Genomic DNA, 183835 nt, shown 5'->3' on the forward strand with positions numbered 1-183835 from the left:
GGAGGGAAGACCCCGCAGAAAAAAAGCGAACTTCTTTTTTTCGAGGAGGCTGAGCTCAAGCCCACGGAAAGCGTAGTGTTTTTCTGTAGCGGTAGCTATTAATTTTAATTTATATAGTAAAAAAGAATTGCGAAGGGACGCGATGGAATGAAAAATCATCTATTAATCTCTGATTTAGACGGCACCTTACTTGATGGAAAGCAGAAAATAAGTATGGAGAATAAATCATCTATCAAGCAATTTATAAAGAACGGCGGATTGTTTACCATTGCTACCGGAAGGATTGAAGAATCTGTTTATCCTTATATGCAAGAATTAGGAATTGCACTTCCTGTTATTTTGTATAATGGGGCTGTTATTTATGATTATCAGAAAAAACAGCGTATATTTGAACAAAAGATTACTCAATTCACACCATTATTTAACCAATTACAAACATTGAGTGAAGGTCATTCAATTGGAATAAATTATTATCAAAATAAAAGGGCCTATACACTAGATTACAATGAATTGGTTAAAGAGAATGAGAAAAAAGATAAAGTGAAGGTTAAGGAAATAGGTGCTGATTTTGATACAAGCTATGTGACAAAAGTTCTTGTTATTTCAAATGATCCTGCTAATTTAAAAAAATGTGAACAGCTAGTGCAATCCAGTGATGTTTCTTGTGATATGGTCTATTCAGATAAAATTTATTTAGAAATTTTACCAAAGGATGCTTCCAAGGGAAACGCTGTGAAAGAACTTCTCAAATATATAGAACGAACCGACTTACATACCACTTGTGTCGGGGATCATGAAAATGATTTGACCATGTTACAAACAGCTGATACAGCTTATGTGGTTGAAAATGCCATTGATTTATTGAAGCAGCAGAACTTTCGGGAAACCGTTCATCATGAGCATCACGCTATTCAAAGCATTATTGAAGATATAAGTCATTCTGTTGCTTTAAAGTGATAAAAGTAGATTATTGATACAATTCAAATTCTGAAGAGAAGGTGATGCCATGTTTGAAGAGGTATGTGAAATCGTCATAGTAGCAGGGAGAAGACTGGTAGATAAGGTGAATTCTAGATTCACTGTTGAAACAAAGGGCAGCGATATGGATTTAGTTACAGAAATGGATAAGAAAACAGAAAAATATATAACCGAGGAAATAAAGAGGGATTTCCCAGAGCATGCTGTTTTTGGAGAAGAAACAGTGGAAGAGATAGGTCATGATAAAATGCTAGAAATGTTAGAAACGCACCCTAATCTATGGGTAATTGATCCAATTGATGGAACGACGAATTATGTACATGGATTGCCGGGATATACGATTTCAGTAGCTTTATATTGTAAAGGGGAAGCTGCTTTTGGCATCATTTATGATCCTGTTGCAAATGAATTATTTATTGCTGAACGTGGAAAAGGAGCAACATTAAATGGAGAAGCAATTCATGTAAGCGAGCAGGGTTCTTTAGCGGAAAGCCTTGTGTCAACTGGAGTTCCAGCTAAATATGAAAGTGACCGTAATCATGTTTTAGAGGGATATGTGAAAATTGCTCCGTTGACTCGAAATGTCCGTACTTTCGGTTCAGCTGCCTTGCATTGTGCTTATGTTGCTTCTGGACGTTTGGATGCATTTTGGGAATGGGGTGTGAATATTTGGGATATTGCTGCAGGCAGATTGATTGTTGAGGAAGCAGGGGGGAGTGTTTACCAATTGGATGGAAGGGATGTTCGCTTTGAATTTCCGAATTTCACTTGTACGAATGGAAAGATTGATGAGGAGTGGAAGGAGGCGTTTGCTTCTATCCATGGTTTTTGATGATAAATTTTCAGGTATACTATTCAAAAGGAAAGAATATGATAGTAATTGGACATAAGAACATTCCTAGGAAGGAAATTTCCTAAGGAATGTCTTTTTTTATTTCTGGCGGGTACTTAGAGAGAGTACATAAAAAGAGATATGCCGGTTAATGAAAATTATGATAATCTCCTATATGATGTGAGCAATGTGGAAATCCTTCCTTTTATTCTATGCACAGTTTATTTCTATATCATTCAAAATAGAATATGATAACCTTTCCCTCTAAAATAAAACTAAATTATTGTTAATTATCCTATATTTTTTAATTATTGTATTTCCCTTTACAATAAAACCCATTTTATGGATTCTTATAATATTGGTTAAAATAGCGATAATAGAGACAAGGAAATCCTTCCTTGCCTCTATTTAATGCTGATTTCATTTACCTTAACTCTAAAGGATGTCAGATAACTGACCGTTGCAACGGTCAATTATCAGTAAAGCGTTTTCTGCAAATTAAGTTAATATAAATATGACAAGGAGGGGTGCTGTGAGTTCAAAAAATAATCGTGAACAAAAACTGTTACTGTTTCTTTCCAAAAATCAAGATTACGTTACATCAGATGATATAGCTAAAATATTAAACGCTTCTCAAAAAACAGTTTATCGTTTAATAAAAAAAATTAATGATGAATATGAAAGCGGTTCTTTAATTCTCTCTGAGAAAGGGAGAGGCTACAAATTGGATTACGAAAAATTTATTAATTATCAAAAAAGAAATAAACAATACAAAGCAGACGCTTTTTCTCCTCGTGAGAGGCGTAAACGAATTATGGAAGAATTGTTATTGTCTTCTCCGAAACCTATAAATATCTATCACTTGTATAGCAACTATTATGTGGGAGACTCCGTTGTATCGAATGATGAACAAATAATGAGTGAAGAGCTTAAAAAGTACAGCTTGGTGTTAGAACGAAAAAATAGAAAGCTGGCTATATTAGGAGAAGAAATTAACATTAGAAAGGCAATTAAGGACATTATTGAAATATTTAATATTATTGATATTGATGATTTAAAAAATAACCCGGAACTTAATTTTAATAAATATGACGTTTTATTTATTTTAGACCAAATAAGGAGCATTGAAAAAGATTTAAATATAACAATCCCTTATCCATATAACGTAAATATTTTTTCGCATCTTTATATCTTGTTAAGTCGTTCAAGGAAAAATCCATATCTATTGTTTCCAGATGCGGTATCCCCTGAAGAAATAGAGAATATGAGAGAAAATAATATTTTATATCAGGTTGCGAAGACTACGGTCCATCATATTGAACAATATTTGAATAATACATTGCCGGAAATTGAAATTTATTTTCTTTATCAATACTTGGTGTCATCGAGAATGGAAGGGGTTGTTGGTTCCACGTCAACTTTTTCCTCAGAAGTTATTAAAGTGACTAAATTGTATATTGATGAAATGGGCACCAAATTAGGTATAAATATAGATAGCCAATCGATTTTTATAGATTTGGCTAACCATATTAAACCAATGCTGAATAGATTAGAACATAAAATTAGAATTAAAAACAATTTGTTAAGTCAAATTAAAATAACCTATGAAGAAATATTCGCAGGGGTAACAAAAGTTTCTGAGCTAGTAAGTGAGAAGCTTGATTTGCCGGTAATAAATGATGATGAAAATGGTTTTATCACGCTATATTTCGCAAAAATTATTGAGACAAGCCAGCATCAGCGCCCTATCAAAACGCTTATCATGTGCACAACAGGAATTGGAACTTCAGAACTCTTAAAAGCAAAAGTAGCTAAAAAATTTCCTGAATTAGAAATTGTAGATGTCGTAGCTTCCCGAAATATGCAAATGTTTAAAGAAAAATATGCTGATATTGAACTGATTCTAAGCACGGTTCATATTGGAGACCCAATATTTGTTCACTCTTTATTAGTAAGTGCCATGTTTACAATGGATGACCAAAAAAGGCTTCAAAGTAAAATAGAGGAGATTTATCATGAACGATAATTCATTTTACCAAGTTTATTTCAATAGTACTTTAGAAACGAAAGAGCAGGTATATGATTTTATTTCTACCATCGCCTGTCCGCATCATTCTTATCAGCAACGACAAGCTATTATTCATCAATTGAACGAGCGGGAAAAGGTTGGAAGCCCATTAATAGCAGAACATGTTTTGCTGCCGCATATGGAAAGTAATCTGCTTGAGGAAAGTCAAATTGTATTTCTTAGATTAACAAAGCCAATATTGTGTTGGGATAACAATATAGAAGATATTCGACTAATCATTATTATCTTATTAAAGGCAGATGAACAAGAGGAAATAAAGAAAAAAATCTCTTTATTTACAAGATCTTTAGCAGATGAAGATTATTTAAACCGTTTATTAAATGCCGAAGAACCATCAAGTTTATATAAAGAAATCATTACATTTTAGAGGAGGAAACATGATGAAAATTGTAGGAGTTGCAGCATGTACTGTAGGAATTGCTCACACATATATTGCACAAGAAAAACTTGAAAATGCCGGAAAGAAAGCAGGGCATCAAATTCATATAGAGACACAAGGAACTATTGGGACAGAAAACGAATTAACAGCAGAACAGATTGCAGAAGCTGATATTGTTATCTTGGCAGCAGATGTAAAAATTTCTGGACAAGAACGTTTTGAAGGGAAACGAACCATTCAAGTGCCAACAGAAATTGCTGTGAAATCACCAAATAAACTTATTGAGAAAGCAGAAGAGGTAGTAAATAAAAATCAATAAACTTTTTATTAAATGGAGGGGAAAGTATGGATGTAAAAGACATTATAGATGTAAATACGATCAAAATAAATATGAATGCTAAAAGTAAAGAAGAAGCATTAATAGAATTGGCAAATTTACTTTTAGAAAATGAGTATATCACAGATATAGAAGGATTTATGAAAGATATTTATGATCGAGAAGCAGAAGGACAGACAGGAATCGGAAATTACATTGCAATTCCTCATGGAAAAAGTGATTTTGTGCAGAAATTAGGAGTGGCTATTGGAATTAGTGAAGAAGAAATTCCATGGGAAACACTGGATGGAAATGGCGTGAAAGGAATCATTCTTTTTGCTGTAGGAAACGACAATGAAGGTGCGCAAAATCATCTGAAATTATTATCTTTATTTGCAAGAAAATTAGGTAATGATGAAGTAATCAAAAAATTACTCCATGCTTCAAAGAGGGAAGAAGCGAAAGAAGCTTTTAGTAATTAATATAAGGGAGAGAAAAGGATGAAAATTGTAGGAGTTGCAGCATGTACTGTAGGGATTGCTCATACGTATATTGCACAAGAAAAACTTGAAAATGCCGGAAAGAAAGCAGGGCATCAAATTCATATAGAGACACAAGGAACTATTGGAATAGAAAACGAATTAACAGCGGAACAGATTGCAGAAGCTGATATTGTTATTATAGCAGCGGATGTGAAAGTTTCTGGGCAAGAACGTTTTGAGGGGAAGCGAACTATTCAAGTATCAACAGAGATTGCTGTAAAGTCACCAAACAAACTAATTGAAAAAGCAAAAGAAGTTGTTGGATAAAGTAATCAAAGAATGGTATAGGAGGGTGGCAAATGAAGAAATTTTTTAGAGAATTAAACCTTAAAGGTCATCTATTAACGGCAATTTCATATCTGATTCCAATCGTTTGTGGAGCAGGTTTCTTAATAGCAATTGGTATGGGATTTGGAGGTACAAGCCAGGATATATTGGTACAAGGTGAGTTTTCCATTTGGGATGCTTTAGCAACAATGGGAGGAGCAGGTCTCGGTTTATTACCGGTAGTTATCTCTACAGGGATTTCATACTCCATTGCTGGAAAACCAGGGATCGCTCCAGGTTTTATTATCGGTTTAACTGCTAATGCCATTGAAGCTGGCTTCATTGGCGGAATTTTAGGCGGGTTCTTATCAGGTTATCTTGCTATAAGTATTTTAAAATACTTTAAAGTGCCTAAGTGGGCTAAAGGATTAATGCCGACGTTAATCGTTCCATTTTTTACTTCTATTATTGGCGGTTTAATCATGGTTTACATTATTGGTGTACCGATTGCTGCTTTTACATCAATGTTAACGAGTGCTTTAAATAATTTAGGATCTTCTTCTTTATTAGCATTTGGTGGCGTTGTAGGTATATTGAGCGGGGTTGACTACGGCGGTCCAATTAATAAAACTGTATTTGCCTTTGTATTGACCATGCAGGCAGAGGGTCTCAATGGCCCGATTACAGCATTACAATTAGTAAACACAGCAACACCGGTCGGTTTTGGATTAGCATATTTTATAGCAAAATTGTTTGGAAAAAAAATCTATAAACCATTAGAAACAGAGACGTTAAAATCGGCAGTTCCAATGGGCTTTATTAATATTGTGGAAGGTGTCATTCCAATTGTTATGAATGATATCATTCGTTGTGTGATTGCAACAGCTGTTGGCGGAGCTGCAGGTGGAGCAGTATCGATGATGTTAGGAGCTGATGCAACAGTACCATTCGGCGGAGTATTAATGTTACCAACGATGACTAATCCGATGTCAGGAGTTATTGCACTATTAGTCAATATTCTTGTAACGGGAGTAACATTGGCTTTAATCAAGAAAGATGTATCTAAAGACGAAGCGAGCGTAGAAACAGAAGTGGAAGAAGAAGATATTGATTTAGATGATATTAAAATTTATTAATATAATAATGAAACTTTTTCTAAACACTGAAAAAAGCTATAGAGACTAAAGGGATACTGGAGAACTTTTCAATATAATCGTAAATAAACGGAGGATTAGTAGAATATGAGAAAAGTAGAATTTTCACCGTCACTAATGACGATGGACTTAGATAAATTTAAAGAACAAATTACTTTTTTAAATAATCATGTAGACTCTTACCATATTGATATTATGGATGGCCATTATGTACCTAATATTACGCTATCTCCATGGTTTATCGAAGAAGTGCGTAAAATAAGTGATTTACCTATGTCTGCTCATCTTATGGTAAAAGATCCAAGCTTTTGGGTGCAACAATTAGTTGATATGAAGTGTGAATGGATTTGTATGCATGCAGAAGTACTTGATGGTTTAGCATTTCGATTAATTGATCAAATACATGATGCTGGGCTAAAAGCAGGAGTGGTGCTGAATCCGGAAACCCCAATTGATGCCATTAACCCTTATATTGAGTTAGTCGATAAGATTACAATTATGACAATTGATCCAGGGTTTGCAGGGCAACGTTTTATCGAAAGCACCTTAGATAAAATTGTGGCATTAAGAGAATTACGGGAAGAAAAAGGTTATCAATACGTCATTGAAATGGATGGTTCATCTAATCGCAAATCATTTAAAAGAATTGATGCGGCTGGTCCTGATATCTATATTGTAGGTCGAAGCGGTTTATTTGGACTAAATGAAGATATTGAAAAATCATGGGAAATAATGCGTAATGATTATGAGGAAATGACAGGGAAAGTATTATCATAAAACGTAAAGAGGCTATTTTAAGAATTTGCATAGCAAATTGTTAAATGGTCTTTTTTTCATTAGAGAAAAGTATATTTTGGAGTTTCATGATGTCAAAATACCAGTTGCAGAAGAAACATTAAAGGTACAAGTATACTATTCATAAAAGAAAGAATATGAAAGAGATATTAGTATTGAAAAACTTAAAAAATGACTGTAGTTACACATATAGTAAATGAAAGAACTTTCCTAGGAGAGATACCCTAAGGGATGTCTTTTTATATCTGTCGTGTATTCAGATAAATACGCCGGTTAATAGAAATCCTGATAATCTTCTCTATTAGACGAGCAATGTGGAAATGCTTACCTTCTCAGTCTGCGCACAATTTATTTCTCAATTTATTTCTATATCATTCAAAATAGAATACGACAACCTTTATTTACACTATCTAATTACTTTTTATTTGACGAAGCGTATATTTGCAATTATTGAAAACGCTTCCTTAATAGTCAGGAAACGATTCAGTATAGCGGTGGAAATTAAGGTGTATTTATAATGAATTTAGGAGGCGAACTAAGTGAAAGAGCGTCATGCCCGTTTACTCCAGTTATTAAAAATGTATGAACAGGAGGGGAAATATGTTGGTGGAGACGTGCTTAGTGAAAAGTTGGGAGTAAGCACGAGGACAATAAGAAGTGATATTCGGTATTTAAATGAAAATTACCTTGCAGATGCGGAAATAAGTTCAAATAACCGTCTGGGCTATAAGCTTGAAGGAAAAATGGAGGTTTTTAAGAAACAGGATTATTTTGAGTTTAATCAACGTGCTTTTTATATTGTTCAATTGTTAATGGAAGCGGATTCTTGGATGTCTTATCAGGAAATAGCGGATTGTTTACATGTTTCTGCACAGACGATTAATTCTGATTTGAATCGAATCACTGAGTTGATAAGCAGTCAGCAACTTGAGATTACGCTTGAAACAGAGACATTCTCAGGCATACGTATGATTGGGAATGAAATAGACAAACGTTTATTATTAGCTCATTTTGTAAAAAGAGATTTTGCGACAAAAGATGAATTAAGACATGAATTAAGAGAGCTTTTTACAAAATGGTGGTTTGAAGAAAGACAAATTGACGATACCATGGCGCATTTAGACGAGGTTTTGGAACAATATGGTGTATCCCTAAATATACAAGTTAAGTCTATGCTGATTGTGGCAGTTTTAATACAAAAATATCGTTTAAATCAAAAAGCCATTTCTAAATTTGAATTAGACCTGAGTCAAGACGACCAATCATTGAAAGAGAATTCTGCAGCCCAAGCTATTTTGAAAAAAGAAGGTCTGCCAGATGGCGAACTACTTTTAAGAGAATCTTCATTTCTAGCGGTTCAACTAATAGGGTGGAAGGTATTTCCTGATTCCAATGGGATAAAGGATAATCATCTGTTTAAAAATATCGACTTACAAATTAATGAATCACTAGCTGTTTTAGGTGATAAATATGGGTATGATTTTTGGGAAGATCACCAGCTGGTTAATGGTTTGCAGGCTCATATAAAAAGAATAATCTATCCATTAACATATAAAGCTTTAATAAATAATCCGTTTTTATCCTTTATTAAATCAGAATATATCCAAGCATATCAAATGGCTGTTGTTTTTTCAAAGTTAATAAGCAGCCGAGTTTCTGTCCATATTCCTGAAAACGAGGTGGGGTATATTGCGCTTCATATTGAAGCAGCTATTGAAAGGATGAATGATCTGAAAATCAAGGCAGCTGTTATTTTCAAAGAAAATCACGTTCTGGCTACACTAAGTAAACAGAAGATTGAGAACCACTTTAGACAGATTGAAGTGATTGACATTTATTCTATCGATGAACTGCACAAGCTGCCTGAAAATGTATCCTTGGTTATTTCCCAATTACCGATTAAAAATATCAATAAAAAAGTAATCGTAGTCAATGAATTTCTGCAGGCAGATGATTTGGCCTCCATCAAGCAAAATATCACTTTCGGTATATTAAAAGATCGGGTGAGTGAGGAAAAATTAATCTATCTCAATGAGTCAACAAAAGAAAATTTTTTAGAGAAGATGGTTGATCATTTTCGCCTGCAGCGTTACTTCAATGGCATACTGGATCGGGAGAATCTGTCTCCCACAGATATCGGTAATGAAATTGCATTACCACATCCGCTTTTTTCAACAAATGAAAAAGAATCTTACATTTATATTGGAGTAAATCAGCAAAGAATTTCCTGGGGAGAACGTTCTGTTCGTTTAGTATTTTTACTCATTTTAAGCGAAAAAGATAAATTGAAATATGAATATATTTATCGAGAAATCTATCAATTAATGAAAAATAAATCAACAGTTGAAAATCTATTATCTACAAATTCATATGAAGAATTTATGGAAAATTTACAATGATATATTGGAGGAATAAAATTGTTAATGACAATGAAAGAAATTCTAGACGTAGCATATAAAAATAAATTTGCAGTGGGTTCTTACAATGTTTCCAACAGTGAGTTGTTAAGAGCGATTATAGAAACTGCCGAAGAAAAAAATTCACCGGCAATTATTCAAATCCATCCCAATGAGCTTGATCTGGTAGGAGATGACTTTGTTGCTTATGCAAGAGAAGCTGCTCATAAAGCAAAAGTTCCCGTTGTCATTCATCAGGATCATTGCGGAACCATTGAAGGGACACTGCGGGCGATTCGAAATGGCTACACATCTGTAATGATTGACGGGTCGCATTTACCATTTGAAGAAAATATTGAATTGACGAAGAGAGCTGTAGAAGTTGCTCATGCAGTAGGCGTTTCAGTAGAAGCTGAATTAGGAACTATTGGGGAAAATGAAGGAAGTTCAGAAGGAGGAGCAGCCCAAATTTTATATACAGACCCTGATCAGGCGCAAGAATTTGTAGAACGTACGAACTGCGATACGTTAGCAGTTGCTATTGGGACTTCACATGGTTTTTATCCGAAAAATTTAAAGCCAGAGATTCAATTAGACCGTTTGGAAAAAATCAATAACAAATTGGATATTCCTCTTGTTCTGCACGGAGGTTCTGATAATCCAGATGAGGATATACGCAACTCAACAAAGTATGGAATTGCTAAAATTAATTTATCCAGTGATATGAAACGGGCATTTTTCAATCAGCTGCGTACGACATTAGCCGAAAAACCAGATGATTTTGAGCCAGATATTCTGTTCCCGGAAGCAAATAAGGCAGCGAAGGAAGTATTAAGAAATAAAATGGATTTGTTTGGTTCCTCTAATAAGGCTTCTCTTTATTGTTTAGGAGCAAAATAATACAAAAATTCCTTTTCTATTTTATTCTAACGAATTATAAAGGAGCTATGTGTGATGGAAGAATTGGAAATAGATTTGTCCGAATTGATTGATGAAACAGCTATCGACTTAAAAATGGATGTTCAGTCAAAGAGTGAAGCGATTGAAAAACTGACTGATTTGCTGATTTCTAACGGAGCAATCGAATCAAAGGAAACTTTTTTGGAGGATGTTTTTGAGCGTGAAGAGCAAGGATTGACTGGAATTGGTAATGGTATTGCTATTCCTCACGGGAAATCAACAGGTGTCCAAAAAACTTCCATAGCGATTGGAAGATCGAAGAACGGTTTGGAATGGGAAACGTTGGATGAAGAGCCTGTTCAGACAATTATCTTATTTGCGGTTACTGAAAATGATAAGAATAACTTTCATTTAAAGCTTTTGGCTAAAATTGCAGGGGCACTGGCAGATGAAAACGTTTGTTATCAAGTTAAGAACGCCGATAATGCAAATGAAATTATTCGTGCTTTGCAAAAAGAAAACTAGAAAATAATCTTGTTCAGTTATTAAAAAAAGATTAATTCACAAGGAGGCATATGTATGAAGATTGTTGGAGTAGCAGCTTGTACAGCGGGAATAGCACACACTTATTTAGCGAAAGAAAAGCTGGTGAAAGCTGCGGAAGAAGCTGGACACATCGTGAAGATTGAAACGCAGGGAACAATTGGAACTGAAGATGAGTTAACAACAAAAGAAGTTGCAGAAGCTGATGTTGTGATTATAGCGGCGGACATCAGCATTACAGGAAGAGACAGATTTAAAGACAAAAAAGTAATCCAGATTCCTACGCATATTGCTATGAAATCGCCTAAAGCACTAGTAAAGAAAATAGAAGATGAACTAAATGCTGCGACGGAATAGGAGGGGAAATGGTGAAAAAGGCTGGTGTTGTAATCAAGAAGCATTTACTTACAGGAATATCTTATATGATTCCGCTTATCGTAGCGGCGGGAATATGTATAGCATTAGGCCAAATATTTGGCGGTATTGATGTTGCAGAGAAGGAAGGGACAATTCCTTTTTATTTAAATCAAATCGGCGGTTGGGGTATGACGTTAGTGGTTCCATTGATTTCAGCAGCTATAGCCATGTCTATTTCAGATAGACCCGGGCTTGCACCTGGACTCGTCATCGGTTTTATTGCGAATGAAATTGAAAGTGGTTTTATAGGCGGGATTATCGGTGGTTTCCTAGTAGGGTATGTCGTCCTTTTGGTCAAAAAATATATCAAAGTACCGAAAAGCATGCTTGGGCTGATGCCGGTAATGATTATTCCAGTAATTACAACCGTTATCAGCGGGCTCCTAATGATTACTATCATTGGACAGCCTATATCTGCTTTGCAGGGTACATTATTAACAATGCTTGAGAATATGGAAGGCGGATCCAATTTTATTATGGGTTCTATTCTTGGCGCGATGGCAAGTTTTGACTTTGGTGGTCCCGTAAATAAGACAATGTCTCTTTTTGCAGATGGATTACTGGTTGATGGTGTTTATGGACCGCAGGCAGTTAAGTTTATCGGTTCTATGGTTCCTCCATTTGGCATTGCTTTGTCTTTTTTGATAACGCGTTATAAATATACAAAAATGGAAAAAGAAGCGTTGAAAGCTGCGGTTCCGATGGGAATATGTATGATTACAGAAGGTGTTATTCCTATTGCTGCAAGAGATATTATCCGTGTCGTTACCTCCTGCTCATTAGGGTCGGCAGTCGGCGGCGGTCTATCCATGACACTTGGAGTAGGCAGCACTGTACCTCACGGCGGATTACTGGTGGTCCCGTTAATGATTCAGCCTATGTATTTCCTTCTTTGTTTAGGTGTCGGAATTATTGTAACAGGTATTACATTATCTGTATGGAAACCGGCAGTAAAAGAACATGAAGAGAATAAAGTGGAAGAAGAGGAAGAGGAAGCAGATCTTTCAGGAATTGATTTTAAAACAGGATTATAAAATGAAATAATGCAGAATGACCGACATTCCTATTAGTTTTTGGATATATATTTTGGTAAATGAAAAGGAAATTGCAGCATATGTGTAGGAAATAATACTATGGTTATTGGTGCTTTAGAAGTGGATATTCCATCTAATAGCGCTGCTCTAGAAATCATAACACATATAATTTGAGAAGAAGCTATTTACGAAAAACTATCATCTATTCTCATTGGATGGTGGTTTTTCGTTGTGGACTCTTATACTAAGTTTCTGTACCTATTAAATTAAAAGAAACAAAGCGCGATAACTCTTCAAAAATAATACAGTCATAAACCCAGTTAATTAAAGGTTTATGCTGTATTTTATTAATAGAACGATTTGGTTCATTATTCCATGCTTTAAAGCTACTCAAAAAAGACCAATACAAGTTATCCAACTATATTTAAATTTTTGCTCTAGACAAATCGAAATGATAATTTACAAATGAAGAATCAATAAGCCCCAAATGCTGTAAACCATATAAAATCCCATCTTGATTACAATCTGTTGTGACATAAGAAGCGACGTCTTTTAATTCACTGACTGCATTTCCCATAGCAACGCCATTTTTTACTGATGACAGCATCTCTATATCATTCTTACCATCCCCAAAGGCATAGACATTCTCTATAGCTGCGCCTGTATACTCGATAAATTTTTGAATTCCTATAGCTTTGGAAGAGTCCGCAGGCAATACATCTGCTCCAAAGTATCCCCAACGAACAAACTTATAATCTGTGTATTTTTCTTTATAGATGATTTCTTCTTGTTCTGTGCAGAATAAATTTAACTGATTTACTGTGTTCTGCTTATAATAATCTGGATCAACTGCAGGATAGTCCAGTTTTAAATGTAAAAAATTATCCTTCGCAAGTGGATGGTCAGCATGTGTAATAATAAGATCTTTATGGTTTCCAAAACCAATTGCATGGTTATGTTGAGTGGCAAATGTTGTAATATCATGAATAAATGTTGAATCTAATGACTCCGAATGAACCTCGATACCGTCACATACCACTAGCTGTCCATTAAAAGCTATATAAGAGGAAATATTTAATTCTTTTTGAATATGTTGAAACATATTAGGCGCCCTCCCAGTAGCTATCACCGTGTAATGCCCTTTCTCTTGTAAATACTGGATGACTGTTTTGGTGCTCTCAGGTATGATTTTATCTTCTGTCACCAGTGTCCCATCAATATCAAAAAAGATGATTTTTTTCTCATTCATTTTTTATCTCCTCCTTAAAGTAAACCATAATGTATGAAAAGCATTTCAGGTCAATATTTAAATTTCAATAATTGAATGTTGAAATATAGTCAAGAAAAATTTGACCAGAATAGAATGCTATTTCTGACCTTCAATTCATAAAAGAGTATTAATCACAGAATTGCTGAGAAAGAGTAATTGCAGATTATACAGACAAAAAATTTAGACCAATAAATGGAGTGTAAAATTGACGGAAGAAGTTGAAATACAATATATCATTCATATTCTTCCAAAAATCTCAAAATCACATAAAGTAATTTAAGATGCTTTAAACCTTTGAAGCAATTGTCATTGCTTTTGAATGATAGTTAGATTCAGTGCCTATATAACCAATGTTAGTTAATAATTGTTTTACATTATGCCAGAGGAAGGTTCTCGGTTATTTGAGATCAATTCACCGTCAAATTTAATAAATAGTAAATCACAGTCTTGTACACAGCCCTTTCCAAAAATTGATACGAAAGCGCATTTACAGAGATAATATAGGTGTTAAAATAAATTTAGAAGGGAGGGGAGGAGGTAAATGATACAGCTTGATGAACGTGGTAATAAAATATTAAAAGAATTAATGATCAACCCTAATATCACGAGTAAAGATGTTGAAAAAAAGTACGACTTAACTAGAAGACAACTTGGTTATAGCTTTGAAAAATTAAATGATTGGTTGAAAAGTAAAAATTATCCAATCATTGAAAGGACGAGTCAAGGAAATTTTATTATTGATAAAACAATTATTAAAAAATAGAAACCAAAAAATCCCCATAAACTTTAGGCCTTCCTGTTCGCTTATGGGGAATCTTATTTTTAATCTATGGTTTATTTTTCTATCGTAATCGTACTGCCAGGTTTCACATCAACAATTTCTTTCTCTTCTAAATAAAGTGAACCTGATTGCCCCGCTGTAGTGCTGCCATCAAATTTCAATGTGATATGACCTAAATCATTTAAATTTTTTCTTACTGCATCACCAACACTTGTGATCTGATAAGAAACATTATCTAACTTTAATATGTCTCCTACTGCAATATCTTCATCGACAGACACTAAATCTATCACGTAGCAAAAATCTGCTAGTTCATTTGGTGCATTATCTCCAAATAAAACCATCATTTTTTCTGCTTCAAATGCTTTTGCGTCTTTTCCGATACTTTTAATTGTTGTTTGATACATGTTAAAACACTCCTAAGTTTATTAATCTCTTATCTTTTCATTTATTATTTATACAGCCCAAAGCTTGCCAGCCAGGCGACAAATACTCTCGGTACACCATTTAAGAATCTGGAATACAGGACAGATGGTACACCGACTTCAATTGTTTTTGTTTCTGCTTCTGCAAGACCTAAACCTACAGGGATAAAGTCAGCAGCATTTTGAGTATTGATAGCAAATAATGCTGGTAATGCTAGGTTTGGAGGGATGTTCCCTTTACCGATCTCTACACCAATTAATGTTCCTAATACTTGTCCAATAACTCCGCCAGGCCCGAGTAATGGGCTTAGGAAAGGCAAAGAACATACAAAGCCGATAACCATTAGTCCCCAAATGTTTCCTGCCAGTGGAGACATAATATTAGCAAATAAATCACCGATTCCAGAGCCTTGAATGATACCAATTAGCAGGGCAACGAATCCCATAAAAGGAATAACAGTGTGCAGCATCGTTTCTACAGCATCACGGGAGGCCTGATAGAAAGTGTTAATTACTTTCCCTGCCCCTAACCCAATTTTGGTAAGCAAGCTTTTGTTTTCTTGCTCCGCACGTGTTTCCATAATTTTTTTATCTTTAGAATAGGTTGTTTCTTGCTCTGTCTTTTCTTCCTTCTCTGTTTCCTCAGAAGAAGCCTGCTGAACCGTCTTAGAAGCTTGGTCAGTACCTTCCTCTTCCCCAACAACACTTACCTGATCCACATCTACATTCGATACATAAATATCTTCTGTAATATACTGTCTTAATGGACCGCTTTTTCCTGTCGCCATAATATTAACTGTCGGGATACCTTTTTGGGGGTAAATACCACAGCGTAATGTACCTCCACAGTCAATAACAGCAACCATAATTTCGTCTTCTGGTACGGAAGTTTCAAAGCCGTTTACCGCAGAAGCGCCGGTAATTTCACATATTTTATCTACAATAGCAGGTTTATGACCGCCTGTCACATACATTACTTTATCTTTTTTACCATTTACACCGATTACTAAAGGACCGCCGAACCCGCCAGAACCTTTAACTATTTTGACTTTTTTACTCATGGCTTTACACCTACCCCTCTATATGAACTTTTTTACTTAATTTTACTTTTTGTTGTTTTTCTACATAACTTGTTGTAAAGTCAGTTACCCAGCCACCAATAAAGTTCATTACTAAACCAACCAGTAAATAGCGAATTGCTAAATCTGTCATAGGTAATCCCAATTGTTGAATCCCGCTTGCAATACCTAAGAAAATAAATAATTCTGCCGGGTTAATATGAGGGAAAATACCGTTACTTGTATGTGCGAACTGTCCTGCTGCAGCAAAATAGCTTGGCTTGTACTTTTCTGGTAAAAATCGCCCTAAAGAGTGAAGCATTGGATTTGCCAGCATAAATGAACCTAAGAATGGCAGCACCATATATCTTAATAATGGATTTCCTGCTGATTTTTGAGCAATTCTATTAATACGATTTTCTCCAATTAATTGGATTAATGTATTCATTGCGATGAGAAGCATTAAAACTAATGGAACGATGGATCCCATCCACCCAATAAACGTATCTGCACCTGTTTGGAAGAGGTTGATAAATCCTTCCGCTAATTTAACTATGAAGTCCATGTTTCTTGACCCCTTTCTTTGTGAACATTTTATTTACTTTATTTACAACTTTCATCATTGGTGAAGGAATTTGTTCGATTTCTCCACCAGCCTGCACTACATTAAATGTATGTTGTGCATCAACAATGGCACGTTTTAAAAGCTTATTATAGTCTATGAAATCTTCTTCCTTGAGCTTATTCATCTTTTTTCCTTCTAATCCCTTCAATTGCTTAAATCTGGAAAACACTGTCACTCCTTGCATATAACGTGCTTCTTCGATTTCATTTTTATTATTTAATTGAAATAACACAAGCGTTCCTGATCTAATAATTGCTGGTCGTCTTCCAATAGCTACACGACCCTTTTCTCTCAACTCCGTATAATGCTTAGTGAAATGCTTGATTTGGACAAAACCAAATAAATATTGGACAACAAAACCAACTGCTAAAATAATAATCAGCATAATAAAAAACATAAGCTATTTCCTCATTTCTTGATTCAAAATATATGCAAACGAAGTATAATCCATATCTTTAGTCATTTTATTAAGTAGATAACCATTAGTGGTCATCGCCAACACTTCTTCATATACTCTAATTAACACTGCTTCATTACCAGTTTGATCCGGTGTAGCTAATAAGATGACAATAGTGACATTCTGATAATCGCTTAAGGGGCTATCTAACAAAGCAACTTTTATACAAATACCGTCTTGATGATGACTCACATGGGGAAACGCCAAATCACCCATAACCGTTGATTTCATTTGTTCCCGTGTTATAATACGCTTTGTAAATTCTTCATCAACTTTTCCTTCTTTGATTAACTCACCAGATAAAAATCGAATAACATCTTCATAGCAATCAAACGTATCGACATGATAAAAATCTTTTTCTTCAATAAAATCTACAAGAACACTTTGATTGAATAACTTTTTATTCTTAACATCTTTATAAACTAAGAATTGCTCGATTTTTAATTTCAGTAATTGTGTATCCAGTATATTCTCGATATAGACTACTTTATTAAATAGACGGTTTGTCCAAACAGTAGAAACAATCAAATCAAATTGTTTGATATTCTCTGTTTTTAGCACATCTTCATTAAATACCTCAATGTCAATTTGATTACTAAAGATTTTCTGTAAATTTGTTGTTAGCAGTTTCGATGCGCTTAAGCCTTGGTTTGTAATAACAGCAACCGATTTAATGTCACGTATTTTCTGTTCTAACTGTTCCAGATACACACTAAAATATAATGAAAGAAAACTAAGCTCATTAATAGGAACTTCCATATTTATTTCTTTTTTTATATTTTCGGCTAGAACACTTGATAGCTCATATGCAAACGGAAAACGTTGCTGTACATCCTCCATCAAGTTGTTATTTACCTTTACACTGAAAATCAAACGGTTAATTAAATGTTTGATGTGAAGCTGAATATCTTTACTAAACATGGCTTCATCAATTTTAATCGTGTAGTAATAATTGATATCTTTAATCGTATTCTTTATAATACGCTCAAGCATCGAATGCTCATTTTCATTAATTATTTCATCTATAATGGAAGCTCTGCGTCCAAGTAGTTGAAGAACAATAACAAAAATTTCTTGATTAACGTTTTCTAGATTATACCTATCTGCAATTGCTTCCTTCAATGCTTGAAAACTTTGAAAGTCTTCTGATTCAAATACCTGTTGGTCAATATCCAAGTCTGTTTCGATAAAAATTCCACTTTCAAGCCTGGCCATTGTTACTTGTGTAGCTAATCGCAATCTGGAAGATGACGAATCATCTAAGTTATATTTCTTTTTTAAATTCAGTAAATGATGTTCAATTTGATCAGGAAGCGGTTGTTCGTGATAACTATTAGGGAACTGTTCAATAATTACTTTGCGAATGGCAATTTCGTTCCCTTCCAGTTGTAAGCCAACATTCTGTGTCCCTTTAATATCCACTGGATAAGAATGCAGCTTTTCTTTTAATTCAGCTATAATATTATTGACAACACCTTTGCTTAAGAACAACTCTTCAGCAATATCATCAATTGTGCTCTTCTGATGTTTTAATAAATGATGAAAAACAGTATCCTGCCGATGATTCAATTCGCTTTCATATCTCTTTAATTCTTTCCTCCATGTCTCTAAGAGGTCCGAAAACCTACTTTCATCAAGGATGAATATCGACAGAATGTGATGTTCCTTTATAATTTGAGAAGTGCCTTCAAAATAATCATTAATCTGAGCTACATAATTGGACAACGTTCGTTGCGATATATTCAATAAATGGGAAAGTTTTTCAGCTGAAATATTTTCCGATATAAGCACTTCTACTATTTTCAAATGCTTCTTATTAAGCTCCATAACTTCTCCCCTAACCTAACTCGGGGATTAACCTCTTGATTTACCCCCAGAGATATTAATTGTTGTTCCAGTGATATAGCTTGACTTCTCAGAACTTAAATAACATACCAAATCAGCAACTTCTGCTAATTGGCCGACACGACGAATTGGAATGGACTTAGAGTAATCACCATTTAATTGATCCACAGTTGTATTTCTTGTATAAGCAAGCGCTTCTTCATATTGCTGTGTTCTCAATCCTGTTTCCTCTAAAATTCCTGGTGCGATTGCAACAACACGGATGTTGTGCTTTCCTAATTCCTTTGCCCAGCTTCTTGTGAAACCAATTAGAGCCGCTTTAGTAGCGGAATAAATGCTTTGACCTTCTGACCCTTCTTGCCCAGCTTCACTAGAAATATTAATAATAACGCCTTTTTTTGATTTGATAAAATAACGAGACACTTCTTGGCTAAAAAGAACGGGTCCTTTTAAGTTGACACCTAGCATCAAATCCAAATCTTTCATATTAATTTCATATTCCGGCTTTTCTTCTTTTGCATCTACTAATAGTCTTGGTAAGTTGATACCTGCATTATTCACTAATACATCAATTTGAGATTGTTCATCAAAAATTGATTGAACCGTACTACGAACAGCCTCTTCATCAGCCACATTTGTTTCTTTAAAATGATAATATGAATGATCAATTGGATTGTCACGTAAATCTGCATTATATACAACTGCTTTATTATCTAAAAGAGATTGAACAATTTGTCTGCCAATACCTGATGAACCCCCAGTTACAATGACCACTTTATTTTCTATATCTAACCAACTATTTCCCATAAAGATGCCTCCTACATTTTTCGATTATATTCATTATATGTCTAACCGCTTTCAAAATTAATATGTAGTTTTGTGCAGTTTTATGAAAAAGCGAAAATAATTATTTTTTCTTCTCCATTGTAAGTGAAGAGTCATAAGATACCATGTAAAAAATATGAAGAACTGTCGAATAAGTATAGTTCATAAAGAATTGAAGAAAAAGATAAGCTGATTTATATTGAGGTTGATGAAGTTATTTATAGGAATAATAGAAAATATCGGATATTCTGTTTCTTTAAATAAAAAAGAAAAGTTCCTAAAAATAGAAGTAGTAGTACAAGAAGGGTTAAAAATTGGCGTCTGTATTTCTTTTTTTATGGTACAGCAGAATTTATATGGATAGTAAAACATAATGAGGAAGTTAGATTAGGTAGACCCTGGTTAAGTTCTTCAAGGGAATTAATTGATTTAAATTATAGGATAAAAAAAAACTGTTTTTAAAAATTATGATGAGCTAGAAGAATTATTAAAAAAATCATTTGAAACGAGGAATTATATATTAGAAAGCCAAACTAGACACCCCACTCCCCAAACATTAAGATTAAAGTATATAACCACTTCTCCATCAACTCTTTAATTCCAGAAAGGATGAACCACAGTGAAACAAATCATAGAAAACGATTGGCTAAAAGTTGAAATAGAAAGTAATGGTGCTGAAATACGGGCTGTCGAGCATAAAAAGAATAACTTAAGCTATATGTGGACGGGAGACAGTGCCTATTGGGGACGTGTTTCACCGGTATTATTCCCGATTGTTGGGCGTTTAAAAGGAGACCAATATCAATTAGACGGAAAAACATATGACATGTCTCAGCATGGATTTTTAAGAGATGTTGAATTTGAACTTGGCTCACATTCGACAGAGCATGTTGCATTTGAGGCAGCTTCGGATGGACGTTTTAAAGAAGTTTATCCATATGAATTTAAAGCAACAATCACTTATTCCCTCAACCAGGATTCGCTTTCCGTTGATTGGAAAATAGAAAACAAAAATAGCGGGGAAATGTATTTTTCAATTGGCGCTCATCCCGCTTTTCGAATCCCGCTTTTAGAAAATGAAGGATTAGAGGATTACCAATTGAAATTTACTCCTGCTCCAAATAAAGAGGTAATGGAATATGGCTTGGAAAATGCATTGGTTCATGAGAAAGGAGTCCGTAATCAGCTTCCAGACATAACACTGCAGCCAGAGCTGTTTGCAAAGGATGCTATGATATACAGTCATATCGATCGTATAGAGCTTGTCTCAGCAAAATCTGATCGTGGCGTAGATGTTGAATTTACAGACTTTCCGTTTGTAGGAATCTGGTCTAAATATAATGAAGAAAATAATAGTATTGCACCATTTGTTTGTATCGAGCCTTGGTGTGGTATTGCGGATATGCATGATACGACGGGAGACTTTAAAGAGAAGTTTGGTGTTAACCGGTTAGAAGCTGGTGATGTATTTCAGAAGGCGTATATGATGAAATTTAAATAATTGTTTGGTTAGGTTATCAATTCTGTATATTTACAAATTTTGAATGAAGAATTTATTATATAGAAATTTACATTATCAAAAGCATAGCATATGAACTATTATAATGTATAAGTTCCTATGCTTTTTTGATTTCAAGCATTTTATAATTCAAATAAGTATGGTTTTTTTAGTGGAATCAAGCCATTATCAATATAAAATTATAAATTGAAAATAAAAAAATTTTTTTACTAAACTGCTCTTAAATTATAAAAATATATGTGTTGAATACAGTATGAAAATGGTACAAATAGATTTATTTTCTAAAAAGTCTTCTTTAGAAGGCTCATTTTTTATGTGCTTTTTAGATTAGAAATAATAAAATTGGAAGAGCTATTTTTGCGTGTCGAGGTGTAAGACACTTCATTTTTGTTAGTTGAGAAATCTTTACATAGTTATCTTTTGACGGTGATTCTACGACAAAAAGTGTTATAACCCTTATTGAAAGCGTTTTTTTAAATTATTATACTTGGAAAGAGATAAGAAAGAGGAGGTGAATACAGATGAAATTGGATCAGCGATGTATAGAGATTATTGATATTTTGCTTATGCAAGATGGTTACATGAATATAGCAAAGATTGCCGAACAAGTAGAAACTAATGAGAGAAACGTACGTTATAGTTTGAGCAAAATTGATAGATTCATGGAAGAAAATAAGCTTGAACCTTTGACTAGACATCCGCGTAAAGGAGTATTTTTAGTTGAAAAGAAAAGTATTCGTCCAATATTGTCTATATTTAAACAGCGTATGACGCCAAAAAAATATCAGTATTCACAAGAAGAAATCCAGAATTTTTTGAAGCTGAAAATGTTAATTTCAGAAGAGGTCATTCCAACCGCTTATTTTGAAGAAGTCCTTTTTCTTTCTCGAACAACAATCTTAAATCATATAAGAGCTATTGAAGGGGAGGTTTTTCTAGAAGATTTAAACTTAGAGCATAAAAAAAGAAAAGGTCACTATATCACTGGTGATACATTATTGAAGTGCATTACTTTTGCTAAGATACTGATTCGCAGCATTAATATTAGAGAATTTTATAATTTTATTAATGATGACAGGATTGTTTCGAAACATGGTGAATTGTTTTTTTATAATTTATTTGAATATGAGTATTTACAGAGAGCAGTTGAAATCAGTCATCGGCTGGAGACTAATTTAAATAGAGGCATGGATGACCAAACATATCTCACACTTTTAGCTTTGTTATTTAAAATTGTTACTAAAGTAGAAGGAGACTTTGAAAATATATCAAATGCATTATCTAAAATAGAGCCAAAATACAAAAACAGCTTAAAAATCCTACTTAATAGTGTTATGCAATCAGACAGTAAGAATCAGGAAGAGGAAATTGAATTATTTACAAGAGAACTCTGCAAAAAAGTAGGAGAGGTATATAAAGTAGATTTCTTTAAGGGAAATAGTAAGTTTTTAGAGCAAATTAAGAATCATGTCATATTCATGGTAAAAAGATTACGAGAAAATATAACAATTGAAAACCCCATATTTGAACAATTTATGAAAACTAATCATGAAATATTTCTTGTGACGTCCCAAATTTGCAAAGAATTAGAGCCGATTATTAAAGTAACTGTGAGCAATCAGGAAATTTCCTTTCTTGCCATCTATTTTTTTTCTGAAATGGAGAAGTTCAAAACAAATCAAAAGACAAAACCGGCTATTCTTATTGTGTGTGTAGAAGGAACAGCCGTGGCAAGTATGATAGGAGCGCAAATAAAGAAAATGTTCGAATTCGAACGAATTGATACCATGCCACTTAGATTACTTGATAAGGAAACGATAGAAAAATATGATTATGTGCTGAGTACGGTAAATATTCCAGATATTCGTTCCGAAAAAATTCTGCGTATTAATAGTTACCTTTATTTGGATGATATCAAATTACTTCAAAAGCATTTACAGCTGAAAATGAAAGTTCAATCCATTCAACCGTTAAATAAATTTAGCAAAATCATACAGCTTATGATGGATAATGGCCATATTACTAATCTAAGCAAACTGGAATCGGATTTACTAGAGGTACTCACTAATGATGAATACGAAGCCAGTAGAGAAGTTGTTCCCGATTTTATTTTTTCACCAGAAACAGTTGTTTATGGTGAAAAGGCAAATACATGGCGGCAAGCAATTGCACTTGGTACTGACAATTTAATAGCAATGGATTGTATTGAACCGAGATATTATGAAAATATTATGAAAAGCATTAGAAAATATGGTTCTTATATGACGGTCGCACCTGGTGTAGTTTTAGCACATGCAGGGCCGGAAGATGGTGTATTACAGGATAGTTTAGGAGTAACTGTTTTAAATAAAGGTGTTTCTTTCTATGACCGATATAATGTCCCCGTACAAGTCATTTTTACCATGGCTTTCCAATCGAAAGAGGCATATCTGTTAGTAGAGAGACTTGCGCAACTAGCACTGAATTCAGAAAAAATTCGCTTGCTTACAGAAGCAAGGTCCAAACAGGAAATCTATCAGCTTGTAAAAGCAACAATTGTATAAAAAAGGTGGAGTTTAATGAATACTGAACAAGTTTCTTTCAAAATTATTTCATTAGCAGGAGATGCATTTTCAACGTTGATTGAAGCCTTACAGATGGCGAAAAAAGGTAACTTTCAACAAGTAGAAGTATTAATTAATACAGCAAAAAAACAAGTAAATGAGGCTCATGATGTACAAACTAACTTAATTGTTAAAGAGGCACAAGGAGAAACTGCTGATTTTTCGGTTTTACTCATTCATGCTCAAGATACATTAATGAATACCATTTTAATGATGACACTGGTGGAAGAAATGATATCTATGTATGTAGATTTAAAAAAACAAATTGAAAATAAAGGTGGAGCAGAATATGAATATTGATAGATTGTATATTTTATTGGTTTGTAATCTAGGTGCTTCAACAGGGGTAATGGTAACCAAAATGAAAGAAATTGCAGTGAAAAGTGAAAAATTAAAAAACGTTGATATTCGGATTGAGGCGCATCCAGCTGGAGAGATACAGGAATATATAGAGGATTTCGATGTAATTATGGTAGGTCCACAAATTAAGCATAAATTTGCTGAACTTAAAAAGCTAGCTGATGAAGTGGAGAAACCTATTCAAGTTATTGATACTCAAGATTACGGAACTGTTAATGGCGGGAATATTTTGAAAGATGCTATTATCATGAAATTAGAGTCTGCTGAAAAATAGGGGGATATCTATATGTCGAGAAGTGGAAAAAATCGAAAAATGGATGGCTTTATATCCTTTATGGAGAAGCATTTTGAGCCAATTGCAGCAAGAATAGAAAAACAACGCCATGTAGCATCAATTAAGAATGGGATGATCGCGCTTATCTCAGTACTGATTATCGGTTCTTTTTCCTTAATAATCTCATCAATTGGAAATATGTTTCCTGAAGGAACAGCAATAAAGAACTTTTTTGTAGATTACAATGATATGCTGCAATTGCCATTCCAGTTTACATTTGGATTATTATCAATATACTGTGCCGTCACAATTTCATATAATCATGCAAAACAGATGAAAGTTCCTGTTTTGCACGGTGTAATAGCTGGGGTATTGGTGACATTAATTTTAAATACGAAAATAATTGATGGAAGTTTAGATACACAGTTTCTGGATTCAAGAGGTTTGTTTATCGCAATTTTTGCCTCATTAGTTACGGTTGAAGTGTTAAATGTATTTATGAAAAATAATATTACGATTCGATTAAAAGGATTGCCCGAAGGGATTTCCGCAACATTTGAATCGATTATTCCTATGGTAGTTGTTTTATTTGTTGCAGTATTTCTAAGTGCAGGTGTACAAAGTGTGACCAATGGGCAAATCATTCCTGAAGCATTTACAACCATGCTGGCGCCCGCAATTAATAGTATTGATACACCTTATGCAGTTTTCCTGATTTGTTTTTTAGAAATGCTATTCTGGTTTATTGGATTGAATGGTTATGCAATTTTGATTGGTTTTGTATTGCCGTTTATGACTCAATACCTTGGACGAAATGCCGCTGCTTTTGCAGCTGGAGAACCGATTCCACATGTGTTTGCACCAAACTTTTGGGATTATTTCATGGGTTTTTCCGGATCAGGGATTACTGGAGCTTTAGTAATCCTAGCATTATTTAGTAAATCTCAAAAAATTAAAGCGGTAGGAAAAGCTTCGGCTGTTCCAGCAATTTTTACCATATCAGAGCCGGTCGTTTTTGGTTTGCCAATATGCTTTAATCCTTATTTGTTTATCCCATTTGTCATGGGGACTCCTATTCTAGCAGTTTGTCAATGGTTCATATTTCATTGGGGGATAGTTCGGCCGCCAGTGGTCAATGTAGGCGGAACACCAATTCCGTTTGCTCAATATTTAGCAACGATGGACTGGAAAGCTGTTATTCTTAGTTTTGTCGTGTTAGCGGCAGCTGTTTGTATGTATTATCCGTTTTTCAAAATGTATGAACGCAGTGCAATGAAAGAGGAAAGGATTCTTAACGAAAGAGAAAAAGCACATCAAGAGCTTGATTTGGATTTTTAAAACTAGCTACTTAAATTTAATTGATAATATTACCTTATTTAATTTAGAAAATACCTTAAAGTTTATGAAAACTGTAATTTCTAGTGTTTCTAAAATTGAAGGAATCAAATTATTATTTCATAAGGCAGTATAAGTAAAAAAGGAGATTACTAATATGAATATTAAGAAGTTTCTTACAACTGAATTAATGGCGGAATCAGCAGGGAAACATATTATTGAAATAGTAAAAAAGAAACCTGATAGTTTATTATGCTTTGCTGGAGGAGATACCCCGCTTATGACTTTAAACTATTTAGCAGAAGCAGCTAATCAGGGAGAAGTTGATTTTGGGAAATGCTCGTTTGTCAGTCTTGATGAATGGGTTGGTCTTGGTAAAGAAACGAATGGAAGTTGTAAGCAAACACTATTTGATCATTTTTTTGATCGTATCCCAAATATAGATGATTCACAAATTTGTTTTTTTGATGGTTTGGCTATAGACATGGACGCAGAATGTAAAAGAGTAGACCACTTTGTTGCGAAGCATGAAGGGATTGATTTTATGCTGTTAGGAATTGGGATGAACGGACATATTGGTTTCAACGAACCTGGTGTAAGAGTGGATACATATTGCCACGTCATCGATCTTGCCCCAGTAACTAAGAAGGTTTCAGTAAAATATTTTGATGAAGAAATGAATGTAACACGAGGGATTTCACTTGGTATTCAACATATTACGGAGGCTGCTGAAGTAATGTTAATGGCAAATGGTGAAAAGAAAGCAGACATAGTGGAGCTGACAATCAATACAGAACCAACTGCGGATATCCCGTCTACTCTTGTTAAGAATTCAAAACATGCTGTACTGTACATCGATGATGCAGCTGCCAGCAAACTATAATGAAAGAAGAAGGGACGTAATCAGATGAAATATATAGATATTCAAGGGAAAAAAGATGGGAAAAATATTACCATTAGTGTTTCTAATCTATTGATGGGTTCAGGAGATTTCCTGAGACCGGATAATATGGATTTTGCTGCCCCAGTACTGGATAAATTTATTGAAATAGGTGGAAATTCATTTGATACAGCAAGGCAATATCGACATAGTGAGAAAACGTTAGCAAGTTGGATGAAGTTGCGGAGGAATAGAGATAGTCTAGTTATTCATACGAAAGCGTGTCACCCGACACGTGAAAATCCAGATGTGGCTAGAGTGACTCCAGAGGCAATTGAAGACGATCTTTATACCAGTTTGGAAACACTAGATACAGATCATGTCGAACTATTCGCTTTGCACCGGGATGACCCAACTAAGGAAGTTGGTCCTATTATGGAAAGTCTTCATAAGCAGGTTGAAAAGGGTCTGGTCTATGCCATTGGTGCATCAAATTGGGAAATAGCACGAATTATTGAAGCTAATAAATATGCGGCAGAGCATAAGTTAACGCCTTTTACTTTTAATAGTCCAAACTTAAGTCTTGCTAAAGTGAATCGCCCTCGTTGGGAAAATTGTGTGTCTGCAAATGATGAGATGATACGTTGGCATCAAAACTCAAATACACCTTTATTAGCTTGGTCGTCTCAAGCGGGTGGATTTTTCTCTGGTCGATTTACACCGGATATTAAAGATGATGTAGAGATGGTCGAAGTTTATTATAGTGAAGCCAACTGGGAACGATATCGACGTGCGGAAGAGTTAGCAGACAAAAAAAAGGTAACACCTATTCAAATTTCTCTTGCTTATGTATTGTGTCAGACATTCCCGACAGCGGCGGTTATTGGACCAGAAAATAGTAACGAATTATTGTCCTCTTACGATGCAACGAAAATTTTATTAACGGATGATGAAGTTCGTTGGCTTGATTTAAAAGAATAGAACTTAATTTAAGTTAAGACTAAATAATCCTTTATAGAAAAAATGAGGTGACTAAATTGAAAGATATTCGCAATAAGTTTGCTGTGGAATTATATTCATTCAGACGTGAGCTTGAAGTGGATTTCGGTGGAACTATACGAGAGCTGCGAAAAATGGGATGGCAAGCTGTTCAGATAGATGGACTTCGCGGTAATAGTGCAGAACATATTGCTGCAGTACTTAAAGAGACAGGAATGAGAGTAGCTGGAATGCATGTCTCACTTGACAGAATGCTTAATGATACAGATAAAGTAATATATGAAGGATTATTGTTTGGTACAAAAGATATTTTTTGCAATTCGTTACCTGAAGAATTACAAAATGAAGAAGGATATAGATATGTAAAGAGTTCATTGCTTGATTTGGCTATGCGACTCAATAGTCTAGGATTTCGAGTGGGCTATCACAACCATGAATTTGAATTTTTATCAAAAGTTGACAATCGTACTGCCTATAATTATTTGATGATGCCTGAGGGAAACTGTTTTATTTATCCTGAAGTAGATACGTACTGGGTTCAATATGCTGAAATTGATCCGCTGTCTGTGATTAAACGATTTCCAGAAAAAATGCCTATCATGCACTTGAAAGATATAAAATCAGATAAGAGATTAACTTACCCTGAATCTTTAGCTGAGATTGGAACGGGTATTATTGACTTTGTTCCAATATTACAATGGGGTGAGGCGAATGGTACGGAATGGTATGTAGTAGAACAAGATCGCAGTTTTTTAGATGGCGGGATGATGGAAAGCTATCAAATTAGTTTTAATAATTTACTTGAATTACAGGAACAACTGTAAATAATTCTTTTAGAAGGTTTATACAAAAAAGTATAACTTCTCAATTTTAATGAATTGAAGGGTTCGACAAAATAGAAAGAAACGTTTCAAATGTATTAATAATAAAAAGCGTATGAACTAAGTGTATCGTTACTTAAGTTCATACGCTTTTTAAATGGAATGGATATTATTTAATCAATATTGTCTCCATAATACAAAAGATAGGCATCAAATTATAAATATTTATCCTCTTCCTTGATTTAGACTGAAAAACATAACAATAAATTCACAAGAAGATAATAGTAACTTATTGCAATCATTCACAGGTTGCATTATATTTCCAAAAATAATGCAAGCGCTTTAATGGAAGGTGTATACCAATACAAAGCAAACATGTGATAGGACGCCTATTATCTACAAGGAGGATAAAAAAATGAAACTCTGCTATAACCAAGCAACTACATTAGAGAATTCAAACCTTGCCAAGGATCTCGAATACTGTGAGAAGCATGGCTATGACTATATCGAGATTCGCACAATGGATAAATTGCCGGAATACTTGCGAGACCATTCGATGGAAGAATTACAAGATTATTTCCAAAACCATCATATTAAACCAATCGCTTTAAATGCGCTGGTATATTTCAATAACCGCGAGGACGAGGAACAAGTCATCGAAGAATTTAAAACGATGGTGGATAACGCCAATGAGCTGGGAGCTGCTTATGTGGTCGTGGTGCCATTAGTAACTGATCAGGCGCTTCTTAAGGAAGATATTAAAGTGAGTGCAGTCAGTATGTTGAACCAATTCGCGGACATAGCAGAAGCGCAAGATGTGAAGGTGGCATTGGAATTTGTTGGGCATCCGGAATGTACAATTAATACCTTTGAACAGGCTTATGATATTATTGATACGGTAGACAGAAAAAGTGTTGGTTTAGTTTTTGACTGTTTTCACTTTCATGCAATGAATTCAGATTTTGAATTTCTGAAGAAGGCGGATGGAGAGAAAATCTTTATTTTACATATCGATGATACAGAGGATTACCCTGTCGGAGTACTTCGGGACGAACATCGTGTCTGGCCTGGGGAAGGTGTCATTGATCTGGAGAAGTTGCTGCAGACAGTAAAAGAGATTGGTTATAAAGAAGATCTTGTCTCTGTTGAATTGTTCCGTCCGGAGTATTATCAAATGCCTGCGGAGGAAGTGATTCGAACAGCGAAAGAAACGACACTGAAATCTATCGCAGCTAGCATTCATTCATAGATTAGAGGAGGAGGAAACATGGTACAAAAAGTGCAGATCGCAAAAACAGATTTAGTTGTTAACCCGATAGGATTAGGAACCAATGCAGTTGGAGGTCATAACCTATACCCGAATCTGAAGGATGAACAAGGAATGGATATGGTTCGGGATGCCATCAATCACGGCGTAGATTTTTTAGATACTTCTTTTATTTATGGACCGGGTTATTCGGAAGAGTTAGTAGGAAAAGTCGTGAAAGACATGGGCAAGCGTCAAGAAGTAGTCGTCGCCACAAAGGCTGCTCATAAGTTTGTAGATGGAGAGGTGCAGTTTGATAATTCTCCGGCATTTTTAAAGCAAGCTGTAGATGATGCGTTAAAGCGTATACAAACAGATTATATTGATTTATTTTATATTCATAATCCCGATGAAAATACGCCTAAAGATGAGGCGGTTGGTGCATTGAAAGAATTGAAGGATGCAGGAAAAATCCGTTCTATCGGTGTTTCCAATTTTTCATTGGATCAGTTAAAAGAGGCAAACAAAGACGGATATGTGGATGTCGTCCAAGATTTATATAATTTGATCCAAAGAGATGCGGAGCAAACATTTTTTGATTATACGAAAGAAAATGACATCTCCTTTATTCCATTCTTTCCGCTTGCTTCTGGGTTGCTCGCTGGCAAATACGATGAAAATACGACGTTCCCAGAAGGGGATTTACGCAATGGTTTTGACCATTTTCAGGGAGAGTCCTTCCGGAAGAATCTTGCCAGGGTGGAGAAGCTGCGAGAGATTGCTGCAGCTAAACAGGTGGAAATTCCTCATTTAATATTAGCTTGGTATTTGGCTAATGATGCCATTGATGTTGTTATTCCTGGAGCAAAGAACGGCTCGCAAGTGCAAAATAACCTGCAAACATTAGATGTTGCTATTTCAGATGAAGAGTATAAAGCAATCAGCGATATTTTTGCTTTGTAAGCTGCTGCATGAAATGAATGGCTGTTACTTATTATTTAGGTGACAGCCTCTGTTTATTCTTACACAAAGGGATAAAAAGCTTGTTATCAATATAAATTGGAATACTTCTATATATGCTTGACACCGATTGATTCCGGGTGCTGTTAAAAAGCTTCTTGTCTTTTTAGAAAATGCGTTAGAGCTTTTTAACTTCATGGGAAAGGTTGTATAAAAGGATGAAAAATCTATTTGAAGGAAAAAAAGATTTAAATAAATATGTTACTTCTATTTCGATATATGGAGCTGAGTTTCGAGTTTATTATTGGGGAGGATGGCAGCGTCATTTTGGCACAAAAGCGCATGTACACAGTTTTTTTGAGGTGTCTTATGTACTTGGCGGAACTGGAGAATACCAGGAAAGGGATGTTAGTTACCCGCTGGCTCCGCACTCTCTTATTTTGACGCAGCCTAATCAGGAACATAAAATATCCAGTGCACAAGGAATGTATTATTTATATTTTGCATTTGAATTAAAAGAAAGTGATTCAGCTAAGAAATGGAGACATTATATACAAGATTTGCAGCAAGAGGTGCAGCCTGTCATCCATTCGCAAGAAGAAGCGATACATGCTTATTTATGGAAAGCACTCTATCAGTCTGCGATAGATGTAGAACATAGATGGAAAGAAGATATGCTTAAACAGCTTGCTTCTAATTTACTGCCTGCTATATTCGACTCCTTTTACCCATTACCTGAACAGGAATCCAGTTTAAAAGATAATGATGATGATTTTGATGAAAGAAAAATTTTAGTTTATCGAGTTAATCTTTATATAAAGGACAATCTGCAAAAAAATCTTAAAATATCAGAGGTCGCAGATGACTTCTATGTTTCGAAGCGCCATTTGTCCCGGTTGATCAGAGAGGAGACGGGCAAGACATTTACAGAGATTTTACAGGAAGAGCGTCTGAGTTTAGCTACGGAATATTTACGAGGAACCAAGATGTCGATTAAAGATATCGCTACGGCTTGTGGATTTTCCAGCCTGCATTATTTTACAAAAGTATTTACGCAGATTATACGAACTCCTCCAGCGAAATATAGAAAGATATATCAAGGGACGGTGGAATCTGAATTTAAGGAAAGCTAAATAAGGTAAATACAAAATCTTCCCTAAAACAATATATACATGTATTAAAAAACTCTTTCCTAATATAAAAGCTGGGAAAGAGTTTTTTAATGAAATGAATGCTTCAAATATATTTTGATTTAAAAAAAGCTGTCCTATATTTCTTTTGTATATGGAAGAAATAATTAACGATTTTCTTTTTACCGGCGAAATACATCCTACCAATGCCAAATATTTCTTTACTAAGTCTGAACTGCCCTCCCCAGCCATGTCCTGAAAATGCAAAAAAATGGCTGAATTATGCAAATACAATTTAAATATCTTTCTCTATAATATACCAATAGATATGATTACTTCATGGGTATATTTTGATTATTTATTAATTATTTTTGAAATAGTAATCGATTTCAAAAAATGTAATATACGCTGTACAAAAGGAATGCATCACTTATCATTGGAAAGCTATGATTATTTCTGTTTCTATAAGTCTTTAAAAACAGAAGGGTATCCATTTGTTTGTGAGTAGAGCGAGCTTCATTCTTCTATAAAAAGAAAACGCATTCAATATGTTGAATAAGTGATGCTTCTAAAAAGTAATCGGTATGTTAATCCAATAAAGGAAGGGCAGGTAACTTTTATGGTTTTAAGAATAGGTGTTATCGGAACAGGAGCAATTGGGCAGGATCATATTCATAGAATTACACACTCTCTGACAGGAGGAGAGATTGTCGCTGTAACCGATGTAAATAGTGAACAGGCACATGCAGTTGTGGAACGCGAAAGTCTGCAGGCGAAAGTGTACGATAATGGTCATGATTTGATTCAAGCGGATGAAGTAGATGCCGTCATTGTCACATCTTGGGGGCCAACTCATGAAGAGTTTGTGTTAGCTTCGATTGCAGCTGGAAAACCTGTATTTTGTGAAAAGCCGCTTGCGACAACAGCAGAGGGGTGTAAGCGAATCGTAGAAGCTGAAATGGAATATGGGAAACAGCTGGTACAGGTAGGTTTTATGAGACGATATGATAAAGGATATCGTACGTTGAAACAGGCTGTCGATAATAACAAGGTTGGTGAACCGTTGATGCTGCATTGTGCACACAGAGCACCTTCTGTTACGAATTTTAGCGGTGATATGGCAATTACGGATTCGTTTGTACATGAAATTGATGTGCTGAGATGGCTGATTCAGGATGATTATGTTTCTACACAGGTTATCCAGCCAAGAAGAACAAACCTTGCTGAAGAAGGGCTGCAAGACCCGATTATTATATTATTAGAAACGAAAAAAGGGATTCGTATCGATACGGAGATTTTTGTTAACTGTCAATATGGATATGATATTCAATGTAAGGTTGTCGGGGAGACGGGCATAGCTAATTTACCGGAACCGCCTAGCCTTCAAATGCGCAGTCAAGCCAAGCTTTCCACTGATATTCTAGTAAACTGGAAAGAACGCTTTATCGAAGCATATGATGTTGAATTACAAGAGTGGATCAATTCTACGGTCAAAGGTGAGGTGCATGGTCCGTCAGCATGGGATGGTTATGTTGTAGCAGTGACAACGGATGCAAGTATTGAAGCGAAACAAACAGGAAAAATCGTTCCAATAGAAATGCCTGAACAGCCAGCTTTTTATCAAGAGGCTAAAGCAGAACATACTGTTTAAAGGTGATGAAACAAAAATAGTATCAGACAAATTTTTAAAGGAGATGAATAGAATGCGTTTAGCTTATGATCCATCACATTATCGTGATAATACGAACTTAAGGGATACGATTGAGAATGTTGCTCGGTTAGGTTATGAGTATGTGGAGCTTTCCCCGCGGGAGGATTTTATCTGGTTCAATCAATATCCAAAAGTCGATAAGCAGTTAATCAAAGATTTAAAGAGATATTGCTCCGATGCCGGCGTGAAAATTTCATCGGTACTTCCTGTGCAGCAATGGTCTTCTCCCGTAGAAGAAGTAAGGGAAGCAGCGGTTAGAAATTGGAAGCGCTGTATCGAAATCACCTCTGAGCTGGATGTCGATTTGATGAATACAGAATTTGCTGGAGATAAAACACGTCCGACAGACAGTGAAGCAGCATTCGTGAAATCAATGGATGAATTGATGCCTCTTTTTGAAAAAGAAGGAATCAGGTTAAATATCCAATCGCATCCGCATGATTTTATTGAACTGAATACGGAAGCAGTCCGTATGATTCGTGCGTTAGATAAAGATTGGATCAAGCTGGTTTATTCTGTACCGCATGCTTTCTTCTATGATGATGGGATTGGAGATGTGGAGCAACATTTGGAGGAAGCTGGCGACTTGCTTGACCATGTATTGATTGCAGATACGCTGAATCATAAAGCAGCATTTGGGCTGCGTTACATTATCAATCCTCCCGGTGCTAATGTGACCATTCACCAGCATTTAAATCCAGGCGAGGGAGAAATCAATTTTGATGCGCTATATAAGAAGCTAAGAGAAATGAAGTTTGATGGGATTGTGACAAATGCGGTATTTGCTTATCCGGATCGACCGGAGTGGTCCAATGAATTAACGTTGAAATCTATTAAAGAGGGTTTACATTTGGATTAATAAATAGCATGTAAAAATAGAAGGTTAGAGATATAGATGTTTACTCCGTAATATCAGGTATACATAACAGTTTGTATGCTTGATATTACCCTTAAAAAAACTGGTGGATAAACCATGTATGAAGAAAAGCGGTTGAATATGATTGTAAGCGCTTTATTAAGTGTACGCTTTAAAGGGGTATCTTCAAGGGAGGAAAGAGAAAGTGAACACAAAACAAAACTCATTTTTAATTAAGGTTATTATGGTTTCGACATTAGGCGGGCTTCTTTTTGGATATGACACAGGTGTTGTAAACGGTGCGCTGCCTTTTATGGCCGAGTCACTTGATTTAAACTCATTTACACAAGGATTGGTGGCAAGTGCGCTTCTGCTTGGAGCTGCAGTTGGTGCTGTGACAGGAGGCCGGCTGGCTGATTATTTAGGACGTCGTAAAAATATTGTTTATTTAGCTCTGTTATTCTTTTTTGCTACGCTTGGCTGTACACTAGCCCCTAACATAACAGTTATGGTTATTTCTCGTTTCGCCTTAGGAGTTGCCGTAGGGGGAGCTTCTGTAGCGGTGCCTGGTTATCTGGCAGAGATGTCTCCTGCTAACAGAAGGGGGAAATTAGTTACCATCAATGAGCTGATGATTGTATCAGGACAATTGATAGCTTTCATTGTTAATGCGATACTTGGTAACATGGCAGATGTTATTCCAGAAGTATGGCGTTATATGTTAGTTATTGCAGCAATTCCAGCAGTATTGTTATTCTTTGGAATGTTAAAAATGCCAGAAAGCCCTCGTTGGCTTGTGTCAAAGAATCGAACAGATGAAGCTTTGGAGGTTCTTCGCAGAGTTCGCAGCGAGGAAGAAGCACAGATTGAATTGAATGAGATTAAAGAATCCTTTGCGAAAGAAAATGAGAAAGAAAAAACAACGTTTAAGAACATGCTTCAGCTAAAGTGGGTACGTCGTATTCTATTCCTTGGGATTGGTATATCGCTTGTCCAGCAAGGTACTGGCGTAAATTCGATTATGTATTACGGAACACAGATCCTCCGGGATGCAGGGTTTGCGACGCAAGCTGCCTTAGTAGCAAATATTGCTAATGGAGTTATCTCGGTGTTAGCAACTTTTCTTGGAATCTGGCTTCTTGGAAAAGTAGGCCGGCGCCCTATGCTGATTGTCGGACAAATTGGAACAACAAGTGCCTTGCTTCTTATTGCGATATTTGGAAATGTGCTTGTTGATTCTTCGGCGCTTCCTTATGTTGTCCTAACGTTAACGGTTACGTTCCTTGCATTTCAACAAGGTGCTATATCTCCGGTAACATGGCTGATGCTGTCAGAAATATTCCCGACCCGTTTTCGCGGTATAGGAATGGGAACTGCAGTCTTCTGTATGTGGATTTTTAATTTCTTAATTAGTTTAGGTTTTCCCGTATTGCTGGATAAAACAGGTTTATCGATTACGTTCTTAGTATTCGTTGCTTTGGGAATTTTATTGATTACCTTTGCAGCAAGATATTTGCCGGAAACCAAAGGGCTGACATTAGAGCAATTAGAACAGCGTTTTCGGAAGCATGGTGAGCAAAAGGCTTAGGGTAAATCATTAAGCTTACGCAGGCATCAAATAAAGTGAAACTTCCTTCAGTGGGGGATTCTTTCATCTCCCACTTGGAAATAATATGTTTCCTTCATTTCTTGAAGTGAGAGTCTTAAAAAAGTTCTTCGATTGAATGAGTAATCGCAGTAATGTTGGAAGATTAAATCAAATGAATCAAGGTTTGAAGTGATAGAAAAGCGTATGAACTTGAAAGGATATTCAAGCTCATACGCTTTTTCTATTGAATTTAATTTCCAACCTTATCTAATAATATTGTTAGTAATCTCTTTTCATAAAAATTTTGGCTCTGTAATACCAGAAGGAGGCATCAAATTATCAGTGGGAAAAAGTGGCTATTCCGTATTGGCAGGAGTTAGTGAAAAAAGCAGAAGCGTGTGGTATCGAGAAAATTGCACTAGAGAATTTCAGTGCACAGCTGGTTTATAATCCAGAAACATTATTTCGATTACGTAATGCTGTAGGTCCTATCGTGGGCTTGAATTTAGATCCAAGTCATTTAATTTGGATGGGAGCAGATCCGATTCTGGCTGCTAGAGAGCTGGGAGATGCGATTCATCATGTCCATGGTAAAGATGTACGTTTAGAACGGCACTTATCTGGTGTAAATGGTTTGCTAGAAACAAAAGAAATCGATGATGTAGCAAATAGAGCCTGGAATTATGTAGCTGTAGGATGCGGTCAGGATTTACAGTGGTGGAAAGAGTTTTTCTCTGTCGTTAAAATGATGGGATACGATGGGTATGTTTCTTTAGAAATGGAAGATTTAACGATGACTCCTGAAGCAGGGGTCCGGACCTCTGTTGATGCTCTCAAACAAACATTGAGCTTTTAATAAGCAAAGCTAAAGCAGTTTCTAAAATGAAAAGCTGTTCCTGATAAATCTTGTTGTAAAACTAGATGGACAGGACAGCTTTTTTGATACTTAATCAGAAGAACACAAGATAAATATATTGATTTATATACTAAGCAGGGAATGAAATGCTGGTATTTATCTACTTGCTTTTTTAAGAACAAGCTGACTTCAGAATGCAAAAAACGGTCAGCAAATTATAAATACTTTTATCGTTTTTTTATTTAAACTGGAAGTGAGTAGATTAAAACTATTTCAGATCCATATATAGAAAAAAGATAATTAGAAAGTAGGTTATCCATGACAAAAGCAATGAACAGGAACAAAAATTTATTTATGCTGGTATCGTTTTTATTATGGTTTCCGCAATTTATGTATGTTCCAACCTTATCTCCGTATATGGAGCATACAGGGATTCCATATTCCTTTATCGGGGTTATCCTGGGCAGCTACGGATTAACCCAATTATTGTTTAGGCTGCCAATTGGGATAACCTCCGACATCATAAAACTAAGAAAACCATTTATCCTCTTTGGCATGTTTATTAGCATGCTCAGCTGTTTTATATTTCTAACGATGGATGGGGCTGGATGGTTATTGTTTGCACGTGCGCTGGCCGGACTTGCAGCTGCATCATGGGTTGCTTTTACTGTCTTATATCCCATTTATTTTTCAGAGGATAAGGTGCATATAGCAATGGGAAGTATTTCTTTTATTGTCGTGCTGGCTCAATTTCTTGGGATGAGCTTTAGCGGCTATATTGTTGAGGAATGGGGATGGAAGGCGCCATTTTGGATTGGCAGTGTGTTCAGTGTGATTGGATGGGGGCTGGCTTTCTTTATTTATGAACCAAAAAATAAGAAAGTCTCCGAGCCCATTAAGCTAAAAGTATTAATACATATTATCCGCGAACCGTCGCTATTAAAAGTGTCTCTGTTATCCATATTGGCTCATAGTATTATTTTCTCGACCATGTTTGGCTTTACATCAACGTTTGCGTTACAGACAGGTTTTGAAGCGAGTGAGATTACATGGATTGTAGCTGCTTTTATGGTGCCGCACGCGATTGCGACGCTTTTTATGGGAAACGTGATTATTCCTCGCTTAGGAGAGGGGAAGTCCTTGGTGGCTGCCTTTTTGCTGGTGACGATAGCTACTGTGCTTATTCCGTTCGCACAGCTGAAGAGTATCTTTTTGGTCATTCAGGGATTGCAGGGCTTTTCCTTAGGAATGATTTTCCCGCTGCTGCTGGGGATGTCTATCCAATCGATTAAACCTGCAAAAAGAGCAACAGCTATGGGGGCGTATCAATCTATCTATGCAATAGGTATATTTGTTGGTCCATTTTTAGCAGGAGTGGTTAATTCGCAGTTTGGTCTCGCATCTGGGTTCTATTTTGCAGGTGGATTAGGGATGATAGCGACGCTGCTTGTCGCCATTTGGTATAGGGGGAAGATATTTACTCGTCTTTCATTTGGCAATAAGGATACAAAGAAGCATCATGCAATTTAAAACTACTAACATTATATGATAGGAGGCAGAAGGAATCATGACAATAAACATTTCGGGTGCGCCATGCTGCTGGGGAGTTGATGATCCTAAGAACCCTTACCTTCCAGATTGGAAAGACGTTTTAAAAGAAGCGCATCTGGCCGGATTTACAGGGGTTGAGACAGGTCCGTACGGTTATTTACCCCTTGATACAAGTGTTTTAAAAGAAGAACTGGAAAAAAATGAACTTACGATTGTAGCAGGGACTATCTTTGATGATCTTGTCTCCGAGGCCAATCTGCCTAATCTGCTTCAACAAGTAGAGGCTATTTGTTCTTTAATCACGCAGATGCCGCAAGAACAAGCGGGAGACAATCAAAAGTTTAAGACACCTTATCTGATTGTGATTGATTGGGGCCATGATGAAAGAGATTATGCAGCAGGTCACCCTGATCAGGCGCAGAGATTATCAAATAAGGCATGGGGTAATATGATCTCTCATATTACCCAAATTGCAAAGAAAGCTGCGCAAGAATACGGTGTTCGTGCAGTGGTGCATCCACATGCCGGTGGGTACATTGAATTTTCGGATGAAATATTGAAACTGACAGAGGACATTCCGTATGAAGTAGCCGGTCTTTGTTTAGATACAGGACATTTACTTTATTCAAAAATGGATCCGATAGAATGGCTGGAAAAGCTATATCATCGTGTAGACTATATTCATTTTAAAGACATTGATATAGATGTCTACCGACAAGTCATGAATAAAAAAATCCGTTTTTTTGATGCCTGTGCGGAAAATGTAATGTGTCCTATAGGTGAAGGTGTTATTGATTATAAAGAAATATATGAGTTATTAGCTGTAAAATTAAAATATGAAGGGTTTATCACGATCGAGCAGGAGCGTGATCCTCGAAATGCAGGCAGCAGTTTAGCCGATGTGAAAAAAAGTGTCGCATTTTTAGAAGAGCTTGGGTTTAATAAATAAGTTCAAGCTTTCCAATGTAATTGTAATAAAGCGTATGAATAAGGCCACCCAGCCCAGCTTTATACGCTTTTTACAGTAATTTATCACACCGTGTCAAATTACTTTACACTTCTTCATTTTCTCATAGATTTTTAGATGATATTCATGTAAAATAAATACAATTACTGTAATTGTATTTTTGTGAAAAAACAGACAATTGAAAAGGGGGAGATGTGGAAGTGGAAAGCATACAGGCAATAGTGGATACGGTTAATGGTATCGTCTGGGGGCCGATTACGCTCGTACTGATTGTAGGAACGGGAATATTTTTAACATTGCGTCTGGGATTTTTACAAGTAAGAGATTTACCTTATGCGCTTAAATTAACATTCTCTAAAAGTAAAAATAAAGACAAAAACGAAAAAGGAGATATTTCTCATTTCCAATCATTGATGATTGCTATGGCGGCGACACTGGGAATTGGTAATATGACTGGAGTTGCTTCAGCTGTGCTCCTTGGCGGTGTTGGTGCGCTATTTTGGATGTGGCTGGCGGCATTTTTTGGGATGGCCACAAAATATGGTGAAGCTATCTTAGCTGTTAAATACCGTACCGTCAATCATAAAGGGGAAATATCAGGCGGTCCAATGTATTATATTGAAAAGGGATTGGGCTGGAAATGGTTAGCTGTTTTGTTTGCGCTGTTTGGCTTTTTAGCATCCTTTGGAATTGGAAATATGACGCAATCGAATACTGTTGCCGGTTCCTTACAAGCTACTTTTAATATTAACCCATGGGTTACGGGAATCATCTTGATGGCGCTCACTGCATTAGTTTTGCTTGGCGGAGTGAGAGGCATTGGAAGAGTAACTGCTATCTTTGTCCCATTTCTGGCTTTGTTTTATATAGCTGGCGGACTGATTATTGTTATTTTAAATATTACGGAAGTTCCTGCGGCGTTTGCAGTTATTTTTGAGGCTGCATTTAATCCGGAAGCTGTCGGCGGGGGAGCTATCGGTTTAGCGATTCGATACGGGATTGCCCGCGGGGTGTTCTCCAATGAAGCGGGTCTTGGTTCAGCGCCAATTGCGGCAGCGGCAGCGAAGACGGATTATCCAGGGCGGCAGGCGTTAGTATCGATGACAGGAACATTTCTGGATACGATCGTGGTTTGTACGATTACCGGACTTGTTGTGGTGATGAGCGGGCTGCATTTGCAATTTGGAGCAGATGCAGCACCTGTCATTACAGGAGAAGCTTTTGACTTTTTCTTGCCTGGATTAGGTAATTATATTGTTGTATTCGGCCTTATTTTCTTTGCTTATTCCACTATTCTGGGCTGGTCCTATTATGGGGAGAAATGCTTCGGTTATATTTTTGGAGATCGAAATACAATCTATTATAAAATCATTTTCTGTCTGGTTATCCTGTTTGGTGCGGTTCAATCTGTGCAGTTAGTATGGGATCTTGCGGATATATTCAATGGATTAATGGCAGTGCCCAACTTGATTGCGCTCTGTTTATTATCCGGCGTGATTGTATCTGAAACAAATAAATTTAGAGAAGTACGGAGAAAGGAAAAAGAGGAGGAGAGGAAGCAGAAGCTGGCTGGTTAATGATTGCTGTAATAAATGATAAAGTTACAGTAATTTTCTATCGGACATATAAAGGAAATAATTGAGGGGAAATCAATTCGTATAAAAAGTGACTTCTTTGCATCCATGGAAGTCACTTTTTAGGTTTCTCAATAATTGAATTTAATTGCAGCTATAGGATTTATTCGTTCTAAAAGGTTGTCTTCAGGATTTCCAAATAATATCACTTCTCCAGTAACAAGAGTCCCGTTTACAAGAGGACAGCTATGTAAGCCAAGCTGAGCTGTTCTTTTTAATCTGTTTTATTTATTATAAAATACCTTTAGAAATAATAGATGCTCCTATCCTCATATAACAGGAGTATCTCAGTAAAAGTTATTCTTTTTATTTTATTATACCGTTGTATATCCTATATTATTTCACCAAATTTCACCTGAAAACATATTAAAATAGGCGGATATATCTTCTTTTATATACAAACAAATCTCATGATTTTAAAAGATAAATTAGAATAATTTGCATATTATAATTTTATATGTTTAAATAGATTCTACTTTAAGTTATTTTTCCTACAGTTCTCTATAGATGTGGCTGATGAAAATAACATTGTGAATCTTAACGTATTTTTCAATCATACAAGTTCATTTATAGAATCAAAAATTTCATATTTCTATAATCACTAGGGGAGCGATTTTTATCGCTGAGAAAGGAAACTTGACTCTTATAACCTGATTTAGTTAAGACTAACGTAGGGAAGTGATGACTTACTTAAGTAGATAATAATCTAGTTATGTATTCATTTCCCATTCATCTGTATTCGTTGAATGGGTTTTTTAATGCTTATGTCATAAATTCAATAAAAGAGATACCAATTTAATAAGAATGTAGGGGGACCAGTGTTGCTGGTTGAGATACTATCCGTAAGATATAGACCCTTAGAACCTGATCTGGTTGAGACCAGCGTAGGGAACATGCAAAGTAATTTCTATCATAAGGAAATGTATGTACCCTGGGCTTCATGTCTGGGGTATTTTTATTTGGAAGGAGGTTTGCATATTTAATTAGTTGATGATTGCTTTTAAGACATAATAATACACTTTTTGTTAGAGGGAAGGTGAGAACGAAGGATGAGAGAACAAAATAAAAAAATAGCTCTTCAGTTTCAAAACGTAAATTTCTATTACAAAAATGATGCAGGGAAAATTCCTATATTAAAAAATATGAATCTTTCTATTGCGGATGGTGAATTTGTAAGCATTATCGGTGCAAGTGGGTCCGGCAAGTCGACAATTTTCCGTCTAATTGTCGGATTGGAGGAACTGAAAAGCGGAACTATCTATTTAAACGAGGATCCAGTAACCAATCGTTCTGGAAAAGTTGGTTATATGCCTCAACAGGATTTATTGATGCCATGGCGGACTGTTCAACAAAATGCAGCTCTTCCATTGGAACTGCAAAAGGAAAATCATCTCGATAGAAGAACTGTTCAAAACTTGCTGGAGGCCTTTGGGTTAAAAGGATACGAGAATAAATACCCTCATGAATTATCTGGGGGAATGCGGCAACGGGTTTCCTTTTTAAGAGCCACGTTATCCGGATCTAATGTGTTGTTGTTGGACGAACCTTTTTCAGCCTTAGATGCAATGACCAGGTTATATATGCAGGAATGGTTATTAGAACAGTGGGAACAACAGCAATCTACTATTTTGTTTATAACACATGATATTTCAGAAGCATTATTTTTGTCTGACCGCATTTTCGTCATTACGGATACCCCATTTACAACATTAAAAGAAATTAACGTACCTTTAGAACGACCAAGACGGCAATACGATTTAGATAAAAAAGAAGTGACGGAGCTAAAAAATAATTTACTTGATCAGTTTCGGATGAGGGTGTAAACCATGAAAAATTATCTTTATTCTATTATTTTGATCACAATCTTTTTACTTATATGGGAAGCTGGAGCGCGGTTTATTGATACATCATTTATTTTACCAGCGCCAACCGAAATTGTGATGAAGCTATGGGAATTAAAAACAGAGCTCTTGTTGCATCATCTTCCTATTACGCTTCTTGTTATTTCCATTGGACTTGGGATTTCATTGGTACTGGGAGTTACTTTAGCAATAAGCATGAATCTATCTAAAACATTACAACAAGCGATTTATCCGATTTTAATTGCATCACAAACTATTCCTATTATTGCATTGGCGCCCATTTTTGTACTTTGGTTCGGATATTCCATCTGGAGTAAAGTTATCGTTACAATTATCATTACCTTTTTTCCTATTACCGTCAGTACATTCGATGGTTTTCGGTCAACAAGCAAAGAGCTGAAAGAATTATTTCAAACATTAGGTGCATCTAAAAGACAGATTTTTTTCAAATTAGAAGTCCCATCTGCACTGCCATCTTTTTTTTCAGGGCTAAAAGTAGCGGTGCCGATGAGTGTGATTGGAGCAGCAATAGGAGAATGGCTGGGTGCACAAGCAGGTTTAGGGTATTTTAGTCGTCGGATGATGACACAGTTTAATGGAGCGGGTGTTTTTGCTCCAATTGTTCTTCTTTCTTTGATTGGAATTTTATTGTTTATTACTGTTGTTTTATTAGAAAAATATATATTGAAATGGAGAAGATCTTAATATGAAAAAATTATCAATAATAGTTGGTATTCTAATAAGCTTTATTAGTTTAAGTGCTTGTGGAAATGAAAAGGAAGAATCTATAGCAGAGGATAATAAAAACGTAAAAGAAACAAATACCGTTTCTATTATGCTTGATTGGTACCCGAATGCTGTACATAGTTATCTATACGTAGCAGAAGAGAAAGGGTATTTTGAAGAAGAGGGAATCGATGTTGATATTCAATTTCCAGCAAATCCGACAGATCCGCTGTCACTTGCAGCTTCAGGCAATGTGACGATGGGATTATATTACCAGCCTGATGTGATTGCAGCAAGAGCAAATGAAAATATCCCTGTTAAATCCGTGGCTGCTATTGTTCGGGAGCCATTAAATCACATTGTTTACCGTTCCGATGATCCGGTAAATTCTCCGAAAGATTTAGAAGGGAAGCAGGTAGGGTATCCTGGAATTCCTGTTAATGAAGCAATTGTTCAAACAATTGTTGAACATGACGGTGGAGATTATGAAAAAGTAGATATGCTGAATGTGGAATTTGAATTGGGTTCTTCTCTTATTTCTGAGCAGGTTGATGCTGTAAGTGGTATGTATGTAAACCATGAAGTGCCAGTTCTGCGCAGTGAAGGCTATGATATTGATTTTATTAATCCAGTAGATTACGGGGTTCCTCACTTTTATGAAATTGTCGCTGTTACCAGTGACGAGACATGGGAAGAGGAACAGAAAAATATTGAAGCATTTTGGCGGGCTGCACGAAAAGGATATGATTTCATGATTGAAAATGAAGAAGAGGCACTGCAAATCCTGCTTGATCACCAGGATGAAGGAAACTTTCCCTTAGAAAAAGAAATAGAAACAGAAAGCTTGTCTATTCTCTTACCAAAAATGGAATCAGAGCAAGGTTTTGGATCACAAGAAAAAGCTTCATGGGAAGAAACAGCAAAATGGTTAAAGGAATATGGAGTAATTAAAGAAATTCCAAACATCGATGATATATTTATCAATATTGAATAATAATTATTATTTTTTGAGGAAAGCCATTATTGACAGTAATGATTCAATTGAAGAAAAAAGAGTTATTAAACGAGAATATCAAGAAAAACTTATCTAAATCGAGTGCAGTTCCCTTTTATGAAAGTTTTAAAATCCAGTTATACCATGTATAATAGGGCTATAAACATAAAGTCAATGGATACAATATATTAAATAGACTATAAAATAGCGCTTAAATAAATGAAAAGGAATTAGTGAAATGGGAAGAGGGACTGGTAGGATGAAAGTGACGATATATGATGTAGCAAAGGAAGCAAATGTATCGATAGCAACTGTTTCAAATGTCATCAATAAAAAAGGGAGGATTGGTGAAAAAACAAGAAAACGGGTTTACGAGGCAATGGAAGCATTGAATTATGAACCCAATGTAATCGCATCTGCATTAATGGGGAAGCAAACAAAAACAATTGGTCTGCTTATTCCTGATTTAGCTAATCCTTTTTTTTCAGAGCTGGCAAGAAGTATTGAAGACCGCAGTCATGAGCTTGGTTATAATATTGTAATTTGCAGTACAGATTATCAGGAAGATAAAGAAAATAAATATATCGGCTTATTAAAACAAAAAAGAGTAGACGGCTTTATATTTGCATCTGGTTTTGAAAAACTGACAAGAGTGGAAGAATTAATGAAAGAAGATATCCCCATAGCTATTGTAGCTAGAGATTATCCAAATTTCTCTGTTAATGCTGTAGTAATTGATGATTACATGGGCGGGTATATAGCTGCGGAACATTTAATTGAGAAAGGTCATAAGAAAATCAGTGTGGTTGCAGTGGATATATATAGCAACCGGGAAAGAATACGCGGTTTTAAAGATGCCTTGTCCAAGCATCATTTGCAAATCGCCCAAGAAATTGATTTTATCGGAGAAATAGACAAAAATCATATGGATGTCGGCAGAAAAGTGGCGGAGAGATATCTCCAATGTGAAGATAGAGCCACTGCTATGTTTGCTTGTAATGATTTATTAGCAATTGGAGCCATTCAAGCGGCGAAACAAGCAGGCTTAAAAGTGCCGGAGGATTTGTCAGTTGTCGGGTTCGATAATACGAATATAGCATCAATTGTTGACCCGCCATTAACCACTGTTTCACAGCCTATACAATTAATGGGACGAGAAGTGATGGATTTAATTATTTCTGTGTTTAAAGGAGAAAGAGAGGATAATGTACGTGTGACATTGACACCTACATTAGTTGAAAGAGAATCAACAAGTGAATTATAAACATCAAAAAATGAATGGAGCAAGAAGCTTTATTCATTTTTGATTGACTTATTGTGTTTTAATGAATACAATAGAAATATATAATTTGGATAAAGCGCTTAATCAAAAGGCGAGGGATTGTACAAATAGCTTGCATCGCAATGATATGTATTTCTTGGCTGCAAATAGAATCCTCACTAAAATTGGAAGCGCTTTATTTGAGGAGGGCTAATTATTAATAGAAATAAAATTGGGATTTGTCTATGGTCCTTGCCAATTGAAGGTCCTTATGGCTGTAAGTTAGCTGCTGATTTGGGATTAGAAGGTATCCAGCTGGAATTGGGTTCATACGAAAAGAATTTTCCTTTATCAAAAAAGAGTGTTCAAGAAGCATATCTTGAAGCTGCGGAGAAGTATAATATTACCTATCCATCGATTGCGGTAAGGGTTACAGATGATTATAGTATTACTGATTCAGATGAATCAAAGAGCAGAAAAATTATAATGGAAGCGGTCGAAAAAGGGATTGATACTGCAAAAGCAATGAATATCCCGGTGGTGATGATACCTACCTTTGAAAAAAGCGAGATAAGAACAGCTTCTGATTTCCAAAAGGTCGTAGAAGTATTTAAACATATATGTGATTATGGCTTAGAAAAAGGAATTACAATAGCTGCTGAAAACGTACTTTCTGTGGCTCAAACACTGGATTTGTTTGAAAAAGTTGGTAAGCCTAATTTACAGCTTTATTTTGACACGCAGAATTACTATTTAAATAAAGGCTATGAAACGCCCAAAATGATTAAAGAGTTCATTCCTTTGTTTTGCAATCAGCTTCATGTAAAAGATGGGAAAGGTAAAGATCTGAGCGGTGCTCTACTAGGAGAAGGAGATACCGATTTTTATGAATCTATAAAGGAGTTAAAGAAACATCGTTATTCTGGCTGGTATATTATAGAGAATTATTATAATCAAAAGCCATTATCATCACTTCATGATGACCCGGTAGAAATCTTAAAAAAAGATGTTGGCATACTTAAAGAAGCGATAAAAAATTATTAATTTTTAACCGCTGCATCTATATTAATAATAAAAAATGAAGAAATAGCATTGACTTATTTGGTTTTAGTGCATAAAATGAATACTATAACCATAAGGTGAAGCGCTTAATCAAAATGTGAGAAGGAGAGAAATAAGTGTCTTTTAATACAATGATTGTTCAATCTGGCGGTCCGACAGCTGTTATTAATAATTCATTAATCGGTATAGTAGATGGTTTAACCAGTCATTCCTTCGATGGAGAAATTTATGGGGCTGTCGGTGGGATTTATGGTCTATTACATGAAGATTTTATTTCTTTATCTTCTTTATCAGCCAGTGAACGTTACCAATTACGTTGGACCCCTGGGGCAGCACTTGGAACCTGGCGTCATAAATTGGTAGAAACAGACTTAGAAAAGATTATCCAAGTTTTAAAAAAGAATCAAATCAGATATTTCTTCTACATTGGCGGAAATGGTTCCATGAATGTTGCAAAAATGGTAGATGATGCTGCAAAACACGCTGGCTATGAACTAACCGTTATTGGCGTTCCTAAGTCCATTGATAACGATTTGATTGGGACGGATCACACGCCGGGTTATGGGAGTACAGCGAAATTTCTGGCTACATCCGTGCTTGATGTCAATATGGATATGATCAGTTATCCAGAAAGTAATGGCGTTACTATTATTGAAACGATGGGAAGGCATACGGGCTGGCTTGCCGGTGCTTGCTCTTTGGCTGAAGATTATTTACAGGGAAACAGCCAATTGTTGATTTATATTCCAGAAGTTCCTTTTCACATGGAAACATGTTTAAAAAAACTCACCAATGCTCACAAGGAAAAAAGAAATACAATACTCGTTGCAGCAGAAGGAATTCGAAAAGAAAATGGACAGCTGGTATGTGACGATTTGGCTTATGATGCATTAGGGAGGCCGAAATTAGGAGGGGTATCTTCTTATTTAAAAGATACCATTGAAGAACAGGCTGATATCAAAGCGCGCTATATAACAGCCAGCGTGTGGCAAAGAAGCAGTATGACACTTGCTTCTAAAACAGATGTAGATGAAGCTTACAAACTGGGAATACATGCGGTTTTATTGGCACATGCTGCATACAGCGGTGTTATGGTAGGGTTGAAGAGAGAGGAAAGTGACGAGGATTACGATGTTTCTTATCAAAAGATACTTTTATCGCAAGTAGTTGGCAAAGAAAAGTTTATTCCGAGAAATTGGTATAATCAGAAAGAAAATACAATGAAAAAGGAATTTAAATCCTATGCTTCTCCAATTATTCAAGGAGAGATGGTTGTTCCTATGAAGGAAGGTCTTCCAATTTATCAACGAGTTATTTAATATTTTTTGCTGTTTTGATAAAACGCTTAAACGTAAATAATTCGAGGAAAGGTAGTGATGAAATGAAAAAGGTACGCTGTGCTGTTATCGGTGTGGGCAGGCTGGGTATTGTTCACGCAAAAAACATTGAAACTGGCGTTAAAGGAGCTGAAGTGGTTGCTGTTGCAGCTTCGAGAATAGAAAGTGCCAAGAGAGCTGCTGAAGAGCTGGGGATTTCCCGATGGACGAATGATTTAAAGGAAATATTTGAAGATGAAAATATTGATGCAGTTATTATCGTAACTCCAACGAATACACATGCAGATTTAATTATTCAGGCAGCAAGAAGCAAGAAACATATTTTTGTAGATAAGCCGGTGACAGAAACGCTGGAGCAGGCATCTGAGGTAATCAAAGAAGTGAAAGAAAACGGTGTATACTGTCAGGTTGGCTTTATGAGAAGGTTTGACCCGGCCTACGTGACTGCGAAATCTCGTATTGTAAATGGAGATATTGGTCAGCCGCTATATTTCAAAGGAATAAGCAGAGATCCAGGCTCTCCGCCAGAATCTTTTATCAAAACTAGCGGAGGTATATTTATAGATTTAAATATTCATGAATACGATATTGCGAGATTTTTAATTGGAGATGAAGTGAAATCCGTGCAATCGTTTGGAGAAGTGCTCGTCCATCCTTTTATGAAGAAGTATGAGGATGTAGACCAGTCTATTTCGGTACTAAACTTCCATAATAAAGGCGTTGCACAGATAGAAGGAAGCAGAAATTCCAGCTTTGGCTACGATGTTCGCGGTGAGGTAGTTGGTACAGAAGGGTCTATTCAAATTGGTTCTCTGCAGCACCATAACAATATTATATTACAAGACAATAAAAGCTATCATGATAATATTCCTGATTTTATCACAAAATTTGAAGACGCTTTCTTGGAAGAAGTAAAGCATTTTATTGAATGTATCCAAAATCAAGTGAAGCCAACCGTGGATGAAGTGGATGGAAAAAAATCTTTAGAGGTATCTATTGCAGCGACAGAGTCATTTAAAAAGCAAGAGATTGTTTACTTATAAGGAGGAATGAAAAATGGAATCTATTCAATATGCAAATGAAAGTGTTGAAGTAAAACCGCAAACAATTCGACTTACCATGGGACAAGCTTTGTTAAAATTCCTTGACAATCAATATATTGAATTCGATGGAGAAGAACGAAAATTTATCAAAGGGATGTTTGGTATTTTCGGACATGGAAATGCGACAGGCTTAGCAGAGGCTTTAGAAAGACAGGAAAGTAATCTGCCGCTTCTTCAAGGAAAAAATGAACAGGGGATGGTACATGCTGCAACGGCATATGCAAAGCAAAAAAATCGACTGGAGATTTTTGCGTGTACCACATCTATTGGTCCGGGGGCTTTAAATATGGTAACGGCAGCTGGAACAGCTACGGTTAATCGTATCCCAGTACTTCTTTTACCTAGTGATAATTTTGCTACCAGGCAGCCTGACCCGGTTTTACAGCAAATTGAAAACCCATCGGATTATACCGTTTCTGCTACGGATGCTTTTAAGTCGGTAAGCAGATATTGGGACCGGATCGTTCGTCCGGAACAGCTGATGACAGCAGCAATTAATGCAATGCGCGTTTTAACAGACCCAGTTGAAACAGGAGCAGTTACGTTAGCACTGCCGCAGGATGTTCAGGCGGAAGCTTTTGATTATCCAGTTGAATTCTTTAAAAAGCGTGTTCATGTAATAGAAAGAAGAACACCGAGTGAAGTAACGCTTGAACGGGCGGTTGAACTAATTAAATCGAAGAAAAAACCTTTTATTATCGCTGGCGGAGGTACACACTATTCATTCGCTGCGGAAGCGTTAAAGCAGTTTGCAGAAAGATTTGAAATCCCTGTTGGGGAAACACAGGCAGGCAAAAGTGCTATTGCATGGAACCATCCATTAAATATGGGAGGAGTTGGAGCAAATGGCTCCAAAGCATCTAATGTACTCAGCAAAGATGCAGATTTAATTATTGCAGTTGGAACAAGGCTTACGGATTTCTCAACATCATCAAAAGTAGCTTTTCAAAATCCAGATGTTTCGTTTTTAAATATTAATGTCAGTTCCTTTGATGCAATGAAAATGGAATCTCAACTGCTGGTGTCAGATGCTAAAACAGCATTAAATCAATTAGGAGAACAACTACAGAAAGTAAATTACAAAACGGCTTATGATGAAAATGAGCTGACCAGCTTAAAAGAAGCTTGGGATAATGAAGTAGATCGCTTATTTAATCTGAAAAGTGAAGAAGGGTTAGAGCAGTCTCAGGTAATCGGGGAGCTTAATCAATTTATTGATGAGAAGGATATTATCACATGTGCAGCTGGCAGTCTTCCAGGAGATTTACTGAAGCTGTGGAGAAGTAAACATCCGAAAACCTATCATATGGAGTATGGTTTCTCAACAATGGGATATGAAGTCCAGGCAGCGCTGGGAATTAAAATGGCTGAACCGGAACGGGAAGCTTATACTCTTGTAGGTGATGGAAGTTACCTGATGATGCATTCAGAGCTTGTAACCAGTCTTCAAGAAAAACAAAAAATCAATATTATTCTATTTGATAACCATGGTTTCCAATGTATTCATGGATTGCAGGTAGGACAAGGAAGTGAAGGCTTCGGAAATGAATTCCGCTACCGGGAACAATCTACGAATCAATTAAGCGGTGATTATATGGAAATTGATTTTGCCGCACATGCGAGAAGCTTAGGGGCAAAAGGATATACAGCCAATACCGTAGAAGAGCTCCGCGATGCATTGAAAAAAGCAAAACAGGATACGATATCTACTTTGATTCATATTAAAACACTTCCTAGTAAAGTGGAGGGCTATGATTCATGGTGGCGTCTGGGTGTTGCAGAGATTTCAAATAGCGAATCTGTAAAAAACGCCTATGAAAATATGGAAGAAAAATTGAATCAAGCAAGAAAATACTAAGCTTTAGATAGAATGAAGGAGGATAATTATGTCAGAATTATTAGTAAAACCAAAACAAACACCAGAGGCGGATGGAAGCGTTATTAAGGTGTCTCCGGAAGATGCTGGATGGGGATACGTTGGATTTGAAGTATATCAACTGCAGGAAGGTCAATCTTTTACAAAAGAAACTGGAGACAGGGAAGTAGCAGTTGTACTGCTATCCGGTAAAGCAGATGCTTCAACCAATTCAAGTTCCTGGGACAATATCGGCAAAAGAACAAGTGTATTTGATGATTCGCCTGCATATACGGTTTATGTGTCTTCTAATGATCAGATTAACTTAAAGGCACTTACGGATTTAGAAATTGCTGTGTGCTCTGCTCCAGGGAAAGGAACTTATGAAGCTCGGTTAATTACGCCGGAAGATGTGGCGGTAGCAAGACGCGGTTACGGAAGTTTAGAAAGAGAAATTCATAATATATTACCTGCGGATAAGCCGGCAGACAGCCTATTTATATTTGAAGTATTCACACCGGAAGGGAATTGGTCCAGTTATCCACCGCATAAGCATGATCAGGAAAAACTGCCTGAGGAAAGCTATCTGGAGGAAACATATTATCACCGTACCAATTCTCCAGAAAATGCTTTTGCAATTCAACGTGTTTATACGGATGATAAATCACTCAATGAAACAATTGTTGTAAAAGATGGTGATTTGGTCCTTGTGCCAAAAGGGTATCACCCTGTTTCGAATCCACCAGGATACAAATTATACTATTTGAATGTGATGGCTGGTCCAGTTCGCGAATGGAAGTTTACGAATGATAAAGACCACGAATGGTTGTTGGAGAAAAATTAGATGTGATAGGGGGCTGCCTCTAAATGAACAGGCAGCCTTCATCTAATTTTGGTTAAGAAAGGAAGGTAAATTATGAGCTTAGAAAAACTGCCATTTCAATTAGGAATCCATCCGATAAATTGGGTTGGTGAGGATGTCTTAGAGCATGGAGATTTTTATACGTATGAGCAAGTCATGTCTGAGATATCTGCCCTAGGATTTAAAGGTACAGAAGTAAGCAGAAAATTCCCCGCAGCTAAGCAAGATCTGAAACAAGCGCTTCAACAGCACGGCTTACAACTGACAACGCAATGGAAATCTGTGTTGTTCTCAGATCCAAAGCGGCATAAAGAAGAGTTGAAGGCTTATCGGGAGCATGCAGCGTTTTTAAAGGAATTTGGCTGTAAAGTGATTAGTACAGCTGAGATTGGCGGTTCCATCCTGAATCAGGATCCACGGCGCGGTCAGGATGAAACAGATGTAAAACGTTTGGACGAAGAAGGCTGGAAATACTTTGTGGAAGGACTGCATCAAGCAGGCCAAATCGCCAAGGATAATGATATGGATCTCGTTTATCATCATCATGCAGGAACAGTAGTGGAGCAGCCGGAGGAAATTGCTAAACTGATGGACATGACAGATGAAAACCTTGTGTCGCTTCTTTACGATACGGGACATGGCTATTATGGCGGAAATGCCCCGTTGACACTTTTAGAAAAATATTTCCATCGTGTGAAATATGTTCATTTAAAAGACGTACGTCAAGAAGTTTTAAACCAAGCTAGAGCAGAGAAATTTCCGATTAGGAAGTGCATTCGAAGCGGAATGTTTACAGTACCGGGAGACGGTGTACTTGATTTTGAGCCGATTTTTGAACTTTTAATCAAAAATAATTATTCTGGATGGGCTTTGATTGAGGGAGAGCAAGACCCAATTGACCATAATCCATATGAGTATGCTAAAAAGTCGAAGCAATTCATTCAGGATACAATCGAAAAAATAACCACATCAGATAAAACAAAACATTCGTGATGAAATGACAGCAGGGAGGATGAATCAAATGAAAGAGGTAATTCGTTGCGCAGTACTAGGGCTGGGAAGATTAGGATACTGGCACGCAGAAAATTTAGCATATCAGGTAAAAGGGGCAGAGCTTGTTACCGTTATCGACCCATTAGCTGGAAGAGCAGAACAGGTTGCGAAAGAGCTTGGTGTAAGCAATTGGTCACAAGAGCCAGATGTTGCATTTCATGATGACACGATTGATGCAGTTGTGATTGTTACACCAACATCAACGCATGCAAATTTAATTACACGTGCAGCTAAAAATGGGAAGCATGTTTTTGTAGAAAAGCCATTAACTCAAGAATTAAGTGATGCTGACAAAGTCATTAACACGCTGCAACAGGAGAATGTATTCTGTCAAGTTGGATTTATGAGAAGATTTGATCCTGCTTATGCGGAAGCGAAAAAGAGCATCGCAGCTGGAGATATTGGAAAGCCATTATATTTTAAAGCAGCAAGCAGAGATGGAAATGTTCCGCATGAAGAATTTATTAAACACAGCGGAGGGATTTTCCTGGATGTAGCTATCCACGACTATGATATTGCCCGTTTTTTAATGGGACAGGATGTATCTTCTGTTCAATCTACGGGAAGTATTTTACTAGAGTCCAATCAATTTATGGAGAAATATAATGATGTCGATCAAGGCTTAACTTATTTAACCTTTGATGGTGGTGCAACAGGTGATGTTGAAACCATGCGCATCGCTCCATATGCTTATGACATCCGGGGAGAAGTTGTCGGAACAGAAGGAGCTATCCAGATTGGTTCGATGCGTTCTACCGATGTAAAATTATTAACCAATAAAGGAAGTACCCATGATTTAATTCAGGATTTTCCATCCCGTTTTCAGAATGCTTATTTGTTAGAAATGATTCATTTTATTAGTTCTGTTCAGCAGGGAAAAACACCAAACTGTACTGCTGCTGATGGAAAAGCAGCTTTAGAAATTGCTTCAGCAGCAACAGAATCATTTCTTTCAGGTAAAAAGGTAGAGTTAAAGAAAGATACAGAGAAAACAGTGATTTAATATAACTAAATGTAATCTGAGAAATAAGAATAAAAACATTGGCTAATTTGTTAGCTGATGTTATACTTATAAGCATAAGATTAAGCGCTTAACCAAAATGTTTTTAGGAGGAGTAGAAAATGAGTACATTACTTCAAGAAGAACAAAAAGATTTACTAATTAACAAATCCAAGGAGGCTCGTAAGCAGCTTATTAAAGCGGTAAATCACGCTGGAGCGGGTCATATTGGCGGACCAATGTCGGCAATGGATCTATTCATAAACCTTTATTTCAATGAATTGAATGTATCTACGGAGGATCCAGACAATGATAATAGAGACCGATTTGTATTATCCAAAGGGCATTCAGCAATCGGTTTATACGCCGCGTTAGCCGTTCGAGGATTTTTTCCAATCGAAGAATTGAAAACATTTGATTCGCTAGATTCTCGCCTGCAAGCACACCCGGATATGACCATTCTGCCGGGATTAGATATGTCTACTGGATCGCTTGGCCAAGGGATATCAGCAGCTGTAGGAATGGCTCTTGGAGCAAAACTGCAGAATAAAGAGTTCCGTACTTACTGCATCGTTGGTGATGGAGAATCTCAAGAAGGTCAGGTATGGGAAGCGGCAGATGTCGCTTCAAAATATAAGCTGGATAATCTTGTTGCCATTTTAGATAATAATAAAATCCAACAATTCGGCTGGGATGCTGGCAACGGGAAGCGGGAAATACCTGCTGTCAATGCCCATGGACGCTGGGAAGCATTCGGATGGCATGTTATTGATATAGATGGCCATAATCATGAAGAAATCACAAATGCATTTCACGAGGCAAAACAGGTTTCAGGAAAGCCAACTATCATTATTGCAAATACAGTGAAAGGAAAAGGTGTCTCCTTTATGGAGGATACCATAAAATGGCATTCCAGAGTACCGACAGATGAAGAACTAGAGCTAGGTCTTAAAGAATTGGAAGCGGGGGTATAACAACATGAAGACAATTTTATCTGCTGAAAAACAAACCATGAGAGATGGACTAAGTAAAACAATGCTGCGGTTATCTCAAGAAGATGAGAACGTATATGTTTTGGACGGAGATTTAGGGACATCAACAAAGGCTGATGTTGTTGCAGACAATAACCCGGAGAAATTCCTGCAAATGGGGATTGCTGAACAAAATATGATGAGTGCTGCAGCCGGTTTAGCGACAACAGGAATACAGCCATGGACATTTAGTTTTGCCGCATTTTTGTCTAAAAGATCTATTGACCAAATTCAAGTTCAAATCGCACAGCCAAAATTAAATGTAAAAATGATTGGCGGTTACAGTGGATTACTGACAGGGTTAACCGGAAAAACACATCAATCCTTAGAAGATATCGCTATTTTCCGTACCTTGGCGAATATGGTTGTACTTGCTCCAGGAGATAGTAAAGAAGTGGAAAAAGTAATGGAGTTTGCACATCAATATGATGGACCAGTTTATATTCGTGTAGCAAGAGACGCGTATCCTATTCTTTTCGATGATGATTATACGTTTGAACTTGGTAAAGCTGTAACCCTTAAAGAAGGAACAGATGCAACGATTATTTCTACTGGCACACAGACCAGCCGTTCTGTTGAAGCTGCAGAAAAATTAGAAGAAGAAGGTATTTCTGTAGAAGTGCTTCATATGCCGTCAATTAAGCCGTTAGATACGGAAGCAATTGTAAAGGCTGCTGAAAAAACGGGAGCCATTGTAACAGCAGAGGAACACAGTATTATTGGCGGATTAGGAAGTGCTGTAGCAGAGACATTGGTTGAAGAAAAACCTGTACCAGTGGTTCGTGTAGGGGTGAAGGATCGGAACTCAGAATCTGGGCCAAATGAAGCGATGTTAGATAAATACGAGATTTCTCCCAATCATGTTGCAGATGCAGTGAAACAAGTATTAAAGAAAAAATAATATAAAACAAGCATGTAGCAGAGAGTTTCCGTACGCTCTGTTACATGTCAGTTTCTTTGAATTCGTTTTCAATAAAATGAAAAAGGAAGGTTCACTTTAAGGAAATGGGAGTTGATAGGATGCAAAGCAGCATTTTAAAAGAAAAATTGTTTATTAATGGGGAATGGATCGAAACAGAAGGAACGCATCAGGTTTTTAATAAATATACGGGTGAATTATTTTCAGAAATTGCATTGGCAGATGAAAAAATTGTGGATCAGGCGATTAATGCAGCAGTTACAGCGCATAAGGAAATAGATTTCCCGGTAGAACAGCGCTATGAGGTTTTAATGCGTGCAGCTGATTTATTAAAGCAAAATCAGGCTGCATTGGCGGAAACAATTGCTATAGAAGGCGGTAAGCCGATTTCAGATGCAAATGTAGAAGTTACAAGATCCGTTTCGACATTGCAGGTTGCAGCAGAAGAAGCGAAGAAATTAACCGGTGAAATTATTCCAAATTACAATGCTCCGGGAAGGTTTTTATATACAGTAAAAAAACCAGTTGGCGTGGTTGCTGCAATAACTCCATTTAATTTCCCGTTAAATCTTGTCGTTCATAAAGTAGGTCCTGCATTAGCTGCAGGCAATCCAATTATTATAAAGCCTGCTTCAGATACTGCTACGACAACCGTGAAATTATGTCAATTACTAGAGGAAGCCGGCGTTCCAAAAGGTTATGTGCAATGCGTTGTCGGCAGCGGACGAACAGTTGGCGAGCAATTATTAAATGATGAACGAATTGTCCATTATACCTTTACCGGCTCTCCGGCTATTGGGAAACATATTCAACAAACTATCGGATTGCGTAAAGCTACTTTAGAGCTGGGTTCAAACTCGGCAACCATTGTCCATCATGATACAGATGTGGAAAAAGCAGCAAAAAAAATTGCAAGAATGGCAAACGTAAATGCGGGTCAGGTTTGTATTTCTGTTCAACGGGTTTTTGTCCATGATTCCATCAAAGAAGCCTTTTTAGATACTTTAGTAAGAGAAGTTGCTCAATTAAAAGTAGGAGACCCTTTAAATAAAGATACCAATGTCGGTCCAATGATCAGCGAAAAAGAAGCTAAGCGTATTGAATCATGGATAGATGAAGCGGTATCTGCAGGAGCTGTTGTTCTGACTGGTGGCAAGAGAGAAGGAAGCGTGGTTCAGCCTGCTGTTCTGACAAATGTTAAAAAAGGGCTGAAAATCGTTGATGAAGAAGCCTTTGCTCCAATCGTTTCTGTTTCTTCGTACGATACGATAGAAGAAGCTGTTGCGTTAGTAAACGATTCGAAATACGGTTTGCAAGCAGGAATTTATACTTCCGATTTAAAATTATCTTACCAAATTCCTTACTTACTGGAGGTTGGCGGCGTTATTGTTAATGACACATCAAGCTTTCGTGCGGACCAAATGCCATATGGCGGTGTAAAAGAGAGCGGGAATGGAAAAGAAGGTCCTGCTTACGCTATTCAAGAATTAGTTGAGACGGTAACAGTAGTTGTGAATTTAGAAGAATAATAAACAGCTGTAGAGAAAAGATCTCTTTGGTTAATTGGCTGAAAACGCAGTGTAATGAAATCAAAGAGATTTTTCCCGGCTAAAATAAAAGGGGGAATCATAGGGTGAGCAGTAATGACATAACGGTCGGTGTTATTGGAGCGGGAAGAATTGGTCAATTGCACGTAAATAATTTAAAGCATTTTACAGGTATACACGTGAAAACAATCTCTGATGTTTTCACAGAACATTTAGGTGATTGGTTTGAAACAACTGGAGCAGAATACCTTACTAAGAACTATCAGGACATATTAAATGATACAGAAATAGATGCCATACTAGTTTGTTCTCCAACGGATACCCATGCCGCTATTATTAAAGACGCTGCCAAAGCAGGGAAGCATATTTTTTGTGAAAAACCAATTAGTTTTTCAGATGCAGAATCTTTAGAGGCTTATGAAGCGGTTAAACAAGCTAATGTGAAATTTCAAATTGGCTTTAACAGAAGGTATGACCCAAATTTTGATAAGGTCAAAAGATTAGTAGAGGCTAAAGAAATTGGAGATTTACACATCCTAAAAATTACATCAAGAGATCCAGCTCCGCCCACCTTGGATTATGTATCAAAATCTGGCGGTTTATTTGCTGATATGACTATCCATGATTTTGATATGGCTCGATTTATTTCAGGATCAGAAGTCATTGAAGTTTTTTCTCAAGGAACAGCCTTAGTGAATCCGGAGATTAAAGAATTGGACGATATTGATACAGCAATTACTTCTTTAAAGTTTGCTAATGGTGCGATGGGGGTTATTGATAATAGCCGTCAAGCTGTCTATGGTTATGATCAGCGTCTTGAAGCATTTGGAACAAAGGGGTTTGTAAATGTAAATAATGAAACAAATACGAGAGTAGAAGTCCAATCCGCAGTCGGTATAAATCAAGATAACCCACTGTACTTTTTCCTTGAAAGGTATAATGATGCTTATATTCAAGAAATAGCTGAGTTTTTTGCTGCTATCAAAAATGATGATAAAATTTCGTGTACATTTAAAGATGGCATTATGGCCCAGCGTATTGCTGAAGCAGCAAAAGAATCCTTAGATTTAGGAAAACCGGTAAAAGTGAAACAATTGGATAAAGTAAAATTGTAGAATCTATTAGGTAATTCTTTGGAGGGAAAGTAATGAAAAAAATAAACTGGGGTATTCTAGGTGCTGCGAATATAGCATATGAACAGGTCGTCCCCGCTATCAGAAGATCAGAGAGAGCCTTCGTTTCTGCAGTAGCATCAAGAACAAAAGAAAAAGCAGAACGATTCAATACACCTGAAATCTATGATACGTATGAAGAAATGTTAAACGATGATTCCATTGATGCTGTTTACATTCCACTGCCAAATGCGCTGCATAAGGAGTGGGCTGTGAAAGCTTTAAACGCGGAGAAACATGTTTTATTAGAAAAACCGGCAGCGCTTACAGTTGAGGGAATGGTGGAGATAAAAGCAGCTGCCGATGAAAATAATGTTATTTTTATAGAAGCATTTATGTATCAATATCATCAACAGCACCAAAGAGTGAAAGAACTATTAGATTCAAAAATAATAGGTGAATTCCGTCATTTAAAAGCACATTTTTCCTGGATGCTTCATCATGAAAATGATATTAGGCTTAACCAAGAACTTGGCGGCGGTGCTATGTGGGATGTCGGCTGCTATGGCGTTCATGCTGTTACGCAAATTTTTGGAATGAAGCCAATAAAAGTGTCAATGAGTGGAAATATTCATCCGGATTATAATGTAGATTTAACGTCTACAACGGTCTTTATTGATGAACAGCATCGAACGGCAGAAGTATCTGCTTCGATGGAATTACCATTTATAGATCGATATGAAGCTATCGGTCCTAAAGGATCTCTATTGGTTGAATCCGCATTTCGTCCAGATGTATCTGCTGATCAAAGAGGTAAAGTGATTGTGAAAGATATCGATGGAAATATCATTTTATTGGAAACCTTTCAATCGGATCAATATTTGAATCAGATAGAGCACTTCCAGGATTGTATTATAGAAGGTAAGAAACCGATCTATGATGCAGAGGATTCCATTGAGATTACACGTTATATAGAAAGAAGTTATCAATCTTTATATAACGATTCAGTATTAAAAAGTATTTAAAGTTAGTGTAACGATGTGGATTTTACTAAATATTTTCTTGTTTTAACACTTAGATAATAATTTAAGTGCATGAAGGAGAGGTTTTTTTGAATTTGTTTAGCATTATCAGCTTTATATTAGTATTAGTATTCATATACATCTATGCATTTTTTCGAACCAGAAGCATAGATAAAAAAAGTTCTGAAGGTTACTTTTTGGGAGGTAGATCGCTTGTCGGTGCAACGGTTGGTATGACGATTATTATGACTAACCTCTCGACAGAGCAGCTAGTGGGACAAAATGGTCAAAGTTATGTGGCAGGCATGGAAGTAATGGCATGGGAAGTGACCTCTTCTGTTGCTATTGTTTTGCTGGCATGGGTCTTTTTGCCGAAATATTTTAAATATGGTGTAAATACGATATCTGATTTTATTGAAATAAGATATGATACGTTTACTAAAAGAATTGTTTCGATTCTCTTTATATTTACTTATATAGTCAGCTTTATGCCTGTTGTTTTATATTCAGGGGCGCTGATATTTAATGATTTATTCGGACTTGACCAATACTTGGGTATTAGTAGAACAACTGCTGTTGTTATTATTTCTACGATTATTGGTTTGGTAGGAGTTATCTATTTATTTGTCGGCGGGCTTTCCCTTATTGCACATAGTGATTCAATCTATGCTGTTGGTCTGCTTCTCGGGGGAATGACCATTACGGTATTGGCTCTGATTGCACTTGGAGAGAATAGCTTTTTCACTGGCTTAGATAAGCTTTTAGCGAACACGCCTGAAAAATTAAACGCCTGGGGAGCGGTAGATTCAGCAATGGTGCCTTGGCCAACATTATTTTTAGGAATGTTTTTTAATAACTTATACTTCTGGTGTACAAACCAAATGATTGTTCAAAAAGCATTAGCAGCGAAAAATTTAAAAGAAGCACAAAAAGGTGCCATATTTGTTGGATTCTTTAAAATTTCAGGCTTGTTCTTCTTAGTTCTGCCTGGTGTTATCGCCTATAATATATTTGGCGATGGAATTCAAATGGATCTTGCCTATCCTGCATTAGTAGCTGAAGTATTACCTAATTGGGCTGCTGGACTATTTGGGGCGGTTGTATTTGGAGCAATTATGAGTTCTTTTGTCGGGGCTTTAAGTGCTACAGTGACTTTATTTAGTCTTGATTTTTATAAGCCTGTCATAAATAAGCAGGCTACAAATAGACAGATTGCTCTCGCAGGGAGAGTGTTAACCATCATTATTGGTATTATGGTAATTGTTATCGCGCCATTTATCTCTCTCTTTCCACAAGGATTGTTTGCTGTACTTCAAGAGTTTAATGGTCTATATAGTATGCCGCTCTTAGCTATTATCGTAGTCGGCTTCTATTCTAAAAAGACATCTGCTCTTGGCGCAAAAATAGCATTTATATTCCACATAGTGCTATATGCTTTGTCTAAAGTGGTAATCCCAGATATCCATTATCTATATGTTTGGAGTGTTCTATTTTTGGCGGATTTAGCTATTATATATTTCTATAGCCAAAAGAGGCCGGAAAAAGATGATTTCCAATTTGAAAAATATCAAAGCAAAGTGGATATTACTCCGTGGAAGCATGTCAGATGGACTGGTCTTGTCATTTTGGTAATTGTAGTAGCTTCTTATGTAGTCTTTTCTCCGCTTGTCTTGGCTAAATAATGTTAGCACAGTAATTCAATAAGGTAATTGTAACTGTAATTATATAGAGGTAAAAACAAGAAGATTTAAAATAGTCTTGACTTTGTAAATATACTTAGCTAAAATGGTTTTATGATTAAGCGCTTAATTAGATATTTTATTTTAGAAATTTATTTGTTATTATACTGATACCCTGTTTTTAATGAATAAAAATTACTTTTTATAAATATAAATTGTAAGCGATTTCTTTAATGATAATGATTAAGCGCTTTTTCTTTTCGGTTTTGTAGACTTAGTGTATTACATTTTGATTTAGATACTTTGGCATGAGTAAAAAAGCAAAGAACAAACAAAAAAGAAAGGGGCGATTCTTTTGCTTTTAGAAATGAAAAATGTCAGTAAGTCCTTCTCGGGCGTCCAAGTTCTTCATGATATTAATTTGGGCGTGAAAGAAGGAGAGGTTCATGTATTACTAGGGGAGAATGGCGCAGGGAAATCAACGATTATAAAAATATTAACAGGAGCTTATACAAAGGATACTGGCGATGTATATTGGGATAATCAAGTTTTAGAAGTGAATGCACCCAAGGATGCCATTGATGCTGGAATTGCGACAATTTACCAGGAACTGAATCTTATTCCTGAATTATCAGTTATGGAAAATATATTTTTAGGTCACGAGCAAAAGAAAGGAAACAAGTTTTCACTGCTTGATCGTACAACAATGAGAGAGAAAGCCAAAAAGTTAATGAGCAGACTCGGACAGAATACGGATCCGGATGAACTTGTACAGAATCTTGGTGTAGGACGGCAACAACTAGTGGAAATTGCTAAAGCGCTTTCTCTTAATGCCAGGTTGATTATCATGGACGAGCCCACTTCGAGTTTAAGCGGCAGTGAAACAGAACAGCTGTTACTGACAGTGGAGCGTTTGCGGGGACAAGGGATTACGTTTATATATATATCACACCGCCTGGAGGAAATCAAACGAATTGGAGATAGCATTACCATTCTGCGCGATGGAGCAAAGATAGATACCGTTAAAGTTGAAAATACATCTGTTGACGAAATGATTGCCCTGATGGTTGGCAGAACGCTAGATAATAAATTTCCCAAGCTGAATTCTTCAAGAGGAGAAGAAGGATTAAGAATAGAAAATTTCAAACTAAATAGTGAATCAAAAGAAATTAATTTCACTGCATATACGGGAGAAATACTAGGTTTCTCTGGGTTGGTCGGTGCAGGACGCACAGAATTGATGAGAGGAATTTTTGCAGCAGACAGTATTGAATCTGGAGATATCTATATTTTCGGAAAGAAAAAGAAAATTACAAATCCAAAGCAGGCTATTCGAGAAGGACTTGCATTTATTACAGAAGATAGAAAGGGGGAAGGGCTTTTTCTTGATCAGCCGCTACATTTTAATAAAACCATCGCTAAATTAAAAGAAATTAAAAGAAATGGACTGCTCAGTATAAGGAAGCAAAAAAATGTTTCGAACACTTATGTTGAAAGTTTGAAAATCAAACCGAATAATATTAATTTACTTGCTCAGAATTTAAGCGGAGGGAACCAGCAGAAAGTAGTCATTGCCAAGTGGCTGTTTACTCAGGCAAAAGTATTTATTTTTGATGAACCGACTCGAGGTATTGATGTAGGTGCAAAAGTTGAAGTTTATAATTTAATCAATGAATTAGTGAAATTAGGTGCATGTGTGATTATTGTTTCTTCGGAACTGCCGGAGATTTTAGGAATGTGCGATCGTATTCTGGTCATGCACGAAGGGGAAATTACAGGTGACTTTAAAGTGAAAGAAGCGAATCAAGAAATTATTATGAGAGCTGCGACAGGAGGGTGATTTGAAATGGAAGAAAGAGTAAAAGATATTGATGAAAAAATTGAAGAGCAAAAAGATGGAAAGCCGCCGAAACCATCGAAAGATCCTAAGAAAAAATGGGATGCAAGAGCAGTTTTAGATAAGTTTGGTGCATTGTTTGGCTTAATTGGTTTATCCGTTATTCTTACCATTCTTGCTCCGAGTTTTATTACGGTAGATAACTTGATGAATGTTGCCAGACAAGCATCCATCAACGCCCTATTGTCTCTGGGGATGCTTTTACCTATTATCACTGCTGGAATTGATTTATCTGTTGGTTCTATTTTGGCGCTATCCATTGTTTTAGGCGGAATTGTTACTGTATCTTGGGGGATGACGCCAGTAATAGGTTTAATTGTTTTGTTATTAGCAGGAGCGGCAGCCGGGTTAATTAACGGTTTATTATTAACAAAGCTGCGTTTACCACATCCGTTCATCTCAACCTTAGGAACAATGAATGTATACCGTGGTCTGGCGCTTATTGTAACAGGTGCATCACCTATTTTTGGTTTCCCACTATTAATTAACTATGTTGGACAAGAAAGTATCAATATCGTTCCAGTAAGTTTTATATTAGTTATTATTGTAGCGGTTCTTATGCATGTTTTCTTAAATAGAACAGCGACTGGAAGATATATTTATGCTATTGGCGGGAATAAAGAAGCTGCACGTCTATCTGGGATTCCGGTGGACCGTGTTCTCATTATTGTATATACAGTAAGTGGTTTTATGGCGGCACTTGGAGGATTAGTTCTAATTGGAAGAACCAATTCAGCATCTCCAATAGCGGGGTTAACATATGAGTTGGATGCAATTGCCGCTGTTATTATCGGCGGAGCGAGTTTCTTCGGCGGAGTAGGCACGGTAGTTGGCACATTGATTGGAGCATTAATTATCGCGGTTCTTCGTAACGGTTTGAATTTAATTGGTACGTCTTCTGATTTACAGACCGTTGTAATTGGTATTGTTATTATTTTAGCGGTATATGTTGATGTATTACGCAGAAAAGGAACAAAGAAATAAAATAGTCTTTTATTTTGTGGATACGAAAGAATTTTGATTATCTATTATTAACTCTATTAAAAGCAAGAGTTTTAAAGACGGAATATTGTGATAATAAAATTTTATATTTTTTGAAATTTGGTTAGCAGGAGGCATTAATTCATGCAAGCAGGAGTATTTAAAGAAATTGGAAAATTAGAATTACAAGATAGAAATGAACCTGATCGAGTAACAGAAAATGAAGTGAAAATTAAAGTGGAAGCAGCCAGTATTTGCGGGACAGATGTCCATATATTAGCTGATCCGCCAGGGCATCCAGCAACTCCAGGATCCGTTTTAGGGCATGAATATGTTGGAGAAATTGTGGAAATAGGAAAGGAAGTAGGAAATGTAAAGGTGGGAGACCGTGTCATAGTAGACCCGACTACTACATGCGGCGAATGTGAATACTGTGGTATGGGATTAGTAAATATGTGTGATAACAGTTCAAGTATAGGAATTTTTAAAGATGGAGGATGGGCTTCATACAGTGTCCTGCCAGCAAAAAATGTATTTAAAGTGTCAAAAGAAGTACCGCCAGAAGTAGCGGTACTGGCAGAACCCTTATCTTGCGTTATTAACGGCAGTGAAAAAATAAATATTCAGCCAGGAGATAGTGTTGTCATTTTGGGAACTGGTCCAATGGGACAACTGTTTACGCAAGTAGCAAAAGCTGCAGGAGCAGGAAAAATAATTTGCTCTGACTTCTCTGATTATCGTCTGAGATTTTCAGAAAAATCTGGAGCAACACGGACGGTCAACCCGAAACAGGAGGATATTTACGAAGTAGTTAAAGCTGAAACAACTATTGGAGCGGATGTGGTGGTTGATTGCGTGGGTGCTTTAATGAACCAGGCAGTTGAACTGGTTCGGAAAGGAGGGCAAGTATTAGTTTTAGGGATGAATGAACATGTTGCACCAGCTATCAAACAATATGATATTACAAGAAATGAAATTACGATCAAAGGAACTTATATACAAAACTTTGATTTTCCAAAAGTAATCAAGATTTTAGAAGCTAATTTGCTCAATTTAGAAGAGCTTATTACTCATAAGATCACATTAAATCAAATTCATGAAGGTATTGAAAATATGAGGAAAGGTGAGGCAATAAAAATTGTAGTATATCCGGAATGAGCAGGATTAAAGTGTATTTCATACTAGTTAATATCAGAAATATAAAAATGGGAGGAGTCGAATCTATTGAGTGAGGAAAAGAAGGAAATAAGAGTCGGAATGATTGGCTACAAGTTTATGGGTAAAGCTCACAGTAATGCATATCGCAACTTGCCATTTTTCTTTAATTTGAATGTTGTTCCAGTTATGAAGGCAATTTCTGGACGAAACGAAGCAAAGGTAAAAGAAGCGGCTCAAGCATTTGGCTGGGAATCTTATGAGACGGACTGGAGGAAACTGATTGAACGTGATGATATCGATATGATCGATATAGCTACTCCAAACAATATGCACTACGAGATGGCAATAGCAGCAGCGAAGGCAGGAAAACATATTATTTGTGAGAAACCACTTGCGATGAATACGAGGCAAGCGAAAGAGATGTATGATGCTGCATGTAAAAGTGGGAGCATTCATATGATTTGCCACAATTATCGTTTTGCTCCGGCAGTGCAGTTTGCTAAACGACTTATTGAGCAGAATCGTTTAGGGAAAATCAACCATGTCCGAGGGACTTACTTGCAGGATGTATATTTAGATACAGAATCCCCCATTACTTGGAGGACAAGGAAAGAAATAACAGGGTTAGGCGTTCTGGGAGATATTGGCTCACACAATTTGGATTTAGCAAGATTTTTAGTAGGAGAATTTCAAGAGGTTGCAGCTTTGACAGAAACCTTTGTAAATCAGAGGCCAGCAGCTGAATCTGAAAATCAGAATGAAGCAGATAAGAAGCAGATGGAAGATGTAACTGTTGAAGATGCAGCAGCACTGATTGCCCGTTTTGAAAATGGTGCAATTGGAACATTCGAAGCAACGAAACTTGCTGGAGGAAATTTGAATGGGAATCGCTTTGAAATTAATGGGGAAAAAGGTTCGATTCGCTGGGATTTAGAGAATTTAAATAATCTGGAAGTATATTTTACAGATGATGAACCTGGTATCCGAGGGTACAGAACGATTAACTGTACGGAAAAATATCACCCATATGCTGAGGCGTATTGGCCAGTGGGACATATTATTGGCTATGAACATACCTTTATTAACCTCTTATCTGATTTTTTTAATGGCATTGAGCAAGGGAGTAGTCCTAGACCAAATTTTGAAGACGGCTTACGCAATCAGATTTTGCTAGAATCCATTGAAGAGTCAGCTGCTAAAAAAGTATGGATTAATGTTTCAGAAAAAAGCAACAGTATCTCTATTAAAGAATAACTATAAATTAGTAAAAGAGGTAATGAGTATAATGACAAAAATCAAATATTATCTATTAACTGTATTTTTAGTAGCTATATTAACGCTTGCAGCTTGTGCAGAAGACGGTGATGCAAGTGATTCATCATCAAGTGCGGGCGGAGAGGGGAAACCTATTATTGCAGTAGTTTTAAAAGGGTCGGATCAGGAATATTTTAAATTGGCTGAGGCAGGAGCAAAACAGGCATTTGAAGATTTTGATGTAAATGGTACTTTTCAGGCTGCCTCTACACAGACAAATACAACAGAGATTATTAATATTTTAGAAGATTTATTAGTTGAAGAGCCAGATGCACTTGTTGCAATGCCTAGTACAGAAGAACAAACGCCAGTCCTTCAGCGGTATCGAGAAAAGGATATACCAGTCTTGCTGATTGATACAGATTTAGATTGGGAAGAAAAAACGACTTACATTGGAACAAACAATTATACAGCTGGGCAAGAAGCTGCGAAACTTTTATCCTCTGATTTATCAGAAGGAGATGAAGTTGCGATTTTAGAAGGGGTTTCAGGTGCGGCGGTAAGTGAGGAAAGAGTTAGCGGAGTGAACGATGTAATGGAAGAGCAAGGGATAAATATTGTTGCCTCTCAAGCTGCTGATTTTGACCGTGCAAAGGCAGTAAATACAATGGAGAATATTTTAACAGCCCATCCAGATATTCAAGGAGTGTTTGCAGCGAATGATGAAATGGCGATGGGAGCCTTTGAAGCAGTAAGTGCGCAAAATTTAGATATACCAATTATTGGGGTTGATGGAACGAGTGATGCATTAGACTCGATTAGTAATGGCGGACTGACTGCAACAGTTGCTCAAAGCCCATATCAAATGGGGTATCAGGGGGTAGAAAACGCATTAAAGGCTATTGAGGGGGAAATGATTGATAAGGAAATTGATATTGATGTGGAAATACTAACAGAAGAAAATGCTGGAGAAACGCTTGATGAAATTAATGGTATTTTAGAGAAATAAATTTTCATTGTCTATAAATTCTTTAGAAAAACTAGACAACAGAGAGGAGTGTATGAGTTAAAAAGGTGAAAATTGGTTTTATTGATGTTGGCTGGATGGGGAAGGCTCACAAACAATTAAATTATCAATGTTTGACATCTTACTAGGAAAAGTAATGATAGATACGAACGTTGATTTAGCAGCTATTGCCTCAACAAATGCTTTTCATTATGGAGTGTCTAAAGAAGTATGTATATTGTAAAAAATCCTTGCAATTATTCCTGAACAATCTAAAAAATTAGCGGGTTTGATCCAAGAAGAGATGATGAACTTTGTAGATTTCAATAATGTTCATAAGCCAGCTGCTGCATATATCAGAATTTTATTTTAATAATGATAACCAAAGGAGAATCGATATGAAAAGATTTAACTATTTAGTTATTTTCACCATGGTATTACTTTTGTCAGCTTTAGCTGCATGTTCGTCTGAAGACTCTAATGCGAGTGAAGATGGCAGTGAATCTTATAAATTTGCTACTGTACTCATGGCGTTAAATTCTGATTATTGGCAGATGCATAAAGCTGGTGCTGAGGATGCTGCGGCAGACCTTGGGATTTCTTTAGAAGTGTTAGGACCAGCAGAAGAAACGATGTTTGAGGAGCAGGTTAAAATTGTTGAAGATCAAATTTCTTCAGGAGCGGATGCTATCATTGTTGCCCCAAGTCTGCCAGAAGCGATGCTGCCAATCTTAAATCAGGCTGAAGGGATGGACATTCCTGTCGTATTGGCAGATGCGGATGTGGAAGATTTTGAAGGTAAAGTTACCTTTATAGGCACAGAGAATTACGATGCTGGTAAATTAGCAGGTGAGTATATTAGTGATCAATTGGAAGAAGGAGACAAAGTAGCGATTATCCGTGGACAACTGGGAGCAAAAGTACATGATGAGCGTACAAATGGATTTCAAGATGCTTTGGATGAGAAAAACCTGGAATTTATTGTTCAAGATGCTCAAAGTGATCGGGTGAAGGCAGTAAATATTATGGAAAATATATTGACTAGTGATGATGATATAAAAGCAGTATTTGCAACGTCGGATGAAATGGCATTAGGAACATATCAAGGGCTAGAAAATCAAGGGAAAACAGACATTCCTTTAATTGGTTTTGATGGCACTCCAGATGGTTTGCAGGCAGTTATGGATGGAAAAATAACGGCAGAAATTGCTCAGGATCCTTATCAAATGGGGTATTCAGCTGTTGAATCTGCTTACCAAGCACTGCAAGGAGAAGATGTAGAAGACAGAATAGATTCTGGAGCAAAAGTGATTACTAGTGAAAACGTAGAAGAGGAAATCGAGTTAAGTAACAGCTATTTAGAATAGCATTAAAATTATTCTAAATAAAATAATTTTAACATTAGGAAGTATATTATTAGAATTTTCCGATGTTAAAGAAGACCGAATTGGATTTTATACTTTTTTAAATATAAAATTGTGGAGGTTTTATAATGAAAAGAATAGTTTTTTTAATTATTACTTCACTGCTTTTGTTTTTAGCTGCATGTACGAATGAAAATTCTGGGGAAGCTTCGAACGGGAGTGGAAATGAGTCCTATAAAATGGCATCGGTTTATATGACATTAAGCTCTGATTATTGGCAATTGCATAAAGCTGGTGCCGAAGCCGCAGCAGATGATTTAGGAATTTCATTAGATGTGCTAGGGCCTGCTGAGGAAACGATGTTTGAAGAGCAAGTAAAAATCGTTGAAGATCAGCTTTCTGCGGGAGCAGATGCTTTAGTAGTTGCGCCGAGTTTGCCAGAAGCGATGCTGCCAGCTTTACAGCAGGCTTCTAACCAGGATGTTCCTGTCGTTTTAGCAGATGCAGATATAGAAGAGTTTACTGATAAAGTAACATTTGTAGGTGTAGAAAATTATGAGGCTGGCAAACTTGCTGGAGAGTATATCAGTGAACAATTGGAAGATGGAGATACCGTAGCAATTATTCGTGGGCAGCTTGGAGCAAAAGTACATGATGATCGTACAAACGGATTTCAAGATGCATTGGAAGAGAAAGATATTGAAATCGTTGTACAGGATGGACAAAGTGATCGTGTGAGAGCAGTAAATATTACAGAAGATTTTCTAACAAATGATTTAGATATTAAAGCTATTTTTGCAACAAACGATGAAATGGCGCTTGGAGCACACCAAGGGTTGGATAATAACGCAAGAACGGATATCCCGGTTATTGGGTTTGATGGAACACCAGATGCACTTCAAGCGATAGTTGATGGAAAATTAAATGCAGATGTAGCTTACGATCCTTATCAAATGGGATACACATCCATTGAATCTGCCTACAAAGCGCTTGAAGGTGAAGAGGTAGATGATGAAATTTTTGCAGAAGTCAACGTAGTTACAAGTGAAACGGCAGAAGAAGAAGTAGAAAAAATCAATGGTTATTTAGGTAATTAGTAATCAATTATCCAAATAATATTCCTGTCCATGATAGAAGGATGGGAATATTTGATTTCTTAATTGGTGCAGGCGGGTGCGGATACGGCAGAATACACTGACTGTGAAACTGCCGTTCTATCCCAAATAGATGTTTATAAAAGTCTAAAAAAGCAAGAACATTTTAAAGGTATTTTAATTATATAGGGAGGAATTAGAATGGTATTAAAAATAGGAGTTATTGGTACAGGAGCAATCGGAAAGGATCATATCCATCGGATTACAAATACGCTGACCGGAGGGGAAATTATTGCTGTAACGGATGTAAATCCAGAACAGGCAGAAGCTGTTGTAGAAACGGAAAATCTAAATGCAGAAATCTTTAAGATGGTCATGCATTAATACAATCTCCCAATGTGGATGCGGTAGTTGTAACGTCCTGGGGGCCGACGCATGAGGAATTTGTGTTAGCTTCTATTGCAGCTGGAAAACCTGTGTTTTGCGAAAAACCGCTTGCTACTACAGCTGAAGGTTGTAAACGTATTGTAAAAGCTGAAGTTGAAAGTGGAAAGCAATTAGTAACAGTAGGGTTTATGCGAAGATATGATCAGGGTTATCGTGCCTTGAAAAAAACCATTGAAGAGAATCAGATTGGTACTCCATTGATGCTTCATTGTGCTCATCGGAATCAAAATGCACCTGCATTTTATGGAGATATGCCAATTACAGATTCTTTTGTGCATGAAATTGATATTTTAAGATGGCTGCTTCAGGATGATTATGTATCTGTTCAAGTAATCCAGCCGAGGAGAACTCGTTTTGCAAATGATGGGATGCAGGATCCTTACATGATATTATTAGAAACAAAAGAAGGTATTCGCATTGACGCAGAAGTATTTGTTAATTGTCAATATGGTTATGATGTTCAATGCCAAGTAGTTGGAGATACTGGAATTGCTAATCTGCCAGAGCCTGCCAGTGTCATAGTTCGTAAAGATGCTAAACTTTCTTCCGATATTTTAACGGATTGGAAGCCTCGTTTTATTGATGCGTATGATGTAGAAATACAAGAATGGATAGACGCAACGGTAAAAGGTGAAATGAATGGACCATCAGCTTGGGATGGTTATGTTGTTTCTATGACAGTGGATGCTTGCCTGGAAGCGAAAAATTCAGGAAAGATTATTCCTATTGATTTACCTGAATGCCCGAGTTTTTATAGAGAAGCAAAGGTAGAAGTCTGATATATTTTTGGAATTTTAACAGAAGCGTTAGGATAACAAAAAATCAATGACTATAAGCAGTCAATCAATTAATCAAATAATATTCCTGTCCACGGCATATGGATAGGAATATTTGTAATTTCTTATGGACGGATATGAAAAAAATGTATATCCATGTATAGGTAGGGAGGATTTTATGTCAAATATAGCATATGTTCAAAAGAGGGAAGAAAGAGTAATACTAAAAAAAGACCATGTCATTTTTCTAGCAGCTATATTTTGTTTTTGGTTTGCTACTTATATTTATTCACCCGTTTTCGGTGTGTACCTGCAATCAAAAGGGTTTTCGTATACTGCAGTGGGTGTTATTATCGGAAGCTACGGTATCACTCAAATCCTATTAAGACTGCCGCTCGGAATTTTATCGGATTATTTAAGTAAATTAAGAAAACAGTTATTTGTAGGAGGATTTGCCGTATCACTTCTTAGTTGCCTGATTTTAGTTTATTTCGATTCATTTTTAATGATTATGCTTGCACGATTGATGGCTGGAGTTACTGCGTCTATGTGGGTAATGGCTACGGTTTTGTATACATACTATTTTGGAACAGGTCAATCTGCCAAAGCAATGGGAACATTGCAATTTATTACTGTAGCTACACAGTTTGCAAGTATGGCAATCAGTGGATTTATCGTTGAGCAACTTGGCTGGAACGCACCGTTTTGGATTGGAGCGATTGCTTCCGTGGCAGGAATTCTATTGGCATGGCAGATTAAAGATTTACAACAGCCCGAATCGATGTCAAATACAGATTTTAATTTATTATCTCATTTACGTGTTTTATTAACATTACCTGGATTGAAAATGATTACGTTTTTATCACTTGCTGCTCATGCTATCTTGTTTATCACTATCTTTGGTTTCAGTCCAATTATAGCTGCTGAAAATGGCGTATCTGAAACAGCATTCATTTGGTTAGTTAGTGCATTTTTTATTCCACACGCATTAGCTTCTCTAAGTTTAGTCTTTATAAAAATAGACAGCAGACACAATAGACGAATACTTTGGAGTTGTTTTGGAATAACTGGTATCTTTCTGCTGCTGGTTCCATTGACGGAGACGCTGCTTACATTATCTATGGTTCATTTTGTGATTGGTTTGGCACTTGGTTTTGTGTTTCCTATTTTGTTAGATGAGGTTGTTCGCTGCAGTCCCGCGTACTTAAAGATGTCAGCAATGGGATTTTTTCAATCTTTTTATGCAGTGGGTATCTTTTTGGGACCGCTGGCTGCAGGCAGTATTGCGGAGCATACTGGTTTAAGTGAAGTGTTTTATTTTACAGGAATATTTGCGTTAGTAACGGTTATGGCGGTGTTGTTCTTGTTTCAAAGACATAGCCGTATGTTAGAAAAATGAGGGTTTGGATTACAAATACTTTGAGAGGTAAAGCATCGTCTCTTATTTACAGATAAAAAGAAAAGGCAAGCAATAAGTTGCTCGTCTTTTCTTTTTATCAATTTAAAAGTTAAAGTCATCTCATATTAACGAAGCTCACTCAATTCAACCGTACGATTCTCTTTCCAGGAAAGTTTCGCAGCTTTTGCTAACAGCTCAGCCTGTAGCCCGTCCTCGAATTTTGCCACGACGGGTTTATCTTCTAAAATAGATTGGGCAAAATCATGGATTTCCGCGATGTATCCTTCATTATAACGCTCAAGGAAGAAATACATTGGCTTGTCCTCGGTAACCGCAGCATTTGTGCTTACTTTTACATTGGTCGGCTTCTGATTTTCTACCTGGACCATGCCGTTATTGCCGAATACTTCGATACGCTGGTCATAGCCGTATACTGCTTGGCGGCTGTTATCAATTACTCCCAGAGAATCATCTGCAAAGGTGAGGGTGATAATGGCTGTATCTACATCATCATTGCGTGAAAAACGATCATCTACCAGAGAAGACGCTTTTACGGTAATGTTTTTCACATCTTGACCGGATAAGTAACGAATCATATCGAAATCATGGATCGCCATATCGATAAATAGGCCGCCGGAGCGTTTTACATATTCTTCTGGCGGAGCTTCCGGATCACGGGAAGTGATTTTAATAACATGCGGTGTACCAATATCACCATTGCGGACAACATCATGTGCTTTTCTGAAATGTGTATCGAAACGGCGGTTAAAACCTACTTGGAATTTGACGCCTGTTTCTTTAATCACTTCCAAGGTTTCTTTTGTTTTTTCAATATCAAAGCTGATTGGCTTTTCGCAGAAAATATGCTTGTTATTCTTTGCTGCTTTTGTAATAAAATCAATATGGGTATCCGTGCTTGAGCAGATAAAAACAGCATCGATTTCTGGGTCATTAAGAATATCATCTGCATTCTGTGTGATAACAGGAACAGCCTTTAAATAATCGATATCCTTCAAGTGATCGGTGTATACATCAGAAATTGCTTTTAACTGGTATTTATCGGATAGCAGAATATTTTTAGCATGCAGCTGTCCGATACGTCCAGCGCCAATGATGCCTACAACTACTTTTGTCATTGTCATTCCTCCAAGTCTGTAACTGTCTATGTGAAGCGACAGTTGTTCTGATAATATGGACTTATGCTTTATTGGAAGAACCAAATAAATGCATTTTTTCTATTACTACTCTTTCAATTGCATTCATCCCTGTTGTCATAATTTCCGGGATCTTATGGGAATCTGGATGCTGCTCCAGGTAGTCACGTACTGCTTTTGTCCATGCTTGATTGCATTCGGTATTTACATTGATTTTGGCATGCCCGTATTCAATGGCTTTTACAATTTGGTGGGCAGGAATACCAGAACCGCCATGCAGAGCCAGAGGAACCTCATTCAGGTTGTCAGAGATTTCCTGCATTAAATCAAATGCCAGCTTTGGTTCACCCTGATAAACGCCATGAACCGATCCAAGCGCGGCTGCAAGCAGATCTACTCCGGTTTCTTCTACAAGCCGATAACACTCGTTTGGGTCCGCGTATTTGATGCCTGAAGTGATGCCATCCTCTGTACCGCCAACAGAACCGATTTCTGCTTCCACAGAGACATGCTGTTTATTTGCATAGTCGACAACCTCTTTGCTGTTGGCGATATTTTCTTCCAAAGGCAGCTTCGAGCCATCATACATAACAGAGCTGTAGCCTGCATCAACAGCTTCTTTACAGCGTTCTACCGATAAACCATGGTCGAGGTGCAGAACGACAGGTACGGTAATTCCCATTTCTTCTACCATTTTTTTGGTAGTGGCAGCAATCAATTTAAATCCGCCAAGGTAGTCTACGATACGATCCGTGGAAGCTAAAATAACGGGAGATTTTTCTTTTTCTGCTGCGCGTAATGTGGCTTCTGCCCATTGAAAGGTATTGATATTAAATTGGCCGACAGCATACTGGTTTTTCTTTGCTTCAGGCATCAGCTCTTTTAATGATACAAATGTCATTCTTTCACCTCCATTCTTTTTATAATTAAATATGCCGTACATTTCATGAAGAGGTTCACTCTAACATACTGCTTTTAAAGTGAACATCCTCATTTAGTTTGTGACTTTTTCGTTCAATACGTTTTCGTTAATATACTTGCGGGCCTTTAAAGCATATTCAAGCGGATGCGCAATTTCCGGATCCTGCTCTGCTTCAATCACAATCCAGCCCTGGTAGTTATTTTCCAGCAGCTTGTCATATACTTTTTTAAAGTCGATACCGCCATCGCCAGGTACCGTAAACATTCCGGCAAGAAAGGCAGAGCGGAAGGATAGACCGTCCTTTTCGCTCGTTTTCATGATATTGTCCCGAATATCTTTAAAATGCACATGTTTAATCCGGTCGATGTGCTTCTCTAATAACGGCATGTATGCTTTATCAGAGGCGTAAATGTGACCTGTATCGTAAAGCAAGTGAACCAGTCCCGGGTCGGTATTTTTCATCAAGCGGTCGACTTCTGCCAACGTCTGTACGCCGGTTCCGAGATGGTGATGATATACAAGCTTTAAGCCGTAACTGTCAGCGACTTCGCCGAGTACGTTCAAGCCTTCTGTAAGCTGATTCCATTCTTCATCTGAAAAAGTGGGCTTATCAGCAAAAACATTTTTAGGTAAGCCTTGAATACTGTAGGTTTGTTCGGATACAACAGCAACCGCAGCATCCACTTCTTTTAAATAAGCGCAGTGCTCACGGAATGCTTCCGATGCTTTCTCCACGCCATCTTGAATAATAAAACTGGAGAACCATTGTCCGGCAATCTTTAAGTTGCGGAGCTTTATTTCTTTTTTTAATGTTTTCGCATCAGGGAAGAAACCGCCGACTTCTGTGCCTTCAAATCCGGCAACAACGATATCGCTCAATAGATGCGATAGGGTATTGTCTTTTCCGATTTCCGGCATATCGTCATTTCGCCAGCCGATTGGTGCTATTCCCCAATGGATATCCTGTTTTCCCATCATTCATCACATCCAGCTTCCATTAATATTGTCTTGCATTATCGAGAATTTGTTGTCTTTCTGCGGCAGCTTTTTGTACACTTTCCTTTTCGGAAACTTCTGCTACTCCAACATTCCACCAGCTACCATCGTAGCCGTCTGTCATTGTTTTTGGCAGCACTTTTATTTCAATCAGCGTGGATACCGTTTGTTTTTTAGCATCTTCCACAGCTGCTGTTAAATCTTTTAGGTTATTGACAGAATAGGTTTTTAAGCCATATCCTTCTCCGATTTTAGCGTAATCAATGTTCATGATTTCGTTATTCGCATTACGGAATTCTGTTCCTGTGCTTCCATTTCCGTGATCCATTTGTAAGTTATTGATGCATCCAAACCCGGAATTATCGAATAGCAGCAGGTTGATTTTTTTATCATATTGAAGAGCTGTTACAATTTCAGAGTGAAGCATTAAGAAGCTTCCGTCTCCTACAACTGCATACGATTCCTGTTCAGGCTTCGCTAATTTAGCTCCCAGTGCTCCTGCGATTTCGTATCCCATACAAGAGTAGCCATATTCTAAATGGAACGTGTTTGCCACATTGGCATTCCAAATCCGCTGCATATCTCCTGGCAGTGATCCTGCGGAAGAAATCACAATAGCATCGCTGTCAACCACATCATTGACTCTAATTAATGCTTCCGTTTGTGTTAATTCTGTTTTTAGCGCATCTGCATAATCATTTAAAATCTCTTGATTGAAATGATCCGCGATTTCAGGTTTAAAATCATTGCGATTGAATTCTGTTGCAGCTAAGCGATTGCGCTCATTTTCCCACTCTTGTTTCAGGGAAGCTGTTTCTTCTCCATAGCTTGATTGGTAATCGCCAATATTTTTATTGATTGATTGCAATGCTGCTTTGGCGTCAGCCACCACTTGGAAACCGTCAAATTTATAAGCCTGCCCGCGGTTTACATTGATATTTAAAAATGTTGTCTTGTCAAAGTCAAACAACGTTCTGGATGACGTTGTGAAATCTGTATATCTTGTACCGATTCCGATAATCAAGTCGGCGTTCATCACTGCTTTGTTCGCAGCGGAGGTACCTAAAATACCATTTCCGCCAAGATTATTCGGATGAGTAAACTCCACGGTTGATTTCCCGGCATGTGTTTCTACGATGGGAATATTTGCTTTTTCAGACAGTGCTACTAATTCCTCTCTTGCCTCTGAATATTTAGCACCGCCGCCGACTAACAGTACCGGGCGTTTGCTTTGTTTAATGGCTGCAATTGCTCCGTCTAATTCACGCTGCGTCGGTAATTTACGGTCTACATAGTGAACGCGTTTATTGAAAAAGTTGACTGGATAATCATATGCCATCGCTTCTACATCCTGAGGTAAGCAAATCGTTGCTGGTCCAGTTGTTGCCGGATTCGTTAATACTTCAAATGCTCGGATTAACGCACTCATCAACTGTTCCGGACGATCAATACGGTCCCAATATCTTGAAACAGCTTTGAATGCTTCGTTGGTTGTTAAATCTGTACTGTGTTCATGCTCTAATTGCTGCAGTACAGGGTCGGGCTGTCTGGTGGCAAATGTATCTGCCGGTAAGAATAGCACCGGGATATTATTTGCAAAAGCAGTTCCAGCTGCTGTTACCATATTCGCTGAGCCTGGTCCTGCAGATGCGGACACAGCAAAAATCTTTTGACGGAGATTTTGTCTGGCAAAAGCTGTTGCTGCATGTGCCATTCCTTGTTCATTCTTTCCTTGATAGCTTTTTAGACGTCCAGGATTATTTTCAAGTGCTTCTCCTAAGCCTAAAACATTTCCATGGCCATAAATATGGAAAACACCTTCTACAAAAGGCGTTTCTACGCCGTCTACAGAAATATATTGCTGATTCAAAAACTTTACCAATGCTTGTGCAGTAGTTAAACGGATTTTTTCACCCATTTTATTCAACCTACCTTTCGTATCTAAATTTAAGAACGCTCGCGAATAAGCTGTTCAATTTCTTCTACAGTCGGCATCGCTTCGGAAGAACTGTGCTTGCTGACAACGATGGAAGCAGATGCACTGCCGAATTTCAATGCAGTTTCATAGTCTTTTCCTGTAACAAGTGCGTAAAGAAATGCAGATGCATAGGAATCGCCTGCGCCAAATGTTTTTAACACTTTTGTTTTGTATGCCTGTCCGCGGTGAACGGTACCATCTGGCTCATAGGCATAGGAACCGTCGACACCATGCTTGATGACAACAAGCTCGGTATTATGCTGGAATAAGTGCTGGACTGTTTTTTCATTGTCGCCTTCTGAATCCAGGTTTTCCATCACATCGTATTCGTCACGCGTACCGATAACGACATCGGAAAGCTCTGCAACGAGAGAGTAATATACTGCTGTTTCCTCAGCAGATTTCCATGTATATGGACGGTGATCTAATTCAAAGATAACTTTGACATCATTCTTTTTTGCATATTGAACTGCTTGCAATACCGCTTCACGAGAAGGGCTCTGTGCCAGTGCGGTACCGGAAACAAGAAGGATTTTCGCTTTTTTTATATAATCTTCGCTTACTTCGGTGGAATCTAAATAAAGATCCGCTACTTGATCACGATACATTAAAATGCTGCATTCTTCCGGGCTTAGAATTTCTGTGAAAGTAAGTCCGGATTTATGTCCTTCTGTATCGTAAACGATATGAGAGGTGTCAATCCCTTTTTCCTCCATGTATTGTTTGATAAAGTTTCCGTGCTGGTCTTCTGAGATTTTGCCGATAAATCCAGCTTTCAGCCCTAATTTTGAACTGCCAATAGCAATATTTGCCGGAGAACCGCCAACGTATTTTGTGAAAGTCATTGTTTCTTCCATCGGACGGTTGTATTCGTTTGCATTCAAGTCAATCGCAGCGCGGCCAATCGCAATAATATCGTATTCTCTATCTTGATTAAATGTAAGTGCCATGCATTTCGCTCCTTTTTCATTACGGTTTATTTTCATAGGAGAATCGCCCTCGCCTCTTTCTATAAGAATAGAGGAGAGGGGGACGATTCAAAAATGATTAGTCTCGATCAATAATCCATTCATGATCTTTTTCGTTATGGAATTTCCAGATGCGTTCCGGCCCGGCCATGACATTTAAATAGTAAGAGGCATAGCCGTCTGGCACGCCTACTGGATGGTAGCCTTTAGGAACAAGAACAACATTGGCATTTTCTACAGCCATGGTCTCATCTAAAGAACGGTCCTCTGTATATACACGCTGGAAAACAAACCCTTGCGGCGGGTCCATTTCGTGATAATAGCTTTCTTCTAAGAAGGACTCGTTTGGAAGATTGTCCTGGTCATGCTTATGCGGAGGGTAGCTGGACCAGTTAGCTGTTTCTGTAAACACTTCTACAACAAGCAAGCTGTTTGCGGAAGGATCAGAGTCCGGTAAAATATTGTGTACTTGCCGTTTATTATTATATTTTCCGCGATGCTCTACGCCGTTATCCTCTGCTTTAATCAGTTTGGTCGGCAGCTCTTTATCAGATGGAGCAAAGCATAATGCTACACGAGCTTTCGTGTTAGCTGTAATGGTAACTGTTTTATTATGGGAAACATAAACACTGTCTGTCGGTTTACGTTCAAATACGCTTTCGCGGGTACCAATATCAGAGAAGCTTTGATAGCCATCTGTGACAGTGATTTTTCCTGTTAATGCGACAACACAAAGCTCTAAGTTCGTCAGCTTTTCGTCATAGCTGGTATTTGGTTCTAAATCTACTACTTTAAAACCGACATAATGAAGGTCGGAATTTTCTTCTGTCACTTCATGAACAAGTGTTACGCCGTCTGCTAATTTGTTATTTTCAGGTTTTCTTAATAAATGACTCATAAAGAACTCCTTTCGACATGGGATGAGGCTGGGACTAGAGTGAAAAGCAATGTGGTCAGGTTAATATGCCGCTGCGGAAAAACACTACGCTTTCCGCGGGCTTGAGCTCAGCCTCCTCGGTAAAAAGAAGAGCACTTTTTCCCTGCGGGGTCTTCCCACTGCGCTTTCCCGCAGGAGTCTCCGTATTTTTCCTCCGCTAGTTAGTATTATCACTATCCTACTTGTATCAAATATATTTTTTATAAATTTATTAACCTGACAACATTGGCTGGAGATAAAATGCCCAGCCTCATGTTTTATTTAAAATCTAGTAATCTGCTTTAATGCATTATGAAAAATCTGGTTCAGGGTAACGGGCGGTTACTACTTTTTTACGTGTATAGAAATCGACACTGTCTTTTCCATTTGCATGCAATGTACCGTAGAAAGAAGACTTCCATCCGGAGAATGGGAAGAATGCCATCGGTGCTGGTACACCTAAGTTGATTCCTAACATACCTGCATCGATGTTTTCACGGAAATAGCGTACAGATAATGCGCTTGTAGTGAATAGGCAAGCACCGTTAGCGAATTCAGATTGGTTAGCGAATTCCACTGCTTCTTTTAGGTTTTTCACACGTACGACAGATAACACTGGAGCAAAAATCTCATCCTTCCATATTGTCATATCTTGAGATACGCCATCAAAAATCGTTGGTCCGACAAAGTAGCCATCCTCATTTTGTTCGTTACGTCCGTCGCGAACTAACGTAGCGCCTTCTTCGATTCCTTTTTCGATATAACCCAGTGTACGTTGTTTTGCTTCGTCGCGGATAACCGGTCCTAAGAAGACACCTTCATCCAGGCCATTACCCATTTTGATGTTGTCAGATGCTTCTTTTAATTTTGCGATAAATTCATCTGCAACGGAATCTTCTACAGTTACCACCGCACAAGCCATACAGCGTTCTCCGGCAGAACCGAATGCAGCGCTGATTACTTCTTTTGTAGCTAGGTCTAAGTCAGCATCTGCTAATACCGTAGAGTGGTTTTTCGCGCCAGTTAATGCTTGAACACGTTTTAAATTCTCACTTCCGCGCTTGTATACATATTCTCCAACTGGCTTAGAGCCTACGAAGGATACTGCTTTTACAGTAGGGTGGTCTAAAATGCCATTCACCACATCATGTGCACCATTTACAATACTGAATACACCCTTAGGAAGACCGGCTTCATCCAGTAATTCTGCAAGTCTGGCTGCAAGAATAGGTGTTTTTTCTGATGGCTTTAAGATAAAGGAGTTACCTAAAGCAATTGCCATTGGGAACATCCAGCAAGGGACCATCATTGGGAAGTTAAATGGCGCAATTCCGCCGACAACTCCTACAGGGTAACGATAGTTGGTAGCTTCTACATCGGTTGCAATTGTTGCAAGAGAATCTCCCATCATTAATGTCGGTGCACCAGCAGCGAATTCTACGTTTTCAATACCGCGTCCAACTTCACCTAGTGCTTCGCTAACACTTTTTCCGTTTTCCTGGGTAATTAATTTTGCTAATTCTTCTTTATGCTCTTCTAATAGATTTTGATATTTAAATAGAATGCGGGCACGTTTGGCTACAGATACTTTTTTCCATTTTTCTTGAGCAGCCTGAGCTGCCTGCACAGCATCTTCAAAATCCTCTGGAGTAGAGATTGGCACTTGTGCTAATACTTCTTTTGTTGCTGGATTATAAACATCTTCATACTTATCTGTTTTACTTTCGACCCATTCACCATTGATAAAGTTCTTTAGTTTTTTAGACATTAGGATATGTCCTCCTTTAATATAGTAGATTTATATTTTATTCTCTGAAAAATTTAGAGAAAATAGATAACTTAGTTGAAAAATGCTAGAGGTCACCGGTTAAAAATTGTGCCTTGCCAAATCCAAAGCTCCATTCTCCGGCGCCATTCGTGACAAAGGTAATCATGACATCCTTTGGATCTACCTGACATTGCTGCTCTAACCTTTCTGTCAGAAGCTGATAAAAGTCTTTCTTCATCTTGTCCGTCCGCTGTGTACTGATGACGGTAAAAAGGATGACGTTATCACTTCTCTCAAAGCCGAGCCCGGTATCCTTCATAATCATTTCGTAGGGTTCATGCTGTGTTACAACTTGGTAACGATCACCCTCAGGGACATGAAACGCTTCCAAAACAACTTGATGCGCTGCATCCAAAATTTGTTTGATTTCCTCCGGTTCTCGACCTTTGATTAAATCAACTTTAATTAGGGGCATCTCTACACTCCTTCATTTTGATTTGCAATAACAAGCTCGACATTATAATTCTTACAATAGTCGATATACGCTTGACCAGGGCGTTGATCTGTAATCAGATAATCCAGCTGGTTCAGATTGCAATAAGTAGTTAAAGCGACTTTATCGAATTTTTGATGATCAACTAACAACAGCTTCTGCTCGATTTGTTCCGCTATATAAGATTTCAATTCGCTTTCCACAGGAATAGAGCTCGTTACGCCATTTTTGATAGAAATCGCAGTAGCAGCTAAAAATGCTTTGTTAATATTATAATTCTTTAGAATTTCCTGTGCCTGAATCGTTGTAAACGACTGCGTTCTGCGGTTAAGCGCGCCTCCCAAACTATAAACAGTAAGGTTTTCATAAGGCATCGTTCTCAGGATGAAATCAATATTATTCGTTACAATCGTGATTTGTTTGTCCTGAATATATTTAATGAGCTCTAATACGGTTGTTCCCGTATCTATAAAAATAATGTCCCCATCTTGAATATAGTTGGCAGCCTGTTCCGCAATCCTTTGTTTATTTGGCAGATTCTTTGTCTGCCGGTAAGTGAAGGAGGTTAAAGGCTTGGTGATATCTTTGTTTTGCTGTTTTTTTTCAGCAGGCTGATTAACAGCTGCTCCGCCATGAACCTTAACAATGTCACCGGTCTTACATAACTCCTGCACATCATTACGGATAGTATTTTTAGAAACTGCAAATTTATCAACGAGTTCATCATAAGAAGCTCTTTGCTTGAACGTAATATATTCTTGTAATGCAGCGATACGCTTCGATTTGATGTTGATCACCTCTTTTCTTACATCGAGTATAACACAAGGAATCCAAAAAGTTAACAAGAAATGACCAAAAGTTTATAATTTATTTGAGCATTTTATTGTTTTGTTGATGTGACGGTGTTTTTGGATACGTTTTCTTTTAGAAGGATGGGTAAGTTAATGTTTATTGAGATATTTGCTCTGCAGAAGAGCAGTAGATTGTGTTTATGAAATTTGTTAGAACAAAAATGACATACTGAAATAGAAAGATAGACTTTGGTTTGTCTTCTTTTTGGGCATTAGAAGAGCTAATACGAGTTTTTTGCTAATAATAAAGGTGAAAAAAGGGAAAGTGTTTTCCTGTATAGTTTGTTTTATTTCTAATTTATTTTGTATAAATTAATATTGACATGAATTGAAAGCCTGTTTATAATCATCGTCATAAGGAAAACACTTTCCTAAAGAAGGGGTGAATTTTTATGAAAACATTAAATATAGGATTGATAGGTGCTGGAAGAATGGGGGCGTTTCATGGCCAAACAATTGCGCAGCGTATTCCTGGGGCGAAATTGTATGCGATTGCAGACCCATTTCCACAATCTGCTGAAAACGTATTACAACATATTGGAGAAGAAGCTAAAATTTATACAAATCCGTTAGATTTAATTCAAGATTCTGAAGTAGATGCCATTGTGATAGTTTCTCCAGCAAGAACACATTCGGAAAATGTTATTCAAGCGATTGAACATGGAAAGCCCGTTTTCTGTGAAAAGCCAATGGCAGTTTCGATAGAAGAGATGAAAGCGATCAAAAAAGCTGCAAAGAAAAATCCTGTACCGGTCCAAGTTGGTTTTAATCGTCGTTTTGAAAAGGGTTTTGAACAAGCGCATCAAGAAATTGTTGATGGACAGCTAGGGGACGTACAGCTGCTTCGTTCAAATACGAGAGATCCAGAGCTTTCTGGTCCAGAAAAGAAACCGGAATGGACGATATTTTTAGAAACATTGATTCATGATTTTGATACGTTGATGTACTTAAATCCAGGAGCGAAACCGGTAGAGGTATATGCGAAAGCAGATGCGCTTATCCGGCCGGATTTGAAGGAAAACGGATTATTGGATACTTCTGTGGTGACGATAACGTTTGATAATGGATGTATTGCGGTAGCGGATGCCAGCTTTCAGGCTAAATATGGATACGATGTACGTGCGGAAGTATTTGGTTCGGAAGGAATGATTACGTTAGGAGATATCAAAACATCCAGCATGCAAAAATTTAATACAGCTGGAGCAAGCTACCAAACTACCAGATATGATCAGGATCTTTTATTTGATGCATATGTTGATGAATTAAAGCATTTTGTGAAAGCGGTACAAAATGAAGAAGTAACGCCAAAAGTATCTATTGAAAATGCAGAATGGGCATTGTATTTGGCGCTGGCAAGTATTGAGTCTGTGAAAACAGGACTTCCTGTAAAAGTAGAAGATGTTATTTCATTACAGTTAAAGGAGGAAGCAATGTAATGAGAGAATATGGGCTATGCTTATGGACATTTGGAGATGTAGATACACAGAGAAAGATAAAGCTTGCGGAAGAGATTGGTGTAGATGGTGTTGAAGTGCAAGGAAACTTAGAGGATGACCCTGCGGAAATAAAAGAATTACTGAAAGAATATAACTTAAAGGCTTTATCTGTGACACCGGATAATGTTGATATTTCAAGTATTGATGAAAAAGTCAGAGTGGATGCTGTTAATTACTTTCTGGAATTATTAATCTGGGCTAAAGAGCTGGGATCAGGTAGAATTTGTCTTCATGGTGAAGTTGGGAAAATAACAGGTTCAGGTAACTCGGATAAAGACTGGGAATTGCTTGTGAAAAGTACAAAGCAAATAGTAGAAAAAGCAGAAGAACTCGAAATGCCTATTGTTTATGAGGTGCTTAATCGTTATGAAAATCATCAAATAGTCACGTCAAAAGAAGCAAAAAAATTGATAGATGAGGTTCAAAGTAAATATCTTACTATTTTATTAGATGCTTATCATATGAATATTGAAGAAAGCTCATCTGTTCAAGCGTTGAAGGATGCCGGAGAAAATTTGGGCGTTTATCATATTGCTGACTCCAATAGACAAGCTATTGGTAATGGACATGCAAATTTAAAAGAACAGGTAGCTGTTTTAGGAGAAATCGGTTATACAGGTCCTGTGATTATGGAAATGACAGCTGCCGGACCTAATCCTTTTACTCCTGTGAAAGAAGGAGACTACTTAGGTGTTATTACAGCATATTATCGTGCGTCATTAAAACAGTTAAAAGAATGGGAGAAATACTGAGGTTTCAGCGCTTTTAAGGCGCTGTTTCCTTCATATGAATGACAACGCTTTCCGGGAAGGTATTTAAAAAGGGGAAGAGGGGTAAATACATGAAGAAAAATACAAGATATATTGTTACATTAACATTGATTGCCGCTTTAGGAGGATTATTGTTTGGTTATGACACAGCTGTTATTTCTGGAGCTGAGCAATCCTTGCAAGTGTATTTTATGGAGAGTCTCGGCCTAGGGACATTCGCACATGGATTAACCGTTTCCAGTGCGTTAATTGGTTGTATTGTCGGAGGGTTAATCAGCGGATTTCTTTCTAACAGAATTGGACGCAAAAACTCCCTGTTAGTAGCTGCTGTATTATTCTTCGTTTCTGCTCTGTTATCGGCTTATCCTGAATTTCTATTCTTTACGAAAGATAACCAGACAATGGGACTTTTCATTATGTTTAATTTTTATCGTATTATCGGTGGAATCGGCGTAGGTTTAGCGTCGGGACTTGGACCTTTATACATTAGTGAAACATCTCCCGCGAATATTAGAGGGAAATTGGTAACATTAAATAATTTAGCGATTATATTCGGGATGTCTTTTGTGTATTTTGTTAACTGGAGAATCGCAGCGGGGCAGGAATTAAGCTGGATTCATGATGTAGGCTGGAGGTATATGTTTGCTTCAGAAGCAATACCAGCCCTGTTATTCTTTGGATTGTTATTCCTTGTTCCGGAAACACCAAGGTATTTAATCTCTAAAAATAAAGATCAAGAAGCACTGACAATACTTGAAAAAGTGAATAACTCGAAGGAAAAGGCAAACGCAATTTATCAAGAAATCAAACAAACCGTTGATGTAAAAAATGTTCGAGTGTTTTCTTATGGGAAATTAGTTGTCATTGTTGGTATTTTATTAGCTGCATTTCAACAATTTGTAGGCATCAATGTTATCTTATATTATGCTCCAAGAATTTTTGCGGAAATGGGTGCGAGTTCAGATGGATCGATGTTTCAAACGGTAATCATCGGAATTGTTAACTTTATCTTTGTATTAATTGCAATGCTGTTAGTTGACAGAGTTGGAAGAAGATTATTAATGATTGTAGGTTCCGTTGGTATGGCTGTAGGAATGTTTGGTGTTGCTGCACTAGCATATCTTGATCAAATGGGGATTGGCGCACTTATCTTTATCTTGATTTTTGTGGCATTCTATAATCTATCATTTGGTCCGTTGATGTGGGTATTAGCCTCAGAACTGTTCCCTAATAAGGTAAGAGGCCAGATTATGGCAATCACTGTTGTGGCAAACTGGGGTTCGAATCTGTTGATATCTTCTACGTTCCCGTCTTTATTAGAATTTGGGGCAGGATTTGCTTATACTTTCTATGGCATTATGTGTGTACTCGCGCTATTGTTTGTTCTAAAGCTTGTCCCTGAGACAAAAGGGAAAACATTAGAAGAAATTGAAAAGTATTGGGAAGATAAACAGGCGAACTCGCAGCAGAACAAAGCTGTGTAGGGAAACAAGATAGAATGGAAAAAAAAGCTTGGTGTAGTTTGCGACTATATCAGGCTTTTTTAGCAGGTAAGAAAGTATAAACTTTCTTACTGCATAAGTGTAACTAAGGTTGTCACCTAAAGGCCTGGTGACAACCAAGTTTTCTAATGATTTTAAAGAATAGTGAAATAAGAACCGTTTTACATCTATGGCGTACTCAGGTTGTTTACTGTAGAATTAAAGTTACTTAATGATAAGAAAACGATACATGATAAGAAAGTAGGGAAATGTTCTTGAAAGAGAAGCGACCGACAATTTATGATGTAGCTAAAGAGGCTGGAGTTTCTATTTCCACCGTTTCTAAAGTAATGAACGGCACGGGCAGTATTGCAGATAAAACGAAGAAAAAAGTAGAGGCAAGTATGCAGAAGCTAAGTTATCAGCCAATTGCTGCACCTGCATTGCAGAAAAGGCTGCAAACAATTGGATTATTAATTCCATCTATCGCTGATCCTTTTTCTGCAGAAATTGCCAGGAAAATTGAAGATAATGGACGCAAATATGGGTTCAGCTTAATTGTTTGCAGTACAGATAATAATCTTGTTAAAGAAAAAGAGTATATTGCTATTCTTCGTAAAAAATATGTAGATGGTATTATTATTGCGACCGGCTTGAAAAATGCGAAGGCGTTACAGGAGTTGAAAAACAGTAATATTCCTATTGCGCTTTTATCCCGGGAAGTTCCTTCGCTGCCTTTGAATACAGTTTTAGTAAATGATTATTTAGGAGCTTATGAAGCAACCTCTTATTTAATAAAAAAAGGTCATCAGCGGATTGCGATGATAACAGAGGATATGTATTTTTCATCTGTAAAGGCAAGGGTAGACGGGTATAAGCAGGCGTTGGAGGATGAGCAAATGGAAGCGAGCAAATCACTTATTTCAATAGATAATTCCAGCTTTATGGATGCTTCGCAGTCAGCTGGGAAGCTGGTTAACATGCAAGAGCCGCCAACGGCAATTTTTGCATCTACAGAACCTTTGGCAATTGGTGCCATGCAAGGAGTTCGGGAAGCAGGTCTGATGATTCCTGATGATGTATCTATTGTTGGTTTTGATAATTCTATTCTGGCTCAAATGTGCTACCCTCAGTTAACAACTGTTGCACAACCGACGGAGGAGATGGCTGAAAAAATTGTTCAGCTCTTAGTAGAGGAAATAAATGGAACGGAAAAAGTGAAGCAGCGAATCGTATTAGCTCCGAGATTAGTGATTCGGGGGACAGTGGGGGAAGGTCGGCAGTAATAAATTCTTAGAAGGAGAATGCTATATGATGAAAGCGCAGCGGGTAACTGCAATACTTGAATATGTGAAAGAAAAAGAATCTGTATCACTTGATGAACTTGTAGATCGATTTGGGGTTTCTAAAAATACAATCCGACGGGACATTCAGGAGCTTGTAGATGAAGAACAATTGGTGAAGGTTTACGGCGGGGTGTCTATTTCAAAACCGCTGACCGTTCCGTATCAAGACCGGAAAGTTAAGCAATTCCATGAAAAACAAAAGCTTGCAAAATTAGCAGCGGAATTTATTGAGGATGGGGATATTATATTTCTTGATTCAGGAACCACTACCGTAGAATTGCTTGATTTTATCAAGTATAAAAATATTACTATTGTGACCAACAATCTCGATTTCACATTGGATGCCAGTGCTTATCCCAATTTAAACATTTATTCAACAGGCGGGGTTTTCGAGCGTTCTACAAGATCTTACGTCGGAACAGAAAGCGCAGAAGTAATCCAAAAATATAATTTTAATAAAGCTTTTATGGCTTCGACAGGACTTTCACTGGATAAAGGAATAACGAATTCATCTCCTTTAGAAACACAAGTAAAGGCAAAAGTAATCCAAAAAAGTGAGCAAGTATTTATTCTTGTAGACCATACAAAATTTGATAAGTATGCATTGACTACCTATTGTAATTTTGATGACATTGATTATTTAATAACGGATCAGGAACCTCCGAAAGCATATATAACACATAGTGAACAAAATCAATATGAAGTAATTTATCCAAATTGATTTTGTAATACTCTTCATAAAAAATGATTGTATGCAGAAAAATTGCATTCTTAGGGTAAACTCTTTAATATAAAATAAAACTTCACACTGTGAAAGGGTGCACAATCATCAAGAAATTTCTATTTCCATATTTTAATTGCACGAATCAGTGTGACGAATATAACTAAAAAAGAGGTGTAACGGATGGAAAAAGTGATTGTAGTATGTGAAGCAGGGATCACAACCAGTTTATTAGTAAAAAAATTAAATGAACTTGCGCAAGAAAAAGGGCAAGGTATCGATATTCAATCTAAAAGTCTGGAAGAAGGCTTGGATTACGTGAAAGAGCATAATATAGATGTTGTATTATTAGGGCCCCAAATTCATCATAGCGCTGAGAATTACGAAGCATCAACAAATGCAAAAGTCGCTAAAATTTCAGTGAAAGACTATAACAGCATGAATGTTTACAGCATTTTTGAACAGATAAGAGAGGCGTAACAATGGCGATCGATATAGAAGTATTTATGCCTTTGATTACAGAAGCTTCTCAAGCAAAAACGTTAGCTTATCAGGCATTAGGTCTTGCAAAAGAACAAGATATAAAAGGATATGAAGCAGGCATCGCTGATGCTAAAAAGCATTTGATAGCTGCTCATAAAAAACAGACGGAGCTTTTGCAACTGAACAGCCGTGAGCAGCAGACAGATATCAATATTTATGTCATTCATGCGATGGATCATGTGACAAATGCTCAAATGATTTGTGATATGGCGCAGGAATTAGCAGAGCTTCATTTAAAAAAATAAATCATAGAAAAAGATTATCCTGTAATTGGTATATGCCATTACAGGATTTTTTTATGAAAAAAAGAGGTGTCCAGCGAATTTAAACATGCAGATACTAATCAATTGATTACAAAAGATAACAATAAATTAATCATAAATTGATAGAAACTTGACTAAATATTAATTTTTATAATAGTATATAACATAGTAACAACGTAAGTGAACATATCTATAAGTTTAACAAAGGAGAATTTCAAATGAAAACGCTTAAAATTGGTGTTGCAGGATTAGGAAGACTAGGACTGATTCATGCAGAAAATATCTATAATCTAAAAGGAGTCGAATTGACAGCGGTTTCTAATTTAGATGAGGAAGTAAATAAACAGGTAAAGGAAAAATATAAAGTCCCAAATGTTTACACAAATTATGAGGAAATGCTGGAACAAACGGAGTTAGATGCTGTTTGCATTGTTACACCTTCTGGATTCCATACAGAGCATATTCGTTTAGCATTGAAGAAGAATTTGCATATTTTTTGTGAAAAGCCAATTGGTTTAGAAGTAGAAGATATCAAGCAAACGATAGATGAAATTGAGAAAAGTGACCGCATTTTTCACTTAGGATTTATGAGAAGATTTGATGAAGATTATCTATATGCGAAAGAAATGATAGATAGCGGACAAATTGGAGATATTTCGTTAATTCGTTCCTATAGTATTGATCCAATCCAAGGGTTAGACAGCTTTGTCAACTTTGCTAAGAAGAGTCCAAGCGGCGGGCTGTTCCTGGATATGAGCGTCCATGATATTGATGTGATCAGATGGCTGACCAAATCAGAAATTTCGACTGTTTGGGCAACAGGAACGAATAAAGCTGCGCCGGAATTGAATGAGCTGAATGAATTGGAATTAGGAACAGTTACTATGAAATTGGACAATGATGTAACCGCTTTGCTGGTGGCTGGCCGTACAGCTTCCCATGGTTACCATGTAGAAACAGAAATTATTGGAACCAAAGGCATGCTGCGGATTGCTGCATCTCCTGAAAAAAATAAAGTAGCTGTATTTAATGAGCATGGTGCAATCCGCCCATCCTCGCAGCATTTTCCTGAACGATTTGCAGAAGCGTATGTAAATGAATTAAAGGACTTTGTCCGCTGCATTCGTGAAAATCAGCAGCCTGAAGTAACTGCTCTTGATGGGTTACGCGGAACAGAGGTAGCGTTAGCATGCCAAGAATCATTTGACGGGAATAAATTGGTGGATATTCACTATTAAAGGACCATGCATATCATTTTAGGGGGAGAATAAAATGAATTTATTTAGTATTATCAGTTTTGTTGCTGTGTTGGTATTGATTTATCTCTATGCTTTTTATCGTACAAGAAGTATCGATAAAAAAGATTCAGAGGGTTACTTTTTAGGCGGGCGTTCCCTTGTCGGAACAACGGTTGGGATGACCATCATTATGACTAACCTATCGACAGAACAGCTGGTAGGACAAAATGGTCAAGCCTATGTAGCTGGTATGGAAGTGATGGCTTGGGAAGTAACTGCCTCCGTTGCTATCGTTATGTTAGCGTGGGTATTTTTACCAAAATATTTCAAATATGGTGTCAATACAATTTCTGACTTTATTGAAATTCGGTATGATACATTTACCAAAAGAATTGTATCTATTTTGTTTATATTTACTTACATTGTCAGCTTTATGCCCGTGGTTTTATACTCTGGAGCTTTGATTTTTAATGATTTATTTGGAATTGAGCAGCACTTGGGAGTCAGCAGAATAACAGCTGTGATTATTATCTCAACAGTTATTGGTTTAGTTGGGGTAACCTATTTATTTGTCGGCGGACTCTCCCTGATTGCTCATAGTGATTCACTATATGGCATCGGCTTACTTCTTGGCGGTCTGACCATTACGGTGTTAGGCATCATCGCACTTGGTGAAAATAGCTTCTTCGCTGGTCTGGATAACTTTTTAACAAGCCATCCAGAAAAATTAAATGCTTGGGGTGCACTGGACTCGCCAATTGTACCGTGGCCAACATTATTTTTAGGAATGTTGTTCAATAACTTGTATTTCTGGTGTACAAACCAAATGATTGTTCAAAAAGCACTAGCAGCGAAAAGCTTAAAAGAAGCGCAAAAAGGCGCTATGATTGTCGGGTTCTTTAAAATTTCCGGCATGTTTTTCTTAGTTATTCCTGGTGTTATCGCCTACAATATGTTTGGTGATGGCATGCAGATGGATCTTGCTTACCCTGCATTAGTAGCAGAAGTGTTACCAAACTGGGCTGCCGGTCTGTTTGGGGCAGTAGTGTTTGGAGCAATTATGAGTTCTTTCGTTGGATCGTTAAGTGCAACGGTTACTTTGTTCAGCTTAGACTTTTATAAACCGGTAATTAATAAACAAGCAACAAACCGTCAAATCGCAAAAGCAGGAAGAGTTTTAACGATTGTCATTGGTGTTATTGTTGTTCTTGTTGCACCATTAATCTCTTTATTCCCGCAAGGATTATATGCAGTTATCCAAGAGTTTAACGGGTTGTATAGTATGCCGCTTTTAGCAATTATTCTAGTCGGCTTTTATTCTAAAAAAACATCTGCAACCGGTGCAAAGATTACATTGATTTTCCACATTGTTGTATATGCATTGTCTAAAGTTGTTATTCCGGATATTCATTATCTATATGTTTGGAGTGTCCTGTTTTTAGTAGATTTAGCTATTCTATATTTCTATAGCCAAAAGAAACCATCTCAGGAAGATTTCCAATTCGACAAATATACAAACAAAGTCGATATCACTCCTTGGAAGCATGTTAGATGGGTTGGTATTCTGATTCTGGTTGTTGTTGTCGCATCCTATATTGTCTTTTCTCCACTTGTATTAGCTAATTAATATATTTAGAAAGCAAACATCCATGTTAAAGATGTTTGCTTTCTTTTGTGTTGATTAACTATTTTTACAATACTGCCTTTTTATCAGTGCTATTATCTTCCCAAATATGCTCTAACTCTTCCAATGTTTTTCCTTTCGTCTCCGGAACATACTTCCAAATAAAGATAACAGCAAGCACACTCAATGCACCGTAAATCGAGAATGTCATTCCGCCTAATACATCATGGATTGGCGGGAACGTGGAAGAAATCGTTAAGTTGGCAATCCAGTGTAATGCAGTTGCGATAGATACAGCTTGTCCGCGAATGCGGTTCGGGAATATCTCGGATACAACAATCCATGTGACCGTACCCCAGGTTAACTGGAAGCTCGCTACATATAACAGCATGAAGATCAATGTTGAAATGCCAAAGACTTCAAAGTATGCCAGGATAGCAACCATAAATAAGTTAAAGGCACAAAGTATGGAACCGCCGATGAGCATCGGTTTTCTTCCTATGCTGTCTACTAGAAGAATCGCTGTTGCCATAAAGACTACGTTCACAATACCTACAATTACCGTTTGCAGCATCGAGGCGGATTGTTCTGCTCCCAGCTCTGCAAAAATACGCGGTGCATAATAGAGAATAACATTGATTCCAATCAGCTGCTGAAAGATAGCGACCATAATCCCGACAAACAAGACAAGTTTGCCGTACGTAAAGATGCTGATTTTTTTAGCTGATTCAAAGCGGACGGATTCTTTGATATCTGCTAATATAGCCTGTGCTTTTTCCTTTGATCCATTTACTTTCTCTAGTACAATGGCTGCTTTATCGTATTCCTGCTTCAATGCCAGATATCTTGGGGTTTCTGGTACGGATAATAGTAATATGAAAAAGAGCAGAGCAGGTACTAACTCCGAAGCAAACATATATCTCCAGCCAAAGTCATCAATCCAAGCAAGTGATTGACCAGAAGCAATATTTAAGTTAACGATATAAACAATCAGGGCACCGATTCCGATGGATAGGGTATACAATGCTACATATTTACCGCGGCTCTGCTTTGGTGTTAATTCACTGATGTAAACTGGCGCAATGGCTGATCCGATTCCAACGCCAACTCCCCCGATAACACGATAGATGTTAAACATGAATAATAGGCCGAGTGTCGGATCATCCTTTGTGAAAAACAGAATTTCTGGATACGCACTGGTGAAAGCGGATACAGAAAATAGTAATGCTGCTAAGATCAAGGTCTTTTTTCTGCCGATCTTATTTGCTAGAAATCCAGAAATGAATCCGCCAATCACGCAACCGATCAAGGCACTGGATACCGTAAAACCATGTGTGAAGGAACCTAGACCCAGCGGCTCAATCAAGTATTTTTGTACGGATTGCTCTGCCCCGGAAATAACTGCTGTATCATATCCAAATAAGAATCCTGCTAATGCGATAATCGGCACGACGGTGAGAATATAGCGGTTATTATTTTTTGGTTTACTCATTTTATTTCCTCCCATTTTTAATACCATAATAGCTATTAAATGAGAGATACCATGAAGTAATTCTTCATGATATCTCTTTTTCCTGAGATTGTTTTCTCTCTATTTGGTCACTGCCTTTTCTTAATCAGTCCGTCTACATAATCATACGTTCTTTTCGCAATCGGATAAGGCTTATCAAATGGGGCAGGGTACATATCCTGCTCAACAACTGCCCATCCATCAAAATCAATATCCTTCAAGACATCGATAAAGGCTTCAAAATCAACGACCCCTTTTTCCGGCTCGCACATAATATCCTCACTGACTGCTTTGGCAAAGGACCAGTTTTCCTTTTGCATTTTTTCTCTTACTTTCAAATCACAGCTTTTAATATGCAGGTAGGGGATACGTTTGTGGTGCTTGCGCATAAATGCAACTGCATCCCCGTCTGTATACGCATGATGTCCTGTGTCCAGACAAAGCTTCACATCACTGTCCTGCAGCAATCTTTCAATTTGTTCTTCTGTTTCGATATGGCTTTGCGCATGCGGGTGGAAAACAACCTCTAAGTCATATTTGCTTTTTGCATGATTTTTGATTTTATCTACATGGTTGACGAACTGCTTCCATTCTGCACCATTTAATTCTGGTGAGCGGACAAGCTCTCCGGTAAATAAATCCGTATAGCAATCATCGATTAGCACAACATATTCTGCTGTTGGAAATTTCAATTGCAGCTCGCTCATTTTATCCAGCTGCTGGATCAGTTCATCCGTACTTGTTTCAGATGTTAAATCACCTACCAGCGTGGTTGCTACTAAATCTAATTGACGCTTGTCCAATTCTGCTTTTAATTTGCTGTATTCATTCGGCAGATAGCCCCATGGACCAAGCTCCAGACCGCTGTAGCCGGCGTCGGCCATTTCGTCTAAGCAGCGCTCCCACGGTGTTTGTTTATCATTTTCCGAAAACCAAACTCCCCATGAATCTGGCGCGGAACCTAATTTAATGTTCATACGTAACTCCTCCTGGCATATATTGTTATCGCAATGTAACGATCCGATTGGTTTAACTGTTATTCAGTGGGGGATAGGACTTCTGGTGAATGAAGCTTCATTTTATCACGGAGAACCGTCCGAAAAACCCCCACTGAGTGTAGTTTCGTTTTATACTTGAACTGTATTTTTTACTTGAACCCAATTTTTCTGTTCTGCTGATTTTAAAATAGCACTTACGGTTTGATCGATTTTCGCCCCGAATTCAAAATCACATGTGTACGGTGTGTTTTTCGTTACAGCAGATAATAATTCATGCGCCTCCAATATTTTCATGTCATTGTAATTGATGGAGATTCCAGCAGCTGGATGGAATGCGCTGTACCCTTTGTGCTCCGGGTTTAATAAGACGGTGCGGAAGCCGCGGTCTGCCTCATTATCGGAAGTGAAGTAAACATTCACTTCATTCATTCTTTCCAGCGTATAGTGAACAGACCCTTTTGTACCCTGAATTTCATAAGCTAAATGATTTTTACGGCCGGAAGCAATTCTGCTGGAAGAAATCGTTCCAATTGCACCGTTTTCATAATTGGTTAAGAAAGAGATAACATCTTCATTTTCTACCTCTTGTAATTCCTCCGAACCGGCTTGAGCCGGGCGTTCTTTGATAACGGTTTGGGAGATTGCATTGACACTTTCCATATCTCCTAAAATATATTGAGATATACTTAGTAAGTGAGAGCCAAGATCTCCTAAAGCACCGGAACCGGAGAATTTATTGATATGTCTCCAGGTGATTGGAAGCGATTCATCTAATAAACCATCCTGGTCATATGTTCCAGTGAATTTAACAATCTTGCCTAGTTTTCCGGCTTCCACGAGTTCTTTAACATAAGCGTTCGCAGGATTCATTACATTATTATAGCCAACATAGTTAACGACACCTTTTTCTTTGGCAAGCTCTGCTAGTTCAACCGATTGTTCTGCTGTCAGTGTTAATGGTTTTTCACAATAAGTATGTTTTCCATTCTCTAAAGCAGCTTTAGCAATGTCGTAGTGAAAAGCGTTTGGCGTTGCAATGTCAACTATATCAACATTTTCATCTGTGACAATATCCTGCCAGTCGGTGGTATATCTTGAGAACCCAAGCTGATTGCAGGCTGCCTGTGCCGCTTCCACGTTTACGTCCGATACCACTTCAAATACAGGTTTTCCATATTCAGGCCCGAAAGCCATTAAAGCGTTTACAAATGAGTTGCTGTGAGCTTTTCCCATCCATCCTGCACCGACTAATCCAATTCTTACATCCATATTAAATACCTCCTAGGTAACTTTTTGTTAAGTTTTTATTAACTCTGTTTCTAACTAGAATACTATTATAGATTTTTAGACAAGTCATTAGTTAATATTGCTTTAAAATTTAAGAATCTTGCTCTTTGGTATTTTGGTGTTTTATTTGATATACTTTATAAAATAGTTTTCCAAACAGCCGTGGGCTGTAGTAAGTATGCTGAATCTAAGGAGCTATGCATATGCAAATTGAAGATAAAGGAACCGTAGAGCCATCGAAAATGTATTTTGCAATGACCAATGAATTTGCAAAAAAAGCACTTTATTATGTGATCAATTCCGGCAGGTTTTATTGCAATACAAATTATCAAATTAGAAGAGAAACACTGGACAGCTTCCTGTTTATTTATGTCAAAGAGGGGAAGCTGGCAATTCAATATGACGGGCGCTCTTTTGTTGTTCAGAGCAATTCCTTTGTGTTTTTAGATTGTCATCAACCGCATATGTACAGAGCCATTGAAAATAGAACGGTATTTGACTGGTTCCATTTTTCTGGGAATGCTAGCAAAGCATACTTTGAGCTGCTTTATGCGAAAAATGGCTGTGTGTATAAGCTTTATGAGCAGCATATTTTGCTGAATTTGATGGAGAGAATTATAAAAATGACGGAAGAAGATAATGTGGAGGAGCATCTCGCTTCGATTTATATTCAACAGATTTTATATGAGCTGAATCAGTATTCTAATCCATCCGATCAGCAGATGGAACATAAAATAAAACAGGCGATTGCTTATATGGAGGATGCTTTTCAAAAGGATATCAAGCTGGAGGACATTGCGAGCTATGTATACTTAAGTCCATATTATTTTTCAAGAGTATTTAAAAAATCGATGGACAGCTCGCCGATTCAATATTTGATTAACTATCGGGTGAATCATGCGAAAAAGCTGCTGCATCATACCGATTTATCCATCGAAGAAATTGCAGCGGAATGTGGTTTTAATAGTGCTTCTCATTTTATAACAACATTTAAGAAAAATGTGGATATGTCTCCAAAGCAATTTAGAGCTATCTTTTTTTAAGGGAAAATGTATTGCAGTAACGTATGACTACTGCAATACTTACATAAAAGTGTTATACTATTTAAAAATAATGTGGCACAATTTGAAGGGAGATTCTGAGGGTGGATACAAAATACCTTGATTTATTAGCGGAGAAATTTGATAGGGAAGAAAAGGTAGTTACCGAGCTTATCAATTTAGAATCGATTATGGATCTGCCGAAGGGAACAGAGCATTTTGTAAGTGATTTACACGGGGAGTACCAAGCCTTCCAGCATGTTTTACGGAATGGCTCCGGAAAGGTAAGAGAGAAGATAAATGATATTTTCAAAGATACCTTATCAGAGGAAGACATTAATGATTTTGCAGCGCTTGTCTATTATCCAGAAGATAAGCTGAAGCTCATTAGGCATCAATTCAATTCAAAGCAGGCATTGGAAGAATGGTATGCAGAAAAAATCCAGCATATGATTCACCTGATTGCCTATGCGTCCTCTAAATATACGCGTTCCAAGCTGCGTAAGGCGCTGCCGGAACAGTTTGTTTTTATTGTGGAAGAGCTATTATATAAAACAGATGAATATACAAATAAGAGACCTTATTATGAAAAAATTATTGAAAAAATCATCTCGCTTGGCCAGGCCGAAAAGCTGATTATCGGCTTATCGTATACAACGCAGCGTCTGGTTGTTGATCACCTGCATGTGGTTGGAGACATCTATGATCGTGGGCCGGAGCCGGATAAAATTATGGATACACTGATTGACCATCATTCGGTAGATATACAATGGGGCAATCATGATGTTCTGTGGATCGGTGCGTATGCTGGCTCCAAAGTATGTTTGGCGAATATTATCCGGATTTGTGCCCGCTACGATAATCTCGATATCATAGAAGATGCTTATGGCATTAACCTGCGGCCGTTACTTACGTTAGCAGAAAGATATTACGATGATAATCCGGCATTTCGTCCGAAAAAAAATCCAGATCAGAACAACTCGGATCAGGAAAGACTGCAGATTACCAAGATTCATCAGGCGATTGCTATGATTCAATTTAAATTGGAAAGTCCGATTATTAAACGCCGGCCTTTTTTCAATATGGAAGAAAGACTTGTATTGGAGAAAACCGATTACGAGAAGCAGGAAATCACCGTTTATGGAAAAACGTATTCGCTGGAAAATACATGTTTTGCTACCGTGGATCCTGCTGATCCTGCCAAGCTATTGCCGGAAGAGGAAGAAATCATTGACAAACTGCTGCTCTCTGTACAACAATCAGAGAAGCTGAAAAGACATATGAATTTCTTAATGAAAAAAGGAAACCTATATCTTAAATATAATGGCAATCTGTTGATTCATGGCTGTATGCCTGTCGATGAAAATGGGGATATGGAACCGATGGTGATTGAAGGAAAAGCATATAAAGGGAGAGAGCTGCTGGATAAATTTGAAACCTATTTGCGTCATTCTTTTGCAGATAAAGAAACAACGGATGATTTAGCGACAGATATGGTTTGGTATTTATGGACAGGAGAATATTCCTCTCTCTTTGGAAAACGGGCAATGACGACGTTTGAGCGTTATTTTATTTCCGATAAGGCATCCCATAAAGAAGAAAAAAATCCTTATTATTATTTGCGTGAAAATGTAGAAATGTGCCAGAAAGTACTGGAAGAATTTGATTTGGATCCGGAACAAGGGCATATTATTAATGGACATACACCGGTAAAGGAAATTGATGGGGAGAACCCAATCAAAGCAGACGGGAAAATGATTGTCATCGACGGCGGATTTTCCAAAGCCTATCAATCTACCACGGGGATTGCCGGCTATACTTTATTGTATAATTCATTTGGAATGCAGCTCGTCGCCCACCAGCATTTTAATTCAAAAGAGGATGTTGTTTTAAATGGAGCGGATGTTTTATCTGTCCGACGGGTCGTAGACAAAGAGCTGGAGCGGAAGAAGGTTCGGGAAACGAACATCGGAGCTAAGCTGCAGGATGAAATTGACATGCTGAATCAGCTGATGGATTATCGTTATATTAATTGAGGAATGAGATAAACGGGTTATCTGAATGTCATTATTTAGATAACCCGTTTTTTATAAGGATGCAAGGTTGTCAGAGTATTGACTTTCTTCCCGGCAAATTTCTTTAATGGAAATACTGATAAAAAATTTATGGTGGTAAGAAAAATAGACGCTGCCTCCATAGATAGAGGCAGCGTCTATTTAAATAACTCAATAAATTATTTTGTTGCGGGTTCTTTATTCGATTCAAAGGAAATCTTTTCGTTCTTCCCTGCAATGGTTCCGAGAAAAGCGATAATCAGAGCTGCAGTCATTAAAATAATAAACGGCACCGTCCAGCCTCCCGTTTTGTCAGCAATGGTTCCAAGGAAAAGCGGTCCTGTAGAAGCGACAATATATCCTACAGATTGGGCCATGCCGGACAATTGCGCAGATTCCATAGCAGAATTAGTACGCAGGACAAAGAACATCATGGCTAAGCTGAACGCCGTCCCGGCACCAACACCTGTTAATACAAGAAAGACAATAATTAAATGGGATGAAGTGAAAAGCGTTCCCAACAAACCAAAGAAAAATAATAATCCGGCGCTGCAGCCAAGCAGCCGCTGATTCTGCATCCTTCCGGCAATAATTGGTGCAATAAATGTTGTTGGGATCAGTCCGATTTGATAAATGGCAATTAACCATCCGGCTTCACTTTCCCCAAACCCTTTCGAAATAAAGATATCCGGAAGCCACGTAAATAAACTGTATGGTATCAGTGATTGCAGTCCCATAAAAAAGGTGACGGCCCAGGCAATCTTTGATTTGAAGATAGCTTTCGATGGCTGGCTTTTGACGTCGACAAACACTTTTTTGCCAGATGAGCGTCTGGCAGGCAGCCGCAGTAATAAGACGACGACAGCGGCTGCGGATAGGAGGCTCCATATTTGCATCGCATGTCGCCAATCGAATCCGGATATGGAAGCAATCGGTACGGAAATACCAGAGGCAAGTGCTCCGAATGCATTCATTGAAACAGAATAAATCCCAGTCATCAGCCCCATGCGATAAGGAAAAGTAGACTTAATCAACCCTGGCATCAGGATGTTTCCAACTGCGATTGCCATTCCAGTTAAAATTGTGCCAAAAAGCAACAACTCCATTCCGCCATTTGCCCGAATAAATACACCGATGGACAGGAAAACCATCGCAATCAATAGTGTTATTTCCATTCCAAGTTTGCCAGATATTCTTGGGACAAAGGGAGAGAACAAGCCAAAAGCAAGTAATGGCAGCGTGTTTACCAGTCCAATCATGGCATTGGAAGCTTCCAGTTCTCCGCGGAAAAGTGGAATAAGCGGACCAACAGACGTGATTGGTGAACGCAATGTGGCTGCAATCAATAAAATTGCCAAGAGTAATAAAACGATATAGTATCTTTTTGCAAAAGATTTTTTTGATAAATGCATAATAAATAGGCTTCCTTTATAATGTATTTAAAAACATACAGAGAATCATTCTATCAAAAGAGATTAGTAAATGTAAAGAGATGCTTTTCGTCTGTACAGTATATTTATATAGAACAGCAGATAAAGCGTTTATGCGTAAAAAGAAACATGGCTCAAGGAACCATGCTTCTTTTCTGCTGCAAAAAACTTAGAAAGAAATCAAATTTAATTATCTTATCTTGTTTTCCGAGTAAATTATCCTCCAAAAAATAAATCAAATACATTGCTCGCTGTAGAACTTTCTGTATTGTAAAATTCGGAGTAACCGCAATCCTGACAATAGACAACCGTAAATCGATTATGCTGCACATCAAACACCTTGGATAAACCTGAACCGGTCATGGATACATCCTTTTTATCTGCATTTCGGCTTCCGCATTTCATACAGCCTTCACCTGTTCTCAATTTCATCACCTCTTCAATAAATTTATACGTATAAAGCTATTCCTTGGTTTCACCTCCTTTAAACGTACTTTATTACCGGAAAAATAAAAATATTTGCTATAATTAGAGTCTGACTTAGAATGTTTCTAACTATTGTACGGCAAGCGAAAAGTAATGAGTAAAGCGATTAAGGGAGGGGCAGGATGGTTTTGATTAGAAAAGCAGATGTTACGGATGCAGGCGCAATTGGTAAAGTAAGTGTAGAAAGCTGGCAGACAACTTATCGGGGAATTATGGCAGATAGGGTTTTAAAACGATTATCAGTGGAAGATAGGGTAGAAAATTGGAAAGATACCATTCAAGCTGATGAAAGCACTACATTTGTAGCTGTAGATACGGAGGAACAGATTGGCGGATTCTTGAATATAGCGGTAAAGGAATCAGCTGATTCAGCCCGTATCGGTGAAATTACAGCCGTTTACTTGCTGGAAAACTGGCAAGGGCAAGGAATAGGGAAAATGCTATTATTAACTGGCTTTACATGTTTTGTAGAGCAGTCTATCTATACTGTCCGAGTTGAAGTTCTGTCGGAAAATGACAGCCGTTTGTTCTATGAACAGTTCGGTGCAGAAATGATTGAAAAAAAGAATATTCAAATTGCTGATGACGTGCTTGATTTACTTGTATATGAATGGAAGGATATCAGTAGTATTGTGAAAATGAATTAGCCGTTGTGTTTGGCTGTGAGATGTATGAAATGACTAAAAATAAAGGTAGGGATGGAGAGGGAAAACGATGAATAATATCATACAAGATTTGACGGAATGGATAAACAGGCAGGAAAAACATATCATTATCGGTATTACAGGGCACGGAGGAGCCGGGAAGACGACATTTGCAGACCAATTGAAGCAAGTTTTCTGCCAGGATGCAAATTTGATATGTACAGATCCGTATATCGTCCATTCAGCGCTTCGAAGAGACACTCAAATTACGTATACTTTTCAAAATGAAGTCCGTACGGCTAAGATGACGGCCTGCCATCCTTTGGCTCATTATACAGAAGCGTTGGAACGTGATATACAAATGACGCTTGCAGGTATGGAATGGAGCACAATCGATAGAGATTATCTACCGAGTAAATTAATCGATCCAAATAAAAAACTTACTATTTTTGAAGGGATGAGTGTGGCATTTATAAACCCTGATTATTTAGATTTGCAAATTTACCTTTATACGGATGGACAGACCGAATTAACCCGTCGTTCCAGTCGGGATACTACGGAACGAAATCGAAATCTGGAGAATATACAAAAATCACATCAGGAAAGAAGAATACAATACAGCCATTTTATGCATCCATTGAAAGAGAAGGCAGATATTATTCTTTTTACGGATAAACAAGGGATGCATATAGAGAAACAGCAATTATCAATCGAATAATCAAAGCTTATTTTATTGGGAAGGGGCTTTATTTATGGAAATAAAGGAATTAACAACAGAACAAGCATGGCGGGAGGCGTATAAGGTAATGCGTCAATTGCGAGTGCATCTTGATGAATCCGGCTATCTGGAACTTGTAAAAGAAGCAGTGGAGGTAGATCGTTACCATTTAGCCGCTTTGTACGAAGGAATGAAAATGGTTGCTGTTGTCGGGTTTAAACCAATGACCACACTGTATTATGGCAGATTTGTATGGGTATGTGATTTAGTAACAGATGAACATAGTCGTTCGAAGGGGTATGGAGAACAGCTCTTGAAATTTGTCCATCAATGGGCAGAGCAACATAATTTTTCATCTGTTGCTTTATCGTCAGGCTTGCAGCGTCAGGATGCACATCGGTTTTATCAAAAAAGAATGGGGTATTCGAAGGTGAGTTATGTTTTTAAAAAAGAGCTTTAATGATAGAGCATGTCCTTATCACGTTATACATTTTTCACCTGCAAAAATAGTTGAGTTTGAAATCGAGAAGCGTATAATAAATAATATTAAAAAAAGTACAGGTTATTCCATGTGAAATGTGGGAACCTAAACACATTGGAATTTAGGGTAACAAAATGTATGACGAAGAAAGGAACATTGGATGAAGAAAGCACAATCGAAAAAAACAAGAAAGGCAATGCTTTTTTCAAGAGGATTGATTATTATCATCGGCGGGTTCATTACTGCGTATGGACTAGAAGCTGTATTGATACCTAATAATGTTTCTGATGGCGGTGTAACCGGGTTAAGTATTGTCGGTTCGCAGTGGACCGGATTGCCATTAGGAATCCTGATTGCTATTTTAAACATTCCCTTTATTTACTTAGGATATAAACAAATCGGCAAGAGTTTTGCAATCTTCTCTATCCTCGGTATTGCTTCTTTGGCTATAAGCACCAGCCTGATGCATCATATTCCAACTATTATTGAAATCGAAGGAGATACCCTGCTTGTCACTGTTGTCGGCGGGATCATTATTGGATTTGGCATGGGACTGGCACTACGTAATGGAGGAGCGTTGGATGGGATTGATATGCTTGCTGTATTATTATCCCGAAAGCTGCCTTTTGGAACGAGTGACTTAATATTATTTCTGAATTTATTTGTATTTATCGTAGTGTCCACGGTGTTTGGATTAAGAGGGGCCCTGATGTCCGGTATTGCTTATTACATAGCTTCCAAGGTCATTCATATTATTGAAGAAGGATTAAGCAGTACAAAAGCAGTTTATATCATTACCGAGCATGCAGATGAGATGATGAAAGAAATTGGCGACCGGCTGGGACGTGCCTGTACATTACAGCATGTAGAAGGCGGCTACTCCAAAAAGGAATTTAAACAAATTAAATGTGTGATTACACGACTGGAAGAAAGTAAAATGAAAGAAACGATTCAAGATATCGATGCCACTTCATTTGTAACTGTCTATGATGTGTCAGAAGTACGCGGCGGTAATTTTAAATAAAGCATCGACTTCTCTTAAATCAAAAAAGGCAGCCAATGAATCCATTTCATTGGCTGCCTTTTGATTAGTATAGGGTGAAAAAGCTTATTGTACGAAGGGGTACACGATAGCTTATGATTTTGCTCTGAATATATCCGCAACTGCATGAAATACCTCAACACCTTGATAAGTGAAAACGGACAATGCAGTCAGTGAAAAGAACCCAATAACAATTAATCTGAAAATCATCATAGTTTTTGCCTCCTCTTTTAATTTTTAATTTTTTTATTAAAAGAGGCTTAAACCACGAAATTGGATTGATAGAAAACAGGTGTCAGCAGCTGTTTCGTACGGTTGACCCGCACAATCGTAGTGAATAAACAGAGACTGCCTAATAAGAATAAGGTAATGACTAAACCTGGACTTGCTATAAATGATTTATCTTGCTGGTCATTTCCGCCAACGCCTAAATCAGGTGACGATTGGGAATCAATCAGTATTTCATGATCGGTGAGAACGTAGCTGTGATGTACACCTGGGAATAATTGTGTCATTGGCAAAAGGATAATCATTAAAGCAATCATCAAATATCTATTCAACATCTACGCCCCCTTCCGTATGATAAATATATTTTTTGATTCGATTTCTTAAAGCGAAAGAATTAATTATACCAATAATGAAGAATAAATTCAATATAATGTCTACATGTTTTAGAATTAATTTGTATTATATGCTTATTTTTCGGGTGTGTCTATACTTTTTGAACATTTTATGAATTTTTCTCCATGAAATTAACATTCCTTTTTTTTACGGAATTTAAACATCTGCTTAGAGATATAAAGCCGTGCGTGTTTGGAACTTCTCTCTATGATATGAGATATTTACAAGATTCATTCAAACCGATTCAAAAACCGCTGAAATATTTTTAAAATTTCTTATTGACATGGAATTCAAATAGATATATAGTTATCTACAACAAATAAATAGCAATACATTTTCTTATCCAGAGAGGTGGAGGGACTGGCCCTTCGAAGCCTCGGCAACAGACTTATAAAAGAACTGTGCCAATTCCAGTAGCGTTAGCTAGCAGATAAGAAGAGACATTGATATCGTACTCAAAACCTCTTCTTTCTGAAAGAAGAGGTTTTTTCGTGTCTATATCGACTTATCCGCAGCGAACCAAATAATTAAAAGCTTACAGGAGGAATGGAACGATGGCGAAAAGAAGTTTGGAAGAGCGATTAAAGCAAGGAACAGTTATTGTAGGGGAAGGATATTTATTTGAATTGGAGCGCAGAGGGTATTTGCAGGCGGGCTCCTTTGTACCCGAAGTAGCGCTGGATAACCCGGAAACGCTAAAGGCAGTTTATCGTGATTACATGAAAGCAGGTTCCGATGTAGTGCTTGCCTTTACATACAACGCACACCGAGAAAAAATGCGCATTATCGGTAAAGAGGACTTATTAGAGCCTCTAAATAGAAATGCTATTAAATTAGCGAAGGAAGTAGCAAAGGAACATCCGACAGAGGAAGCTCTGGTTGCAGGAAATATATCGAACACCAATATTTTTAATCCGGAAGATCAGGAATCCAAGGATAAAGTCAGAGCGATGTTTAATGAAATGGTTTCATGGTGTAAGGATGAGGATGTTGACTATATTAACGGAGAAACTTTTTATTATCATGAAGAAGCATTGATTGCTTTAGAGGAAATTAAAAAATATGATTTACCGGCAGTTATTACCTTGGGATTAATGGGTGAAAACATTTTACGTGATGGTTACACAGTGGAAGAGTCATGTAAGATTTTAGAGGATAACGGCGCCTTGGTTGTTGGGATGAACTGTTTCCGGGGGCCGGACACGATGCAGCCGTATTTAGAAAAGATTCGTGACAAAGTAGACGGGTATGTTGGAGCACTGCCGATTCCATACCGGACAACAGAAGAGAATCCAACCTTCTTTAACTTGCCGGATGGAGGGTGCAGCTGTCATTTACCAACGGAAACAACCTTCCCGACTTCTCTGGATCCGCTATATCATAACCGCTATGAGCTGGCAGAATGGGCGAAACAAGCACATAGCATCGGCGTGAATTATATCGGTTTATGCTGTGGAGCTTCACCGGCAATGCTGCGTGCGGTTGCGGAAGCTGTCGGCATCGAAACAATTAATTCAATTTATTCTCCAGATATGCATAAACACTTTTTATTTGGTGAAGATGAAACATTGCAGGATCATATCACAGATTACAAAACAAAAGCGTAAAACAATATATTGGGAGGCGGCTTATCATGACAGTTACCAAAGAAAATGAAATCTTACACGCGTTAGAAACACTAAAATCAAAAACATGGGTAGATTTAACACATACATTCGGTCCTAATTCGCCGCATTTTGCCGCATTTAAAGATGCCGAGTTTGAAACATTATATACGCATGATGACGGGTTTTTCGCACAGCAGTTCAGTGTTTCCGGACAATATGGCACACATATTGATGCACCTATTCATTTTGTTCGTGATCAGCGCTATTTAGAGGAGCTGGATTTAAAAGAAGTTGTCCTCCCAATCGTTGTGATTGATAAATCAGAAGCAGCCGGAGAAAACCATGATTATATTTTAACGGTGGAGGACATTTTAGCTTTTGAAGAGGTGCATGGAAAGGTTGAAGCGGGTACATTTGTCGCGTTACGGACAGATTGGAGCAAGCGCTGGCCGGATAAAGGTGCATTTGAGAATAAGGATGAGAATGGAGACAGTCATTTACCCGGATGGGGGCTCGATGCTCTGAAGTTCTTATTTGAAGAAAGACAGATTAAAGCAGTGGGTCATGAAACGTTTGACACGGATGCGGCTGTGGATGCCAGAAAAAATGGTTCATTGATCGGCGAGTATTATGTATTAGAGCAGGATACTTTTCAAGTAGAGCTGCTGACGAATCTGGATCAATTGCCGGCAAAAGGAGCTGTGATTTTCAATATTAGTCCCAAGCCTGAAAAAGCAAGCGGTTTTCCAGTTCGATCGTTTGCCATTTTGCCATAATAAATACTATCTACCAAAAAGGGAGAAGGAATAACATGACAAAAACAGCAGTGAAAGCACCATTTCGTGCAGACCATGTCGGAAGTTTATTGCGGCCGGAACGGATTCATCAAGCTAGAAAGAACTTTCAAGAAGGAGCTATTTCCAAAGCGGATCTTCATCAGATTGAAACAGAAGAAATCAAACGTATCGTAGATAAGCAGATTGAAGTCGGCTTAAGCGCTGTTACGGACGGGGAATTCAGACGCCGCTTTTGGCATACGGATTTTCAAGAGCATCTAAACGGTGTGGAAGGATATGTGCCGGATACAGGATTTCAATTTGTTGGAGAAGAAACAGAACGCTATAATGTGCGTGTCACAGGAAAGGTTTCCTTTAATCCGGATCACCCGCATGTTAAGGAGTTTGTGGAATTCAAAGAAATCGTCGGAGACCGTGCGATTGCCAAACAAACGATTCCAAGTCCGAATCAATTATTTGGGAAAGGAATTGTAAATCCCGAGGTTTATCCAAGTATTGCAGAATATGCAGAGGATGTCATCCAAACCTATCGTGATGCAATCAAAGCTTTTTATGATGCGGGATGCCGCTACCTTCAGCTGGATGATGTGTATATTGCGGGGTTAAATGTAGAGAATTTCCCGACAACGGAAGATGGAAAGGACCGTCAGTATTTTATTGACTTGGCACTGTATGTACTAAACAGCGTGTTGGAAGACAAACCAGAAGATTTGATGATTACCACGCATCTTTGTCGTGGAAATTATCGTTCGAAATGGGCATTTGAAGGAAGCTATGCAAAAATAGCCCCTACTTTATTTGCCAAAGAAAAAGTAGATGGTTTCTTCTTGGAATATGATGATGACCGCTCTGGCGGTTTTGAACCGCTGGATTACATTCCAAATGGCGGACCGCGTGTAGTATTGGGTGTATTTACTTCAAAGCATGGGGAATTAGAAGATAAAGCAAATATTAAAGCAAGAATTGAAGAAGCGTCGCAGTATGTTCCAAAAGATCAGCTATGCATCAGCCCGCAATGCGGCTTTGCATCGACCCATCATGGGAATCTGTTAACAGAGGAAGAGCAATGGAACAAGCTGAAATATATCGTGGATACGGCTAAAGAAATATGGGGAGAATAAAAAACACGTTTATAAAGAAAAATGCGTTATCACATTGTATGGAAAATAAATAAACAACCAAACAGGCTGAGGGAGATTGGAACCCTTGAGCCTGTTTTTTCATGCCAACCAAGCACAACTTAATAGATATAAAGATAGAAATAGTGCTAGAATAGGGGTAACTGGAAAAATAGTTCGAAAGTGGGGAAATGACTTTGACAGAGATTTGTATGATACGCCACGGAGAAACAAATTGGAATAAAGAAAAAAGAATTCAAGGCAAGACAGATATCCCTTTAAATGAAACGGGAAAATCGCAAGCGGGAGTTTGCTGCGCGGCTGCAATGCAATTTGAACCGACTGTATTAATTACCAGTCCCTTAGCTCGTGCAAAGGTAACAGCAGAAATTATTAATCAGAAACTGCAGCTGCCGCTTCATGAAATGAGGGCTTTTGTAGAGCGGTCTTATGGAGATGCGGAGGGGATGACGATAGAGGATAGAAATCGTTATTTCCCTGATCGTGAGGCTATCCCGAATGTGGAGACGTTTGAAGGTTTAAAGCAGAGAGGGATAAAAGGATTAGAGGAAGTGTGCGTGAGATATCCGGACGAACGTGTTCTTATCGTTTCCCATGGCGCATTAATCAATAGTCTGTTGTCTGTGATTTCAAAAGGAGAGCTGGGTACGGGGGTTACCTTTCTCCAAAATACATCGATTACAAAATTTACTTGTGAAAAAGGGGAATGGCGTGTGGTTGATTATAATAATACAGACCATCTTACGCCTGTAAATGAGTAATCATTGCGATAAAAAACGTATCAATTTAAAATAGAGAGATGTTCAAAAAAGGGGGGATATGGATGAAAATGAATTTTGTGAAGGTAGAGGTGCTGATTGCAGAGGAATATATCAGCAGTTTGCGGGAGCAGCTTCATGAACATGGGTTTCTGCACTACGGCAATCAGGATAACGTACTTTCTTATACAAAATACAATCACTATTCCCGTCCTTTGGAGTTAGCTTCTTTGGAAATGGCTTTGCCGATAGAAAGCGAATTTTTTCAAACTCTCTATAAGGCGGAGTTTCGTTGTATGATTCACCAGATTGAAAAGGTAAAGAAAATCATCCATGATATCCACCCGAGTGATTATCCTGTTATGTATTTTATTCCTATCCTTGAGTAGTTAAAAGCAGCCATATCTAGATCAGATACGGCTGCTTTTTATATACATTTAATGCTTTCAATGCTGACCTCTATTATCTATACACAATTCCGCCATCTGTGATAATAGCTTGTCCGGTAATATAGTCGGAATCATCTGAAGCTAAGAAGGATACAAGGTTAGCGACATCCTCCGGCTCTTGAGAACGACCTAAGGAGATGCCGTCAACAAATTGCTTATAAGCGTCTCCACGTTCCATATTGTCATAGTATTTCACCATTTCTTCATCGATACGATCCCACATTGCTGTACCTGCAACACCTGGGCAGTATGCATTGACACGAATGTTATATGGTGCCAGCTCTTTTGAAGCGGAATGCGTGAAAGAACGGACCGCGTGTTTAGTTGCAGAGTAAGTACCCAGCATTTCATAGGATTCATGCCCGGCGATACTGCATGCATTAATGACTTTCCCTTTTGTATCCTGTTTAATAAATTGATCCGCAGCAGCCTGTGTACCAAATACTGTACCATTTACGTTTACTGAAAATGTTTTATTCAGCTGATTTTCGTCAATTTCAAGGAATGGAGAAACAACATCAACTCCAGCATTGTTCACAAAAACATCCAGCTGTCCAAAAGCATCTACAGCTTCTTTGACAAGATTAAATTGGTCCTCTCGTTTAGACACATCTCCGACAACGGCAATGGAATCTACACCGGCATCTTTAAATTCTTTTAATGTACTGTCCAGCATCTCTTTATTAATATCATGCAGAACGATTTTGAAACCATCTTCACCAAGACGTTTTGCGATACCTTTTCCTAAACCGCCTGCAGAACCTGTAATAATTGCCACTTTTGACATAGAAAAGACCTCCAAATAAATTTACTTTAAATAATTAGATGTAGTTTTTTGCATCTAGTTATACTATTCCCCTTTTAAGGAGTTTAAAACATGCATAATTAGAAAAAGTTTTTGGGAAATCTTTAGAAAGATGTTTCCTTTTAAGAGGTAATTTTTCAGTGATTATTTATACACCTAAAATGTAACGATAAATTGAAGTTTAAAAGCTGCAAACTTTGAAATAATAAAACAAAAGCGTATGCTTAAGGTAGAAAGAAAAGGAGGAAGTAAGTATGACAACATTAGCAGGTAAAGTTGCAATTGTAACTGGAGGCGCTTCAGGAATTGGCTATGCGATGGTACAGAACTTGCTGGAAGCTGGGGCAAAAGTAGGTGTAGCGGATTTAAATGAAGAAAAGCTGAAAGAGCTGGAACAGCAGCATAAAGGGGAGCTGCTTGGTGTCGTCACCAATGTAACCAAAGAAGAGGATATTAAAAACCTTGTTAACAAGACGGTAGAAGCATTTGGCGGATTGGATATAGCTTTTAATGTAGCTGGTGCATCGAAATCAGGAGCAATTATTGATCAGCCGGAGGAGGATTGGAATTTCACTGTTGACTTGTGTTTAAAAGGTGTCTTCCTATCTTTAAAACATGAAGCAAAATATATGAAAGAGCATGGCGGTGGAGCAATTGTCAATGTTTCATCTTTAAACGCGCATGTTCCAATGCATTACGGAGCAGCTTATTCCTCTGCGAAAGCTGGTGTGGAGATGCTTACAAAAAATGCTGCGCTTGAAATGTCCAAGCACAATATTCGTGTCAATGCCATTCTGCCTGGGCTTGTATCGACGCCGTTAACCTCCGGCTTAACAGACGTTGATGCAATCAATGAAGCTTATTTGGAGCGTATCCCAATGGAAAGAGCCGGGGACCCGAAAGAAATAGCAGGTCCAGCGTTGTTCCTTGTCAGCGAGGAAGCCTCCTACGTGAATGGAGCCAGCTTACTTGTAGATGGTGGCTGGGCAGTGACAGGTTATCCGGATTTAAGCAAATTTATCACGGAGAACCGTCCGTAAAACTCCCGCCTCAAAATAAAGCGTAAAAATAAATTTATTTAGGCGGGAGATAACGGACGCTAACTCCCTGAATCACTCGACTAACACTCAGTGGGGAACTAAGGAAACAGACTAAGTTCGCGACGTCTGCACTAGCACATCCTGGGACTGCGATTACTCGCCCCATCGGAAACATTTGTGCGTCGAAAAACTCCCACTGAGTGAAGTTTCGTTTTATGTAACCAAAGCTGTTATTTTGAAAATGGGTTATCACCCAGCCTTTAAATAACAACCTCAGTTACACTTATACAGAGGTAAGTTTAAACTTACCTCTGTATAAAAATAGAAACAAAAGAGCTGCTCGTTTTACCCTTACATTAATTTTCAAGCGATTTTCGGAGTTCGCTTACGTCCTTAAGCTCGAGACCTGTTAATTCGGATATTTCTTCATCTGAATAGTTCCTGTCTAAAAGCTTTTTGGCAAAATTCCGTTCCGCTTCCTCCATCCCTTTCTCCATGCCTTTCTCCATCCCTTTTTCTAAGCCCTTTTTTGTCGCCTCTTCCTCGATTTCTCTAAACAGTCTTCCAAACGTCGGGGTATCTCTCAATTTTTCCATTCCCATGAATTTTCCTTCCTCCTTTTCGTTTTCTGCGATTGGTAATGATTCATACAGCTTTTCCTGTAATTCCGCTGGGACCTGCAGGATATAATCGATAAAATACAATAGGGCTGACAGATAGGTGTCACGGTGCGAATATTTTTCGAGTGCCATACTGATAAGCTGCTGTTTAAATTGGAACTTTTCTTCGTCGTCTTTCTTTGTTCTGCCGGCGTTTTCACTAACATAGATTCCTGCAAGTACCGCTAAAGCGAATGGATTATCAGATTTTTTCAGCTTCTCCTTATCTTTTCCGTAAAAACGATAGACATTGTATAAATAAGTTAATTCTGTTCCGTAGAAAGAATAACGAAACGTATCTTCATAATGCTGATGACTTGCATCCGTCAAGAGGGCGATGGAATAAATCGGATGCTTATATTTGTCATAGATTCGATAAAAGTACTTAAACATGCGTTCAGCAAAGTCTTGCTCTCCAATAGCCTGCACTTCAATATGGACGAAGACGTATTTTTCTTCCCCGTTCTTCAGCGTCACTTTGGCTAACCTATCTGAATATTTTCTGCCTTTTCTTGAATTAATTACAAATTGAAGAAGTTCTATATTCGGGAAATCTGCTCCTTTTTCAAAATCAATTTCCGGGTATAACTCGGGTGCGAAAAATTCCATAAATTCTTGAAACAGTTCTTCAATCAAATTTTTCCAAAGCCCGTCATAATCCGTATCCTTTGCATCGTAGCTGTCGGTATTTTCTTTTACTGTGGTTATCATTATTTTATCACACCCCCAGGTAATATTAAATTTGCTTTTAATCATAGCGGCTATGAGTGGGGGATGCAAAACGGTAAAATAGGATTTCCTGCGTGAAAATCTGCTGTATAAATGACGTTTTAACTTAGGTTTGTGCCTTTTTCAATGACAATAGGATGTTCATATTGCATTTTTTATGTTTTTTTATACAGAACGAAAAATGATCATTTAAGGCTCTTCACCAAAATCTATGGGTGACATAGTAGATATAAATTTGCTGTAAGCGACCGCTACGGAAATACACTACGCTTTCCATCGGCCCCAAGCTCATCTCCTTTAAAGAAGACTTGCTGATTGGCAAGCCGTCAGGCGCAGACAGAAGCATAGTCGCACTTATGCCCTGCGGGTGAAAAGAAGACTTGCTGATTGGCAAGCCGTCAGGCGCAGACAGAAGCATAGTCGCACTTATGCCCTGCGGGTGAAAAGAAGACTTGCTGATTGGCAAGCCGTCAGGCGCAGACAGAAGCATAATCGCACTTATGCCCTGCGGGTAGAAAAAAAGAAGTTCGCTTTTTTTCTGCGGGGTCTTCCCACTGGGACTGGGACAGCGATTACTCGTCCCATCGAAGAGCTTTTGCGATTACTCGCCCCACCGAAGACCATTGCGCTTTCCCATAGGAGTCTCCGTGTATTTTCTCCGCTAGCTAGTTGCTTTTATCACATTTAATTATATTTTCCAACCATAGATTTTGGTGTTGATCCTTATTTAATCGTTTGTTCTTGGTGTGAAAATGGACAAGTTTCGATGTTATCGTACAATGGAAGAAGCTTAGTGAAAGTGTTTGACTTTCCCTGAATTCAACAAGGCTTACTTATTTCCGTAATAATTCTTGCCATTTCATCCGGTGACTCCTTCATTCCATTTTCCAGCCAGTATTCAATTACCGTAATACTCCCGCTGATAGAATAGATTGTCATATACTTTGCAGCGGTTTCGCTCATTTTATGTTCTGGTCCGTTAAAGTCATTCATAATATGCGTTTGTGCGGCGAACATGACTTTATGTGTGAATCTTTTATTGCCGTGTTCGCTGAACAGAATCCGAAAATGCTCATGACGGCTGTACACATATTTGAGTAAATAATTTAACATCGCCAGCGCTTCTTTTTCCTGCGTGTAGTCATACTGAAGCAGTGCCTGATTTAATTCATCGATAATTTCGTCCTCAATATTGGTCAGTAAATCATATTGATCGGCATAGTGGCTGTAAAATGTGGAACGGTTGATATCAGCCTGCTCACAAATTTCTTTAATTGTAATCGAAGAAATTGGTTTTTCTTTTAAAAGCTCCATCAGCCCATTTTTAAGAGCCATCCTTGTATAACGTTTTCTGCGATCTAGTTTTTGTGCCATGATAAATAAACTCCTTTTATGAACAAAATATGAAATTCTATCTGTTATCCAACAGATAATGATTATTTGTTGCGAAACGTACATATTTTAAACAACTGTTTGTTGTCTAACTGACAGTGTGTAGTTATAATAATAGATTATATGAATGAAATCAGCAAGGTAATGGGGAATGACAGTGGCAAATTTAATTATTCGTTTTAAAAAGACAGTGGTAACACTTTTTATCATACTTATGATCCTTTCTTTAGCGGGGATTCTGTTTGTTGATGTGAATTACAATATGCAGGATTATTTACCGGATGATGCAGAATCTACGCAGGCTTTAGAGGTGATGGAGGAGGAATTTTCAAGCGGTATTGCAAATGCCAGGGTCATGATAGGAGATGTCTCGATTCAGGAAGCGATGGAGTATAAACATGCTCTGGAAGAGATAAATGGGATTACAGAGGTTCTCTGGCTGGATGATGTTGTTGATATTCGGACACCGATTGAAGTAACTGACACGGATACAGTGGAGACATACTATAAGGATGAAAATGCCCTTTTTTCTGTCACGATTGCTAATGAAAAAGAGGTAGAGGCCACCAATGCTATTTATGACTTGATTGGTGAGGGAAATGCCGTTTCCGGGGAGGCTGTCAATACAGCAACAGAACAGGAAATGACAGGGACAGAGAGCATGTACGCGGCGGCCTTGCTTGTTCCAATTATTATCATTATTCTTATCTTGTCTACCAGCTCATGGGTGGAGCCGGTATTTTTCCTGACAGCCATTGGGGTATCTGTATTAATTAACCTGGGGACGAACATATTTATCGGCGAGATTTCTTTTGTTACCCAAGCGGTTGCACCAATATTGCAGCTTGCAGTCTCCTTGGATTATGCTATTTTTCTTCTGCATAGCTTTCAGGATTACAGGAATAAAAATTACAAACCGGAAGAAGCAATGAAATCAGCTATTAAAGAATCATGGCCGGTTATCAGCACAAGTGCTTTTACAACTATTTTTGGCTTTATGGCATTGATGTTTATGCGTTTTGAGATTGGTTCCGATCTGGGGTTGAACTTAGTTAAAGGAATTATTTTAAGCTTTATCAGTGTGATTGTCTTTCTGCCAGCCTTTACACTTGTGTTTTATCGCTGGATTGACCGGACGCAACATCGTGCGTTTGTTCCGACTCGTTTTGAGGGAGTCGGGAAGAAGCTCTTGAAATTAAGACTTCCTGTTCTTATTCTGGTGCTGCTGCTTCTTGTTCCCAGCTTTATGGCGCAGAGCAGCACGACCTTTACCTACGGGATGGGAGAACCGCCGGAGGATACCCGGCTAGGAACTGATGTGAGACAGATTGAAGAAGTTTTTGGAGAATCGACTTCCGTTGTGTTGCTTATTCCTAATAATGATATAGGGAAAGAGGAGGAAATGGTTCAGGTCCTGGACAATGTAAATCATGTTTCCTCGGTTATCAGCTATGCAACCATGGTCGGCAGTGTTATTCCGCAGGACTTTTTAGAGGAAGAGGCGACAGAGCAATTTCTTTCCGATCATTACAGCCGGATTATTATTAATACGGAAGCTGGAACAGAAGGAGACCTTCCTTTTGCAGTGATAGAAGATATACGGGAAATTGCTTCCGCTTATTATGGAGAGGAGGCGCTGACCTTAGGTGAAAGTGCGTCTCTGTATGATATGAAGAATATTGTGTCCCAGGATAATCAGCTTGTAAATATTTTAACCATTCTTGGGGTAGGGATTGTGATTTTGGTTAATTTCCGATCGATTTCTTTCCCGATTATTTTACTACTGGTTATCCAAGCAGCCGTATGGATAAACTTAGCTATTCCTTATTTTACAGGAACACCGCTTGTCTTTATCGGTTATTTAATTGTCAGTACGGTTCAGCTGGCAGCAACGGTGGATTATGCCATATTATTAACGGAGACATATAAAAATTACAGAAGATATATGCCGAAATGGAAGGCAATAAAAATGACATTGGATGATAAGATTTTCTCCATTGCTGTTTCTGCATCGATTCTATCCATCGTCGGATTTGTTTTATGGATGACATCATCTAATCCGGTTGTCGGGTCTATCGGCTTGCTGCTGGGGAGAGGTGCGCTCTTGGCATTTATTCTGGTTATCACCTTACTGCCTGCATTGCTTGTATATGGGGATACATTGCTTCAAAAGACATCATTAGGAATGAAGTTTCGCAAGGAGGAAAAACATGAGGACAACAATTAAATGGATCTGGCTCGCTTTAGCTCTGTTCTTTATTCCGTTTATGAATACAGCTCTTGCAGAGGGGGCTTCTGAGGATTCTGCGTCTGAGGGAGATGCGGAAATTGAGGAAAAGAACGAGGTTATTTATGCGAATTTAGAAGCAGGCGGCGCATTAGAAAATATCTATGTCGTAAATGCGTTTGAATTGAATAAATCAGGTGTTATTGAGGATTTCGGAAACTATGAATCTATCAAGAATTTAACAGATACGAGTGAAATAGAACAGGACGGAGATACAATCCGTATGGACGCGGCTTCAGATACGTTTTATTATCAAGGAGACCTTTCCAAAGAGCTGCCCTGGAAATTCACCATCTCCTATTATTTAGACGGGGAAGAAGTAGATCCGCAAACGGTTATTGGGGAATCCGGACAGGTAGAAATCGAAATAAAGGTAGAAGAGAATGCAGAAACAGAAACTGCTTTCTTTGATAACTATATGCTGCAAATATCACAGGCGCTGAATACCGATTACTTTTATAATATTGAAGCGGAGGATGCAACGATAGCCAATGCCGGGAAAAATAGGCAGGTGGCATTTACGGTGATGCCGGGAGAAGAAGAGACGCTGACGATTCAAGCAGATACCGATCAATTTGAATTAGAAGGAATGGAAATCTCCGGCCTGCCGTCTTCTGTTTCTGTAGACGGTCCGGATACAGATGCGCTCACAGAGGAGTTTCAGAGCTTAACCGATGCCATTGGTGAAATCAACCAGGGAGTAGGTGAGCTTGGTGATGGAATCAGCGGGCTGTCTGGCGGATTAAGTGAATTAGAGAATGGGTCTTCTGAATTTCAGAACGGTTTAAATGAGTTAAATAATTCCAGCGGTGAATTAACAGGTGCATCGGAAGAAATCAATAATGCTTTTCAAACCGTACAGGAAGAAGTTGGCCAAATTACAGGGATAGATGGAATAGAGCAGTTAAGCGGGATGACAGAAGCTGCATCAGATATGGCTGCAGGAATGGAAGCATTGGCTGACGAATTAGATTCGCTGTCAACAGGCTATGGAGATGCGAAAGAAGCATTGCAGACAGCTATGGAGGGCATCCCAGAAGCCACCTTAACAGAAGAGGATTTTCAAGCATTATATGATAGTGAAGCAGTAGATCCGGCGGTTGTTGATGAATTAGTTGGCACCTATGAAGCTGCCCAAGGTGCATTAGCTGTCTACTATGAATCCGTAGAATCATTTGATGCGGTGGAGCCGGCATTATCTGAATTTCAAACTTCTGCCAGTGACATTGCCAGCAATATCCGTACGTTTTCCGATGAATTAGAGCAATCTGTCGGCCAAATTGATATCGATGAAGGACTGGATGAATTTATTACAAGTGTAGATACCATGGCTGAAAATTATAATCAGTTCCATGAAGGTCTGGTTTCTTATACCAATGGCGTAAATGAGCTCAGTACTTCCTATGCTGATATTCATAATGGAATTAGTGAATCGGCATCCGGTTCCAATGAACTTGCGAACGGAGCAGATGAATTACAGGATGGAACCAGTGAATTATATGATGCCACTGAAAGTATCCCTGATGAGATGCAGGAAGAAATTGATGAGATGATTTCACAATATGATAAATCTGATTTTGATCCTGTATCCTTCGTATCGGAAGAAAATGATGAGATCACAAATTCTGTTCAATTTGTGATTCAAACAGACAGTATTCAGCCGGAAGAGGATACCGAAGAGACAGAAGAAGAGGAAGAGAACGAAGGGTTTTGGGATAGGTTATTGAATTTGTTTTAAGAGGATTTCAATATTTTAATGATAAAGAAACCGCATGAAATGACTCATGCGGTTTTTTCCTTCCGCTGCAACAGAACAGCTGCAATGACAATCATCCCTTTAAATGCATCCCGCAGTAATGGAGGAACCCCGAAGAGATTGAGCAGGTTGTTCAGCACAGCAATAATCAACATTCCATAAACCGTTCCGAGGATAAATCCTCTTCCGCCCATCATACTTGTACCTCCGACAACAGCGGCAGCGATAGCGTCCATTTCCATTCCCCGTCCTGAACCGGCAAAATCCATCGAGCCGATTCGAGAAACTTGAATGATTGCAGCAATGGCTACAAGTATTCCGGAAAGCGCATAAACCCGGTACTTAACCTGCTTCACGTTAATTCCGGATAGTCTGGCAGCTCTTTCATTGGAGCCAACCGCAATAATCTGCCGGCCAAAGATGGTGCGCTTGGAAATATAATACATAACAGCAGCAATCAAAATCCAGTAGATGATGGGCATAATCATATAGTTCCCGATTTTGAAATTGGCAATTTGTAAAAATTCTGGCGGTACACGCGGTGCAGCTCCTTGCATGAAATGCTGTGTGACACTGCGGAAGACCATCATCGCTCCTAAGGTGGCTATAAAAGGAGGAACCATTCCCCGTGTAACAGTTACGCCAATTAAGGAACCAAGCAAATATCCAAAAAGAATCACAACAATGATTGTAATGAAAATAGCTGTCCAGCCTGTGATTCCAATCGCATTTAAAAAACCGTTTGCTCCAATATCAAGCAATGTCATTGTCAATGCGCCAGTTGCTACAAGCGTTGCACCAACAGCTAAATCGATTCCGCCTGTCATAATAACAAACGTCATTCCCAGTGCGACAATTGCTACACTGGCATTGTTTCGTAAAATATTGATCCAGTTATTAGTCCAAGACGTAAACCATTCTCCAAATGAAGGATAATCAAAGCCTAATACAATCGTTTGTAAGATAACCATTACGATGAACGCAATAAAAATACTAAACAATGGACTAGTAGACCATCGATTCTTGAACCAAAGGATAAACTGGTGAAAGTAATTGATATTTTTCTCTGTCAAAAGGTACACCCCTTTTCGATCCCGGATAAAAAGAAGCTGCAACCTGCGGGATACCTGTTACTTATCGCCTAAGTGATGGTGGACAGTCCATTAAGACGTTGAAATAAAAGCATCTCCGCCTGTAGCCAGCTCCATTATTGCTTGTTCGTTCATTGCTTCTCCTTTTAATTCTCCTTGCAGCTGTCCGTGGTACATGACATACGTCCGATTGCAAAGCCTTAATATTTCATTTGCTTCACTGGAAAGAATAATAACCCCAATCCCTTCATCAGCTAAACGAAGGATAATATCATAGATATCTTCCTTCGCTCCAACATCTACCCCTTGTGTCGGGTTATCTAAAATCAAAATACGGGGATCTGTGGAAAGCCATTTAGCTAAAACGACCTTCTGCTGATTTCCTCCAGAGAGATTCAGAATACTGTTTGAGGAATCAGTCATCCGTATCTTCAGCTGTTTTTGAAGTGCAGCCAGCTTCTCTTGATGGATGGAATGCTGGATGATTCCCCATTTGGCATGTCTCTTCCAAGAAGCAATGGCGCTATTTTCGAGAATGTTCATATCTTTAATAATGGCGTTTTCCTTTCTGTTTCTTGGAAGGTAGGCAATTCCGTTTTTAACAGCGTCCATCGTGGTATGGATATTAATTTCTTTGCCGTAAAGGAACAGCTTGCCCGATGAAATATCATTTGCGCCAAAAATGGATTGAAACAGCTCACTGCGTCCGTCCCCTAAAAGACCGGTGAATCCGACAACCTCTCCCTGATGAATGGAAAAAGTAATATCGGAAAAAGCAGCATTATACGTAAATTTTTCTGCACGCAGGATTTCTTCACCGCGGTCACGCTGCTGGACCAGTTGATCTGTCCGGACATCATAGCCGACCATAAAGCGGGCAAGCTCCTTTGTGGTTACATCACTGACCTGTCCTTCAGAAACAAGCCTGCCATCCCGGAGTACGGCATATGTGTCACAAGCCTCAATGACTTCTTTTAACTTATGAGAGATAAAAATAATGCCAACCTGTTGATCGCGTAAACGCCGCATCATCGTAAATACACGTTCGATTTCAGAATCGGTAAGCGATGTTGTTGGTTCATCCATGATAATGACAGAAGCATTCATCGAAATCGCGCGACAGATTTCAATAATTTGTTTATAGGAAGAATCTAACTCTTTGACCAGCATGCGGGGGTCAAGGTCTACATGCATGCGTTCAAATATCTCCTTTGTTTCTTGAATCATTTTTTGATGCTGTACGCGCTTGAATCCCTTTTTATAATCTCTTTCTAAAAACATATTTTCATAGATGGGCAGATCATTAATTAAGTTCAGCTCCTGATGGATAAAAGAAATTCCCATATTAATAGATTGCTCCGGACCGGTCAGATTTACCTCGGCCCCGTTTATATAAAGCTTGCCTTTATCAGGCTGATGAATACCGCCTAAGATGTTCATCAGGGTTGATTTCCCCGCTCCATTTTCTCCAAGCAATGCACAAATTTCTCCTGCTTTAATAGAAAGGGAAACGTCTTTTAGAACATGATTTTTGCCAAAGGACTTTTGGATATTTCTTAACTCCACAAGCATGTCATCACCTCTGAGAAATGGATGGAAAGGGAGCAGACTTTCCTGCTCCCCTCTGCTTAATATGGTGAATTTTCATCTAAGAATTCTTCGTAGTTATCCCGGTCAACGACAGTAGTTGGAATGATGGTTTCTTCCTCCACGTCTTCTCCGTTGAGCACGTCTATCGCAATGTCAACAGCATCTTTTACCATAACAGGGCTGTATAATGCGGATTGAATCCAGATATCTTCGTTTTCTGGCATCATTTCAAAATATTCCTGCATGCCACCGCCGCCTGTGACGACTTGAATGTCTGTTCTTCCAGCTTCTTGAATAGCTTGTAAGACACCGACAGAGGTTTCATCATCAATCGAATAAACGGCATCAATATCCTCAACAGAAGTCAGAATATCAGCGAAGTCAGCTAAACCATCCTCTCTGGTGAATTCTGTTGCATACGTCATCAGATTCATATCTGGAGCAATTTCTGCCATGGTTTCCTCGAAGCCTTTGGTCCGTAATTCGGATACAGAACCAGACGAAGGTACTTCCAGTACAACGACATTTCCTTCCTCGCCAATTTTATCTACAATGTAATTCGCTCCCTGGACGCCCATATCTTCATTATCGCCTGCAACACGGTAAACTCCTTCTACATCAATCGCGATGTCAAAGTTAACCACGGTTATACCACTGTCAATGGCATTTTGAATCGGGACTTCCATGCCCTCCCATTGAGGAAAAGCAACAATGGCGTCAGCTCCCCATGTCATTAAATCATCTAATTGGGAAGTCATTTGTTCCGCGTTACTGCTGGTTTGAATTTGATAATCTACTTGATCTCCTAATTCTTTTACGCGTTCTTCAGCGTGGTAAGCAACTGCCGCAACCCAGCCATGCGTCACTTCTGGCGCAAGTATGCCAATTTTATATTGTTCTTCAGTGTCCTCGCTGCCATTTCCGCTGTCCGCATTATTCTCCTCTGAAGCCTTACCAGAATCATTTCCACCGCCGCAAGCAGCCAACAAAAGCATGAGGACAGCAATCATTAAAAAGCCAAAACTTTTTTTCTTCATCGTATTGTAAACCTCCCCGATTTTTAGTGAATCTTATAAAATAGACTGGCTCTGCACAGAATAACCGTTTGCAATTAGCATACGAGGTAATGATGGAAATAAATAAAATAGATGGGGAAAACGCCTCCTTTCCTTCCTATGAGAGATAAATCAGCTGCTTTCATGAAATCCATTACATCCTTTCCTCGTTTTGCTGGAGAATTTCTTCAAGCAGTCGTAATGATTTTAATGCATCTTCTCCGCTGACAATGGGCTTTTTTTCTTCTTGAATGCAATGGATAAAGGCATCGATTACGCCGGAGTTTGTTTGATTCGTATTGGTTTGAATTCCTTCTAATGCATAGTAAATGTTTTCACCGTTTTTCTTTTCAATAAGAAGTGGATAGTGTTTATCCTGGTATATTTTCATAATTCCTTCCTGGCAGTAAATCGTTGTAGAGTTATTTTCTTCCCCGTAATAGGTCCAAGAGAAAGTGGCAGTACCGATGCTTCCTCCAGCAGTTTTTAAAATACAGACGACATTGTCATTTACTTCGATAGGCTGACCGTTTTCATCTGTTTTATCTAAGGTGGCCGTATAGGAATGGAGATTTGTAATATCGTCATCCAACAGATAGAAGAGCAGGTCCAGCTTATGAATGCCTAAATCTCCTGCAGCCCCTGAATGAGAACGGTCTTTTTTAAAAAACCAGGTTTCTTTTGATTTGGTTGCTCCCCAATCTTCGGGGCCGCTGTGCCCAAAGGTTGTCTGAAAGGAGAGAATCTCGCCAAGCTCTTTCGCTCGAAGGATTTCACGTGCTTTTTGATGTGCTTTTGTAAAGCGTTGGTTGTGGTCCACCATTAATAGCTTTCCGGTTTCCTTCGCAGTACGTACCATTTTTTCTGCCTGTTCCACAGTGGCGGAAATTGGTTTTTCACAAAGAACATGCTTGCCGGCTTGCAAAGCTTTTGTAGTGTGGATATAATGCGCTTCATTGGAAGAGCAATCACTAATGGCATCAACGGTCGAATCTTGAAGCAATGCCTCCAGTGACGAAGCGGTTCTGCCGCCAAATAATTGCTTCATTTCCTCTGCGCGTTCAGGATTTCTGTCATAGAAAACAATCTCTTTTACGGATGGATTGGCTCTATACTCGGGAGCATGCCTGAAGCGTGTAATCGAGCCGCAGCCAATAATTCCTACAATCATTTAGATCCCTCCTAACCCAATGTTGATTCTCGAATAATCAACTCATAATCCATGATGACATTTTCAACAGGCAGCCCTTGAATCCGGTCAATGACCATTTTTGCGGAACGATAGCCCATTTGATATTTTGGCTGAGAAACTGTTGTCAGGGCAGGTGTGGTCATACTGGAAAAAGCAATATTGTCAAATCCGATAATCGCCATCTCTTGAGGGACCTTAATGCCCTGAGCATGTAATTCTTTGATAGCGCCAATCGCTAAAGTGTCTGAAATAATAAATACAGCAGTTGGCCGGTTTTTAGAACGCAGCATTCGCCGCATGGCTTCTACACCGTCCTGGAAGCTGAGTCCGTCAGTGTAATGGATCCATTCGTCACAAATAGGCAATTGAAATTCGTTTAAGGCCTTCTCAAATCCGATGCGCCGCTGCTTTGCATAGAGCAGATTTTCATTGAAATTGATCAAGCCGATTTTTTTATTTCCCATCGTAATCAGATACTTTACCGCGCGATAAGCAGCCTCTGTATTATCAATTGCAATATAAGGGATATTGGCATCTTCATAATAATCACTGCAAAGCACGATAGAATGGGACTCAGAAAGCTCTTTCAGCTTATCAACATGAACGGTAGGATTCATGGAAATAATACCGTCCGCCAATTTATTACGAACCATATGAAGAAAGATATCTTCCCGCTGCAGGTTATCATCTGTTTCGCAAAGCAGAATATTATAGTTGTTTTCTATGGCATAATCCTCAATCCCATTAATGATTTCTGTGTAATAAGGGTTTGAGAACGTGTGAATAAGAACAAGAAGTAATCTGCTTTCCGAGTTTCGTAAATTCCTGCCAAGCATACTGGGAGCATAATTTAACTCCCGAATGGCTTTTTCAACCTTGTGTCGCGTTTTCTCAGAGACCTTGGATGTGTTATTTAAAACACGCGAAACCGTAGCAATGGAAACACCTGCCTGTTTTGCAACCTGATGTATATTTGCCATGGCACAACCTCTTTCAGAACAAATAATGTACAGTCGATGTAGAATTGAATAGAATGAAGAAGTTCTGATGTAAACGTTTTCTGTAAGCTATAGAATTAATATGCGAAGGTTTATAAATACATTCTAAAAAATTTGGAAGAGCAGCTTATTTATAAATAAGCTACTTTTTAAAGCTGGATTGGGAGCAACCAGTAGCACAGCTGATTTTAGAAGAGGACATTGCCATGCATACAAGCAAAATACTTATTCCTGGAAAAGAGAAAAAGGATTATTTGGACGCAGAGAATGAGTGGATAAATGCCTGTGATGCCGTATTTGGACAGTTCGGATAATGAAGAACTGATTCGCTTTACTTTTAGTGTGGGGACAACAGGGAATAAGAGAGAGGCCTACTATGCAGGGCGAAAGCTGATGAAATTTCTTTTAGAGGAAGGCTATACACTGAAAGAATTGGCTGCTGTTCAGAAAAGAGATATTCCTGCTTTTGTGGAGAAGGGTTTGGGTGAGATGTTGCGATTTTGTATATAATTAGCAGCAAATAATAGGATGAATCTATAAGGCTTATGTGTTTTAAACTATTATATTAATAAACCAAGCTGTTGATTTTACTCAATTGCTTGGTTTATTAATGAATGTCAATTTTTATTATTAAGTTCCTGATTTCCAATAATATCTTCAGTATCATATATACCAGGTTTCAATTTTTTATCAAATAATTTCTCTGTCATAGCATTAAAAGTATAATGGTCTTCTAAAATAACAATTTTTTCGTAATTATTTGAATGAATTTCATAATTGCTCTTTTTAAAAATACAAAGACGAGCAGAATTTTCGAAAGTGTATTTTAAAAAACAAAAATTATGCAGCTTGTTGTTGTTGAATAAGCTCCGCTTGGATGCGATCCGCAGCTAATTTGGAAGCATTATAAATCAAAGCGACCATGTCAAAATGAACTTTTGCACGCTTTCCAGTGCGATAACGAACATTGTTTAGCTGATAGAACTCTTTCAGATAAGCATTAACACGTTCTACTGCTGTCCGTTGTTTGAAAATATTTTTCCAAGCTTTTGATCCTCGTGCTGGTGCGGTATACCTTCTTAAATCGGTAGTTATCTTGATTTTATACACTTTTTGACAGATACCTTCATTCGCAAGGGGACAGTCGCTGCATTCCTTTGGTCTGGTATATTTCAATGTTTCGTATTTTGGATCAAAGCTGTCATATTTATAGGAATGTTCTCGCAAACAGGTTGGGGCACCAACTGCGAGGTGGGCTTTATAGCCAAACCAGTATTCATTTTTACCATCTGCATTCTTTTTCACACCCCATTTGGGGGCTATTGGCACTTCTGCACGCAAGATGTCTAACGGAACGTCTAACTGTGCTTCGATTTTCTTTTCATACAATGGCAGGTTTGCTTCCTTTTCCGCTTGGTCTTTAAGGTACTGTTCGCGTTCTTCTTTGGATTTGCGTCCGCGCTTTTTTGGCGTAGTTTCTGATTTTTCTTCTTTTTTGGCAGATGCCTTATCTCGTGCTTCAAAATGGGTTGCATCAATGGCAATGACTTCATCGACAATAAACCCTTCGGTGACGGCTGCCAGCGTTACGCTTTCGAAGGATTTTTCTAAAATATCTGATTCACTCAATTTCGTTACCAAGCGGGAATAAGCAGCTTCTGATGGTGTAGAATCGGAAACAAGAAATCCGCAGTTCATTTTAAAGATAAAGTCATCATTTAGACGCTTGATTAAGTCTTTGATGGTTGGGATACGCTCGATGTAGCGAATAAAAAAGGAAATAATCATCCCTGCATAATTTAGCTCAACAGGCGCTCCAAGCCGGGATTTCTTATTAATCGCATGATAAATACGATCCAGATCAATCGCTGAAATAATCGCTTCATATTTTTGAGTAGGTTCCATGTCATATAATTCTTGGATGCCAAATAGACTCGGTTGTCGTATAATGGTCATAAGAAGTACTCCTCCAGTCTTTTTATGGTTTTCTGGGTAACTACCATTATACAAGATTTGGGGAGGTACTTCTTTTTTTATGTTTCAAAAAGCTTGGGACACAAGGGCTTTGAATTATGAAATTCACTCATGTTTCATTTAATAGATGTATTCGCAAAATTGACAGATAAGAAATAGTCGGCTAGTGCCCCGCACCATGAATAGTTTTTTAAACGGAAATTCCTGAGCTGTTTATTATTGGATACTGGGGGGGCGTTGTTACTCGCTTCAGCAAATCTGTTAGTAAATAGTTGAACATTCTCTTGGACTATTTCACTAAGAATCTAACATGCAAATGATGTACAATTATAAAAATTCTGAATAATTAAATTAGATTACAACAAAAGACATGTGATGGCAATATCTTTCTCGAAGAATCATAAAATTATTAATTATATCATAGTTAATATTGGAAAAACATAATAAAATTGTAAATTATAGATTATTTACCCAACTATTTAAAAAATAAGCACTAGAATTGGTACCACATGTTGCTTTTATATGTTTTCGGGAAAAATTTATAATTTTATCTTGTCATCAATAGAATTATAAAGTACTATGTATAAGTAAGGTCATCTGATGACCTTGCTTATACATATCTAATGAAAGCGTTTTAGAAGAGCGGCAAGGGGGGATTCGTTTGTATTTATTATTAGCTTTAAGTGCAATCATTGCGCCGTTTGTGTTTTTAGTTCTGTTACGTATGCCGGCAATGAAGGGGATGTCGTTAAGCGCAGCAATCGTTATTGCAATAGCTATGATTTTTTGGGGGATGGAAGGAAATGTTATTCTATCATCGATTTTTCAAGGGGCCCATAAAACATTAACGATTCTATGGATTTTATTTGGGGCATTAGTTTTACTGGATACACTTCGCAAAACAGGAGCAGTGGACAGAATCAATCAAGGTTTTCAGAGCATTTCTGAAGATATGCGTGTTCAGGTTGTCATTGTTGCTTTTTTATTTGGCGGAGTGATTGAAGGGGCAGCCGGGTTCGGAACTCCGGCAATGGTTACAGCTCCATTAATGGTAGCTTTAGGATTTCGTCCGATTGTTGCTGCGACATTGGCGTTGATTGCAGACAGCACACAGGTGGCTTTTGGAGCTGTAGGGACACCTTTGGCAGTAGGGTTAAGTAATATTCCGGGGGCAGATGCGGAGTTCTTTAATGCAATTGGAGTGCGGATAACCACGTTAGATATATTCGCCGGATCATTTATACCGTTTATTGTCATTGTTATTATGACTTTATTTTTTGGTAAAAAAAGAGGGTTTAAGTATGCCTTGCCGATGCTTCCGTGGACCATTCTTATAGGGTTTACTTATACGTTGTCTGCTTTATTCTATGCTTCGGTATTTGGTCAGGAATTTATCTCTATTTTAGCATCTTTAACTGGATTGGTAGTAGCAACAATCACAGCTAAAAAAGGCTGGCTGTTACCAAAAACGACATGGAAAGAGGCGCTGCGCCCTGGTTTTGAAGTAAAAACGGAGAAGTCAAAGATGAGCATAGGGGCGGCTTGGACACCTTATGTTATTGTCGTTGCCTTGTTGTTAATGACCAGGATTATACCTTGGCTGCAGGAGTTCACACAGACAGCCATTGATTTCTCTTGGACAACTATTTTTGGTGTAGAAGGTGTGGACTCTGCCTGGGAGTTTTTATATTCGCCAGGAACAATTCTAACATTTGCGGCAGTTTTATCTGTATTTGTTCATCGAAAATCAATTGGCACGTTTTTTAGTGCATCCAAGGATTCTCTGATGACGATGCGGTCAACCGCGATTGCTTTAGTGGCAACGTTAGCGATGGTGCATGTGTTTACAAATTCGGGAATAAATACAGAAGATTTAATCAGCATGCCGCAGTATATCGCCGTAAGCATGGCGGAGCATTTAGGGTTTATGTGGATGTTTGTCGCACCCTTTTTAGGAGAGTTAGGATCGTTTATTACTGGAAGTGCGACGGTTTCTACATTAACTTTCTCACCTATTCAATACAGCGTAGCAAATCAATTGGGTTTAGATATAAATACGGTTTTAGCTGCCCAAACAATGGGAGCTGGAGCGGGAAATATGATTTGTGTGCATAATGTCGTTGCAGCAAGCGCGGTCGTTGGCTTGAGCGGTAAAGAAGGGGATATTATTCGGAAAACGCTGATTCCGGCCGTTGTCTATGGATTGATGATTGGATTGGCTGGGTTTATTGCTATTCAATTCTTCGACTGATAAGCTGATGGGCTTTAAAAACCTCTGGGAATGAATTAAAATAGATTCACGTACTAGAGGAGTTGACATGATGGAATATAAGCGTATAAAAACCGAAAAAATATATGAGCAAGTAGCAGATTCCTTAATTGGCATGATTAAGGACGGAAGGCTGAAGTCAGGTGATAAGCTGGATTCTGTAGAACAATTAGCAAAAAGCTTCGGAGTCGGCCGCTCCGCCATCAGGGAGGCGCTCAGCGGACTCCGCTCCATGGGGCTGGTGGAAATGCGGCAGGGAGAAGGCACCTATGTCAAAGCGTTTGATGCAGAGCTTTTCACCCTGCCAGTCAGCACGGCTTTTTTAATGAAACAGAATGACGTCAAAGAATTATATCAGGTCCGCAAAATTTTAGAAGTTGGCACTGCCGCATATGCTGCAGAGAGCTATACGGACAAGGACCTTGAGAAAATGGAAGCGGCGTTACAGCTGATGGCGGATGCAAAAGGGAATGATCAGCTTTCTGAGCAGGCAGATACCGATTTCCATCTGGCTGTTGCTCAGGCAACGCAGATGAATTTATTGATTCATTTAATGGGCAGTGTTTCCGAATTAATGTCAGAGACGATTCGGGAAGCACGTCGGATATTATTATATACAGAAGACCGGTCACAAATTTTATATGAAGAGCATGAACGTATTTATCAAGCAATTAAAAACAGGCAGGCGGACCAGGCAAGAGAAAAAATGTATGAGCATTTGGAGAATGTAGAGCAGTTGCTGTTTCAGGAGCTTGATAAAAATTAAGTACCTCGTTCATGTCCGGTATCAATAGAAGAGGTGGAAAAAATGAAAGTATCTTTGTTCATTACATGTGTAAGTGATATTGTTTTTGCAGATGTAGGTAAGAATACGGTGGAATTATTAGAGCGGCTGGGCTGTGAAGTAGATTTCCCGGCAGCTCAAACCTGCTGCGGGCAGCCCGCATATAACAGCGGTTATCTGAGTGAAGCGAAAAAAGCAATGAAGCAGATGATAAAGGCCTTTAAAGATTCGGAGTATGTGGTCGGCCCGTCTGGTTCATGTGTCGGTATGCTGCGAGAATACCCGAACGTATTCAAAGGAGACCCGGAGTGGGAACAGCCGGCGATTGACCTGGCTAATAAATCCTATGAGGTAACACAGTTTATCGTGGATGTATTAGGGATAACTGATGTCGGTTCTACCTTTGAGGGAAGGGTAACCTATCATCCATCCTGTCATATGACCCGTATTTTAGGAGTAAAGGAAGCGCCGACGAAGCTGCTTAAAAATGTCAAAGGAATTGACTTTGTTGAACTGCCGGTAAAAGAGGACTGCTGCGGGTTTGGCGGTACATTTGCTGTGAAAAATGCAGATATATCTGGTGAAATGGTAAAAGAAAAATCCCGGCATGTATCGGAAACAGAAGCAGAATACCTTGTCGGCGGAGATATGGGCTGTCTGATGAATATCGGCGGACGTATGCGCAGAGAAGGTAAAAATGTAAAAGTCATGCATATCACTGAAATTTTAAATACACATGTCAAAGAGCAAGGAGGCGTAACCGCATGAGCATAAAAATTAGCGAAGCTCCTTATAAAGAACGGATTGGAAAAGGGATTGACAATGATTTTATGCGGCAGGCTGTTTCTTCTGCACAAGGAAGGTTCCGGAATGGCCGCCTGACGCAGGCGGAAGAGCTCGGCAATTGGGAGGATTGGCGCCAGCTTGGTGAGGAAATACGGTCCCATACATTAGAAAACATTGATTATTATTTGTATCAGCTCAGTGAGGAAGTGGAAAAACGCGGCGGTAATGTCTTTTTTGCGGAGACGGCAGAGGAAGCGAATACTTATATTGAAAATGTCGTCAAAAAGAAAAACGCGAAAAAAGTTGTGAAAACCAAATCTATGGTTACCGAAGAAATTGGTTTAAATAAAACATTAGAGGAAATCGGAGCAGAGGTAGTCGAATCGGATTTAGGGGAATGGATTCTGCAATTAGATGAAGATCCTCCATCACATATCGTCACCCCGGCTTTGCATAAAAATAGGCAGCAAATCAAAAATACCTTTCAAGATAAAAAAGGCTATGATAAATCAGATACACCGGAGGAACTGGCTTCCTTTGCCAGAGAACAGCTGAGGCAGGATTTCTTAACTGCGGATGTCGGGATTACCGGCTGCAACTTTGCGATTGCAGAATCTGGTTCTGTTACATTGGTAACCAATGAAGGAAATGCGGAAATGGTTACTTCCCTTCCTGATACACAAATCAGTGTAATGGGGATGGAGAGACTCGTTCCAACCTGGGAGGACATGGAAGTATTAGTGAGCTTATTAACAAGAGCTGCTGTCGGGCAGAAGCTGACCAGTTATATCACAACCATTACAGGGACGCGCTTGGAAGAGGAAATCGACGGCCCGGATGATTATCATCTGGTGATTGTGGATAATGGACGTTCTAAAATCCTGGGAACAGAATTTCAGTCTGCACTTCATTGTATCCGCTGTGCAGCTTGTATTAATGTGTGTCCGGTGTATCGCCATGTCGGCGGGCATGCGTATAACTCGATTTATCCAGGCCCAATTGGAGCTGTATTAACACCGCTGCTTGACGGCTATGAGGATCATAAAGAATTGCCGTATGCGTCTTCTTTATGTGCTGCTTGTACGGAAGCATGTCCGGTGAAAATTCCATTACATGAACAGTTGATACGTCACCGTGAAATTATTGTAGAAGAAGAGAAAAAATCGCCTGCTTCTGAAAAAATCATGATGAAAGGTTTTGCGCAATGGGCCTCGAATCCAGCGGCGTATAAATTAAGTACAAAAGTCGCAAGAAGTGCATTAAAACCGTGGACAAAAGAGGAATACGTTGAAAATGGCCCGGGACCATTAAAAGGATGGACGGATGTCCGAGATTTTCCGGCACCGGGGAAACAATCCTTCCGCAGCTGGTGGAATAAACGTCAGAAGGGAGGAGAGGCATAATGGCTATTCAAAACCGTGACTCCTTTTTAAGCAATCTTGCCGCAAACCTGGGACGTCCGCAAAGAAGAGAAAGTGTAAGCCGGCCGGAGTACAGTGTTCAGCCGCAGCATGAGGTTTTTAAAGATTATTCTGCCGAAGAGCTGATTGGAGTGCTAAAGGAGCATTGTAAGGTGATCCATACCGATTTTGTCCGGACAGATAAAAGCGATTTGCAAGCAACACTGAAAAGAGTATTAGATGGATATGAGGCAGCTTCGATTATTGCATCGAATGATAAGCGTAACCAGGAGTATGGACTGGATAAGGCTTATGAGGAATTTTCAAAAGAGGTCGATGTCCATATCTGGGATGCAAGCCTTGGTAAGGAAAACCAAGTGATTGCCGAAAGAACAGATGTCGGTATTTCCTTTAGTGATATCACGCTTGCTGAATCAGGAACAGTCGCATTGATGACGAATAAAGATAATGGCAGATCCATCAGCTTAATGCCGAAATGCTATGTTGCCATTATCCCTAAAGAAACAATTGTGCCCAGGATGACACAGGCAGCAGGTAAGATTCATCAGGATAATGAAAAAGGCATTGCTCCTCCTTCCAGTGTTTGTTTTGTAACAGGTCCGAGTAACAGTGCTGATATTGAAATGAATCTGATTGTTGGTGTGCATGGACCGGTAAAGGTAACGTATATTGTAGTAGATTAATATAGCTTTTATGGCAGCTTTTTTATTAAAACAGCCGCTTCTGTCAAAAAAACATCTCTTCTGTTAAGCGTTTTTTAATAGCGCGGAACGGAAAGGTGTTTTTTTGTGATTACTAAGCTGGAAGAGTTATATTTATCAAGAATAATAAGAATTACCATTACAAAAATCAGAAAAAACGTTATAATTAGGAGAAAGTAGTCCTGTCTAAATACCTAAATATAGTATGGGTTTTTATTTTGGGAGGACTCTTTTGTTTGGATATAATTATTTTCGTCTCCCCTTTAACAGAGGAGAAAACAGACGCTGGCACCATGATAGATATAACACATAGAAAAGTTCGGTAAAAATAGTGGTAAGAAATAGGATTCGTTTATTAGTTCTAAAAATAATACAAAAATTGGTTTTTGGTTGGATTGAATGTTTCCTTGTATGACTACATAGAATGAAATGAATTGAAGGATGAACATGATCTATTTAAAGTAACGGAGAAAAGGGGGATTTATTATGAGCAACGAAGCATATACAGAATTTTGGAATGGCCAATTACTTGAACTGGTAACATCAGAGGGAAAAACATACTATACACAGCTCATTCGCAATGAGTCTGAGCTGCTGATTCAAAGACCTGTCAATAAACAGAATGTACCTATGCTGATTGAAAACGGCATGATGGTTACAGTCTGTTTTCATGATGATAAAAAAGGGCTCTGTAACTTCTCTTCCCAATTATATCTTCAGCAAAACGGAAAAATCGCCATTACGAACCCCTCTTTAGATGCAATTAAAGTAGTGCAAAGAAGGCAATTTTTCCGTGTGAAAGTCATGCTGGATATGGATTTGACACTGCCTTCTGCAGAAGATGCAAATCCGAACGAAGAGGAAGCCGAAGGGGAAAGTATAACCGTTACTACCCACGATATAAGCGGCGGGGGAGCTGCTTTTCTGACGCAGTCTAAAATCGTTGAAATAGGCGATAAGGTCGAAGGAACATTGTATTTGAAAACAAAGGATACCCAGCAGAAAATTGTATTCAAAGGCAGTGTTGTGAATGTGATAAAACAATCGAATAGCATGTATAAAAATGCGCTGCAATTTATTGATATGCGAGAAGGAACCAGGTCACATATTGTGAAATTCTGTATTGCTAAACAAATTGAGATTCGCAATAAAATCAAGGGATAAATGACGGATTGGAATATCTGGAAAGAGATAATGATTACTTTAATTTGAATTTTTTTTATAAAAAAGGAGGAATTTTTAATTTTCATGTCGAATGTATAGCAAAGGGTATAAGGAGGTAGAGGTATGTCGAATAAAGTTGGATCTATTAATCAGGAGCTAGATGTGTATATTGCACAAAAGGAAGATATGAAAGCTATACTCCGCCTGCTAAAGGGTGTAACAACATGGCTGAAGAAAAGCCGTTTAAAGCAGTGGGAATTCCTTGATCAGGATGAGGAAGATCCGGAAGTAAGACAGTCTGTTGAAGATGGAGCTACCTTTGTTGTTAAAGAAGGCGATGAGATTATTGCTACGTTCACACTAAATGAAATGCAGACCCCTTGGGATAAAAACATTTGGGGACAATCCAGCGAAGATGCGTTTTATATGCACCGCTTGTCCGTAGACTATGATTATATTGGACGCGGCTTAGGAAGACCTATTGTCGAATGGATGGAAGCATATACGAAGACGCAGGGAATGCGCCGGATTCGTTTAGACTGTGTAGAAAGCAATAAGAAACTAAACCAAATTTATAAAAACTTTGGCTATGATTATAAGGGCACAAATCATGATCATTGCAGGTATGAAAAGATTTTATAATTTGTAACCGTTGTTTTCCATCCTCATTACTTTCTTCTTGGATTTCATAAGAATCAATTAACTTCAATATATTTAATCTGGCGGTACACCTTATCTATTTTTAGATTTGTATAAGGTTGCTGTCAGGTACATAATTTTCAAGTATAAAGCATGTTTTTAAATAGATATGCTTTTTTTTTCGTTATATAGACGATTATAATATACAGGGTGGAAAGGAAGTGACACGTTGAAACAAAACAAATATGATGATAAATCATTTTTTCAAGCATATGCGGAAATGGACCGGTCGAAACAAGGGCTGGAAGGAGCCGGTGAATGGCATATATTAAAAGAAATGCTGCCGGATTTCCAGGGAAAAAATGTCTTAGATTTAGGCTGTGGATTTGGCTGGCATAGTCGTTATGCACGGGAGAAGGGCGCAGCATCTGTGACAGGAACAGATATATCTGAACGGATGCTTGCGCATGCAGAGGAACTGACCAATGATTCAGGGATTGTATATCTGCATCAAGCTATAGAGGACATCGATTTTTCTAAAAGCTCGATGGATACTGTTATCAGCTCGCTTGCCCTGCATTATATTAAGTCCTTTTCCAGTGTATGTGAAAAAGTGCATACGATATTGAAGCCAGGCGGAAGCTTTGTGTTTTCTGTGGAGCATCCCATTTTTACGGCAAGAAAAGAACAGGACTGGATATATGATCAAACGAGTAAGAATCCATTATATTGGCCAGTGGATAATTATCAAATAGAAGGAAAAAGAGAAGCATCTTTTTTAAATGAAACAGTCATAAAATATCATCGTCCGATGTCTGTTTTTATGAACGATTTAATCCAAACAGGATTTGAGATTTTACGTGTGGAAGAGTCAGTACCTTCAAAGGAAATGCTTGAGAGGGAGCCGGCGATGAAGCATGAATGGCGCAGACCGATGTTTTTGATGATTGCTGCGGAGAAGAAAGCAAAGCAGAGCGTATAAAGAATAGTTGGGTATAGTGTAATGAAATATGGATGAAGAAGATATTTGTCAATGTCTTCTTTTTTTGGGTTCCATTTTTCATTTATGGTCATATGCTGATAGGAGATTAAGGAAAGGCAGGGAACAGACCCATATGTATTATCACCCTATTTACCATCAGCAAATGAATCGAATGGATTCGAATGGAAACCAAGGACATCCGTATGATGAACAGACAGCTAATATCATAGAGGAAACCTTACAGCGAGAGGCATCAGCACTACCAATGTATTTTCAAATAGCAGATCAGTTTAGAAATGACGCATCGGCACAAGGACTTGTGTATGCTGTCCAATCCAGAAATCAAATCGCTGCAGGTCTGGAGCAGGTTTATCACTATTTTACCGGGAAACAGCTAGATAGGAGACAGTCAGAGCATCATCAGGAGAGAAATAATCATATCGAGGACGTGTATGATCATGCCAGGCAGGGCTATGAAGAAAACTATCATAAAAGCGGGCAAGTAAATGAACCGTATTCCCGGCAGCTGCTTTATCAGCTCGCTATGACAGATTATCAAATTGCAAGCCATTTAGCCGGATATTTAGAAAATAATCAAGGGAATACAATAGCTTCCAGAGTTACTGATCATGGCGGAAATCCTTTCGTGATTGATATTGAAAACGCAGCGGAAGACAATACGAATTACCGGACTGCTTTGTGGACAGGAGAACATCTGCAGGTTACATTAATGAGCATCCCGGCAGGAGGAGATATTGGCTTAGAGGTCCATCCGGATACCGATCAATTTATACGGATTGAAGAAGGAAGCGGAACGGTACAGATGGGAAATCGGCAGGATAATCTGACAATTAGACAGCAGGTGGAAGAAGACAGTGCGATAATGGTTCCTGCTGGCACATGGCATAATATTACGAATACAGGGGATGAAGCTATAAAGCTTTATACGATTTATGCCCCGCCTCATCATCCGTTTGGCACGGTGGAAGCTACAAAAGAAGAGGCGATGCAGGCGGAAGGTTAGAGCTGGTGTCTTCGTAAGCCTGCTAATTTTTTAAACTTAGAAGGTCGTTCTTTTCAAAGAGCGGCTTTCTATTTTTTGCATTCTAGAGAAAGAGCTTAGTTCCATTGTACCTGTTGACGACATGTATTCCGTGTTAGAATTCCCAGTATATTCAAAAATAGTGGAAGGAGTACATAAATGGAGGTTTACATAAGTAGAAATACCGGTTTATTGGGCGGACTGTCCAGTGTAAAGGTAAAAGTGAATGGGGAATTTCAGGGCAAACTAAAAAACAATGATATTACTGTTGCCATCTTCGAAGGAGATACAGCGGAAATTGCTGTTAATCAATCCTTTCTCCGGAGCAAACCTCTGACGGTAAGTGATGGAGATAACGTAGAAGTGACTGCAAATCCGAAATGTGTTCCTATTTATATCGTTGGAATCTTTGCTATTATACTGGGCATAATATCGAAGGTTCCCGGTTTTCATGTGGTTGGATTGATTTGTATTTTCATCATCCTCATCGTGTCTTCCAATTGGTTTATCATGACGAAAAAATAGAATGAAAGCAGACGTCCATGGAGGCATATTCGTCTGCTTTCATTTATTTTAGGTGCTGCAGTATATATTAGCCTGCGTATCAACCAATCCAAAAGGCGGACAGCCAGGCGATAAACGGAATTGTTCCTAAAGCGAGTATGGTAGAAAATACCGATGTAACGACAGCTTCCTGCTCTTTATCCGTATAGCGGGAAAAGAGAACCGCAGAAAGCATAAAGGTTGGCATGCAAGCAAGGATGACTAAGATATTTTTGAGTAATGTCTCCAGTGGCAAGAAGGACAGAATAATCATCACCATGATTGGAAGAATAAGCAATTTCCACACCAAAGGCATCCATAATTCACGAAAAAATAACGGCTGCTTGCTGCGGAAAAGGTCTGGCAGACTAAAACCGACATAGAGCATCGCCATGGGAGCCGCCAGTGCAGAGAGCATGCTGGCTAAATCTTTAAATAAAACAGGGGCTCCCCAGCCGTTGAAGGCAAAAATAAGCCCGAAGCTGATAGCTATTAACGGCATATTCACGAGCGCCTTTAAGTGTCTCCATTCAAAATGATTATTGTTTTGCAATAGATAGATTCCCAGCGAAAAGACAACAACGTCCAGTCCTGCATCAAAAATAGCAGCAAGCAGCCCGCCGGTTGGACCGAAGATGGCAGCACATAACGGAATGCCGATAAAACCGGAATTTCCAATAGCCGCAAGTAAAGCAAGCTGCTTTGATTTTGTCATGGAAAAGCCGATAATTTTTCCAAACAAAAAGCAAATACCGACAGCCAAAACGTTAAAACTGACACTGCAAATAAACATCAGAATAACCTGATGCAATACATCGTCTGTTAAATCGGTATTGAAGACGCCGTTTAAAATAATAAATGGAACGGCGACATTGATAATTACGCTCATGAACAGCTGTTTTGCTTCATATGTAATCGTGTTTTTAAGAGCTACCAAGGCTCCAATAAATAAAATAAGCCCCATCATTATGACGGTCAATATGACAGTGGTGACATCCATTTTAATCTCCTTTGAATCTGAAAAGTTGGTATACTTAAATTCAGTGTATAATTCTTAATACTAGAAGAATCACAAGAAAGAAACAAGCTTATTTTATCAAAAGAGGAAGTGAAAATATGATTCGTCTATTGCATAGCGGGGAAGCATTGCCTATGAACTTATTATTGCTTGCGGATCCATCAGAAAGGCTGATCCGTGATTATACTACCAGAGGAGCTTGCTATGTGCTGGAGAAAGAGGAAAAGGTGGTTGGTGTATACGTTCTTCTGCCGACCAGACCAGATACCGCGGAGCTAGTCAATGTTGCTGTGGAGGAAGCTTGTCATGGACAAGGTTTGGGAAAGAAACTGGTCTTGCATGCGATTCAGACAGCGAAACAGCAAAGGTACCGTACGATAGAAATTGGAACAGGGAACTCAGGAGTTGCGCAGCTGGCACTATATCAAAAATGCGGATTCCGGATGGTTTCCATTGACCGTAATTTCTTTTTGCGGCATTATGAAGAGCCGATTTTTGAAAATGGGATACAGGTCATCGATATGGTACGTCTGGAAATGGACTTGGAGCAGTGAAAAAGATGCCAAACGCTGTTCCAACGCGTTTGGCATCTTTTGATATTAGTATAATTTTTTCATTTCAAATTGCTGAAAGACTGCTTGCTGCGGTATAGGATAGATTTCTTTCCCGGCAATCGAATTAATGATTTTTTGATTTCGCAATACCGATAAACCTAAGTTTGTTGCACTGGAACCATGAGAATGTTCAATATTGGTCAACGTATATATTTGATTTTTACGGGCGTCTTTAAAAACAAGCCGATAATCCGCAGTTACACGAAATCTTTTTTCGTCCTCCCACTCTATGTATTCATAGAAGTTCTCGAGCCAATCAGGAAGATGCGGCTTATATCCAGTTGCCAGAATTACTTTATCCGCCGGGTAAGTAAATTTTTCTCCTTTTTGCCATTGTTCACATTGCAGGCTATAGGCTCTGTTTTGAGAATTGTCGCCGGGCTCCATCGTGTTTACTGCTGTGTTTGTTTGAATCGTGATTTGCTGTAAAGGCGATTCGATGGAACGGTTATAAAGCAGCTCATAAATTTTTTCTAAGAGTTTAGGATCGACGCCGTTTCGGATAGTGCTTAAATTTTCAAGCGACTCCATCCTGTCTCTTAACGGCAGGTTATAAAAGTAATCAACATACTCTGGAGAGAATACCTCCTTTCCGAGTCCTGTATCCTCTTTTTGAAAAATTCCGCTGGAACGGGTAAACCAGGTTAAATCATAAGCCCCTTCTTTTTGGTCTTGTAACAAATCATAGAACACCTCTGAAGCGCTTTGACCAGAACCGACGACCGTAATGGAATTCCCCTGCTTTAAGGTGTTTTTAAGATACATGTAACGGCTGGTATGTGTGATATCCTCTTCTGGAAAGCCCTGCAGCGCTTCTGGAATATTCGGGATGCTGCCCGTCCCTAAAATAATATGTTTTGCATAATAGCTTCGTTCACTTTCATCTTCTGTAGATCGGGCTGTAACCTTATAACAGGATTCATCCGGCATAGCTGATACATCCGTTACACGCTGTCCGAACTGACAGTTATCTAGTCTGGAAGAGACCCATTTACAATAAGTATTGTACTCTTCTCTTGGGATGGTGAAACGGTTAAAAAAGTAAAATTGATATATCCGATTATGCTCATGGAGATAATTTAAATAAGAAAAACGATTGGTCGGGTCTGCTAAAGTTACCAGATCTGCAATAAAAGGTGTCTGCAGGTCCATCCCCTCAATCAACATTCCAGGATGCCAGTCAAAAGAAGCTTCCTGTTCCAAAAATAAGATGTCTGCATCCTGAAGATCATTTGTTAAAGCAGCAAGACTTAAGTTAAATGGACCAATTCCAATACCGACTGCATCGTATACTTTGTTCATTGTCGTTCCTCCGATTGTATTTTTTAATTTGAATGATTTATATCGCTTTGGTACGTAAGAAATAATTATGCTTTGTTGAGAGGACTGTTACATAAAAAGCTTGTTAAAGAAAAGCAGCTTACTATCTTTTTTCCCCTATCCCCATGAAAATAAACGCTGAGGCTTCTCATCAAATTCTCATTTCTCTCTAAGGACATTATAAGCAGTCATCAAGTAAACTGGTAATTGTTAAGAAATTAAGGAGGTTTTTACCAATGAAGACAATTTTACTATCAACGGCAGCAGGAGCATTACTGTTTAGTGGAATCTACGCTAATACCGGAGAAGCGGAAGAAGTCACAGCAGATAAGGAAGCAGTGACTATGGAAGAGCAAACAGGTGCAAATACGCAGGAAGAAATGGATATTATCCAGGATCAAATTCCATCTGGAAATGAATCTGTCCAAGTAGTGGAGGATAACCCGCATAAGCGTATTCTATTTATTGGTGATGACGCTAATCAGAAAAAATACAAAACAATTTTTATCAAAGAAACAAGCCGTTTAAAGATTATTGACTTAAATGGCGGACAAATTTTTAATGAAATCATCTAAAATAAGGTAAGATAAACCCATCTCAAATTGATCGAGATGGGTTTTTAAATAAGTAAAAAAGGTATTGACCTTGACGCTGCGTAAATCTCTATACTAAAAAATGAAAGGAGGGCAAACGAGATGAAATACACCATCAAACAAGTAGCTGACATGTCTGGTATCAGCACACGCACACTCCGGTATTATGATCAAATTGATTTATTAAAGCCGGCGGAGCATTCGGATGCAGGATATCGTCTCTATGAAGACAAGGAATTAAATCGGTTGCAGCAGATTCTTCTTTATCGTTCCTTAGGGATGAAGCTGGAGCAGATTCAATCTGTATTAGATAATCCTGCATTTCATACGCTCACTGCCTTGGAAGAGCATCAGCAAAAATTAGAGGATGAAAAAGAAAAGATAAACCGATTGTTAGCTACCGTGAAAAAAACAATTCAACATACAAAGGGAGAGATTACGATGACAGCGGAAGAAAAATTTGAAGGATTTAAGAAAGAACGCCTGGAAGAGAATGAACGGTTATATGGCGAAGAAATCAGAGAAAAATATGGAGAGGAAACAATAGAAAAATCGAATAAAAAATTTATGAACCTCAGTGAGACAGATTTTCAGGAAATGCAGCGGATAGAAGATGAATTATTTAGGAAGCTGGAGCAGCTGGCAGAGACGAAGGATTTAGATACACCAGAAGCAAAGGAAGTGTATGAACTTCATAAAGAATGGCTGCTGTATTCTTGGCCGAATTATTCCGTTGAGGCTCATAAAGGCTTGGTACAAATGTATATGGCAGATGAACGATTTGCGAAATATTATAATAATCGTGCGAAAAAAGAGGTTGTTTCTCTCTTGCATGATGCAGTAGTTAAATATGCAGCGGATTGATTCTGCTGAAAAAAATCGGGGAAGCGTTTTCCCGATTTTTTTATATACATGAATCTTTTCTGGTGCTCTTGCGTAAATACTATAAACGAAACGTTATTCTGTGAGAATTTTTGGTTTTTTTCACAGAAAGTAGATGAGTGATTCAGAGGCTGTTCATCTCCCGTCAGAATAAATTGATTTCTACTCTGTATTTTGAGGCGGGAATTTTACGGACGATTCCTCGTGATAAAAGGTATTTACAAAAAGGAGATAAGCCATGCAAGAAGCACTTTTAACCTACCAGTGGGAATTATTTATCGCAGCGGAGATTCTTTCTGTTGTTATGCTCTTATTATTTGGAGTAACGAGATACTTGCTGAATCAGAAAAAGTTAAGCGCCATCTTCATCAGTTTATTTTTAGCTTTGTTTATTTTTGAAGCAGGGCTGGCTCTCTACATTTACCAAATCACCGGAGAAATCAGCACTTTCCAGATTATCGTTATGCTTTTTGTGCTCTATGCCTGTACTTTTGGTATCGCAGATTTTAAACGTCTTGACCGCTGGATGCGGCAAACGATTGGTAAGTGGCGCGGTGTTTCCTTATTAACGGAAAAAGATATGCAGGTAATGGAGCGCCAGCAGGATACAAAATATATTGCCCGTAAAAATCGTATGAGTGCAATGATTCATCTGGTTATTTTTATCATTGTACAAGCAGGGTTGTGGATTTATGGACTGGGTGGGACAGCAGGAATTGTGGATTATTTAACGGATTTGACCTGGGTGGAAGTGGATGATTATCAGCAGTCCCCGTATGCCAGTGAAACAGCGTTTAGCATGTCCAAGCTTTGGGGGCTTATCTTTATCGTTGATTTTATTTATTCCTGGTCGTATACCTTTTTCCCGAAAAAAACGAAAGCATAATTAAAAAAGCTGGAGAGAATGAAGCAGGATCTTATGAGGCGCCCATTCTTTTCAGCTTTTGTTATGGAAAATAAGTCTGGAGCTTCAACAGTTGACATCGGTATTCTTTTAGCTATAATATTTAGTAATTATAAAATTACAAATTACTGATAATGATATCCATTGGAGGTGAAAAATGATGGTGGAGGAGAAATCAAAGTATATTACACCAGACGGTTATACGAGTGATATTGCCGTATTTACCATTGTTTCAGAGAATGCTGAACCCAGGGAACAACGCAAAAAAGAGCCGCCTCAAAAAAGATTAAAGCTTTTATTAATCAAACGGGCTAAAATGAATGCAGAGGGAAAACCTAATATTGAAGCCGACAAATGGGCGTTGCCCGGAGGGTTTGTGGATGCGGAAAAAAGGGAAACTGCTTTACAGGCAGCAACGAGAGAATTAAAGGAAGAAACAGGCGTAGAAAATGTATTCTTAAAGCATTTCGGCACGTACGATGCATGGGGAAGAGACCCGCGCGGCTGGATTATATCCAATGCGCATTATGCCATTGTACCGGAATTTCAGCTTGAAAAACGAGAAGCGGCGGATGATGCAGCGGAAGTTGGGTTGTTCTCATTGGATGAGATAGGTGAGCTTGCATTAGCGTTCGATCACGAACAAATAATTGCAGATGCTGTATCCTTAATTGAATGGGATATGCTTCATTCCACCATTGCTAAAAACTTTCTGCCTAATGAATTTACTTTATCTGAATTACAGCGTGTACTGATGACGGTATCCAATCATTCCAGAATCACAAACACATCTGTATTTTTTGGAAAAGCTCCCAAATTACCTTTTTTAGAAAAAGTTGTCGATCAGCATGGAAACTTAAAGAAAACGGAACGGAATTCATTCAGGCCGTCCCAGTTATATCAATTTAACGATTATGTTGTTTTCTCAACTATTTGGTAATAAAATAGAAGACGTATAAAACGAAACTTCATTCCGTGAGAGCTTTGCTTTTCTCTCACTGGATCAGGCGGAGTTGTTCAGAAAATGAGGTCTCGCCTAAGCAGATTTAATTATTCCCCTTCTACTTGGAGGAGGGAGATTTACGGACAGTCATCCGTGATAAACCACAGGAGGAAATCGGAAATGAATTATATAGATGACAGCTTAATGCTGCATACAGATCTTTATCAAATAAACATGGCTGAAACGTATTGGTATGATGATGTACATCAGCGTAATGCTGTGTTTGATTTATACTTTCGCAAGCTCCCTTTTGGAAACGGCTATGGCGTATATGCCGGTTTAGAAAGAATTATCGAGTATTTACATAATTTCCGCTTCAGTGAATCGGATTTAACCTATTTACAGGAACTCGGCTATAAAGAAGATTTTCTCGATTATTTGCGTCAGCTTCGTTTTACCGGATCGTTGAAATCCATGCATGAAGGAGAGGTTGTTTTTGCGAATGAGCCGATTATCCGTGTGGAGGCGCCGTTAGCAGAAGCACAATTATTAGAGACTGCTTTATTAAACATTGTGAACTACCAAACACTGATTGCGACGAAAGCTTCGCGCATCAGGCAGCTGGTCAGAGATAACCCGGTGATGGAATTTGGAACACGCAGAGCACAGGAGATGGATGCAGCCGTGTGGGGAACGCGAGCGGCGTATATTGGCGGATTCAATGCAACCAGTAATGTCCGGGCAGGCAAGCTATTTGGAATCCCTGTATCCGGAACACATGCCCATTCGATGGTTCAGGCTTATCGAGATGAATATACCGCCTTTAAAAAATATGCAGAGCGTCATCGTGAATGTGTCTTTTTAGTAGATACATACGATACACTCAATTCGGGCGTGCCGAATGCGATTAAAGTTGCTCAAGAATTAGAGGATACTATTGATTTTAAAGGGATCCGGATTGACAGCGGCGACCTAGCTTATTTGTCGAAGGAAGCCAGAAGAATGATGGATGAGGCTGGATTCAAGGATGCAAAAATTTACGTCTCCAATGACTTAGATGAATATACCATCGCCAGTCTGCAAGCTCAGCATGCGAAAATCGATGTATGGGGAATCGGCACAAAATTGATTACGGCATATGACCAACCTGCGCTGGGAGCGGTTTATAAACTTGTATCGATTGAGGATGAGCATGGAGAAATGGTAGATACCATTAAATTGTCCGGAAACCCGGAAAAGATGACCACACCAGGCAAGAAAAAAGTGTATCGGATTATTAATAAGGGAAACCACCATACAGAAGGGGACTACCTGACATTAGAGGATGAAGATCCGAATCAGGAAGAGGAAATTATGCTTTTCCACCCGATTCATACGTATTATAAAAAAATGGTTTCTAATTTTGACGCAGTAAACCTGCATCTTGATATTGCTGTCGACGGTGACCTTGTCTATGAATGTCCAAGTCTTCTCCAAGTACAGAATTACGCAAAGAGCCAGCTTCAGCTTTTCTGGGATGAATATAAGCGGACAAACTATCCGGCTGAATATCCAGTCGATTTAAGTATCAAACTATGGAATAGTAAGATGGAGCATATTGAAAATGTGAAGAAACAGCTAAAACAAGATTAGAATCATTGATTTTATCGGAATACGGATAAACTTTCTGTTTTTTTACCGCAGTGAAATGTTTGTATGCCAAGTGAAAGCTGCTGGTTTGCTAAGAATAAGTGAATTCGACGTTTTCGAATAAAGGAGTGTTTAGGAATGAGTGAATTACAGCAATCCGTTATCAACGCATTACATGTAAAGCCAGAAATCGACCCGAAGGAAGAAATTCGTCTCCGTATTGATTTTATGAAGGAATATTTGCAGAAATTTAGTTTTGCCAATGGCTTTGTCCTTGGAATATCGGGGGGACAGGATTCTACCTTGCTTTCGAAACTGGCTCAATTGGCAATAGATGAATTGAATCAGGAAGAGGAAGGAGAAACGTATCAATTTATTGGTGTGGAGCTTCCATATGGAAAGCAAGGCGATGCAGATGATGTAGCAGATGCGATTGAATTTATTCAGCCTTCGAAAGTGCTGACAGTTAATATTAAGGAAGCAGTAGATGCAAGTGAAAAAGCATTGCGTGCTGGAGGAGTCGTTATCAGCGATTTTCTAAAAGGGAATGAAAAAGCAAGAGAACGCATGAAGGCGCAATATAGCATCGCAGGGGTGCATAACTGCTTTGTATTAGGAACCGATCACGCCGCAGAAGCAATTACCGGGTTCTTCACCAAGCATGGAGACGGAGCTTGTGATCTGGCACCCCTGGAAGGGTTAAATAAGCGTCAGGGAAAACAACTGCTGAAAGCGTTAGGCTGTCCGGAGCATCTCTATTTGAAAAAACCGACTGCAGATTTAGAGGATGACCGTCCGGCCTTAGCTGATGAAGAAGCATTAGGTGTTACGTATGAAGAAGTGGATGATTATTTAGAAGGAAAAGAAATATCTCAAGAAGCAAGAGAAGTTATTGAAGGCCACTATATCAAAACGATGCATAAGCGGGAGCCGATTGCTTCTATTTATAATGATTGGTGGAAATAAGAATTGCAGAGGGCGGATGAATGATTCGTCCTTTTTTCTTTTTTAATAAAGAAGTGGCTTTTGTTATAAGGGAGAGGAAGGGTGATGAAGCAGTGAAGTATGTTATCGGTGTGGATTTAGGGACCAGTGCGGTAAAGTTGCTTTTGGTCAATCAGAAGGGAAAAGTAGTTCAAGAGGTATCGAAGGAATATCCATTGATGCAGGAAAAAGCAGGGTATAGTGAACAAAATCCGGAAGACTGGGTAGAGCAGGCAATAGCCGGCCTGACGGAGCTGACAGATCGATTTTCTGGGAATTTATCTGATATTGAAGGAATCAGCTTTTCCGGGCAAATGCATGGTCTTGTTTTAGTGGATGATAGTCACGAGGTAATCCGCCCGGCTATTTTATGGAACGATACGCGCACTACTGCAGAATGCCGGGAAATTACAACGTGTGTTGGAGAGGATACGCTTTTAGAAATACCAAAAAATATGGCCTTAGAAGGTTTTACATTAACTAAAATTTTATGGGTTAGAAAGCATGAGCCTGAAAATTACGCAAAAGCAAAGCTGTTTTTATTGCCGAAGGATTATTTGCGTTTTCGCCTGACTGGTCAATTACATATGGATTATTCAGATGCTGCAGGCACCCTTTTATTAGATATAAAGAAGCGCTCATGGAGCAAGGAAATCTGTGAAGCCTTAGATATTCATCCTGATTTGTGTCCGCAGCTGGTTCCTTCTCATGAAATGGTTGGGAGCTTCAAGAGAGAAATAGCAGAAAAAACCGGTTTGTCAGAAGAAATGAAAGTGTTTGCAGGAGGAGCTGATAATGCTTGTGGAGCGATTGGTTCCGGTATATTGGAAGAAGGAAAAACGATGGTCAGTATCGGTACTTCCGGTGTTGTTGTCTCCTATGAAGCGAATGGAGATAAATCGTTTGAAGGAAAAGTGCATTACATGAACCATGCTGCTCCAGATGCTTATTATACGATGGGGGTGACACTTTCTGCAGGTCACAGTTTATCCTGGTTTAAGAACACCTTTGCAAAAGAACGGACGTTTGACGACCTTATAAAGGAAGCAAAGGATGTACCGGCAGGAGCAAACGGACTTTTATTCACACCTTATCTTGCTGGAGAACGTACACCCCATGTGGACGCCTCCATACGCGGCAGCTTTATTGGCATGGACAGCTCACATGAGCGCAAGCATTTTACCAGAGCAGTAATTGAAGGAATTACATTTTCTTTAAATGAATCGGTAGAAATTTTCCGGGAGCATGGAAAAGTGATTGATAAGGTTATCGCCATTGGCGGCGGAGCCAAAAGTGAGCTATGGCTGCAAATTCAGGCAGATGTATTCGATGCTGCAGTAATAAAGCCGAATAGTGAGCAAGGACCGGGAATGGGAGCGGCGATGCTGGCAGCTTATGGAGCAGGGTGGTTTGAAACACTGCAGGAATGTGCTTCTGTTTTTCTGGAGGATGCAAAAAGGGTGGAGCCTATTCCGGAAAATGTAGAGAAGTATAAGGAATTGTTTAAACTGTATAAGTCTGTTTATGGTTCTACGAGACAAGTAAATAAGGATTTAATGCAATACCGGAATAGCGGTAAAGCATAGTCACCTATCACACCTTCCTCTCTAGATGAATAATCTGTAACGATACGTTAAAGAGGAAGGCGGAGGGGCATGGATACTTTATTTACACTAGCGTATGAAATTGGTTCGCTTTATATTATTGTCGCCATCGGGTGGATAATCAGACGTAAGGGACTGATTTCTGAACAGGGTCAGCGTTCATTCACGACCTTATTATTATATATTGCTTTACCTTGTCTAATAATTAGTTCTATGCATATGCCCTTCCAATATGAACAAGCTTATGGCGCCCTTATTATGTTCGTCCTTTCCATCTATATCATGGGAGGGACCCTTTTTGTAAGCAGGTTTATCACGAAAAAACTAACGCTGCCGGTGAACCGAAGCGCTGTATTCGAAAATGTAATTTTATTTGGGAATCAAGGGTTTATCGGCATGGTGATTATCCTGCAGCTATTTGGGCAGGAGGGAGTCCTGTTCGCTTCGGTATTTAATCTGATTTATTATGTCCTGATGTGGACATATGCGATTTATATTATGAATCCAGAAGGACTTCCTGTTTCCAAAACGATGTTTATCTTAAAAAATCCCGGCTTTTTAGCAACGATAGCTGGTTTTATCTTATTTATTTTCCCTGTTCAGTTTCCGGCTTTTATCATGGATCCTATAGCTACTATTGGGCAAATGACAGTACCTTTATCCATGATTATGATTGGCATGATGATTTCCACCGTAACGTATGCCAAAGTCCTTGCCTATATGAAGGATATTTTTGTTTATATTGCTGTAATGATTCGATTGTTTATTTATCCCATTGTCTTTTTTTTGCCATTGCTGTTATTTAAGCTTCCATTTGAATTATTTATGATAGCATGTTTGCTTTCCGCGACGCCGAGTCCGGCAACAATAAGTATGTACGCACAAGTATATGGAGGAGATATGGAATTTTCGGCGGTAGTTGTCTTTTTCTCTACACTTCTTTCGGTTGTCAGTATTCCGATTGTTTATTTGGTGTTTTTGCTGTTGATTTAGTGGTGGTGAATAGAAAAGTTATGGTTTACTATTAAAGTTTGTGTTTATGGCTATGAATTTGATGAATAATACAGCCCAGAGATTTTATCACCTAACATAAAAAAGTTCCAATCCTTCTTTTTGATGACTGGAACTTTTTATGTTGTTTTATACCGGGCATGGTCTAGTTAAGTTGCTGCAAAAAGACTGGATATGTAAAAAGATTTTCACGGTGTAAATCTTTTTGCTTCACTATCTTCAGGATAATCCAATTGATTCGGATTATAGCTTATTAACTCAATCAGCATGCCCCATGGTGCACGGCCATAAACAAATTCTCCAGATCCGTTTTCTACATCCCCTAATAGCTCGCCAGGTTCTGTTAATAATTCGCCGCCTGCTTCCACAAAAGCGTCAGCTGACTGCTGGATATCATCAACATAGAATGCAACGTGCTGGACTCCAAAATCAGAGGCAATAACAGGTTCTCTTTGTTCGGTATCTTTAAAATGAAAAAGCTCTATGTTGGAACCATTGTCAAAAGAAAGAATCCGTATATGGATCACCTTCGCCCCATTTTTCAGACCTAACGTTTTTTCAACAGCTTCTCCCTGCTGCGGTTCGTCGCCTAATTTCTTATTATCGTAAGCAATTTTTGCATGGAAAGCTTTTTTGAAAAATGTTGTTGCTTCTTCAATATCTGGTACTGTAATTCCTATATGGTCAATACCGCGTGTCAAATTTGCCATGAGTTAGCCACTCCTTTATGAAATGAATAAATGGAAGTAAGAAATAAAAAGAGCTGCCGTACAATCGATTACCTCATTGCACAACAGCCTCCTTTCGTATAAGTGATTTCTTTATTTACAGGTGAAACTTGTCTTCTATTTTTTAATCTTTTAAAACTCTTCATAAACAGCCGGGTCTTGATCCTTCAAACGCCCATCTGTCTTGGTAAAATTGTTGATTATCGTCATCTCTTCATTACTTAATTCAAAGTCAAATATAGAAATATTTTCCTTCTGGCGGACTGGTGACGCTGATTTAGGGATTGCCACCGCTCCCAGCTGATAGTGCCAGCGGAGAATAATTTGTGAGATTGTTTTGTGATGCTTTTCAGCAATTTTTTGTAAGGTTTCATCCTGCAGGAGGTCGCTTGCTCTGGATAAAGGGCTCCAGGATTCTGTTACAATCTGATGGTCCGTATCCCATTTCAACTGCTCTGCCTGATTGAATCGCGGATGTAATTCAATTTGGTTCACAGTCGGCAAAATCCCTGTTTCTTTTTCAAGCCGCTCTAAATGTTCTGGTAAGAAGTTGCACACACCGATGGAACGGATATAACCAAATTTCTGTGCATCAATTAACGCTTGCCAGGCTTCCACATAGTTATCCTGAATGGGATTTGGCCAGTGAATCAAGTATAAATCATAATAATCCAGATTAGCGCGGAATAAGGATTCTTGAATCGTAACAATGGCATCATCATAATGATGATAACGTCCGGGAAGCTTTGATGTGATAACTAATTCTTCACGTGGTACGGAGCTACGACGTACGGCTTCTCCAACGGTAGCTTCATTTTCATAGTTGTACGCTGTATCGATCAAGCGGTAGCCATTTGTGATTGCCGTATTGATTGCTTGTGCGCCTTGCTGTCCTTTCAGCTTGTACGTACCAAAGCCGACAGCAGGAATTTGAACACCGTCATGTAATGTGATTTCTGGAATTTGATATGTCATCTGTATATACTCTCCCTTCGCTTATACTTAAAATCCTACCTGTCTGCTCCGGAAAATTCAAACAATTTGTCTTTACCGTTCAATCGTTTCCATCTATGTATTCGGCGGCGTTTGGTTTAAAGCATCCTGGCCAAATCGATGATAATAATCAAAGCTCCCAGCAAAAATAGAGAGAAGGCCATCCATTCTAAACGATGAAAACCTTTTAAAGCCACTCTTTTATCTGGTGCCTTCGGGTTAAAATAAGCCCAGCAATACATTCCCAAATACTTTCTGGGTATTACACCGTCTGTTGCAGTAAAAGTATCAATAGAGGTAACATAATACAGTTCGTCATTATATTCCAGTAAAACTCTATAATTGTAGGCGACGATGCTATAGCGGCCTTTCGCACCGCGGTTATATCCTACAATTTTTCCTTCTACTAATTCACCAGTTAAAACACTCTTTAATTTTAAGAAAATAACAAACAAAGCTGCAATGCAAAGCAATAAACCAATAAAAGCCAACGATTTCCCATCCTTTTTTCGTTTATTATAAATAGTATTTATCTGGTATTATTGCATTTTTCACCTGTTTTGAACAATATAAAATTTTATCCGGTAACCACTTTTTATCCGTTGTTTTTAAAATTTCTCCTTAAAGAAAAAACTCCTACCTGATAAAGGTAAGAGAAGGTGGAGATACATTTCATCTGCTTTAGAATCTAACTTACATGCATTCCTGCAGATTCGTTGATATTTGCCAGGTAATCCCGAATTTATCTTGCACCTGTCCATAAGCAGGGCTCCAATGTGTCTCTTGAAGCGGCATAAGCACCTTGCCTCCTTGCTGCAATTTCTCAAATGTATCTTTAGATTTGCCGGCGTCTTCTAATGTAACACAAACGTGGACCTGTGAACCCGTCTCAAGGGGCTGCCCTGGAAAAGTATCAGACAGCATAAAATACGTATTTCCTATTTGTATCTGGGCATGCAGGATACGGTTCTTTGCTTCAACCGGAAGAGCAAATTCCGGATTCTCAGGCAGGTCGCCAAATGTTTGTACCCCTAATACTTCAGCATCCAGTGCTTCTTTATAAAAATCGATTGCTTCTTTTCCGGTACCATCCATTGTTATATAAGCGTATACTCCTGCAGGCATCGTATTCTCCTCCTAGGTCTGTTTAATCATATAGGCAGTAAGGTTTTTTAATTTTTCATTCTCAAACGTATACCAGTCATTAAAATAATAAGTGACAGACCCATCTTCATCTGTAAACTGCATTTCACCCTCCACAACAGCTGTATTTCCTTCAATGAGTGTTCGGTAAACCTTATAGACATCTGCCTTATAACCGCGCATCGGCTCCATTTTTTCAATAAAAGCTGCTTTTCCTTCACTAATACCTTGACCAACTTCATTCATGATAATATCGTCTGCGGCTGCTTCAAAAATAAAATCAACTTCTCCGTTGGCGAAAGCAGTGTTAAACTTTTCCATTAATTGCCTAGTAACGGTCAATTTTCTTCACTCCTTTTCTCTTTTTTTTAGTATAGCAGCAGTTGTTTACACTGATTTCTTCTCGATTGCTCCATTTAAAATAATTTAATGTGAAATCGGTGACTGCTGCAGGAAATGTTTCATGAGTAATGGTAACGAAATAAGGATGGGCGGGTCTGTAATTTCCGGTTTTCTCATAATCAGGCGGGTTTCGGGCAGTGAACGTTTTCCATCAATACTGATGGGATAGGGATGGCGTGCACGTAATGTTTCTTGCGGGATAAGAATCTTTTTGGAATCCATTTCCCATGAAATAGCCGTTGCCATCAGAAAATAGGTGCCAACAGGAATATTCGTTAAATGAAAAGAATGAGAATGTATTAATAAGGTGCCGCGGACTGGCAGTCCTTCTGGAATCGGCTTTGGAAATAGCCCCGCCAGAATAATACCGTTGAATGGTTCATCTGTCTGAATCGATCCAGATAATTGGCGGGTAGAAGCAGTATGCATGGATGGAGGCTGCCATTTATTTTGCTTTAAATCAGTCATATATGCTTCCGGGTGCTGAAGAGAAGCACGAAAGGAGGCAGGTGTCATTCCAATACTTTTGGTAAAGCGTGTTGTAAAGGTACCGAGGCTTTGCTGGCCGATTTCAAGACCGATATCCCGGATAGGAAAAGCGGTGTCTAATAATAATGTCTTGGCAAGCTGCAAGCGTAAACTGGAAATAAAGTACATCGGTGATACGCCGATCTGCCGTTTAAACATACGGGAAAAATGAAATGGACTGTAAGCTGCTTCATCAGCAAGAACGTTGAGTGAGAGGTCCTGATCTAAATTCTGCTGAATAAATACAATGGAATCCTGAATGGTCTTATTTGGTGTCAGCATTTTTAAAAGCCTCCTTCTATTCTGAGTATAGCTGAAAATAAGAGAATATCTATACTAATATTAGAATTTTAAATTATTTTAAATGGTTAATCTAAATTTAATAAATTTCACAATGGATCCTGAACTGTGAAACAATACACTGGGAAAAGTTTGCATGGAGCACAAAAATTCTATATAATGAATATAATTTATGAGAGAAATGGAGGTGTAGAGATGTTTTTAGGGCTTGAGAAATCGTGCGGAGACTGGATGGAATTCTTATATTACTGCCGTGCGAAATTTGCGCTATTTGCTGCCTGCGGGATACGTCTGTCCTTTTTTAGCAATTTAATAGCAAATACGAAAGCAAAAAAGCATCTCTGCATCGGATAAAGTACGGTTATGTGAAATAAAGTGACGTCTGAAAGCACACAGAGAGGTACGCTCTTTGTGTGCTTTTTGCTGTCTTTATCTTCGGCAGAGAAGGTAAAGGGGAATAAATAATGATTTGTCAAATGAATCAGGTTAAGAAAATGTACGGAGGAAATATCATATTTGAAGATTTAACATTGGAAGTAAAAGAAAAGGAGCGAATCGGAATTGTCGGCAGGAATGGAGGCGGCAAGACGACACTGTTACGGTTAATGGCAGGAATTACAAAGCAGGACGAAGGAAATATTCATTGGAAAAAAGCGACGACCATCGGTTATTTAGAACAGATACCTCATCCGGGGGAAGGCATCAGTGTATTTGAAGTGCTAAAACAGTCTAATGAGGAAATAGTAGCTTTGGAAAAACAAATGAAGCATCTGGAGCAGGCGATGCAGAGCCCGGAATCAGAACAGGATATGACTGCAGCTATTAAGGCATATGGTGAAGCGCAGGAACGATTCACTGTGTTTGGCGGATATGAATTAGAGGCAAATATTGATCGGATTACGACGGGCTTGCACATTCATGATTTATTACAAATGCCTTTTGACCAAATCAGCGGCGGAGAAAAAACAAAGGTTGGCTTAGCGAAGATTCTTCTTCAGAATCCAGATTTACTATTACTGGATGAACCGACAAACCATTTAGACCTGCAGGCAGTGGAATGGCTTGGTGAATTTTTAAATAACTATAAGGGAACTGTGGTTGTCATCTCCCATGACCGCTATTTTCTCGATGAAGTCGTGGAGCGGATTTTAGATTTAGAGGATGGAGAGCTGGCTGTGTATCATACGAATTTCTCCGGTTATGTGAAGGAAAAGGAAGAGCGCCTGCTCCGGGAGTTTCAGGCCTATGAAGAACAACAGAAGAAAATCAAGAAAATGAAGGAAGCTATTAAGCGTTTGAAGGAGTGGGCGAACCGGGCCAATCCGCCCAATGAAGGACTGCATAAGCGGGCAAAAAATATGGAACGCGCGCTGGAGCGAATGGAAAAAATAGATAAGCCGGGGCTAAACCGAAAAAAGATGCAAATGGAATTAGACAGCTCGGATCGAAGCGGTAAAGATGTAGTTGTGATGACCGATGTGCGGAAGCAATTTGGAGAAAAACTGCTTTTTAATCATGTATCTATGCATATTCGTTATCAGGATCGTGTTGCCATTATTGGGGAAAATGGAACAGGAAAATCAACGCTGATTCAGCTGATGCTCGGCAATGTATCTCCAGATAGTGGAGAAGTCATGATTGGCAGCAATGTGAAATTTGGTTACCTGTCACAGCATGTATTTCATGATATTGACCCGAATCAGACGGTGCTTGAAACCTTTCGTGAAGCAATTTCCGTTACGGAGGGAAAGGCAAGACATATTCTGGCAAAGTTTCTTTTTTACGGAGAGCATGTTTTTCGTAAAGTTACACAATTGAGCGGCGGTGAAAAAATGCGTCTGCGCTTAGCACAGCTGATGCATCAGGACATCAATACGCTTATACTGGATGAACCGACGAACCATTTAGATATTGATTCCAGAGAAGTATTAGAGGAGACGTTGGAAGGGTTTGGAGGAAGTCTGATTGCTGTCAGCCATGACCGCTACTTTTTAGATAAACAATTTGATTATCTGTATTGGATAGAAAACAAACAAATATCAACGTATCTGGGGAATTATTCTTGGGCAAAGAAAAAACGGAAAGAACAATTATCGGAAAAGCAAGAAACGCTCTTTTCCTCTGACAAAAAAACAGATAAAAAAATGAAAAAATCGTATAGAACCATAGAAGACCCGTCAATAATGTTAGAGAAGCTGGAACAGCATATTGAAGCGTTAGAAGCGGAAATTTATGCGATAGAGCTGCGTATGGCAGGAATAGCTGATGCAGAAGAACTGCAAAGGTTACAAGAGCAGAAGGAAAATAAAGATAGTGAAAGACAACACGCCTATGAAAAGCTGGTAGTTTTAGAGAATGGGGATTAAGGCATGATGGCATTCATCAACCAATTCGGTGAATGCCTTTGATAAGATGAGGATGGGACCGGGATTACTCGCCCATCAAAAAACTTTTGCGTTTTATTCGCCTCCATGAAAAACGTTTACTAAAATTTTAACGTATCTAAATATGCAAAAAATGGTGAGCTGGGTAGAGATTCCTGTCAGTTTTTGCGATATAATAGGAGTAACTTAGAAATATGGGGAAAAGAGAAGGTGCTGCATTGAAATCCGTTAACGATAAAATAGATTTATTTAAACGTTTTTTCTTAAATAACCGCTTCGTTGTGTTTTTAGTCATTTTATTGTTGATTGGCTTAAACATACTTATTTTCACGCATATTTCCTTTGTATTCACACCATTTGTTGTACTTTTAAAAACCGTATTGCTGCCGATTATTTTATCAGCAATTTTATATTATTTATTAAATCCAATCGTTAATTATTTAGAAAAGAAAAATGTGAAGCGGATTTATTCTATCTTTATGCTGTATCTGGTTATTACTGGCATTTTAACGATTTTAATCATTTCTGTCTTTCCTTTTTTAAGAGAGCAGATTACAAGTTTCATAACAAGCCTGCCGCCGTTTATTTCAGATATTGAAAAAATGGTAAATAATTTTATTGGCGGGAATTTCATTAATCAATTTCAATTAGTAGAATATATTGATCTGCAAGGATTTGCTACACAGTTATCTGACCGTTCACTTGATTTAGTGAACAGCGCCTTTTCCAATATTGGCAGTGTAATCGGTGCCGTCACAGAGATTGTTTTAGCAATTGTCACGCTGCCATTCATCTTATTTTATCTATTGAAGGATGGGGAAAAGCTGCCACACTATTTTCTTGAATTTTTACCAGTCTCCATGAGAAAACCGACCTACGTGATTTTGAAAGAAATGAATCATCAAATCAGCAGTTTTATTCGCGGACAAATTATTGTTGCTTTCTGTATAGGTGTACTGATGTATATCGGATTTACCATCATTGGATTGGAATACGCGCCGGTGTTGGCGTTAATTGCTGCTTTTACAAATGTTGTTCCTTACCTCGGACCAGCAATTGCGATTACTCCAGCATTGATTGTTGCAGTTGTGACTTCTCCATTTATGGTAATCAAGCTGATTATTGTATGGACCATTGTACAGCTTATTGAAGGGAAATTTATTTCCCCGCAGATTATGGGAAGAAATCTCCGTGTGCATCCGATTACGATTATCTTTATTATTCTGACGGCTGGGAATTTATTTGGTGTCGTTGGTATTCTGTTAGCTGTCCCCGGCTACGCACTTCTTAAAGTATTTGTGACGCATGCCTTTGAGTTCTTTAAAATCCGCAGTCATTTATATGAAGCTGATTTGGAGTCAGACAATCGGGATGAAAAAGAGTAGCTGAAGGCAGTAATTTGCGTCAATTAAGAAATCTACAGGTATTGATGAATATAGAAATAAAAGTAAAAAACGTTCTTGCCTTTCTTCAAGGAAAGCAGGAGCGTTTTTAATTTATTGAATTAGGGTAAAATGAAAAGGAATACAAGTCTGTTGCTTAAAGGTTTCATAAAATGTGAATGGTTATTAAATTATAGGGAATCCTTATGAAATAAGATATTATACAGAAATGTATGATAGGAAGACGGAAAAGACCAATCAAAAGCGATTTACTTGGGACAAATGACGATAGCGTTTAATTAACATAATGATGATGCCTGCCAAATATAAAAATTGAAATTATTGACAGCGTTTTAATTTTGTTATAAGGTATTGGATGACAAGTTAAGGATTGTGTCGGAGATAAAGTTCACACAGTAAATCGTTTTTTTTCGTAAGAGAAGGGACGGTTGTATCTGTGTGGACTTTTTTATTTGTCATTTTTACTTCATACTTGTTGAAAATCAATAGAACATTCTATTTAACAAGGGGGATATAAACATGTCTGAATTTGCAGCTGAGTTGCTTGGGACAATGATTCTAATCATTTTAGGGGCAGGAGTTGTCGCTGGCACAGAATTAAAAAAATCGAAAGCTGCAGGCGCCGGCTGGGTATTGGTTACAATAGGCTGGGGTTTAGGTGTGACGATGGGAGTCTATGCGGCAGGGAATATCTCCGATGCCCATTTAAATCCTGCGGTAACATTAGGATTTGCTGCAATTGGCGAATTTCCTTGGGCAAAGGTGCCGGCATATATATCTGGTCAAATACTCGGAGCTATTATCGGCGCAATGATTGTTTACTTTCAGTATCTTCCACATTGGAGAGAAACGGAAGATAAAGGGGCGAAGCTGGGAGTATTTGCGACAGGTCCAGCTGTGAGAAGCTATCCATCCAATTTAGTAAGTGAGATAATCGGGACATTTGTTTTGGTTATGGGCTTATTATTTATTGGTGCAAACGAATTCACAGAAGGATTAAATCCGGCAGTTGTTGGTTTACTAATTGTTGCGATTGGGATGTCTCTGGGAGGACCGACCGGTTATGCAATCAACCCGGCCAGAGATTTGGGTCCAAGAATTGCACATGCTATTTTACCGATTACAGGCAAAGGCGGATCGGATTGGAGTTATTCACCGATACCTGTGATTGGTCCGATTATCGGCGGTGTATACGGTGCCATTTTCTATCATGCTTTTTTTGATGGAAATATGGGTGCAAGCTTTTGGATCATGTCTGCTGTAGTAGCCATTATTCTGGCAACAGCTTTTGTAACTGAACAGCATCGAGATAAGCATGCTGTCTCATAAATAAGAATAGAAGATAGCATTTTAGGGTATGCAATAAATGGAATCACTACGCCTGAACTTTTGGAACAGGTGAATTTTAAATGAATAAACGGAGGAAACAGGGATGGCAGAGAAATATATTCTTTCAATTGATCAAGGAACAACGAGTTCGCGTGCGATCTTATTTGATAATAAAGGGGCAATTATCGATACCGCACAAAAAGAATTTGAACAGTACTTTGAAAAACCAGGCTGGGTAGAGCATGATGCCAATGAGATTTGGACATCTGTATTAGGCTGTATCGCAGAAGTCTTAAATAAAACAGGTGTTGAAGCGAATCAAATAGAGGGGATTGGAATTACCAATCAGCGTGAGACCGCAATCGTGTGGGACAAAAACACGAAACGTCCAATTTATAAAGCGATTGTCTGGCAATCCCGTCAGACAGAGCCTATATGCAAGGAGTTAAGAGAACAAGGCTATGAGGACACATTCCGGGAGAAGACAGGACTCCTGATTGATCCGTATTTTTCAGGAACCAAGGTTAAATGGATTCTGGATAATGTAGAAGGTGCAAGAGAAAAAGCGGAGGCAGGAGACTTGTTATTTGGAACAGTTGATTCGTGGCTTATTTATAAGTTTTCAGGCGGACAAACTCATGTGACAGACTATTCTAATGCTGCCAGAACACTGATGTTTAATATCCATGATTTAGAATGGGACGAAGAACTGCTAGACATTTTAGATGTACCGAAATCGATGCTTCCAGAAGTACGTCCATCTTCTGAGGAATATACAAAAACCGTATCCTATCATTTCTTTGGAGAGGAAGTTCCGATTGCCGGCATTGCCGGTGATCAGCAGGCTGCTTTATTTGGGCAGGCTTGTTTTGAACAGGGAATGGCAAAAAATACGTATGGGACCGGCGGCTTCTTGCTAATGAATACAGGAGAAAAACCAGTTGAATCAAAAAATGGATTATTAACAACCATTGCCTGGGGCGTTGATGGAAAAGTAACCTATGCGTTAGAAGGAAGTATTTTTGTAGCTGGCTCTGCTATTCAATGGCTGCGGGACGGTTTAAGAATGATTGAATCAAGTCCGGAAAGTGAAGATTTTGCAACACGGGTCAAAACAACAGATGGTGTTTATGTCGTACCTGCTTTTGTTGGTTTAGGAACGCCATATTGGGATAGTGAAGCTCGCGGATCCGTATTTGGCTTGACAAGAGGAACAAAAAAAGAGCACTTTATCCGCGCGACATTAGAGTCACTGGCTTATCAGACCAGAGATGTGATGGAAGCGATGGCGACAGATTCAGATATTGAATTAAAAACCCTGCGCGTAGACGGAGGAGCTGTGAAAAATGATTTCTTAATGCAGTTCCAAAGCGATATTTTGGACGTCACTGTAGAACGCCCTGAAATTCAGGAGACAACCGCGCTTGGCTCCGCTTATCTGGCTGGGTTAGCTGTCGGCTTCTGGGAAAGCCAGGAGGAAATCGCGAAGCAATGGAAAGTAGAGAAAACATTCGAGGATAAAATGGATAATAATGAAAGTGAAAAATTATATAAAGGATGGCAAAAAGCTGTAGAGGCGACAAGAGTGTTTAAGCTGGAAGAATAGTTGCTGATGCAGGCAAAAGTAAGCGTAAGTGCTAATCGGCTCAGCAGAATATACTGCTGAGCTGCGGCCTTGCGAGATTATACGGATATAACCGTAATCACATTAACTTCCCCACAAAAGTTCAATCAATAAGAACATGAAACCTTTATTTCATCGTCTAAATCAGAAGGATGGAATCACCGTATTCCCACTATTGTATAATTCGTAACAAACGCCGGAATGACTAACTCTCCTGTAAAAATCCCCGAAAATTTAAGTATTTAACACGAGATATAATCATTAATTTGAGACCACGAGATTTCAGGAATCGTTTTGCTTGTAATGGTGTTTCATTTTTTTACAGCTTGAAAAAAAGAAATGTGAGGGCCAGGAGAATTCCTGGTCTTTTTCTATGGTTGAAAAAAGTATAAAAAGATGGTTTAATACGTGTATATTGTTTATATCGTATATATACACTGATAGAGGAAGTGTTCTAATGAAAAAAACGTCAAAACATAAAGCACTGGGCGACTGGTTAAATACTGTAGGTGTTTTGATTGGAATACAAATCTTGCTTGTTATTTTTGATGGGGCAGGATGGAGCCCGAATTTGCGTGATGATAATTCGCTTTTGATGCGAATTCGGGACAGTATCATGGAGTCAGCATGGTTTACCGATATTTTCAACTTTTACACATCTGATATCTATAATTTTATTACCCTTCTTAGTATAGTTATCATAGTGATGCAGACGGTTTTTCTGCTTTTTTCAAGTGTGTTGAAAAGAGACTGATTCATCATCATTTTTACTTATCCTGCAGCGAATAAAATTACTCTCTCCCAAATTTTCTAAATGAAACGACGTTCTTGGAGCTTAGCATTACGAGATTATCCAATACTTTTTGTATTGTGTATAATGAAGATATACAATCAGAAAAATGAGGTATAGACATGCAAATTATCATATCAAACAGCTCTAAAGAGCCGATTTATGAGCAGATATTAAAGCAAATTCAAACAGCAATTCTTTCAGGTGAACTGGCAGAAGGCGATGCATTGCCCTCCATCAGACAGCTGGCTAAGGATTTAAAAATAAGTGTTATTACAACAAAGCGGGCTTATGAAGAGTTGGAGAAGTCAGGGTTCATCTATTCCATTGTCGGAAAAGGTTCGTTTGTAGCGGAGCAAAATTTAGATGTTATCCGGGAGAAGAAATTAAGAGTGATTGAAGAGCAGCTGAGTGCGGTTATTTCGAATAGTAAGGAAATCGGATTGCCTTATGAAGAACTGCAGGAATTATTAAAGCTGTTGTATGAGGAGTGATGGGGATGGAAAATGTGATAGAGCTCCATGATGTTTCTAAATCGTTGAAAGCATTCACGATAGATCATATGGATTTACAGATAAAGCAAGGATATGTAACTGGATTTATTGGGGCGAATGGCGCCGGTAAATCAACGACGATGAAGCTCATTATGAATCTGCTGCAGCCGGATAATGGAGAAGTAAGTGTATTTGGACTGGATTATGCTAATCATGAAAAAGAAATAAAAGATCGCATCGGCTTTGTTTACGACAGCAATATATTTTATGAATCCTTGAACCTGAAGGATATCAGCAGGATTGTGGCACCTGCATACAAGCATTGGAACCAAAAGCAATTTAAAGCGTACGTGAACCAGTTTGAACTTCCTTTAAATAAGCCAATGAAGAAATTCTCCAAAGGAATGCAGATGAAAGCTTCCATTGCAATGGCTCTTTCGCATGATGCGGAGTTGATTGTTATGGACGAGCCGACAGCAGGGCTGGATCCGACATCTCGCAGGGAGCTATTAGATATTTTTCAGGAAGTAATGATAGACGGGAAAAGAACGATTCTCTTCTCGACACATATCACCAGCGATCTGGACCGGATTGCTGATTATATAGTTTTGATTGATGAAGGAGAAATTCTTTTTGATAAACCAGTTTATGAGCTGCAAGAACAATATGCGGTAGTGAAGGGAAGCACCGAATTGCTAGACGCAGATACGGAAGCTTATTTTATAAAAATAGAACGTTCTCCAAACGGTTTTCAGGCGTTGACAAAGGACGTAGCAACTGTAAAAGAAGTGTTTGGCAAGCATGTTGTGATTGAAGAAGCATCTTTAGAAGAAATCATGTTCTATATGAAAGGAGCAGACCACCCGTATGACTAATTTAATTAGAAGAGATTTGATTATACAGAAATCTCAGCTATATTTATTTATTCCATGTATTCTTTTCTTTATTTTTGCAGGAACCCATTTACCTGCCTTTTTCATTTTTGTATTTGCGGGATTTTTCATTCCGATAAATGCCTACTCATATGATGAAAAGGCAGAAACCAACATTTTGTTGAATTCATTACCGTATACACGCACGCAAATTATTGCTTCTAGGTATATTGGTGCGATTTTTTATATGGCAGTATCTATCGGCATAGCAATTGTCCTTTTTTCATTGTTTAATCGTGCTTTTACATGGGCGGATATTGGAATTGGGATAGGGATTACACTTACTTTGTTTGCAATTGCGTTTCCGTTGTTCTATCTATTGAAGCCGGGACATATTGGAACGGCGATTGTGATAGGATTTGTTTTGGTGGTTGTTTTAAGCCAGGTGACAATGACATTTTTAGAAGAGCATCTGACTTCCATTGTTCAATTTCTCTCCAGTGCGTCCACCCCTGCGCTTTATATAAGCAGTGCGGGTATCATTATCATGTTATATGCAGCTTCTTGGCTATTTAGCCAAATGATTTATCAGCGGAAAGCTTTTTAAAAATTATAGTAAATCTTGAAGAGATACGGATTAGAGATCTTAAGCATAAAGCTAAGGTCTCTTTTTTTTGCACTTTAGGAAAGTATAAAATTTTAGCGAAGAAGAATTTCGACGTAGTAAAAATTTTTAGGTACCAAGTATAAGCGTAACTAAGGCAATCTTACGCCTTTTAGGCTTGGCTTGCCAAGTTTTCTTTATGGAAAAATCATTTTAACTGTTGAAAAGATAATAAAAAGATGGTTTAATATTGTATATAGTGTAAATATAGTATATATACAATATTTAGTTATCATATAAGAATTATCTAAAGGGGAATTCGAATGACGGAGAAGGCTGAAAAAACAAAAGGAACAGGGAAACAAACGTTAATAACTATAGGAGGTTCTCTCCTTGCCCAAATTATTTTTATGCTTTTGGATGGAACTGGCTGGGAGCCAAAGGTTCGTGATACAGATTTCATCAACCGAATCTTAAACGCGAAGTTATTTACGGAGTATTTCCATTTTTATGATTATCCATTTTTAATTTCGCCACTTTTCTGTGTTTGATTTCGGTAATTTTATGTGTGTTTGCGGATATCTGGAGTTTTATTTTTAAGAAAAGTAAATAAAGAAATGATCCTGAAAGCAGAAGTTCATGGATAGGAATGAATCGGATTAAGTTATTACGAATTTTAATGAAGGGGTGAAAAATATGAAAAATGTAGTAGAATTCAAAGGGGTAACCAAACACTTTAAAGATTTTTCTTTAGAAGATGTTCATTTGCAAATCAGGCAAGGTTGTGTAACTGGTTTTATCGGAGCCAACGGAGCTGGGAAGTCAACAACGATGAAGCTGATGATGAATTTGTTAAAGGCTGATGCAGGAGACATCAATGTATTTGGATTGGATTATGCCAGCAACGAGAAATCGATTAAGGAGCGGATGGGGTTTGTCTATGATAGCAATGTGTTTTATGAAAGTTTACATTTAAAAGATATCCGGCGGATTATTGCACCAGCTTATAAAAATTGGGATGACAAGCAATTTTACGATTATATCAAGAAGTTTGAATTGCCTTTAAATAAAGGGATTAAAACCTTCTCCAAAGGGATGCAGATGAAAGCTTCGTTGGCAATGGCATTATCGCATGATGCCGAATTTATTATGATGGATGAGCCGACTGCAGGGTTAGATCCCGTTTTCCGGAGAGAGCTTTTGGATATCTTGCAGGAGATCATGGAAGATGGAAGAAGAACATTATTCTTTTCTACGCATATCACGAGTGATTTAGAGCGGATTGCCGATTATATTACGTTTATTCAAAAGGGAAAAATTCTGTTTAATGATTCCATAGAAGATGTACAGAATCGTTATGCTTTAGTTAAAGGAAGTATGGATGTCATCAATCGGGATGTAGAAAAAATGTTTATCAAGATAGAGCGTTCCTCCTATGGATTCACAGCCTTAACAAATGATGTAGCTGGGGTGAAGGCGGTACTTGGAGATCGTGTTGCTATGGAACCTGCTACTTTAGAAGATATTATGTTCTATGCAAAAGGAGCGGAGAAGCAATATGTTTAATCTGATAAAAAAGGATGTTTTTATACAGAAAACACAAATAGGCTTTCTTGTTCCCCTTATTATGATCTTTGCCATTTTCATCAAGGATATGCACCCATCATTTATTTTTCTGATGGCTAGTGTTTTTATCCCTTTTAATGCATATATCTTTGATCAGCAATCTAAAACAAATATTCTTCTTAACTCTTTGCCATACACAAGAAAAGAAATCGTTGCTGCCAGATATATTGGGGCAATTGTATACATGATTCTATCTATTATTCTGGCAGGAGTAATCCTATATGTATTTCAATTTGACTATACCATGAGGGATGTAGCAATTGCTGCTGGATTATTCTGTCTCATTGCGGCCTTTGCTTTTCCATTATTTTATTTCTTAAAAGCAGAGTATATTTTTATAGCAGCTTTTATTGGATTTATTGCTTCAACCATTATGTTACCGCCAGTTTTTCGGTTTTTAGCAGAACACCTTACAACCATTACGGATTTTATAACAAGTTTATCAACCTCTACACTTTATCTTAGCGGTGCAGCTATTGCCATTAGTTTATATCTGATATCCTGGGTAGTCAGCCAATTTATTTATCAGCGAAAAGTATTCTGATATATCGTGCCATATCAATCAATTTGAGAGAAGGAAGACATGAATATGTTTAACTTAATAAAAAAGGATTTAATTATACAAAAGGGAGAGCTGCTTGTATCTGTTGCTATTATTGTTTTCTATGCTATCTTTGGCAGGCAGCTCAGTCCATTTTTTCTTTTCTTAGTGGCGAGTATTTTTTTGCCGCTCAATGCTTATATAAATGAAGAAAAGACAAAAATAAATATATTATGGAACTCGCTTCCATACACAAGAAAAGAGATTGTTACTGCAAAATATCTTGGAGCAGTGCTATTTATGATTTTATCAATCGGAGCAGCTGGTATCATTCTATATATCTTTAATTATAGCTATACAATAAGGGATATGGCGATTGGTGCGGGGTTATTCTTCATTTTTGCTGCTTTCACTTTTCCGTTATTTTATATACTGAGGCCTGGTTATATAGGAACCGCAATTATGATTGGATTTCTCGTATTTTCATTTGCCTTATCCTTTATTGTACCCTTTGTGACCGAAAATTTCACAGTAATCATTCAATTTCTAGCAGGCTTTTCAACATTAACACTTTATCTTAGCGGTGCAATTATCGCCATCAGTTTATATATCTTGTCATGGACAGTCAGCCAATTTATTTACCAGCGAAAAGTATTTTAACGAATGTATTTAAGATGATGTTTGTAGGGTTCAGGATGGACGTGAAAAAGCAGGCTCAAGCCCAAGGCTTAGCCTGCTTTCTAAAACCATTAATCATCTACTTCTACGTGCAGCTGTTCTCCTGACTCTGCGTCAATATAAACATCTACTTCTTGGGACCCCATATCTTCAAAATTGATTTCATATACCGGGCTGCCGTTTTCAAATTCTAAGGACCAGCCTCTTGCGGTTATGCCTTCTGTTTCGGAAGCTTCGGAAGCTATAGATAGTGCTTCTTCAGCAGTGATATAATCGCCGAGTACTAATTCGTTATACTGTTCATCTGATTCTATTTGTTCCCTTTCTTCTGCTATAACATCACCACTTTGATCGATTTCAGCAGAGTATTCCATCGAATCATCATAACCATCTATATCATAAACAAGCTCTCCATTTTCTTCATCCAACTGAATAGAAGAAAGACTTGAACCAGGGAAATGTTCAAGAAAGGCGTCCATAGCATCTTCCGCGCTTAACGACACACTTGTTAAGTCTAAATCATCCTTATTCTCTGTTGTGTCAGTGTTGTCATTCGTATCTGTGTTTTCGTTTTCCCCTTCTGAATTTGTATCCTCATTATTATCTTCTGCGGTCTCATTTGAGTTTGAATCATTTGCTGCATTATCTTCTGTGTTGCTGTCATCACTTGTCCCGCAGGCTGCTAAAGTAATGGAAAGAAGCAGTGTCAGGCATAGAAGTAACATTTTTTTCATGAATATTCACCCTTTCCAATCTCTGTAAAAGAAATTTATTTAAAATCATAATACCCATTTTAAAAATAATCAAACCACAAATATAAAAAAGTATGTATAAATATTTTTCTATAAGCGATGCAGGTTACTCTTACAGAAAGTGAGAAGGATAGTTTTTAATCAAGAACTCTTTCATTTCCTCAGCTGTTTTCTTTTGCAAAGCAGGCACAATATCATCAGCTAGTATTTTTCTGCGTGAACTGCTGGAAAAACCGATGTCCAACAGCTTATTAATATCCTCATCATTCATATAGAATTTTACTTTTAGGCATGTATATCCTTGTTCCTCAATAAGCGTAGCAATCCGGTTGGAAAAAGTAAGAACGTAGTCATAATCAAGTTTAGCTAATTCATGTAATTCGTTAATGTGTAGTATTTTAACAATTTTAATATCTAAAAAATGGTTTAGGGAAGCTCCAAAAAAATCTGCTTTTTCGATGGAAGAATTCGTAACAACGATAATTCTTTTTGTGTTTCTACCCAAGATTTTATTTTCATTAATATGTTTTCGGAAAATAAGCGTGAGTGTTGCTATCTGATCTGAAGATAATTGAAGCTCATTGGAAATAAATGAATCTTGTTCAATTAAATGATATAAATTTGGAAATTTCTCTGCAGTTTGATCCAGCTTATTATCATAAAAATCAAAGTGATAATCGGAACGCAGTATACATTTAAAGATGAACTGGTATATTTCTTGGAATAATTCATGGTACGAATATATATCTGTAATAATAGTTGATTGAATGCCGGAAACAAATTGTATTATTTTTTCTTCCAGCCACCGGATTTGAATAGATACGTTATTTTCCCTGTTCATGGTATCCAAAGAGAATAATATATGATTCATAACCTGATTCTCCGTTGAATGCTCAACCAATTTAAATGGTGACGAGAAGGTCAGGCTTGTATGAACTTTTTTATTTTCATAGTAACCTAGATGATTTCTATAAAGTGCAATCATTACATATAGAAAAATAAACTTCTTAGAAGGATAAGATAATTCTATATTCTGTTGATGGATTATATTTTCAATCATATTTTTAACTTGGCTGTGAATAAAATTTGTTTCGGTTAAAACGTATTCTGAAATTAATACTTCCATTGGATTATTAGCTTGCCGAAGATATAACGTATTATTCTCATCCAGCTCAAATAGTTTGACTAAAATTTTTGTGCCTTCTATACGAATTAGGGTTTCTTGACCAGTAATACGAATCCCTTTTTTACGAACAATTTCTTTGGAAAGCCCTGCTTGTTTTAGTTGATTTGTCAAATGACGGTTATCTTTTTTCTTGGTGCTCATACTTAATTCTAAATGCTGATATAATCTGGAGGTATTGACAACTTCTTTTAAAAGGGATTGCACAATAATAAAAGATAATCGCTCCTTTTGTGATGGGACATATTCATAAAAAGGAATATTTTGAACGATTTGGATATATTCTTTATACGTCATCTTACTTTGAATCTTGTGGTTTTTAGGGACAAGCTGCTGATGCTTGGCTAAATAGGCATTAATTAAATCAATTCTTCTATAAATACTTCCCTCGCTTCGATTGAAAGCTTTTGTATTTGATAAATCAATCTCACCATGCTCTTGAAGGTGATTAAGTAATTTTAAATCAAGTGAGTCCATAGTTCCTTTCCTCCTCATGAAGTATCTTCAAAAAGTATATTGGTTCTTTCTTCTTTTAAAAGCACAGGTGAAAGTTAATTAGGCCTGTCCATTTTAAAATGAGGGGTAATTTTTTGAATAGATTTCTATTGAAAAACTTCCTTGTTATACCCCTGATATAATTCTACACTTAGTTTAAGAAATAAGGAAGGAAGAGAAGGTATGAAATTAAATAACGTTAAAGATACAATTCAAAAGTTTGGAAGATCTTTGTTATTACCGATTGGTGTAATGGCACCTGTTGGGATGCTTATGGGGATTTGTGGAGCTTTAGGACAGGATTATATGATTGAGAGATTACCTTTTTTAGATAATACGGTGGTCCAAACAGCTATTCATAGTTTGCAGGATATTACAGCAATTATTTTTGAAAATATACCGCTTCTCTTTGCTATGGGTGTCGCATACGGGATGTCGAAGAATGAAAAAGGAATCGCTGTATTTGCCTCTGTATTAGGTTATTTAACCATGCTTGTTGTAATGAATGTATATCTGACAGTGACAGGCACACTAGCTGAAGATCCCGAAACGATGTCGCAAGTAGGACAAGGCGTCGTATTAGGAATTCAAACCTTGCGAATTGATGCTTTTGGAGGGATAATCGCTGGTTTAATAGCTGCCAAAATTGCGGATCGCTTCTATAGATTAGAATTACCGCTGGCATTTGCTTTCTTTGGCGGAAAAAAATCTGTTCCAATCATTACATTTTTGGTGATGATTCCAGTCGGATTGATTATCCCTGTTATCTGGGGATTATTTACTCAATTTTTATTAAGTATTTCATTTATATTTATGAACCAGCATTTTGGCGTCGGCGCTTATTGGTTTGCGCATCGTGCATTAATTCCTTTTGGACTCCATCACGTACTTGCTTCTGTTGTTCGTTTTTCGGAAGCGGGAGGCGTTTACCTGATTGACGGTCAAAATTATATTGGTATTTTAAATGCTACAAATAAGATTTTATTTGATTTAGGTCCATCGCATGAAGCATGGGATCGCTTAATGCCTGATTTAGTAAAGTATTTGGCGTCTGGTCAGATGTTGATTACCTTGTTTAGGATTCCGGCCATCGGTTTAGCAATGTATCATACCTCTTTTGCATCAAATAAAACAATTGCTAAAGGAACTATTCTGACAGTCGTATTAACAGCATTCTTAGGGAATGTAACGGAACCGCTTGAGTTCTCATTCTTATTTATTGCTCCTTTGTTGTTTGTTGTTTATATCATATTAAGTGGTATTATGGCGTTACCATTAAACTTTCTAGATATTTCAATCGGCTACATCCGGGGTACGATATTTGACTTTGGTATATTTGGCTTATTGTATGAAGGAACGAATTGGTACCAGCTTGTTCTTTTAGGTATCGTAAACTTTATTGTATTCTATTTTGTTTTCCGGTTTGCGATTACAAAATGGAATTTAAAAACACCTGGACGTGAAGCAGAAATTAAAAATGTGAGTCTATTAAAAGAAAAACGATACCCTGAAATTGCGGGAATTGTTATTGAAGGACTTGGCGGAAAAGAAAATATTAAGAATGTAGACAATTGTGTTACCCGATTAAGAGTAGACTTATATGACGATGAAAAAGTTGACCTGGAAAGATTAAAAGATTCTGGTTCATCCGGCTCCTTTATGGCTCAAAAAAATCATATTCATGTCGTATTTGGACCACACGTTGAATTTGTCAGAAATGCAGTGGATGAAAAACTATATTCAAAATAAAGCATAAGGGAGCAGGAAGTATGAGAGCGTTATATGATTCCAAAACAAAAACAATGTATGATTACGGGATAAGAGAATTATTAGATTCCAACCAAAAGTATCAATCGTGGCTGGACGTTGAAGCAGCTTTAGCAACTGCTCAAGGAGAATTGGGCATCATTCCTCAAAGAGCAGCAAAAAATATTAATGAAGCAGCGCGAATAGAAAATATAGATTTAGAAGAGATGGAACGATTAAAAGAAAGTGTTGGACATGGCTTTGTACCCTTTTTAAAAGTTTTCATTAAAGCATGTCATGAAGAAAGCGGGAAGTACGTGCATTATGGGGTTACAACGCAAAATATTCAACAAACTGCACAGCTATTAGTTACATCAAAAATACATGATCGCGTAATGAACGTACTTGCTGATATTTTATCTCATTTAGGAGAATTGGCAGAAAAACATAAAAATACAGTAATGTCTGGACGTACACATGGAAGACATGCCATTCCCATTACGTACGGATACAAAGTTTCTGTGTGGATTAGTGAGACGATTGATTCGATAGAGAGATTATCCGAAGCGGCCAAACGGACGTTTCAAGTAATGATGGGTGGAGCTGTCGGTTCATTTAATACCTTTGGAGAAAAGGGGATAACACTGCAATCAGAAGTGGCTAAACTGTTAAATATGAATACCATGCCGGTACCGTCAAGAAATATAACGAGTCATAAAACGGAGTATATTCATGCGCTTGCTTTATTAGCAAATGGTTTTCATAAAATTGCTGAAGAAGTATATTCTACATCTATTGAAGAAATCGGAGAAGTTTCCGAAAGCTTTGAAAGTGGTACGATTGGTTCCAGCACGATGCCGCATAAAATTAATCCCAAGCTGTCAAAAGGGATTATCGCTAACGCCCAAAAACTCTATACGCTTCCACAGCTTTGTTTAAATGCTGCTGCAAGGCCCTATGAAGCTGATAGCAGCCAGTATATGGTGTTTGATGCTGCACTGGAAGAAGCAATAGAATTAATTACAGAAGTGGTTTTACGGACAGAAGAATTGACGAAAGGGATTTCTGTTCATGTAAATAAAATGAAGGAAAATGCTTCTCTGAATAAAGGGTTAGATAATAGTGAATTTATTATGATGGAATTAGCAAAGAAGCTTGGAAAGGATAAAGCACATACGGTTGTTTACAACAAAGCGATACAAGTGCAGACAGAGGGAAGTTCATTTGTAGATGCTTTATTAGAAGATAAGGATGTAAACCAAATGTTTTCTAAGGATGAAATCAAAGGTATGCTGCTTCCGGAAAGGTATGTAGGTGCAGGAAACATTATTGCTGAAGAACAAGCTAAAAGAGCATTCCGTATCTCTGAAAAAATTAAAAAAGATTTACCAGAACAGGATGCTTGATGAAGAAAGATAAGACTGTCCCTTTTTAGGAGTGTATGCAGTATGATTAAACTTGTTGCTGTTGATATGGATGGAACACTTTTAGATACGAATAAACAAATATCCAGTGCAAATAAAGGCGCTATTAAAGCTTGTATAGACCAGGGAATTAGAATCGTTCTGAGCACAGGCAGGCCTTTTAGCCATGTAGAACCATACGCGGATGAATTAAAACTGAATAATTTTTTTGTTACAGCAAATGGGGGACAAATATTAAATATGGAAAAAGAAGTGATTTCCCAGCACTTTCTTTCTGCCAATCATTTATTAAGACTTACTCACTTTTGTGAAACAAAAAAATTAAGGTATTGGGCATTAACTACGAAAGAACTCTTTAAAAATCAGTTTCCAGTCAATTATATGGATAAAAACTGGTTGAAATTTGGGATTCGGCTGGACACAGAGAAAGAAGCCGATCGTCTTCGCAAATATTTAACAGAAACGAATCTATATGAGGTCTCAAATACACTGCCAACGAATATTGAGTTAAATCCTTTAGGTATAAATAAAGCAACTGGTATTGAATTTGTTGGTAAACAAATTGGAATTGAGATGAATGAAGTCATGGCAATAGGAGATGCACTCAATGATGTCAAACTTATTAAAAAGGCTAAGCTGGGTATTGCGATGGGGAATGCTCAACCAAGTGTTAGAGAAATAGCAGACTTTGTAACAAAAGATCATAACAATGACGGTGTAGCATTTGCGTTGAATAAATATATTTTACATGATAATAAATTGTTTTAAAGAAATAAAATCAATATAAACTTAGGTGGGTGAGATTATGCTTGGAAAGCTTTTTAAAAAGAAAGGAAGTAACGAAATAGAATTATTTGCGCCTGTTGATGGAGAAATAGTTCCTTTAGAGGAAGTACCTGATCCGGTGTTTTCTGAACAAATGATGGGCGATGGAATTGCTATTAAACCATCTAATGGCAAGGTGGTATCGCCAGTTGACGGAGACATTGTACAAGTATTCCCGACGAAGCATGCGGTAGGAGTTAAGGCTGGAAATGGAGCAGAAATTTTAATCCATATTGGCTTAGAAACAGTGGCATTGGATGGAGAAGGATTTACCGTTCGCGTGAAGGAAGGAGATAAAGTGAAAAAAGGAGATCCCCTTGTTGATATAGATTTAGCAGTTGTAAGCGAAAAAGCTTCAAGTACTGTTACACCAATGCTAATTACAAATATGAATGATATCGAAACTTTAGATAAACAAGATGTGAAGCAAGTTCGAGCTAGTGAGGATGTAGTTATTACTATTAAATAAACGGATATACTAATAAGTTGATTTTGTTAGTACAAAAAAAGACAAAAGCATATAACCAAAAAGTAGCAGCTTTTCGCTTTGAAGTGGAAAGCTGCTGCTTTTTTATATTTCTTCTCAATTTTACTTCCAAATTCGAAATAATCGATTTTCGTATTTGTGTGGAAACGTTATAATAGAGAAAGAAGGAAGGGAATTATATGATATTTTTATTCCTGAGAACGATTGCAATTGGTCTCTTTGGAGCTGTTATCTTTACCGTAATTGGCCTGCCCCTGCCTTGGCTGCTTGGATCTATGATCGTGACACTATTATTCCAATTAAAATCATCCTGGAAAATCGTTTGGGATTCAACTTTTCGTAATATCGGACTGGTTATTGCCGGATATACGATTGGTTATGCTTTTACATTAGAAGCGCTGCAGGATATGGTAAACTATTTTCCAATGATGATTATTATTAACATTATCTTTTTACTTTTATTTATTGGTGTCAGTTTTGCAGTTTCAAAGTGGGCGAGGCTGGATATTGGAACAGCAATGGCTTGTTGTGCTCCGGGGGGATTGCAGCAGGTAATCGTCTTTGCGGAAGAGCAGAAAACCTTGAATATAACCGTAGTGACGTTTTATCAAGTCATTCGGCTGCTGGCGATTATTACATTGGTTCCGTTTATTGTTTCCAGTAATAATGGTGGTGCGGCCCCCGATAACACAACAGAAAGCTATTCATTGATTTTATTTGGTTTATTGATTCTATGCTACATAGTGGGAATGGCCTGCAAGCTGATCAAAGTACCTACCGCCTACTTATTAGGACCTGTTTTCTTTATCATGATATGCAATCTGTTGTCTATTCAGGTCCCAAGGATGCCTGAAAATTTACTGCATGTTGCCCAGCTGTTTATTGGGATTTATGTAGGCTTATTATTAGAACGGGATAAGCTGAGGAAAATGAAATCACATATTGTGTATGCGGTGGGTTCGTGTGTCATATTAATTAGCGTGGCTTTTTTAATTAGTGAATGGATGGCCCATTATTTTATGGATTTTGCGACCAGCTTTCTGAGCGTAGTTCCAGGCGGTGTAGATCAAATGGGGATTATCGCTGCTTCGATTCAGGCGGAAGTAACGGTGGTGACCTCGTTTCAGCTGTTTCGGATTTTATTTTTATCCATTATCATCATTCCATTTGTTAAATATATGGTGCGGCGGGATCAAATGAAGAAGGTAAGAGAGTAATGTAAGAGAGGTGTTTAAAGTGATTCAAATTGGCTTAACGGGATGGGGAGACCACGATTCTATTTATGCAGATGATACAAAAGCGCATGAAAAATTACAGGAATACAGCAGTCATTTTCCGGCGGTAGAATTAGACTCCTCCTTCTATGCGGTACAGCCGATTCGTAATATGGAAAAATGGGCGAGGGAGACGCCGGAGAATTTTCAATTTATCGTGAAAGCCTATCAGGGAATGACCGGGCATGATCGGGAGGAAAAGGATAACCCTTTTGAAACGAAGGCAGAAATGTTCCAAGCATTCAGGGAGTCGATTGTACCGCTGCAAAAAGCAGGAAAATTGGGAGCTGTGCTGTTTCAATTCCCGCCGTGGTTTGACTGTACACACGAGCATGTGCAATATTTACGCTATTGTAAAAAGGAAATGAAGGATATTCCTGTTGCTTTGGAGTTCAGACAGCAATCCTGGTATGAGGAAAGATTTCAGCAGCAAACCTTGCAATTTATGAAACAAGAAGGCTGGATTCATACTGTTGCAGATGAACCGCAGGCTGGTGAAAAGTCGGTTCCTTTTGTGCCTGTTGTGACAGTAAAAGATAAAGTCATTATCCGGCTGCACGGAAGAAACGTCCACGGCTGGAATTACTCGGGAAATGTGAATTGGCGGAAGGTCCGTTATTTATATGAATATAACGAGCAGGAATTAACAACGATAGCCGAAGAGGTAAAAAGGTTAGAAAAGCAATGTGAAGAGGTTATAGTATTGTTTAACAACAATTCTGGAAGACATGCAGCTGGAAACGCGAAGCAGCTGCAGCAGATGTTAGGAATTGAATTTGATGGACTGGCTTCACAGCAGCTGGGGCTGTTTTAATTACATGTATGAAAGAGATAACCAAATTTATGAGGTTTCAACCACCATAGATTTGGTTATTTTTTGAGCTGCAACATATTGTACTTTATTACGAAACAAGAATTAACAAGAAAGAAATGCTTCTGGTTAAGTTAACAGAAACAGCCGCCTCTTTAAATTTTCAGAAAATAAGTATATAATAACCTTAACCTTAAGACGAACGGAGGAAACTCATATGATTCGTTATATGGTATGAACATCTTAGCGGACTCCCTTTTAAAATCATAATTAAACAAAGATTTCAGGAGGGACAAAAAATGAATATAGAAAATAAGCGGAACAAACTGATGGAAGCGCAAAAGAAATATCATTTTTCAGGAGCGTTCTATGCTAAAAAACAGGCTGAAGTCATCACAGGAAGCAGCGGCTATAGAAATCGAGCTGAGAAACTAAAGAATCAGACAGATACACGATTTGGTATTGCCTCGGGGTGCAAATTGTTTACTGCAGTTGCTGTAGCTAAGCTGGTGGAAATGGGAAAAATAACTTTTGCGACAAAGCTGCATGATTGTGTAATGGAGGAGTTTCCTTATTTTGATAAGAATATTACCATTCACCATTTACTGACGCATACTTCTGGTGTGCCGGATTATTTTGATGAGGAAGAGATGGATGATTATGAGCAGCTGTGGGAGTCTCTGCCAATGTATAAAGTCAGGTCGCCAAAAGATTTTCTCCCGCTTTTTCAACATAAAAGGATGCAGAAACATCCAGGTGATTCCTTTCAATATAATAATTCAGGCTATATTTTATTAGGCTTGATTGTAGAAAAGGTTGCCGGCTGCAGTTTTTCTTCTTTTGTAGAGGAACATATTTTTAAAGCGGCAGACATGAGCGATTCAGGATATTTTGAAATGGATGATTTGCCGGAACGGACAGCATTAGGTTATATGGAAGACTCAGAGGGCAAATGGAAAACAAATATGTATTCCCTTCCGGCTAAGGGCGGCCCGGATGGGGGCGCATATGTTACTGTAGCTGATATGGCTAAGTTCTGGAAGGCTTTGAAGAGCTTTCAGCTGTTATCTGAAGAAATGACGAAGCAGGTGTGTCAGCCGCATGAATGTGTGTATGCAGAAGAAAACATCTTCTACGGCTACGCTGGTTATATGGAATTAGACGACAATAAAAACATTATAAAGCATATTCAAATGGGCTATGATCCGGGAGTCAATTTCCGGGCGGTTCATTATCCGTATGAGAAGAAGACGATGATTGTTTGTTCAAACGAATCCGAGGGAGCTTATGAGCTTTTAAAAGAGATGGAGCGCATCATATAAACAAAGAAAGAGGGATTAACCACAGCAGGTTGATCCCTCTTCTAGCGAAACAGTTTATTTCTGATCTTTTTTGCATATCTATGAAAAATACGGCTTTTATCAAGTTTTCGTTCTTTGGTTAAAGTTTGAAATGCAGCCTGCTTCTCTGTATAATCCGCCTGCATTTTATCTTCTGTTGCTATTTTCATTAAGTCGTGATGCGATATATACTGCTTCTGGTTTTCCTGCTCGTCAGAAAGATAGCCTGCCCGTTTTAAAATACGGAAAGATTGTTTCACTTCTTCGGGCAATCCTGCAAATTCATCCCGCAAATCTAGACGCTCTCCTTTGCCCGGCAAATTATTGAATTCTCCATCATCCACTGCCTTTTTAATTTGCTCTTCTACAAAGTGATACATAAAGCTCCTCCTTATGCAATCTATCTTTAAGTATGCTGGATGAAAAAGAAAAGTTCAACTAAAGATTGTTATCGATATGGTTGATAATCTGCTGCACAGCCTGTTCCCCCTTAAGTTTCCAATCATATAAATCTGGTTTATGAAGATAAGCTTGAAATGAATCGAAATACCGAATGTCAGCGTGATGGATAATTTGAGGATTTCCAAATTCAATTTGAACAGATGGCTGGTTATGTTCTTCTTGCAGCACCCGGTAGGGAAGATACAAATATAGTTTTCTCTCTGCCTGACTGGAAAGCAGCCCATTAAAATATCCGTGGTAGTTACTATTTTCTGCTATCGTAAATCCAAGCTCTTTTAAATACAGCTTTAATTTTAGGAAAACTCCTTGCTTACCCGGCAAATTCGTATGCAATGCGATCATTTTTAGTTTCTCCTTTTCCATTCTGTTATGACTAGTTTTGCCTTTGGGAAAGCGAAACATACGTTAATAAGAGACTATTCCATCTGTGGAAATTAAATAAATAAGGACTTGATCGAGGAATATTTGTTCTGTATGATTTGTTTAGATAGCCATCTCAGAAACTCACCTTATCAAAATAAAAGGATGTGTTTTTTATGCCCCGAATATGTCTCCGAAAAGTATACTCCTCATCAGAAACACCCTCTCTGCATGTACAGGAAGAATCCAGGTCATACAACAAATATCAAAGAAGAAAAGAGCGGACTAACAAAGCACTGCATCGAATACCGGATATTCAATTAATGGATTTAAAAGTAGACTATGCTTTTAAACAACTATTTGGAAACGAAAAGAATAAGGATATCACTGTCGTCTTTCTCAATGCCATTTTAGCCAAATCAGGAAGAAGCCCGATTCAGCAGCTTTACTTTCAAAATATCGAAATCGGCATTAAAAATAGAAAAGTCATGAAAATTTTAAGTGGAAGATCTAACAGCCAGTAACGGCCCGATTGGTTCAACTAAATGTTCAGTGGGGTCTAAAGAACCCCACTGAACAAAGTTTCACTTTATATAATGATATCTATCAAGAACTGGAGGAGATTGCGATGGTCGATAAAACGTTAAATGTTGCGATGCGGGTCTGGGAAGATTTAAGCCGTACAGAAGAAGAACGGCGGGAATATGAAATCCGTTTGAAGCAAATTTTAGATGAGCAATCTAAGAAGTGGGATAGAGAGTTGTTAGAGCAGGAAATGGAAGAAATGAAAGAGCAAAGAGAAGAAATGAAAATGGAGAAAGAAGAGCTGAAAGCAGAGAATGAAGAAATAAAGGCGGAGAAAGAAGAAATAAAAGAACAGAGGAAAACAATGAAANAGAAATAAAAGAACAGAGGAAAACAATGAAAGCGGAGAAAGAAGAAGCAGAACGAAAAAGGCTTGAAGCAGAGTCCGCACTAAAGGAATCTGCAAAACAGACGGCACTCAAAATGTTAGAGCAGGGGATAAGCCGAACGGCTATTTTACAGGTGACGGGTTTAACTCTACAGCAATTTGAGGTTATTCAGCAGGAATTGGGAAATAAGAATAAATAGATTGTAACGTACTAGTATAAAACAACAAGGCACATGCTGATAAATGAAGAGACAGCATGTGCCTTTATGCTAAAAATGAAATCGCCGAACAATTTCATTTTTCATCGTTTTTTCCGAAAACAGTACCATACCAATCAGTGTCATCAAAGCATAGAGAGCTGTTGCAGCACTTGGCCATAATACAGTGGACCACGAACTTAAGAACAGAATAACAGGAAGGAAGCCGAGAATAACCATCGTAGTCATATAACCGATGTATTCACGCCACTTCATAGGTTTACGCAGCACAATGATTGTTACAAGTAACGTTGCCAGCGTAACAAGAAACGGAATAACATAGTGAATGGACCATTTAGAGCTTCCGGAAGCTGCATCTAAAATAAATAGCATAACAGAGAGTGCAATAACTTGAAGAACCACCTTGGACCCAATGTGCGCTCTGGAAAGAATGGTATGATTTATGGTTAACAGACTGTATAGTACTGGGCTTAACACATATAAAAACCATAATTTATCCGGGTTAGTCAGTAAATTAATTAATATACTGGTACTGACAATAAAAATAGCAACAAATAAGACAAGCCGCTGCGCAAAACGGCGTCGTTTGACTTTGGTTTCATAAATAGGGTAATATTCATTGTCTCCTGATTTCTGAGAAAGCTTATTCTTGCAGAGTGGACAATATTGCTGTTTTGTATAGGTATTGCAATTATTGCAATAATGTTGCATTATTTTCACCTGCTGTCATTGGAATAGACCTCTATCTCCAGGTTATATGTCTTAGAAAGTTCTCTGAAAAAGGTACGAATAATATCCGCTTCTTTAATCATTCTGGAAAATGTGATTACAAGTTCATCGCCAACTGCAATCATCGCACCATTAATGGGACTTTTCTTGGTTGGATATAAAATGAGTTCCATATGTGAAATATGTGATTTCATTGATTCTGGAAGGTGTACTTTTCCGACGTTTGTCATCGTCATTGCTTTGGTACGCTCACTAAAGCTTCTATATCCATAACGTATGGCATGGTATTTTAACGGAAGCGGAATGAACCTTGCTGTCAGTCTAGTCTGCCATTTGACCCGGTCATTAATACTTTGCTGTAAGCTTTCTCTCCGTACTTTTTCCCGTAATTGCTTTGATATTTCTGTAATGATTTCTTCTAAAGTTGTTTTCTCCGTTACTGCCATCCCGATATTAACCACACCAAAAAAATTACGAAGTGTATTTGAAGGAAAAAGATTTCTTAAATTGACAGGAATGGCGATTTTTATTTCCTCCTGATAAGCACGGAATTTCAATCTCTCTTTATAAATAGCTGCAATAAGAAGTGCTGAAATAAACGCAGTAATAGTCGTTCCATGCGCTTTAGCAAGCTGGTGTACCTTTTCCGCACTCATTTTTCCGTGGACGGCAACTGTCTGATCAATTGCTCCGCCGCGAATTTGATAGGAAGGTGCTTCTTTAAATTTTTCGGGTTTTTCATCCGTAACATAATTCTGATAGCTGTCATCGCTTTCGTAATAGCTGGGTTCATCGTGAATATCAATTAATGTACTTGCATAGCTTACATCTTTCCCTAAATGAACGAGATACTGATAAACAAGTGCTTTAATAAATTCTAAAGCGCCAGTGCCATCTGTTACAGAATGAAAAAATTCCACAGCAATTCTTTTTTTATAATAAGTAACGCGCATTAAAAATCCATTTGTTTCCAATGGGTCAATGGGAGCGCATGGATATTGATTTTCATAATGCACAAAAAGCTTTTCTTTATTCTCCACAAGAAAATCCCAGAACACGCCTTTGCTGAGCTTTACAGCAAACATAGGCAGACGCTTAAGAACATCGTCGAGTGCGTGCTGAAGCTCATCAGGTTGTACGGGCTCCTTCATTACCGCAGCCATCCGAAAGACGGAAGAATTCGTCTGTTCAGACACAGCGTGAAACATTTTCCCCGCATTATCAAGTTTGTACCATTCATTCATCTTACGCACACCCCTGTTACGTACTGCTTTGCTTGTATATTGTTAATTTGAGTAAAAACCAATTCTTTTATTACAGAGAGCGTCCAAAAACTTCTGCCTTAAAATAAAGAGAGTGAATAAAATTATTTAGTCAGGAGATAAAGGCGCTAACTCCCTGAACCGCTCAACTAATCAATCAGTGGGAGAAAAACAAAAATACCTACTGTTTGAAGTGTGTTTATAAGCTTTATTTTTTACTTTAACAGATGACGCTCTTTTTTTATACTATGAAAAATATCGATATAAAAAAATGGAGTTAAGTTTTAAACACAAAAAATATTATATAGATGTTTTCACAACCCGCTCATTTACATTGTAGTAATATGATTATCTTGATGCACCTTATTTAATTCTGAAATTTTAGCAACAGAATCCGGATCTTTTTTTCCTAAGTCAATGATGAGTGATTCGATTAAAGCAATAGCAGGAATAATACTGTAGCGATTTTTACTCTGTCCGACTACTAAGTGTGCATCACTATCAGGAATAATAGGACATGTTTCGATATCGGTAATCAGAGCGATAGAGATGTCTTTATGGTTACGGCAGTATTTAACAAAATCAACGCTTTGTTTTGTGTAAGGAGACAAAGCAATTACAATTAATAAATCATTTTGGTGAAATTTTAAAGATTCATCATATAAGAAATCATTGTTGCCGCTTAATTGTGTTATATTGTCCCTGATTCCCCGAAGCATCAATTCAAAATAAAGCGCAATGGATACCGAGGTTCTCATGCCTAGAAAGTACAGCTTTTTTGATTGGAGGAGCATGTTTAGAAATTGAGTATATTGCTTTAAATCAAGCTCTCTTAACATGGATTCAATATCTTGTATGCTGCTATATCCAACCTTCATCATGGAGTTCTCTGATTCGTCTATTTCCTCTAATGATTTTTGTAAATGCCACCATGTATTTTTTTTATTATTGAAAGCATATTTGATGATGTCCTTTTTAAAATCTGGATATTTTTTATAACCAATTTTATCAATAAACCTTAGGATGGTTGTTGTCCCTACCTGGCTGTTTTTTGATAATTCATTAATCGTCATTGTTGATACATCATCTATATTCTGAATAACATATTTACACAGACTTTGCTGTTGACGGGGTAAATTATTCTGAATAGCTATTAATCTATCTTTTAAGTCCAAAGTTCATTCCTCCTTTGTAATTATAATTATACCAGTTTGGAGAATATATTATAATTAAGGAAAAATAATTCCTTTTTAAATATTTTGGTTTATTTTTTCCTAAATTAATGATATAGTGTTATAAAACAACATGAAAGGGGTTACAATATGGAGTTTAATGTTTGGGATATTTTAATCGACTTTGGTATCATTTCTGCACTATTGCTGGTTGGAACTTTTCTGAGAGCAAAAGTGGGAATATTTCAACGGTCGTTTATGCCTGCAAGTATTATTGCCGGAATCCTTGGTTTGCTTTTAGGAAGCCATGGATTGAATATATTGCCATTTTCAGAACTAATCAGCACGTATCCTTCTTTATTGATTGCAGTAGTATTTGCTGCGCTTCCTTTATCAACACCAAAATTTAAATGGTCAGATATGTTTGATAAAGTAGGAAGATTATGGTCTTATTCTCAGGTTATTATGCTTCTTATGTGGGGAGGGGGATTATTATTTGCATTAGCGTTATTAGTACCGATATTTGATGTGCATAATGGATTTGGTTTGCTGCTTGCAGCAGGTTTTGTCGGAGGGCATGGCACCGCAGCCGCAATAGGAGAAGCCTTCCAGAGTCAGGGATGGGAAGAAGCTACTACATTAGCAATGACTTCAGCAACCATAGGAGCTATCTTAGCGATTGGAATAGGGTTGCTATTAATAAAATCTAATGCAAATAAAGGAAATACAAATTATATTAGCAGTTTTGATAAGCTTCCCAATGAATTGAAATCTGGTTTATTACCGAAAGATAAGCGAGATCCACTAGGAGAAAATACAGTATCAAGTATTTTAATTGATCCTTTTGCATTTCATCTGATTCTTGTTTTGATTGCTACTTCAATTGGGTATTATCTAAGCCAACTGGGCGAATCACTCTATGCAAGTTTATCCATTCCAGCATTTTCTCTTGCTTTTTTAGTCGGTCTATTACTGAGATATTTTTTAGAATGGATTAAAGCAGACGATTATGTTGATCATAAAATCATGAGCAGTATAGGGGGGAATGCAACTGATTTTCTAGTTGCATTTGGCATTGCATCTATCAACTTGACGGTAGTTGCTGATAATATTGTGCCATTTAGCATTCTTATTATATTTGGCATCATTCTCAGCTATATTTTTTATAAAGTTTTATCAAGGTATTATTTCCAGGAAAATTGGTTTGAAAAAGGAATTTTTACATTCGGGTGGATTACGGGGGCTGTTGCAACAGCAATTGCATTATTAAGAATCGTTGACCCAAAATTAAAAAGCAATACGTTAGATGAATTTGGGTTGGCGTATATACCAATAGCGCCAGTGGAAATCGCAATTATTACATTTTCACCGCTGCTTATATTAAATGGGCATCATTGGCTCTTTGTCGTGATTACGATAGTTATTAGTTTCGTGATATTAACAGTATCCTACTATAAAAAATGGATTATATTAAATTCAAAGGAGAGATCAAAGTGAGTGAGAAGGTAGAATTTTTATACTTACAGGAAGAAGAATTAATTGAGGCTGGTGTTCTTGATATGAAAGAATGTGTCAGCACCATTGAGGAAATGTTTCATCTTATAGGGAAAGGCGATTATATGCTGGGAGGACCAAACAGAAATGATCATGGTTTAATGCTTTGGTTTAATAAAGAGGAGCCATTTGAAAATATACCAAAAGCAGGTCCAGATCGAAGGTTTATGTCACTTATTTCCTATCTCGGAGGAGCATTCGATGTAATAGGTAATAAATGGTATGGCTCTAATGTTGAAAATATGGATAAAGAACTGCCGCGTTCCATTCATACTTTTACACTTAATGATAAAGAAACAGGAGCACCGCTGGCAATCATGGCGGGGAACTTAATCAGTTCTATGCGAACGGGTGCAGTGCCTGGAGTTATTTCAAAACATCTTGCTAAGAAAGACGCAAAAGTTTTAGGTGCTGTTGGAGGCGGTGCAATCAATCAGTCTTGTATCGAAGCAATAGCAAGTTCCGTTAGTACGCTTGAAAAGATTGTCCTTTTTGATATTAATTTAGAAAAAGGAAAACAAATTGCTGATAAATTGGAAAGGCAATTGAATCTTTTCGTTGAAGTAGTCGATGATTTGGATCACTGTATTCAGCAATCCGATATTGTAACTGTTGCTACATCTGGGAAAATTAAGCCAGAAATAAAGAAGGAAAGTATAAAGCCTGGGGCGCTTATCATTCTTACAGGAGCAGCAGATTTATCTCAAGAAGTTTACAATCAATCAAGAATCGTTTCAGATTTATGGTCTATGCATAAAAAATGGCTGGAAGATGGATTATCACATCCTGATGGTATAGCCAGCATTCGTGATTGGACGATGTCAGGTCAACTATTAGAGCTCATCCATAACGGTGAATTTGATGACAGCACGGTTGATGATATCGGGGATATTATTTCAGGTCAAAAGACGGGAAGAAATACAGAAGATGAAGTTATTATTTGTATGACTGGAGGTCTTCCTACAGAAGACGTTGCCTGGGCATATAAAGTATATCAAAATGCATTAAAGAACAATATTGGAACAGCGCTTCCGTTATGGGAGAGCTCCTATTTAACAAAATAAATTAGTTTTCCTGTTTTCATTGAATTCTGCAGCTAAATTGAATAATAGAAAAAATAATGGATTGCTATTCTGATGGATTATGAATAGCAATCCCATCTTTAACTTAAGACTTGAATAAGAAGTAACACCATCCACTGCCTGATGTTACTTCTTATTCTAAATATAGAAAACAAGGTAAACAGAAAAGGCTCCAAATACAATAATATAAAAAAGTATTTTAGCAAGTGCCGGCTTCTTGTAACAATCGTAAATTGCAGGTACAGTAATTAAAAAAAGTGCAATAATCATAGTTGCTGTATTTAAGAAAAAAGTAATTAAAATCCCTGCAATAATAAATAAAACACCTGATATAATATTCTCTTTCCTATTTATCATAAGTCACCCCATATTCTCTATATCACGCTTAAATCAAGGTTATTTTCACACTGCCAATATCACGGTAGCTGGCAAGATATTCACCTGATTCTGCTTCAAATGGCGAAATAAATGTTCCAGAAGAAACCACCATGCCTTTTTGCAAAGACAAGTTATGACTGGCTAATTTCTCCACAAGCCATTTAACCGCATTGACTGGATTATCTAATACCGCATCAGAGCATCCGGTATGTGTTGTTTTTCCATTATATTTTAAATCGAGATCAATTGCACCGAGCTTTTCTATGCTGGGAGAAGGAACAGGGCTCCCTGTAATTATTCTGCCTGTTGCTGTATTGTCAGATAGCAAATCCATTAATGAAAAATTCGGGAACCAGTTGATATATCTTGCATCTGGAATTTCAATTCCCGGAGCAACAGAAGTTTTTTCGATGATTTCCTGAACATCTGCGTTGTTTGAGATATCTTCATTGATGAAAAACATCAATTCAGGTTCAATCAAGGGAGAGAATAAATGGGATAGGGCATACTCAGCATCTCCCTGTAACACTTGTGATGTCAGAATGGTTCCGTAGGCAGGCTCGTGTGTATCAGCAAATGCCTGTGTTTCTTTGCTGGTCATACTGATTTTATAGCCCGCGACCGAATCACCCTCCTGAACACGTTTGTTAATAAACGCATGCTGCACTTGATATGCTTCGTCTTCGCTGATTGTATAGTTTTCACGAATAAATGAAACGGGCTTATGCGCCTCGTAAGCTGTTTCGATATGTGCTAAAATTTCGGGAATAACGCTCATGCTTAAAATCTCCTTATAGCTTTTTCATAATATTATAGGTTCTATGTCAAATGTGGTGGTGGAATATCATTCCTCCACCTCTTTATTTATAAGCTTGCTTTAACACAAGCTTTACCTCTTGTTGCCATAGAATTTTCTTTCT

At 38.0% G+C, this 183835-nt stretch carries 173 protein-coding genes, 2 pseudogenes and 3 riboswitches; of the genes and pseudogenes, 126 read left to right on the forward strand and 49 right to left on the reverse strand.

Annotation, left to right across the window (positions count from 1 at the left end; genetic code table 11):
• Nucleotides 1–147: 147 nt before the first annotated feature.
• From ACFO3P_RS02585 to ACFO3P_RS02650, 14 genes are all read left to right on the forward strand, one after another.
• Nucleotides 148–957 carry a Cof-type HAD-IIB family hydrolase gene (locus ACFO3P_RS02585; RefSeq protein WP_193062810.1) on the forward strand — a complete coding sequence of 270 codons (810 nt, stop codon included), beginning with the start codon at nt 148–150 and terminating at the stop codon, nt 955–957.
• 49 nt (nt 958–1006) lie between these two features.
• Nucleotides 1007–1810, forward strand: a complete 804-nt coding sequence (locus ACFO3P_RS02590) for an inositol monophosphatase family protein (RefSeq protein ID WP_042531675.1) — start codon at nt 1007–1009, stop codon at nt 1808–1810.
• Nucleotides 1811–2342: 532 nt separating this feature from the next.
• Nucleotides 2343–3836: a BglG family transcription antiterminator gene (locus ACFO3P_RS02595; RefSeq protein WP_289584945.1), complete on the forward strand. Its 1494-nt coding sequence runs from the start codon at nt 2343–2345 to the stop codon at nt 3834–3836.
• Nucleotides 3826–4266 (forward strand): PTS sugar transporter subunit IIA, encoded by a 441-nt coding sequence (locus ACFO3P_RS02600; protein WP_212928715.1) that lies wholly within the window; start codon nt 3826–3828, stop codon nt 4264–4266. Before ACFO3P_RS02595 ends, ACFO3P_RS02600 begins: the two co-directional genes overlap by 11 nt.
• 13 nt (nt 4267–4279) lie before the next feature.
• Nucleotides 4280–4597, forward strand: a complete 318-nt coding sequence (locus ACFO3P_RS02605; protein WP_289584946.1) for a PTS fructose transporter subunit IIB — start codon at nt 4280–4282, stop codon at nt 4595–4597.
• Nucleotides 4598–4623: 26 nt separating this feature from the next.
• Entirely contained in the window at nt 4624–5076 is a 453-nt protein-coding gene (locus ACFO3P_RS02610; protein ID WP_212928713.1) for a fructose PTS transporter subunit IIA, read from the forward strand.
• Between the two features lie 18 nt (nt 5077–5094).
• A complete protein-coding gene (locus ACFO3P_RS02615; RefSeq protein ID WP_289584947.1) occupies nt 5095–5403 on the forward strand; it encodes a PTS fructose transporter subunit IIB in 309 nt (102 codons plus the stop codon).
• Between the two features lie 32 nt (nt 5404–5435).
• Nucleotides 5436–6539: a PTS fructose transporter subunit IIC gene (locus ACFO3P_RS02620; protein ID WP_212928711.1), complete on the forward strand. Its 1104-nt coding sequence runs from the start codon at nt 5436–5438 to the stop codon at nt 6537–6539.
• Between the two features lie 105 nt (nt 6540–6644).
• On the forward strand, nt 6645–7334 hold the full coding sequence (alsE, locus tag ACFO3P_RS02625; RefSeq protein WP_212928710.1) for a D-allulose 6-phosphate 3-epimerase: 690 nt from the start codon (nt 6645–6647) through the stop codon (nt 7332–7334).
• A 557-nt stretch (nt 7335–7891) separates the two neighbouring features.
• Nucleotides 7892–9751, forward strand: coding sequence for a BglG family transcription antiterminator (locus tag ACFO3P_RS02630; protein ID WP_212928709.1), 1860 nt, complete (start codon nt 7892–7894; stop codon nt 9749–9751).
• Nucleotides 9752–9769: 18 nt separating this feature from the next.
• On the forward strand, nt 9770–10648 hold the full coding sequence (locus ACFO3P_RS02635) for a ketose-bisphosphate aldolase (RefSeq protein ID WP_289584948.1): 879 nt from the start codon (nt 9770–9772) through the stop codon (nt 10646–10648).
• Between the two features lie 54 nt (nt 10649–10702).
• Nucleotides 10703–11173 (forward strand): PTS sugar transporter subunit IIA, encoded by a 471-nt coding sequence (locus ACFO3P_RS02640; protein WP_289584949.1) that lies wholly within the window; start codon nt 10703–10705, stop codon nt 11171–11173.
• Nucleotides 11174–11227: 54 nt separating this feature from the next.
• Nucleotides 11228–11548, forward strand: a complete 321-nt coding sequence (locus ACFO3P_RS02645; protein ID WP_212928707.1) for a PTS fructose transporter subunit IIB — start codon at nt 11228–11230, stop codon at nt 11546–11548.
• An 11-nt stretch (nt 11549–11559) separates the two neighbouring features.
• A complete protein-coding gene (locus ACFO3P_RS02650) occupies nt 11560–12642 on the forward strand; it encodes a PTS fructose transporter subunit IIC (RefSeq protein ID WP_465263090.1) in 1083 nt (360 codons plus the stop codon).
• Between the two features lie 424 nt (nt 12643–13066).
• Here the strand turns inward: ACFO3P_RS02650 and ACFO3P_RS02655 are convergent, their stop codons facing one another.
• The gene (locus ACFO3P_RS02655; RefSeq protein WP_289584951.1) at nt 13067–13891 is read right to left on the reverse strand and encodes a Cof-type HAD-IIB family hydrolase; all 825 of its coding nucleotides are present in this window, start codon (nt 13889–13891) and stop codon (nt 13067–13069) included.
• A 562-nt stretch (nt 13892–14453) separates the two neighbouring features.
• On the opposite strand from ACFO3P_RS02655, the gene ACFO3P_RS02660 reads away from it, so the two are divergent.
• The gene (locus ACFO3P_RS02660; RefSeq protein WP_212928704.1) at nt 14454–14675 is read left to right on the forward strand and encodes a hypothetical protein; all 222 of its coding nucleotides are present in this window, start codon (nt 14454–14456) and stop codon (nt 14673–14675) included.
• A 71-nt stretch (nt 14676–14746) separates the two neighbouring features.
• Here ACFO3P_RS02660 and ACFO3P_RS02665 read toward each other — a convergent pair whose 3' ends face one another.
• The 6 genes from ACFO3P_RS02665 to ACFO3P_RS02690 are packed head-to-tail and all read right to left on the reverse strand — an operon-like array spanning nt 14747 to nt 19910.
• The gene (locus ACFO3P_RS02665) at nt 14747–15100 is read right to left on the reverse strand and encodes a PTS glucitol/sorbitol transporter subunit IIA (protein WP_212928703.1); all 354 of its coding nucleotides are present in this window, start codon (nt 15098–15100) and stop codon (nt 14747–14749) included.
• Nucleotides 15101–15144: 44 nt separating this feature from the next.
• Nucleotides 15145–16179, reverse strand: a complete 1035-nt coding sequence (gene srlE / locus ACFO3P_RS02670) for a PTS glucitol/sorbitol transporter subunit IIB (RefSeq protein ID WP_212928702.1) — start codon at nt 16177–16179, stop codon at nt 15145–15147.
• A 10-nt stretch (nt 16180–16189) separates the two neighbouring features.
• The gene (srlA, locus tag ACFO3P_RS02675) at nt 16190–16741 is read right to left on the reverse strand and encodes a PTS glucitol/sorbitol transporter subunit IIC (protein WP_212928701.1); all 552 of its coding nucleotides are present in this window, start codon (nt 16739–16741) and stop codon (nt 16190–16192) included.
• Nucleotides 16725–17198: a transcriptional regulator GutM gene (locus tag ACFO3P_RS02680; protein WP_212928700.1), complete on the reverse strand. Its 474-nt coding sequence runs from the start codon at nt 17196–17198 to the stop codon at nt 16725–16727. The genes srlA and ACFO3P_RS02680 overlap by 17 nt, the downstream gene beginning before the upstream one ends.
• 3 nt (nt 17199–17201) lie before the next feature.
• A complete protein-coding gene (locus ACFO3P_RS02685) occupies nt 17202–19085 on the reverse strand; it encodes a BglG family transcription antiterminator (protein WP_289584952.1) in 1884 nt (627 codons plus the stop codon).
• A 27-nt stretch (nt 19086–19112) separates the two neighbouring features.
• Nucleotides 19113–19910 (reverse strand): SDR family oxidoreductase, encoded by a 798-nt coding sequence (locus ACFO3P_RS02690; protein WP_289584953.1) that lies wholly within the window; start codon nt 19908–19910, stop codon nt 19113–19115.
• A gap of 637 nt (nt 19911–20547) precedes the next feature.
• On the opposite strand from ACFO3P_RS02690, the gene ACFO3P_RS02695 reads away from it, so the two are divergent.
• The 44 genes and pseudogenes from ACFO3P_RS02695 (at nt 20548) to ACFO3P_RS02910 (ending at nt 73019) form a co-directional block, all read left to right on the forward strand.
• Nucleotides 20548–21429: an aldose 1-epimerase family protein gene (locus ACFO3P_RS02695; RefSeq protein ID WP_212928697.1), complete on the forward strand. Its 882-nt coding sequence runs from the start codon at nt 20548–20550 to the stop codon at nt 21427–21429.
• A 539-nt stretch (nt 21430–21968) separates the two neighbouring features.
• Complete coding sequence (locus ACFO3P_RS02700) at nt 21969–23990, forward strand: BglG family transcription antiterminator (protein WP_212928696.1); 2022 nt, start codon at nt 21969–21971, stop codon at nt 23988–23990.
• A gap of 15 nt (nt 23991–24005) precedes the next feature.
• Entirely contained in the window at nt 24006–24350 is a 345-nt protein-coding gene (locus ACFO3P_RS02705) for a PTS sugar transporter subunit IIA (RefSeq protein ID WP_212928695.1), read from the forward strand.
• Nucleotides 24340–24684, forward strand: coding sequence for a PTS sugar transporter subunit IIB (locus ACFO3P_RS02710; RefSeq protein WP_212928694.1), 345 nt, complete (start codon nt 24340–24342; stop codon nt 24682–24684). The genes ACFO3P_RS02705 and ACFO3P_RS02710 overlap by 11 nt, the downstream gene beginning before the upstream one ends.
• A 12-nt stretch (nt 24685–24696) precedes the next feature.
• Nucleotides 24697–26022 (forward strand): PTS sugar transporter subunit IIC, encoded by a 1326-nt coding sequence (locus ACFO3P_RS02715; RefSeq protein ID WP_289584954.1) that lies wholly within the window; start codon nt 24697–24699, stop codon nt 26020–26022.
• 154 nt (nt 26023–26176) lie between these two features.
• Entirely contained in the window at nt 26177–26902 is a 726-nt protein-coding gene (locus tag ACFO3P_RS02720) for a glucosamine-6-phosphate deaminase (protein WP_289584955.1), read from the forward strand.
• Between the two features lie 24 nt (nt 26903–26926).
• Nucleotides 26927–27880 carry an aldo/keto reductase gene (locus tag ACFO3P_RS02725; protein WP_212928691.1) on the forward strand — a complete coding sequence of 318 codons (954 nt, stop codon included), beginning with the start codon at nt 26927–26929 and terminating at the stop codon, nt 27878–27880.
• Between the two features lie 56 nt (nt 27881–27936).
• Nucleotides 27937–28722, forward strand: a complete 786-nt coding sequence (locus ACFO3P_RS02730; RefSeq protein WP_289584957.1) for a sugar phosphate isomerase/epimerase family protein — start codon at nt 27937–27939, stop codon at nt 28720–28722.
• Between the two features lie 412 nt (nt 28723–29134).
• Nucleotides 29135–29968 (forward strand): sugar phosphate isomerase/epimerase family protein, encoded by an 834-nt coding sequence (locus ACFO3P_RS02735; RefSeq protein WP_289584958.1) that lies wholly within the window; start codon nt 29135–29137, stop codon nt 29966–29968.
• A gap of 18 nt (nt 29969–29986) precedes the next feature.
• Nucleotides 29987–30928, forward strand: a complete 942-nt coding sequence (locus ACFO3P_RS02740; RefSeq protein ID WP_289584959.1) for an aldo/keto reductase — start codon at nt 29987–29989, stop codon at nt 30926–30928.
• Between the two features lie 215 nt (nt 30929–31143).
• The gene (locus ACFO3P_RS02745) at nt 31144–32058 is read left to right on the forward strand and encodes a helix-turn-helix domain-containing protein (RefSeq protein ID WP_289584960.1); all 915 of its coding nucleotides are present in this window, start codon (nt 31144–31146) and stop codon (nt 32056–32058) included.
• Between the two features lie 616 nt (nt 32059–32674).
• Nucleotides 32675–33706, forward strand: coding sequence for a bifunctional inositol 2-dehydrogenase/D-chiro-inositol 1-dehydrogenase (iolG, locus tag ACFO3P_RS02750; RefSeq protein ID WP_289584961.1), 1032 nt, complete (start codon nt 32675–32677; stop codon nt 33704–33706).
• 52 nt (nt 33707–33758) lie between these two features.
• On the forward strand, nt 33759–34625 hold the full coding sequence (locus tag ACFO3P_RS02755) for a sugar phosphate isomerase/epimerase family protein (RefSeq protein ID WP_289584962.1): 867 nt from the start codon (nt 33759–33761) through the stop codon (nt 34623–34625).
• 202 nt (nt 34626–34827) lie between these two features.
• Nucleotides 34828–36210: a sugar porter family MFS transporter gene (locus tag ACFO3P_RS02760; protein ID WP_289584963.1), complete on the forward strand. Its 1383-nt coding sequence runs from the start codon at nt 34828–34830 to the stop codon at nt 36208–36210.
• A gap of 322 nt (nt 36211–36532) precedes the next feature.
• Nucleotides 36533–37066, forward strand: a pseudogene (locus ACFO3P_RS02765) (sugar phosphate isomerase/epimerase family protein); the annotation flags it as partial.
• 318 nt (nt 37067–37384) lie between these two features.
• Nucleotides 37385–38596, forward strand: a complete 1212-nt coding sequence (locus tag ACFO3P_RS02770) for an MFS transporter (RefSeq protein WP_289584964.1) — start codon at nt 37385–37387, stop codon at nt 38594–38596.
• Between the two features lie 37 nt (nt 38597–38633).
• Nucleotides 38634–39566: a TIM barrel protein gene (locus ACFO3P_RS02775; RefSeq protein ID WP_042531699.1), complete on the forward strand. Its 933-nt coding sequence runs from the start codon at nt 38634–38636 to the stop codon at nt 39564–39566.
• A 227-nt stretch (nt 39567–39793) separates the two neighbouring features.
• Entirely contained in the window at nt 39794–41161 is a 1368-nt protein-coding gene (locus tag ACFO3P_RS02780; RefSeq protein ID WP_212928718.1) for an alanine/glycine:cation symporter family protein, read from the forward strand.
• A gap of 650 nt (nt 41162–41811) precedes the next feature.
• Nucleotides 41812–41912: riboswitch (TPP riboswitch) on the forward strand.
• Between the two features lie 104 nt (nt 41913–42016).
• A riboswitch (TPP riboswitch) is annotated at nt 42017–42126 on the forward strand.
• Between the two features lie 141 nt (nt 42127–42267).
• Nucleotides 42268–43041 carry an ABC transporter ATP-binding protein gene (locus ACFO3P_RS02785; RefSeq protein ID WP_289584965.1) on the forward strand — a complete coding sequence of 258 codons (774 nt, stop codon included), beginning with the start codon at nt 42268–42270 and terminating at the stop codon, nt 43039–43041.
• Nucleotides 43042–43044: 3 nt separating this feature from the next.
• Nucleotides 43045–43785 carry an ABC transporter permease gene (locus ACFO3P_RS02790; RefSeq protein ID WP_289584966.1) on the forward strand — a complete coding sequence of 247 codons (741 nt, stop codon included), beginning with the start codon at nt 43045–43047 and terminating at the stop codon, nt 43783–43785.
• Nucleotide 43786: 1 nt separating this feature from the next.
• Nucleotides 43787–44800 (forward strand): ABC transporter substrate-binding protein, encoded by a 1014-nt coding sequence (locus tag ACFO3P_RS02795; protein ID WP_289584967.1) that lies wholly within the window; start codon nt 43787–43789, stop codon nt 44798–44800.
• Nucleotides 44801–45059: 259 nt separating this feature from the next.
• Entirely contained in the window at nt 45060–46064 is a 1005-nt protein-coding gene (locus ACFO3P_RS02800; RefSeq protein ID WP_193062829.1) for a LacI family DNA-binding transcriptional regulator, read from the forward strand.
• A 249-nt stretch (nt 46065–46313) separates the two neighbouring features.
• Nucleotides 46314–47105, forward strand: a complete 792-nt coding sequence (locus tag ACFO3P_RS02805) for a sugar phosphate isomerase/epimerase family protein (protein ID WP_193062831.1) — start codon at nt 46314–46316, stop codon at nt 47103–47105.
• Between the two features lie 134 nt (nt 47106–47239).
• Nucleotides 47240–48442 (forward strand): diphosphate--fructose-6-phosphate 1-phosphotransferase, encoded by a 1203-nt coding sequence (locus ACFO3P_RS02810; RefSeq protein ID WP_193062833.1) that lies wholly within the window; start codon nt 47240–47242, stop codon nt 48440–48442.
• 62 nt (nt 48443–48504) lie between these two features.
• Nucleotides 48505–49503, forward strand: a complete 999-nt coding sequence (locus ACFO3P_RS02815; protein ID WP_193062835.1) for a Gfo/Idh/MocA family oxidoreductase — start codon at nt 48505–48507, stop codon at nt 49501–49503.
• 13 nt (nt 49504–49516) lie between these two features.
• Nucleotides 49517–51421: a 3D-(3,5/4)-trihydroxycyclohexane-1,2-dione acylhydrolase (decyclizing) gene (gene iolD / locus ACFO3P_RS02820; RefSeq protein WP_193062837.1), complete on the forward strand. Its 1905-nt coding sequence runs from the start codon at nt 49517–49519 to the stop codon at nt 51419–51421.
• Nucleotides 51422–51449: 28 nt separating this feature from the next.
• On the forward strand, nt 51450–52262 hold the full coding sequence (iolB, locus tag ACFO3P_RS02825; RefSeq protein ID WP_193062839.1) for a 5-deoxy-glucuronate isomerase: 813 nt from the start codon (nt 51450–51452) through the stop codon (nt 52260–52262).
• A gap of 72 nt (nt 52263–52334) precedes the next feature.
• Nucleotides 52335–53273 (forward strand): myo-inosose-2 dehydratase, encoded by a 939-nt coding sequence (gene iolE, locus ACFO3P_RS02830; protein WP_193062841.1) that lies wholly within the window; start codon nt 52335–52337, stop codon nt 53271–53273.
• A gap of 28 nt (nt 53274–53301) precedes the next feature.
• A complete protein-coding gene (locus tag ACFO3P_RS02835) occupies nt 53302–54336 on the forward strand; it encodes a Gfo/Idh/MocA family oxidoreductase (RefSeq protein ID WP_193062843.1) in 1035 nt (344 codons plus the stop codon).
• A 119-nt stretch (nt 54337–54455) separates the two neighbouring features.
• Nucleotides 54456–55307, forward strand: coding sequence for a transketolase (locus ACFO3P_RS02840; RefSeq protein ID WP_193062845.1), 852 nt, complete (start codon nt 54456–54458; stop codon nt 55305–55307).
• A gap of 4 nt (nt 55308–55311) precedes the next feature.
• Nucleotides 55312–56265, forward strand: a complete 954-nt coding sequence (locus ACFO3P_RS02845; protein ID WP_193062847.1) for a transketolase family protein — start codon at nt 55312–55314, stop codon at nt 56263–56265.
• A 119-nt stretch (nt 56266–56384) separates the two neighbouring features.
• The gene (locus tag ACFO3P_RS02850) at nt 56385–57812 is read left to right on the forward strand and encodes an aldehyde dehydrogenase family protein (protein WP_256705657.1); all 1428 of its coding nucleotides are present in this window, start codon (nt 56385–56387) and stop codon (nt 57810–57812) included.
• Nucleotides 57813–57916: 104 nt separating this feature from the next.
• The gene (iolG, locus tag ACFO3P_RS02855) at nt 57917–58945 is read left to right on the forward strand and encodes an inositol 2-dehydrogenase (RefSeq protein WP_256705658.1); all 1029 of its coding nucleotides are present in this window, start codon (nt 57917–57919) and stop codon (nt 58943–58945) included.
• A gap of 32 nt (nt 58946–58977) precedes the next feature.
• Nucleotides 58978–59967 (forward strand): Gfo/Idh/MocA family protein, encoded by a 990-nt coding sequence (locus ACFO3P_RS02860; protein ID WP_193062852.1) that lies wholly within the window; start codon nt 58978–58980, stop codon nt 59965–59967.
• 86 nt (nt 59968–60053) lie between these two features.
• On the forward strand, nt 60054–61646 hold the full coding sequence (locus tag ACFO3P_RS02865) for a solute:sodium symporter family transporter (RefSeq protein WP_193062854.1): 1593 nt from the start codon (nt 60054–60056) through the stop codon (nt 61644–61646).
• 352 nt (nt 61647–61998) lie between these two features.
• On the forward strand, nt 61999–63483 hold the full coding sequence (locus ACFO3P_RS02870) for a sugar ABC transporter ATP-binding protein (RefSeq protein WP_226894747.1): 1485 nt from the start codon (nt 61999–62001) through the stop codon (nt 63481–63483).
• Between the two features lie 6 nt (nt 63484–63489).
• Nucleotides 63490–64524: an ABC transporter permease gene (locus tag ACFO3P_RS02875; protein ID WP_193062856.1), complete on the forward strand. Its 1035-nt coding sequence runs from the start codon at nt 63490–63492 to the stop codon at nt 64522–64524.
• 141 nt (nt 64525–64665) lie between these two features.
• A complete protein-coding gene (locus tag ACFO3P_RS02880; protein ID WP_042531737.1) occupies nt 64666–65679 on the forward strand; it encodes a zinc-binding dehydrogenase in 1014 nt (337 codons plus the stop codon).
• A 99-nt stretch (nt 65680–65778) separates the two neighbouring features.
• Complete coding sequence (locus tag ACFO3P_RS02885; protein ID WP_042535974.1) at nt 65779–66933, forward strand: Gfo/Idh/MocA family protein; 1155 nt, start codon at nt 65779–65781, stop codon at nt 66931–66933.
• A 31-nt stretch (nt 66934–66964) separates the two neighbouring features.
• Nucleotides 66965–67942, forward strand: a complete 978-nt coding sequence (locus ACFO3P_RS02890; protein ID WP_042531739.1) for a sugar ABC transporter substrate-binding protein — start codon at nt 66965–66967, stop codon at nt 67940–67942.
• A gap of 395 nt (nt 67943–68337) precedes the next feature.
• Complete coding sequence (locus ACFO3P_RS02895; RefSeq protein WP_289584968.1) at nt 68338–69306, forward strand: sugar ABC transporter substrate-binding protein; 969 nt, start codon at nt 68338–68340, stop codon at nt 69304–69306.
• A gap of 125 nt (nt 69307–69431) precedes the next feature.
• Nucleotides 69432–70400 (forward strand): sugar ABC transporter substrate-binding protein, encoded by a 969-nt coding sequence (locus tag ACFO3P_RS02900; RefSeq protein ID WP_289584969.1) that lies wholly within the window; start codon nt 69432–69434, stop codon nt 70398–70400.
• A 198-nt stretch (nt 70401–70598) separates the two neighbouring features.
• Nucleotides 70599–71623, forward strand: a pseudogene (iolG, locus tag ACFO3P_RS02905) (bifunctional inositol 2-dehydrogenase/D-chiro-inositol 1-dehydrogenase).
• A gap of 175 nt (nt 71624–71798) precedes the next feature.
• Nucleotides 71799–73019 carry an MFS transporter gene (locus ACFO3P_RS02910; protein WP_289584970.1) on the forward strand — a complete coding sequence of 407 codons (1221 nt, stop codon included), beginning with the start codon at nt 71799–71801 and terminating at the stop codon, nt 73017–73019.
• A 125-nt stretch (nt 73020–73144) separates the two neighbouring features.
• Here ACFO3P_RS02910 and iolG (ACFO3P_RS02915) read toward each other — a convergent pair whose 3' ends face one another.
• The 9 genes from iolG (ACFO3P_RS02915) to ACFO3P_RS02955 all read right to left on the reverse strand — a co-directional run bounded on the left by iolG (ACFO3P_RS02915) (nt 73145) and on the right by ACFO3P_RS02955 (nt 83011).
• Nucleotides 73145–74155 carry an inositol 2-dehydrogenase gene (gene iolG / locus ACFO3P_RS02915; protein WP_042531747.1) on the reverse strand — a complete coding sequence of 337 codons (1011 nt, stop codon included), beginning with the start codon at nt 74153–74155 and terminating at the stop codon, nt 73145–73147.
• A gap of 61 nt (nt 74156–74216) precedes the next feature.
• Nucleotides 74217–75074 (reverse strand): class II fructose-1,6-bisphosphate aldolase, encoded by an 858-nt coding sequence (gene fba, locus ACFO3P_RS02920; RefSeq protein WP_289584971.1) that lies wholly within the window; start codon nt 75072–75074, stop codon nt 74217–74219.
• A gap of 93 nt (nt 75075–75167) precedes the next feature.
• Nucleotides 75168–76070, reverse strand: a complete 903-nt coding sequence (gene iolE, locus ACFO3P_RS02925; protein WP_289584981.1) for a myo-inosose-2 dehydratase — start codon at nt 76068–76070, stop codon at nt 75168–75170.
• A 22-nt stretch (nt 76071–76092) separates the two neighbouring features.
• Complete coding sequence (gene iolD, locus ACFO3P_RS02930) at nt 76093–78009, reverse strand: 3D-(3,5/4)-trihydroxycyclohexane-1,2-dione acylhydrolase (decyclizing) (RefSeq protein WP_289584972.1); 1917 nt, start codon at nt 78007–78009, stop codon at nt 76093–76095.
• Nucleotides 78010–78038: 29 nt separating this feature from the next.
• Nucleotides 78039–79019 carry a 5-dehydro-2-deoxygluconokinase gene (iolC, locus tag ACFO3P_RS02935; protein ID WP_289584973.1) on the reverse strand — a complete coding sequence of 327 codons (981 nt, stop codon included), beginning with the start codon at nt 79017–79019 and terminating at the stop codon, nt 78039–78041.
• 97 nt (nt 79020–79116) lie between these two features.
• Complete coding sequence (gene iolB / locus ACFO3P_RS02940) at nt 79117–79935, reverse strand: 5-deoxy-glucuronate isomerase (RefSeq protein WP_289584974.1); 819 nt, start codon at nt 79933–79935, stop codon at nt 79117–79119.
• A 328-nt stretch (nt 79936–80263) separates the two neighbouring features.
• Nucleotides 80264–81721 carry a CoA-acylating methylmalonate-semialdehyde dehydrogenase gene (locus ACFO3P_RS02945; protein ID WP_042531759.1) on the reverse strand — a complete coding sequence of 486 codons (1458 nt, stop codon included), beginning with the start codon at nt 81719–81721 and terminating at the stop codon, nt 80264–80266.
• An 85-nt stretch (nt 81722–81806) separates the two neighbouring features.
• On the reverse strand, nt 81807–82196 hold the full coding sequence (locus ACFO3P_RS02950; protein ID WP_042531760.1) for a tautomerase family protein: 390 nt from the start codon (nt 82194–82196) through the stop codon (nt 81807–81809).
• Nucleotides 82197–82198: 2 nt separating this feature from the next.
• Complete coding sequence (locus ACFO3P_RS02955; protein WP_256705664.1) at nt 82199–83011, reverse strand: DeoR/GlpR family DNA-binding transcription regulator; 813 nt, start codon at nt 83009–83011, stop codon at nt 82199–82201.
• A 446-nt stretch (nt 83012–83457) separates the two neighbouring features.
• On the opposite strand from ACFO3P_RS02955, the gene ACFO3P_RS02960 reads away from it, so the two are divergent.
• From ACFO3P_RS02960 to ACFO3P_RS03000, 9 genes are all read left to right on the forward strand, one after another.
• A complete protein-coding gene (locus tag ACFO3P_RS02960; RefSeq protein ID WP_042531762.1) occupies nt 83458–84501 on the forward strand; it encodes a Gfo/Idh/MocA family oxidoreductase in 1044 nt (347 codons plus the stop codon).
• A complete protein-coding gene (locus ACFO3P_RS02965; RefSeq protein ID WP_193062870.1) occupies nt 84501–85313 on the forward strand; it encodes a sugar phosphate isomerase/epimerase family protein in 813 nt (270 codons plus the stop codon). Before ACFO3P_RS02960 ends, ACFO3P_RS02965 begins: the two co-directional genes overlap by 1 nt.
• Nucleotides 85314–85402: 89 nt before the next feature.
• Complete coding sequence (gene xylE / locus ACFO3P_RS02970; RefSeq protein ID WP_042531766.1) at nt 85403–86815, forward strand: D-xylose transporter XylE; 1413 nt, start codon at nt 85403–85405, stop codon at nt 86813–86815.
• 272 nt (nt 86816–87087) lie between these two features.
• The gene (locus ACFO3P_RS02975; RefSeq protein WP_226894752.1) at nt 87088–88098 is read left to right on the forward strand and encodes a LacI family DNA-binding transcriptional regulator; all 1011 of its coding nucleotides are present in this window, start codon (nt 87088–87090) and stop codon (nt 88096–88098) included.
• 25 nt (nt 88099–88123) lie between these two features.
• Nucleotides 88124–88879 carry a DeoR/GlpR family DNA-binding transcription regulator gene (locus ACFO3P_RS02980; protein WP_193062874.1) on the forward strand — a complete coding sequence of 252 codons (756 nt, stop codon included), beginning with the start codon at nt 88124–88126 and terminating at the stop codon, nt 88877–88879.
• 183 nt (nt 88880–89062) lie between these two features.
• Nucleotides 89063–89359, forward strand: coding sequence for a PTS sugar transporter subunit IIB (locus tag ACFO3P_RS02985; protein WP_193062876.1), 297 nt, complete (start codon nt 89063–89065; stop codon nt 89357–89359).
• Between the two features lie 2 nt (nt 89360–89361).
• Nucleotides 89362–89667 (forward strand): PTS sugar transporter subunit IIA, encoded by a 306-nt coding sequence (locus ACFO3P_RS02990; protein ID WP_193062877.1) that lies wholly within the window; start codon nt 89362–89364, stop codon nt 89665–89667.
• Between the two features lie 236 nt (nt 89668–89903).
• Nucleotides 89904–90923 carry a Gfo/Idh/MocA family oxidoreductase gene (locus ACFO3P_RS02995; protein ID WP_042531775.1) on the forward strand — a complete coding sequence of 340 codons (1020 nt, stop codon included), beginning with the start codon at nt 89904–89906 and terminating at the stop codon, nt 90921–90923.
• Between the two features lie 34 nt (nt 90924–90957).
• The gene (locus tag ACFO3P_RS03000) at nt 90958–92550 is read left to right on the forward strand and encodes a solute:sodium symporter family transporter (protein ID WP_042531777.1); all 1593 of its coding nucleotides are present in this window, start codon (nt 90958–90960) and stop codon (nt 92548–92550) included.
• Nucleotides 92551–92614: 64 nt separating this feature from the next.
• Here ACFO3P_RS03000 and ACFO3P_RS03005 read toward each other — a convergent pair whose 3' ends face one another.
• From ACFO3P_RS03005 to ACFO3P_RS03015, 3 genes are all read right to left on the reverse strand, one after another.
• On the reverse strand, nt 92615–94039 hold the full coding sequence (locus tag ACFO3P_RS03005; RefSeq protein ID WP_042531779.1) for a sugar porter family MFS transporter: 1425 nt from the start codon (nt 94037–94039) through the stop codon (nt 92615–92617).
• A 107-nt stretch (nt 94040–94146) separates the two neighbouring features.
• Nucleotides 94147–95034, reverse strand: coding sequence for a sugar phosphate isomerase/epimerase family protein (locus ACFO3P_RS03010; RefSeq protein ID WP_042531781.1), 888 nt, complete (start codon nt 95032–95034; stop codon nt 94147–94149).
• A gap of 150 nt (nt 95035–95184) precedes the next feature.
• Nucleotides 95185–96324: a Gfo/Idh/MocA family protein gene (locus tag ACFO3P_RS03015; protein WP_042531784.1), complete on the reverse strand. Its 1140-nt coding sequence runs from the start codon at nt 96322–96324 to the stop codon at nt 95185–95187.
• 221 nt (nt 96325–96545) lie between these two features.
• Between ACFO3P_RS03015 and ACFO3P_RS03020 the strand changes: the two genes are divergently transcribed.
• The gene (locus ACFO3P_RS03020; RefSeq protein ID WP_042531786.1) at nt 96546–97385 is read left to right on the forward strand and encodes an AraC family transcriptional regulator; all 840 of its coding nucleotides are present in this window, start codon (nt 96546–96548) and stop codon (nt 97383–97385) included.
• Nucleotides 97386–97486: 101 nt separating this feature from the next.
• Nucleotides 97487–99418, forward strand: a complete 1932-nt coding sequence (locus tag ACFO3P_RS03025; protein WP_042531788.1) for a fructose-bisphosphatase class III — start codon at nt 97487–97489, stop codon at nt 99416–99418.
• Nucleotides 99419–99615: 197 nt separating this feature from the next.
• On the opposite strand, the gene ACFO3P_RS03030 is transcribed toward ACFO3P_RS03025, so the two are convergent.
• Complete coding sequence (locus ACFO3P_RS03030) at nt 99616–100848, reverse strand: CynX/NimT family MFS transporter (protein ID WP_042531789.1); 1233 nt, start codon at nt 100846–100848, stop codon at nt 99616–99618.
• Nucleotides 100849–101082: 234 nt separating this feature from the next.
• On the reverse strand, nt 101083–101271 hold the full coding sequence (locus ACFO3P_RS03035) for a zinc ribbon domain-containing protein (protein ID WP_379542154.1): 189 nt from the start codon (nt 101269–101271) through the stop codon (nt 101083–101085).
• Between the two features lie 203 nt (nt 101272–101474).
• On the opposite strand from ACFO3P_RS03035, the gene ACFO3P_RS03040 reads away from it, so the two are divergent.
• The 4 genes from ACFO3P_RS03040 (at nt 101475) to ACFO3P_RS03055 (ending at nt 104219) form a co-directional block, all read left to right on the forward strand.
• A complete protein-coding gene (locus ACFO3P_RS03040) occupies nt 101475–101999 on the forward strand; it encodes a GNAT family N-acetyltransferase (RefSeq protein ID WP_042531794.1) in 525 nt (174 codons plus the stop codon).
• A 67-nt stretch (nt 102000–102066) separates the two neighbouring features.
• Nucleotides 102067–102714 (forward strand): uridine kinase family protein, encoded by a 648-nt coding sequence (locus ACFO3P_RS03045; RefSeq protein ID WP_042531796.1) that lies wholly within the window; start codon nt 102067–102069, stop codon nt 102712–102714.
• Between the two features lie 34 nt (nt 102715–102748).
• Nucleotides 102749–103174, forward strand: a complete 426-nt coding sequence (locus ACFO3P_RS03050; RefSeq protein ID WP_042531798.1) for a GNAT family N-acetyltransferase — start codon at nt 102749–102751, stop codon at nt 103172–103174.
• A gap of 181 nt (nt 103175–103355) precedes the next feature.
• Nucleotides 103356–104219, forward strand: coding sequence for a YitT family protein (locus ACFO3P_RS03055; RefSeq protein WP_042531800.1), 864 nt, complete (start codon nt 103356–103358; stop codon nt 104217–104219).
• A 278-nt stretch (nt 104220–104497) separates the two neighbouring features.
• Here the strand turns inward: ACFO3P_RS03055 and ACFO3P_RS03060 are convergent, their stop codons facing one another.
• A complete protein-coding gene (locus ACFO3P_RS03060; RefSeq protein WP_042531806.1) occupies nt 104498–104800 on the reverse strand; it encodes a hypothetical protein in 303 nt (100 codons plus the stop codon).
• A gap of 394 nt (nt 104801–105194) precedes the next feature.
• Nucleotides 105195–105295: riboswitch (SAM riboswitch) on the forward strand.
• A 117-nt stretch (nt 105296–105412) separates the two neighbouring features.
• Between ACFO3P_RS03060 and ACFO3P_RS03065 the strand changes: the two genes are divergently transcribed.
• The 5 genes from ACFO3P_RS03065 (at nt 105413) to ACFO3P_RS03085 (ending at nt 109548) form a co-directional block, all read left to right on the forward strand.
• The gene (locus ACFO3P_RS03065; protein ID WP_379542145.1) at nt 105413–106465 is read left to right on the forward strand and encodes a homocysteine S-methyltransferase family protein; all 1053 of its coding nucleotides are present in this window, start codon (nt 105413–105415) and stop codon (nt 106463–106465) included.
• Between the two features lie 26 nt (nt 106466–106491).
• On the forward strand, nt 106492–107241 hold the full coding sequence (locus ACFO3P_RS03070; protein WP_042531811.1) for a cyclase family protein: 750 nt from the start codon (nt 106492–106494) through the stop codon (nt 107239–107241).
• Nucleotides 107242–107276: 35 nt separating this feature from the next.
• The gene (locus ACFO3P_RS03075; RefSeq protein ID WP_042531813.1) at nt 107277–108383 is read left to right on the forward strand and encodes a 5-methyltetrahydropteroyltriglutamate--homocysteine S-methyltransferase; all 1107 of its coding nucleotides are present in this window, start codon (nt 107277–107279) and stop codon (nt 108381–108383) included.
• Between the two features lie 188 nt (nt 108384–108571).
• Nucleotides 108572–109162 (forward strand): histidine phosphatase family protein, encoded by a 591-nt coding sequence (locus ACFO3P_RS03080; protein ID WP_244882362.1) that lies wholly within the window; start codon nt 108572–108574, stop codon nt 109160–109162.
• A gap of 62 nt (nt 109163–109224) precedes the next feature.
• Nucleotides 109225–109548 (forward strand): hypothetical protein, encoded by a 324-nt coding sequence (locus tag ACFO3P_RS03085; RefSeq protein ID WP_042531817.1) that lies wholly within the window; start codon nt 109225–109227, stop codon nt 109546–109548.
• Between the two features lie 73 nt (nt 109549–109621).
• Here ACFO3P_RS03085 and ACFO3P_RS03090 read toward each other — a convergent pair whose 3' ends face one another.
• Nucleotides 109622–110395, reverse strand: a complete 774-nt coding sequence (locus tag ACFO3P_RS03090) for an acetoin reductase (RefSeq protein WP_042531819.1) — start codon at nt 110393–110395, stop codon at nt 109622–109624.
• A gap of 272 nt (nt 110396–110667) precedes the next feature.
• Between ACFO3P_RS03090 and ACFO3P_RS03095 the strand changes: the two genes are divergently transcribed.
• Nucleotides 110668–111453: an SDR family NAD(P)-dependent oxidoreductase gene (locus ACFO3P_RS03095; RefSeq protein WP_042531821.1), complete on the forward strand. Its 786-nt coding sequence runs from the start codon at nt 110668–110670 to the stop codon at nt 111451–111453.
• A 356-nt stretch (nt 111454–111809) separates the two neighbouring features.
• Here the strand turns inward: ACFO3P_RS03095 and ACFO3P_RS03100 are convergent, their stop codons facing one another.
• The 3 genes from ACFO3P_RS03100 to ACFO3P_RS03110 form a co-directional block, all read right to left on the reverse strand.
• Nucleotides 111810–112823 carry an Rpn family recombination-promoting nuclease/putative transposase gene (locus ACFO3P_RS03100; RefSeq protein ID WP_042531822.1) on the reverse strand — a complete coding sequence of 338 codons (1014 nt, stop codon included), beginning with the start codon at nt 112821–112823 and terminating at the stop codon, nt 111810–111812.
• A 217-nt stretch (nt 112824–113040) separates the two neighbouring features.
• Nucleotides 113041–113331: a hypothetical protein gene (locus ACFO3P_RS03105; protein WP_379542146.1), complete on the reverse strand. Its 291-nt coding sequence runs from the start codon at nt 113329–113331 to the stop codon at nt 113041–113043.
• Nucleotides 113332–113660: 329 nt separating this feature from the next.
• The gene (locus ACFO3P_RS03110; protein ID WP_042531824.1) at nt 113661–114215 is read right to left on the reverse strand and encodes a TetR/AcrR family transcriptional regulator; all 555 of its coding nucleotides are present in this window, start codon (nt 114213–114215) and stop codon (nt 113661–113663) included.
• A gap of 169 nt (nt 114216–114384) precedes the next feature.
• Between ACFO3P_RS03110 and ACFO3P_RS03115 the strand changes: the two genes are divergently transcribed.
• Complete coding sequence (locus ACFO3P_RS03115) at nt 114385–116460, forward strand: efflux RND transporter permease subunit (protein ID WP_175297030.1); 2076 nt, start codon at nt 114385–114387, stop codon at nt 116458–116460.
• Complete coding sequence (locus ACFO3P_RS03120) at nt 116444–118258, forward strand: methyl-accepting chemotaxis protein (RefSeq protein WP_193062887.1); 1815 nt, start codon at nt 116444–116446, stop codon at nt 118256–118258. Before ACFO3P_RS03115 ends, ACFO3P_RS03120 begins: the two co-directional genes overlap by 17 nt.
• A 44-nt stretch (nt 118259–118302) precedes the next feature.
• Here ACFO3P_RS03120 and ACFO3P_RS03125 read toward each other — a convergent pair whose 3' ends face one another.
• The 5 genes from ACFO3P_RS03125 to ACFO3P_RS03145 all read right to left on the reverse strand — a co-directional run bounded on the left by ACFO3P_RS03125 (nt 118303) and on the right by ACFO3P_RS03145 (nt 124184).
• On the reverse strand, nt 118303–119349 hold the full coding sequence (locus ACFO3P_RS03125; protein ID WP_193065181.1) for an ABC transporter permease: 1047 nt from the start codon (nt 119347–119349) through the stop codon (nt 118303–118305).
• A 90-nt stretch (nt 119350–119439) separates the two neighbouring features.
• Nucleotides 119440–120939 carry a sugar ABC transporter ATP-binding protein gene (locus tag ACFO3P_RS03130; RefSeq protein ID WP_193065182.1) on the reverse strand — a complete coding sequence of 500 codons (1500 nt, stop codon included), beginning with the start codon at nt 120937–120939 and terminating at the stop codon, nt 119440–119442.
• A 56-nt stretch (nt 120940–120995) separates the two neighbouring features.
• Nucleotides 120996–121994, reverse strand: a complete 999-nt coding sequence (locus ACFO3P_RS03135) for an ABC transporter substrate-binding protein (protein WP_193065183.1) — start codon at nt 121992–121994, stop codon at nt 120996–120998.
• Between the two features lie 172 nt (nt 121995–122166).
• Nucleotides 122167–123183, reverse strand: a complete 1017-nt coding sequence (locus tag ACFO3P_RS03140; protein WP_289584975.1) for a Gfo/Idh/MocA family protein — start codon at nt 123181–123183, stop codon at nt 122167–122169.
• 11 nt (nt 123184–123194) lie between these two features.
• Nucleotides 123195–124184: a LacI family DNA-binding transcriptional regulator gene (locus ACFO3P_RS03145; protein WP_042531836.1), complete on the reverse strand. Its 990-nt coding sequence runs from the start codon at nt 124182–124184 to the stop codon at nt 123195–123197.
• Nucleotides 124185–124487: 303 nt separating this feature from the next.
• On the opposite strand from ACFO3P_RS03145, the gene ACFO3P_RS03150 reads away from it, so the two are divergent.
• Nucleotides 124488–124712 (forward strand): hypothetical protein, encoded by a 225-nt coding sequence (locus ACFO3P_RS03150; protein ID WP_175637213.1) that lies wholly within the window; start codon nt 124488–124490, stop codon nt 124710–124712.
• 330 nt (nt 124713–125042) lie between these two features.
• Here ACFO3P_RS03150 and ACFO3P_RS03155 read toward each other — a convergent pair whose 3' ends face one another.
• On the reverse strand, nt 125043–126158 hold the full coding sequence (locus ACFO3P_RS03155; RefSeq protein WP_289584976.1) for a transposase: 1116 nt from the start codon (nt 126156–126158) through the stop codon (nt 125043–125045).
• Nucleotides 126159–126837: 679 nt separating this feature from the next.
• On the opposite strand from ACFO3P_RS03155, the gene ACFO3P_RS03160 reads away from it, so the two are divergent.
• The 10 genes from ACFO3P_RS03160 (at nt 126838) to ACFO3P_RS03205 (ending at nt 136489) form a co-directional block, all read left to right on the forward strand.
• On the forward strand, nt 126838–128427 hold the full coding sequence (locus ACFO3P_RS03160) for an L-lactate permease (RefSeq protein WP_289584977.1): 1590 nt from the start codon (nt 126838–126840) through the stop codon (nt 128425–128427).
• A gap of 70 nt (nt 128428–128497) precedes the next feature.
• Nucleotides 128498–129211 carry a FadR/GntR family transcriptional regulator gene (locus ACFO3P_RS03165; protein WP_289584978.1) on the forward strand — a complete coding sequence of 238 codons (714 nt, stop codon included), beginning with the start codon at nt 128498–128500 and terminating at the stop codon, nt 129209–129211.
• A gap of 42 nt (nt 129212–129253) precedes the next feature.
• On the forward strand, nt 129254–129997 hold the full coding sequence (locus ACFO3P_RS03170; RefSeq protein ID WP_077604667.1) for a (Fe-S)-binding protein: 744 nt from the start codon (nt 129254–129256) through the stop codon (nt 129995–129997).
• Entirely contained in the window at nt 129994–131418 is a 1425-nt protein-coding gene (locus tag ACFO3P_RS03175; protein WP_042531847.1) for a LutB/LldF family L-lactate oxidation iron-sulfur protein, read from the forward strand. Before ACFO3P_RS03170 ends, ACFO3P_RS03175 begins: the two co-directional genes overlap by 4 nt.
• The gene (locus tag ACFO3P_RS03180; RefSeq protein ID WP_042531848.1) at nt 131418–132119 is read left to right on the forward strand and encodes a LutC/YkgG family protein; all 702 of its coding nucleotides are present in this window, start codon (nt 131418–131420) and stop codon (nt 132117–132119) included. Before ACFO3P_RS03175 ends, ACFO3P_RS03180 begins: the two co-directional genes overlap by 1 nt.
• Nucleotides 132120–132623: 504 nt before the next feature.
• The gene (locus ACFO3P_RS03185) at nt 132624–133301 is read left to right on the forward strand and encodes a flagellar brake protein (protein ID WP_042531850.1); all 678 of its coding nucleotides are present in this window, start codon (nt 132624–132626) and stop codon (nt 133299–133301) included.
• Between the two features lie 123 nt (nt 133302–133424).
• Complete coding sequence (locus ACFO3P_RS03190; protein ID WP_042531852.1) at nt 133425–133943, forward strand: GNAT family N-acetyltransferase; 519 nt, start codon at nt 133425–133427, stop codon at nt 133941–133943.
• Nucleotides 133944–134169: 226 nt separating this feature from the next.
• Entirely contained in the window at nt 134170–134922 is a 753-nt protein-coding gene (locus ACFO3P_RS03195) for a class I SAM-dependent methyltransferase (RefSeq protein WP_193065192.1), read from the forward strand.
• Between the two features lie 133 nt (nt 134923–135055).
• Complete coding sequence (locus ACFO3P_RS03200; protein ID WP_226895190.1) at nt 135056–135946, forward strand: cupin domain-containing protein; 891 nt, start codon at nt 135056–135058, stop codon at nt 135944–135946.
• Between the two features lie 177 nt (nt 135947–136123).
• Complete coding sequence (locus tag ACFO3P_RS03205; RefSeq protein WP_193065193.1) at nt 136124–136489, forward strand: hypothetical protein; 366 nt, start codon at nt 136124–136126, stop codon at nt 136487–136489.
• Between the two features lie 79 nt (nt 136490–136568).
• On the opposite strand, the gene ACFO3P_RS03210 is transcribed toward ACFO3P_RS03205, so the two are convergent.
• Nucleotides 136569–137507, reverse strand: coding sequence for an AEC family transporter (locus tag ACFO3P_RS03210; protein WP_042531856.1), 939 nt, complete (start codon nt 137505–137507; stop codon nt 136569–136571).
• A 116-nt stretch (nt 137508–137623) separates the two neighbouring features.
• Here ACFO3P_RS03210 and ACFO3P_RS03215 point away from each other — a divergent pair, with 116 nt between their 5' ends.
• Nucleotides 137624–138079, forward strand: coding sequence for a GNAT family N-acetyltransferase (locus ACFO3P_RS03215; protein ID WP_193065194.1), 456 nt, complete (start codon nt 137624–137626; stop codon nt 138077–138079).
• A gap of 45 nt (nt 138080–138124) precedes the next feature.
• Here ACFO3P_RS03215 and ACFO3P_RS03220 read toward each other — a convergent pair whose 3' ends face one another.
• Entirely contained in the window at nt 138125–139441 is a 1317-nt protein-coding gene (locus ACFO3P_RS03220) for a lysine N(6)-hydroxylase/L-ornithine N(5)-oxygenase family protein (protein ID WP_193065195.1), read from the reverse strand.
• Nucleotides 139442–139695: 254 nt separating this feature from the next.
• Here ACFO3P_RS03220 and ACFO3P_RS03225 point away from each other — a divergent pair, with 254 nt between their 5' ends.
• From ACFO3P_RS03225 to ACFO3P_RS03260, 8 genes are all read left to right on the forward strand, one after another.
• Nucleotides 139696–140034 (forward strand): hypothetical protein, encoded by a 339-nt coding sequence (locus tag ACFO3P_RS03225; protein WP_052484972.1) that lies wholly within the window; start codon nt 139696–139698, stop codon nt 140032–140034.
• 120 nt (nt 140035–140154) lie between these two features.
• Nucleotides 140155–140916 carry a MerR family transcriptional regulator gene (locus tag ACFO3P_RS03230; protein ID WP_289584979.1) on the forward strand — a complete coding sequence of 254 codons (762 nt, stop codon included), beginning with the start codon at nt 140155–140157 and terminating at the stop codon, nt 140914–140916.
• 256 nt (nt 140917–141172) lie between these two features.
• Nucleotides 141173–141820 carry a hypothetical protein gene (locus tag ACFO3P_RS03235; protein ID WP_193065197.1) on the forward strand — a complete coding sequence of 216 codons (648 nt, stop codon included), beginning with the start codon at nt 141173–141175 and terminating at the stop codon, nt 141818–141820.
• A 175-nt stretch (nt 141821–141995) separates the two neighbouring features.
• On the forward strand, nt 141996–142778 hold the full coding sequence (locus tag ACFO3P_RS03240; protein WP_042531866.1) for an NUDIX domain-containing protein: 783 nt from the start codon (nt 141996–141998) through the stop codon (nt 142776–142778).
• Nucleotides 142779–142961: 183 nt separating this feature from the next.
• Complete coding sequence (locus tag ACFO3P_RS03245; RefSeq protein WP_042531868.1) at nt 142962–144413, forward strand: nicotinate phosphoribosyltransferase; 1452 nt, start codon at nt 142962–142964, stop codon at nt 144411–144413.
• A gap of 135 nt (nt 144414–144548) precedes the next feature.
• Nucleotides 144549–145376 carry an ammonia-dependent NAD(+) synthetase gene (gene nadE / locus ACFO3P_RS03250; RefSeq protein WP_042531870.1) on the forward strand — a complete coding sequence of 276 codons (828 nt, stop codon included), beginning with the start codon at nt 144549–144551 and terminating at the stop codon, nt 145374–145376.
• 92 nt (nt 145377–145468) lie between these two features.
• A complete protein-coding gene (gene xylB, locus ACFO3P_RS03255; RefSeq protein WP_042535988.1) occupies nt 145469–146980 on the forward strand; it encodes a xylulokinase in 1512 nt (503 codons plus the stop codon).
• A gap of 69 nt (nt 146981–147049) precedes the next feature.
• Nucleotides 147050–147991 carry an AEC family transporter gene (locus ACFO3P_RS03260; RefSeq protein WP_256705688.1) on the forward strand — a complete coding sequence of 314 codons (942 nt, stop codon included), beginning with the start codon at nt 147050–147052 and terminating at the stop codon, nt 147989–147991.
• Between the two features lie 206 nt (nt 147992–148197).
• Here the strand turns inward: ACFO3P_RS03260 and ACFO3P_RS03265 are convergent, their stop codons facing one another.
• The 6 genes from ACFO3P_RS03265 to ACFO3P_RS03290 all read right to left on the reverse strand — a co-directional run bounded on the left by ACFO3P_RS03265 (nt 148198) and on the right by ACFO3P_RS03290 (nt 152085).
• Nucleotides 148198–148719, reverse strand: coding sequence for a VOC family protein (locus tag ACFO3P_RS03265; RefSeq protein ID WP_042531873.1), 522 nt, complete (start codon nt 148717–148719; stop codon nt 148198–148200).
• A 150-nt stretch (nt 148720–148869) separates the two neighbouring features.
• On the reverse strand, nt 148870–149712 hold the full coding sequence (locus ACFO3P_RS03270; RefSeq protein ID WP_042531875.1) for an aldo/keto reductase: 843 nt from the start codon (nt 149710–149712) through the stop codon (nt 148870–148872).
• A gap of 116 nt (nt 149713–149828) precedes the next feature.
• Nucleotides 149829–150221 (reverse strand): DUF3592 domain-containing protein, encoded by a 393-nt coding sequence (locus ACFO3P_RS03275; RefSeq protein ID WP_042531877.1) that lies wholly within the window; start codon nt 150219–150221, stop codon nt 149829–149831.
• 202 nt (nt 150222–150423) lie between these two features.
• Nucleotides 150424–150855, reverse strand: coding sequence for a VOC family protein (locus ACFO3P_RS03280; protein ID WP_042531879.1), 432 nt, complete (start codon nt 150853–150855; stop codon nt 150424–150426).
• Between the two features lie 12 nt (nt 150856–150867).
• Entirely contained in the window at nt 150868–151215 is a 348-nt protein-coding gene (locus ACFO3P_RS03285) for a nuclear transport factor 2 family protein (protein WP_139089059.1), read from the reverse strand.
• 84 nt (nt 151216–151299) lie between these two features.
• On the reverse strand, nt 151300–152085 hold the full coding sequence (locus tag ACFO3P_RS03290) for a helix-turn-helix transcriptional regulator (protein ID WP_042531883.1): 786 nt from the start codon (nt 152083–152085) through the stop codon (nt 151300–151302).
• Nucleotides 152086–152334: 249 nt separating this feature from the next.
• Between ACFO3P_RS03290 and ACFO3P_RS03295 the strand changes: the two genes are divergently transcribed.
• The 13 genes from ACFO3P_RS03295 (at nt 152335) to ACFO3P_RS03355 (ending at nt 164430) form a co-directional block, all read left to right on the forward strand.
• Entirely contained in the window at nt 152335–152457 is a 123-nt protein-coding gene (locus ACFO3P_RS03295; protein WP_281422721.1) for an RAxF-45 family protein, read from the forward strand.
• A 107-nt stretch (nt 152458–152564) separates the two neighbouring features.
• A complete protein-coding gene (abc-f, locus tag ACFO3P_RS03300; RefSeq protein ID WP_281422720.1) occupies nt 152565–154469 on the forward strand; it encodes a ribosomal protection-like ABC-F family protein in 1905 nt (634 codons plus the stop codon).
• 212 nt (nt 154470–154681) lie between these two features.
• Nucleotides 154682–155872 carry an AI-2E family transporter gene (locus tag ACFO3P_RS03305; RefSeq protein WP_139089061.1) on the forward strand — a complete coding sequence of 397 codons (1191 nt, stop codon included), beginning with the start codon at nt 154682–154684 and terminating at the stop codon, nt 155870–155872.
• A gap of 537 nt (nt 155873–156409) precedes the next feature.
• On the forward strand, nt 156410–157219 hold the full coding sequence (locus ACFO3P_RS03310) for an MIP/aquaporin family protein (RefSeq protein WP_212928654.1): 810 nt from the start codon (nt 156410–156412) through the stop codon (nt 157217–157219).
• Nucleotides 157220–157322: 103 nt separating this feature from the next.
• Entirely contained in the window at nt 157323–158825 is a 1503-nt protein-coding gene (glpK, locus tag ACFO3P_RS03315; RefSeq protein WP_042531888.1) for a glycerol kinase GlpK, read from the forward strand.
• 475 nt (nt 158826–159300) lie between these two features.
• A complete protein-coding gene (locus ACFO3P_RS03320; protein WP_042531891.1) occupies nt 159301–159597 on the forward strand; it encodes a YfzA family protein in 297 nt (98 codons plus the stop codon).
• Nucleotides 159598–159755: 158 nt separating this feature from the next.
• Nucleotides 159756–160127, forward strand: coding sequence for a GntR family transcriptional regulator (locus tag ACFO3P_RS03325; protein ID WP_042531893.1), 372 nt, complete (start codon nt 159756–159758; stop codon nt 160125–160127).
• Between the two features lie 5 nt (nt 160128–160132).
• Nucleotides 160133–161002, forward strand: coding sequence for an ABC transporter ATP-binding protein (locus ACFO3P_RS03330; RefSeq protein ID WP_212928653.1), 870 nt, complete (start codon nt 160133–160135; stop codon nt 161000–161002).
• Complete coding sequence (locus ACFO3P_RS03335) at nt 160995–161606, forward strand: ABC-2 transporter permease (RefSeq protein ID WP_212928652.1); 612 nt, start codon at nt 160995–160997, stop codon at nt 161604–161606. Before ACFO3P_RS03330 ends, ACFO3P_RS03335 begins: the two co-directional genes overlap by 8 nt.
• 320 nt (nt 161607–161926) lie before the next feature.
• Entirely contained in the window at nt 161927–162154 is a 228-nt protein-coding gene (locus ACFO3P_RS03340; protein ID WP_212928651.1) for a YfzA family protein, read from the forward strand.
• Between the two features lie 145 nt (nt 162155–162299).
• On the forward strand, nt 162300–163169 hold the full coding sequence (locus tag ACFO3P_RS03345; protein WP_212928650.1) for an ABC transporter ATP-binding protein: 870 nt from the start codon (nt 162300–162302) through the stop codon (nt 163167–163169).
• Complete coding sequence (locus ACFO3P_RS03350; protein ID WP_193064040.1) at nt 163162–163773, forward strand: ABC-2 transporter permease; 612 nt, start codon at nt 163162–163164, stop codon at nt 163771–163773. The genes ACFO3P_RS03345 and ACFO3P_RS03350 overlap by 8 nt, the downstream gene beginning before the upstream one ends.
• A gap of 45 nt (nt 163774–163818) precedes the next feature.
• Nucleotides 163819–164430 (forward strand): ABC-2 transporter permease, encoded by a 612-nt coding sequence (locus tag ACFO3P_RS03355; RefSeq protein WP_212928649.1) that lies wholly within the window; start codon nt 163819–163821, stop codon nt 164428–164430.
• An 89-nt stretch (nt 164431–164519) separates the two neighbouring features.
• Here the strand turns inward: ACFO3P_RS03355 and ACFO3P_RS03360 are convergent, their stop codons facing one another.
• Both ACFO3P_RS03360 and ACFO3P_RS03365 read right to left on the reverse strand, forming a co-directional pair.
• Complete coding sequence (locus ACFO3P_RS03360; protein ID WP_212928648.1) at nt 164520–165182, reverse strand: PepSY domain-containing protein; 663 nt, start codon at nt 165180–165182, stop codon at nt 164520–164522.
• A 130-nt stretch (nt 165183–165312) separates the two neighbouring features.
• On the reverse strand, nt 165313–166860 hold the full coding sequence (locus tag ACFO3P_RS03365; RefSeq protein WP_379542149.1) for a helix-turn-helix domain-containing protein: 1548 nt from the start codon (nt 166858–166860) through the stop codon (nt 165313–165315).
• A 201-nt stretch (nt 166861–167061) separates the two neighbouring features.
• Between ACFO3P_RS03365 and ACFO3P_RS03370 the strand changes: the two genes are divergently transcribed.
• The 7 genes from ACFO3P_RS03370 (at nt 167062) to ACFO3P_RS03400 (ending at nt 174767) form a co-directional block, all read left to right on the forward strand.
• Entirely contained in the window at nt 167062–168627 is a 1566-nt protein-coding gene (locus ACFO3P_RS03370) for a PTS transporter subunit EIIC (RefSeq protein ID WP_042531908.1), read from the forward strand.
• Nucleotides 168628–168647: 20 nt separating this feature from the next.
• The gene (locus ACFO3P_RS03375) at nt 168648–170030 is read left to right on the forward strand and encodes a class-II fumarase/aspartase family protein (protein WP_042531910.1); all 1383 of its coding nucleotides are present in this window, start codon (nt 168648–168650) and stop codon (nt 170028–170030) included.
• A 42-nt stretch (nt 170031–170072) separates the two neighbouring features.
• A complete protein-coding gene (locus ACFO3P_RS03380; RefSeq protein WP_042531912.1) occupies nt 170073–170816 on the forward strand; it encodes a Cof-type HAD-IIB family hydrolase in 744 nt (247 codons plus the stop codon).
• 37 nt (nt 170817–170853) lie between these two features.
• Nucleotides 170854–171342, forward strand: coding sequence for a PTS sugar transporter subunit IIA (locus ACFO3P_RS03385; RefSeq protein ID WP_042531914.1), 489 nt, complete (start codon nt 170854–170856; stop codon nt 171340–171342).
• 197 nt (nt 171343–171539) lie between these two features.
• On the forward strand, nt 171540–172577 hold the full coding sequence (locus tag ACFO3P_RS03390; protein ID WP_042531916.1) for an AbrB family transcriptional regulator: 1038 nt from the start codon (nt 171540–171542) through the stop codon (nt 172575–172577).
• 19 nt (nt 172578–172596) lie between these two features.
• A complete protein-coding gene (locus ACFO3P_RS03395) occupies nt 172597–173448 on the forward strand; it encodes a DUF72 domain-containing protein (protein ID WP_212928644.1) in 852 nt (283 codons plus the stop codon).
• 296 nt (nt 173449–173744) lie between these two features.
• Nucleotides 173745–174767, forward strand: coding sequence for a serine hydrolase domain-containing protein (locus ACFO3P_RS03400; RefSeq protein WP_289584980.1), 1023 nt, complete (start codon nt 173745–173747; stop codon nt 174765–174767).
• Between the two features lie 41 nt (nt 174768–174808).
• Here ACFO3P_RS03400 and ACFO3P_RS03405 read toward each other — a convergent pair whose 3' ends face one another.
• Together ACFO3P_RS03405 and ACFO3P_RS03410 are read right to left on the reverse strand one after the other, a co-directional pair.
• Nucleotides 174809–175165, reverse strand: a complete 357-nt coding sequence (locus ACFO3P_RS03405; protein ID WP_042531921.1) for a DnaJ family domain-containing protein — start codon at nt 175163–175165, stop codon at nt 174809–174811.
• Nucleotides 175166–175223: 58 nt separating this feature from the next.
• On the reverse strand, nt 175224–175589 hold the full coding sequence (locus ACFO3P_RS03410; protein ID WP_042531923.1) for a YugN family protein: 366 nt from the start codon (nt 175587–175589) through the stop codon (nt 175224–175226).
• A gap of 194 nt (nt 175590–175783) precedes the next feature.
• Here ACFO3P_RS03410 and ACFO3P_RS03415 point away from each other — a divergent pair, with 194 nt between their 5' ends.
• Nucleotides 175784–176131 carry a PD-(D/E)XK nuclease family transposase gene (locus ACFO3P_RS03415; RefSeq protein WP_052484974.1) on the forward strand — a complete coding sequence of 116 codons (348 nt, stop codon included), beginning with the start codon at nt 175784–175786 and terminating at the stop codon, nt 176129–176131.
• Nucleotides 176132–176528: 397 nt separating this feature from the next.
• The gene (locus ACFO3P_RS03420) at nt 176529–176720 is read left to right on the forward strand and encodes a hypothetical protein (RefSeq protein WP_379542151.1); all 192 of its coding nucleotides are present in this window, start codon (nt 176529–176531) and stop codon (nt 176718–176720) included.
• 69 nt (nt 176721–176789) lie between these two features.
• Here the strand turns inward: ACFO3P_RS03420 and ACFO3P_RS03425 are convergent, their stop codons facing one another.
• The 3 genes from ACFO3P_RS03425 to ACFO3P_RS03435 form a co-directional block, all read right to left on the reverse strand.
• A complete protein-coding gene (locus ACFO3P_RS03425; protein WP_042531926.1) occupies nt 176790–177449 on the reverse strand; it encodes a DUF6320 domain-containing protein in 660 nt (219 codons plus the stop codon).
• Between the two features lie 5 nt (nt 177450–177454).
• Nucleotides 177455–178711 carry a phthiocerol/phthiodiolone dimycocerosyl transferase family protein gene (locus ACFO3P_RS03430; protein ID WP_042531929.1) on the reverse strand — a complete coding sequence of 419 codons (1257 nt, stop codon included), beginning with the start codon at nt 178709–178711 and terminating at the stop codon, nt 177455–177457.
• A 347-nt stretch (nt 178712–179058) separates the two neighbouring features.
• Nucleotides 179059–179904, reverse strand: coding sequence for a MurR/RpiR family transcriptional regulator (locus ACFO3P_RS03435; RefSeq protein ID WP_042531931.1), 846 nt, complete (start codon nt 179902–179904; stop codon nt 179059–179061).
• 147 nt (nt 179905–180051) lie between these two features.
• Between ACFO3P_RS03435 and ACFO3P_RS03440 the strand changes: the two genes are divergently transcribed.
• Complete coding sequence (locus tag ACFO3P_RS03440; RefSeq protein ID WP_042531933.1) at nt 180052–181398, forward strand: sodium/glutamate symporter; 1347 nt, start codon at nt 180052–180054, stop codon at nt 181396–181398.
• The gene (locus ACFO3P_RS03445; RefSeq protein ID WP_042531935.1) at nt 181395–182519 is read left to right on the forward strand and encodes a tyramine oxidase subunit B; all 1125 of its coding nucleotides are present in this window, start codon (nt 181395–181397) and stop codon (nt 182517–182519) included. The genes ACFO3P_RS03440 and ACFO3P_RS03445 overlap by 4 nt, the downstream gene beginning before the upstream one ends.
• 156 nt (nt 182520–182675) lie before the next feature.
• Here the strand turns inward: ACFO3P_RS03445 and ACFO3P_RS03450 are convergent, their stop codons facing one another.
• Complete coding sequence (locus ACFO3P_RS03450) at nt 182676–182894, reverse strand: hypothetical protein (RefSeq protein WP_379542152.1); 219 nt, start codon at nt 182892–182894, stop codon at nt 182676–182678.
• A gap of 28 nt (nt 182895–182922) precedes the next feature.
• Nucleotides 182923–183693, reverse strand: coding sequence for a 2-keto-4-pentenoate hydratase (locus ACFO3P_RS03455; RefSeq protein ID WP_379542153.1), 771 nt, complete (start codon nt 183691–183693; stop codon nt 182923–182925).
• Nucleotides 183694–183835 lie beyond the last annotated feature (142 nt).

This window comes from Oceanobacillus aidingensis, from assembly GCF_042654105.1.
Taxonomy (GTDB): domain Bacteria; phylum Bacillota; class Bacilli; order Bacillales; family Amphibacillaceae; genus Oceanobacillus; species Oceanobacillus oncorhynchi.

Coding starts and splice junctions, on each gene's coding strand:
- ACFO3P_RS02585 (WP_193062810.1), top strand. CDS start 148: ATGAAAAATCATCTATTAATCTCTGATTTAGACGGCACCTTACTTGAT.
- ACFO3P_RS02590 (WP_042531675.1), top strand. CDS start 1,007: ATGTTTGAAGAGGTATGTGAAATCGTCATAGTAGCAGGGAGAAGACTG.
- ACFO3P_RS02600 (WP_212928715.1), top strand. CDS start 3,826: ATGAACGATAATTCATTTTACCAAGTTTATTTCAATAGTACTTTAGAA.
- ACFO3P_RS02605 (WP_289584946.1), top strand. CDS start 4,280: ATGAAAATTGTAGGAGTTGCAGCATGTACTGTAGGAATTGCTCACACA.
- ACFO3P_RS02610 (WP_212928713.1), top strand. CDS start 4,624: ATGGATGTAAAAGACATTATAGATGTAAATACGATCAAAATAAATATG.
- ACFO3P_RS02615 (WP_289584947.1), top strand. CDS start 5,095: ATGAAAATTGTAGGAGTTGCAGCATGTACTGTAGGGATTGCTCATACG.
- ACFO3P_RS02620 (WP_212928711.1), top strand. CDS start 5,436: ATGAAGAAATTTTTTAGAGAATTAAACCTTAAAGGTCATCTATTAACG.
- alsE (WP_212928710.1), top strand. CDS start 6,645: ATGAGAAAAGTAGAATTTTCACCGTCACTAATGACGATGGACTTAGAT.
- ACFO3P_RS02640 (WP_289584949.1), top strand. CDS start 10,703: ATGGAAGAATTGGAAATAGATTTGTCCGAATTGATTGATGAAACAGCT.
- ACFO3P_RS02645 (WP_212928707.1), top strand. CDS start 11,228: ATGAAGATTGTTGGAGTAGCAGCTTGTACAGCGGGAATAGCACACACT.
- ACFO3P_RS02655 (WP_289584951.1), bottom strand. CDS start 13,891: ATGAATGAGAAAAAAATCATCTTTTTTGATATTGATGGGACACTGGTG.
- ACFO3P_RS02660 (WP_212928704.1), top strand. CDS start 14,454: ATGATACAGCTTGATGAACGTGGTAATAAAATATTAAAAGAATTAATG.
- ACFO3P_RS02665 (WP_212928703.1), bottom strand. CDS start 15,100: ATGTATCAAACAACAATTAAAAGTATCGGAAAAGACGCAAAAGCATTT.
- srlE (WP_212928702.1), bottom strand. CDS start 16,179: ATGAGTAAAAAAGTCAAAATAGTTAAAGGTTCTGGCGGGTTCGGCGGT.
- srlA (WP_212928701.1), bottom strand. CDS start 16,741: ATGGACTTCATAGTTAAATTAGCGGAAGGATTTATCAACCTCTTCCAA.
- ACFO3P_RS02680 (WP_212928700.1), bottom strand. CDS start 17,198: ATGTTTTTTATTATGCTGATTATTATTTTAGCAGTTGGTTTTGTTGTC.
- ACFO3P_RS02685 (WP_289584952.1), bottom strand. CDS start 19,085: ATGGAGCTTAATAAGAAGCATTTGAAAATAGTAGAAGTGCTTATATCG.
- ACFO3P_RS02690 (WP_289584953.1), bottom strand. CDS start 19,910: ATGGGAAATAGTTGGTTAGATATAGAAAATAAAGTGGTCATTGTAACT.
- ACFO3P_RS02700 (WP_212928696.1), top strand. CDS start 21,969: ATGAAATTGGATCAGCGATGTATAGAGATTATTGATATTTTGCTTATG.
- ACFO3P_RS02705 (WP_212928695.1), top strand. CDS start 24,006: ATGAATACTGAACAAGTTTCTTTCAAAATTATTTCATTAGCAGGAGAT.
- ACFO3P_RS02710 (WP_212928694.1), top strand. CDS start 24,340: ATGAATATTGATAGATTGTATATTTTATTGGTTTGTAATCTAGGTGCT.
- ACFO3P_RS02715 (WP_289584954.1), top strand. CDS start 24,697: ATGTCGAGAAGTGGAAAAAATCGAAAAATGGATGGCTTTATATCCTTT.
- ACFO3P_RS02720 (WP_289584955.1), top strand. CDS start 26,177: ATGAATATTAAGAAGTTTCTTACAACTGAATTAATGGCGGAATCAGCA.
- ACFO3P_RS02725 (WP_212928691.1), top strand. CDS start 26,927: ATGAAATATATAGATATTCAAGGGAAAAAAGATGGGAAAAATATTACC.
- ACFO3P_RS02735 (WP_289584958.1), top strand. CDS start 29,135: ATGAAACTCTGCTATAACCAAGCAACTACATTAGAGAATTCAAACCTT.
- ACFO3P_RS02740 (WP_289584959.1), top strand. CDS start 29,987: ATGGTACAAAAAGTGCAGATCGCAAAAACAGATTTAGTTGTTAACCCG.
- ACFO3P_RS02745 (WP_289584960.1), top strand. CDS start 31,144: ATGAAAAATCTATTTGAAGGAAAAAAAGATTTAAATAAATATGTTACT.
- iolG (WP_289584961.1), top strand. CDS start 32,675: ATGGTTTTAAGAATAGGTGTTATCGGAACAGGAGCAATTGGGCAGGAT.
- ACFO3P_RS02755 (WP_289584962.1), top strand. CDS start 33,759: ATGCGTTTAGCTTATGATCCATCACATTATCGTGATAATACGAACTTA.
- ACFO3P_RS02770 (WP_289584964.1), top strand. CDS start 37,385: ATGACAAAAGCAATGAACAGGAACAAAAATTTATTTATGCTGGTATCG.
- ACFO3P_RS02775 (WP_042531699.1), top strand. CDS start 38,634: ATGACAATAAACATTTCGGGTGCGCCATGCTGCTGGGGAGTTGATGAT.
- ACFO3P_RS02785 (WP_289584965.1), top strand. CDS start 42,268: ATGAGAGAACAAAATAAAAAAATAGCTCTTCAGTTTCAAAACGTAAAT.
- ACFO3P_RS02790 (WP_289584966.1), top strand. CDS start 43,045: ATGAAAAATTATCTTTATTCTATTATTTTGATCACAATCTTTTTACTT.
- ACFO3P_RS02795 (WP_289584967.1), top strand. CDS start 43,787: ATGAAAAAATTATCAATAATAGTTGGTATTCTAATAAGCTTTATTAGT.
- ACFO3P_RS02800 (WP_193062829.1), top strand. CDS start 45,060: ATGAAAGTGACGATATATGATGTAGCAAAGGAAGCAAATGTATCGATA.
- ACFO3P_RS02815 (WP_193062835.1), top strand. CDS start 48,505: ATGAAAAAGGTACGCTGTGCTGTTATCGGTGTGGGCAGGCTGGGTATT.
- iolD (WP_193062837.1), top strand. CDS start 49,517: ATGGAATCTATTCAATATGCAAATGAAAGTGTTGAAGTAAAACCGCAA.
- iolB (WP_193062839.1), top strand. CDS start 51,450: ATGTCAGAATTATTAGTAAAACCAAAACAAACACCAGAGGCGGATGGA.
- iolE (WP_193062841.1), top strand. CDS start 52,335: ATGAGCTTAGAAAAACTGCCATTTCAATTAGGAATCCATCCGATAAAT.
- ACFO3P_RS02835 (WP_193062843.1), top strand. CDS start 53,302: ATGAAAGAGGTAATTCGTTGCGCAGTACTAGGGCTGGGAAGATTAGGA.
- ACFO3P_RS02840 (WP_193062845.1), top strand. CDS start 54,456: ATGAGTACATTACTTCAAGAAGAACAAAAAGATTTACTAATTAACAAA.
- ACFO3P_RS02845 (WP_193062847.1), top strand. CDS start 55,312: ATGAAGACAATTTTATCTGCTGAAAAACAAACCATGAGAGATGGACTA.
- ACFO3P_RS02850 (WP_256705657.1), top strand. CDS start 56,385: ATGCAAAGCAGCATTTTAAAAGAAAAATTGTTTATTAATGGGGAATGG.
- ACFO3P_RS02860 (WP_193062852.1), top strand. CDS start 58,978: ATGAAAAAAATAAACTGGGGTATTCTAGGTGCTGCGAATATAGCATAT.
- ACFO3P_RS02875 (WP_193062856.1), top strand. CDS start 63,490: ATGGAAGAAAGAGTAAAAGATATTGATGAAAAAATTGAAGAGCAAAAA.
- ACFO3P_RS02880 (WP_042531737.1), top strand. CDS start 64,666: ATGCAAGCAGGAGTATTTAAAGAAATTGGAAAATTAGAATTACAAGAT.
- ACFO3P_RS02885 (WP_042535974.1), top strand. CDS start 65,779: ATGATTGGCTACAAGTTTATGGGTAAAGCTCACAGTAATGCATATCGC.
- ACFO3P_RS02890 (WP_042531739.1), top strand. CDS start 66,965: ATGACAAAAATCAAATATTATCTATTAACTGTATTTTTAGTAGCTATA.
- ACFO3P_RS02895 (WP_289584968.1), top strand. CDS start 68,338: ATGAAAAGATTTAACTATTTAGTTATTTTCACCATGGTATTACTTTTG.
- ACFO3P_RS02900 (WP_289584969.1), top strand. CDS start 69,432: ATGAAAAGAATAGTTTTTTTAATTATTACTTCACTGCTTTTGTTTTTA.
- ACFO3P_RS02910 (WP_289584970.1), top strand. CDS start 71,799: ATGTCAAATATAGCATATGTTCAAAAGAGGGAAGAAAGAGTAATACTA.
- iolG (WP_042531747.1), bottom strand. CDS start 74,155: ATGACAAAAGTAGTTGTAGGCATCATTGGCGCTGGACGTATCGGACAG.
- fba (WP_289584971.1), bottom strand. CDS start 75,074: ATGACATTTGTATCATTAAAAGAGCTGATGCCTGAAGCAAAGAAAAAC.
- iolE (WP_289584981.1), bottom strand. CDS start 76,070: ATGGGAAAACAGGATATCCATTGGGGAATAGCACCAATCGGCTGGCGA.
- iolD (WP_289584972.1), bottom strand. CDS start 78,009: ATGGGTGAAAAAATCCGTTTAACTACTGCACAAGCATTGGTAAAGTTT.
- iolC (WP_289584973.1), bottom strand. CDS start 79,019: ATGGCACTTACATTTAATCAAGATAGAGAATACGATATTATTGCGATT.
- iolB (WP_289584974.1), bottom strand. CDS start 79,935: ATGAGTCATTTATTAAGAAAACCTGAAAATAACAAATTAGCAGACGGC.
- ACFO3P_RS02945 (WP_042531759.1), bottom strand. CDS start 81,721: ATGTCTAAAAAACTAAAGAACTTTATCAATGGTGAATGGGTCGAAAGT.
- ACFO3P_RS02950 (WP_042531760.1), bottom strand. CDS start 82,196: ATGCCCCTAATTAAAGTTGATTTAATCAAAGGTCGAGAACCGGAGGAA.
- ACFO3P_RS02960 (WP_042531762.1), top strand. CDS start 83,458: ATGAAAACATTAAATATAGGATTGATAGGTGCTGGAAGAATGGGGGCG.
- ACFO3P_RS02965 (WP_193062870.1), top strand. CDS start 84,501: ATGAGAGAATATGGGCTATGCTTATGGACATTTGGAGATGTAGATACA.
- xylE (WP_042531766.1), top strand. CDS start 85,403: ATGAAGAAAAATACAAGATATATTGTTACATTAACATTGATTGCCGCT.
- ACFO3P_RS02980 (WP_193062874.1), top strand. CDS start 88,124: ATGATGAAAGCGCAGCGGGTAACTGCAATACTTGAATATGTGAAAGAA.
- ACFO3P_RS02985 (WP_193062876.1), top strand. CDS start 89,063: ATGGAAAAAGTGATTGTAGTATGTGAAGCAGGGATCACAACCAGTTTA.
- ACFO3P_RS02990 (WP_193062877.1), top strand. CDS start 89,362: ATGGCGATCGATATAGAAGTATTTATGCCTTTGATTACAGAAGCTTCT.
- ACFO3P_RS02995 (WP_042531775.1), top strand. CDS start 89,904: ATGAAAACGCTTAAAATTGGTGTTGCAGGATTAGGAAGACTAGGACTG.
- ACFO3P_RS03000 (WP_042531777.1), top strand. CDS start 90,958: ATGAATTTATTTAGTATTATCAGTTTTGTTGCTGTGTTGGTATTGATT.
- ACFO3P_RS03005 (WP_042531779.1), bottom strand. CDS start 94,039: ATGAGTAAACCAAAAAATAATAACCGCTATATTCTCACCGTCGTGCCG.
- ACFO3P_RS03010 (WP_042531781.1), bottom strand. CDS start 95,034: ATGAACATTAAATTAGGTTCCGCGCCAGATTCATGGGGAGTTTGGTTT.
- ACFO3P_RS03015 (WP_042531784.1), bottom strand. CDS start 96,324: ATGGATGTAAGAATTGGATTAGTCGGTGCAGGATGGATGGGAAAAGCT.
- ACFO3P_RS03020 (WP_042531786.1), top strand. CDS start 96,546: ATGCAAATTGAAGATAAAGGAACCGTAGAGCCATCGAAAATGTATTTT.
- ACFO3P_RS03030 (WP_042531789.1), bottom strand. CDS start 100,848: ATGCATTTATCAAAAAAATCTTTTGCAAAAAGATACTATATCGTTTTA.
- ACFO3P_RS03035 (WP_379542154.1), bottom strand. CDS start 101,271: ATGAAATGCGGAAGCCGAAATGCAGATAAAAAGGATGTATCCATGACC.
- ACFO3P_RS03040 (WP_042531794.1), top strand. CDS start 101,475: ATGGTTTTGATTAGAAAAGCAGATGTTACGGATGCAGGCGCAATTGGT.
- ACFO3P_RS03045 (WP_042531796.1), top strand. CDS start 102,067: ATGAATAATATCATACAAGATTTGACGGAATGGATAAACAGGCAGGAA.
- ACFO3P_RS03050 (WP_042531798.1), top strand. CDS start 102,749: ATGGAAATAAAGGAATTAACAACAGAACAAGCATGGCGGGAGGCGTAT.
- ACFO3P_RS03055 (WP_042531800.1), top strand. CDS start 103,356: ATGAAGAAAGCACAATCGAAAAAAACAAGAAAGGCAATGCTTTTTTCA.
- ACFO3P_RS03060 (WP_042531806.1), bottom strand. CDS start 104,800: ATGTTGAATAGATATTTGATGATTGCTTTAATGATTATCCTTTTGCCA.
- ACFO3P_RS03065 (WP_379542145.1), top strand. CDS start 105,413: ATGGCGAAAAGAAGTTTGGAAGAGCGATTAAAGCAAGGAACAGTTATT.
- ACFO3P_RS03070 (WP_042531811.1), top strand. CDS start 106,492: ATGACAGTTACCAAAGAAAATGAAATCTTACACGCGTTAGAAACACTA.
- ACFO3P_RS03075 (WP_042531813.1), top strand. CDS start 107,277: ATGACAAAAACAGCAGTGAAAGCACCATTTCGTGCAGACCATGTCGGA.
- ACFO3P_RS03080 (WP_244882362.1), top strand. CDS start 108,572: ATGACTTTGACAGAGATTTGTATGATACGCCACGGAGAAACAAATTGG.
- ACFO3P_RS03085 (WP_042531817.1), top strand. CDS start 109,225: ATGAAAATGAATTTTGTGAAGGTAGAGGTGCTGATTGCAGAGGAATAT.
- ACFO3P_RS03090 (WP_042531819.1), bottom strand. CDS start 110,395: ATGTCAAAAGTGGCAATTATTACAGGTTCTGCAGGCGGTTTAGGAAAA.
- ACFO3P_RS03095 (WP_042531821.1), top strand. CDS start 110,668: ATGACAACATTAGCAGGTAAAGTTGCAATTGTAACTGGAGGCGCTTCA.
- ACFO3P_RS03100 (WP_042531822.1), bottom strand. CDS start 112,823: ATGATAACCACAGTAAAAGAAAATACCGACAGCTACGATGCAAAGGAT.
- ACFO3P_RS03105 (WP_379542146.1), bottom strand. CDS start 113,331: ATGCTTCTGTCTGCGCCTGACGGCTTGCCAATCAGCAAGTCTTCTTTT.
- ACFO3P_RS03110 (WP_042531824.1), bottom strand. CDS start 114,215: ATGGCACAAAAACTAGATCGCAGAAAACGTTATACAAGGATGGCTCTT.
- ACFO3P_RS03115 (WP_175297030.1), top strand. CDS start 114,385: ATGACAGTGGCAAATTTAATTATTCGTTTTAAAAAGACAGTGGTAACA.
- ACFO3P_RS03120 (WP_193062887.1), top strand. CDS start 116,444: ATGAGGACAACAATTAAATGGATCTGGCTCGCTTTAGCTCTGTTCTTT.
- ACFO3P_RS03130 (WP_193065182.1), bottom strand. CDS start 120,939: ATGCTTGTGGAGTTAAGAAATATCCAAAAGTCCTTTGGCAAAAATCAT.
- ACFO3P_RS03135 (WP_193065183.1), bottom strand. CDS start 121,994: ATGAAGAAAAAAAGTTTTGGCTTTTTAATGATTGCTGTCCTCATGCTT.
- ACFO3P_RS03140 (WP_289584975.1), bottom strand. CDS start 123,183: ATGATTGTAGGAATTATTGGCTGCGGCTCGATTACACGCTTCAGGCAT.
- ACFO3P_RS03145 (WP_042531836.1), bottom strand. CDS start 124,184: ATGGCAAATATACATCAGGTTGCAAAACAGGCAGGTGTTTCCATTGCT.
- ACFO3P_RS03155 (WP_289584976.1), bottom strand. CDS start 126,158: ATGACCATTATACGACAACCGAGTCTATTTGGCATCCAAGAATTATAT.
- ACFO3P_RS03165 (WP_289584978.1), top strand. CDS start 128,498: ATGGAATATAAGCGTATAAAAACCGAAAAAATATATGAGCAAGTAGCA.
- ACFO3P_RS03170 (WP_077604667.1), top strand. CDS start 129,254: ATGAAAGTATCTTTGTTCATTACATGTGTAAGTGATATTGTTTTTGCA.
- ACFO3P_RS03175 (WP_042531847.1), top strand. CDS start 129,994: ATGAGCATAAAAATTAGCGAAGCTCCTTATAAAGAACGGATTGGAAAA.
- ACFO3P_RS03180 (WP_042531848.1), top strand. CDS start 131,418: ATGGCTATTCAAAACCGTGACTCCTTTTTAAGCAATCTTGCCGCAAAC.
- ACFO3P_RS03185 (WP_042531850.1), top strand. CDS start 132,624: ATGAGCAACGAAGCATATACAGAATTTTGGAATGGCCAATTACTTGAA.
- ACFO3P_RS03190 (WP_042531852.1), top strand. CDS start 133,425: ATGTCGAATAAAGTTGGATCTATTAATCAGGAGCTAGATGTGTATATT.
- ACFO3P_RS03200 (WP_226895190.1), top strand. CDS start 135,056: ATGTATTATCACCCTATTTACCATCAGCAAATGAATCGAATGGATTCG.
- ACFO3P_RS03205 (WP_193065193.1), top strand. CDS start 136,124: ATGGAGGTTTACATAAGTAGAAATACCGGTTTATTGGGCGGACTGTCC.
- ACFO3P_RS03210 (WP_042531856.1), bottom strand. CDS start 137,507: ATGGATGTCACCACTGTCATATTGACCGTCATAATGATGGGGCTTATT.
- ACFO3P_RS03215 (WP_193065194.1), top strand. CDS start 137,624: ATGATTCGTCTATTGCATAGCGGGGAAGCATTGCCTATGAACTTATTA.
- ACFO3P_RS03220 (WP_193065195.1), bottom strand. CDS start 139,441: ATGAACAAAGTATACGATGCAGTCGGTATTGGAATTGGTCCATTTAAC.
- ACFO3P_RS03225 (WP_052484972.1), top strand. CDS start 139,696: ATGAAGACAATTTTACTATCAACGGCAGCAGGAGCATTACTGTTTAGT.
- ACFO3P_RS03230 (WP_289584979.1), top strand. CDS start 140,155: ATGAAATACACCATCAAACAAGTAGCTGACATGTCTGGTATCAGCACA.
- ACFO3P_RS03235 (WP_193065197.1), top strand. CDS start 141,173: ATGCAAGAAGCACTTTTAACCTACCAGTGGGAATTATTTATCGCAGCG.
- ACFO3P_RS03240 (WP_042531866.1), top strand. CDS start 141,996: ATGATGGTGGAGGAGAAATCAAAGTATATTACACCAGACGGTTATACG.
- ACFO3P_RS03245 (WP_042531868.1), top strand. CDS start 142,962: ATGAATTATATAGATGACAGCTTAATGCTGCATACAGATCTTTATCAA.
- nadE (WP_042531870.1), top strand. CDS start 144,549: ATGAGTGAATTACAGCAATCCGTTATCAACGCATTACATGTAAAGCCA.
- ACFO3P_RS03260 (WP_256705688.1), top strand. CDS start 147,050: ATGGATACTTTATTTACACTAGCGTATGAAATTGGTTCGCTTTATATT.
- ACFO3P_RS03265 (WP_042531873.1), bottom strand. CDS start 148,719: ATGGCAAATTTGACACGCGGTATTGACCATATAGGAATTACAGTACCA.
- ACFO3P_RS03270 (WP_042531875.1), bottom strand. CDS start 149,712: ATGACATATCAAATTCCAGAAATCACATTACATGACGGTGTTCAAATT.
- ACFO3P_RS03280 (WP_042531879.1), bottom strand. CDS start 150,855: ATGCCTGCAGGAGTATACGCTTATATAACAATGGATGGTACCGGAAAA.
- ACFO3P_RS03290 (WP_042531883.1), bottom strand. CDS start 152,085: ATGCTGACACCAAATAAGACCATTCAGGATTCCATTGTATTTATTCAG.
- ACFO3P_RS03295 (WP_281422721.1), top strand. CDS start 152,335: ATGGAATTCTTATATTACTGCCGTGCGAAATTTGCGCTATTTGCTGCC.
- ACFO3P_RS03305 (WP_139089061.1), top strand. CDS start 154,682: ATGGGGAAAAGAGAAGGTGCTGCATTGAAATCCGTTAACGATAAAATA.
- ACFO3P_RS03310 (WP_212928654.1), top strand. CDS start 156,410: ATGTCTGAATTTGCAGCTGAGTTGCTTGGGACAATGATTCTAATCATT.
- glpK (WP_042531888.1), top strand. CDS start 157,323: ATGGCAGAGAAATATATTCTTTCAATTGATCAAGGAACAACGAGTTCG.
- ACFO3P_RS03320 (WP_042531891.1), top strand. CDS start 159,301: ATGAAAAAAACGTCAAAACATAAAGCACTGGGCGACTGGTTAAATACT.
- ACFO3P_RS03325 (WP_042531893.1), top strand. CDS start 159,756: ATGCAAATTATCATATCAAACAGCTCTAAAGAGCCGATTTATGAGCAG.
- ACFO3P_RS03330 (WP_212928653.1), top strand. CDS start 160,133: ATGGAAAATGTGATAGAGCTCCATGATGTTTCTAAATCGTTGAAAGCA.
- ACFO3P_RS03335 (WP_212928652.1), top strand. CDS start 160,995: ATGACTAATTTAATTAGAAGAGATTTGATTATACAGAAATCTCAGCTA.
- ACFO3P_RS03340 (WP_212928651.1), top strand. CDS start 161,927: ATGACGGAGAAGGCTGAAAAAACAAAAGGAACAGGGAAACAAACGTTA.
- ACFO3P_RS03345 (WP_212928650.1), top strand. CDS start 162,300: ATGAAAAATGTAGTAGAATTCAAAGGGGTAACCAAACACTTTAAAGAT.
- ACFO3P_RS03350 (WP_193064040.1), top strand. CDS start 163,162: ATGTTTAATCTGATAAAAAAGGATGTTTTTATACAGAAAACACAAATA.
- ACFO3P_RS03355 (WP_212928649.1), top strand. CDS start 163,819: ATGTTTAACTTAATAAAAAAGGATTTAATTATACAAAAGGGAGAGCTG.
- ACFO3P_RS03360 (WP_212928648.1), bottom strand. CDS start 165,182: ATGAAAAAAATGTTACTTCTATGCCTGACACTGCTTCTTTCCATTACT.
- ACFO3P_RS03365 (WP_379542149.1), bottom strand. CDS start 166,860: ATGGACTCACTTGATTTAAAATTACTTAATCACCTTCAAGAGCATGGT.
- ACFO3P_RS03370 (WP_042531908.1), top strand. CDS start 167,062: ATGAAATTAAATAACGTTAAAGATACAATTCAAAAGTTTGGAAGATCT.
- ACFO3P_RS03375 (WP_042531910.1), top strand. CDS start 168,648: ATGAGAGCGTTATATGATTCCAAAACAAAAACAATGTATGATTACGGG.
- ACFO3P_RS03380 (WP_042531912.1), top strand. CDS start 170,073: ATGATTAAACTTGTTGCTGTTGATATGGATGGAACACTTTTAGATACG.
- ACFO3P_RS03385 (WP_042531914.1), top strand. CDS start 170,854: ATGCTTGGAAAGCTTTTTAAAAAGAAAGGAAGTAACGAAATAGAATTA.
- ACFO3P_RS03390 (WP_042531916.1), top strand. CDS start 171,540: ATGATATTTTTATTCCTGAGAACGATTGCAATTGGTCTCTTTGGAGCT.
- ACFO3P_RS03400 (WP_289584980.1), top strand. CDS start 173,745: ATGAATATAGAAAATAAGCGGAACAAACTGATGGAAGCGCAAAAGAAA.
- ACFO3P_RS03405 (WP_042531921.1), bottom strand. CDS start 175,165: ATGTATCACTTTGTAGAAGAGCAAATTAAAAAGGCAGTGGATGATGGA.
- ACFO3P_RS03410 (WP_042531923.1), bottom strand. CDS start 175,589: ATGATCGCATTGCATACGAATTTGCCGGGTAAGCAAGGAGTTTTCCTA.
- ACFO3P_RS03415 (WP_052484974.1), top strand. CDS start 175,784: ATGCCCCGAATATGTCTCCGAAAAGTATACTCCTCATCAGAAACACCC.
- ACFO3P_RS03420 (WP_379542151.1), top strand. CDS start 176,529: ATGAAAGCGGAGAAAGAAGAAGCAGAACGAAAAAGGCTTGAAGCAGAG.
- ACFO3P_RS03425 (WP_042531926.1), bottom strand. CDS start 177,449: ATGCAACATTATTGCAATAATTGCAATACCTATACAAAACAGCAATAT.
- ACFO3P_RS03430 (WP_042531929.1), bottom strand. CDS start 178,711: ATGAATGAATGGTACAAACTTGATAATGCGGGGAAAATGTTTCACGCT.
- ACFO3P_RS03440 (WP_042531933.1), top strand. CDS start 180,052: ATGGAGTTTAATGTTTGGGATATTTTAATCGACTTTGGTATCATTTCT.
- ACFO3P_RS03450 (WP_379542152.1), bottom strand. CDS start 182,894: ATGATAAATAGGAAAGAGAATATTATATCAGGTGTTTTATTTATTATT.
- ACFO3P_RS03455 (WP_379542153.1), bottom strand. CDS start 183,693: ATGAGCGTTATTCCCGAAATTTTAGCACATATCGAAACAGCTTACGAG.